Source organism: Teredinibacter haidensis (assembly GCF_014211975.1).
GTDB lineage: Bacteria > Pseudomonadota > Gammaproteobacteria > Pseudomonadales > Cellvibrionaceae > Teredinibacter > Teredinibacter haidensis.
The window spans coordinates 2,730,343-2,961,028 of sequence record NZ_CP060084.1; the positions used below are offsets into that span (position 1 = coordinate 2,730,343).

200 protein-coding genes, 2 tRNA genes, 1 other RNA gene, 1 pseudogene, 1 CRISPR repeat array and 1 riboswitch (2 of these 206 running past the window's edge) are annotated in these 230,686 nt (G+C 47.5%); of the genes and pseudogenes, 96 read left to right on the forward strand and 108 right to left on the reverse strand.

All coding sequences use genetic code 11. The features are described 5' to 3' along the window. Positions 1 to 2,231: direct repeats of the CRISPR family, unit length 29 nt; unit sequence CGGTTCATCCCCGCGGGTGCGGGGAACTC (it extends 2,312 nt beyond the left edge of the window). Positions 2,232 to 2,290: 59 nt separating this feature from the next. From cas2e to H5715_RS10805, 12 genes are all read right to left on the reverse strand, one after another. After that, the gene (gene cas2e / locus H5715_RS10750) at positions 2,291 to 2,593 is read right to left on the reverse strand and encodes a type I-E CRISPR-associated endoribonuclease Cas2e (RefSeq protein WP_075187552.1); all 303 of its coding nucleotides are present in this window, start codon (positions 2,591 to 2,593) and stop codon (positions 2,291 to 2,293) included. After that, complete coding sequence (cas1e, locus tag H5715_RS10755; RefSeq protein WP_075187553.1) at positions 2,593 to 3,507, reverse strand: type I-E CRISPR-associated endonuclease Cas1e; 915 nt, start codon at positions 3,505 to 3,507, stop codon at positions 2,593 to 2,595. Before cas1e ends, cas2e begins: the two co-directional genes overlap by 1 nt. Continuing rightward, positions 3,508 to 4,347: a KilA-N domain-containing protein gene (locus tag H5715_RS10760; RefSeq protein WP_075187554.1), complete on the reverse strand. Its 840-nt coding sequence runs from the start codon at positions 4,345 to 4,347 to the stop codon at positions 3,508 to 3,510. A gap of 19 nt (positions 4,348 to 4,366) precedes the next feature. Then, complete coding sequence (gene cas6e / locus H5715_RS10765) at positions 4,367 to 5,041, reverse strand: type I-E CRISPR-associated protein Cas6/Cse3/CasE (RefSeq protein WP_075187555.1); 675 nt, start codon at positions 5,039 to 5,041, stop codon at positions 4,367 to 4,369. Then, the gene (cas5e, locus tag H5715_RS10770) at positions 5,028 to 5,774 is read right to left on the reverse strand and encodes a type I-E CRISPR-associated protein Cas5/CasD (RefSeq protein ID WP_075187556.1); all 747 of its coding nucleotides are present in this window, start codon (positions 5,772 to 5,774) and stop codon (positions 5,028 to 5,030) included. The genes cas6e and cas5e overlap by 14 nt, the downstream gene beginning before the upstream one ends. Positions 5,775 to 5,807: 33 nt before the next feature. Next, positions 5,808 to 6,842: a type I-E CRISPR-associated protein Cas7/Cse4/CasC gene (cas7e, locus tag H5715_RS10775; protein ID WP_075187557.1), complete on the reverse strand. Its 1,035-nt coding sequence runs from the start codon at positions 6,840 to 6,842 to the stop codon at positions 5,808 to 5,810. A 36-nt stretch (positions 6,843 to 6,878) separates the two neighbouring features. Further along, entirely contained in the window at positions 6,879 to 7,442 is a 564-nt protein-coding gene (casB, locus tag H5715_RS10780; RefSeq protein ID WP_083608217.1) for a type I-E CRISPR-associated protein Cse2/CasB, read from the reverse strand. Then, positions 7,442 to 9,037 (reverse strand): type I-E CRISPR-associated protein Cse1/CasA, encoded by a 1,596-nt coding sequence (casA, locus tag H5715_RS10785; RefSeq protein WP_075187559.1) that lies wholly within the window; start codon positions 9,035 to 9,037, stop codon positions 7,442 to 7,444. Before casA ends, casB begins: the two co-directional genes overlap by 1 nt. Further along, positions 9,034 to 11,778 (reverse strand): CRISPR-associated helicase/endonuclease Cas3, encoded by a 2,745-nt coding sequence (locus tag H5715_RS10790; RefSeq protein WP_075187560.1) that lies wholly within the window; start codon positions 11,776 to 11,778, stop codon positions 9,034 to 9,036. The genes casA and H5715_RS10790 overlap by 4 nt, the downstream gene beginning before the upstream one ends. A 280-nt stretch (positions 11,779 to 12,058) precedes the next feature. Next, positions 12,059 to 13,018: a helix-turn-helix transcriptional regulator gene (locus H5715_RS10795; protein ID WP_075187561.1), complete on the reverse strand. Its 960-nt coding sequence runs from the start codon at positions 13,016 to 13,018 to the stop codon at positions 12,059 to 12,061. 201 nt (positions 13,019 to 13,219) lie between these two features. Further along, a complete protein-coding gene (locus H5715_RS10800) occupies positions 13,220 to 15,067 on the reverse strand; it encodes a hypothetical protein (protein WP_139309914.1) in 1,848 nt (615 codons plus the stop codon). A gap of 168 nt (positions 15,068 to 15,235) precedes the next feature. Then, positions 15,236 to 16,711, reverse strand: coding sequence for an AAA family ATPase (locus tag H5715_RS10805; protein WP_075187563.1), 1,476 nt, complete (start codon positions 16,709 to 16,711; stop codon positions 15,236 to 15,238). Positions 16,712 to 16,798: 87 nt separating this feature from the next. Here H5715_RS10805 and coq7 point away from each other — a divergent pair, with 87 nt between their 5' ends. Continuing rightward, entirely contained in the window at positions 16,799 to 17,449 is a 651-nt protein-coding gene (gene coq7 / locus H5715_RS10810; RefSeq protein WP_075187564.1) for a 2-polyprenyl-3-methyl-6-methoxy-1,4-benzoquinone monooxygenase, read from the forward strand. A 96-nt stretch (positions 17,450 to 17,545) separates the two neighbouring features. On the opposite strand, the gene H5715_RS10815 is transcribed toward coq7, so the two are convergent. Then, a complete protein-coding gene (locus H5715_RS10815) occupies positions 17,546 to 17,965 on the reverse strand; it encodes an OsmC family protein (protein WP_075187565.1) in 420 nt (139 codons plus the stop codon). Between the two features lie 354 nt (positions 17,966 to 18,319). On the opposite strand from H5715_RS10815, the gene crp reads away from it, so the two are divergent. Then, the gene (crp, locus tag H5715_RS10820; RefSeq protein ID WP_075187566.1) at positions 18,320 to 18,955 is read left to right on the forward strand and encodes a cAMP-activated global transcriptional regulator CRP; all 636 of its coding nucleotides are present in this window, start codon (positions 18,320 to 18,322) and stop codon (positions 18,953 to 18,955) included. Between the two features lie 87 nt (positions 18,956 to 19,042). Here crp and trpC read toward each other — a convergent pair whose 3' ends face one another. From trpC to H5715_RS10835, 3 genes are read right to left on the reverse strand one after another with little or no spacing between them, the layout of a single operon-like run. Then, entirely contained in the window at positions 19,043 to 19,840 is a 798-nt protein-coding gene (trpC, locus tag H5715_RS10825; protein ID WP_075187567.1) for an indole-3-glycerol phosphate synthase TrpC, read from the reverse strand. A gap of 12 nt (positions 19,841 to 19,852) precedes the next feature. Then, positions 19,853 to 20,884 (reverse strand): anthranilate phosphoribosyltransferase, encoded by a 1,032-nt coding sequence (trpD, locus tag H5715_RS10830; protein ID WP_075187568.1) that lies wholly within the window; start codon positions 20,882 to 20,884, stop codon positions 19,853 to 19,855. Between the two features lie 37 nt (positions 20,885 to 20,921). Next, entirely contained in the window at positions 20,922 to 21,503 is a 582-nt protein-coding gene (locus H5715_RS10835) for an aminodeoxychorismate/anthranilate synthase component II (protein ID WP_075187569.1), read from the reverse strand. 551 nt (positions 21,504 to 22,054) lie between these two features. Between H5715_RS10835 and H5715_RS10840 the strand changes: the two genes are divergently transcribed. The 3 genes from H5715_RS10840 to prsR all read left to right on the forward strand — a co-directional run bounded on the left by H5715_RS10840 (position 22,055) and on the right by prsR (position 27,888). Further along, a complete protein-coding gene (locus tag H5715_RS10840) occupies positions 22,055 to 24,322 on the forward strand; it encodes a DUF1631 domain-containing protein (protein ID WP_075187570.1) in 2,268 nt (755 codons plus the stop codon). 110 nt (positions 24,323 to 24,432) lie between these two features. After that, positions 24,433 to 26,469 (forward strand): XrtA/PEP-CTERM system histidine kinase PrsK, encoded by a 2,037-nt coding sequence (gene prsK / locus H5715_RS10845; RefSeq protein ID WP_075187571.1) that lies wholly within the window; start codon positions 24,433 to 24,435, stop codon positions 26,467 to 26,469. 63 nt (positions 26,470 to 26,532) lie between these two features. Then, positions 26,533 to 27,888 carry a PEP-CTERM-box response regulator transcription factor gene (prsR, locus tag H5715_RS10850; RefSeq protein WP_075187572.1) on the forward strand — a complete coding sequence of 452 codons (1,356 nt, stop codon included), beginning with the start codon at positions 26,533 to 26,535 and terminating at the stop codon, positions 27,886 to 27,888. A gap of 96 nt (positions 27,889 to 27,984) precedes the next feature. On the opposite strand, the gene H5715_RS10855 is transcribed toward prsR, so the two are convergent. The 3 genes from H5715_RS10855 to rpe form a co-directional block, all read right to left on the reverse strand. Next, a complete protein-coding gene (locus H5715_RS10855; protein WP_075187573.1) occupies positions 27,985 to 28,734 on the reverse strand; it encodes a CpsD/CapB family tyrosine-protein kinase in 750 nt (249 codons plus the stop codon). A gap of 102 nt (positions 28,735 to 28,836) precedes the next feature. Then, a complete protein-coding gene (gene trpE, locus H5715_RS10860; RefSeq protein WP_075187574.1) occupies positions 28,837 to 30,324 on the reverse strand; it encodes an anthranilate synthase component I in 1,488 nt (495 codons plus the stop codon). A gap of 124 nt (positions 30,325 to 30,448) precedes the next feature. Further along, positions 30,449 to 31,150 carry a ribulose-phosphate 3-epimerase gene (gene rpe / locus H5715_RS10865; RefSeq protein WP_075187575.1) on the reverse strand — a complete coding sequence of 234 codons (702 nt, stop codon included), beginning with the start codon at positions 31,148 to 31,150 and terminating at the stop codon, positions 30,449 to 30,451. Here rpe and H5715_RS10870 point away from each other — a divergent pair. Further along, positions 31,107 to 32,324 carry a DUF3530 family protein gene (locus H5715_RS10870; RefSeq protein ID WP_175574331.1) on the forward strand — a complete coding sequence of 406 codons (1,218 nt, stop codon included), beginning with the start codon at positions 31,107 to 31,109 and terminating at the stop codon, positions 32,322 to 32,324. The genes rpe and H5715_RS10870 overlap by 44 nt on opposite strands. A 50-nt stretch (positions 32,325 to 32,374) precedes the next feature. On the opposite strand, the gene murU is transcribed toward H5715_RS10870, so the two are convergent. Both murU and H5715_RS10880 read right to left on the reverse strand, forming a co-directional pair. Then, entirely contained in the window at positions 32,375 to 33,049 is a 675-nt protein-coding gene (gene murU / locus H5715_RS10875) for an N-acetylmuramate alpha-1-phosphate uridylyltransferase MurU (RefSeq protein WP_246434511.1), read from the reverse strand. Continuing rightward, the gene (locus H5715_RS10880; RefSeq protein WP_139309915.1) at positions 33,042 to 34,103 is read right to left on the reverse strand and encodes an aminoglycoside phosphotransferase family protein; all 1,062 of its coding nucleotides are present in this window, start codon (positions 34,101 to 34,103) and stop codon (positions 33,042 to 33,044) included. The genes murU and H5715_RS10880 overlap by 8 nt, the downstream gene beginning before the upstream one ends. 120 nt (positions 34,104 to 34,223) lie before the next feature. On the opposite strand from H5715_RS10880, the gene H5715_RS10885 reads away from it, so the two are divergent. Genes H5715_RS10885 through H5715_RS10915 form a run of 7 tightly spaced genes read left to right on the forward strand, consistent with a single transcriptional unit; the run spans position 34,224 to position 41,361 of the window. Beyond that, a complete protein-coding gene (locus H5715_RS10885) occupies positions 34,224 to 36,734 on the forward strand; it encodes an LPS-assembly protein LptD (protein ID WP_075187577.1) in 2,511 nt (836 codons plus the stop codon). A 6-nt stretch (positions 36,735 to 36,740) separates the two neighbouring features. Beyond that, entirely contained in the window at positions 36,741 to 38,036 is a 1,296-nt protein-coding gene (locus H5715_RS10890) for a peptidylprolyl isomerase (RefSeq protein WP_083608219.1), read from the forward strand. Between the two features lie 25 nt (positions 38,037 to 38,061). After that, positions 38,062 to 39,057, forward strand: a complete 996-nt coding sequence (gene pdxA, locus H5715_RS10895; protein WP_075187850.1) for a 4-hydroxythreonine-4-phosphate dehydrogenase PdxA — start codon at positions 38,062 to 38,064, stop codon at positions 39,055 to 39,057. Beyond that, the gene (gene rsmA / locus H5715_RS10900) at positions 39,054 to 39,851 is read left to right on the forward strand and encodes a 16S rRNA (adenine(1518)-N(6)/adenine(1519)-N(6))-dimethyltransferase RsmA (protein WP_075187578.1); all 798 of its coding nucleotides are present in this window, start codon (positions 39,054 to 39,056) and stop codon (positions 39,849 to 39,851) included. The genes pdxA and rsmA overlap by 4 nt, the downstream gene beginning before the upstream one ends. A gap of 22 nt (positions 39,852 to 39,873) precedes the next feature. Continuing rightward, positions 39,874 to 40,233, forward strand: a complete 360-nt coding sequence (apaG, locus tag H5715_RS10905) for a Co2+/Mg2+ efflux protein ApaG (protein WP_075187579.1) — start codon at positions 39,874 to 39,876, stop codon at positions 40,231 to 40,233. A gap of 22 nt (positions 40,234 to 40,255) precedes the next feature. Beyond that, positions 40,256 to 41,071 carry a symmetrical bis(5'-nucleosyl)-tetraphosphatase gene (locus H5715_RS10910; RefSeq protein ID WP_075187580.1) on the forward strand — a complete coding sequence of 272 codons (816 nt, stop codon included), beginning with the start codon at positions 40,256 to 40,258 and terminating at the stop codon, positions 41,069 to 41,071. Then, positions 41,068 to 41,361: a hypothetical protein gene (locus H5715_RS10915; RefSeq protein WP_075187581.1), complete on the forward strand. Its 294-nt coding sequence runs from the start codon at positions 41,068 to 41,070 to the stop codon at positions 41,359 to 41,361. Before H5715_RS10910 ends, H5715_RS10915 begins: the two co-directional genes overlap by 4 nt. A 141-nt stretch (positions 41,362 to 41,502) precedes the next feature. On the opposite strand, the gene galE is transcribed toward H5715_RS10915, so the two are convergent. Then, positions 41,503 to 42,522, reverse strand: coding sequence for a UDP-glucose 4-epimerase GalE (galE, locus tag H5715_RS10920; RefSeq protein ID WP_075187582.1), 1,020 nt, complete (start codon positions 42,520 to 42,522; stop codon positions 41,503 to 41,505). Between the two features lie 384 nt (positions 42,523 to 42,906). Between galE and H5715_RS10925 the strand changes: the two genes are divergently transcribed. From H5715_RS10925 to H5715_RS10935, 3 genes are read left to right on the forward strand one after another with little or no spacing between them, the layout of a single operon-like run. Next, the gene (locus tag H5715_RS10925) at positions 42,907 to 44,829 is read left to right on the forward strand and encodes a PrkA family serine protein kinase (protein WP_075187583.1); all 1,923 of its coding nucleotides are present in this window, start codon (positions 42,907 to 42,909) and stop codon (positions 44,827 to 44,829) included. A gap of 19 nt (positions 44,830 to 44,848) precedes the next feature. Next, positions 44,849 to 46,108: a YeaH/YhbH family protein gene (locus H5715_RS10930; protein ID WP_075187584.1), complete on the forward strand. Its 1,260-nt coding sequence runs from the start codon at positions 44,849 to 44,851 to the stop codon at positions 46,106 to 46,108. A 1-nt stretch (position 46,109) separates the two neighbouring features. Next, the gene (locus tag H5715_RS10935; protein WP_075187585.1) at positions 46,110 to 47,657 is read left to right on the forward strand and encodes a SpoVR family protein; all 1,548 of its coding nucleotides are present in this window, start codon (positions 46,110 to 46,112) and stop codon (positions 47,655 to 47,657) included. On the opposite strand, the gene H5715_RS10940 is transcribed toward H5715_RS10935, so the two are convergent. Then, complete coding sequence (locus H5715_RS10940; RefSeq protein ID WP_075187586.1) at positions 47,613 to 48,569, reverse strand: DMT family transporter; 957 nt, start codon at positions 48,567 to 48,569, stop codon at positions 47,613 to 47,615. The genes H5715_RS10935 and H5715_RS10940 overlap by 45 nt on opposite strands. 337 nt (positions 48,570 to 48,906) lie before the next feature. Here H5715_RS10940 and H5715_RS10945 point away from each other — a divergent pair, with 337 nt between their 5' ends. From H5715_RS10945 to H5715_RS10955, 3 genes are all read left to right on the forward strand, one after another. Then, the gene (locus tag H5715_RS10945; RefSeq protein WP_075187587.1) at positions 48,907 to 50,145 is read left to right on the forward strand and encodes a multifunctional CCA addition/repair protein; all 1,239 of its coding nucleotides are present in this window, start codon (positions 48,907 to 48,909) and stop codon (positions 50,143 to 50,145) included. Then, positions 50,142 to 50,885 (forward strand): pteridine reductase, encoded by a 744-nt coding sequence (locus H5715_RS10950; protein ID WP_075187588.1) that lies wholly within the window; start codon positions 50,142 to 50,144, stop codon positions 50,883 to 50,885. Before H5715_RS10945 ends, H5715_RS10950 begins: the two co-directional genes overlap by 4 nt. 162 nt (positions 50,886 to 51,047) lie before the next feature. Beyond that, positions 51,048 to 51,470, forward strand: coding sequence for an Hsp20/alpha crystallin family protein (locus tag H5715_RS10955; RefSeq protein ID WP_075187589.1), 423 nt, complete (start codon positions 51,048 to 51,050; stop codon positions 51,468 to 51,470). Between the two features lie 66 nt (positions 51,471 to 51,536). Here the strand turns inward: H5715_RS10955 and H5715_RS10960 are convergent, their stop codons facing one another. The 5 genes from H5715_RS10960 to H5715_RS10980 all read right to left on the reverse strand — a co-directional run bounded on the left by H5715_RS10960 (position 51,537) and on the right by H5715_RS10980 (position 55,825). Next, the gene (locus H5715_RS10960; RefSeq protein WP_075187590.1) at positions 51,537 to 52,091 is read right to left on the reverse strand and encodes a hypothetical protein; all 555 of its coding nucleotides are present in this window, start codon (positions 52,089 to 52,091) and stop codon (positions 51,537 to 51,539) included. 240 nt (positions 52,092 to 52,331) lie between these two features. After that, positions 52,332 to 52,838, reverse strand: coding sequence for a 2-amino-4-hydroxy-6-hydroxymethyldihydropteridine diphosphokinase (folK, locus tag H5715_RS10965; RefSeq protein WP_075187591.1), 507 nt, complete (start codon positions 52,836 to 52,838; stop codon positions 52,332 to 52,334). A gap of 5 nt (positions 52,839 to 52,843) precedes the next feature. Continuing rightward, on the reverse strand, positions 52,844 to 53,197 hold the full coding sequence (folB, locus tag H5715_RS10970) for a dihydroneopterin aldolase (RefSeq protein WP_075187592.1): 354 nt from the start codon (positions 53,195 to 53,197) through the stop codon (positions 52,844 to 52,846). Next, a complete protein-coding gene (tsaD, locus tag H5715_RS10975; protein WP_075187593.1) occupies positions 53,197 to 54,222 on the reverse strand; it encodes a tRNA (adenosine(37)-N6)-threonylcarbamoyltransferase complex transferase subunit TsaD in 1,026 nt (341 codons plus the stop codon). The genes folB and tsaD overlap by 1 nt, the downstream gene beginning before the upstream one ends. Before the next feature lie 19 nt (positions 54,223 to 54,241). Continuing rightward, complete coding sequence (locus tag H5715_RS10980) at positions 54,242 to 55,825, reverse strand: L-lactate permease (protein ID WP_075187594.1); 1,584 nt, start codon at positions 55,823 to 55,825, stop codon at positions 54,242 to 54,244. 182 nt (positions 55,826 to 56,007) lie between these two features. On the opposite strand from H5715_RS10980, the gene H5715_RS10985 reads away from it, so the two are divergent. The 7 genes from H5715_RS10985 to H5715_RS11015 all read left to right on the forward strand — a co-directional run bounded on the left by H5715_RS10985 (position 56,008) and on the right by H5715_RS11015 (position 62,997). Beyond that, positions 56,008 to 57,003, forward strand: coding sequence for a 2-hydroxyacid dehydrogenase (locus H5715_RS10985; RefSeq protein WP_075187595.1), 996 nt, complete (start codon positions 56,008 to 56,010; stop codon positions 57,001 to 57,003). A gap of 136 nt (positions 57,004 to 57,139) precedes the next feature. Continuing rightward, positions 57,140 to 57,355: a 30S ribosomal protein S21 gene (gene rpsU, locus H5715_RS10990; RefSeq protein ID WP_075187596.1), complete on the forward strand. Its 216-nt coding sequence runs from the start codon at positions 57,140 to 57,142 to the stop codon at positions 57,353 to 57,355. A 69-nt stretch (positions 57,356 to 57,424) separates the two neighbouring features. After that, positions 57,425 to 57,874: a GatB/YqeY domain-containing protein gene (locus H5715_RS10995; RefSeq protein ID WP_075187597.1), complete on the forward strand. Its 450-nt coding sequence runs from the start codon at positions 57,425 to 57,427 to the stop codon at positions 57,872 to 57,874. Positions 57,875 to 58,267: 393 nt separating this feature from the next. Beyond that, the gene (locus H5715_RS11000; RefSeq protein WP_075187598.1) at positions 58,268 to 59,179 is read left to right on the forward strand and encodes a phosphoribulokinase; all 912 of its coding nucleotides are present in this window, start codon (positions 58,268 to 58,270) and stop codon (positions 59,177 to 59,179) included. Continuing rightward, a complete protein-coding gene (locus tag H5715_RS11005; protein WP_075187599.1) occupies positions 59,176 to 59,985 on the forward strand; it encodes an HAD-IIB family hydrolase in 810 nt (269 codons plus the stop codon). Before H5715_RS11000 ends, H5715_RS11005 begins: the two co-directional genes overlap by 4 nt. Before the next feature lie 21 nt (positions 59,986 to 60,006). Next, complete coding sequence (locus H5715_RS11010) at positions 60,007 to 61,230, forward strand: glycosyltransferase family protein (RefSeq protein ID WP_075187600.1); 1,224 nt, start codon at positions 60,007 to 60,009, stop codon at positions 61,228 to 61,230. A 27-nt stretch (positions 61,231 to 61,257) separates the two neighbouring features. Continuing rightward, entirely contained in the window at positions 61,258 to 62,997 is a 1,740-nt protein-coding gene (locus tag H5715_RS11015; protein WP_075187601.1) for an alpha-amylase family glycosyl hydrolase, read from the forward strand. A 10-nt stretch (positions 62,998 to 63,007) separates the two neighbouring features. On the opposite strand, the gene H5715_RS11020 is transcribed toward H5715_RS11015, so the two are convergent. Beyond that, the gene (locus tag H5715_RS11020; protein ID WP_075187602.1) at positions 63,008 to 63,880 is read right to left on the reverse strand and encodes an SMP-30/gluconolactonase/LRE family protein; all 873 of its coding nucleotides are present in this window, start codon (positions 63,878 to 63,880) and stop codon (positions 63,008 to 63,010) included. A gap of 186 nt (positions 63,881 to 64,066) precedes the next feature. Between H5715_RS11020 and H5715_RS11025 the strand changes: the two genes are divergently transcribed. From H5715_RS11025 to H5715_RS11040, 4 genes are read left to right on the forward strand one after another with little or no spacing between them, the layout of a single operon-like run. Next, positions 64,067 to 64,243 carry a ribbon-helix-helix protein, CopG family gene (locus H5715_RS11025; RefSeq protein WP_139309916.1) on the forward strand — a complete coding sequence of 59 codons (177 nt, stop codon included), beginning with the start codon at positions 64,067 to 64,069 and terminating at the stop codon, positions 64,241 to 64,243. Next, positions 64,240 to 65,754: a CHAD domain-containing protein gene (locus tag H5715_RS11030; protein ID WP_075187603.1), complete on the forward strand. Its 1,515-nt coding sequence runs from the start codon at positions 64,240 to 64,242 to the stop codon at positions 65,752 to 65,754. The genes H5715_RS11025 and H5715_RS11030 overlap by 4 nt, the downstream gene beginning before the upstream one ends. Before the next feature lie 6 nt (positions 65,755 to 65,760). After that, positions 65,761 to 66,513 (forward strand): ParA family protein, encoded by a 753-nt coding sequence (locus H5715_RS11035; RefSeq protein ID WP_075187604.1) that lies wholly within the window; start codon positions 65,761 to 65,763, stop codon positions 66,511 to 66,513. Further along, complete coding sequence (locus H5715_RS11040) at positions 66,513 to 66,986, forward strand: CYTH domain-containing protein (RefSeq protein WP_075187605.1); 474 nt, start codon at positions 66,513 to 66,515, stop codon at positions 66,984 to 66,986. Before H5715_RS11035 ends, H5715_RS11040 begins: the two co-directional genes overlap by 1 nt. On the opposite strand, the gene H5715_RS11045 is transcribed toward H5715_RS11040, so the two are convergent. The 14 genes from H5715_RS11045 to H5715_RS11110 all read right to left on the reverse strand — a co-directional run bounded on the left by H5715_RS11045 (position 66,983) and on the right by H5715_RS11110 (position 83,279). Then, on the reverse strand, positions 66,983 to 67,396 hold the full coding sequence (locus H5715_RS11045; RefSeq protein WP_075187606.1) for a type IV pilin protein: 414 nt from the start codon (positions 67,394 to 67,396) through the stop codon (positions 66,983 to 66,985). The genes H5715_RS11040 and H5715_RS11045 overlap by 4 nt on opposite strands. 10 nt (positions 67,397 to 67,406) lie before the next feature. Further along, positions 67,407 to 67,712 (reverse strand): hypothetical protein, encoded by a 306-nt coding sequence (locus H5715_RS11050; protein WP_075187607.1) that lies wholly within the window; start codon positions 67,710 to 67,712, stop codon positions 67,407 to 67,409. Between the two features lie 5 nt (positions 67,713 to 67,717). Next, on the reverse strand, positions 67,718 to 71,479 hold the full coding sequence (locus H5715_RS11055; RefSeq protein WP_075187608.1) for a pilus assembly protein: 3,762 nt from the start codon (positions 71,477 to 71,479) through the stop codon (positions 67,718 to 67,720). 39 nt (positions 71,480 to 71,518) lie between these two features. Continuing rightward, complete coding sequence (locus H5715_RS11060; RefSeq protein ID WP_075187609.1) at positions 71,519 to 72,049, reverse strand: pilus assembly PilX family protein; 531 nt, start codon at positions 72,047 to 72,049, stop codon at positions 71,519 to 71,521. 5 nt (positions 72,050 to 72,054) lie between these two features. After that, positions 72,055 to 73,233: a PilW family protein gene (locus tag H5715_RS11065; RefSeq protein WP_075187610.1), complete on the reverse strand. Its 1,179-nt coding sequence runs from the start codon at positions 73,231 to 73,233 to the stop codon at positions 72,055 to 72,057. A 4-nt stretch (positions 73,234 to 73,237) separates the two neighbouring features. Continuing rightward, positions 73,238 to 73,756, reverse strand: a complete 519-nt coding sequence (pilV, locus tag H5715_RS11070) for a type IV pilus modification protein PilV (protein WP_075187611.1) — start codon at positions 73,754 to 73,756, stop codon at positions 73,238 to 73,240. After that, positions 73,747 to 74,334 carry a GspH/FimT family pseudopilin gene (locus tag H5715_RS11075; protein ID WP_075187612.1) on the reverse strand — a complete coding sequence of 196 codons (588 nt, stop codon included), beginning with the start codon at positions 74,332 to 74,334 and terminating at the stop codon, positions 73,747 to 73,749. The genes pilV and H5715_RS11075 overlap by 10 nt, the downstream gene beginning before the upstream one ends. A gap of 583 nt (positions 74,335 to 74,917) precedes the next feature. Beyond that, complete coding sequence (locus H5715_RS11080; RefSeq protein WP_075187613.1) at positions 74,918 to 75,430, reverse strand: CBS domain-containing protein; 513 nt, start codon at positions 75,428 to 75,430, stop codon at positions 74,918 to 74,920. A 51-nt stretch (positions 75,431 to 75,481) separates the two neighbouring features. After that, on the reverse strand, positions 75,482 to 75,754 hold the full coding sequence (locus H5715_RS11085; RefSeq protein ID WP_075187614.1) for a hypothetical protein: 273 nt from the start codon (positions 75,752 to 75,754) through the stop codon (positions 75,482 to 75,484). A 15-nt stretch (positions 75,755 to 75,769) separates the two neighbouring features. Beyond that, positions 75,770 to 76,567 carry a peptidylprolyl isomerase gene (locus H5715_RS11090; protein ID WP_075187615.1) on the reverse strand — a complete coding sequence of 266 codons (798 nt, stop codon included), beginning with the start codon at positions 76,565 to 76,567 and terminating at the stop codon, positions 75,770 to 75,772. Further along, positions 76,567 to 77,247 (reverse strand): respiratory nitrate reductase subunit gamma, encoded by a 681-nt coding sequence (gene narI / locus H5715_RS11095; RefSeq protein WP_075187616.1) that lies wholly within the window; start codon positions 77,245 to 77,247, stop codon positions 76,567 to 76,569. The genes H5715_RS11090 and narI overlap by 1 nt, the downstream gene beginning before the upstream one ends. Then, entirely contained in the window at positions 77,247 to 77,999 is a 753-nt protein-coding gene (gene narJ, locus H5715_RS11100; RefSeq protein ID WP_075187617.1) for a nitrate reductase molybdenum cofactor assembly chaperone, read from the reverse strand. The genes narI and narJ overlap by 1 nt, the downstream gene beginning before the upstream one ends. After that, positions 77,999 to 79,537 (reverse strand): nitrate reductase subunit beta, encoded by a 1,539-nt coding sequence (gene narH / locus H5715_RS11105; RefSeq protein ID WP_075187618.1) that lies wholly within the window; start codon positions 79,535 to 79,537, stop codon positions 77,999 to 78,001. Before narH ends, narJ begins: the two co-directional genes overlap by 1 nt. 1 nt (position 79,538) lies before the next feature. Continuing rightward, positions 79,539 to 83,279: a nitrate reductase subunit alpha gene (locus tag H5715_RS11110; protein WP_075187619.1), complete on the reverse strand. Its 3,741-nt coding sequence runs from the start codon at positions 83,277 to 83,279 to the stop codon at positions 79,539 to 79,541. Between the two features lie 232 nt (positions 83,280 to 83,511). On the opposite strand from H5715_RS11110, the gene H5715_RS11115 reads away from it, so the two are divergent. Then, a complete protein-coding gene (locus H5715_RS11115; RefSeq protein WP_083608221.1) occupies positions 83,512 to 85,359 on the forward strand; it encodes a HAMP domain-containing protein in 1,848 nt (615 codons plus the stop codon). Positions 85,360 to 85,440: 81 nt separating this feature from the next. Here H5715_RS11115 and H5715_RS11120 read toward each other — a convergent pair whose 3' ends face one another. Then, positions 85,441 to 87,792: a nitric-oxide reductase large subunit gene (locus tag H5715_RS11120; RefSeq protein WP_083608222.1), complete on the reverse strand. Its 2,352-nt coding sequence runs from the start codon at positions 87,790 to 87,792 to the stop codon at positions 85,441 to 85,443. After that, complete coding sequence (ytfE, locus tag H5715_RS11125; protein WP_185906520.1) at positions 87,785 to 88,459, reverse strand: iron-sulfur cluster repair protein YtfE; 675 nt, start codon at positions 88,457 to 88,459, stop codon at positions 87,785 to 87,787. The genes H5715_RS11120 and ytfE overlap by 8 nt, the downstream gene beginning before the upstream one ends. Before the next feature lie 154 nt (positions 88,460 to 88,613). Between ytfE and H5715_RS11130 the strand changes: the two genes are divergently transcribed. The 3 genes from H5715_RS11130 (at position 88,614) to H5715_RS11140 (ending at position 93,516) form a co-directional block, all read left to right on the forward strand. Next, positions 88,614 to 89,057, forward strand: coding sequence for an RrF2 family transcriptional regulator (locus tag H5715_RS11130; protein ID WP_075187621.1), 444 nt, complete (start codon positions 88,614 to 88,616; stop codon positions 89,055 to 89,057). A 10-nt stretch (positions 89,058 to 89,067) separates the two neighbouring features. Beyond that, complete coding sequence (locus tag H5715_RS11135; protein WP_075187622.1) at positions 89,068 to 90,282, forward strand: NnrS family protein; 1,215 nt, start codon at positions 89,068 to 89,070, stop codon at positions 90,280 to 90,282. Between the two features lie 225 nt (positions 90,283 to 90,507). After that, positions 90,508 to 93,516, forward strand: coding sequence for a methyl-accepting chemotaxis protein (locus tag H5715_RS11140; RefSeq protein ID WP_075187623.1), 3,009 nt, complete (start codon positions 90,508 to 90,510; stop codon positions 93,514 to 93,516). A gap of 116 nt (positions 93,517 to 93,632) precedes the next feature. On the opposite strand, the gene H5715_RS11145 is transcribed toward H5715_RS11140, so the two are convergent. Then, on the reverse strand, positions 93,633 to 95,306 hold the full coding sequence (locus H5715_RS11145; RefSeq protein WP_083608223.1) for an MFS transporter: 1,674 nt from the start codon (positions 95,304 to 95,306) through the stop codon (positions 93,633 to 93,635). Positions 95,307 to 95,635: 329 nt separating this feature from the next. Between H5715_RS11145 and narL the strand changes: the two genes are divergently transcribed. Further along, positions 95,636 to 96,277, forward strand: coding sequence for a two-component system response regulator NarL (gene narL, locus H5715_RS11150; RefSeq protein WP_075187624.1), 642 nt, complete (start codon positions 95,636 to 95,638; stop codon positions 96,275 to 96,277). An 8-nt stretch (positions 96,278 to 96,285) separates the two neighbouring features. Further along, positions 96,286 to 97,518, forward strand: coding sequence for a molybdopterin molybdotransferase MoeA (moeA, locus tag H5715_RS11155; protein ID WP_075187853.1), 1,233 nt, complete (start codon positions 96,286 to 96,288; stop codon positions 97,516 to 97,518). Here the strand turns inward: moeA and H5715_RS11160 are convergent. Then, complete coding sequence (locus H5715_RS11160; RefSeq protein ID WP_246434513.1) at positions 97,506 to 99,251, reverse strand: bifunctional protein-serine/threonine kinase/phosphatase; 1,746 nt, start codon at positions 99,249 to 99,251, stop codon at positions 97,506 to 97,508. The genes moeA and H5715_RS11160 overlap by 13 nt on opposite strands. Before the next feature lie 68 nt (positions 99,252 to 99,319). After that, positions 99,320 to 99,547, reverse strand: coding sequence for a hypothetical protein (locus tag H5715_RS11165; RefSeq protein ID WP_075187626.1), 228 nt, complete (start codon positions 99,545 to 99,547; stop codon positions 99,320 to 99,322). Between the two features lie 552 nt (positions 99,548 to 100,099). Between H5715_RS11165 and H5715_RS11170 the strand changes: the two genes are divergently transcribed. Next, entirely contained in the window at positions 100,100 to 101,377 is a 1,278-nt protein-coding gene (locus H5715_RS11170; protein WP_075187627.1) for an MFS transporter, read from the forward strand. 584 nt (positions 101,378 to 101,961) lie between these two features. Next, the gene (locus tag H5715_RS11175; RefSeq protein WP_075187628.1) at positions 101,962 to 103,158 is read left to right on the forward strand and encodes an alginate export family protein; all 1,197 of its coding nucleotides are present in this window, start codon (positions 101,962 to 101,964) and stop codon (positions 103,156 to 103,158) included. Positions 103,159 to 103,209: 51 nt separating this feature from the next. Here the strand turns inward: H5715_RS11175 and H5715_RS11180 are convergent, their stop codons facing one another. From H5715_RS11180 to H5715_RS11190, 3 genes are read right to left on the reverse strand one after another with little or no spacing between them, the layout of a single operon-like run. After that, positions 103,210 to 104,379 carry an ABC transporter permease gene (locus H5715_RS11180; protein WP_083608224.1) on the reverse strand — a complete coding sequence of 390 codons (1,170 nt, stop codon included), beginning with the start codon at positions 104,377 to 104,379 and terminating at the stop codon, positions 103,210 to 103,212. Further along, a complete protein-coding gene (locus H5715_RS11185; RefSeq protein ID WP_075187630.1) occupies positions 104,379 to 105,140 on the reverse strand; it encodes an ABC transporter ATP-binding protein in 762 nt (253 codons plus the stop codon). Before H5715_RS11185 ends, H5715_RS11180 begins: the two co-directional genes overlap by 1 nt. 9 nt (positions 105,141 to 105,149) lie before the next feature. Further along, positions 105,150 to 106,727, reverse strand: a complete 1,578-nt coding sequence (locus tag H5715_RS11190; protein ID WP_075187631.1) for an alpha/beta hydrolase — start codon at positions 106,725 to 106,727, stop codon at positions 105,150 to 105,152. Positions 106,728 to 106,852: 125 nt separating this feature from the next. Continuing rightward, a riboswitch (molybdenum cofactor riboswitch) is annotated at positions 106,853 to 107,021 on the forward strand. Here H5715_RS11190 and moaA point away from each other — a divergent pair. Both moaA and moaB read left to right on the forward strand, forming a co-directional pair. After that, complete coding sequence (moaA, locus tag H5715_RS11195; protein WP_075187632.1) at positions 107,012 to 107,998, forward strand: GTP 3',8-cyclase MoaA; 987 nt, start codon at positions 107,012 to 107,014, stop codon at positions 107,996 to 107,998. (Overlaps the previous riboswitch by 10 nt.) A gap of 18 nt (positions 107,999 to 108,016) precedes the next feature. Then, the gene (gene moaB / locus H5715_RS11200; protein WP_075187633.1) at positions 108,017 to 108,562 is read left to right on the forward strand and encodes a molybdenum cofactor biosynthesis protein B; all 546 of its coding nucleotides are present in this window, start codon (positions 108,017 to 108,019) and stop codon (positions 108,560 to 108,562) included. Here the strand turns inward: moaB and H5715_RS11205 are convergent. The 5 genes from H5715_RS11205 to pomA form a co-directional block, all read right to left on the reverse strand. Next, entirely contained in the window at positions 108,559 to 109,131 is a 573-nt protein-coding gene (locus tag H5715_RS11205; RefSeq protein ID WP_075187854.1) for an HNH endonuclease, read from the reverse strand. The genes moaB and H5715_RS11205 overlap by 4 nt on opposite strands. Before the next feature lie 142 nt (positions 109,132 to 109,273). Continuing rightward, on the reverse strand, positions 109,274 to 109,567 hold the full coding sequence (locus tag H5715_RS11210) for a hypothetical protein (RefSeq protein WP_139309917.1): 294 nt from the start codon (positions 109,565 to 109,567) through the stop codon (positions 109,274 to 109,276). 741 nt (positions 109,568 to 110,308) lie between these two features. Further along, the gene (locus H5715_RS11215; RefSeq protein WP_075187634.1) at positions 110,309 to 110,893 is read right to left on the reverse strand and encodes a PilZ domain-containing protein; all 585 of its coding nucleotides are present in this window, start codon (positions 110,891 to 110,893) and stop codon (positions 110,309 to 110,311) included. Beyond that, entirely contained in the window at positions 110,893 to 111,879 is a 987-nt protein-coding gene (locus H5715_RS11220) for a flagellar motor protein MotB (RefSeq protein ID WP_246434515.1), read from the reverse strand. Before H5715_RS11220 ends, H5715_RS11215 begins: the two co-directional genes overlap by 1 nt. 18 nt (positions 111,880 to 111,897) lie before the next feature. Continuing rightward, a complete protein-coding gene (gene pomA, locus H5715_RS11225; protein ID WP_075187636.1) occupies positions 111,898 to 112,659 on the reverse strand; it encodes a flagellar motor protein PomA in 762 nt (253 codons plus the stop codon). A gap of 283 nt (positions 112,660 to 112,942) precedes the next feature. Between pomA and H5715_RS11230 the strand changes: the two genes are divergently transcribed. The 7 genes from H5715_RS11230 (at position 112,943) to tatC (ending at position 116,421) form a co-directional block, all read left to right on the forward strand. Further along, the gene (locus tag H5715_RS11230) at positions 112,943 to 113,191 is read left to right on the forward strand and encodes an exodeoxyribonuclease VII small subunit (protein ID WP_075187855.1); all 249 of its coding nucleotides are present in this window, start codon (positions 112,943 to 112,945) and stop codon (positions 113,189 to 113,191) included. 2 nt (positions 113,192 to 113,193) lie between these two features. Then, positions 113,194 to 114,096, forward strand: a complete 903-nt coding sequence (locus H5715_RS11235; protein WP_246434517.1) for a polyprenyl synthetase family protein — start codon at positions 113,194 to 113,196, stop codon at positions 114,094 to 114,096. Positions 114,097 to 114,162: 66 nt separating this feature from the next. Next, a complete protein-coding gene (hisI, locus tag H5715_RS11240; RefSeq protein WP_075187637.1) occupies positions 114,163 to 114,555 on the forward strand; it encodes a phosphoribosyl-AMP cyclohydrolase in 393 nt (130 codons plus the stop codon). Continuing rightward, positions 114,552 to 114,884, forward strand: coding sequence for a phosphoribosyl-ATP diphosphatase (locus tag H5715_RS11245; protein WP_075187638.1), 333 nt, complete (start codon positions 114,552 to 114,554; stop codon positions 114,882 to 114,884). Before hisI ends, H5715_RS11245 begins: the two co-directional genes overlap by 4 nt. A 35-nt stretch (positions 114,885 to 114,919) precedes the next feature. Continuing rightward, complete coding sequence (gene tatA / locus H5715_RS11250) at positions 114,920 to 115,195, forward strand: twin-arginine translocase TatA/TatE family subunit (RefSeq protein ID WP_075187639.1); 276 nt, start codon at positions 114,920 to 114,922, stop codon at positions 115,193 to 115,195. Between the two features lie 45 nt (positions 115,196 to 115,240). Next, positions 115,241 to 115,663 carry a Sec-independent protein translocase protein TatB gene (gene tatB, locus H5715_RS11255; protein ID WP_075187640.1) on the forward strand — a complete coding sequence of 141 codons (423 nt, stop codon included), beginning with the start codon at positions 115,241 to 115,243 and terminating at the stop codon, positions 115,661 to 115,663. Then, on the forward strand, positions 115,660 to 116,421 hold the full coding sequence (gene tatC, locus H5715_RS11260) for a twin-arginine translocase subunit TatC (RefSeq protein ID WP_075187641.1): 762 nt from the start codon (positions 115,660 to 115,662) through the stop codon (positions 116,419 to 116,421). Before tatB ends, tatC begins: the two co-directional genes overlap by 4 nt. 13 nt (positions 116,422 to 116,434) lie before the next feature. Here the strand turns inward: tatC and H5715_RS11265 are convergent, their stop codons facing one another. Then, positions 116,435 to 117,022 carry a DNA-3-methyladenine glycosylase I gene (locus H5715_RS11265; RefSeq protein ID WP_075187642.1) on the reverse strand — a complete coding sequence of 196 codons (588 nt, stop codon included), beginning with the start codon at positions 117,020 to 117,022 and terminating at the stop codon, positions 116,435 to 116,437. A gap of 131 nt (positions 117,023 to 117,153) precedes the next feature. On the opposite strand from H5715_RS11265, the gene pip reads away from it, so the two are divergent. Further along, a complete protein-coding gene (pip, locus tag H5715_RS11270; RefSeq protein WP_075187643.1) occupies positions 117,154 to 118,125 on the forward strand; it encodes a prolyl aminopeptidase in 972 nt (323 codons plus the stop codon). Between the two features lie 94 nt (positions 118,126 to 118,219). On the opposite strand, the gene H5715_RS11275 is transcribed toward pip, so the two are convergent. From H5715_RS11275 to H5715_RS11290, 4 genes are read right to left on the reverse strand one after another with little or no spacing between them, the layout of a single operon-like run. After that, positions 118,220 to 119,509 carry an ATP-binding protein gene (locus H5715_RS11275; protein ID WP_075187644.1) on the reverse strand — a complete coding sequence of 430 codons (1,290 nt, stop codon included), beginning with the start codon at positions 119,507 to 119,509 and terminating at the stop codon, positions 118,220 to 118,222. A gap of 9 nt (positions 119,510 to 119,518) precedes the next feature. Continuing rightward, positions 119,519 to 120,208: a response regulator gene (locus tag H5715_RS11280; protein ID WP_075187645.1), complete on the reverse strand. Its 690-nt coding sequence runs from the start codon at positions 120,206 to 120,208 to the stop codon at positions 119,519 to 119,521. Beyond that, positions 120,208 to 120,630, reverse strand: coding sequence for a DUF3019 domain-containing protein (locus H5715_RS11285; RefSeq protein ID WP_083608225.1), 423 nt, complete (start codon positions 120,628 to 120,630; stop codon positions 120,208 to 120,210). The genes H5715_RS11280 and H5715_RS11285 overlap by 1 nt, the downstream gene beginning before the upstream one ends. 46 nt (positions 120,631 to 120,676) lie before the next feature. Further along, on the reverse strand, positions 120,677 to 121,717 hold the full coding sequence (locus H5715_RS11290; RefSeq protein WP_075187646.1) for a MipA/OmpV family protein: 1,041 nt from the start codon (positions 121,715 to 121,717) through the stop codon (positions 120,677 to 120,679). A 241-nt stretch (positions 121,718 to 121,958) separates the two neighbouring features. On the opposite strand from H5715_RS11290, the gene dtd reads away from it, so the two are divergent. From dtd to H5715_RS11310, 4 genes are all read left to right on the forward strand, one after another. Then, positions 121,959 to 122,396: a D-aminoacyl-tRNA deacylase gene (dtd, locus tag H5715_RS11295; protein ID WP_075187647.1), complete on the forward strand. Its 438-nt coding sequence runs from the start codon at positions 121,959 to 121,961 to the stop codon at positions 122,394 to 122,396. Between the two features lie 296 nt (positions 122,397 to 122,692). Then, positions 122,693 to 123,415 carry a 5-oxoprolinase subunit PxpA gene (locus H5715_RS11300; protein WP_075187648.1) on the forward strand — a complete coding sequence of 241 codons (723 nt, stop codon included), beginning with the start codon at positions 122,693 to 122,695 and terminating at the stop codon, positions 123,413 to 123,415. Beyond that, entirely contained in the window at positions 123,415 to 124,143 is a 729-nt protein-coding gene (locus H5715_RS11305; RefSeq protein ID WP_075187649.1) for a 5-oxoprolinase subunit B family protein, read from the forward strand. Before H5715_RS11300 ends, H5715_RS11305 begins: the two co-directional genes overlap by 1 nt. Further along, complete coding sequence (locus H5715_RS11310; RefSeq protein WP_075187650.1) at positions 124,133 to 125,017, forward strand: 5-oxoprolinase subunit C family protein; 885 nt, start codon at positions 124,133 to 124,135, stop codon at positions 125,015 to 125,017. Before H5715_RS11305 ends, H5715_RS11310 begins: the two co-directional genes overlap by 11 nt. Here H5715_RS11310 and H5715_RS11315 read toward each other — a convergent pair. Both H5715_RS11315 and H5715_RS11320 read right to left on the reverse strand, forming a co-directional pair. Beyond that, positions 125,014 to 127,248, reverse strand: coding sequence for a GGDEF/EAL domain-containing response regulator (locus H5715_RS11315; protein WP_075187651.1), 2,235 nt, complete (start codon positions 127,246 to 127,248; stop codon positions 125,014 to 125,016). The two genes, H5715_RS11310 and H5715_RS11315, sit on opposite strands and share 4 nt — an antisense overlap. Continuing rightward, positions 127,238 to 128,875 (reverse strand): sensor histidine kinase, encoded by a 1,638-nt coding sequence (locus H5715_RS11320; RefSeq protein ID WP_185906521.1) that lies wholly within the window; start codon positions 128,873 to 128,875, stop codon positions 127,238 to 127,240. The genes H5715_RS11315 and H5715_RS11320 overlap by 11 nt, the downstream gene beginning before the upstream one ends. 267 nt (positions 128,876 to 129,142) lie before the next feature. On the opposite strand from H5715_RS11320, the gene H5715_RS11325 reads away from it, so the two are divergent. Next, entirely contained in the window at positions 129,143 to 129,907 is a 765-nt protein-coding gene (locus H5715_RS11325) for a GDSL-type esterase/lipase family protein (RefSeq protein WP_083608226.1), read from the forward strand. A gap of 105 nt (positions 129,908 to 130,012) precedes the next feature. Then, a complete protein-coding gene (locus H5715_RS11330) occupies positions 130,013 to 131,035 on the forward strand; it encodes an SGNH/GDSL hydrolase family protein (protein WP_175574332.1) in 1,023 nt (340 codons plus the stop codon). 37 nt (positions 131,036 to 131,072) lie between these two features. Here the strand turns inward: H5715_RS11330 and H5715_RS11335 are convergent, their stop codons facing one another. After that, complete coding sequence (locus H5715_RS11335; protein WP_075187653.1) at positions 131,073 to 133,253, reverse strand: glycoside hydrolase family 3 N-terminal domain-containing protein; 2,181 nt, start codon at positions 133,251 to 133,253, stop codon at positions 131,073 to 131,075. Between the two features lie 94 nt (positions 133,254 to 133,347). Between H5715_RS11335 and H5715_RS11340 the strand changes: the two genes are divergently transcribed. From H5715_RS11340 to H5715_RS11350, 3 genes are all read left to right on the forward strand, one after another. Continuing rightward, entirely contained in the window at positions 133,348 to 133,623 is a 276-nt protein-coding gene (locus H5715_RS11340; RefSeq protein WP_246434519.1) for a glutaredoxin family protein, read from the forward strand. Positions 133,624 to 133,822: 199 nt separating this feature from the next. Continuing rightward, positions 133,823 to 134,356: a glycoside hydrolase family 108 protein gene (locus H5715_RS11345; protein ID WP_075187655.1), complete on the forward strand. Its 534-nt coding sequence runs from the start codon at positions 133,823 to 133,825 to the stop codon at positions 134,354 to 134,356. A 2-nt stretch (positions 134,357 to 134,358) separates the two neighbouring features. Then, the gene (locus H5715_RS11350; protein WP_075187656.1) at positions 134,359 to 134,862 is read left to right on the forward strand and encodes a hypothetical protein; all 504 of its coding nucleotides are present in this window, start codon (positions 134,359 to 134,361) and stop codon (positions 134,860 to 134,862) included. A gap of 80 nt (positions 134,863 to 134,942) precedes the next feature. On the opposite strand, the gene H5715_RS11355 is transcribed toward H5715_RS11350, so the two are convergent. The 17 genes from H5715_RS11355 to rlmE all read right to left on the reverse strand — a co-directional run bounded on the left by H5715_RS11355 (position 134,943) and on the right by rlmE (position 153,141). Further along, positions 134,943 to 135,863, reverse strand: a complete 921-nt coding sequence (locus H5715_RS11355; protein WP_139309918.1) for a hypothetical protein — start codon at positions 135,861 to 135,863, stop codon at positions 134,943 to 134,945. A 125-nt stretch (positions 135,864 to 135,988) separates the two neighbouring features. After that, positions 135,989 to 136,798 carry a MipA/OmpV family protein gene (locus tag H5715_RS11360; protein WP_075187658.1) on the reverse strand — a complete coding sequence of 270 codons (810 nt, stop codon included), beginning with the start codon at positions 136,796 to 136,798 and terminating at the stop codon, positions 135,989 to 135,991. 76 nt (positions 136,799 to 136,874) lie between these two features. Then, entirely contained in the window at positions 136,875 to 139,013 is a 2,139-nt protein-coding gene (pnp, locus tag H5715_RS11365) for a polyribonucleotide nucleotidyltransferase (protein WP_075187659.1), read from the reverse strand. Positions 139,014 to 139,230: 217 nt separating this feature from the next. Next, positions 139,231 to 139,500, reverse strand: coding sequence for a 30S ribosomal protein S15 (gene rpsO, locus H5715_RS11370; protein ID WP_185906522.1), 270 nt, complete (start codon positions 139,498 to 139,500; stop codon positions 139,231 to 139,233). Between the two features lie 129 nt (positions 139,501 to 139,629). Continuing rightward, positions 139,630 to 140,568, reverse strand: coding sequence for a tRNA pseudouridine(55) synthase TruB (gene truB / locus H5715_RS11375; protein ID WP_075187661.1), 939 nt, complete (start codon positions 140,566 to 140,568; stop codon positions 139,630 to 139,632). A gap of 3 nt (positions 140,569 to 140,571) precedes the next feature. Then, a complete protein-coding gene (rbfA, locus tag H5715_RS11380; RefSeq protein WP_075187662.1) occupies positions 140,572 to 140,958 on the reverse strand; it encodes a 30S ribosome-binding factor RbfA in 387 nt (128 codons plus the stop codon). A gap of 20 nt (positions 140,959 to 140,978) precedes the next feature. Further along, complete coding sequence (infB, locus tag H5715_RS11385) at positions 140,979 to 143,687, reverse strand: translation initiation factor IF-2 (protein ID WP_075187663.1); 2,709 nt, start codon at positions 143,685 to 143,687, stop codon at positions 140,979 to 140,981. A gap of 63 nt (positions 143,688 to 143,750) precedes the next feature. Continuing rightward, entirely contained in the window at positions 143,751 to 145,244 is a 1,494-nt protein-coding gene (gene nusA, locus H5715_RS11390) for a transcription termination factor NusA (RefSeq protein ID WP_075187664.1), read from the reverse strand. Positions 145,245 to 145,306: 62 nt separating this feature from the next. Continuing rightward, positions 145,307 to 145,765: a ribosome maturation factor RimP gene (gene rimP, locus H5715_RS11395; protein WP_075187665.1), complete on the reverse strand. Its 459-nt coding sequence runs from the start codon at positions 145,763 to 145,765 to the stop codon at positions 145,307 to 145,309. Positions 145,766 to 146,133: 368 nt separating this feature from the next. Beyond that, positions 146,134 to 146,210 (reverse strand) — tRNA-Met (locus H5715_RS11400). Positions 146,211 to 146,820: 610 nt separating this feature from the next. Beyond that, positions 146,821 to 146,905: transfer RNA gene (locus H5715_RS11405), tRNA-Leu, on the reverse strand. Between the two features lie 14 nt (positions 146,906 to 146,919). After that, complete coding sequence (gene secG / locus H5715_RS11410) at positions 146,920 to 147,345, reverse strand: preprotein translocase subunit SecG (RefSeq protein WP_075187666.1); 426 nt, start codon at positions 147,343 to 147,345, stop codon at positions 146,920 to 146,922. Between the two features lie 19 nt (positions 147,346 to 147,364). Beyond that, positions 147,365 to 148,105, reverse strand: a complete 741-nt coding sequence (gene tpiA / locus H5715_RS11415) for a triose-phosphate isomerase (RefSeq protein ID WP_075187667.1) — start codon at positions 148,103 to 148,105, stop codon at positions 147,365 to 147,367. Between the two features lie 130 nt (positions 148,106 to 148,235). Beyond that, complete coding sequence (glmM, locus tag H5715_RS11420) at positions 148,236 to 149,579, reverse strand: phosphoglucosamine mutase (RefSeq protein WP_075187668.1); 1,344 nt, start codon at positions 149,577 to 149,579, stop codon at positions 148,236 to 148,238. Continuing rightward, positions 149,569 to 150,441, reverse strand: a complete 873-nt coding sequence (folP, locus tag H5715_RS11425) for a dihydropteroate synthase (protein WP_075187669.1) — start codon at positions 150,439 to 150,441, stop codon at positions 149,569 to 149,571. The genes glmM and folP overlap by 11 nt, the downstream gene beginning before the upstream one ends. Before the next feature lie 63 nt (positions 150,442 to 150,504). Continuing rightward, entirely contained in the window at positions 150,505 to 152,421 is a 1,917-nt protein-coding gene (gene ftsH, locus H5715_RS11430; protein ID WP_484600445.1) for an ATP-dependent zinc metalloprotease FtsH, read from the reverse strand. A gap of 99 nt (positions 152,422 to 152,520) precedes the next feature. Then, positions 152,521 to 153,141 (reverse strand): 23S rRNA (uridine(2552)-2'-O)-methyltransferase RlmE, encoded by a 621-nt coding sequence (gene rlmE, locus H5715_RS11435; protein WP_075187671.1) that lies wholly within the window; start codon positions 153,139 to 153,141, stop codon positions 152,521 to 152,523. 160 nt (positions 153,142 to 153,301) lie between these two features. Here rlmE and H5715_RS11440 point away from each other — a divergent pair, with 160 nt between their 5' ends. The 4 genes from H5715_RS11440 to H5715_RS11455 all read left to right on the forward strand — a co-directional run bounded on the left by H5715_RS11440 (position 153,302) and on the right by H5715_RS11455 (position 156,244). Then, positions 153,302 to 153,601, forward strand: coding sequence for a YhbY family RNA-binding protein (locus H5715_RS11440; RefSeq protein ID WP_075187672.1), 300 nt, complete (start codon positions 153,302 to 153,304; stop codon positions 153,599 to 153,601). Between the two features lie 105 nt (positions 153,602 to 153,706). Next, a complete protein-coding gene (locus H5715_RS11445) occupies positions 153,707 to 155,122 on the forward strand; it encodes an ATP-binding protein (RefSeq protein ID WP_075187673.1) in 1,416 nt (471 codons plus the stop codon). Between the two features lie 4 nt (positions 155,123 to 155,126). Continuing rightward, entirely contained in the window at positions 155,127 to 155,819 is a 693-nt protein-coding gene (locus H5715_RS11450) for a response regulator (RefSeq protein ID WP_075187674.1), read from the forward strand. After that, the gene (locus H5715_RS11455; RefSeq protein ID WP_075187675.1) at positions 155,816 to 156,244 is read left to right on the forward strand and encodes a hypothetical protein; all 429 of its coding nucleotides are present in this window, start codon (positions 155,816 to 155,818) and stop codon (positions 156,242 to 156,244) included. The genes H5715_RS11450 and H5715_RS11455 overlap by 4 nt, the downstream gene beginning before the upstream one ends. Positions 156,245 to 156,594: 350 nt before the next feature. On the opposite strand, the gene greA is transcribed toward H5715_RS11455, so the two are convergent. The 9 genes from greA to grpE all read right to left on the reverse strand — a co-directional run bounded on the left by greA (position 156,595) and on the right by grpE (position 168,279). Further along, complete coding sequence (gene greA, locus H5715_RS11460) at positions 156,595 to 157,071, reverse strand: transcription elongation factor GreA (RefSeq protein ID WP_075187676.1); 477 nt, start codon at positions 157,069 to 157,071, stop codon at positions 156,595 to 156,597. A 21-nt stretch (positions 157,072 to 157,092) separates the two neighbouring features. Continuing rightward, positions 157,093 to 160,314: a carbamoyl-phosphate synthase large subunit gene (gene carB, locus H5715_RS11465; protein WP_075187677.1), complete on the reverse strand. Its 3,222-nt coding sequence runs from the start codon at positions 160,312 to 160,314 to the stop codon at positions 157,093 to 157,095. A 110-nt stretch (positions 160,315 to 160,424) separates the two neighbouring features. Continuing rightward, the gene (gene carA, locus H5715_RS11470) at positions 160,425 to 161,600 is read right to left on the reverse strand and encodes a glutamine-hydrolyzing carbamoyl-phosphate synthase small subunit (protein WP_075187860.1); all 1,176 of its coding nucleotides are present in this window, start codon (positions 161,598 to 161,600) and stop codon (positions 160,425 to 160,427) included. 397 nt (positions 161,601 to 161,997) lie between these two features. Beyond that, positions 161,998 to 162,555 carry a hypothetical protein gene (locus H5715_RS11475; RefSeq protein WP_075187678.1) on the reverse strand — a complete coding sequence of 186 codons (558 nt, stop codon included), beginning with the start codon at positions 162,553 to 162,555 and terminating at the stop codon, positions 161,998 to 162,000. 10 nt (positions 162,556 to 162,565) lie between these two features. Beyond that, positions 162,566 to 163,159, reverse strand: a complete 594-nt coding sequence (locus tag H5715_RS11480) for a hypothetical protein (protein WP_075187679.1) — start codon at positions 163,157 to 163,159, stop codon at positions 162,566 to 162,568. A gap of 239 nt (positions 163,160 to 163,398) precedes the next feature. Next, the gene (dapB, locus tag H5715_RS11485; protein ID WP_075187680.1) at positions 163,399 to 164,205 is read right to left on the reverse strand and encodes a 4-hydroxy-tetrahydrodipicolinate reductase; all 807 of its coding nucleotides are present in this window, start codon (positions 164,203 to 164,205) and stop codon (positions 163,399 to 163,401) included. 205 nt (positions 164,206 to 164,410) lie between these two features. Further along, complete coding sequence (dnaJ, locus tag H5715_RS11490; RefSeq protein WP_075187681.1) at positions 164,411 to 165,541, reverse strand: molecular chaperone DnaJ; 1,131 nt, start codon at positions 165,539 to 165,541, stop codon at positions 164,411 to 164,413. A gap of 82 nt (positions 165,542 to 165,623) precedes the next feature. Continuing rightward, entirely contained in the window at positions 165,624 to 167,546 is a 1,923-nt protein-coding gene (gene dnaK / locus H5715_RS11495) for a molecular chaperone DnaK (RefSeq protein WP_075187682.1), read from the reverse strand. Between the two features lie 145 nt (positions 167,547 to 167,691). After that, complete coding sequence (grpE, locus tag H5715_RS11500; RefSeq protein WP_075187683.1) at positions 167,692 to 168,279, reverse strand: nucleotide exchange factor GrpE; 588 nt, start codon at positions 168,277 to 168,279, stop codon at positions 167,692 to 167,694. A 179-nt stretch (positions 168,280 to 168,458) separates the two neighbouring features. Between grpE and recN the strand changes: the two genes are divergently transcribed. After that, a complete protein-coding gene (gene recN / locus H5715_RS11505; protein WP_075187861.1) occupies positions 168,459 to 170,117 on the forward strand; it encodes a DNA repair protein RecN in 1,659 nt (552 codons plus the stop codon). A gap of 175 nt (positions 170,118 to 170,292) precedes the next feature. Here recN and fur read toward each other — a convergent pair whose 3' ends face one another. After that, positions 170,293 to 170,703, reverse strand: coding sequence for a ferric iron uptake transcriptional regulator (gene fur / locus H5715_RS11510; RefSeq protein ID WP_075187684.1), 411 nt, complete (start codon positions 170,701 to 170,703; stop codon positions 170,293 to 170,295). An 80-nt stretch (positions 170,704 to 170,783) separates the two neighbouring features. On the opposite strand from fur, the gene H5715_RS11515 reads away from it, so the two are divergent. Next, positions 170,784 to 171,209, forward strand: a complete 426-nt coding sequence (locus H5715_RS11515) for an outer membrane protein assembly factor BamE (RefSeq protein WP_075187685.1) — start codon at positions 170,784 to 170,786, stop codon at positions 171,207 to 171,209. Between the two features lie 13 nt (positions 171,210 to 171,222). Here H5715_RS11515 and H5715_RS11520 read toward each other — a convergent pair whose 3' ends face one another. Genes H5715_RS11520 through H5715_RS11530 form a run of 3 tightly spaced genes read right to left on the reverse strand, consistent with a single transcriptional unit; the run spans position 171,223 to position 173,353 of the window. Further along, a complete protein-coding gene (locus tag H5715_RS11520; RefSeq protein ID WP_075187686.1) occupies positions 171,223 to 171,540 on the reverse strand; it encodes an RnfH family protein in 318 nt (105 codons plus the stop codon). A gap of 11 nt (positions 171,541 to 171,551) precedes the next feature. Continuing rightward, positions 171,552 to 171,986 carry a type II toxin-antitoxin system RatA family toxin gene (locus tag H5715_RS11525; RefSeq protein WP_075187687.1) on the reverse strand — a complete coding sequence of 145 codons (435 nt, stop codon included), beginning with the start codon at positions 171,984 to 171,986 and terminating at the stop codon, positions 171,552 to 171,554. Next, positions 171,986 to 173,353, reverse strand: coding sequence for a sodium-dependent transporter (locus tag H5715_RS11530; RefSeq protein ID WP_075187688.1), 1,368 nt, complete (start codon positions 173,351 to 173,353; stop codon positions 171,986 to 171,988). Before H5715_RS11530 ends, H5715_RS11525 begins: the two co-directional genes overlap by 1 nt. Before the next feature lie 404 nt (positions 173,354 to 173,757). On the opposite strand from H5715_RS11530, the gene smpB reads away from it, so the two are divergent. Then, a complete protein-coding gene (smpB, locus tag H5715_RS11535; RefSeq protein WP_075187689.1) occupies positions 173,758 to 174,234 on the forward strand; it encodes an SsrA-binding protein SmpB in 477 nt (158 codons plus the stop codon). Between the two features lie 5 nt (positions 174,235 to 174,239). On the opposite strand, the gene H5715_RS11540 is transcribed toward smpB, so the two are convergent. Further along, positions 174,240 to 175,811, reverse strand: coding sequence for a fused MFS/spermidine synthase (locus H5715_RS11540; protein ID WP_075187690.1), 1,572 nt, complete (start codon positions 175,809 to 175,811; stop codon positions 174,240 to 174,242). Between the two features lie 311 nt (positions 175,812 to 176,122). Between H5715_RS11540 and ssrA the strand changes: the two genes are divergently transcribed. From ssrA to H5715_RS11610, 14 genes are all read left to right on the forward strand, one after another. Further along, positions 176,123 to 176,515: a transfer-messenger RNA gene (gene ssrA, locus H5715_RS11545) on the forward strand. 240 nt (positions 176,516 to 176,755) lie between these two features. Next, on the forward strand, positions 176,756 to 177,472 hold the full coding sequence (locus tag H5715_RS11550; protein WP_425507041.1) for an integrase arm-type DNA-binding domain-containing protein: 717 nt from the start codon (positions 176,756 to 176,758) through the stop codon (positions 177,470 to 177,472). 253 nt (positions 177,473 to 177,725) lie between these two features. Beyond that, positions 177,726 to 177,797, forward strand: coding sequence for a type II toxin-antitoxin system HigB family toxin (locus H5715_RS20260; RefSeq protein ID WP_246434778.1), 72 nt, complete (start codon positions 177,726 to 177,728; stop codon positions 177,795 to 177,797). Between the two features lie 108 nt (positions 177,798 to 177,905). Further along, positions 177,906 to 178,031 (forward strand): hypothetical protein, encoded by a 126-nt coding sequence (locus H5715_RS20585; protein WP_425506994.1) that lies wholly within the window; start codon positions 177,906 to 177,908, stop codon positions 178,029 to 178,031. 496 nt (positions 178,032 to 178,527) lie between these two features. Continuing rightward, the gene (locus H5715_RS11565) at positions 178,528 to 181,860 is read left to right on the forward strand and encodes a glycosyltransferase family 2 protein (protein WP_075187692.1); all 3,333 of its coding nucleotides are present in this window, start codon (positions 178,528 to 178,530) and stop codon (positions 181,858 to 181,860) included. Positions 181,861 to 181,866: 6 nt separating this feature from the next. Next, complete coding sequence (gene ybiA / locus H5715_RS11570; RefSeq protein ID WP_075187693.1) at positions 181,867 to 182,925, forward strand: riboflavin biosynthesis intermediates N-glycosidase; 1,059 nt, start codon at positions 181,867 to 181,869, stop codon at positions 182,923 to 182,925. Beyond that, positions 182,913 to 184,346 (forward strand): asparagine synthetase B family protein, encoded by a 1,434-nt coding sequence (locus H5715_RS11575; protein WP_075187694.1) that lies wholly within the window; start codon positions 182,913 to 182,915, stop codon positions 184,344 to 184,346. Before ybiA ends, H5715_RS11575 begins: the two co-directional genes overlap by 13 nt. Beyond that, entirely contained in the window at positions 184,343 to 185,050 is a 708-nt protein-coding gene (locus tag H5715_RS11580) for an arylamine N-acetyltransferase family protein (RefSeq protein ID WP_075187695.1), read from the forward strand. Before H5715_RS11575 ends, H5715_RS11580 begins: the two co-directional genes overlap by 4 nt. Before the next feature lie 227 nt (positions 185,051 to 185,277). Continuing rightward, the gene (locus tag H5715_RS11585) at positions 185,278 to 185,613 is read left to right on the forward strand and encodes a hypothetical protein (RefSeq protein ID WP_175574334.1); all 336 of its coding nucleotides are present in this window, start codon (positions 185,278 to 185,280) and stop codon (positions 185,611 to 185,613) included. Between the two features lie 62 nt (positions 185,614 to 185,675). Next, entirely contained in the window at positions 185,676 to 186,953 is a 1,278-nt protein-coding gene (locus H5715_RS11590; RefSeq protein ID WP_075187696.1) for a TolC family protein, read from the forward strand. A gap of 71 nt (positions 186,954 to 187,024) precedes the next feature. Beyond that, entirely contained in the window at positions 187,025 to 188,005 is a 981-nt protein-coding gene (locus H5715_RS11595) for an efflux RND transporter periplasmic adaptor subunit (RefSeq protein WP_139309920.1), read from the forward strand. A gap of 11 nt (positions 188,006 to 188,016) precedes the next feature. Further along, positions 188,017 to 191,142 carry an efflux RND transporter permease subunit gene (locus tag H5715_RS11600; RefSeq protein ID WP_075187698.1) on the forward strand — a complete coding sequence of 1,042 codons (3,126 nt, stop codon included), beginning with the start codon at positions 188,017 to 188,019 and terminating at the stop codon, positions 191,140 to 191,142. 289 nt (positions 191,143 to 191,431) lie between these two features. Further along, positions 191,432 to 191,893: a hypothetical protein gene (locus H5715_RS11605; protein WP_075187699.1), complete on the forward strand. Its 462-nt coding sequence runs from the start codon at positions 191,432 to 191,434 to the stop codon at positions 191,891 to 191,893. A gap of 26 nt (positions 191,894 to 191,919) precedes the next feature. After that, on the forward strand, positions 191,920 to 192,906 hold the full coding sequence (locus tag H5715_RS11610; RefSeq protein ID WP_075187700.1) for a FlgO family outer membrane protein: 987 nt from the start codon (positions 191,920 to 191,922) through the stop codon (positions 192,904 to 192,906). A 585-nt stretch (positions 192,907 to 193,491) separates the two neighbouring features. On the opposite strand, the gene H5715_RS11615 is transcribed toward H5715_RS11610, so the two are convergent. The 6 genes from H5715_RS11615 to H5715_RS11640 form a co-directional block, all read right to left on the reverse strand. Then, on the reverse strand, positions 193,492 to 193,758 hold the full coding sequence (locus H5715_RS11615) for an imm11 family protein (RefSeq protein WP_075187702.1): 267 nt from the start codon (positions 193,756 to 193,758) through the stop codon (positions 193,492 to 193,494). Positions 193,759 to 193,783: 25 nt separating this feature from the next. After that, a complete protein-coding gene (locus H5715_RS11620; protein WP_139309921.1) occupies positions 193,784 to 193,969 on the reverse strand; it encodes a hypothetical protein in 186 nt (61 codons plus the stop codon). Positions 193,970 to 194,070: 101 nt separating this feature from the next. Continuing rightward, a complete protein-coding gene (locus H5715_RS11625) occupies positions 194,071 to 194,907 on the reverse strand; it encodes an AHH domain-containing protein (RefSeq protein WP_175574335.1) in 837 nt (278 codons plus the stop codon). Positions 194,908 to 195,043: 136 nt separating this feature from the next. Then, positions 195,044 to 195,394, reverse strand: coding sequence for a hypothetical protein (locus H5715_RS11630; protein ID WP_075187705.1), 351 nt, complete (start codon positions 195,392 to 195,394; stop codon positions 195,044 to 195,046). 9 nt (positions 195,395 to 195,403) lie between these two features. Further along, the gene (locus H5715_RS11635) at positions 195,404 to 195,586 is read right to left on the reverse strand and encodes a hypothetical protein (protein ID WP_075187706.1); all 183 of its coding nucleotides are present in this window, start codon (positions 195,584 to 195,586) and stop codon (positions 195,404 to 195,406) included. 918 nt (positions 195,587 to 196,504) lie between these two features. Continuing rightward, complete coding sequence (locus tag H5715_RS11640) at positions 196,505 to 196,729, reverse strand: transposase (RefSeq protein ID WP_075187707.1); 225 nt, start codon at positions 196,727 to 196,729, stop codon at positions 196,505 to 196,507. Positions 196,730 to 197,213: 484 nt separating this feature from the next. On the opposite strand from H5715_RS11640, the gene H5715_RS11645 reads away from it, so the two are divergent. The 5 genes and pseudogenes from H5715_RS11645 to H5715_RS11660 all read left to right on the forward strand — a co-directional run bounded on the left by H5715_RS11645 (position 197,214) and on the right by H5715_RS11660 (position 199,994). Continuing rightward, on the forward strand, positions 197,214 to 197,693 hold the full coding sequence (locus tag H5715_RS11645) for a nuclear transport factor 2 family protein (protein WP_075187708.1): 480 nt from the start codon (positions 197,214 to 197,216) through the stop codon (positions 197,691 to 197,693). Between the two features lie 181 nt (positions 197,694 to 197,874). Further along, positions 197,875 to 198,297 (forward strand): annotated as a pseudogene (locus H5715_RS20045) (nuclease-related domain-containing protein); the annotation flags it as partial. A gap of 117 nt (positions 198,298 to 198,414) precedes the next feature. Continuing rightward, complete coding sequence (locus H5715_RS20050; protein WP_281388212.1) at positions 198,415 to 198,651, forward strand: topoisomerase DNA-binding C4 zinc finger domain-containing protein; 237 nt, start codon at positions 198,415 to 198,417, stop codon at positions 198,649 to 198,651. A 345-nt stretch (positions 198,652 to 198,996) separates the two neighbouring features. Then, the gene (locus H5715_RS11655) at positions 198,997 to 199,308 is read left to right on the forward strand and encodes a lysozyme family protein (RefSeq protein ID WP_075187709.1); all 312 of its coding nucleotides are present in this window, start codon (positions 198,997 to 198,999) and stop codon (positions 199,306 to 199,308) included. Further along, positions 199,305 to 199,994 (forward strand): hypothetical protein, encoded by a 690-nt coding sequence (locus tag H5715_RS11660; protein WP_075187710.1) that lies wholly within the window; start codon positions 199,305 to 199,307, stop codon positions 199,992 to 199,994. Before H5715_RS11655 ends, H5715_RS11660 begins: the two co-directional genes overlap by 4 nt. Positions 199,995 to 200,422: 428 nt before the next feature. Here H5715_RS11660 and H5715_RS11665 read toward each other — a convergent pair whose 3' ends face one another. After that, positions 200,423 to 202,087, reverse strand: a complete 1,665-nt coding sequence (locus tag H5715_RS11665) for a putative transporter (protein WP_075187711.1) — start codon at positions 202,085 to 202,087, stop codon at positions 200,423 to 200,425. A 978-nt stretch (positions 202,088 to 203,065) separates the two neighbouring features. On the opposite strand from H5715_RS11665, the gene H5715_RS11670 reads away from it, so the two are divergent. After that, the gene (locus H5715_RS11670; protein ID WP_075187712.1) at positions 203,066 to 203,818 is read left to right on the forward strand and encodes a PEP-CTERM sorting domain-containing protein; all 753 of its coding nucleotides are present in this window, start codon (positions 203,066 to 203,068) and stop codon (positions 203,816 to 203,818) included. A gap of 113 nt (positions 203,819 to 203,931) precedes the next feature. Here the strand turns inward: H5715_RS11670 and H5715_RS11675 are convergent, their stop codons facing one another. After that, positions 203,932 to 205,002: an endonuclease/exonuclease/phosphatase family protein gene (locus tag H5715_RS11675; protein WP_075187713.1), complete on the reverse strand. Its 1,071-nt coding sequence runs from the start codon at positions 205,000 to 205,002 to the stop codon at positions 203,932 to 203,934. 524 nt (positions 205,003 to 205,526) lie between these two features. On the opposite strand from H5715_RS11675, the gene H5715_RS11680 reads away from it, so the two are divergent. After that, positions 205,527 to 206,537 (forward strand): Hpt domain-containing protein, encoded by a 1,011-nt coding sequence (locus tag H5715_RS11680; protein WP_075187715.1) that lies wholly within the window; start codon positions 205,527 to 205,529, stop codon positions 206,535 to 206,537. 614 nt (positions 206,538 to 207,151) lie between these two features. On the opposite strand, the gene H5715_RS11685 is transcribed toward H5715_RS11680, so the two are convergent. Together H5715_RS11685 and H5715_RS11690 are read right to left on the reverse strand one after the other, a co-directional pair. Beyond that, positions 207,152 to 208,060 (reverse strand): response regulator transcription factor, encoded by a 909-nt coding sequence (locus H5715_RS11685; protein WP_075187716.1) that lies wholly within the window; start codon positions 208,058 to 208,060, stop codon positions 207,152 to 207,154. A 1-nt stretch (position 208,061) separates the two neighbouring features. After that, positions 208,062 to 211,427 (reverse strand): hybrid sensor histidine kinase/response regulator, encoded by a 3,366-nt coding sequence (locus tag H5715_RS11690; RefSeq protein WP_075187862.1) that lies wholly within the window; start codon positions 211,425 to 211,427, stop codon positions 208,062 to 208,064. Between the two features lie 278 nt (positions 211,428 to 211,705). Here H5715_RS11690 and urtA point away from each other — a divergent pair, with 278 nt between their 5' ends. From urtA to H5715_RS11740, 10 genes are all read left to right on the forward strand, one after another. After that, on the forward strand, positions 211,706 to 212,989 hold the full coding sequence (gene urtA, locus H5715_RS11695) for an urea ABC transporter substrate-binding protein (protein ID WP_083608231.1): 1,284 nt from the start codon (positions 211,706 to 211,708) through the stop codon (positions 212,987 to 212,989). 177 nt (positions 212,990 to 213,166) lie between these two features. Continuing rightward, positions 213,167 to 214,090, forward strand: coding sequence for an urea ABC transporter permease subunit UrtB (urtB, locus tag H5715_RS11700; RefSeq protein WP_075187717.1), 924 nt, complete (start codon positions 213,167 to 213,169; stop codon positions 214,088 to 214,090). Positions 214,091 to 214,124: 34 nt separating this feature from the next. Further along, positions 214,125 to 215,282, forward strand: a complete 1,158-nt coding sequence (gene urtC, locus H5715_RS11705; RefSeq protein WP_075187718.1) for an urea ABC transporter permease subunit UrtC — start codon at positions 214,125 to 214,127, stop codon at positions 215,280 to 215,282. Between the two features lie 46 nt (positions 215,283 to 215,328). Next, complete coding sequence (gene urtD, locus H5715_RS11710) at positions 215,329 to 216,075, forward strand: urea ABC transporter ATP-binding protein UrtD (protein WP_075187719.1); 747 nt, start codon at positions 215,329 to 215,331, stop codon at positions 216,073 to 216,075. A 17-nt stretch (positions 216,076 to 216,092) separates the two neighbouring features. After that, entirely contained in the window at positions 216,093 to 216,782 is a 690-nt protein-coding gene (gene urtE / locus H5715_RS11715; RefSeq protein ID WP_075187720.1) for an urea ABC transporter ATP-binding subunit UrtE, read from the forward strand. Between the two features lie 345 nt (positions 216,783 to 217,127). Continuing rightward, complete coding sequence (fmdA, locus tag H5715_RS11720) at positions 217,128 to 218,360, forward strand: formamidase (RefSeq protein ID WP_075187721.1); 1,233 nt, start codon at positions 217,128 to 217,130, stop codon at positions 218,358 to 218,360. A 125-nt stretch (positions 218,361 to 218,485) separates the two neighbouring features. Continuing rightward, the gene (locus H5715_RS11725) at positions 218,486 to 218,836 is read left to right on the forward strand and encodes a zinc ribbon domain-containing protein (RefSeq protein WP_075187722.1); all 351 of its coding nucleotides are present in this window, start codon (positions 218,486 to 218,488) and stop codon (positions 218,834 to 218,836) included. A gap of 29 nt (positions 218,837 to 218,865) precedes the next feature. Further along, a complete protein-coding gene (locus tag H5715_RS11730; RefSeq protein WP_139309922.1) occupies positions 218,866 to 219,141 on the forward strand; it encodes a hypothetical protein in 276 nt (91 codons plus the stop codon). A gap of 114 nt (positions 219,142 to 219,255) precedes the next feature. Continuing rightward, complete coding sequence (locus H5715_RS11735) at positions 219,256 to 219,972, forward strand: DUF4197 domain-containing protein (RefSeq protein ID WP_075187723.1); 717 nt, start codon at positions 219,256 to 219,258, stop codon at positions 219,970 to 219,972. 1,191 nt (positions 219,973 to 221,163) lie between these two features. Beyond that, on the forward strand, positions 221,164 to 222,681 hold the full coding sequence (locus tag H5715_RS11740) for a peptidoglycan-binding domain-containing protein (RefSeq protein ID WP_083608232.1): 1,518 nt from the start codon (positions 221,164 to 221,166) through the stop codon (positions 222,679 to 222,681). Between the two features lie 99 nt (positions 222,682 to 222,780). Here the strand turns inward: H5715_RS11740 and H5715_RS11745 are convergent, their stop codons facing one another. Continuing rightward, on the reverse strand, positions 222,781 to 223,425 hold the full coding sequence (locus tag H5715_RS11745) for a S1 family peptidase (RefSeq protein ID WP_075187724.1): 645 nt from the start codon (positions 223,423 to 223,425) through the stop codon (positions 222,781 to 222,783). 1,097 nt (positions 223,426 to 224,522) lie between these two features. Here H5715_RS11745 and H5715_RS11750 point away from each other — a divergent pair. After that, positions 224,523 to 225,185: an outer membrane beta-barrel protein gene (locus tag H5715_RS11750; RefSeq protein ID WP_075187725.1), complete on the forward strand. Its 663-nt coding sequence runs from the start codon at positions 224,523 to 224,525 to the stop codon at positions 225,183 to 225,185. A gap of 1,282 nt (positions 225,186 to 226,467) precedes the next feature. On the opposite strand, the gene H5715_RS11755 is transcribed toward H5715_RS11750, so the two are convergent. Together H5715_RS11755 and H5715_RS11760 are read right to left on the reverse strand one after the other, a co-directional pair. After that, positions 226,468 to 229,593 carry an efflux RND transporter permease subunit gene (locus H5715_RS11755; protein WP_075187726.1) on the reverse strand — a complete coding sequence of 1,042 codons (3,126 nt, stop codon included), beginning with the start codon at positions 229,591 to 229,593 and terminating at the stop codon, positions 226,468 to 226,470. Positions 229,594 to 229,596: 3 nt separating this feature from the next. Next, on the reverse strand, positions 229,597 to 230,686 hold the 3' portion of the coding sequence (locus H5715_RS11760; RefSeq protein WP_075187727.1) for an efflux RND transporter periplasmic adaptor subunit. 497 nt of this gene lie beyond the right edge of the window; only the last 1,090 of its 1,587 coding nucleotides appear in the window; its start codon lies beyond the right edge, outside the window; the stop codon is at positions 229,597 to 229,599.

Consider the following 230,686-nt stretch of genomic DNA (forward strand, 5'->3'; position numbering starts at 1 on the left):
GATAGTCGGTTCATCCCCGCGGGTGCGGGGAACTCGATTCCAGGCTGCTCTGAGTTAACCTGAATCTCGGTTCATCCCCGCGGGTGCGGGGAACTCCGCATAAATAACGCGATGATAGGAAGAGGGCACGGTTCATCCCCGCGGGTGCGGGGAACTCTGAAAAACTTGGGGTTTCTGGGTTATAGGTAACGGTTCATCCCCGCGGGTGCGGGGAACTCATAAATGGCGTTGCAGGTACAGTACCGCCTAGCGGTTCATCCCCGCGGGTGCGGGGAACTCATTTTATAAAAATGATCAATGTAGTCGTCAAACGGTTCATCCCCGCGGGTGCGGGGAACTCGGCGGCATTACCTTCTGCATACTCGCCAAGCTCGGTTCATCCCCGCGGGTGCGGGGAACTCTTGTTTCTGGTGCTAGTGAAGGTGACTGCATACGGTTCATCCCCGCGGGTGCGGGGAACTCATGCTGTTGATGAAAATGGTGATGTGTGGAAGCGGTTCATCCCCGCGGGTGCGGGGAACTCTTAACCTGCGCAATTCTCGCCAGACTGTCACGCGGTTCATCCCCGCGGGTGCGGGGAACTCTTTTGCAACTTCCTCATAACCAGCAACACGCACGGTTCATCCCCGCGGGTGCGGGGAACTCACAACAGATACTCATCAGAGTAACCAGGAATTCGGTTCATCCCCGCGGGTGCGGGGAACTCGGGGGCTTTTTCATCGCAGAGCTTTTGCCATACGGTTCATCCCCGCGGGTGCGGGGAACTCAAATAAATTTGGCATGTTATTTCGTCTAGTATCGGTTCATCCCCGCGGGTGCGGGGAACTCAGTGTGTGTGAAGCTCTGCAAGCCATGCGGCTCGGTTCATCCCCGCGGGTGCGGGGAACTCGTGTAATATAATACTTGCGTTGGTGGTTGAGTCGGTTCATCCCCGCGGGTGCGGGGAACTCTGTCGGTCCACCCAGCAACATCCCCGTAGACGCGGTTCATCCCCGCGGGTGCGGGGAACTCAATGCAACACTGCACTCCGGGTTTATATGAGGCGGTTCATCCCCGCGGGTGCGGGGAACTCTGGCTCCCACTGATCACGCCTACCAGCCTCATCGGTTCATCCCCGCGGGTGCGGGGAACTCGATTTCATCAAACCTACATGACGGGAACTTCTCGGTTCATCCCCGCGGGTGCGGGGAACTCTGCGGTATGTACCACCTACCTATATTATACCCCGGTTCATCCCCGCGGGTGCGGGGAACTCTCATTTAATATGCCAACCATGGCCTCCCCCTGCGGTTCATCCCCGCGGGTGCGGGGAACTCCCACTGCCATGGCAGTGGCGTTTACATTAACGCGGTTCATCCCCGCGGGTGCGGGGAACTCATCGCTCCAGCATGATGAACGTCAATAGCCGCCGGTTCATCCCCGCGGGTGCGGGGAACTCCACAAGGGGGACGAGTGACAAAATTAGAATTGCGGTTCATCCCCGCGGGTGCGGGGAACTCCTTCTACAGCCGTTTCGTCAGAGGGTATTATACGGTTCATCCCCGCGGGTGCGGGGAACTCTGTCTCGCTAGATGATCCAGATATTGACACGACGGTTCATCCCCGCGGGTGCGGGGAACTCAACCTCCTGACCGTTTTCGTCTTTCGTTACAGCGGTTCATCCCCGCGGGTGCGGGGAACTCATTATTTTTCCTTTCTCATCACTACAGGAAAACGGTTCATCCCCGCGGGTGCGGGGAACTCATCAGTTCTCGTATTCGTGGGATGGATCGACACGGTTCATCCCCGCGGGTGCGGGGAACTCGTTACAGCAACAAGCGGCCACTTCTCTCACAGCGGTTCATCCCCGCGGGTGCGGGGAACTCCCAAGCGCTTTGCTGTCATGCATTAGCGAATACGGTTCATCCCCGCGGGTGCGGGGAACTCGAGCTATACCCTGTTTTGGCCCGGCACCCACTCGGTTCATCCCCGCGGGTGCGGGGAACTCCGTATTCGGGCAGGACGTATACGCTAAGCGAGCGGTTCATCCCCGCGGGTGCGGGGAACTCTGCTGATAGAAACCCGGTTAGGTCTCCATTTGCGGTTCATCCCCGCGGGTGCGGGGAACTCTCGTACGGTTTCAGTTGCTCCGCTCTCATGGCCGGTTCATCCCCGCGGGTGCGGGGAACTCATAGAGCAGCATCACTAATTTGGCGCCGATAACGGTTCATCCCCGCGGGTGCGGGGAACTCTCTTAGTTTACACCATTGTTTTTAAAGGTGTTTTTCTAAGCTTTTTTTCTACCAAATTGTTAAAGAGCTTTTCCGTCATCTTTAGGAAGAAACGAAACCAGCCTTATACCATCCCAATCCACTGGCTCCCGGCGATTTTCCCCCAACGTTTGAAACTCAAAACCCGATTCGGAGTTGTTTGCCCAGGCAATAACGACATTACCCTGTTCAATATCAGATTCGATGTATTCCCATATTTTTTCTCGCACACGAAGGGATAGATCGGCCATATAAACACCGGCGCGAACCTCGAGCATAAATACAGCGAGCCTTCCGCGCAGGCGGGGAGGTATAGCTTCAGTTACAACTACGGTGAACGCCATTAAGTTCTATGCCCTTCATCACCGATATTTTCTGGCACTGGAATCGCGGGGGGAACGGATTCTTCTGGAGCTTTCGGTGGCGTTATTTCACCCGCCGCCAATACCATTTCGATTGAGGGGATTAGACTTTTTAATGTTTTGTCTGCTCGAAATAATTCCCGGCATTCTCGGCGCACGACTTTGTCGGGGCTGTGCGGCTTTTTTGCGGCTATGCGAAAGGCTAATGGAACAACCGTTTCAAATTTAAATAAATCGGCAATGTCGTAAACAAAAGAAAGTGGTTTACCTGTGTGAATAAAGCCTACAGCAGGGGCATAACCAGCTGCGAGTACTGCCGCCTCGGTAATGCCGTACAAACAACTGGTAGCCGCACTTAAGCAACGGTTGGTGATATCGCCTTTTTCCCAGTCTTTTACGTCGTAGTTTCTTCCGTGCCACTCCACACCGTATTGTTTGGCGAACAACTTGTACATTTCCCTTACCCGAGCGCCTTCTATGCCGCGAAGCTGTTCTACACTTCTTCGTTGTGGTGGTTCTTCGTTGAAGCGAATCTGGTACATTTTACGAACGACTTTTAAGCGTAGGTCATCATCCAAGGCCAACTTGGCCTGGTATAGCAGTCGGTCACTTCGCGCACCGCCCGGCTGACCCGATGCATACAACCTTACTCCTGCTTCCCCCACCCACACCAATAAAGTGCCAACGGTAGACGCTAGCTTTACGGCGGCATGGGAAACTCGGGTTCCCGGCTCCAGTAAAATACAGGCTACCGATCCAACAGGGATATGAGTGCGAATTCCTGTTTTATCGATAACCACAAAAGCCCCGTCCTTTACGTCTATTTGCCCGTATTCGATAAAAATCATCGAGATTCTATTTTTTAGAGGAATAGGTTTGAGGGGGATGTATGCCATTTATAACTCACCTCCGCCCTGTTCGCGTTCTTGTGAGGTAATAAAATTGGCTGCTTTGATAAGTACCCGCATCTGCCCAATAGCAATGTTATTCAATTTCACTACCCTTTGTGCCTGGGATAAGCCTTCAGCAATGTACTGCGCGTTCATAGATTCAAGGTTAGCCAGACATACCAATTGATGCACATTGGCATGGTCACGCATATTACCGCCCAACGAAAGATTCTCTTCGCGCCACTGCTTTGCGGTAATCCCGAACAGTGCCACATTCAGCAGATCAGCTTCATTAGCATAAACAAAGCTAACCTGTTGCGAGGAAAGGGTATCAGGAATCAAATTCTCTTTTATTGCATCGGCATATATTTGATAGCTCACCTTGGCAAGATTACGACGTATATCCCAGCCCATTTGTTGGAATTCCTGTTCCTTGAGCCGTTGAAACTCCTTAATTAGGTAGAGTTTAAACTCAACCAAGATCCAACTGGCGAACTCAAAGGCAATATCCTTTTGCGCGTAGGTGCCGCCGTATCTACCGGCCTCGGACACGATGCCGATCGCACCCGTAACCGCGATCCATTGTTTTGGGGTTAGGGTAAAACTGTTGAGACAAGCCTGTTTTTTAAAGTCCTCGAATTCGAGGACTTTAAAATTGGGGTTGTTCAACTGCTCCCATATACCGAGAAACTCAATGGTATTACGGCTACTAACCCAGTTACCAATGATATGCGCAGCTCGATCACTTCTTTTATATTTAGCAATATCGGTAATGCAGATATACTCAATACCATCAACAGTATGGGTAGATATCTGCTGATCGAGCACTTCCAGTTTATTTTTCATAAGTCCTTTTACTCACTGTTTAAATGCGGCGAATTAGCATTAGGCCGCAGCCGAAAGCCTTTGCCCTTCCAAACCCAGCTGTCAACTGGCTTAAAAATTTATCTACATCAACTACTGTAAGTACACCTTGAAAATCCACGCTGGAAAAACGTATTTTTTCACCCTTTACTTTAGAGCTTTGGTGTTGGGCATAGCGTTCGATTTCCGGTAGAACATCTAGCGTAATACCCCAGCCAGATACTCGCTCATTATCTGCAATCCACCTTCTGGCGGCGTCTTCCATTACCTCCTTTATTTTCTCGGCAGATAAAATACCTTGTTGTTTCGCCTTGCGTTTCGCATGCATTAACACGTCGTGTTTTTTGCTTCTACCGGCTTCGTCTTTAATACTAATAGTGGGATTCGCGCGCAAACGAAACGCTAGTCGATCACCAGGCTCTAGAGCTGGTTGATAAATTTTGCTCTGAATATTAAACAGCGCTTCATTGTTCGTGGGTTTATTTCCGGACAACACAAAATATTCGGGTAACCCACTATGACCTATCTCTTCACGATACAAAAAACCACGCTGCATTTCCTTTGTAAATAATGTCCAAAGCAACTGATGGGATGCGTAACTTCCGTTTGCTCCAATTCGCAGCAATTCTTTTACCGACTGACTGGATTTCACCACGCAAATCTTAGACAGATACATCGCGCCCCTCCTCAATAGATAATTGGTGCATCACTCGCTGTTTAAATTGCCATCGTATTCGATTGATAGGTTCATCCCACGGCTCTGTTGTGAGAACATTCGAGTGTTCTATTTGAGACTTGTCGCCCTCCCAATAATACGTTACGCGACTATTCCCACCTAACCAAAGTGAATCCTCTTTTTGACTTCGTGTAATAGTAGGGAAATCTGTATCCAAGGCTGACTTTAAGCTATCGCATTGCACCAGTCTCGGTGCCAAAGGCAACGCGGGAGGGCAAGATTTTCGGCCCAGCGACAGAGCATAGACCGGCTCCAATAACGCACTGCGCAATTGATCTAGCGTGTACGCTGGCAAAGTCGTAGAAGCTAAAGCAATGATCCAAAGCCCATCACAACGATAGTCACGGCTCGAAAGAATTGTATTGAGCTTGTATTCGCTTAATTCGCTCTTCCGGGTTCGGTGTACAACTTTATTACTGTGTGACGGTACCTGTGTAGTGTGGTAGTCGCGCATCAATGAGCTTGGAACACACTGTTTTACCGCAACCAATACGCTATTTTGAAGGTTGGTTAATTGCTGCTCTTGATCTCGCTTAATTCCCAATGCCGCGCCTAGAATACCTAGCACTGCTGATCGGGTTGGCTGCAGACCGGTGGGGCGATCACCTCCAACTGCGGCCTGCCCCCAGCTTGCCATTGGGCCGTATAGCCGAAAGACTAAATACTCTTTCATTTTCTCCTCCTGGTTTATTGTTTTCAAAGAGGATTAAAGAGCAACAAATTCGGATAACTCGGCAAAACTACCTTTACCTGCAAGGGCATTGATAGAATACCTTTCATCGGCACAGGTACCATAGACTTGATCGAAATTTTCAACCTGTTCCTCCAACGCCTCCACGGCTGCGCCGGCCTGGTCTTCACTCTGAATTGGCTTTAAGAACGCGACAGACAGAGAACGAGGCTGCTGTGAGCCTTTTTCGACGAGCACATAATTAGCGTAAGCTCTGGATGCAAAACTGTTTTGCTTACCTTTTGGTGATACTTTCACGATAGCTTCGGTTAGTGCCTGTATTGCCCGATTCGCCAACGCTTCATTGCCATCCAAATTTTCGATAAGCTGTGTTTTATTGATACAAACATTGCTATAGAACAACGCCGCAGCAAAACCAGATTCACCGATATGGGCGGACCCCGCATCTTCTTTTCCATCGTTTAAATCGTCTACTGCTGTAAAATAATCATCTTCAACAACGACACTGTGAACGCTGATGGCATGAGCTACCTGGCATGCTGCCTCTACATTAAAGGCCGGGCTGGACGCCAACATGCGACCAAACAAGGCAATATCCACTGCCGTTTGATTTGATTTCAGCAGATCCAAATCTTCTTTTTCCGGTGCGCGACTTTCGGCTATCAAGGTGTCTACCAGCGCGAAAGCGGCCTGTTCCTCTTCGGGGCTAATATGCGCCAACTGTTCAATTTCCAGCGAATCTTTTTTGCTTTTGCCAAAAACACCAGCAATAGCGGTAGCCCATTCTTTAGCCGATTTTTCTTTCACACCAGCTTCAACGAATTTGTTATAAACCGGAAAACCGAAACGTTTTGTTCTGCTTCCAATGTGCCCGGCCATTGCTTCCTCAAATAACTCCGATACCCGCCAATTACGTTTCAAACTTTGCGAGCTAACCCGCAACCGATCGAAGCCACCCATTTTTGCAGTTTTTGGCCGCCCCAAATCATCCCGATTTAAATTAGAAGGCGCATAGGAGGTTAAAGTATGTAATTGAATAAATTGACTCATTTTTCGTATCCCTTAAAATTGGTAAAAAATTTAAATTTATTTAGCCTTCATGCTGGCTGCACGGTAATAATCCATCGCCCACTTTACTGCTATACGCTTATCGGCCTTTCGAGGTCGAAACTGGTTATACTCTTCAAACCACTGATGGATGTTTTCGGCCAGGCTCAAAACATCCAATTCACCTTTTATCTGCCGGATAATGCGGCGTATTCTCCGTAAAAAGTCTTCTGGTGTTTTAGCGTTTTGCAATTGCGAAAATCGCAGCTCGCTAACCACCGATTTATCGCCATCCCCTTTTCTTCCTGCCGCTACTGCCAGTTTGACTGAACTATTATTCTTTACATGAACAAGAGTGGCAGCAATAGTTGCCCAACTCTCTATAGATTTACTGTTCGGTTCGTTAACAATGCTTTCGTCTAAGCCCAGCCAAAGCGCACGAAAACCTTCCGTTAGCATGGCAATATCGGCGGATTCACATCGCCTTAACTGTGCCTTATGGGCGCTGGGGGCCGCCAAAATACCTTTTTCTTTAAGCTGGGTTGCCGGTAGAAACATACTTTGCCACCAGCGTAGTACAACGATTTTTGAATGGTCGTCCATCACGCAGTCTCCTCTAATCGGTCAATATTATTTTCTTTTTTAAATGCTTTTATATCCTTGCCACCGAACAACCAACCGGTTAGCTGCTGTCGTGCTTTAATGCGTTTGGTCATGGATCTTTCCGCCCCCAACTCAGATAATGCCAGTTCGTCGAATAAATCCAGAACGGTATTTCGTAAAGCCGTTAGCCAGGAAGACGCTTGCTTGGGCGCTAACGTGGGCTTGTCGTTAGGCGCGTTTTCGACAAGCTGCTGAACGGCATGAAAAAAATCTGCCTCTGTTCGCTGCCAGAAAGCCAAATCGATAAAGCTAAAATCGCCTTTGGCATCACCGGGGCGTTCAAACCAAGCCGTTTTTATCTGCGTTCGGCAGTGCCAAAGAGAATCAGTTGCTAATTTTTGCAGGCTCTTTACTTCAGCTAGCAGGGCTTCCTGTTGCTCTGGCACAAGAGAAAAAATTGGAAGCGAAACGGAATACCAACCTCGTGCCTTCATGTTATCCATATCGTAACCAAAGGCCCAAAGCCGCGGCACCTCACTTTGCTGCTGTTCCAGCAGCTCACAAACCGAGTAAAAATGACGAACAACAATAGCGCATTGCTGTCCACTGTCACTATCGGTTAACGTTAGGACATCCCATATTTTGTAGGTAATGCCGCCGGGCTGGCCTTTGATCGATAAATGTTCTTCGTCCGGTTTTTTAATGTTCCACCTGTACGGGGTTAATGGGTGCGACCAACTGCCAGAATAGTTACCGCCATAATTTTGTGCTCTGTATTCCGATACCGTTTGGTTACACGGCACCCCAGCAATTTCACAAAACCCTTCTGATTGACTATATGCCAGTCGAATTCGCCGTGGCATAGCCCAATACATGTGTAGCGGATGAACATCAGAGGCGTATATTTCTGAGCCTTTTTTATCACTGGTTTTTGTTGTGCTTAGCCAAGGAAAAACACTCGCATCTTGAAAATTTGGATCTTCATAGCGCCAAAAATCTCTGTTTACGACGTTTAACCAAATTTTTTGCCACAGACTGGAACGCTCATTCTGAGGTAAAACCAGCGTCGATAATGGCCCCCCACCTCGCAATCCTACTCTATGGCCTACACCACCTGCAGGCGCATTTATTTGCAGTGTGAACAACGCAAGCAATGCCATTTCCAACGACATGGTTTCGCCAATCCCACGCTTTACGAAATGATCTGTATTAAGTTTTATACCGTTGCCGCCAGGTGCTTCTATCAACAACCCAGATATCGAAGAGGGTTTTGAATCCTCCAGTTCATTAAAATCCTGCATAAACAGAGGCCCATCTCCCACCGCATTAAATGCGTGCGCGGCCGTATCAAACGCTTTCTGTAAGATTTCTGTTTCCGGTGGGTTTTCATAGTATTCCAGCCATTGGTACCTGTCTTTCGGTGCGAAAACGGTTTGCAGCAATCCTATGGAAAATTGGTAAGCCGCCCCGTGAAAATCTGCTCTGGGTAAGGCGAAATCGACAACGTCCTCATCAACAATTGCTGAGATAGGTAATGTTTTATGTGTGCCATCTTTTAACAAGAACGGCAGCCAGGGGTCTTGTACTAAATTCATACGTCCTCCTTTTGAAATTCACGAAATCCGGTTGTACTCTCATAAGTAAAATTTACATCGAAACCAGGCAGCCAACACTGCAAATATTTAGCTTGCTTGTTTTTATTCCTAAATCGTTCGACAGCCTGTTCAAGTTCGATTGGTATGCTCGCCAGCTTGTCGGCATATTTGTTTTTGGATAGCTTTATTTTGCTTAATGCCACACTGAGTGTTCCATCTTCAATCCATGGCACTACATCTCCCGCTTCAGTTTTCCTCAGCAGTAATATTTCTACCGTTTCAATATCACTATGGCGGGTACTGATATCCGTATTATCTTCGTACCAACCCGCCGCACTGCGATCGCAATAACCATATTGCTGCCAATCGATTAACTGGCTTTCAGCCTTGGCCGCCTTGGCCCGCTGCTCGCCAAGCATGGTATTTTCCTGGTTGAGGAGTGGTGCAGGGATTTCGTCGTAGGCGTTATCACCATATGCCGCCTCAATTAGTTGGCGGGCATTTTCCGGCATTTGTATAGCCCCAAGGCGTTTCAGCTCGCGCATCCCCAACCACAACCGTCCAGGAGAGCGGTAAACATATTGGGTATTTCTGAATTGCTTACTGAGCCAATCGGTTTGTGGGCTATCTGTCCATTCCGGAGCGTACAGTATTAATTCAGGTACAGGACGAGAGTCTTTAATCCCTAGCTTGAACCCGCCATTTTCACTCCGAGTATGGCGGTGTAAACGTCCGGCCCTTTGAATGAGATCGTCTATTGGGCAAATATCGGAAATCATTAAATCTGCATCAGCATCGAGACTTTCCTGAAAAACTTGGGTTGCAATTAGAACCTTGCCAGCTCGAACACTTGAATCACCCGTTTTTCCGAAAATGGCTAGCACCTTCTGCTCGATTGCTTTTCTGTCTGCCAATACGAAACGACTGTGGAATAGCAGGCAATCGTCCGAGTTTTCTAATGCTGTGCTAACTGCCTCAAAAGCTTCCAACGCGTCATCCACTGAGTTTCTCACCCAAACGACGCACTGCCCGGCTTGGGCTGCCTGCACAATTTCAACAATACAGCGTTCAAATGCATGGATAAACACAACAGCAACAGACCGACTGACATCATCACGACTTTCCAGCGGCTGCTCCAAAACAGTTTCTTTGGCAGTTAACGAGACCCGGGTTGCCAATGGAAAATCGAATTTCTGTAACAATTGTGGCGTTAGTCCTGCGGCCTCTTGCCAGATACGGGTCAATCGGCTTCGTTGCTTTTTCGAGAGAGTAGCGGTTAGCAGAATGGCACTGCCCCCTTGATGAAGATGCAAAGCAAGCAGACTTTCCAACAACTCGAACATGTATTCATCAGCAGCATGTACTTCATCAAAAATCAGTACTTTGTTATTTAGACCCAATAAGCGCAACGACTGATGGCGCCTGGGCAGCACTGCCAACAAAGCTTGGTCAATGGTGCCGACACCAACTGGAGCAAGCAGGGCTTTTTTTCGAGAATCGGCTAGCCATTGGTTACACTGCGCGGTAGCGGTTAAGTCGTTGGACTCGTACTCGCTGTCGGGATTTTCTGAATTCAAAACCGTTTCTTTGAACAGGTCATTCATTTCCCTGGCTCCATGTGCCAGTACAATACTCGGCGGCCGACCATCGAAAGTGAGCATTTGCCGGTAGTGTTTTGCGACCCGACTGAACATGGCATTAGATGTAGCCATAGTTGGCAGACCGAAGTAAAACCCACTGGCCGCACCGGCCTCCATAAGCCGGTGAGTAAGCGCTAGTGCCGCTTCAGTTTTTCCCGCACCGGTAATATCTTCCAAAATAAATAGCTGCTCAGAATCATCAACGTCGACGGTTTCAGCCCATTTTTGCAACGGTGTAGGCTCGAAACCGTAATGTTGCTGAATCGAGCAAAAGCGCTGTACCTGTGGAACAGCATTTAAGTCCGTTGCGTTTAACGCTTTTTTAGCCGTGCATACGGCATGCTCCCAATACTGAGCTAAAGGCGTTGGCTTTGAAACGAACTTAAAATAACTTTGGTCAGAACCCACCCAGTCGGCCACCACTGCAACACCAGCTAGTTGCCAACTAACCAACTCCAGTTTTCGCTTAAACTTCTCACACATAAATTGTTCATACGGCAAAACTGGCGAAAGCAAGGTACATATATCTTCGAAAAAAGCACTAACCGCCTCACCGTTATCCGGATCGGTAAATTGCTTAATTGACTTAGGGGATGATGAATCAATAGGCTGGCCATGATGACCCAACACGCACTCCATAAATACGGAAAAAGTGTCCGCGATACGGATCTGATCTACTCTAGGTGAACCATTAAACAGAAGCTGTTCGGCAAAACAATTTTGTTTTATTTGGTTCCAAAACAAAAGCCCCATGCGGTCGTGCCTATAATAACGCCCATCGTAATCCTTGCGGCAGCCTGGCTGTATTAACGCGTCAACGCTGTGCGAATAGAGGCTCTGAAAAGCCGATGCAAACTTCCCCAAGTCATGCAGAGCTAGACACAAAGTGAATATACCTTGTAGCTGCTTAGGATCAATTTCCAAAAATACCGAAATATCTCGATTTAAACGTGATTCAGGATCAAGAAAAAGCCACCCCACTGCTGCTACATCCAGACTATGGTATGCCAATAGGTGGTAGTCACTCCCTTCCCCACTCGGGTCGAGTTTTGCCTTTCCCCAGTATTTGTAGTAAGCCGGTAACTCTTGGTTATTATTCATCACCTTCCCCACATAGCTCTTGCTGTAATCCGAGCGCTAATACAAGCCTGTATTTTCTTCAGGAAAATCACATTGAGGCCAAAATTGTCCATATTGCTTTCCCTTCGTGTTCAACCACTTTACTTCACTGCATGTCTCGCTCATTGCCAGGCCACCCAATAGAATTCGCGGCCTGTAGGGTTTGTTCGCCGGTAAATATTCCATGGCATTAACTTTACCCTCCTCTATCACCAAAACTTACACTCCCTATCCATACAGTGTTTGTGGTGTTTTTTATGTGTTAATAAAAACGTAAAGCTGCTGCTAGTTTGTCTCTTACGCGCTTGCGCAGCGCGGTAGGTTCTAGCACTTCTACGTTGTTTCCGTAGCGCAGAATATCCATTACTAGTTCGGCGTCTTGGCTGTAGGGGAGTGTTAGCAGGTAGTTTTTGCCTTCCCATTCGCCTGTTTGCTGCGGGTGCCATTGCTGGCTGGCTATTTCGCGGGCGACTTCGGGGTAGAATCGAAGCTTGGCGGCGTATTTGGCTTTCCCTGCGAATATTCCGTAGCTGCTGGCAAAGTGTTGGCTTAGCTGTTGTTGTGGGATATTTTTGGCTTTGCCTTTACGTTTTTCGATAACCTCTATGCGGGAAATAGAGAAGGTACGCAAGCCTTGGCGAAGGTGACACCAGGCGTCTAGCTGCCAGTTTTCGCGGTAGTACACTAGGGTTTGGGGGCTGAGTGTGCGGGTGGTTTGTCGGTTTTTGTAGTCGCGGTACACCATGTGTAATTGTTTGCGATGTATTAGTGCGTCGGCCACGGTGTTAAAGATGGCTGGCTGTGTTTGCCGTTTGGCCAGCGGCAGGTATTTAATGCACTGGCCAAATTCGGCGGCGGCGATACCGCGTGCCGCCAGTAGTTTTTCGATACTTTGTTCTACCACTCCCAGCTCTTCGCTGACCAGGCCTTGGTTCATGGTGCGCAATACATTGAGCAGTGCGATAAGCGATTGCAGCTCGTCGGCGGTTAACCATAAACCGGGGAGTTCGAATTTTTCGCCTTGTTTTAGGTTGTAGTACCAACCTTTCTGTTCGCCACTGTATTCCAGTGGTGCCTGCCAGTAATCGCGCAACTGGTGAACCAAGCGCTTGGCGTTGCCCTCGGTGCATTCCAGTTTTTCAGAAATTTTTGTAATCGCGACGGGGCGTTTGTGGGATTTAAAGATACGGTGCAGTTGCTGAAAACGGTCAAACTTATCCATGTTCCCTCCCATTCCAATTTGGCTATTAGGGTACACAGTAATGCTTACACCAACCAACTCATTGGATGAATAGTGGCGCGTGTTTTTATATACATGCTCTTGCTTTTTTGGGCTTATGCGAACGATTTTTTATTCGAGCGTTAGTGTTTTTTGCGTTAGGGCGCTGCGGCCCGGCAATTAGTTGAAACGTGGATTGGGGCTTTATTGCGCATAGAGCCGGTACAGTTCGGGCCAGTTCTCGTAGAAGTTCCAGGTGATGTATCCACTGGGGTTTAGTTGGCTTCCGTGTTGGGAGGTGAAGCGCCCGTTCTGGCCGGTGTTTCCGCCGCTGTTGTTGAGAATGCAGCTTATGCCGTCTTCCCAGTTGGTGTCGGCCGGGTCTGGCCCCCAGGTTGCTTCCCCGGTATTGCTGAGCCCGTAGTATTCACAATTGCGTGAACGATAGGCGTCGCAAACACTGGGGTCTTCACGTGCATCTGGTGGGGCGCAGGGGTCGGGGGCGGTGTGCAGCCCTTGTGTAACAACTCGCTGAATAAATGAAATGCTGGCGTCTTTGTATGCTGCATATTCGTCGGTGGCTCCTGCGTTGATCATGTCTCTTACTTCTGGAAACAACAGCATAACGGCAGCGAAGGCTTGGTTGGAGCCAAAGCTGACCGTGTAGTAGGCGGTTCCGGGAGCGGGCGGCCCGTCAATATAGCGGTGGGGGTCGACTTGGCTTTTCTTGCCACTGTTTGGATTGCATGTGCCGCTCGCGCCGTCAAAACACTGCTGCTTTAGGATGTTGCCCCAATAGGCTCCAACATCGTATGTTGTGAGTAGATGGGGGTCTGCCCCATCGCCCCAGATGGGGCCGTTTATGCCGGTATTTATTTGGTTCATCTCTGGAGGCACTTGCCCACCCAGTAAGCCTACTTTTCTAATTAGCTGTGATAGGTGGCTGTACTCTTGTGCGTTGTCTTTTTTTAGCGTGGCGTACAGTGTTATGGGAATAATTTTTCCGTGAGATTGGCCCGCTCCACCGCCCCATCGCGCGACTTGTGTTTCGCCGTTGTATATTGCGTGGTAGAGGTCTTTGCCATAAACCAGTAAGGCGGCAATTAGGCCTTGATAGGCTGCATATTCTTCTGCGTTGTTAAGATCGGCAGACATTACCCAGCTCCAAGCGGTATTCAGTGATTGGGCGGTGCTGGAGCCATAGTTACCGCCATAGATGTCGGAACGCCAGGCTCGCCCGCCTTCGGAAAATATTTGGCCGTCTAAATCCAGTACGCTGAATATTTCTGTTTGTTGAGTCCAGCGTTTTCTGGCTTTTTCAATGTCGCTCGGCGCACCGGGGCCGTTGAAGTAATTGATGTGGGGAATTTCAGTTAGATCAAAATCGTCGAGGGTTAGAAGATCTTTTTCTACGGTCGATAGCGCTGGCCTTAGGGTGTTTAAGGCGGGAACGGTTGGCAGTATTGTGAGGGTAAAGATTGCGTCTAGGCATTCTCCGACAATGGCGGAGGTTCCGCAGTTTCCGTTTGTTGCTTCGTCTTTTTGTATTGCGGCAACAATGGAGGTTGCCGCAGAGCGAGCGACGGGAAGGGTTAATGTTTCTGTCGCGTTGTGGCTGCCATAATTTTTGGTATTGTCGGTTAGGCCATGACGCTGGTAGACCGGGTTTTCATCTGCACGTACTGGCCCACCCACGCTGGTTAACGTGTTAATGGTTACCGAGCTATTGCCTTCTGCTGGTACAGCAAAGTAGCTTCCATCGAGAAATTGCCCTACGCGCACATTCTCGCTAAAGCCAAAGCTCACACTTATGGTGCGGCTATTACCAACCGCTTCGAGTGTAAGGCTGTTGCTTAGGGTTGTGTCTGCCTGGACAGACGCGCTGCTGGAGCTGGAATTTGAGCTGCTGGAACTGGAATTTGAACTACTGGAGCTGGAACTTGAGCTGCTGGAGGGTTGATCTTCTGGCCCGCCCGTTGCCGGGCCGCTTCCTCCTCCGCCACACGAACACAATAGCGCCAGTAGCATTGCTAGCATTATGTTTGCTTTCATCTTAGTTCCTTTAACTCTCAAAATTATCAGTTTACCGATAAACCACTTTGGATAACGGTAAGAGAGCATAGAAACCGTATTCGCTACATTTTTTTTATTGCTGCGGTTTACCACGGCACGGCGAGTTCTGCGCTATAAGGCCAATGATGAATTGTTTGTCCGTGTGCTTTAGTTTGCCTTTACGGCTCTTTCTTTTGCCCAGGCCTGTAGTTGTTCTATTTTTTCAGCCATTACTATCGACAGGGGTTGGGTTTGTTGAATTGCGGCTTGTAATAGTTCGGGGCTTACTTGTGTTCCGCGAGCGGCAGCGCTGTAGGTGGCAGATACGACGGCTTGCTCTATTTCGGCTCCGGTAAAACCTTCGGTAAGTTGTGCCATGGCATCGAGGTTGTAGTGGGAGGGTTCTAGCTCGCGTTTGTTGAGATGTATAGTAAAAATATGGAAGCGGGTTTGGTGGTCTGGCAGGTCGATAAAAAAGATTTCATCGAAGCGTCCTTTGCGCATTAATTCCGGGGGCAGCTGGCTAATGTCGTTGCTGGTGGCCACCATGAATACGCGGCTTTTTCTTTCGGCCATCCAGGTTAGGAGTGTTCCGAGCAGGCGTTTGGGTGTGCCGTTGTCGTCGTTGCCGTCGGCCATGCCTTTTTCTATTTCATCTAACCACAGTACGCAAGGCGCCATTAAATCGGCAAGCTTTAGGGCTTCGCGTAAATTGCGTTCGGTTTCACCAATATATTTATTAAACAGTGCGGCCATGTCCAAGCGTAATAATGGCAAGCCCCACACGCCAGCAATCGCTTTAGCCGCGAGGCTTTTTCCGCCGCCTTGTACTCCAAAGAGTAGTACGCCTTTGGGTGGGTCCAGCTTTGTGTCGTCATTGGAGATCGCGTGCTGCCGGTGTTCCAACCATTTTTTTAGGTTGTGCAGGCCAGCTACGTCGCGCATATGGGCGGTGCTGTATTCAAAGTGCAGTACACCTTCCATATTCATTAGCGCAAATTTGGCTTTGGTTACTTCGGGTAAATCGGCTTCGGTTATTGCGCCGTCGTCGGCGATGGCTCCATAGGCCAACCGACGAACGTCCTGGTGGGGCAAGCCTTTTAAGTTGTTAACTAGTTTTTGCAGGGTTTGGTTGTCGGTTTTAATTTTATTTTTGTGGTTTCTCTCTGCCCAGTCTCGCGCTTGCTCTCGAATAATGGCCAGTATTTCGTCTTCACTGGGCATGGAGATGGAGACCGAGGCCCCGTGGCGGGAGAGTTCCGGCGGAAGATCTAATCGATGGCTGACCAGTACCAGCCGATGCTTAGCAACACCGTATTGGAGGGCGATGTCTTTCAGTAGGCGCACAATTTTGGGCGTATCGAGAAAGGGGTGAATATCGCATAGTACGAAGGCGCCCGGCTTGCGGTATTGCTTGATGTAGTTGAGCGCGACCTCTGGGTCGGCATATTGCTCTGGGTTCGCCAGCTCCAGGCCAAAGCCTAGCGGTGCCAGGCCTTCAGTAAAGCTCCAGCGCCATGAGGGCAGGCTGGCAGTGCGAAACAGGTCTCGCAGCAGCTCTATGGTTCTGGCTTCATCCCAGGTTTCGACAACAACTATTGCAACATTGGTATTGAGTATCAGACTCAAATCGTTATTATTCATCTTCGCCCTTTGGCTTGCGCCCTGTTTTTCGATTTATGCATTGTAGCGCTGCCGGGTTTTATTTTTCACCTACTTGCAGATTCTATTATGGCTGGCCGTTCCCTCTCTTTATTGGATTCACTTATCTGTGGTGCCGATCGCGCCCTGCGTACGCTCACGTCGGGAACACAAACGCTTACCCGGGTATCGCCCAAACCCGCCAGCGATGAATTGAGCGAGGCGCTGACCGACAGTGAACGAAAGCACGCTGCCGGGTTGATGCGCGTGAATCACGCGGGGGAGGTTTGTGCTCAGGCCTTGTATCAGGGCCAGGCGCTAACGGCAAAGCTACCGGAAGTACGCGCTGAAATGGAGCAGGCGGCAAACGAGGAGATTGACCATTTGGCGTGGTGCGAGGAGAGGATTGTCGATTTGGGCAGCCATACCAGCTTTTTTAACCCGGTTTGGTACAGCCTATCCTTTGGTATTGGTGCTACGGCGGGTTTGATTAGCGATAAGATCAGCCTGGGTTTTGTGGCTGCAACAGAGGATCAGGTGTGTAAGCATTTGGAAAAGCACCTTCAGGATCTGCCCCCTAACGACCGGGAATCCCGTGCAATTGTCGAGCAAATGCTGGTGGACGAAGCCAAGCATGCACACGCGGCGCTGGACGCTGGCGGCGTGCGTTTTCCCGGGCCAATTAAGGGCGTAATGACGCTGATATCTAAAACGATGACAGAAACGAGTTATCGCCTTTAACGCCTTGGCGACACGTTAAATACGCAAACAAATCAGTCGTGTGAATCAATAAAAAACGTTGGGAGCCTGTAGCGCCAAAAGCAAACAGGCTTTGTGTTATTGCTCTACCAGCTCGTAGCTGTGGCTAATTTCAACGCCCGCCGCTTCTAGCATTATGGAGGCAGAGCAGTATTTTTCTGCAGACAATTCTACCGCTCGCTTAACCTGGGCTTCTTTCAGAGCTGCACCTTCAACAATAAAGGTAAGGTGGATCTTTGTAAAAACCGCTGGTACGGCATCGGCGCGCTCGGCCTCCAGCTCTACTCTGCAGGCTGTGACTTTTTGCCGGGTTTTCTTCAATATACTGATTACATCGAAAGAAGCGCAGCCGCCCAAACCCATTAATAACATTTCCATTGGACGAACACCGGTATTACGCCCACCATGATCGGCAGGTCCATCCATTACAACACTGTGACCACTTCCCGATTCTGCTAAAAACTGGGCGCCATCCACCCACTTTACTTTTGCCTGCATAAATACGCTCAACTCTTGATAAAAGACACCTAAAGCACAACACAACCTAATGCGCCAATTCATTTTATATAAGGCTCAGAAGCCTAACATAAAACAAATGAATATTTGCTATTTAAAAATTCCGTGACCTAGTTGTTATTTTTATAACAGCTTACATTTTTCATGAACAATAACTGGCTCGAAATTGCGGTATCAGTCCAGTTTCTAGCGGGTATAGGTTCAGTTTCTAGCAGGTATCGGGTTATACTCGCCGCAGAAGCGCGCACTACGTATAAATATAAAAAATGAATAAGCGCGCTAAACTTGTGTGTAGTTGTCGCACATCATTGTTTCCGAAGACTCGAGGGCACGAAATTGGTTGCTGTATCACTAACACCTCACATTAATAATGTGGATGATTTTCTCGCTCACTGCCATAGACGCCGGTACCCAGCAAAAAGCACGCTTATATATGCTGGCGATAAAAGTGATTCTTTATATTACATAATCAAAGGGTCCGTTACCGTTCTTATTGAGGACGAAGAAGGCCGTGAAATGATTGTTGCCTATCTAAACGATGGCGACTTTTTCGGCGAGATGGGCTTGTTTGACGCACAAGACAATCGTAGCGCCTGGGTGAGAGCAAAAACCGAGTGTGAAATTGCAGAAATTTCCTACTCCAAATTCCAGGAAATTTCTGATGCTCACCCCGAGTTTTTGTTTGCTCTGGGCACCCAAATGGCTCGCCGCTTGCGCAACACCACGCGTAAAGTTGGGGACCTGGCATTTTTGGATGTTACCGGTCGCGTTGCCCGCACGCTGTTAGACCTGTGCAAAGAGCCCGACGCCATGACCCACCCGGATGGCATGCAGATCAAAATTACTCGACAGGAAATCGGCCGCATTGTGGGCTGCTCCCGTGAAATGGTTGGTCGCGTACTGAAAACCCTGGAAGATCAGGGCCTGGTTTCGGTTAAAGGTAAAACGATGGTGGTGTTCGGAACACGCTAGCGACAAGGCTCTTGGCCTTGTGAGCGCTTCGCTGTGTAGAACAACGGAGCGCTCGTTTCACTTCGCTGATAGTGTTATCAGCTCTTACTAAAAGAACAGCTTTCTCAGTTTTTCGCCGGGCTCTTCTGCTCGCATAAAGGATTCACCGACCAGAAACGCATTCACGCCACGCTCACGCATGACGGCGATATCGTTTGCCACTAATATCCCGCTTTCTGTTACTACGATTTTTTCACTCGGGATATCTGCCAAAAGATCAAAAGTGGTGTTCAGGCTTACGTCAAACGTATGCAGGTTGCGATTATTAATGCCGACTAGCTTGTTCGGTAACGCCAGCGCAAGCTCAAGTTCTGCCCGGTCATGCACTTCCACAAGTACGTCCAAACCCAGTTCCTGGGCTTGAGTATTCAAGTCGTGTAATTGCTGTTTTGCTAGCGCCGCCACGATCAACAGTATGCAGTCTGCCCCTATCGCACGAGCTTCTGTTACCTGATAAGGGTCGACAATGAAGTCTTTGCGAATAACGGGAAGCTCTACTGCCGCGCGCGCTTGCTTTAAGTATTCATCTGCACCCTGAAAATAATCTATGTCGGTGAGTACCGACAGGCACGCCGCGCCCCCCTGCTGGTAGCTTTGCGCGATTGCGACTGGGTCGAAATCTTCACGTATAACGCCTTTGCTGGGCGAGGCTTTTTTAATTTCGGCAATTACGGCCGGTTCGCCTGCTGCCAGTTTGCGCTCCATTGCTGCCACAAAACCGCGGGCTGCTGGCTGCGCTGCGGCTTTTTCTTCAAGCTGCTGTAGGGTGGTAGTGGTTTTACGCTCGAGAACCTCTTCGTGTTTGCGAGCAATGATCTTCTTTAAAATTGTGGGAGTTTCGGACACACGAATACCTGTCTATGCTTGCGCTTGAGTAAATTCAACGAGTTCTTTTAGCTTTTCCCCGGCGGCACCGGTCGCCAAGGCATCTTCGGCCATTGCAACGCCATCGACCAACGAGTTCGCTAGCCCGGAAACGTAAATGGCGGCTCCGGCATTTAGCGCAATAATATTGGCCGCCTTGCGGGAGTGCTCACTGGCATCACCCGAGAACGCGCCCCGGATCAAGGCCAGCGACTCTTCTGCACTGTGGACCGACAAGCCATCAAGGTTGGCCGCAGCCAGATTCAGATCTGCGGGGTTAATCATGTATTCGCTGACAACCCCCGCTTTTAGCTCGGCGACATAGCTATTTGCGGCGATCGATAACTCATCCAGACCATCTTCCGAGTGGACGATCATTACGTGCTCGCTGCCCAATCGCGCCAGCACTTCGGCCATGGGCCGACAGAGTTCGCGGCTGAAAACGCCTATAACCTGATTTTTAACACCGGCAGGGTTTGTCATTGGCCCCAACATATTGAAAATGGTGCGCATGGCCAGCTCTTTACGCGGCCCTATTGCATGCTTCATGGCCCCGTGATGGGCTGGCGCAAACATAAAACCAACGCCTACCTGCTCGATAGCGCGTGCGACCTGCTCCGGTGCGATTGCTAGGTTAACACCCGCCGCCTCCAAAACGTCTGCGCTGCCGGTTGAGCTGGAAACAGAGCGGTTACCGTGTTTGGCTACGTGGCCACCAGCGGCAGCCACCACGAACGCGGAAGCGGTTGAAACATTGAATAGATTAGCGCCATCGCCACCCGTGCCACAGGTATCGACAAGGTTTTCTGAATTGACGTCCACTTTGGTTGCCAGCTCGCGCATAACCATCGCGGCGCCAGTAATTTCATCGAGGGATTCACCTTTCATACGCAGGGCAACAAGAAAGCCACCTATTTGCGCGGGTGTTGCTTCACCGGTCATTACCTGCTTCATCACGGTCGTCATTTCATCCTGCGTCAGACTCGAGCCCGACACAACCGTAGACAGCGCTTGCTGAATATTCATGTTGCTACCTTATTGTTGTTATCGACACCCGCTATAGCTAAGGCGTATCAAGGAAATTTTGCAGCATGGAATGCCCATGCTCGCTAAGAATGGATTCTGGGTGGAATTGCACCCCTTCTACCGCCAACGTTTTGTGGCGCACCCCCATAATTTCATCAACCTGACCATCTTCTGTTTCCGTCCAGGCGGTAACCTCCAAACAATCGGGAAGTGTTGCTTGGTCAATGACCAGAGAATGGTAGCGTGTTGCCGTATAGGGATTAGGAAGGCCGGTAAACACACCTACCCCTTTATGGTGAATACTAGACAGCTTGCCATGCATAACCTCTCTGGCTCGCACGATATTGCCACCGAACGCTTGGCCAATACTCTGATGCCCCAGACAAATACCAAACAAGGGTACTTTACCTGCGAAGTGCCGAATAACCTCTACGGACACTCCGGCCTCGTTCGGGGTACACGGCCCCGGGGAGACGACAATCTTGGCGGGGTCTTTTTGGATGATTTGCTCTAGCGTCAACTCATCATTACGCACGACAACAACATCGGCTTTCAGCTCTCCCAAATACTGCACAACGTTGTACGTAAAGGAGTCATAGTTATCGATCATTAACAACATGGGAGGTCACCTAAATAAACATTCAACGCTTGTGCAGATTAAAGCGCCGCTAAGAGTCAATAATGGGAAGCCGTAAGGAGCAACATTATAGGCCCTATCAGTAAAATATGGGTAGTTGAGTGACCGCATAAAAAGGGGATACCTGATCACCCTGGGTGGACGGCGCAAAACTGTCAGGAAATTTTACACCAATAAGAAAAAGTATTAAAAATGTTGTGGCCTACAACAATATTTCATGTACTACGTAGACAGATATTTAAATCCTGTGAGGGCTAACACAATCTACGCGCCAGCGCGATCGATATTTATACAAATTACCTCGATTAAATGATGATTTACACGTACAAAAGACCACTTTTCTCATAGGCAACAGCTTCCCGGGAGATCACTGCGTGTCACCAGGATCACGTGACGTGACACGCGTCACAGTAAAAGAGCGATACACCGCAAATTTCGTTGCTGGGGTATAAAAAATGCATATAACATCTAAGCAGATTCATTTACCTCTTTTATAAAACTATAGAAAACGAAAACACAGCGAGTATTTACGAATGGCACCAAGGAAAGATCGACCGGAGCATCTAGAGCTGGTGGGCAAGAAATTTGAAGGGCCAACCCACCCGCCAAAGCTGTTGGAGCATATTCGCAATCACTCCAGCGAAAGTGTTCTGCGCCTTCTAGAGCATATGTTCTCTGCAACAGACGATCTTTTTTACGATCTTTCCAAACGCGCCACCAACAACAACGAACAAAATTTGTATTTCGAGTCAATGCGAGAAGTACGCATCAAAAAACGTGGTGTTATCGCCATGTTTGCCCAGGAGCTCCGCGACAGCTTTTCAACTCTGATAACACAAAGCCCCAGATCACCTAACCCAGCATATGAAGATGCCAGCAATCTGGCAATTGTTGAAGGTGACCAGCTGGAAACAGAGCTGGCGTTAACGAATATGTCGAGCCGCACCCGCGAAGCGTATAAACAGGAAGTTTACGAGCTCACGATTCGGTTGGATCACCTGCTGCTGCAAATACCCGTCAACGAAGACAACAACCCCATAGATCCGCAGCAAATCTCTAGTGCATTTATAAATGCCTGCGATAAGCAGCTGGAAATCAATATTAAGGCGCGGTTAATTCTGTTTAAATTATTTGAAAAGCACGTACTTAAGCAGCTCGGCCCCCTTTACGCAGACGCCAACCAAGTGCTACTTGATGCAGGTATTCTACCCAAGGTTCCCCGCCATCTTAATAAAAAGGACTCTCATGATTTCCCCCATAGGAGCGCAGAAAAAACAGAGCAAACAGACGGTGCACCCGCTCAAGAGGCGCAGTATCAGACCACGCTGAACTTCCAGCTGGATTTGAACGCGCTTGGAGCCCTGATGGCTGGCGCCAGATCGCATACCCATGTGTCCTACAACGGTGACAAAGCCGCTCGCCTTGCCGGGCCTTATACCTACTACCTGTATTCAAGCAACCCTGGGCCAATCATGGCCTCCCCGCAGCTGTCCACGCTACTGACCAAATCCCAACCTCTGGTTGATCGTCAGTTATCGTCGGTTCAGCCTCGCAATATTATCTCCAACGTGATCAACCAACTGCTAGCCAAACGCGACCCGGAAGTTCCCCAGGCACTGGAACAGCCCGATGAAGACATTATCAATCTTATTGCTATGTTTTTTGATAATGTTCTGTCTGATAACAACTTACCCATAGCGGTGCAATCACTCATCTGCCGCTTGCAAATACCCATTCTTAAAATTGCTTTAAGAGATAGAAGCTTTCTCACAAATGAAGAACATCCTGCTCGTCGCTTAATCAACGTGATTACGCGCGCAGGGTTGAGCTTTGATGAAAGCAAACCCCTGGAGCGTGACCCCCTCTATCGAAAGATTGCCGATGGCGTACAGACAATCAACCGTTCGTATAAAGCCGATGGAATGGTATTTGAAGAATTTTTGTACGAGCTTGAAAAAGAGATTGCCAAAGAGAAACGTAAATCTGAGCTGGTAGAGCGGCGTACAACAGAGGCCGAAGTTGGCAAAACTAAAATTCGTCTGGCGCGAACCACTGCTCAAACCTCTCTGTACAATAAGCTGAGAAGCGCTCAACTACCTGAAACCGTCAGTAATTTCCTAACCAACACCTGGCTGCAGGTATTGGTTATTACCTACCTGAAAAACGGTTCAGACAGTGCCGAATGGGTGGAGGCTGAAAGCCTGGTTAGCGATGTTATCTGGTTGTGCCAACCCCATTCCGATGAGCGCTCGATTGCACGTAAGAAACGCTTGCAACCGGAAGTGTTACAGCGAATTGAACACGGGATGGAGGCCGCCATTGATAACCCCGAAACGCGCGCAGCCAAAGTAACGGCCATAGAAGAAATACTGATATCGCTGGCTGAGCCCGATTCACCTCATGTTGAGTATTCAGAACTGAGCCTGGAGCAAAAGAACGCGCTTGGCAAAGGCGACTCCGAGCAGAAGCCCTGGGAAGAGATGACCGCATTGGAGCGGCAGCAATCCCGCTATGAACAACTCTCTAATCGCTACTTTCTCGAGGCCAAGGAGATACCCGATGGATCTTGGCTAGAGTATTTCGATGAAAAAGCGAATAAGAAAGTCCGCTGTAAATTAAGCAGTAAGCTGGACGCCGAAAGCTATGTTTTCGTTAATCGTTTCGGTTTCAAAGTGCTGGAAAAATCTCGCCGGCAGCTCGCCTACGATATGCAGTTCGAAAAGGCTCGCGTTCTCGATGCCCGCCCCATGTTTGAGCGACTGATGGACAAGGTTGTTTCGCATTTACAGCAGGCAGCATAGATAATGCAGCCTGCTGTAATGTCGCCCAAAAACGATACAGTATATAATTAGGTGACAAAATACGTGGTGCACATGCCCTTCTATACGCACCCTATAATAAGAGCCTAAGAATGGAATTTAGCAACGTAACGCAAACAGCTTTCGCCAGTGCAGCACTACTATTCCTCATTCTGGCGCTTACCCTAACCGCAAAACACCAACAAACTCGCCTTCACTGGTCTTTACCGGTAGCCGCATTTATCCACTTTCTATGGCTGAGTTCAATCCCGCTACTCCAGCAAATAACCACGCTTGGCTCAGAGCATATCCTCTGTATAGAAACTTTTCATTACGCCGTGTGGCTATTTGCCTTGGTAAAGAACACTGAGGCGTTCTGCTCAAGCTCGCTGCCAAAACTCTATAAATACACCGTCTACGGTGGGACCATTGCAACGCTTACCGCCGCGCTCTATATGGCCAACACGTCTCCTTCGATCGCAGCGCTTGAGAAATTTATTATTTGGCAGGGCATTATATTTTCCATCGGTGGTTTGCTGGGCGTTGAACAGTTGTATCGCAATGTTATCAATTACCGATTAGTTAAATTACTCAGTCTAAACCTCGCCATTATTTTTATTTTCGATGCTTACCTATTTTCCCAAAGCCTTGTTTTCCTGCAGCTAAATGCTGATTTATGGCAAGCGCGCGCGGCAGTGAGCATGGCAACGAGTATTTTTATGATTATCGGCGTGATGGCTCTGAATATGCCGACGATGCAATCGGCAAAAATCACGTTTTCCCGACCTGTTATTTTCTACACCACTTCGCTTACCATTGTCGGGGCCCTACTGACAGTACTGGCTGCAGGTGGTTATTACGTTGACCTGTACGGTGGAAGCTGGGGCACCGTTATCTACACCCTTCTTCTCGTATGCGGATTGTTAACCGTAGGGGCCGTTTTCTCTTCCCGCTCCGTGCGGGAAAAAATGAAGGTTTTAATCAACAAACACTTATTCAGCCATAAATATGATTACCGGGCCGAATGGTTAAAATTGATCAACCAGTTATCACAACCGACGGGGCCGGATGAGATCCATTCGCGTGCCATCACAGTCGTGGCAGATTTATTTAAAAGCAATGGCGGTGCTCTCTGGTTAAAGCGCGGGAAAGTGCTTGTGCCGGTACAGCAGGTGCACGTCGCTATGGATATATCCGATATGATCGAGCCGAATTCGAGTGAATTTTGCTCGATCCTGGCCCAGGAGTGGGTTTTTTCACCCAACTCTCCACATCCGGCATTAGCCCAGCACAATGACGCACTGCCTGAATGGGCAGACGAAATCTATGATATTTGGATGATAATGCCGCTGCTCAACGAAAGCAGCTTGGTTGGTTTTATCTGCCTCACAGCTCCACATACCAGTACAACGCTCAACTGGGAAGATCTCGACCTGGTAAAAACGGTTGGTCGGCAAATTGCCAGTTACCTGGAACGCCATGAGCAGTCGGAACTGTTGGCTGAATCTCGACAGTTTGATGCCTTTAACAAGCTTTCAGCTTACGTAATGCACGATTTAAAGAATCTAATCGCACAGCAATCGCTGGTTGTGAAAAATGCAGAAAAACACAAAGATAACCCCGCCTTTGTGGAGGATGCCATTAATACCATTAACAATTCTGTTATGCGTATGAATAACCTACTGCGTAAGCTTCAGCATAATGAGCCTGAAGATGTCACCGTACTCTCTATCAAGCATGTTTTAGTCGAATCGGTTAAACGCTGCCAAAAATCAAGTCCCGCGCCAACATTACGCTCGGTTGATCCCGAATGGAAAGTTAAAGCAGACCTGGACAGCCTGGTTATGGTTTTTACCCATATCATTCAAAACGCTCAGGATGCGACAGGCGAGGAAGGCTTTATTGATATTTCTACAGAGCTCGACGGCAATATTGCTTATGTCCATATTGAAGACAATGGCTCGGGTATGGAGCCGGAATTTATCCAGTCGCGCCTGTTCAAACCGTTTGAAACCACCAAAACGGGCAAGGGGATGGGTATAGGAATGTACCAAGCCAAGGAGTATGCTCAAAGTCTTGGCGGAAATATTGCGGTAGAAAGTTCACCCGGCGAAGGAACTACCTTTATAATCACCCTCCCCCTTCTGTAAAAAGCGCTAGACCAAGTTTCAAACAAGTGCACGGCCGATAGTTGCAACTAAAATGGATGTCGAATGAATAAACCAGAAGCAAAGCAAAAATTATTAATTATCGAGGACGACCTGGGATTGCAAAGCCAGTTGCGCTGGCATTTTGATCAATACGAAGTGATTTGTGCAGCAGATAGAAAAGATGCCATTGCGGCTGTTCGCTTACATGAACCACCGATTATTTTACAAGATCTGGGCTTACCACCCGACGACGAAGGCGTAGACGAAGGATTTCGCTGCATCCGCGAAATTTCTAACCTTTCCCCGTCTGCAAAAATTATCGTGATGACCGGTAATGCCGACTATGAAAATGCCGTACGCGCTGTTGCTATGGGTGCTTACGACTTTTATCAAAAACCGGTAAATCCAGAAACATTGGATCTGATTCTTCAGCGCGCTTACCACATCCATAATCTGGAAAAGCAAAATCGTCGGCTACAGGAATCCATGCTCGCGCCTTTAGACGGCGTTATCGCCTGCGATCCCGCCATGCTAAAAATCTGTCGCACAGTCGAAAAGCTCGCACCTTCCGATGTTACCTGCACACTCACCGGCGAAAGTGGCACAGGTAAAGAAGTACTTGCCAAAGCACTGCACAAACTCAGCCCTCGCTGTGAAAAACGCATGGTCGCTATTAACTGTGCAGCGGTACCCGAAAACCTGATGGAAAGCGAACTTTTCGGCTACGAGAAGGGTGCCTTTACAGGCGCTAACAAACGCACCATTGGCAAGGTCGAAACCGCCCACGAGGGTACGCTGTTTCTGGATGAAATTGGAGATATGCCCTTATCTCTTCAAGCCAAGTTGCTGCGCTTTTTGCAGGAGCGCGTCATTGAACGTGTTGGCGGACGCGAAGAAATTCCTGTCGATGTTCGCGTTGTATGCGCCACGAATAAAAATTTACAAAAGATGGTGGCTGAGAGTACATTTCGAGAAGATCTCTACTACCGTATTTGCGAAATGGAAATACAGATTCCACCTCTGCGAGACCGTCAGGGTGACAAACTACTTCTCGCACGCCACTTTCTCCATACTTATGTCAAACAGATGAACGCAGCCATTACCGGTTTTTCATCTGAAGCGACCGAGACCATAGAGGCCTATCAATGGCCCGGTAATATCCGAGAAATGGAGAATAGGGTAAAACGCTCCGTTGTTATGTCTGAGGAAAAACAAATTTCATCGGAAGACCTGGGCCTGGTATCTGACGAAAGCCTCAGCTTGAATTTGCGAGAGGTGCGCTACAACGCCGAACGAGCCGCGATTCTGCGAGCTTTAACCATGTCGGAACACAATATTTCCGCCACGGCCAAACTACTCGGCATTACACGCCCAACGCTCTATGACCTGATGAAGAAATATAATATCCAGGTAAACTGATCCGGCCAATAGCTCCGAACAGAGCCGCTAAACCCCAGAAATAAAAATGCCGACACAACGTCGGCATTTTTTTGTTTTCACTAGCTTAGTGCTCGGCTACAAATAGTTGAATACCAAGCCTGCCAGACGGTTTTCACCAATGGCTTCAATCGCAGCCTTCACCTGAGATTCAGTTACTTTGCCGTACGGCACAACCAGGATTACAAAATCACACAGGGCCGCCATAATACGTGCTTCGGCTGAATACTCACTAACAGAAGGTGCGTCCAGCAAAATATAGCGATCGGAATAGCGCGTCTTTAATTCTTTCAAAAACACCTGCATTCGTCGCGAAGACAAACGCTCCGTCGCGCCCTCAGTATTACCACCAACGGGAATTACCCGAACACGAGGAATGCCAGAGGCATAGACAATAGATTCGATCCCCAACGAACCGCTATCGAGGTAATCGGTTAGCCCTACTTCAGAGTCGGTAACAATCATATTGTCCATCGAAGGGTCGTAGAAATTGGCATCTACAACCAAAGAAGTACGGGTTTTATCCAGGGCAATTGCCGCCGCCAAATTCTTGGTGACGTAAGAGCAACCTCCGTCGGGTACAACGGAGGTCATCATACAAATAAAATTGTTCCCCTGAGCCTTACTGTAAACACGGGTACGTAAATCCCGGAAGACCTTCAAAAGCTGGGTATTGGCCGTTCCCTGGTACAGTATTTTGAACTGGTCCAGCTCAGTTTTACTGAAGCGATGAATCTCGGACATACTATCGATGTGGCCATCAGGTGAACTATGGGCCTCATCATTATGTCCGGCTACTCCACTGAGATTCGCTATATTCGACTCCAAAACTACCCCTCATGCTTTTATGCTTTTCCGTCGTAGACTAGCTTGCCCGCTACGGAAAACTCCGTATGCGAGCCTAATATACCCCAATCCCACGTTAAATAACTACTCCGCAGTATTTACCCAGTCTACCGCAGAAAATACTGCTCGTGCCTTGTTCATGGTTTCTTTCCATTCCAGCTCGGGAACAGAGTCAGCAACCACGCCAGCCCCGGCCTGAACATAAACTCTGCCGTTTTTGATCACCGCCGTACGAATCGCAATGGCAGTGTCCATATTACCGTGCCAGGAAAGATACCCCACCGCACCGCCGTATATGCCGCGTTTAACCGGCTCCAGTTCATCAATAATTTCCATCGCACGAATTTTAGGCGCTCCGGAAAGGGTTCCTGCCGGTAGTGCCGCGCGCAAAACATCAATCGCATCCAGTTCCGGCTTGAGCTGGCCTGTTACATTGGAGGTAATATGCATCACATGTGAAAAACGTTCGACCACCATTTTTTCGGTAAGTTTAACGCTGCCAATTTGCGCCACACGGCCCACATCGTTGCGGCCCAGGTCGATCAGCATCAGATGCTCTGCTATTTCTTTTGGATCATTCACCAGATCCTTTTCCATCGCCAGATCTTCTTCTTCGCTATAACCTCGGCGACGAGTACCAGCAATGGGGCGAACGGTCATTTCGCCATTTTCCAGCCGCGCCAGGATTTCCGGGCTGGATCCCACCACATGGTGATCGCCCAAATTCAGGAAATACATATAGGGCGATGGATTCAGACAGCGCAACGCTCGGTAGAGATTAATAGGCGGCACCTCGAACGGGTGAGACAAACGCTGAGACACCACCACCTGCATAGTATCACCCGCTAAGATGTATTCTTTAATACGATTGACATCATCAATGAAGGGTTGACGCCCATAACTGGATACAAAGTCGCCTTCGCTCTCGGTGGGGCCCTGCTTGTTCTGTGGACGGGGCATGGCTGGCAAGTTAACCAAACCTTGGCCCAACTGCCGCTCCAATGCATCCAAGCGAGCCTGAGCTTGAGCCAGCGTCCCCTCTTGCGTCGGATTAACGTGCACGATCAGGTGTAGCTTACCCTGAAGGTTATCGAATACCAGAACCTCATCGGATACCGTCAGTAAAATGTCTGGTGTTCCAATTTCATCGGTCGGCACAGAGTCGGCGAGCCGCCGTTCCACATAGCGAACGCAATCGTAGGCAAAATAACCCACTAAACCACCACTAAAATTGGGCAGGCCTTCTAGCTCAGGAACCTTGTGCCGCGCCTGATAGACTTTCACAAACTCCAGAGGATCGTCAGATTCCAGCTGCTCGATAACGCTACCGTCGCGGATAATCTGGACGGTGTTCTCCCGTGCCTCCAACCTTTCTCGTGCGGGCAGGCCGATAATGGAATAACGCCCCCACTTTTCGCCTCCCTGTACCGATTCAAACAGGTAGGAATATGGGCCATCGGCCAATTTCAGATAGCTCGAAAGCGGCGTTTCGGTATCAGCCAAAACTTCACGGGTTACCGGTATACGGTTGTAGCCTTGAGCGGCCAACTGAGAAAACTGTTCGGGCGTCATTTTCGTGTCTCTGATTGTTTTATTTACAGGGATTTATACGGTGGCGTTGAACCACCCTCGCCAGCGCTCGCAAATAAGAAATCCTGTAATGAAATGACGTTTTAACATGGGGAATTACTTTCTATTACTGTTTAACCTGGGCCAGTGTAGCACGCATAGACGCTATCACTTGCTGGTAATCATCGCTTCCAAAAATAGCCGAGCCCGCAACAAAAGTATCAGCTCCCGCTTGGGCAAGCGGCCCAATATTATCGAGATTAATACCCCCGTCCACCTCCAGCAGAGCAGATGAATTTCGCTCATCCAGAAACCCGCGCGCGGCACGAATTTTATCCAATACGTAGGGAATAAATACTTGGCCACCAAATCCCGGATTAACCGACATCAGTAACAGTAAATCCAGACGCTCCAGTACGGGTTCAATCAACTCCAGACGGGTACCGGGATTTAGTGCTAGCCCCGCTTTACACCCTTTATCATGAATTAGCTGCAGTGAGCGATCTAGGTGACGGCTGGCCTCTGGATGAAACGAGATATAAGTCGCCCCGGCATCAGCAAAGCGGGCAATTAAATCGTCCACCGGCTCGACCATCAAATGAACATCAATGGGCGCGCTAATACCGTAGTCACGCAAAGCTTTACAAATCATCGAACCAAAGGTGAGATTGGGTACGTAGTGATTATCCATTACATCGAAATGGATAATATCGGCTCCTGCAGCCAGCACCGCATCTACCTCTTCACCCAGGCGCGCAAAATCGGCTGCAAGAATGGAGGGTGCTATGCTAAATGTATTACCGTTACTCGCAACCACTGTTGCCGTCATACCGATTCCCGTTCGTATCGAGTTTAAGCAGAGTATTGTACTGAATATGAATAAAGCACTAAACCGGTTTTTTATAACACGCCATAATCACCTCTCAGTTTTCATCCTGCGCCTTATCTGTGCGCTAAACTTGCTGCTTTTTTACTCAGCCACCGGCGCACAGGAAGTACAAGAAGGCGAACAGCTTAACGATACCGAAACCAGTACTGCCACGGGATCGCCAACGCCAGTACCTCTTTCCGCCCCAGATACGGAAGCTTCTCAGCAGCAACGACTTAGAGAAGAGTTAGATTCTCAAGGCCTGGTCACACTGAATGCCAACGGGAAAGATTTTCTTGGGCTCTGGCAACCGGACACCAGTGGTGTGCCTATCGGTGCCGTTCTTATTTTTCACGCCGAGGGCGAACACGCTAACTGGCCGAATACTATTTCAGTAATACGCGAACATCTGGCTCGTTTCGGCTGGGCTACGCTATCGATATCCCTCGCCAATCCAAGCCCACAAAAGCCACCGACCCGGCCCCAAACACAGCTACCGAAACCAGAGGAGAGCTCTGAAGCACAAAAAACGGAAGGCGAAAATACTGCGCAAGCCAGTGCAACGGCTGAGGTTTCACCAATACCCGAAGCCAAGCCAGAGGGACCTAGCAAGGATATTGAACAAATTATTCAGGCTCGCGCTCAAGCCGCTATGGACTATTTAAAAAACAAGGGACAGTACAATATTGTCTTTGTTGGCTACGGCTTGGGTGCCGCCAGGGCGGCTCGTTTTTTGGACTCGATTGGCAACAGAGTTGCCACCGGCGACCTGGATAAGCAACTACGCAAAACCAAATCCAAAGCTGTTATCTCTCGGCCCGTGCGCGCACTAATTCTCGTCAACGCCCGCAATCACATCCCAAGCGGTAACGATCCTCAAGAGAAAGCATTGACAGACTGGCTCAACGACGACAGCTTGCCTATTTTGGATATCTATACGCCCTACCACTATTTGGACGCCTTTGAACCCGGTGCACGAAAGAAAGCGGCCAGAACTAAACAGCTAAGCCGTTACACTCAAGTTAAAATCGGCCTGTTAACGACAACGGACGAAGAAAAAGAAAACCTGCTGGCAAAGCGTGTAAGAGGTTTTTTGAACAAGAATGCTCGCGGTGTGCGTATTGATGGCCGCTAAGGGAAACTCTTATCAAGTCCAAATAGTTTCTGGCCTTAATCAGAGACTCCTCAGCTAAGTACTTCTCTTAATACCGCCAATCGCTCTGGTGTACCGATATCCATCCACGCCCCTCGGTAGAGTTCACCTGTTAAACGTTTTTGCGGTGCCAGCCAATGGAAGACCTCCCGCAGCGGAAATATTGGTCGACGCCGGGGGTAACTTTCAATGACTGAGGGATGAAACACGCTTAAGCCGCTAAACGTACAGCTTGTTTGATTGCTCCCTGCCTTTACCACCAAACCGTTATTCAGTCCAAAATCACCTGAACTGTTGTGAGCGGGATTGGGAATCATCACCAGATGGGCATCGCCAACATCCATTTGGGTGAGTTGCTCTAAAGGGTAGTCGCACCACACATCACTGTTCACCAATAAAAAGGGCTGATTGTCCAGAGCCGTCAAGGCGTGGTTAATCGCTCCCGCAGTCTCCAGCGGTTCTGGCTCCAACGAGTATTGAATAGCGACACCGTAGCGTTCGCCATCACCCAAAAAATCCATGATTTGCTGACCCAAGTAGGCCACATTGATAATGACCGATTCAATACCGGCGGCAATGAGTTTATCCAGCTGATGCTCGATCAGCGTTTTTTTACCGGCCTGCAATAGCGGCTTTGGCGTTGAGAGTGTCAGCGGTTGCATTCTCCGGCCTTCACCGGCCGCCAGGATCATGGCTTGCTTAATCACCTTGACTCATCCAATCCTGCTGATAAATTCGTGGCATTAATCTTTGATCAAACCAGTCGGTAAACGCCTTGAGCTGAGGATACTTGCTGGCGACGGATCGCGTGTAGTGAATCACCAAAGGTAAATCCTGCAAATAACCCGCTTTACCATCACGCAAATACAGCCGGGCAAAAATGCCCAGCACTTTGATATGCCGCTGCAGCCCCATCCAATCGAACCAACGTATAAATGTTTCGTCGTCTACAGCACTCAGAATGCCCGCGTCGACAGCCCTGGCCCGGTAGTCCTGCGCCCAGTGTTCAACCTGCTCGGCAGGCCACTGGATATAACAGTCCCGCAACAGCGATACTAGGTCGTACGTCACCGGCCCCTGTACCGCATCCTGAAAATCGATAACCCCCAGCGGAGAATGCTCGCAATAAACCAGATTGCGCGAATGAAAATCCCGGTGAACAATAACTTGTGTTTGCTCCAGCGCGCTGTCACAGAGAAGATCAAAAGTGTGTGCAAGTAACTTTTCTTCAGCCTCATCCAAACTGTGCCCGAGCAGCTTCGGCACAAACCACTCTGTAAATAGATTGAGTTCACGCAATAGCTCCTGCCGGTCGTAAGCCTTGAAGATGGTATTTTCCGGTGGGCAACGCTGCAGCCTTACCAGCACATCCAATGCTTGCTGATAATAGTTTTCAACGGTTTTGTCCGTCAGCAAATCGAGCAGTAATTGTTCGCCTAGATCTTCGACCACCATAAAACCACGCACAGGATCATAGGCGCGAATGTCTGGCGTATGAATACCCTGTAGCCTTAAGTACCCCGCTATCGCAACAAATTCTCTGTTTTTTTCCGTTTTCGGCGGCGACCACACAGCCATCAAGCCCGACTGTTCCCCCAGACGAAAGTAGTTACGAAAGCCTGCATCGCCCCCTAGAGGCTGCCAGGCTTCAACCGCTGCTTCGGATGCTGGCAATTGCTGTTTTACCCAACGGGCCAACTCATCGATAGTGTGTTGTTTTTCCTGCTGAGCTAAATCGAAGCCTGTTTCTCCGGCTACCACACGTGACTCCTATAATTAAAATTGGGCACAGTGAATGTACACTTGGCGATGAGATCAGTAGAATCTCCGCTTTGTACTATTAATGCTGTAAAGCACCCTTCATTTTTTTCGGAAATTAGTATGCCCAAGAGCTCTGCTCGCCACAAGCAACCGAAGACATCTCGGCGAACACGACTTGATAACGGCAGCCTTTTGCTGTTTTTTTCACCCTTGCTGTGCGTGCTAACCGCAAGCCCACTTGCCGACGACACCTTAACGGATAAGGAAAAGCAGCAGCGCTACGATTTCCACCCCTTCCAGACTCTCAGCCCCGAACAGCAGCAACAAATAGTGCCAGGTTGCGAAGGGCTGTATATCGACCCAATGCAGTCCATCGCGGACGCGCTCGGAGAAGAACGCAATAATCTCGACAGGTTTCCACTCGAAATAGAAGCCGATAAGACCGTCGTTCGCGAAGGGGAAACCGCTTTACTGGAAGGCAATGTGGTGCTGTCCCAAGGTGCCCGCCGCATACTTGCCGATAAAATGACATACGAAATTACGTCAGACAGAGCCAGTATGGAAGGCAATGTTGTCATTCGCCAGCAGGGAGTACTCCTCCACGGCAGTGCCGCCAAGGCCAACGGCGCCAACCACTCAGCTTCTTTTACCAATGCGGAATTTGTGCTGCACGGGCAGCACTTACGCGGTGGAGCAGACACCATCAGCCAGAGTGCAGAAAAGGTGATTGAGCTGGAAAACGGTGCATTCACCAGCTGCGAACCCGGCACCAACACCTGGGTACTGGAAGGTGAGCAGATTTCCATCGATACCCAGAACCAGCAAGGCACCGGGCGCCATATCAAACTAAGAATTCTCGATGTTCCGGTGCTTTATTTGCCCTATATTACCTTTCCTGTCGGAGGTGAGCGCAAATCAGGCCTACTGTTTCCATCAATTAGCGTTAGCGAACAGAACGGCGTTGATTTGGCCTTGCCTTACTATTTCAACCTCGCCCCCAACTATGACGCAACCGTAACACCCCGGCTTATCAGTAAGCGCGGAGCGATGCTGGAAACTGAGTTTCGCCACCTTAGCCCCTTGTTTGAGACAACCTCCGATATTGCCATTCTGGTCAATGATCAAGGCGGTAGAGATCCCGATCTGGAGGATCAGATCAATCAGGGAGTTATTAGCGAAGCCGATGCGAAACCCTACAAAGGGCAAAATCGCTGGTTGACTCATCTACAACAGTTTGGTGGTGCGAACCAGCGTTGGTTATCTGAGGTCGACTACACCCAAGTAAGCGATAACGATTACTTTCGCGATCTGGGTATTTCATCCTTTTCGGTGCAAAACACTACGCACCTAAACCAAAGCCTGATGCTGGGATACGAGCTGGAAAACTGGCAACTCAGTGCCTTGACACAGAACTACCAAATTCTTCTCTACGACGTAGATGACCCCTACCAGCGCCTACCGCAAATCAACCTCAATGGTAACTATCAGCAGGGGCCGTGGGGCACAAAGCTAACGCACGAATATACGCGTTTCGATCACGATGATGACTATTGGCGTAACGGCCAAGCCATAATTAAAGGTCAGCGCCTGACCACAGACTATCGTTTTAATCTGAGCAAACGCGCCAGCTGGGGTTTTATCAAACCTGAGCTGGGGGTTCAAAGCCTCCATTACCAGCTAGACGAAGACGCTCTTTCCAGTGGTGTTGAATCCTCACCCAGTGTCGCCACCGCCTCAGCCAGCCTTGATACAGGGCTTATTTTTGATCACGCTGGCGGCACTTTTCTGCAAACACTGGAACCGCGAATTTATTACCTTTATCGCACCTATGATGACCACGAAAATCTGTTCAACCTTACCGATGACGGCCAGGCGATCAATTTCGACACCAGCGAGCGGACATTTTCCTACTCCCAGCTCTACCGGGATTCACGCTTCAGCGGAGGCGATCGGCTGGAAGATTCTAACCGTATGACCGTTGGTGTGACCTCCAATTGGTACCACAATGACTCTGGCGAGGAATACCTGAGCGTCAGTCTGGGGCAAATTGTGTATTTTGGTGGCCAGAAGATCGCTCTTAACGAAAGTGTCGGAACCCAGGAAAAGTCAGAATTTGCCGGTGAACTGCGTTTCCGCCTCGGTCCGTGGGGGCGATTTTTTGCCAGCAGTATTTACGATGGCGAGAGCAGCCACTTTACAAGGGGCACCGCTGGCGTTCAGCTGGCAACACCCGATAGCCAATCGCTGGTAAATTTGGGCTACAGCTATATTCGCAAAGGGACTTCCGGGAGTACCGGTATCGATCAGCTCGATGTATCCTTTGTCTCACCGGTAGCAAAACAATGGGTCACGATGGCTCGCTATAACTACGATTACTCCTCCGGGCGGGAACTGGAAGCTTTCGCCGGGCTCGAATACAACGATTGCTGCTATCGTGTTCGCCTCTTGGCTCGCCGCTGGCTGGACAGTAATATAGCGGCCCTCACCGAAAGTGAAGATGCCCTCTACGATCAGGGGATATTTTTTGAATTACAACTAAAAGGGCTGGGAAGTTCCGGAGCCAAGGTAGATGCGATACTGGAAGACAGTATTTACGGCTACCGGGAACGGGAAAGACGCCTAAACCAGTAGATAATCATGCAAATAAGTAAAAAACTTTTAGCGCCCGTTTTGGGCTTGTGCTTCGCAATCACCTCCACAACGCTCAACGCCGAGCCGCAAATGCTTGATCGCATTGTCGTAATCGTGGACAAATCGGTTATCACCCAGTCTGAGCTGGATGTACGGGTGGCCGAGGTCACCGTACGCGCCCAACAGGCCTCCATGCGCCTGCCACCACGGGATGTGCTACAAAGCCAGATCTTGGATCAGCTGATATCTGAAACCCTGCAGCTTAATATGGCTGGGCGTTATGGTGTTGAAGTATCTGATGAAGATATCAATGGCGCCATCGAGAATATTAAAGCTGGTCAGGGCTTGAACGACCAGCAGCTGGCTGAAGGTCTCGCTCAGGACGGCACAACTCTTGGCGAGTTCAGAGCAAAAATTCGCCGCGATATGAAAATCAACAACGTATCCCAAGGCGTGGTACGCAACCGCATCCGTATTTCCGAGCAGGAAATCAGTAACTTCCTGAAGTCGGCTGATGCCCAGTTTTGGATCTCACCAGATTACCACCTGGGCCATATTCTGGTTTCTCTTCCTGCCGCACCGAATAAAACACAAACTCTGGCCGCCGAGGAACGCGTTGAGCGTATCTACCAACAGCTGAAAAACGGCGCAAATTTTGAGGAGATGGCTATTGCCGAATCTTCTGGTCCCTCAGCCCTTAAGGGCGGCGACCTGGGTTTCCGCAAATCCACTGATCTACCCACGCTCTTCGCAGAAATCGTTCCCAAACTGCAAGTGGGCGAAGTATCCAAACCTGCCCGCAGCCAGGCGGGATTCCATATCCTTAAACTGCACGGTAAAAAAGGCGAAACCAAACAGGTTATAGCCCAGGCCAAAGTACGCCATATTCTGGTCAAACCTTCCGCCATACTGTCCGAAGAAAAGGCACTGGAGAAAATCAACGGTCTGCGGGAGCAGATTGTAAGCGGCGAAGGGGAATTTGGGGATCTGGCCAAGGATCATTCGGAAGATATTGGCTCGAAAATGCAAGGTGGCGATATGGGTTGGACAGACCCTAAGCAGTTCGTCCCTGAATTTGCCAAGAAGGTGAAGGACGCTCAAATCGGCGAAGTGTCTGAAGCATTTCTTACCCAGTTTGGCTGGCATATTCTCGAAGTACAGGAGCGCCGCCAGGAAGATTTTACCAAAGAAGCCATCCGCATGAAGGCTCGCCAGGTACTCACCAGCCGCCGTTTCGAAGACGAAACACAGGTATGGCTACAGGAAATGCGCGACGAAGCCTTTATCGAAATTAAAATTTAAACGGACTAATTGCGTGACACAAGCACTGCGCCTAGCACTCACCCCCGGGGAACCGGCGGGCATTGGCCCCGATTTAGCCATAACCGCAGCGCAGAGCCCTCGAGAGCATCAGCTGGTAGCCATTGCCAGTCGCTCACTGCTGGAGGCCCGCGCCGAACAATTGGGGCTCTCGATCAAGCTCATCGATTTCGATCCGGCAACGGCGCCGAAAGGCACCGCTGCTGGAGAGCTGTTTCTGTTAGACACTCCCACTGAAGCCCCCGCTGTTGCCGGTAAGCTCGACCGCCGCAACGCCCAGTACGTACTCAAAACACTACAGGCGGCAACCGATGGCTGTCTTACTGGCAGCTTTGCTGGCATCATTACCGGCCCCGTACAAAAAAGCATTATCAATGATGCCGGTGTCAGTTTTTCGGGTCACACCGAATTTTTCGCTGAAAAAAGTCATACTGCCAAAGTCGTTATGATGCTGGCAACAACCGGATTAAGAGTCGCGTTAGCAACCACTCACTTACCGCTTAAAGATGTATCTGCCGCCATTAGTAAGGAGTCACTGACTGAAGTACTCCGCATTTTGCTGCACGACTTAAAAACCAAATTTGGCCTGTCTACACCGCGCATTCTGGTCTGCGGCCTCAATCCTCACGCCGGAGAAGGTGGTCATTTGGGAATGGAAGAAATTGAAGTAATCGAACCCGTACTGGCGGAGTTTCGTGCACAGGGCGCAAACTTGGTTGGACCTATGCCCGCCGACACACTGTTTAACCCCTACCATCTTGAGCAGGCCGATGCAGTGCTGGCCATGTACCATGACCAGGGCTTACCGGTGCTCAAGTATAAGGGCTTTGGCAATGCGGTAAATATCACCCTAGGCCTTCCGTTTATCCGCACCTCTGTTGATCACGGCACAGCACTGGATCTTGCAGGTACCGGCAAAGCCAACCCTGGCAGCCTGGAAGTCGCTATTAAAGAAGCTATTGCCCTAGCCAAAAATGCTAAAGCGGCGGAATCACACCAATGAGTAAACATCCCATGGACCACCGCGCCCGCAAGCGCTTCGGCCAGAATTTTTTAGTCGACGAACGCCTTATCAGCCGTATTGTGCGCAGTATTGCCCCCAGGGCAGAGGATAACCTGGTAGAGATTGGCCCTGGGAAGGGAGCCATTACCGAACTGCTGCTGGAGCATTGTGAAACGCTCAATGTTATTGAGCTCGATCGCGATTTAATTCCTCTACTGCTAGCCCAGTTCGCCAAATACCGGGATTTCAAAATCCACCAGACCGACGCGTTAAAGTTCGATTTTTCCACCCTGGCTCGCGAAGGAGCCCCACTGCGCATCGTCGGAAACCTGCCCTACAACATCTCCACCCCGTTGATCTTTCATCTGCTCAGCTACCAGAGGAAAGTAAAAGATATGCACTTTATGCTGCAAAAAGAGGTGGTAGAGCGACTGGCAGCGTCTCCCGGCGAGAAAAACTATGGGCGATTAAGCATTATGGCCCAGTACTATTGTGCGGTGGAAAACCTGTTTGAAGTACCGCCCGAATCTTTCCTGCCTGCGCCCAAGGTGGATTCCGCGATTGTGCGCTTAACACCCCACAGCGAGCCGCCCTGCCCTGTCCATCATATTGAAAAGCTGGAATTATTGGTGAGAACGGCATTTTCTCAGCGGCGCAAAACCCTACGTAATTCGCTGAAAAGTCTAGACGTCGACTTTTCAGCCGATGAATTTACTATTGACCTATCCAAGCGCGCAGAAAATCTCAGCCTGGCCGATTACACCACCCTGTGTAATCAGGTATGGCCCCTGTAAATCGCAATCCAAGAGTTCTGAAATGAAAGTCAGTGTTATCGCTCAATATCTGGATGAACAATCCCAGCCCAATGACAGTAAGTACGTATTCGCTTACACTATAAGCATTGAAAACACTGGCACCGAGGCAGCAAAACTCGTCAGCCGTTACTGGCATATCACCGATGCCCACGATCGGGTACAAGAGGTAAACGGCTTGGGTGTTATCGGTGAACAACCTCGATTACAGGCAGGAGAAACTTATACCTATACCAGCGGCGCGGTACTGGAAACCACAACCGGCACCATGCGCGGACACTATGTCATGGTGCGTGATGATGGTAGTCGCTTCGAGGCTGAAATCCCTACTTTTGCTCTGATCCCCCCTCAAGCCCTCCACTAACAAACGATAAGAAAAACAATCAATGGCGAGCTATGCAATCGGCGATATTCAGGGCTGCTTAACCCCTTTAGAGCAGCTGCTCGAAAAAATCCAATTCGATCCAAAGCACGATCAAGTTTGGTTCGCTGGCGATTTGGTCAACCGTGGTCACGACAGCCTCGGTGTACTAAGGCTGATAAAGAGCCTGGGCCGAGCCGCAATTACCGTGCTTGGCAACCACGACCTACACCTCCTGGCCGCAGATGCGGGCATCAAGAAGATCAATAAGGAGAACGAGCTTAGCCGGGTTCTTAAAGCACCCGACCGTGAAGAGCTTATGTTCTGGTTACGCCAGCAGCCCTTGTTTCACTACGATAAAAAACTGGGCTGCGCCTTGGTGCACGCAGGTGTTCCACCAATATGGAGTATTCGTGAAGCTCTGAGCTATTCAGGTGAAGTGGAAGAGGTCTTGCGGGGGAAAAAAAGCCACGCCTATCTTAAAGCCATGTACGGCGATGAACCCGATTGCTGGAGTGGAAAGCTCAAGGGCGAAGCACGCTTGAGAGTAATCACCAACTACTTCACCCGTATGCGCTTTTGCGACAAAAAAGGCCGCCTAGAGCTGAAGACCAAGTGCGGCCCCGATTCACCCCCAAAGGGCTATGCCCCATGGTACAGCCACGCATCCCACAAGTGTGGCCACAAAAAAATTCTTTTCGGCCACTGGGCGGCAATGATGGGTAAAACGGAATCGGAGAATTTTATTGGGCTGGATACCGGCTGCGCGTGGGGGGAGTACCTAACGGCTTATCGATTGGAGGATAGCGTGCGGTTTTCGATTGGGTGTGGCTGCGAATGACCACCATTCGAGCGCTCATTGCCGTTGTGCTGTTTATCGTGGGGAGCGTCTTACTATTTGTTATCGTGCAGGAGGGCTGGAATTTTAAGGTCTGCTTAGCCGCTATCACTGCATTTTTTGCCGCCTATTTCATCTGGCCAAGTAAAAGAAAGGGAGAAAGACTCGGCGATCACTTGCTTCTCGATATATTAGAACTCTTCATAGAATTTCCCATCCAGCTTCTTTCCTGGTCCCTCAGAGCCATTCGCAAGCTTTTTCGCAACGATGATGGCATCGATATAGGTTTTTAGCGGCAGCTCGCCTAGGCGAAAAAAGTGGCGAACCTTTTTATACCGCCACACGGTTTCACGAAGCTATGACCATCCCTGGTACGCTAATTCAACGGTATTGAAACAATCCATTCACCAATATACGGGTACCCAACGGCTTGGTTATGTCTCGTATCCCCGCGGGTTATTCGACTGCCAACGCCAGGCATCTTCCACCATACGCTCAATGTCAAACTCGGCTTCCCAACCCAGCTCTCCAGCCGCCAGAGCGGGGTTAGCGTAACACTCGGCGATATCGCCCGGGCGTCGCGGGAGAATTTGATAGGGCACGCCTTTACCGCTCGCCCGCTCAAATGCTTTAACGATATCCAAGACACTGTACCCTAGACCTGTGCCCAGGTTATAGGTCAGGCAGCAAGCATCGGAAGCCAATAACTTCTGCAGAGCCTTAACATGCCCCTTGGCAAGATCAACCACATGGATATAGTCACGAACACCGGTACCGTCTTTTGTCGGGTAGTCGTCACCGAACACGCCCAGTTTTTCAAGCTTACCAACGGCAACCTGAGCCACATAAGGCAACAAATTATTAGGAATGCCCTGGGGATCCTCACCGATTTTGCCACTTTCATGTGCACCGATAGGATTAAAATAGCGCAAAAGTGCAACACGCCACTCATTACCGGGCGCCTTACAAGCGTCACGTAACACCTCTTCGACCATCAATTTACTACGACCATAAGGGTTGGTCGCACTGGTTGGAAAGCTCTCAAGGATGGGAACAGACGCGGGATCCCCATACACCGTGGCAGAAGAACTGAACAACAGCGGGTTTACGCCAAATTCCTGCATTACCTCACATAGGGCAATGGTTCCCCCAACATTGTTATGGTAATACGTTAAAGGAATATCGTTGGACTCACCTACGGCTTTTAAGCCAGCAAAGTGAATAGCGGCAGTAATAGTATAGGTTTCGAAAACCTCTCGCAGAGCCGCGCGATCCGTCACATCCAGCAAATGAAAAGGCACCGTTTTACCGGTAATGTCCTCCACTCGCTTTAGAGATTCCGACTTACTGTTACAAAGGTTATCCACTACAACTATTTCAAAACCGGCATGAATTAATTCAATGCACGTATGGCTGCCGATGTAACCGGCTCCACCCGTTACTAATACTGTCATAACCAAAACCCCCAAATTTAAGAGTGCATATTATCCCATATTGTCGTTTATCTAGCGACAAATAGCCTTTATAAAAATGTCGCTTGGCTCAAAACTTGAATACAACTTTTTACAGCACAAATGTGTCAATTTTTTAAGCATTAAACCATTTTGCTGCGTTTAATATTCTAACGTCTATTATTAGTTAAGGGTTTAGGTAAATTTTTTGCGGTGATAATTACCCGCATTTTTACGCGAGAGGGAAACACACCTCCCTCTTGTTCGCTGGCGACACGATGGCTGCACACTTGGCTTCTGTCACACCAGTGAAGCGGTAATCACCACCTGCCTATTTTCCAGTATTCACTACCGGAGGATGAACTTCGGTGCTGAAGGAGACGATGCATGACGATCTTTAATCATTACCGTGAGCGGTACGAATCCACACAAGAAGAAGAGCTGTCTATTCAGGAATACTTGGGGCTCTGTAAAAAAGACGCCAGTGTATATGCCAGCGCGGCCGAAAGAATCCTTGCCGCTATTGGCGAACCGGAACTAGTCGACACCTCCAAAGACCAGCGCTTAAGCCGTATTTTTTCCAATAAAGTCATCAGCCGCTACAAAGCATTTGAAGAATTTTACGGTATGGAAGAAGCGATCACACAGATCGTCTCATTCTTCAAACATTCGGCTCAGGGCCTTGAAGAGAAAAAGCAAATTCTCTATTTGCTTGGCCCGGTGGGTGGAGGAAAGTCATCTCTGGCAGAAAAATTAAAATTCCTAATCGAAAAACGACCGATTTACTGTTTAAAAGGCTCTCCGGTTTACGAATCACCTCTCGGGCTTTTTGATCCAGATGAAGACGCCCATATACTGGAGGAAGACTACGGCATACCCCGACGATATATTAAAACGATAATGTCACCCTGGGCAGTAAAACGACTACATGAATTTGGCGGCGATATCAGCCAGTTCAAAGTGGTTAAGATCTTCCCTTCCGTGCTCGACCAGGTCGCCGTATCGAAAACGGAACCCGGCGATGAAAACAATCAAGATATCTCCTCCCTTGTAGGTAAAGTTGATATACGACAACTGGAAGATTTCCCACAAAATGACCCCGACGCCTATAGTTTCTCTGGAGGCCTTTGTCGCGCGAATCAGGGCATTATGGAATTTGTGGAAATGTTCAAAGCCCCCATTAAAGTCCTGCACCCACTGTTAACCGCAACTCAGGAAGGCAACTACAACAGCACAGAAGGCCTGGGAGCAATACCTTTCGACGGCGTGGTTCTAGCACACTCCAACGAAGCCGAATGGCAGACATTTAAAAACAATAAAAACAACGAGGCCTTTATCGACCGTGTTTATATTGTAAAAGTCCCCTACTGTTTGCGACTCTCTGAAGAGGTTCATATTTACGAAAAATTGTTACTCAACAGCTCGCTATCGTCCTCTCCCTGTGCGCCCGACACCTTAAAAATGCTCGCGCAATTTACCGTTTTATCGCGCATTAAAGACCCGGAAAACTCCAGCCTATTCTCCAAAATGCGTATTTATGATGGCCAGAATTTAAAAGACACCGACCCCAAAGCAAAATCTTTAGTGGAATATAAAGACGCCGCCGGTGTAGACGAAGGCATGAATGGCTTATCCACTCGGTTTGCCTTCAAAATATTATCCCGTGTGTTCAATTTCGACCCAACAGAAATTGCTGCCAACCCGGTCCACCTACTCTATGTTCTCGAGCAACAAATTGAGCAAGAGCAGTTTCCGGAAGAAATACACGATCGCTACGTTTCCTTTATCAAAGAATTTCTCGCACCGCGCTATATCGAATTTATCGGCAAGGAAATTCAAACCGCCTATTTGGAATCCTATGCTGAATATGGTCAAAATATTTTTGATCGCTATGTCACATACGCCGATTTTTGGATTCAGGATCAAGAGTACCGCGACCCAGAAACCGGCGAAATACTCAATCGTGGTGCATTAAACGAAGAGCTGGAAAAAATTGAGAAGCCTGCGGGTATCAGCAACCCAAAAGATTTCCGAAATGAAATTGTTAATTTCGTGTTGCGCGCACGAGCCAACAATAACGGTAAAAATCCAACCTGGAATAGCTATGAAAAACTCCGAACCGTTATCGAAAAGAAAATGTTCTCAAATACCGAGGATCTCCTCCCCGTTATTTCCTTTAACACAAAATCGTCTACAGACGACAAGAAAAAACACCAGGATTTCGTCGCACGCATGGTCGAACGAGGTTATACGGAAAAACAGGTTCGACTGCTTTCCGAGTGGTATTTACGGGTAAGAAAGTCTCAGTGAAGATATTACGGAGTCATGTGTGAGTTACATAATTGACCGACGTCTGAATTCGAAGAAAAAAAGCATGGTGAATCGCCAGCGCTTTTTACGCCGTTACCGGCAGCATATCAAAAAGGCCGTATCAGACGCTGTTGATAAGCGCTCTATTACCGATCTAGAGAGCGGCGAAAATATAAGCATTCCCAATCGAGACTTGAGTGAACCAGCATTTCAACATGGTCGCGGCGGCCGCAATACCCGGGTACTACCCGGAAATGACCAGTTTGTTTCTGGCGACCATATTCCTCGCCCAGAAGGCGGTGGTGGCACTGGCAGCGGTTCAGGGGCGAGTGACAAGGGCGAAGGAGAAGATGATTTCATCTTTCAAATCTCACAGGAAGAATTTCTGAATTTTCTGTTCGAAGACCTCGCTCTGCCCAACCTCGTAAAGCGTCAGCTCTCTGGCAACGAAGAATTTGAGTTTCGCCGAGCAGGTATTAGCAACGAGGGTTCGCCCGGGAAAATCAATATCATTCGCTCTCTGCGCTCAGCCAACTCTCGCCGCATAGCTTTGACGGCAAAAAAACGCCGAACATTACGCAAACTTGAAGCGCAAATCGAAAGCTTTAAAGACGGCGATAACGCTGAACTAAGCAAGCTGGAAGAAGAAGCCAAGATTATAAAAGAAAAAATACGCCGCATTCCCTGGCTCGACGATTTCGACCTTAAGTATAACCTGCAAGTTAAGCACCCTATTCCCACATCCAAAGCCGTAATGTTTTGCCTTATGGATGTGTCGGGCTCAATGGATCAAGCCACCAAAGACATTGCCAAACGCTTTTTCCTACTACTCTACTTATTCCTGCAGCGTAACTACGAGAAAACAGAAGTTGTATTTATTCGCCACCACACCAGCGCAAAAGAAGTGGATGAGCAGGAATTTTTCTATAGCAGAGAAACCGGTGGAACAATCGTTTCCAGTGCTTTGAAATTGATGGATGACATTCTCCAAACCCGTTACCCTACCGGAGAATGGAATATCTACGGTGCGCAAGCGAGCGATGGCGATAATTGGAATGATGACTCCACTCTTTGCTATCGCACGTTAACGGAGAAGCTGCTACCCAGGGTGCAATATTTTTCCTATATCGAAATTACAGCGCGGGATCACCAAGCCCTGTGGCACGCTTATGAGCATGTAATGTCTGACTTCCCCAGAGCCTTTGCCATGAAAAAACTGACGAATGTCACAGATATCTATCCCGTATTCCGCCAACTATTCCACAAGCAGACCACCTGATATGACCAGCAATCGTGCCGCAAAACCATTGTCGACGACTTCCGAATGGAATTTTGATTTAATTAAACAGTACGACAACGCCATTGCCGATATTGCTGAAGAATTTGGCTTAGATACCTACCCTAACCAAATTGAAATTATCAGTTCAGAACAAATGATGGATGCCTACGCCTCCGTCGGTATGCCCATTGGCTACCACCACTGGTCCTACGGCAAACAGTTTTTAGGCGTCGAACAATCCTATAAGCGTGGCCAAATGGGGCTCGCCTATGAAATCGTCATCAACTCCAACCCCTGCATCGCCTATTTGATGGAAGAAAACACCATGATGATGCAAGCATTGGTGATTGCCCATGCCTGCTATGGACACAACTCTTTTTTTAAGGGTAACTACCTTTTTCGTGCATGGACTGATGCAACTTCAATCATTGACTACCTAGTTTTCGCCCGAAACTATATTGCCAAATGCGAAGAGCGACACGGCGTTGATGCCGTTGAAGCTATTCTCGATTCATGTCACGCGATTATGAATTACGGCGTTGACCGCTATAAGCGCCCCTACCCTCTTTCCGCATTTGAAGAGAGCGAACGACAGCGAGAGCGCGAAGAATATTTACAGAAACAGGTAAACGATCTTTGGAGAACTATTCCTGCCGCAGACAAATCCAACGAAACGTTTAAAGCATCCCGATTCCCAGCAGAACCCCAGGAAAATTTGCTCTACTTCTTCGAGAAAAACTCTCCGCTACTGGAACCCTGGCAGCGAGAAGTTATCCGTATTGTACGAAAAATTGCTCAATACTTTTATCCGCAACGACAAACTCAGGTTATGAACGAAGGCTGGGCTTGTTTCTGGCACCACTTTTTATTGAATACTCTCTACGATCGTGGGCTGGTGACAGATGGATTTATGCTGGAATTTATGCAATCCCACTCCAGCGTAATTTATCAGCCCCCTTATAACAGCCCCCATTTTTCCGGAATAAACCCCTACACTCTGGGCTTTCATATGATGACAGATATTCGCCGTATCTGTGAACACCCCACCGAGGAAGATAGAAACTGGTTTCCGGATATTTCCGGAAGCGATTGGACAAAGACGCTCAACTTCGCCATGCAAAACTTTAAGGACGAGAGCTTTATTTTACAGTATTTATCACCAAAACTTATGCGTGATCTAAAACTTTTCACCATTCTGGATGACGACAGAAAAAACGATATTAATGTGGTATCCATTCATGACGACCCCGGCTACGCAAACGTACGGGAGACGCTTTCGGCCCAATATAACCTCGGGAATATAGAACCAAACATTCAAGTGTACGACGTGGATCTTCGCGGTGATCGATCACTCACACTGCATCACTATCGTTTTGATAGAAAGCCTTTGGAAGAAGGCACAGCCAGTGAAGTACTTAAGCACGTTCACCGACTGTGGGGGTTTAATGTTCACCTCTACTCAATGGCAGATGAACAGGTAAAGCAGGAGTTTCATTGTCCGGAATTACCCGTAGACCTTTCCAACGAACAGGAACAGCCTCTTCCTTAGGACTGTATAACCGGGAAGTTGAAGCCCGGCACTTCTCAGCTTTCGCCTAAGAAGCTGGAACACACCCTGATATAGTGCCAGCGAAACCAAAACCATAAGACTTCCACACAATGTGGCGACGCTTACCGTTTCCTTAGCCAAGACGGCACCAATCGATAAGGCCATTACCGGCGTTATCAAAGGAATCAGTGATACAGACACCATCGAGCAGTGACGCAATACATAGAAAAACAGTGTATGCCCAATAACCGACCCAGCAATAGAAAGATAACTTAAACCTATAAGCGATTTTGTATCGATCACCTTTGGCAGTTCGCCATCAACAAAAAACCAGGTAAAAATAAAAGCAGGAACAGAAAGTAACAGTACCCCCGTCGACTGCCGCAAGGGGTTTATACTTCCACCTACCGACTTTACCCAAACCGTACTGAAGGCAAACAACAGTGCCGAAGCAAGCATGCAGATAACACCCAGAAACCCATCACGCCCCAGACTCAACTGCTCAATATTAATAACCACCAAACCACCAAGAGCTAAACACAAAGCCAATACTCGCGCAGAGTTGAAAACATTTTCTTTTTTAATTAAAAGTGAAAACAACCCTACGGCAAAGGGATATACCCCCAAGATTACCGCCATCAGACCAGAGGATATAAATTGTGAAGACCAATAGACCAATAGCATATTGGGATATAGGCCAACCATACCCGCAAAAAACGCAACCCAATCTTCGCGACGCTGCACTAATCGAATTCTAAAAATCAACAAAAGTGCCGAACATACAATCAGTGCCACTAAACTTCGCAAACTAATAGATGCAACAAAGGTCAAGCTACTATTGCTCCATTGAATAGCCAGCGGCGTTGTAGCCCAAATACATACCAAAAAAATATAAGCAAAAATTACAGGCATAGAAAATCCCTCCCCGCCCTTGTTAATACGAGAATATTTACTCACTCCAAAACGACGAAGGCCGCAGTTTTTACGCTGCGGCCTTCGTGGAATTAGTGTTGTTTATTAACGACTTAATTATCCGGCACGCAGAAAGCAGCACGACGCAAGGCCCACACATAGTGCGCTGCGATCATTGCAAAACATTTCCCGGCCATACCGTACATAGAAATACTCATTCAAAGTTTGGATAAAATTTTATTCGGGTCTAAAAATAACATCATTATGGAAAACAAACCCGAGTTCAATTAGAGTGTGCTTTATTCCTCGACAGAGGTCAACCACGACTAAGACCAAAATGAAAATTTATTTAGTGGGCGGCGCAGTACGCGACGCCCTATTAAGCATACCCAGCCCAGATAGAGATTGGGTCGTTGTAGGAAGCACACCAGAAGAGATGGCTACTGCAGGCTATCAAGCTGTTGGTAAGGACTTTCCCGTATTCCTGCACCCGGAATCAAAAGAAGAATTCGCCTTGGCTCGCCAGGAGCGAAAATCCGGTCGAGGGTATAAAGGGTTTCAATTTTATACCGATAAATCCATTACTCTGGAAGAGGATCTTATACGCAGGGATCTTACGGTTAATGCCATGGCTATGGACGAGAATAATACTATTATCGATCCCTACGGTGGCCAGGAGGATATAAATAAACGCTTGCTTCGCCATGTCTCGCCCGCTTTCGGTGAAGACCCCGTACGCGTACTACGCGTTGCCCGCTTTGCGGCACGTTTTCATCATTTAGGCTTTCATATCGCCGGTGAAACTCAAGAATTGATGACCGAAATGGTTAACAATGGCGAGATCGATCACCTTGTCCGTGAGCGCGTGTGGAAAGAATGCGTACGCGCATTGGCAGAGCCTTCACCACCGATTTTTATTGAAGTGCTGCACGGATGTGGGGCTTTGGCGCGGCTAATGCCAGAACTGGAAAAACTTTTCGGCATTCCGCAGCCTGAAGAGCATCACCCGGAAATTGATACCGGGTTACACGCGTTGTTAAGTCTGCAACGCTGCGCGGCTCTAACACACTCTACCGAAGCTAGGTTTGCTGCACTCATCCATGACTTAGGCAAAGGTGAAACAGCCCAAAGCGAATGGCCGCGGCATATTGGCCATGAAACAAAAGGTCTACCGATGATCAATCAACTCTGTGATCGGTTGAGCGTGCCCAATCCTCACCGGGAACTCGCCCTAGCGGTGGCAGAGTTTCATACACACTGCCACCGCGCGTTTGAATTGACCGCAAAAACGCTGTTAAAAACTCTTCAGCGGCTTGACGCTTTCCGCCGACCAGAACGTTTCGCATTATTCTGCATCTGTTGCCAGGCAGATGCACAGGGCAGAACGGGGATGGAAAACACCCCCTATCCTCAGGCAGAGTATTTCAAGTCTGCGCTTCGTACGCTTCAACAGATCGACACCAAGGCTATGGCAAGACAAGGCTTAAAGGGCGCTGCCTTTGGTGAGGCTCTCCTAAAAAAACGCCAGGCCACACTGGCAGAGCACAAACGAACCTACCGGGGAGACACGCCGTGAAAAACTTAGCTCCTGTAGCATTGATTACCGGCGGGGCCCGTCGAATCGGTGCTACTGTTGTTAAACGTCTTCATCAGGAAGGTTATCGGGTTGCCATTCACTGCCATAATTCGATCGAAGCCGCAAACAAGCTGGCAGATACACTTAACGCAGAAAAAGCCGAAAGCGCCTGCGTATTACAGGCGAAACTCGGTGGACAACTAGCCGCTCAACAGCTGGCGAAGGATCTAATCAAGCGGTTTGGTCGCTGCGACTTGCTGATCAATAACGCCTCCAGTTTTTATCCGACCCCACTAGAAGGCGTTAGCGAAACCGCCTGGGATGAGTTGTTTTCAGCCAACGCTAAAGCGCCACTTTTTTTGGCTCAAGCACTAAGCGAAAAATTGAAAGTCTCAAAAGGCTGCATTATTAACATTGCCGACATTCATGCACTGCGTCCGTTAAAAAAACATACAATCTATAGTATGGCAAAAGCAGCCAACATTATGCTTACCAAATCTCTCGCCCTAGAACTGGCTCCGGATATTCGCGTGAACGGTATCGCGCCCGGCGCCATATTATGGGCGGAAACCAATAGCGGGCAGTTAACGGAAAAGCCGGACTACCTCGACACCCTCCCTCTGCGGTCTCTTGGTGGCGGGGACAGTATTGCCAGCTCGATTGTTTTTCTGGCAAAACCCGATAATTACATTACCGGCCATATATTGTGTGTAGACGGTGGAAAATCTCTACTTCAATAATTATTTTTCGATATTGCGCTATTACTTTTTCGAATATTAGGCACGATTTGTTTTTGATATAAATCAAATATTTGACCGTCTGCCAAGCGCAAACTATCCGTGCGGACGCAAGTTCGCTCTCTTGAATCCAACCGTATCTTATTGACAATAAGGAGGTGTGAGATGACGTTGGTTCCTCGCAATTCCATTTTTGATATGAGCGATTTTTTCGAGTCTCCCTGGTCTTCTTTTAGGCTAGGCGACACCGCAACGCTACAATCTCCCCGAGTTGATGTAAAAGAAAAAGGGGAAACTCTCGAAATCTCAGCCGAGCTTCCCGGCGTAAAAAAAGAAGATATTAATATCATGCTCGACAACGGAGTGCTCACCCTGGAAGCGGAGAGTAACGTTGAAAAAACTGAAGAAGAGGAAGGAAGAATAATTCGTCAAGAAAGGCGCTATGGAAAATACAGCCGTAGCTTTGACCTAGGAGAGAAACTACAGGAAAGTGACATTACCGCCAAGTTCGAGGATGGCGTTCTTACTATCCGTGCGCCCCGCGATGAGAAGCAAGTTTCACACGTAAAACGAATCGAAATTCATTAGCCGGTATTTTCGATTCAAACTGCGCGCGACCGCCCGGAGGGCAGCTTGGAAGCTGCCCCCTTTGTTTTAGGGCATGGACTTTACAAACGCATCGAATCCCTTTTGAGAAGCAATCAACCAACTAGGTCGCGCTACACCGCTACCCGTATCAGTGAGCGACTCGTGATACGCTAAAATGCTGTCCATTGCAACTTTATCCTCTTTTCGGCAATCCACCATTAGTACATGGTAGCCTTTGGCGAGCAAAGTTTTAAAACGCTGAAACTCGGCACTCCCTGTTTGAATCCCGTAAAAGCCACCTTCCCAAGCAGAAAAAATAAAAACAACAATGGAGAGAAAAACAAAGGGCAACCAACCCACTACTGTTTCGGTTCGAACAACAAACCCAACCAGCAAAACTGCAGCCGCCAGAAACACACCAATACTCGCACCGAGTAAACTAGAATGCAGAATATCCAACTTGGCAAAGGGATTCACTTCGTGGACATGCCGTTTTTCCAGCTCTGCGTCCTGCCCGCTCAGAACATGCACCTGATGAAAGGAATAGCCCGCGCTGTATAAGTCGTGTTCAGCCCTTTGTATGTCCGCCAGATCATTGCTAAGAAAATAGTAGCGCCGCATAACCACCTCCTAGGAGTAGTAAACTTCCAACTTCCCTAGATAATATTCCATTTTTCACTCTTAGACCGTAAGCCCTTTCTGGCGCGATTACCAGCAGAACTATAGACAGACATTGGATAACAAACGTGATTTTAAATAGCGGTGGGTTATTCAACAGAATATGAGCGAGGGAAAACCGGCGCGTTATTTGGGGAATACTCTCTGGAAAAACTCAGAAGCCGAAAACTTCCGACGCAATAATTACTGCGCCAGTTTTTCTTTTTCAATAAAACCAACTTGCCAAAGCTTCTGGGATTCTTGATCAAAAGCCTGCCATAGCTCGAGGTAGCGACGCTGTGTTCCCGGGCAGCGCCCCTCAGGCCTCAAATCCGAAAGAGGTAATAACACAAAAGCATTTTTTAAAATTTCATCACGAGGCAGCTGTATACCGCTATAGATTCCACACAACACATCATAAGTTAGAATATCAATATCCAACGTGCGCGAGCTAAACTTGGGAGAAGCTCTATCTCTCCCGTGAAGGCTCTCGATATGCTTTAATGTTTTAGATAGCTTACTAAGAGATGCATTGGTTTCTATCGCAACAATTAAATTGTAAAAATTGTCGCCATCGAAGCCAACGGCTTCACTTTCATACACCGGCGAAATTTCCAGAGTTCCATACTCGGCTTTTAACGCGTTCAATCCCGAACGAATATTGTGCTCGCGGTTAATATTGCTACCTAGGCTTAATAACACTTCAGTCATTGGCCTTAGCGCTCACCCCTCTCGATTCGAATACCTACACTTTCGGCACCGCGAACAGCGCCGGGCTTACTAACGCTTAAGCGCAGCCATTTCACATCAAACTCTGTCATCAGAATTTTAGCGATCTGCTCAGCCATCGTTTCCACCAGCAGAAATTCGGAGTCGCCTATAAACGCAATCAAACGCTTGGAGACTTTTTTGTAATCCAAGGCATATTGAATATCATCCGTTTCTGCTGCCCTCCGAATATCGTGCCCCATTTCTATATCGAGACTTATGGTTTGCTTAACTTCGCGCTCCCAATCGAAAATACCAATAATGGTATTAATGCGCAGATCTTTAATAAAAACGATATCCATCAAAGTGATCCCAAAGTATCCAACGGCCAACGAGGCAATACATCTACGGAAAGATTTTCCTTCTCACCCGCCAGCAAGCGCTGACAACCGGCGAAGGCAATCATAGCGCCGTTATCGGTACAGAATTCGTGACGCGCGTAGAACACACCACAGTTGATTTTCGTCAGCGCCTGCTCCAGCCTTTCGCGCAAACGATTATTGGCAGAAACACCCCCAGCAATAATCAATGTGTCCATTTCACACTCCTGCAACGCACGACGACATTTGATAACCAGGGTATCCACGACCGCCTCCTGAAACGCATGGGCAATGTCGGCGCAGGTTTGATCGTCCGGTAAACCATCATCCAGAGCGTGCTTGGTTACGGTATTGAGGGTGTACGTTTTTAATCCGCTAAAACTAAAATCTAATCCGGGACGATCCGTCATCGGGCGCGGAAATTTAAAACGCCCCGGCACACCTTTTTTTGCAAGGCGGGCAATATGAGGCCCTCCGGGATAATCGAGATCCATCATTTTGGCAGCTTTATCGAAGGCTTCACCCGCCGCATCATCGAGAGATTCGCCCAGCATGCGATAATGACCGATGCCTTTAACCTCCACCAACTGCGTATGGCCCCCACTCACCAGCAGCGCCACAAAGGGGAAAGCAGGTGGGTTATCTTCCAGTTGAGGCGCCAACAAATGACCTTCCATATGATGCACACCAATCGCCGGGACACCCCAGGCGTAGGCCAGTGAGCGTCCAACGCAACTACCGACCAGCAGTGCGCCAATTAAACCAGGGCCAGATGTGTAAGCAACAGCGTCAATAGCGCCCTTGGAATCCGTTTTTTGCAAAATATCTTCAACAAGAGGAATAAGTTTACGGATATGATCGCGGGACGCTAACTCTGGAACGACACCACCATATTCCGCGTGCAGCGCCACCTGGCTGTACAATTCGTGCCCCAACAAACTTTTTTCGCTGTCGTAAACAGCAACACCTGTTTCATCACAGGACGTTTCAATACCCAATACACGCATAATCTTTCTTTTAATTTAATTAGCCAAACAGGATAACACCCGCAACACCCACAACCAGACCATATACCAACATGGCGATTGCCGTGCGCTTGAGGATATACCCTTCTTTGTCCCCCAGCGCTAATACCGAAGCAACTGCCACAATATTATTAATGCACACCATATTCCCCATGGACCCGCCCACCGATTGCAGAGCAAGGATAGTGGTGCGATTTAGGGACAACTCCATTGCGATGGAATCCTGAATACCGGCAAAGGTCAGATTAGAGATCGTGGCCGAACCGGAAAAGAAGGATCCTAAAGCTCCGAGAAATGCGGAAAAGAACTGCCAATTGCTGCCCGTCAGGTTAGCCAGGTTGGAGCCGATAAGGGCTACCGCGGACTCTTCGCCACCCATCATCACCAAATTCACAAAAACCAGAGCACCCAGCAACGCAATAACAGGCTTGCGCATCTGGTCTACGGTTTCAGATAACACGTCTTTGACGGAGCCCTCGGTATAAAGTTTTAGCGTCAGTAATGCAATCACCCCGAACGGGATTAAAGACGGCACATATAAAAAGCTGTGACTCCAGGATTCCGCCGTATTAAAAATACCCGTCAAGCTCACGACCAGCGCAGCGCTAACCGATAAATCGCCCAAGCTCCCCAGGCTGAGAGTAAAACCAGGCTCCTTTAACAGCAACAGCGGTTTAATTCCCAGTTGTGGGACTCGCGTAACAATCAACAGCAATACCGTTCCCCAGAGCGGAAACGTCGCTTTCAGCAACTCTCTGGCGGTAACAGTTTTTACGGCTTCATCAGACTGTGATTCATGATGGGCCAAACCAATGCCCATTTTTGCCAGCACAATTGTTGCAATCAAACCAATACCACCACCGAGCAGAGAAGGAAACTCGTAGCTCATGGTGGCAATAGCAATATAAGGCGCGACACAAACCAGAACGCTTAGTAATATAAAGACAATATTTTTAGCGATATCCTTGCGCTCAACCACAAATGCCAACGCAACAATCACAATAAATGTAGCCGCAATCCCGTTCAACCAGGCAGATTTAATTCCGACCTCAGCCAGCTCCATATCGCTCAAGGTGACAGCAGACAAACCAAACCACGTCGGCGTACCCACCGCACCAAAGGAAACCGGTACACTATTAAGAATCAAACAAAAAATGGCGACGCGAACAGCTGGAAATCCAAGGCCAACCAAAACCGGTCCCGCAAGCGCGGCCGGGGTACCAAAACCACTCGCACCCTCAATCAAGAACTGGAAAGCCCACCCCACAATCATTAGTTGAGCAATGGGATTATCGGAAATACTGTTCAACCAGGTTCGTATGACCGCGAGTGCTCCCGTTGCCTCCATCGTACGAAAGAGGAATATCGCCCCGGCAATAATGAGAATCGGAGTCCAGGCCACCAGCAAACCATCAAGAATTGCCGCGTGAACCAAGTTCGGGTCCCGCTTAAATATCACCAGCATCACTACGTAAAGTGCCAGTGCAGAAAGAGGCAAAGCCCTAAAGGACGGCATGCTGTTCTTCTTGGTCATCAGGTACACAAGCAGAACGATAGGGAAATAAGCAGAAGCCAACTGAAGCATAAAAATGATAGTCTCAAGTATGTTTTAAAAGCTTAGACGGTTCAGGGTAAAACCCTGCATAGGAAAGGCGCATAGCCTAAACTATCAGTAACAAAATTTCCTCACTGATTCATTGTCTTTGCTCAACTGCTGTATACTTGCCCGCCTCGAGTTCAGTGCCAAACAATGTAAGAGACCTATTAATGAAAGTTGCCGTTTTCAGCTCCAAACCCTATGACGAGGAACACCTCCGCAAAGCCAGTGAAGATATTGGCTTGGAACTGGCCTTTTTCGAGCCCCAGCTGACCGCGCAGACCGTTGCACTTACCGCCGGCTACGATATTGTCTGCTGCTTTGTAAACGATGTTATTGATAACACCGTAGCCGCTGCACTGAAGGAAAACGGCATAAAACTGGTAGCTATGCGCTGCGCCGGTTTCAATAATGTAGATTTAGAAGCCTGTGCCCGGCACGATCTACCCGTCGCGCGCGTACCCGAATATTCTCCCAATGCCGTCGCCGAGCATGCCGCCGCGCTAATTCTGGATCTCAACCGCAATATCCACCGCGCATTCTCCCGCATCCGGGAAAACGACTACTCTCTGAGTGGCTTAATGGGCTTCGACCTGAACGGCAAAACCGTGTCTATTGTGGGCGGAGGCCGAATTGGCCAGACAATGATTCGCATTATGAAAGGCTTTGGCTGCCGCGTACTCTGCTACGACCCGATGCCTTCCGATGCACTACTGGAAACCGGCGTGGAACTGGTTCCGTTGGAGCAGGTGTGGGCAGAATCCGAAATTATATCCCTGCACTGCCCACTGCTGCGCTCTACGTACCACATTATTAACAGCAACTCCCTCAGTCAGATGAAGCGCGGCGTAATGCTGATCAACACCAGCCGCGGTGGCCTGATTGATACTCCCGCCATCATCACCGCTCTCAAGAATGGTAAAGTGGGCTACCTCGGTCTGGACGTCTATGAAGAAGAAGCAGGCCTGTTTTTCGAGGACTACTCCGACCAAGTCTTGCAAGACGACATTTTTGCCCGTCTCACCACCTTTAAAAACGTGGTGATCACTGGCCACCAGGCTTTCTTCACCCATGAAGCACTGCAAGCCATTGCAGAGGTCACACTGAACAATATTCTCCATTTTGAGAAAGGTGAATTGGATCAGATGTGCTTGGTGAAAACCTAAATTCCAACGCCTCCAAAAACCAGCCAAAACCCCTTGCAGGCACAGTGCGAAGTGTATAGAATCTCGCACCCCTAGACGTGGTACGCTTGGGCATGTGAGGGTACCAACAAAAAGTGAACACAATACAGGTAGAGATATGCCTTCAGTAAAACTGAAAGAAAACGAACCATTTGATTTTGCTCTGCGTCGCTTCAAGCGCTCTTGTGAGAAAGCCGGTGTACTCGCCGAAGTGCGTCGTCGTGAATTCTACGAGAAGCCGACTTCTGTACGTAAGCGTAAAGCTGCTGCAGCTGTTAAGCGTCACGCGAAAAAAGTTCAGCGCGAAAACCGCAAATTCCAGCGTATGTACTAGTACTGGGTCGCATTGAGCGACTCAACGCTGATTTGCTATTCAACTGGAAATATAATCGGAACTTGAACCGTGGCCAGTGAAACAAAAGCTCGAATATCGCAAGCTGTAAAAGATGCCATGCGCGCCAAGGATAAAGCACGCCTTGGCGTTCTGCGTATTCTTATGTCCGAATTCAAGCGAATCGAGGTCGATGAACGCATCGAACTTGATGACGCTCGTGTATTAGCTGTACTCGACAAGCAGGTCAAACAGCGCCGCGACTCGGTCAGCCAATACCTCGAAGCAGCTCGCCAGGAACTGGCGGATATCGAAAGTTTCGAGATCGGCGTTATACAGGAATTCCTCCCCTCCGCTCTCAGCGAAGTGGAAATAACAGATATGCTCAAAGCTGCTATTACCGAAACCGGCGCGGAATCCATGCGCGATATGGGAAAGGTAATGGCCATTGTGAAACCCAAAATGCAGGGACGTGCAGACATGGGCGACGTGAGCAAACTCGTCAAGGTATTGCTGGGTTAAGCAACCCACTGCCTGTCGTATTGCCCTCTTCTTAGAAGAAGACATATCTAGACCCCAGGCTTCCATTACTTAATCGCGCGCCAGCTCGAATGATTTTTGCCTGCCCAACAGATTTTCAGCGTCCACTCTATATACCATATACCCTGCTCAACGCTTGCACTCAGCCCGCAAAAAAGCTGCTGAACAGCTCTCTGCTAACCGAATATCGCCAGATCAGAGAAAGCACTAAGACCCCCTCCAAAATCTTCCGACCATACCCCCAATATTGGTGCGTAAATTGCTGCTACAGTTACCATGCAGGGTCTGCTTGTGGCACAGCCTGCACTAACGCACCAGAAAAGTGAATCGGTTAGAACCATTTCAGGGCAATATAAAAAATAGGGCTTCAATAGAGTGCAAACTTATATTAGCGATGCCATTGCGCAACATGGCTTACCTCATGAATTCTCCCATACCGTAAACCAATGGTATTTCCCGTTGGCACAGTATATTACCAGTAGGCAAAAACATAAGGGAGCCACCTTGGTTCTCGGCATTCAGGGCACGCAAGGTAGTGGCAAAAGCACTTTGGCTGACTTCCTACGACTTATTTTCGAACACGAACATGGTTTGGCATGTGCGGTGCTCTCTATCGATGATTTTTACCTCACACGAAACGAACGTGAAAAGCTCGCCAAAAAGGTGCACCCCTTACTAAGCACCCGTGGAGTTCCAGGTACGCACGATATAAATTTGGCGATCAAGACCATTAATACACTAAAAACATTTAAACCGGGGGCTGAACTACAACTGGTACGCTTTGATAAAGCTATAGACGATAGGGCCAAAGAGGCCGACTGGACCAAGATAAAAAGGCCTGTCGATATTATTATATTGGAGGGCTGGTGCATTGGGCTGAAAGCTCAGGATGATAGATATCTGGAAAACCCTATTAATGCACTGGAAGAGAATGAAGATACTAACGCTGTTTGGAGAAACTATGTAAACCAACAGCTTGCCAACACATACCCAACTCTTTTTAAATTACTTGATTGCCTCGCGGTACTCAAAGCCCCCTCTTTCAACTGTGTATATCAGTGGCGTTTGCTACAAGAGGAAAAGCTTAAACAGCGGTGGCGGCACCTTCCCACAGAACAGAGGGCAAACAGCCATATACTCAGCCCTGAAGAGGTCGAACGCTTTATCGCTCACTATCAACGCCTTACCGAACACGCCCTGAACACACTGCCCGATCAGGCGGACTGGACACTCCCTCTCGATAGCGACCACAATATCTGCGACTTGATTATGGGGGAGTCTCGATGAGTGATTATATTATTTCGACCGACCTCGATGGCACATTGTTAGACCATTACACCTATCAGTGGGACTCCGCTATTCCTTCCTTGGAACGACTAAAAGCTCGGGGTATTCCTGTAATCATCAATACCAGTAAAACCAGCGAAGAAGTTATCGCACTGCAAAAGGATATGGATTTAATTGCCCCGTTCATTGTCGAAAACGGCTCCGCCATATTTTTCCCGAAATCACTGTACCCGGATGCCCCCGAAACAGCACAAGATAGCGGTGACTATTGGCTGGTGACGCTGGGTCGAGAACGGCAGTCAATAGTCGAAAAACTACGCGAGCTAAGAGAAAAGTTCAGCTGGGGCTTTGAGGGCTTTGCCGATATGTCGATAGAACGCGTAATAGAGCTAACCGGTTTGAACTCTAGCAGCGCCGAGCAAGCACTGAGGCGAAAATTTTCAGAACCGCTGGTTTGGCTAGACTCCGAAAGTAACTACCAACAATTTATAATGCATGTGGAATTGCTGAACCTGCGCGTGATTAAGGGGGGCCGTTTCGTCCATATTTTGGGCAAAACAGATAAAGGTCAGGCGATCTCCTGGTGTAGTCACCATCTCCAACGAATTAATGGTGTACCTGCCAAATTAATAGCCTTGGGCGACAGCCCCAACGATATTGATATGCTCAATATCGCCGACTATGCCGTGCTTGTTAACTCACCAACACACGATTACCCAGAAACAAACACCTCCGGAAGACTTATCAAGACCAAGGGCTTTGGCCCTGTTGGATGGCACGAAGCCATCGCTCAAATTATTCAATAACGATCAACCAAGGAAAATCCAATGGCTGACTTTTATCAAAACGGCATCATCACCACACTGCACAACCTCAATCAGCGTCCACTTGAGGCCATGGAGGAAGAGCTGCGAAAATTTTCCAAAACCCGCCCGATGAGCCTAGTACTCCCCTCCTTGTTTTCCGAGCTGGAAGGAGAAGCACTTCCCAATATTGTTAACGAGTTAAGCCGCGTCGATTACCTGGATGAAATCGTTATTGGTCTTGATAAAGCCACTGAAGAGGAATACCGGCATGCACTGGAGTTTTTCAAACCGCTAAAGCAGAACTATAAAGTTCTCTGGAACGACGGCCCACGCCTGCGCGCTGTCGATAAAAAGCTGCAAGAAGAAGGACTATCACCGCTGGAAGCCGGCAAAGGACGAAACGTCTGGTTTTGCCTTGGATACGTACTCTCCGGCGGCCGTGCTGAATCCATCGCCCTTCACGATTGTGATATTGTGACCTATGACCGCAGTATGCTCGCACGGCTGATTTACCCGGTAGCGAACCCGGTATTTAACTATGAATTTTGTAAAGGCTATTATGCCCGTGTCGCCTCCGGGAAAATTCATGGGCGCGTTAGCCGTCTTCTAGTAACCCCATTAATTCGCGCACTGAAAAAAACCCTCGGCCACCACGACTATCTCGAATATATTGATTCTTTCCGCTATCCACTAGCTGGAGAGTTTTCCTTCCGTTCCGATGTAATCAGCGATATACGTATTCCCAGCGATTGGGGGCTAGAAATTGGCGTACTCTCGGAAGTACACCGAAACTTTGCCAACAACCGTTTGTGCCAGGCAGATATTGCCGATAATTACGATCACAAACATCAGGAATTGTCTGCGGAAGATGCCGCACGCGGCCTATCCAAGATGTCCATCGATATATCCAAAGCCCTGTTCCGAAAATTGGCCACGAATGGTGTAGTCTTTAACTCGGAGACGTTCCGCTCTATTAAGGCCACCTACTTTCGTATTGCGCTGGATTTTATCGAAACCTACGACAATGATGCGCGAATGAATGGCTTGAAGCTGGATATACACTCGGAAGAAAAAGCCGTAGAAATGTTCGCAAAAAATATTCTTACCGCCGGGCAGAACTTTCTTGATAATCCAATGGAAAAACCTTTTATGCCTTGCTGGAACAGGGTTATCAGTGCCATACCCAATGTACTGGGTGAACTGCAGCAGGCAGTCACGGATGATATGGCCGAATTTGGAAAGTAACACACCGTTAATAAGAGCTATTGAAGTATGAATTCATCAACACATAAAGATCTACGTTTTTTGGTGGAGTCGCACCTTGCTTTTATTTATGAGGATATCGACGTTGATTCACTGGCAACCCGACTGATGCAACTTATGGGCATTAACAATTCTTGCCTAAAGCCAGGCATTCACGAAAATTCATGGAACCAGTCCGATGTTTTGATGATCACCTACGGCGATTCAATCTATTCAGAAAACCAAGAACCACTGGAAACCCTATACACGTTTATGGGTGAACGCTTGAAGGGAGTTATTAACGGTATACATATTTTGCCGTTTTTCCCCTACAGCTCAGACGACGGTTTTTCTGTCATCGATTACACACAGGTAAACGATTCCCTTGGCGACTGGTCTTATATCGAAAAAATCGGATCTGAATATAATTTGATGTCAGACCTAGTGGTAAACCACTGCTCAAGCCGAAGCCGGTGGTTCGATAACTTCAAGCAGCGCAAAGATCCCGGTAAAGATTATTTTATCGACATCGATCCCAACACCGATTTAAGCCAAGTAGTTCGTCCGCGGACATCACCACTACTACGCGAAGTTGAAACACTGGACGGTAAGCGCAGTGTCTGGTGTACATTTAGTCACGACCAAGTAGATTTGAATTTTTCCAACCCGGAAGTACTTTGTGAGATGGTAACAATTATTAAATTGTACCTGGATCGCGGGGTGCGCACTTTCCGCTTGGACGCCGTAGCATTTTTATGGAAAGAGCTTGGAACTGCCAGTATCAACCATCCCAAAACACACGAATTTGTTCGTCTGTTTAGGACGCTTATTGAGCATCATTCGCCCGACGCCATTATTATTACCGAAACCAATATCCCCAACCACGAGAACCTTTCCTACTTCGGTAACGCTAACGAAGCCCATGCGGTTTACAATTTTTCTTTGCCTCCACTACTGATACACGCCCTTATTACAGGTGACAGTACGCATCTTAAAAAGTGGCTGATGAGTATGCCTCCTGCGCAAATGGGTACTTTTTACCTTAATTTTATTGCCTCCCACGATGGCGTCGGCTTGCGCCCGGTGGAAGGATTACTCAGCGAAACTGAGATTGATGAAATGGTTAACACCATGCAAGGGTTCGGTGCCCGCGTTTCCTGGCGAGCAACCGAGGGGGGGCGCAGTAAACCCTACGAAATCAATGTCACGCTATTTGACGCTCTAGAAGGAACAGTGAAAGGCCCCGATAAGTGGCAGGTTGAACGGTTTATATGCGCGCATGCAATTATGCTATCCCTTGAAGGGGTTCCAGCAATTTATATTCACAGCCTGCTCGCCACCAACAATTATAGTGACGGTGTAGAGCTAACAAACAGTAACCGAACGATTAATCGCTATAAATGGGCGTATGACGATATCTCACAGAAGCTGGACGATGGCTACAGTCACCACGCCAGGGTTTTTGAGCGAATGAAAAACCTGATTGCGATACGGATTAAACAACCGGCTTTCCACCCCAATGCCACGCAATTCACCCTACACCTTGGAGATCAATTATTTGGTTTCTGGCGACAGAGTCCACGGCGAGACCAAAGTATTTTCTGTATCCACAACATCACCGATAAGGAGATTTCCATTCCTCTTTCATCGATCAACTTAATTAGCCTGGATAAATGGGTAGATTTGGTCAGCGAAAAAGAATTCACTAACCTTCATGAAGACTTAGTCTTACAGCCTTATGGATTTGTATGGTTGAGTAACCGCGTATAGCAAACCAGCATTAAAGCCCGAAGCGGTGCTCAACCAAACCTGGCACATCCACCCGCACTTTAAAAATCGAACCGGAATCGGGATACTCTTCCAGCTCTTCTTTCAGTCGATTCCCAACACTGGTGATGTATAGGGTTTTCAAATCTTCATCACCAAAGGCAACCATGGTTGGGCATTTTGCTGGCACTGCAATTTCTTCAACTATTTCACCCTGCGGGTTCAGTCGCGCAATACGCCCCCCCTCATATAATGCCGTCCAGTAGTAGCCCTCTGCATCCACCGCAGCACCATCGGGGCGGCCGTTACCAAACTCAAATTGATGAAAAACACCGCCGTTGCTAATTTCACCGGAATGAACATTGTAGTCATAACGATAAATTACATGTTTGGGAGTATCAGAATGGTAAAAGGTTTTATTGTCTGGACTAAAGGCTGCACCATTAGAGGTCAACAATCCCTCCGCCAACAGCTCCACTTTTAAATCCGTGTCCAAAGACCACAGATTCGCACCGTCTCGATCTTTCGGCGGATACACGGACCCGGCAATAAAACGCCCGGCTGCATCACAACGACCATCGTTAAAACGGTTGTGCTCCAGAGTCGCTTCAGGGTCAATAATAGGCCTCAACTCCGGTGACCACCCATCCAGGAAGTGGAACCCCGAACGCATACCAACCACAAAGCCTGTATCTCCCTCACGCAAACTAAAACAACCTATTTCTTCACCGAAAGTTATATGGCTGTCTTCACCACTTTGCGGATTAAAGCGGTGAAGCTCGCAAGCGTTAATATCCACCCAATAGAGAAAATTATTACGCTCATCCCAACGTGGGCACTCACCCAAATTTGCCTTAACTTTAAGTGCGACCTCGACTTTCTTCATCACCGTTCTCTCTATTTATCCAGCTAACTATTCCACAACATTACTGCCATATGCTTTTGCAATACACACCCAGTCGCGCAGTGTAATCGTATAGCCATTTAAGTAAAAGGCCCACCATCTACCCATTGACTACCCTGGTCAACGCCACTATCATGATTTTACATATTTACGTAATGACGTCATAAAATGAGTAAAGAAACAAAACCAGGCAAGAAGAACACCTCTTTACGGCTCGATAGTAAAACACTCAAAGCTCTGAAGATCCGTGCAATAGAAGAAGATTCCAGCGTACAGGCGATTTTGGAAGAGCTAGTCAACCTCTATCTAGCAAATCAGATAAATCTAAATAGAGAGAAGGGATGACTAACCTAACTGCGGTCCACTATAAACTCGGCAGCGCAGATCAGATATCTGCACTCGAAGTCCTTTTTTCCAGCATCTACACCGCGACTTTCTTTGCCTGCGAGTCCAGAGAACTACGATTTTTGGACGATTACGATTGGCATCTATGGCACTCCGGCGCATTACTCTACAAAACCAGCGCTCATAGCTACAACCTGGCCTTACCTGATATAAGCATTGAAGAAGTTATAAAGGGAAAAGCTCCACGCTTTTACTGGGAGTTTCCTGACGGAGAAATGCAATCGGAGTTACAAAAAAACATTAAGCTGCGTGCACTCACACCTATCGCGAGTTTGAAAATTGCCGAACAACAACTGTCTCTACTGAATAGAGACCACAAAACGGTACTGCGTGCAAAGCTTACTCTGCTTTACACGCCCGATTCTGATACACCGAGCCACGGCGTCATCTCTCTACAGCCTATGCGCGGTTACGACAAGGCCTTTCAGCGTGCAAGCCTACTCCTCCAGAACGCAGAATACGCACTAACAGAAACGTCAAGCTTAATCTCACTCCTAAAAGCACAGGGAGTAAAACCCAAGCCAGTGGTCAGCGGTCAATTTGGCATTTCCCCAACAATGCCAAGTGAGCAGGCAGTACGGGAAATGAGCCACACCATGTTTACCCGCGCAAGGACACATGAACAAGGCGTGCTGGAGGATATTGATACTGAGTTTTTACACCAGTACCGCGTATCCTTGCGCAAGGCTCGCTCCCTGATAAACCTGATGAAAAAATGTTTGCCGGCAGAGTCCCACCGCTTATTAAAAACCCAGCTCGCCCAACTGGCCAGTCCCACCAATAATTTGCGAGACCTGGATGTTTTCCTGCTAAACGAAAACTATTATCGAAGTCTGCTACCAGAGAACTTTCATACGGGCCTTAATAACCTCTTTACGCATATAGCCAAAGAACGCCAGTCGGCACTTAGATCCGTTGTTCGTTTTTTTCGAACCGGGGAATATGAACGAATCTGCGCCTCAGTCCACACCGAACTCAGCTCGCAAGCCGTCGAAGAAACCCCTGCTGCAAGCCAGATGATCTTGTCTATTGCCAAAAAACGCATATTGAAAACCTATCACAAGGTGAGACTACTCGGCGGTGCAATAACAGAGTCAACACCAGACCCGGAAGTTCACCAGCTCAGAATTGAATGCAAAAAACTCCGCTACCTGATGGAATTTTTTACTGAACTCTTCCCTGTAAAAACCATCGGGAAACTCACAAAAACCCTAAAAATCTTGCAAACGATTCTCGGTGACTTTAATGATTACTCCGTCCAAAAGGCATTTTTAGCTGAGGATCTAACGCATGAAAAGAATACCGACGCTATTGCGGCTATCAACGGGTTAATAGCCGTTCTACATCAAAAGCAGTTACAGGAGCGCGCCAAGGTTTGCGCCGCGTTTGTGGAATTTAACCATAACTCTATCGCCACACAATTCGAAGAGTTATTCGCTCTAGGAGAGTAAAGATTAATGCGCGTTATATCCTGCTATAGCATGAAAGGTGGTGTCGGAAAAACGGCCACAGCGGTAAATATTGCCTATTGGGCCGCAAAATCCGGCTTAAAAACGCTACTAATCGATATGGATCCACAAGGGGCTTCTTCTTTCTATTTTCGAGTAAAGCCTACGAAGAAGAGCTGGGGTAAGCGATTTTTCGAAGCTTACAAAGCGCTTGTTCAACATATTAAAGCCAGCGATTACGAAAACCTCGATGTTATTCCTGCTCATTTAAGCTTCCGAAATTTTGATTCAACGCTGGGGAGCCTAACCAAACGTACAGATCGTTTAAGAAAAATACTGAAAGGGTTGAGCAAAGAATACAAACTAATCATTCTCGATTGTCCTCCAACCATAGGCTACCTGGCGGAATCTGTGTTTAATGCGTCAAATTTGATTTTCGTGCCGGTTATTCCCACTACCTTATCCGAACGCACCTTCGAGCAACTAAATAGTTTTTTTAAACAGAACGACTATCTACGCAAAAAGCTGGTCCCCTTTTTCTCCATGGTTCAATATCAAAAGAGCTTACATAAAAAAACCATGACAAAAATGCAAGGCGACTATAAGAACTTCCTAAGCACCCATATTCCGTTTTCAACTGATATTGAAAATATGGGTGAGCACCGATCCCCGGTGGATATTTACGCAGGCAAACGCCCTGCAAACAAAGCCTATTTTGATTTATGGAAGGAAATGATCCCCCTTATCCGGAGAGCCAAATAATGGGATTGGAAATAGAGCGAAAATTTTTAATTGAAGAGCTCCCGCTCGAAAAGCTATGCGCCGAAAAATCTCAAAACCTGATACAGGGGTATCTTTTTCTGGAAGAAAACCAAGAAATTCGGCTACGAAAAAAAGGGGAGCAGTACTTTCTTACACAAAAAACCGGTAACGGCCTTGTGCGCGAAGAAAACGAAGAAGAAATTAGTATTCAGGTATTTAGTATGCTCTGGCCATATACCGAAGGCAAACGAGTGGAGAAACAACGCTTCCATTTCGAATACATGACGCACGAGTGTGAAATTGATGTCTACAGTGGCGATTTAGCCGATCTGATGGTTATGGAGGTGGAGTTCGAGAACGAAGAAGCAGCGGCGAACTTTTCGCCCCCCCCCTTCTGTATGAGAGATATCACCAGCGATAAACGTTTTAAAAATGCCTGCCTAGCCAAGCTCGGCAAACCCGTATCACTCTAGCGCCGCCAACAATCGGATTTTGGCGAAGAAGTCTTGCTACCCAGGTTGTCAATACTCAGGGTTGTGCAATCTTTGTCTTCCGCTTGTGTTCCCTTTGCAGTAGCCGTTGCCACGAAGCAAGCAGTCGTACCACAGGCACCCTTAGCGACGGATACCACGTAATAGCCATGTTCACTATTGACTGTAACCGCAGTCGGCGAAAATGGCTTTGCGTTAGTTGAGTATTCGTTCGTTTGCGAATACAACACTTCCTGATTTTGAGCGACAACCAAAAGCGTTTCTATTCCCTCAGCGCGATTACTTCTCATAACACTGCCGCGATAGTTGGGCACCGCTATTGCGGTAATAATGCCGACAATCGCCAAGACAATAAGCAACTCAATAAGGCTAAAACCTCGATTAGTTTTCATTTTTACCTCATTAGTGGCTTAGCAAAGCTTCCGCATCTTTTTCGGAAACCATCAACTCAATGCGCTTTATCATACGTTTCCCGGTAGTTTCATGATCCAGCACATAGCGAATATTTTGCTCGGCCCGCAAATAATCAAGGCTAACAGACCGATCTTTAATCATAACTATAGCGCTACCAGTTAACCGATAGGATGCACCATCAATAACAATGGTTTCACCTTCCTGCCGAATAGCGTTAATAGTTCCAAAATATTCATTTTGAGCGAAAGCGCCCAAAGGCATTAAGCTGAAAACCAGAAGAATAAATAGCTTCATTATAATTACTCCAATTCTCGCCACGATTGACGGCCAATGTTTTTATCACCCGAGTCTTCATTTATTTCTTTTATCGCGCCAGTTGATCCACTTAGTATTTTTAACTCCGCATTTCTATACCGCAAGATACCCGGCGTTTTAATCACACCATCTGGCGATTGCAGACCCGACGTTGGCACTTTGGGAATGCCAGAAAGGGATGACCCGCTACTATCAAGGTAATCGTAATCTTTCTTAGTGAAAACTCCATCACCATCAAGGTCAAAAGGAGTTTCGTCCAAACGACTGCCATCCGCAGCATCCAGCTCCATCAACCAGCTAGTGCCTCCTGGCGTGCATGGCGCTGAGCTGGGCAAGACCGTTGGGAAAATGATACGTCCATTACGTAAAATAGCATTGGACACCTGTCTTTCACCCGCGTTATCGACAGGCGAAACATTATAATTTACAAGATCCATATACCAGCCTTCGTGACTGGCCCAATCGATAACATTATTCGTGGTTATACGCAGGTTGTAGTCAGTACCACCTAGCGTTGTTGCAAATTCGTGCTCAATCTCCTGGTTTAACAGATCACCCACGACAACAGGTAAACCACTCGCCGATGTTTCATTTCTATCCCAGATACCGTAAAAACCCTGCGTAGGTTCACCAATTGAATTGTTATCCGTCACCTCAATATATTTACCTGTACCAAAATAGACCATTTGCCCACCTTGCGTCGGGTGCAGGCCTACAGCAGGACGTGTCGTAATAGGTTGATTACTCGCAGTTTTATATAGTGGCTTTTTCGTGCTTCCGCTGCCCCAGGCAGTATCCCAATCGACGGGGTTCGTACTAGTCACATCGAATTTCCACATATTCCCATACAAATCTCCCGCATAGATAAAGTCCACAATATAATCATTATCGACATCCACCAATGCAGGAGAAGACAGACCATTAGGTATTGATCCCCCGCCAATGCCAGTATCAATTTTCCTCAAGATAGAGCCATTACTAATATCGACAATATAGAGTACTGAATTTCCAGTACTGCTCGCGTGTCCGTCCGCTACCGTATTGTTATAACCATTGCCAAATACTGCCACCCAGGTACCATCGGCCATTTTTGCTATGGAGGGCACGCTGTATGAATATCCCATATCAGCGTCATCAGTATCATCAAACTCCCAGAGGTAAATTGACGCTGCAGCCGTCTCGTTAAAACCTCCGGGATTAGTAACATCCAATGCAAACACACCCTGCCCCCCGTGCCCCATTGCCCCTGCTAAAACGGTGTGCCAGTCTCCAGAATAAAATGCATCGACTATCGTCGGCGCTGCATTTACAAAGAACCGGTGAAAATAAGCTGGATCCGCCAATTCGTGTAAATTTTCATATACAGATGAAGGGACATAGGCCAGTTTTTCCTGACCGCTGACAGCCGAAAATCCATGCAACATGCCATCGTTCGCCCCGACATAAACCATGGGCGCACGAGCCGTATAAGCGGTACGAAAACTGGAATATGTCTTAGACTCCAACGTATCGGGATAGAAATAACTTGGCTTGGAAACATACTGGGGGTCAGAATCAACAATATCACCCAGTACTGATGCACGAGGGCGAAACTGTCCAATAGAAACACCTTCGTTACTGCGATCCCCTCGCAAATAATCCACGAGCTGTTCCCCGTACACTTGGTTCGCCGTGATCTCAGCCCCATCTGTTGCGCTAAGAGGATAAGGAGCATCAACCATTAGCTGCGCTAACTGACCAGCACTAATGTCACTTGCCCCCAGAGATCTGTAATCGGCAGGAAAACGGAATTTAACGCCCTGACTACCGTTACTTGTGATAATGGTTCGCCCGGTATTGTAATCTTGTAAATCTAATAACTTGCTCGCCTGCCAGTTCGGGCTGGTCGTGTTTACAGTGTTATCAGCATTGAGCGGGTAAGAATAGAGACGGCCAGACCAATCGCCACTGTTAAACTGCGCCTGAAAAACGGCAGTACTTGATGAAATCTGCCCTGTACTGGTAGCAACCGATGCCGATGCAGCATCCCGGCTGGAAATTTCACTCAAAGCTTCCAATAAACTATTTAGCACATCATCCGGGGTTTGAGCTGCAACATACTCCCCCTTACTGTTAAAGGCCGCATGCCATAAGTCATCAATTTTCCCAACGTTATGGTACAGAGGGTCTTTACCCCAGGTATCATCGGATTTAAGCACTGGATTTGGCCAGCCATCAGACGGGGTATCGGTATCAGCTAATTCACCCTTCACGCCGAAAGCTACAGGGAAAGTCACCAGGTGCTGATACTCTTCTGGGTCCGCGATATTCGGAACCACATTGTTCGGCATCGTCGAGACTAGATCATGATCGTAATAATATTTCGCGACATCCGCGACAGTAATACTTCTGCCGTCACTATCTCTGTCTGAAATTGTAGAGGAAGGCGCCCCCCCGTTCCAATATCCGTCGGTAAACAGTACCGCAAAGTTTTGCTGGCAACTCTCGATAATAGGGTCGGTTTTACCCGACAAATTACCAGCGATATATTCACCTGCTGTCTCCAGGCCTTTCCTCAACGGCGTACCATGTGAAGGCCAATTGTAACTATACAAATCATTTAACAGCGCTTGATTATAACCACTGTACTTACTCACGCTCGCGGGTGGAACTTCGTTAAACAGAGTATAAGATTGATTAATAACGGTTTGGCCAAAGCGGAAAGATGGCGAACCACTGATAACAGCTCCCACCGCACCCTTAGCTACGAATGCGCGTCGGCGAGCATAGGAATACCAGTCGGCAATATTTTGCTGAATTTGTGCAGTCGTAAGAGCGGGGCTTATATTCGGATCTGAATCAGCACCAGAAAATGAGCCCGAATCCACAACGCTTGGAGTAAGAACTCCTGTGGTCGCATCGACGCTCCACTCAATCTCCTCCCATTCTACGCTGCTAGACTTTACCGTGTACGCGTAATAGTTGTCCCATAAATCGACCCAACCGTTGGCCCCAACCGTACGGTTGATATTGGTTCCGCGTTTAGGGTAACCATCGGCAGTATCAAAGCCGTGAGAGTCGACCCAAACATAATAGGTGAAATTCTCAAGGTTCCGGCTAGAGCTGTAACCGGATGTGGCCGGGCGCGCAACCTGGGAAGGAATGGCGACCAGAGATACGGTTTCAGCCTGTGCGGCGACAGCCGGTATCGCTGGCTGGGGATCACTGCGTGCGGCAGAAAACGTTGCGTGGGGTAACCCCGTTCCGGCCCAGGGATTATATTTTGTTCGCGGATTATAAAAGGTAACATTGAAATCCGATGACGCTCCTCTCCAGTCATGCGAGAGGACAGATGAAAAACCACAGCTTTCCATATTTTTAGCCCAAAAATAATAGCTGGTAGTGCAGTCCGAAGGGTAGGCGTTATCACCTTCATTAAACAGATAATTTAAAGACAGGTAAGTACCACCACCATATACCCGCCATAAACCATCATCGCGCACTGAAGTATGACAATCATGATTTCCAGAATCACCCGCCGCATTTTTATCGTATTGGCAGAAATGGTAATACGGTACCGTCAATATTTCCCAATCCATCGATCCTGAATCGTCGAGCTGAAAGAACACATTGGGATCCGTACTGATCCCAAGAAATAAAGGCTCATTCGCGAGATCTAGCGTTGCCGCGACTGCGGTCGTTGCACTAGACATCATAATCGCAAATAGCATACCTGATAACGCAGATATTTTTTCTTGAATTTTCATGGACAAACCACCTATTACAACAGCAACTAAATTAACGTTTTAATCATAACGTTTGACAAATGTCGAGCGTAAATGCACACGGGTATTCCCCGCTCCCCCGTGTCCCCTGGACGTAATCTGGTAGTAAAATTTACCCTGTTTAACTGGGCCATCACCCATAACAAGATTCTCACCTTTTTGCGAAAAACTGCGCTCTTCAATAATATAGCGTGGCGCGGCGTATTGAAGAGTATTGCCAGCAGCAGCTACACCATTGGCTGTCCACCAGGTTTTAGCATTCCCTTTCCACCAACCGCCTGTTCCCGGTAAACCCAGCTTCCATACTTGGTGGACGCCAGCATCTGTTGGCTCGGGATAGTCATGCAATCCGTCTAACCATTCTTCAGCCGTAACCAACCCACTTTCAGAGGCTTCGAAAGCAATATGTTTATCTCGTAAATTACCCGTCATTTTTTCTTCAACCAAGGAAACTCTAACGGCCGATACGCCAACAAGGAAAAGAACGAACATAAAAATCAACGTAACGGCAAGCGTAACGCCACGCTGAGAATATATCGAGGTAGGTCTCATTGCCTTTAAGTTCCTAAAGTTCGGTTACGTAAACTGACTGTTCTGGAAAAAACCCGGCGTAAACGCTCATCGGCTGGCGAAGGGTTTGCGCCTTGACCATCGTAGGTAACACCATTAAAAATATACGGTAATGCACCATCAGCCAAATTATCGTCGACACTCTGTAACAGCAAGCTAATGCGAACACTGACAACATTAATCCAGTCGGTAACATTGTTTGCCGTAACGTAAACATCAGCACTTTTTAAATTATCCTTATCCGTATTTTCGCCGTAGAGTATTTGCATACTCTCCACACCCTGAACAACTTCTTCCAAACTACCGATTACCGCACCGGTTGTATTGAGCTGCGCTCTAAATAACGACGGAGGGTTTAGGGCCAAGCCACCATGCTTGCTGACCACATAGGTGGTTCCTTTCAAGGCTGTAACGGACGAAAGTTGAGCGGTACTGGTGACTAATGGTTTTGCAGCATCGTTACCAGGAGAACAACTGGTACCCAACGTTAGAGTATCGTCGCCGCTGGAGGTCGAAAGATCACAGGCTTGAACAATATCGAGACTATCGCAATCGCTAAGCAGGAGAATATCGTTATCCTCAATACCACTATCAGACGCAATAGTAATAGTGTTCGGAGAACTTACAGTCAATACTTTCACGACCGCTTCCGCGTCGCTGCCACCCCAGACGCGAATAATATCGGAGTTCGGAACCACATTGAGTTTGTCCAAATTATTTCCACCACTGCTCGTCCAGTCTCCGTTGTCAGAGAGCACCAGAGCTGTCGAAGTCATTACGTTCGTAATAGTCTCTCCGTAGGCTGTGCTTGATGCTTCCCAGCCCTGTATGCCGACTTCGGGTTGAAAAGTAGAGGGGTAAGTTCCAAGTAAGGTATTGTTAATTTTCAATTCATCTTCATCGTCGATGTTCGCAATGTTCGAACTAATGCATCCGACATAATCCGACATACGCAGATCTTGTTCGATAATATCAAGCGCAACTCGACCCGATTCCTGTAACTGTGCAAAAGCGGACAGACGGCGGGAGCTTTGCAGTTGATCAAGGTAGACAACAACACTACCGGCGAGAATAATCGCGCTGATCCCCATTGAGATAAGAAGCTCTACTAGAGTGAGTCCCTGCATCGCGCCTTTTTGAAAGTTGTTTTTAGGCAATCGGCTCATATTTCTAAATCCCAAAAGAGATGCTATAGCGTTGATCCACAACACCATCCTTCGGTATCGCATCCCACCAAATTTTTATCACCAACTCAGTACCACTGCCATCGCAGGCAGGTGAAGCTTGATTATCGCCATCGTCAGGAGAGGAATCCAAACAAACCATCCCTTCCCCTGTAGGTAACATTTGCGCCAGTTCTCGTTGCCATTCGTAATTATCGTGAGCCGCCATCGCCGCAGCCGAGCAGGAAGTAGTAAGACAACTGGAAGAATAGGTGGCGGTGGGTTTGTCGTAACTCCCTCCTTTGAAGCCTTGATTATTTGCTCTAACACGGGATGCCATATCCTGCGCCATGGAGACGGCTTGAGTACGCAAATAAGCAGCGTGGCTACTATCAACACCTCTTTTCTGAACCGATGCGATTCCCAGCAAACCACCGGCCAACACAATAAAGGAGACCAGTACCTCGATCATAGAAAAGCCGTATGTTTTGGCAATTGCGACTTGCTGTATTCTATTTAGGGACATACCAAATCACTCCCGCCTTCGCCGCTGTTGTGAATACCATTGCTATCTGTATCGCGGGAACCTCTAACCAAACCGCCAATATTGACAACTAAAGACCGCGTAAAAGTCGCGTTACTAGACCGGCTACTGCAGAAAACAAATTCCGATACCGTCTTTTTAGCGCCCTTGCTATCAAAGGTTACAGTGTTGTCTAACGTGACATCCACCTTAGCCCCAAAAGCAGAAGCAACCCTTACTACTTCCTCTCCAGTATCCAAATCACCATCCTCATCAAGATCGTAAAACACCATCCAGCCCTGATTCCAAGCACCGTTATTGCAGGCCCTGGGCGTAATTGATTCATTACTAGGGCACACCGAAACAGATTCTGAACGTGTCACCGCCGCACTGCGCGCAAAACTCAGGTCCGCAGCCAAATCTACAACACTAGAGCGTATTACAGCCCTCGCCGAGGTTTCGACAAAACTGGGAACGGCTACCGTTAAGAGGATGGCTGCAATTGCAACAACCACCATTAGCTCAACAAGGGTAAAACCAACTGTAGGTTTATTTAATTCAAAAAAATCTAGTCTTTTCATTGCAACGCTCTTTAAGTAACCGCCCTGCCCAATAGAAGCAAGGTTTCGCTTTAACCATTACAACACTAGCAATGCAAAACCGATTACTCCATACAGTTACGGACAAACGGTTAGCTCGAGACTTTTTCGGTTCAGGGAAAGGAAAAAGTAAGACACGCGACACACATAAAGTGTGACAAACCAAATAAAAATATCTAATTATTAGAATGTAATGGTATTACCCGTTATATGGGCGGAGAGAGAATTGATCATAAATTTCTAAAGGATCAGACACAAAAAAATCACCTACATAAAGTGCGGATTTAAAGTGTTCTTTTTACGCTGCGCCGCCACTGAGGCTGACGTTATACCTTAAAGACATTACGCAAGGAACTCGCGGTAGCAATAATTCCGATAGGCCAAGGCTACTAATAATGGGAAACGAAGATACCCTTTGAAGGCAAAGCCACCACACCCAGCGTCACAAGGTATTTTAATAAGCAATCCGCTGAAGACGCCTATTCTCAGAGACATATACGTGTGCAACCACACACTTGATAGCACATAGATCGCCACCTGGAAAACCCTAAATACGTAGCAGAAACTACTCCAACAGTCGCTGAAGAATATCGCGCGCAGTGACAACGCCTACCAACTTGCCGTTTTCTGTGACAAACAAACGGTGAATATCACGTTTAGCCAGAGCAGTGCAGACTTCCGCTAAAGGAGTCACGATATCCAGCGCAACCACCTCCGGTGTCATAATAGAATGTACGGTACAGTTTTCGCTAGCACGTTCCTGCATATGCCGCATGTCATCTTCCGATAATTCACCACCGTAAGGACCGCAGTAAAACTGCGTCAATTTCTGCACTTCCTTTTCATCCAAAGTCCGACTGCCAAAACGTACAACATCGGTTTGGGTTACAACACCCACCAGCTCGTCATCAGCAGCAATAACCGGTGCTCCGCCAATACCGTGCTTGATAAAGAAAGTCGCCAGTCTTTTTACGGACCAACCTTCATAAACCGTCTGTAGTTGACGAGACATCAAATCCGACAGCGACAACTCATTTATAACCTCAAGCAATTGAGGCTTTATTATGTTTGATCCCATAACTGATCTCCAGACTAACTGTGGGTTTAGCGGTCAATTGCATCAGAGTATTTATTCTGACTCTACAAGATTATTTATCTGCAGTACTTTATATATTTTTCGGCTTGTTTTACCTAATTTATGGATATCCCCAAGATTTGGAACATCTCCGTCGGAAAGTTGATTTTGCCAATTTTCCACTTCGCTTTCCAGATAGCCCAGTAATTTCTTAGGGCACCCCACACAGACACTCTGACAAACACTTGCCTCTTGCGACCCCAGGGGAAATGCCTGTCGAATATGCTCTAACACCAACTTCATAGCTTCCGGTGTGCGCGGTTTCATCAATCACTCTGTCAGTTAGTGAACAAACTGCCGATCGGTCTTAAATTCAAAACCTTCAATGTTCGCAGCGGTAATTAAAGTTTCAATATACTGCGCTAGCGCCTTATTGTGTACCCTATTATTTAAGTAAGCCTTTATTTTTACAGCCACATGTTCGTACGACAACTGCCGCGCTTCTTCTCGCCTATGAATATACACAACATGTACGCCGTAACGACTTTCTATCGGTGACTCAACCAATCCAGCACGGCAGTTAAACAACTGTCGCTCAAACTCTGGAACAGTTTGTCCGCTGCTAATCTGCCCCAACTGTCCCCCTAGCTCCGCTGACGGGCAGCGAGAATGTTCCTTGGCAAGCGCAGCAAACAAAGCAGGATCAACCTTTAACTTCGCAATAATAGCCTTTGCCGTTTCATTGGCCTGTGATCGCTCCAATGCATCGTCCGCTGGACAGGCTAGAAGAATATGCTTTACTTCCAGCAAAGGTGAAGAGTTAAATTTTTTGCGGTTTTGGTCGTAATAGTTTCGACAATCTTCCTCACTTGCCTGCGGGTAGTCGACTTCCTGCTCAATAAGCTGATCAACAAAATGTTCCTGTGGATCGGTTTGCAAACCCAGAGCCCTTGCACGCTGACGAAAGAGTTCGGCAATAATCAACGATTCAATGGCTAACACGCTGGCTTGATCCTGAGTCTCTGCCGGGTGATACTGAATTTCCCGGTAAACATCCTCTTCGGAGATAACGGTGTTATTGACTTTATAAGTAGCGTGATTGGCTGAGATTCTGCCTGAATCAACATTGTTCACTTGCATTATCGTGCCCTCACAATCTGGTAGCTACGACTCACATACTTCACCGGCACACTCCAAATATGCACCAGTCGCGAGAAAGGAAACACCAGAAATAAGCTCATACCTAGAAATACATGCAACTTGTAAATGATATGCACTTGCGCGATATAGCTCGCGGCTAGCGAACCGTTGAGCGTGACAATATTTTGCGTCCAGCTCATTAGCTTTAGCATTTCCTCACCATCCATATGGCCTGCAGAAACAAAAATCGACGTTAAGCCCAGCAGCAACTGTGCATAGAGCATGAGCAAAATCACAATATCCATTTTTGCAGTGGTTGCGCGAATACGTTCGTTGGTGAAACGACGTATAAGTAAAATGGTCATGCCGTAAAGACAAACAACACCAAACACTCCGCCCATGCCCATGGCGACCTTTTGTTTAAACGGTGCCGATACACCGAGCGTATGCCAAACCTCGTGCGGCGTTAATAATCCAACAAAGTGGCCACCGAGAATTGCGATAACACCAACATGAAACGGAAGAATGCCACGGCGAAGCCACTTCTTTTCAAGCAACTGGCTGGAGCTGGATTTCCAGGTATAGGGCTCGCGGTCATAACGTATGAGCGAGCCCACCAGAAAAACAGTGAACGCAATATAGGGATAAATACCGAATAGTAAGTGGTTGATATCATTCATCACGAATTCCCCTCACGAAAAGTAGATTGGGTGGTGGCCGTTTGGGTCTGATCAAAATCGACCCAGTGAACGGGTGCTTCCAAGTCTGCCATTTGGGAGTCACTGGGCTTTCTACTGGCAGACGAGCAATTCTCTTGCATGGATTCCGCACCAAAAGTAACTTCCTCTTCCTGCCATTCTTTATCCAACGCCTCCTTGGTATCGTCACGAATTTCAGCATCAATGGCTTCACGCACCTTGCTCAGATTAAGGTCGCTCGCGGCAACTTCCAGCAAGGCTTCAAACAATACACTGTAGGAACTTCCGCGTTTTTCCAGCCTCGCTTGCAGCAGTGCAAGGATATGCTCCACTTCCTGCAACCAACTTTTCGCATTGGTTTCACCCTGGGTAGAAATAAACTCCAGGAACAGCGGAATGTAATCGGGCAATTCATGCTTTGCAATTTCCAGTCCGGCCTGTTTGTACTGGTTTAACAAATCCACCATGGCCTGGCCACGATCACGGCTTTCGCCGTGAACATGCTCGAACAACCACAGTCCGAGCGAGCGTCCGCGCTCAAACAAGCCGTCGTATTCGGATTGCCAGTCGAGCAAATTGCGATCCACCTGATGTGAGATAAATGCTTGCACTTTTTCTTTTGTATCCGTATTAAGCGGCGAGTCAGAGACAATTCCGCCCATCTCCTGGTGGCATTCACATAAAGATTCATCGGGATAATCCAACAGGCGTGAGATAACCAATAAAACATCCATTAGTCATCTCCCTTGGATACGGCAATGATATTGCGATTGGTTTGTTTTTTCCCGCCGAATATATTCACAGCGTTGTCACCATCTCCGCAACCGTTGCCAAAACTAAAGCCACAACTGCTTTTCATACTGTAGGCGTCCTCAGCGTAGGCTTTGTGACTAGCTGGAATCACAAAGCGATCTTCATAATTGGCGATAGCCATATAACGGTACATTTCTTCCACCTGCTCCGCCGTAATGCCCGCCTGTTGTAATACGGCTAAGTCTTCTTCTCCATCGACTTGTTGCGAGCGTTTATAAGCGCGCATGGCAAGCATGCGTTCGAGCGCACTAAGTACTGGCGCTTCATCACCTGCCGTTAGCAGGTTGGCAAGATAGCGAATAGGAATACGCAACGATTTTAAATCTGGAATAACGCCATTGCTACCAAGCTTCCCAGACTCAACCGCGTTTTGTATCGGTGATAGTGGTGGGATATACCACACCATTGGCAGCGTACGATATTCCGGGTGTAACGGCAGCGCCACTTTCCAGTCCATCGCCATTTTATAGACCGGTGACTGTTGTGCCGCTTCTAACCAAGCTTCTGGAATGCCCTCTTTGCGGGCCGCTTCCTGCACAGCAGGATCACTGGGATCCAGAAATAAATCCAACTGCGATTGATAAAGATCTTTATCCGACTCCGCACTGGCTGCGGCCTCAATTTTGTCCGCGTCGTACAGCAAGACGCCTAAATAACGAATGCGCCCCACACAGGTTTCCGAACATACCGTAGGTTGACCTGCCTCAATTCTCGGGTAGCAAAAAATACATTTTTCCGATTTTCCCGTATTCCAGTTGTAGTAAATCTTTTTATACGGGCAACCAGAAACACACATGCGCCAACCGCGACATTTATCCTGATCAATAAGTACAATGCCATCTTCTTCACGTTTGTAGATAGCACCACTGGGACAACTGGCAACACAGGCAGGATTCAAACAATGCTCGCACAAGCGAGGCAAGTACATCATGAATGTTTTTTCGAATTCACCATAAATTTCTTTTTGCGCAACTTCGTTAAAACAGATATCGGCTTTACGCTTTTCAAACTCGGTGCCGAGAATCTCTTCCCAGTTTGGTCCCCAGTTGATTTTTTCCATACGCTTGCCACTTATCAGTGAGCGCGGACGCGCCACTGGCTGGTGTTTACTGTCTGGCGCGTTATGCAAATGTTCGTAGTCGAAATCGAACGGCTCGTAGTAGTCATCAATTTCTGGCAGATCAGGATTGGAAAAAATATTCGCCAGAATACGTAACTTACCACCCTGCTTAGGCTCCAGCTTACCGTTTTTTTTTCGTACCCAACCGCCGTTCCATTTTTCCTGATTTTCCCACTCTTTGGGAAAGCCAATACCGGGTTTTGTTTCCACGTTGTTAAACCAGGCGTACTCCATTCCATCACGACTGGTCCATACGTTTTTACACGTGATAGAACAGGTATGACAACCAATGCATTTATCCAAGTTTAGAACCATGCCGATTTGTGCACGTACTTTCATGTTATTGCTCCTCCGGTGCAGACTCTTCGTCGAGCCAATCGACCTTGTCCATTTTTCGGACAATTACGAATTCATCGCGATTACAACCCACGGTGCCGTAATAGTTAAAACCGTAGGCCTGTTGTGCGTAGCCGCCAATCATATGTGTTGGCTTCATCACTGCACGGGTAACGGAATTGTGAATTCCACCTCGGGTTTTGGTGGTTTCTGCACCCGGCGTATTAACGATACGTTCCTGCGCGTGATACATCATGCTCATACCTTCAGGCACACGCTGTGAAACAACCGCCCGTGCAGCAATAGCGCCGTTAACATTGAACACCTCGATCCAATCGTTATCTTCAATGCTGCCTTTTTTAGCATCGACCTCGCTCAACCATACAATAGGGCCCCCGCGTGATAGCGTAAGCATTAGCAAGTTGTCGGAATAGGTCGAATGAATACCCCACTTCTGGTGTGGTGTAATCCAGTTAAGTACCAGCTCTTCATTTCCGTTGGGTTTTTTACCCAGTAGTGGTTGCACGGTTTTCATATTCACCGGCGGTTTGTACAAACACTGGGTTTCACCAAAGTCGCGCATCCATTCGTGATCCTGATAAAACTGCTGGCGCCCGGTTACAGTACGCCAGGGAATACACTCGTGAACGTTGGTATAACCTGCGTTATAGCTGACATGTTCATCTTCCAAACCAGACCAAGTAGGCGAACTGATAATTTTTCGCGGTTGCGCAACAATATCGTGGAAGCGTATTTTTTCGTCTTCTTTCGGCTTGGCAAGGTGCGTGTGGTCCCGGCCAGTGGCTTTGGATAGGGCTTCCCAGGCTTTTACCGCCACTTGGCCATTTGTTTCCGGTGCCAAGCTTAAAATCACTTCCGCCGCATCAATCGCTGTTTCGATTTTGGGCCGTCCCTTGTGTGCACCCTCTTCTGTGTGAACACGATTGAGCCTACCGAGAAACGCCACTTCATCTTCAGTATTCCAATTAATGCCTTTTCCGCCGTTGCCCAGCTTTTCCAACAACGGGCCAAGCGAGGTAAAGCGCTTGTAGGTATTGGGGAAATCACGCTCGACCACAACCATATTCGGTGCAGTTTTTCCTGGAATTAATTCACACTCACCCTTCCACCAAGCCTTCACGCCATTGGGCTGCGCCAGTTCGGCTGGAGTATCGTGCTGTAGCGGTACGGTCACCAGATCATTTTCTACGCCCAGATGACCGTTACTTAATTCGGAGAATTTCTTTGCAATACCCTTAAAAATGTCCCAATCGGATCTAGATTCCCAAACCGGATCAACCGCTTTGCTTAACGGGTGAATAAACGGGTGCATATCCGAGGTATTCATATCGTCTTTTTCATACCAGGTGGCGGTAGGCAGTACGATATCCGAATACAGACAGGTGGTGGACATGCGGAAGTCCAGCGTTACCAGAAGATCCACTTTTCCTTCCGGTGCTTCATCGTTCCAAATAACATCTTCTGGTTTTTTATCGCCGCTCTCCCCCAAGTCCTTACCCATTAAACCGTGCTTGGTGCCCAGTAAATGACGTAACATATACTCGTGGCCCTTACCGGAGGAACCCAATAAGTTGGAACGCCAGATAAACATATTGCGCGGATAGTTCTGTGGGTTATCCGGGTCTTCACAGGCGAACTTAAGATCGCCGTCCTTTAGCAACTGAAGCGCGTAGTCTTTTGGGTCCAGGTTCATTTCTGCCGCTTTCTTACATAACGTCAGCGGGTTCATTCCCAACTGCGGTGCAGACGGCAACCACCCCATTCGTTCAGCACGGGTGTTGTAATCAATAATAGAACCAGTCCACTTACTCTTGTCGGCCAACGGTGAAATCACTTCGTTCATTTCCAGTTTTTCGTAACGCCACTGGTCGGAGTGATTGTAGAAAAAGGAGGTGCCGTTCATCTGGCGCGGTGGGCGCTGCCAGTCCAACCCAAAGGCCAACGGCAACCAGCCGCACTGGGGGCGCAGTTTTTCCTGCCCAACATAGTGCGCCCAGCCACCGCCACTCTGACCAATACAGCCACACATCATTAAAAGGTTAATAACGCCACGGTAATTCATATCCATGTTGTACCAGTGATTCATGGCAGCGCCGATAATAATCATCGAACGGCCATTCGTCTTGTTGGCGTTATCGGCAAACTCGTGCGCGATGCGAATAATTTGCTCGCGTGGCACTCCAGTAATTTTTTCTTGCCAGGCCGGCGTGTAAGGTGCGTCGTCGTCAAAGGTCTTGGCGGTATTTGAGCAATCAAGACCATTATCCACACCGTAGTTTGCCAGGGTTAAATCGTAAACTGTGGCCACCAGCGCTTCGCTGCCGTCGGCCAGTTTTACTTTCTTTACCGGTACTTTCCGTAGCTGTATATCGCTGTGGTCGGTTTTGTCGAAGTAATTAAATTCATGTTCCTGCCCACCGAAATAGGGGAAGGCCACTTCAGCAACCTCGTCTGCGCTCTCTTTAAGGGATGTCTGCAAATCCAGCTCGGCCCCGGAAACGCCATCTCTTTGCTCGATATTCCACTTGCCACTTTCACCCCAGCGATAGCCGATGGCGCCGGTCGGCGATACCAGGGTACCGTCCCGGTTAAGCGCAATGGTTTTCCACTCGGGATTGTTGTCCTGCCCGAGGTTGTTTTTCAGGTCGCTGGCCCGTAGGAAGGGCCCCTGCTGAAGGCCCTGTTCAGATGGCAGCAGCTTTACCAAATAGGGGAAATCAGTTTTGGTTTGTACGTACTCTTTGAAATAGGCGCTGGGCTTTTCAACGTGAAATTCTTTCAATACCACATGCCCCATGGCCATAGCGACAGCGGCATCAGTCCCCTGCTTTGCGGCGACCCATTCATCGGTGAGCTTGGCCACTTCGGAATAGTCCGGCGTTACCGAGACCGTTTTAGTTCCCTTGTAGCGCACTTCCGTAAAAAAGTGGGCATCGGGCGTGCGCGTTTGCGGCACATTGGAACCCCAGGCAATGATGTAACCCGAGTTGTACCAGTCGGCGGACTCCGGCACATCGGTTTGCTCACCCCAGACTTGTGGTGATGCGGGGGGAAGATCGCAGTACCAATCGTAAAAGCTGAGGCAATTGCCACCAATCAGCGACAGGTAGCGAGAACCCGCTGCGTAGCTGACCATACTCATAGCGGGAATGGGAGAAAAACCAGTGATACGATCGGGACCGTAGTTTTTTGCGGTGTGTACGTTTGAGGCAGCAATAATTTCATTGACTTCGTCCCAATTGGAACGCACCAGCCCACCCAGGCCACGTTTACTTTTATAGCTTTTTGCCTTTTCGGGATCAGACACAATCGAGTCCCAAGCGTCGACAGGATCACTGTGGATCAATCTTGCTTCACGCCACAGCTGCAATAAATGCTTACGGATTTTCGGGTATTTCAGACGATTGGCACTGTAAACATACCAACTGAAACTCGCGCCACGAGGACACCCACGCGGCTCGTGATTAGGCAAGTCTGGCCGAGTACGCGGATAATCGGTTTGCTGGGTCTCCCAGGTAATCAAGCCATCTTTGACGTACACCTTCCAACTGCAGGACCCCGTGCAGTTGACGCCGTGCGTGGAACGAACAACCTTGTCGTGCTGCCAACGTTTGCGATACCCGTCTTCCCATCCTCGATCTTCATTGGTTGTGACGCCGTGCCCATTGGCAAAGCTCGACTTTTTTACATTAAAAAATCTTAGCTTGTCTAAAAAGTGGCTCATGTTTGTGCTCCTCGACAACGCTTTATTGGATGGGCCATAACTGACCGCTTATATGGAGATAACGCCACTATAGGAATAGGAGGGTTATAACAATTGATCTAGATCAAGAGCGTTTTCCGGCTAACTCTTCGTTTGCGAGGGGCTACCCACAAAGGGGTAGGCGGGTATAAGTCACAATTGTGATGGCATACAATAAAGGTCGTTATCGACACATAAATTTTCGGAGACGCTATTGTCCGAGCGAAAAAAGCAACATTTCATTAACTCGGTGATGAGCTACATCACCTTGTCTCTGGCAACCATTATTGGCATCACCTTGATCAGTATTTTTATTTCATTTTGGGTGACTGAACTGGCGGATAAAGATGCTCAGGCGATAAACCTGTCAGGCTCCATGCGTATGCAGACCTACTATATCGGACTGGTATTGGAGCGGGAGAATGTCGAAGCAGCGCAACAAGCAATCGAAAAGCTCCAGAATACCTGGAACAGCCCCCTTTTTGCACAGCAGCACGCGCTGCTGCAGGAACCAAAACAGCAACACAATTTATTAACACGCCATTTTGGTATTGCCTATACAAACTGGCTCCATCACACAAAGCCCATCCTGATGGCAATGGCCAAAGGTCAGCATAAAAGAAGTGAAATTGAGTTCCTCCTGGAAAATCAGGTACTGCTTACCGATGCCCTGGTGACACAATTTCAAAATGATGCCGAGCGAAAGATCGTTAACCTGCGGACCTTCCAACTACTGGTATTACTGATTACTGTATCGGTTGGAAGTTTGGTTTTCTATCTGTTAAAAAACCGTATCGAACGCCCCTTATCTCAATTAACCGAAACGGCCGAAAAAATTGGTGCCGGTGATTTCAGTCAGCGCGTCGATGTTGGCGGAACCGATGAACTTACATTGCTAGCGAATACCTTTAATCGGATGAGCGAATCTATCGCCAACTCCTACAGCAAACTGGAAGAGCGTGTTGATGAACGAACACGCGCATTAAAACAACATAATATTGTGCTCGATTTTCTCTTTCAAACGGCACGAAATATTTTGGAATCTCCAAACGGACAATTTGATTTTCAAACCACCGTAGAAAACTTGTCTAAAGTATTGGGCGACCATAAACTGGAATTGTGCTTATTTACCGAGCGGGGAGAAAAACCCTATCTGCAATTAGTTTCCCATAATAAAGCTTTTGCCCATTGCGAACAGACCAATTGCTCGGAATGCCGCAACCAGGACAGCTCAATGCAAGCGCTGCTTCTTTCACGGAAAACGGGCTTCCCTATTACCATCGGCGAGCGCCATTTCGGCATTATTGATTTGCAGCTCAATAACGAGCAGGAACTACCCGAATGGCAGCATGCACTGGTACAGTCAGTGGCCAACCAGTTTGCGATTGCCCTGTCGATGAGTGAACAAAAGGATAAAGAAAACCGTTTTGTGATGCTTAGCGAGCGTACTGTTATTGCTCGGGAACTTCACGACTCCCTGGCACAGGCGCTCTCGTACCTGCAGATTCAGGTTACCCGCCTGCAAAAATCACACGACAAACAAAAATATGAATTGCAGCAACCCATTATTGACGAACTACGTGAAGGCCTGTCTTCCGCCTATAGACAATTGCGCGAATTACTCACAACATTCAGATTAAAAATGGACGAAGGCGGTTTACAAGCTGCTCTTGAAAATACCGTAGCACAATTGCGCGAACGCAGTAATATCAGTATTCAGCTCGACTATAAACTTAAAAACGTTCCCCTGGCAGCCAGCGAAGAAATTCACCTGCTGCAAATTGTACGTGAAGCCGGCCAAAATGCGATTCACCATTCAAAAGGTCGTAATGTACTGATCGAACTCATTCAAACCTCGGACAATAAAGTACAGTTGGCGGTTGAAGATGACGGTATTGGCATTCCACAAACACCGGAAAAATTTAATCATTACGGGCTCGCGATTATGAACGAACGCAGTCGCAATCTGGGCGGCGCTATCGAAGTCCAGCCTCGCAGTGGCGGAGGTACCCGAATCAGTTTCACCTTCATGCCCAGTATTACGCGGCAGCCTATCGCCTGAAGCGCTTTAAAATCAGCTATCACCCTATCTTGCAAATTTGAGCTGGTGGCGGGGCTTGACCACCAGCTAGGCTTAATCGGTTTACGACTTATCCGAGCAAGAACCGCAGCAATAATCGGCTCCATGCACAAGGTCTGATGTCGTTTCACCTGCGTACTCTGGAAAACCGGGCTCAGATTCATTAACCGTCGGCTTTCCTGCGTCGATACAAAGTAAACCTTTGACAACTTGCCAGCTAACCGCAACAGCTCCAACGATAAACACAACATCGCCAATCGTTCTTACCCAGCGCAATGTCTGCAACAAGCTGCCCTGCATAAAGCTTTCACTGCGTGCGTACCAAAGACCTTCGGATGCACTGGCAACAAACTGGATAATGCCAACGGGCAACAAGCTGGTAAACAACATAAGTACCAAGCCGATATTCAACCACCAGAACGCCGTCTTCATCAGCTTTTCATCGAACACCATCGTTGGCCGAATATAACGCAACACCAACAAGCTAAAACCCAAAGCCAGAAAGCCATACACACCAAACAGGGCGGCATGCGCGTGAGTGGCGGTGGTATTAAGGCCCTGTACATAGTAGAGAGCAATGGGTGGGTTGATGGAAAAACCCAACACGCCCGCACCTAGCATATTCCAGAAAGAGACAGCGACAAAAAATAGCAGCGGCCACTTTATTCTCTCCATCCACGCCGCTCGTCGCTGTAAACGGTAGTGCTCCCAGGCTTCGCGCCCCAGGACAATTAGTGGTACCACTTCGAGCGCACTAAACGTTGCTCCAACCGCCATTACTGGGGTGGTCGTACCGGAAAAATAGAGGTGGTGAAACGTACCCGGCACACCGCCGAGCAGGAACAGAGACGCAGAGCCCAATGCAGCAACCGTTGCCATGCGCTTGGAGACCAGACCCATACTACAAAAGATAAAAGCCAGGGCCGCCGTAGCAAAAACCTCAAAGAAGCCTTCAACCCATAAGTGCACAATCCACCAACGCCAGTATTCCATTACCGAGATATGCGTGCGTTCACCATAGAAAAACCCCGCGCCATAAAACAAACCTATCGCCGCAACAGAAGCCGTTAATAGCATTAATAAGTGTTTATCACCTGGCTGTCGCAGGGCCGGCACAATGGCGCGTAACATAAGCACCAACCACAGCACAATGCCCGTAAACTTGCCAATTTGCCAGAGCCTCCCCAAATCGACATATTCGTAGCCTTGATGCCCCAGCCAAAAGCTCCACTGGGGAGGCATTATCTGCGCGATAGCAAGGAAATTGCCGATAAACGAACCCGCTACCACTGCCACTAGTGCCCAGAACAAAATATCCACACCGAGTTTCTGATATTTAGGATCTTTTCCTCCGTTAATAATCGGCCCTAAAAACAAACCTGCCGCCAAAAATCCGGTTGCTATCCAAAAGAGTGCTGCCTGTATATGCCAAGTTCTGACCAGGCTATAGGGAAACCACTGCGACGTTTCGATGCCGTAAAAACTCTGCCCTTCAACGGTATAGTGTGCGGTAAACCCACCCAAAAATACTTGGAAGGTGAACAGGGCTACCACGAGAAAAAGATATTTACCCAGCGCTTTTTGCGAAGGTGTTAACTGAATTAGGGTAAGCGGGTCCTGCGGCGGAGCCTTGGGCTCCGCCTCGTTTCCACTCATAAACGACCAAACCCAAACCAATCCGCCAATACCCGCTATCAGCAAAACCACACTGACAATGGACCACACAATATTCTCCGCCGTGGGAACATTGCCAATCAAAGGTTCATGGGGCCAGTTGTTGGTATAAGTTGCACCCTCGGCCTGACGTTCCGTTGCCGCGGCCCAGGCCGTCCAGAAAAAAAACTCAGTTAAGCTCTGCCGACGATCCAAGCTTGGCAGCGTTAACTCCTTCATCGCATAGCTATTACGCGTTTGTTGTAGCTCTGGTGCATCACCAAACAGGCGAACATAATATTCAGCCGTCTTTTGCATTGCCGCCACCCTGCGCGCGCCTAAAACCAGAACGTCCTCCGCCGCACTGTAGGTGTTAACGCGATAGGCCTTTTTCAGCTGAAAGTGCAATGCATTGTGCTGCTCGTCATTAAGGTCACGCCACGGGGTTTGATAGTGCTCTTCCGCCGCCAACTCCAACCAGGCAATTAGCTCCCGATGTAGCCAGTCTGCGGTCCAATCGGGAGCCTGGTAAGCACCGTGCCCCCATATGGAACCCAACTGCATTCCCCCCACAGACTGCCAGGCAGTTTGACCATCCAAAATACTGTCGCGGGTCATCAGTAGGCGACCATCTTCGGCCTTTACCAGAGCAGGCAACGGCGGCGCCTTGCGGTAGACCTCGGTACCAAAATAGCCAAGTAGACCAAAGGTAATGGCTAGAACAGCGATAAGTGTCCACCAGAGTTTGTAGTATTTAACCATGATTAATGCTCTCCAACTGGCGGGTAAACAACACGTTGTTTTCCAGCGCTATATGGTTTTCCAAATCGCTCACGAGTGTACGAAGCCCCAGATAGAGTGCCCGCCAGGAATTGCACGCACCTTCAGGATAAACAAAGTTGCTGGTCGAATTTTTTAGCCAAGCAATGGTTTGCTGGTGATCGTCATGCTCTTTCAGCATCACAGAGATAGGACCGGCCGCACTTCGCCTCAGACCTCTGTTCAGCATGGGAAACAATATGTTCTCCTCTTTGCTCATATGCTGTTCAAGCTCAAGCTTCATCTGCGCCAAGCAAAGGGCTAGACCTTTGGGGCACTCAATATGGTCGAGGTGCACACCTTCCACCCGCTCTGCCAAACGAATCAATTCCGGGAGCTGTTCCCGGTGAACCTGGTGATAACGCTGCAAAATATGCGCAATAAGCGCCTGATCACTGGCCTCGCTCCAATCCGCCTCCGGCTGTTGCCGAGCTTGTAGTTGTTCGAGTTCAAGCAGAATCTCGCTCCCGTCTATACCGGCTCGGGCAATGGCTTCGGCCAGCGTGTGGCTGCCGCCACAACAAAAACTCAGCCGGTACTGATGGAAAACCGCTGTTGCGCCAGGCATATCCTGAACCAAACGATCAATGGGTATTTCAAGCAGTTGCATAAACGTCTCCTATAGTCGTCGCCAACCCAAAAAGATGCATTTATTTTGCATCTTATGTTTTGAGGGGAGTTTACCTGCCTCCCTTAAAGATGTAAAATACTTGCATCTTTAAGGGAGGCAGTACTTCCTCGCTCATACAACAATTGGAATTTGCATGCACATCACCCGATACACCGACTATTCCTTGCGCGTCCTGATCTACCTGGGCGTCAATCAGGACGGCCTGTGCAGGATCAGTGATATCGCCGAAAGTTATCGGATATCGAAAAATCATCTAATGAAAATTGTGCAGGAGCTTAATATTCGCGGCTATGTGTTAGCCGTGCGCGGGAAGAACGGCGGCCTTAAATTAAATGCCGCGCCCGAAACCATCAACATTGGCAAGCTCATTAGAGAACTGGAAGGCGACAGTAAGATGATCGAATGCTTTGGCGACAATAACCAGTGTGTTATCACCCCTAGCTGCCAGCTAAAACACATTTTCCACGAGGCGCTGGAAAGCTTTTTTTCCACCCTAGAGCAATACACCCTCAACGACCTGATCGGCAAGGGCAAGAAAAATCAACTGGCCGAACTGCTAGCAATCAATATTGCATAAAGAGACCCCGATGAATTCAACCTTATTCGAAAAAAAACCAGATCAAGCGCCGAAGAGCGAGCTTGGCTGGGCGCCGTTCAGACTGGCCTTTCGCCCGTTTTTTCTATTTGGTTCGCTATTTAGCTGTATCAGTCTATTGGCCTGGAACGGCTTACTGAATGGACAGTTGGTACTAGAGGTTTACGGCAACCCGCTGTGGTGGCACACGCATGAAATGCTATTCGGCTTTGTAGCCGCTATTGTTGCCGGCTTTTTACTTACTGCCGTACAAACGTGGACGCAGCTGCCCAGCGTTAAAGGCATTCAGCTGATGGGTCTTTTCCTGCTGTGGCTCAGCGCACGCGTTTTGATGTGGATTCCCAACAGCGTTTCACCCTGGGTAATTCTAATACTGGATCTGCTCTTTCTGCCCATGACAGCATTTATCATGGCAAGACTGGTCCTGCGCGCCAAACTCTGGCGCAACCTAATGTTTGTCCCCCTGCTACTTGCGATGACGCTCGCCAATGGCTGTATGCACTACGCGGTTCTCACCCAGCAGCCCGGCTGGGACACGCAAGCCGCAGAAGCTATGGTTATATTGGTAACTCTGCTTATGTGTATTCTGGGTGGGCGCGTATTTCCAATGTTCACCGCGAACGGTACACAAACCGGACGCGTGCAAGCTCTAGGCTGGCTCGAAAAAACTTCCGTTGCCAGTCTTCTGGCCGTCTTTATCACACAGGTATTGGTACCCGATGCCCCCGCTTGGCTCACGGCATCACTCTTGTTTGCATCCGCCGCTCTGCAGGCATTGCGAGCCTTTCGCTGGCGAATATGGGTAACCTTTGGCACGCCGCTAGTGTGGCCGCTGCACATTAGCTATTGGTGTATTCCGTTGGGGCTGGCGCTGCTCGGTTGGTCTGAAATCGGCCAGGGGGTAACTCGCTCCCAGGCTATACACAGCCTCACCGTTGGAGCAATGGGCATTATGATATTGGCCATGATTTCACGCGTATCCCTGGGCCATACTGGCAGAGTAATTCAGGTGGGTAAAATCATGAGTACGGCTTTTATTTTTCTGGTGCTCGCCTTTCTTGTACGCGTATTTGGCAGTTACTTTTACGCCAATTACCTGCACCTGCTAACCTTTTCCACACTGCTTTGGACTGCCGGTTACAGCGGCTTCGTTATTGCCAATTTTCCGGTATTAACACAGCCCAGAATTGACGGTAAACCCGGCTGAGCAAAGCCCGTCACCATCGAAAAAGGCGAGGCATTCCGGCTGTACTCCTGGCGCTGCGAGCCGCGCCGGGGATCGCGCAACCAAAAGCTATCCAGAAACGTTGATTTCCCGGCCCTCCGCTACCCATAGCGTTTATAGCTTTTTTATGGATGGCGCCCTTCCCCTATATCAATCCTCAGCTAGTCTTAGGAGACAAATACAGGTCGAACCTGGAGATTCTCTATCATGCTGCGAAATCGTATTCACTCGCTATTAAACGTGTTACCTATCGAAAAGAAAATTCGGCTGATTTTTATACCACCGATCGTGATACTCGGCATCGCTGTACTTCTGGTACTGATATCCAACATACAACACATTAGAACAGCCAACAGTATTAATAACACCGTTGACCTCGGCTTGCTATTGGATAGTGTCGCCCACAACTTTGCCGTTGAACGCGGCCTTACTGCTGGGTATCTGGGAAGCAAGAATACAGAGGTTCGCCAACAGCTGGAAGTCCAGCGTAAAAAAGCAAGCGAAGCCCAAGCGGACTTTTACACCTATTACGACAGCGGTATCAGCCACCTGCCAGAAAATGTACAGGTCTCGCTCTCCGCCCTGAAAAAGCAACTCGCGACGATCGAAAAACTGCGCAGCGATGTGGACAATTTTTACCCCGAAGCCAAACCTTTTCGGGTGTACTCTACACTTAATAAAACCGCTCTTGATACGCTATCCCTCTTGGCAACCACTATATCGGATGCCAGAGTACTGCTTCAACTAAACATCCTTACAGATCTGTTATGGATGAAAGAAAGAGCGGGCCAGGAGCGTGGCGCACTCAACGGTATATTCGCCAGTGGAAAGTATACAACCCTGAAGATTCGCGATGTTGGAATCTATATTGCCGACCAGCAAGTACGTTATGAAGCGGTTGCCCGCACTACTGCCAAAAAAGATTTCGCCGATCTCGATAGCTCTCTCGATACAGACAACACCGCACAGATAATAAAACTGCGCCAAACATTTTTTAGTGCTGCGGAAGCCAACAGTCCGCTTAACGTCGACCCCGGAAACTGGTTTGAGCTAACCACTAATCGTATAAAAACCATAAAACAATTTTCCAATAGGACAGCAGACACAATATCCTCAAGCGCATCCAATCTATTGCTGAAAGCGTGGCTAATTTTTATTGCAACGCTACTGCTCGCACTAGTGGGTGGCATAGCCTTAATGCACTTTAGCAATACTGTCACATCGCAACTTACCGGCAATATTGGCAAACTGATTGAAAAGCTTAATCAGGTTCGCGACAACAAGGATTTTTCGCTACGGGTCAATGTCAACAGTCAAGATGAAATTGGTGAAGCCGCCAAGGCCTTTAATATGCTTATGGATCAACTACAACAGGCCATTGCCGGTGTAACCGCAGTAATGTCAGAAGTGGCATCAGGCAATTTTTCTGCACGTATCGAGCAGCACTTTGAAGGAGAACTCAATACGCTAAAATCTGGCGTTAACCACTCTGCAGAAAAAGTGGACCTCACCATGCAAGCCCTGGCAAAAGTAATGGAAGCCCTGGAAGCCGGTGACTTTTCTGCGCGCATGTCATCCGATGTTGAAGGCGAATTCCGACACAAAGTTGATAACGCCATGCGCGCGACCGACAATGCCCTTCAGTCCGTTGCCGATATAATGGCGGCAATGAGTAAAGGCGATTTTTCACAACGTATCGAGATTGAACTAAATGGATCGCTCGCGCTACTAAAACAAAGCGTGAACTCCTCTGTCAATAATATTGGCCTAGCGCTGGACGACATTTCCAGAGCCGTTGTTGCTCAGAAAGACGGCCGCTTCGACTGGCAAATAAAAGGTGAACACAGCGGCGACTTACAGGTTCTAAAAGACACCATCAACGATTCCATGAGTAGCATTGACAAGGCGCTTCAAGAAATAGGCGGCGTTTTTAGTCGTTTCCGTAACGGCGATTTCAGCCATCGAATACAAATACCCATGGCTGGCGACTTGAATACCATGAAAGAGAATATTAACGCCTCCCTCAGCGAACTCGACAACGCAATATCAGAAATAGTATCCGTCGCTAGGGCGCAGCAAAAAGGTCTTTTGGATCAGAACATTCGAGGTAATTACCGTGGTCAAATTGAAACACTGAAAAATTCTCTCAACCAAAGTGGTGACTCTCTTAACACTGTCATTCACGATATCTCTTCGGTTATGAACAGTCTAAAAGAAGGCGATTTCAGTAAGCGTATAGAGACGCCTATGGCAGGCAGCTTTGAGACCTTAAAAATCGCCATTAATGAATCACTGGAATCACTACAAAATGCCGTAAACGACATTACCGGTATTGCGCGGGCGCAAAAGGACGGCGAACTGTGTGAACGAATGGCGAACAACCATAGAGGCGAATTGTATAGAATCAGCAATGCTGTAAACGAATCGATGAATAACCTCACCAAGATTATTTCAGATGTGAAGCTATCCGCGGCCAGCACAATGGACATGACTCAGGAGCAATCACTAGCCTCCTCAGAAATGTCTCGTCGTACAGAAGGGCAGGCAGCCGCGCTGGAAGAAATTGCTTCAACAATGGAAGAGATCAGCTCTGCGGTAAAAAGCACGGAGGGTGACTGTGGAAGTATGTCAGACAAAATATTCGACATTAAAGAAGTGACCATTGGAGCCCAACAGAATGTGGATAAAACGGTCGAGACAATGAATGAAATGTTGTCGTCTAGCCAGAGAATTGCACAGATTACCAGCTTGATCGACGAAATCGCATTTCAAACTAATTTACTTGCTCTCAATGCCGCCGTCGAAGCCGCACGCGCAGGGGAACAGGGGCGAGGGTTCGCTGTAGTGGCGAGTGAAGTTAGAAATTTAGCCCAGCGTTCGGCTGATGCAGCAAAAGAAATTAAATCTCTTATATCTGAAAATCTCACCAAGGTTGATGATAGTTTTGAATGCAGTAAACGTTCATCATCCGACCTCAAAATCATCAGCGAAAAAGTCTTAGAATCCCATAAATTGATGGAGAACATCAGTATTGCCACAGAAGAACAAGCGCGCGGAATCAATGAAATCAATTCTGCTATTTCATCTCTAGACGGAATGACACAGGCAAACGCCGCGATGGTTGAGCAAACCACCGCTGCAGCCAAGAGCGTTGAGGATCAAGCGAGGAATGTCAGCCAACTGCTTGGGTTTTTTAAATTGGCCGATCACTCATAACATTGTTTAAACGCAGCGCGATAACAAACTAACACAACATAGAGTTTGTTCCCGTGTAAGAGAGCCCGCTTACGCGGGCCAGAGAGGATCAACAATACGTGTCGAGAGCCTTTTGATCATGGATTGTAAAACTCACCATCTTTACGCAGGTAGAACCACCAATTCACGAACACGCACACCGCATAGAAGGCGGCAAATCCAAACAGCGCAACTTCTGGTGTTGTGGCTTTAATTTGTTCTCCCAGGACTTTAGGAATGTAGAAAGCACCGTAGGCCGCAACAGCGGAAGTCCAACCAAGTACTGGGCCCGCCTGCTCTTTCGGAAAGACCATTGCGATGGTTCGGAACGTGGAACCATTGCCGATACCGGTTGCGGCAAATAGAAGTAAGAAAAGTATAAAGAAAGGCATAAAGAATTCTTCGGGTGTAGCCGAACCATAAGCGGCTTTCATGGAGTATGCGACCCCGATAGAGCAAGCCACCATCAAGACAGAACACACCTGCGTTACTAAAGCACCACCGACCTTGTCCGCGACCCATCCACCTAACGGACGAATAAGTGCACCAATAAAAGGACCCATCCAGGCATACATTAGAGCGCTGGGTCCATTTACATTGACGGTATCGTGCGTCATCACACCATCAACCAGTAAATGCTGATACCCAAAAATAACTTTAATGGAAAGAGGGAATGACGCCGCGAAGCCAATAAACGAACCAAAGGTCATTGTGTAGATTACACTCATTACCCAGGTATGCTTGTTGTTAAATATTTGATACTGGCGACTAAGCGTACTTTTTATTTGGCCGGGAATTTGTTTGAGAAAAAAAACTGTAGAGGCTATAACCAGCACCAGCACAATTTCCTTAGGCACACCAAAACCAGAACCGTTGGCCGACTCGGGCAGCATTAACCACAAGCCGAATGCCGCCGTAATAAAGCCCACCAACAACATGCCGCTAATTAAACCAAAACCGAGTATAGGATTGGGGATGTCGGGTGAGACATCACTGGAACGAAGGTTATTCATTCCAAACCAGCCTAGAATGGCCAGAGGCACGAGAAAAATCAACCACACAAAACCGGCATTTTGAATCCAAGTTTCCGATCCCGCTGGGATTTTTCCAATCAGCGTACCAGAGGTATTTTGTAACTCCATTGAACCCCCTCCCAGTGCGCCGAACAGGCCGAAAGTCATCACTAGCGGAACGAGGATCTGCATGCTCGTCACACCGAAGTTACCTAAACCTGCATTTAAGCCAAGGGCTAAGCCCTGTTGCTTTTTCGGAAAGAAGAAACTGATATTGGACATGGATGAGGCGAAGTTACCGCCACCAAAACCTGAAAGCAACGCCAAAACCTGGAACACCCACAACGGCGTATTTTGATCGCGCAGGGCCAAACCAGCACCTAGAGCCGGTATCATCAACAGCGCGGTTGTAAAAAAAATCGTATTGCGGCCACCCGTTAGTCTAATAAAGAAACTGCTGGGGATACGTAACGTTGCGCCGGTTAAACCGGCAATAGCCATTAACGTAAATAGTTCGGATTTTGCGAAGGGGAAGCCTAGGTTAAGCATTTGTACTGTAATAATTCCCCAGTACAGCCACACGGCAAATCCACACAGTAGGCTTGGGATTGAAATCCATAAATTGCGCATCGCGACTTTTTTTCCCGTCGACGCCCAAAATTCGGGATTTTCTGGATCCCACTCATAAATATCAGCGCCACTTTTTTTCAGCTCTTCCGCGGTCGAACCGGCAGCACCTTCGTTTGTATTTTCAACCATATTGTATCTCCCATACCGAATAGCAGCGGCAATAACAAATTGACTATCGCACTATGAAAAAAATTGCTGGAGCAAACAACCATCGCTATGGGGTAGAAATAATTTTAAAAAATCAAAAAGTACTACCTACAAAGAGATAGTCGATGCCGAAAACACTGAGTCTACTCACCAGAACATAAGCTGAAAGTAGGTATTTTCCGTAAAACCGAGGTAAAAACACCGACATTGATGAATGACCTAAATCAAATTCCCGGTGGGGCACAGCGCCAAACTTCGTTATACTTGCCCCTATTCTGTTTCTCGGCTCTTCCTATAATAAAGGTGCTTCTATGCCCCACTCTGCTGCCACCGTTCTACTCGTCGACGATCACCCCCTGCTGAGAAAAGGGTTAATTCAGCTAATTGAATTTGAAGATGATCTGGTCGTTATCGGCGAAGCCAGCAATGGAAAAGACGCCATTGATATTGCAGTAGAAAAGGAACCTGATTTAATTGTACTGGACCTAAATATGCAGGGCATGGACGGCCTGGAAACTCTGCGAGCGCTCCGTGAAGCGGAAGTTAGCTCGCGTATTATTATGCTGACCGTGTCCGACAACGACGAAGATGTTGTCAGCGCCATTACCCATGGCGCCGATGGCTACCTGCTAAAAGATATGGACCCCGAGCAAATTCTGGCAAACCTCAAAGAAGCCGCACTGGGCAAAATGGTCATTAGCCAGAAACTAACCCATATTCTTGCCGGTGCTATCCGTGGCGAGGGCAGTGACCGCCCGAACCTGCTGGCCAAACTTACCAGCCGCGAACACGAAATTTTAAAGTACATTGCCAAAGGCCTAAGCAATAAACTTATCGCCCGTGAATTGGATATTTCCGATGGCACGGTTAAAGTTCACGTTAAACACATCCTAAAAAAATTGAATTTGCGCTCGCGCGTTGAAGCGGCAGTTTGGATGGTTAACCACAAATGAGAAATGCTATGAGTTGCTGTGATGTACCGGGACTGTTACCGCTAGTACAGGCTTTGGAAATGCTAAAACAGTCTTCGGTTTGTCAATTAAAAACTGAAACCCTTGCGCTTACCAATGCCCTCGACTGCATACTGGCCGACAATATTGTGTCTCCTCACCACATTCCCAACTATAACAATTCTGCCATGGACGGTTACGCCTGCCATTACGAAAGCTGGGATAGCAGCCGACCATTAAAACAGGTTGGCCGAGCCCTTGCCGGCGCAGCCTACGAGGGTGAAATTAATCCGGGTGAATGCATCCGTATTATGACCGGTGCGAAAGTTCCCGATAGCTGTAACTGCGTTATTATGCAGGAAAACACCCACGTTGATGGCGATAATATTACGGTTACACAGTCTGTACATTCTGGCGATAATATTCGTCTAGCCGGGAATGATGTTAAAAAAGATAGCCTCATCATTTCCGCAGGTAAATGCCTGGGCCCAATTGACATCGGCATGCTGGCAACGTTGGGGTTCGCCAGTGTTGAGGTTTACCGAAAACTTCGCGTCGCTATATTTTCCACTGGAGATGAAATTACACCCCTGGGTGAGCCTTTAAAAGAGGGCTTTGTATACGACAGTAACCGCTATCTTATAAACGCTGCGCTTCAACGACTAAAAGTTGATATTATCGATTATGGTGTGCTACCCGATGACCCGGAGGTTATTGAGCGCACTTTTATTGATGCCGCCAATAGCTGTGATGCCATTATTTCTACCGGTGGTGTTTCCGTAGGCGAGGCCGATTTCACCCGCGATATTCTGCTCAAACTAGGGGAAATCACTTTTTACAAACTGGCTATGAAGCCGGGCAAACCTTTTGCTTTTGGCTCCATTAATAATGCTTGCTTCTTTGGGTTGCCTGGCAACCCTGTATCGGCTGCCGTCACTTTTCATCAGCTGGCGTTACCGGCGCTGCGAGCGATGGCGGGCGAACAGATATGTACGCAGCAAGAGCTAATAATAAAAACCGATAGTCGCCTGAAGAAAAGGCCTGGACGGGTTGATTTTCAGCGCGGGCTCCTGTGCACAAATGACACGGGAGAAATACAAGTAACCACAGCAGGCACACAGAGTTCGGGAGCGCTATCCTCTATGCTGGAGGCAGACTGCTACATTAAGCTCGAACCAGAGCGCGGAAACGTTGAAGCTGGTGAAACCGTGACGGTTATCCCCTTTGATCGTTATTTTGCCTGACTGAATAAATACATAAACAGCAATAGGGTAAAAAACCAGAAGCCAGACAGCAGCTTCCAAAACATCAGGCTGCTGGCCTGCTTTTCTTCTACAGGGTCGGGCTTTAAAAATTCTGGATTTGGCTGTGTTAGATCTTTCATCAACGCACCGATATGGCTGTAGCGATTTTCCAAAGAGAAATCCACACCTTTTTTTAACGCACCGTCAAACCACAGAGGAATAACCGGGTTAAATCGGGCTGCATCCCGGTAGCGCAAACGATCATAATCAAACGCCGTGCGGCACTCCTCCACTTCGTGCCCGTAGGGTAAGTGCCCAGTAAAAATCTCATAAACAACCGTCGCCAGTGCGTAGACATCCCCTTTTATGCCCGGATTTTTCCCCATTAAATATAGCGGGTCGGAATAACTCGCTGTACCGAGTGCACCCAGGTGTTCCAGTGGTCGTTGCAGCTCTGCCAAACCAGCCACATACACCGAACCAAAATCAACAATTATGGCTCTTTCATCTTCGGTGATTAAGACATTGGCCGGACGTAAATCTTGGTGAATAGCTTCGTTACTGTGAAAGGCATGCAAACCCGCCGCAATTTGTTTAACGATAGCAATGGCATGCTTGGGACTGGGAGGTTGATGCTCTTCTATCCATTTATTCAGGCCACGCCCTTCCACATACTCCATTAAATAGTAGAGGCAACTTTTGACTCGGCTGGGTTTGACAACCTTGACTACGTTCTCGTTATCTATACGGCTGCCGATCCACTCCTCCTGAATAAAACGATCAATATAACTGATATCGCCCTCGTAATTACGCGATGGCGTTTTCATCGCATAGACAGCACCACTTTGCTCATCCTCTACTAGGTACAACTGACTGCGCACAGAGGCGAAAAGTGTTTTCTTCACTTCAAATCCATCGATTTTCATACCCACCGACAGCTCTGGAGGAAACGGCAGGCGCGTCAGTTTTACGCTATAGTCATCCAAACTTTCTTCCGGCAAGTTTTCGATTTTGGCAACCACCGCACTAATATTATCGTCACTATTATGCTCGTAGGCTGCATCTACAAGTTTTTGGCTCAATTCCTCTGCGGAGCCTTCAGATGATAAAATTTCTGTGATTTTTTCTATACTTAGAAAATCGTGAACACCATCACTGGTCAGTAAAAGGCGGTCACCGTCTTGCACTGGTTGTCGACCATAATCAATATTTAATCGGCTATCCATCCCCACCGCTCGAGCCAGAATTGCACGGTTGCGCTCGATAAATACCGTATGATCTTTAGTCAGTTGATTCAGCGCCCACCCACCTTCCTCATCTTTGTAGAGGTGGTAAATACGACTGTCACCAACATGGGAGAAGTGAGCGGTACGGCTCTTAACAATAATCGAACTGAAGGTAGTGAGATAGCCCTTGCCTTCAGTAACAAACTCGTGGCTTTTTCGGTAAAGCTTAAGGTTGAGTGTTGTGAGTATTTTTTCGCCCGCATGGCCTACAGACCAGGTTTCAGGCGTTTTGTAATAGTCTTCAATAAAGCATGCGACAGCCGTTTGGCTCGCTTCACGTCCGGCTTCCGCCGAGGAAACACCATCGGCAACGACAAGCGCAACCCCCTTATTTTGCAATAGAAACTCATCGTCAGGTAACCGTAACCCGGCGCAGTCTTCATTAATGGGTTTACGGCCTGCAATCGAACACCAAGCCGCATCCACAGTGAGTAGTGAAGAAGTCACACGATTATCCAACATCTATCATTTGTACCGTACCATCAGGCATGACCGCTGAAATCGGCCCTCGGGGCTCATCCAGCATCATGGCAATAGAGAAAACCACCAGAGCTGAGGCTGCCAATCACATTAAAGAAGGTACTGTAATCGACAAAGCTTAAACCCGTAAGGTAGATTGCTGCGCCAACATTGCCGTAAGCTTCAGTTATACCGGCAATCTGGCCCGTCATTCTACGCTTGATTAGCAGCACAATGGCAAATACCGCACCGTCCCCCGCCAGCACAGAGAAAGAGCGGTTCATGGTTGCGATAACGACCAAAGCGATCCACTAGGTGGGGGTAATCTAGCTCAGCGCAAAATGTCCGGCAGCCAGACCAGCGATTAAAACAATTAGCGCTTTAACTCCTAGGCTGGTCATATGGAAGGCTTTTCACATAGCCCCGTACCGGGGCATGATTAAATCAAACGACAAATGCTAAGAAAACGCAAAGCAAGTAATATGCTAATTTTTGGATTGCTGACGCTCAGCGAGTTACTTTTGCTTTCAGCCTGCAGAAACCTTCTACAAACACGAAATAATTGGCGGCAGTTTGGCTTCCACGCCAGGAGCTCGATTTGACCTGAATCAACAGCAATTCACACAAAAAAGCGTGTTTGTAATTCTGCTCTCACCTTCTACTCCCTTTAGGCAAGGATAAAAACACTTAAAAGCTTTGCCGCTAAGAGCAGGCTACCCATAAAGAGGTATGCCGATACACCCTCTTTTTTTCACACCAACTTCTATGGGGCATAATACTTAACAGACATGGTTCATTTGTTACATTGCTCAAGGCAAACAGGACACCCAAAAAACATGCAAAACACCGTAATATTTCAAGGCGCAAACCGCGCTTTAACAATGGCGACTATCGCATTTGGAGCTAATTTCTCAGTATGGGTGCTATATGCTGTTTTGGCTCTGGAGCTCCAGCACACCCTCACGCTATCGGCACTGGACCTCGGTTTATTGTTTGCCTCCCCAATGCTAACTGGTGCTGTTTTACGTATTCCGGCGGGTATCCTCGCCGACCGCTATAACCCTAAATACCTGTACACCCTACAAATGCTCGCAGTGGTTCCCTCGCTGCTAATTCTGCCGCATTTGGAGACTTTGACAGGCTATATGGTACTCGGCTTGTGGATTGGTATTAGTGGTACGTCCTTTACTTTCGGCATCAGTTACGTGACCGACTGGTTTGAGCGCCATAAGCAAGGCACTGCGATGGGAATATTTGGTGTAGGTAATGCCGGCGCTGCAATAACCCTGGCAGCGGCGCCCTATATTGTTGAGCGTATGGGTTGGGTAAATATCGGCCCCCTTTACGCAGCCGGATTACTTATTACCGCTCTGTTGTTCTTTTGGCTGGCACCCAGCCGTCCCCGCCAATCAGAGCACGTCAGTTACAACAACGACCAGATGCCCCTGCGAAAAATACTCGGTACCCTCCAGATTTGGCGCTTCAGCCTCTATTACTACTTTGTCTTCGGAAGCTTTCTCGCGCTTATTCTCTGGCTGCCTCAGTACTACACGAACGCTTATGGCCTTACCGCCAAGCAAGCAATGGCCTTTACACTATTTTTTGCCGCCACGTCCAGTATGGTTCGCGCCCTCGGAGGTTGGTTTGCAGACCGATACGGCGGCCGATCAGTTAACTGGACAGTGTTCTGGGTTTGCCTGGTATGCCTGTTCTTCCTCAGCTACCCCCCCACCAGCATGACCATTCACGGTGTTCACAACGATGTACTAATCAATATAGAAATTAACGTGTGGGTTTTCAGCGCGCTTATTTTTGTTATTGGCATTGCCCAAGGATTTGGTCGCGCCAGCGTCTACAAAATCATTAACGATTATTACCCCCAACAAATGGGAGCAGTAGGTGGATTTGTCGCAGCAATAGGTGCACTTGGGGGCAGTACACTTCCAATAGCTTTCGGCCTGGTGGTAGACGGTGTTGGTATTTACAGCGCCTGCTTCATGCTGCTGTACGGCGTATTAGCGGTATGCATGATTGCCATGTTCTTTGCTCAAAAAACAGACCGTTTTAAACGGCGTCTTCATTTAGCGAAAACTCACAACTTTTTAAACGATTGAGCGTACTAAGCCCTTCGCGCGCGGCCCTCTTAATGATCGCACATGGGGTTTAAGCACATATATGGTGCTATAGATTAATGCTCAACGGCAAGGTCACGCACCAGGATCTAATCTTTGCGCCCCAATACGAATCACGTGCCAGCTTTTAAATATGAGGGGAACAGCTTTACATCAATAGTAGAAATCGTATTCCATCGCTCAGGGAAAACTCTCTTTACACAAACGCCCCCAACCTAAAATATTTCAAAAAACAAATAAGCTATTGATTAAAAAGGATTTTTTAGCTACCCCTCTCGGTCAAAAACACACAACATCTAAAACGTAGTAGAGAAAAAACCCAAAATAAAAACAACTCACTAATTCTATTTAGTTCAAAACAGGTACGCATTATGCACTACAGAAAAGTGCTTATAGTGAGCAAACATAAATACGCGCTTGTAGAATCCGCGTGCGACGCCCGCACTAAAATCAGTCACCTATTTTGAGTTCTGATTTTATCGAGCGTCTTTTGGGGAAAGCTCAATCAAACACAACGTACCGTTATTGTATTAATCAATACCTTGGCCAAATTTGAGGAACCGTGAATGAAAACATCTCTAAAACTTTTCGCAACTACTGCAATTGCCTCAGCTTTTGCAACTCCCGCAATTGCTAGCGAATCCGCTTTAGATACACTTATCAGCGAAAGTAAAACTAACGTAAACTTTCGTTATCGTTACGAAGGTGTCAGTCAAGACGGCATTGACGAAGATGCCGTGGCAAACACTCTACGCTCTCGCCTGACATTTACCTCTGGCACGGTAAATAATATTTCATTCAAACTTGAAATGGATGATTCGCGCCCTATCTCTTCCGCAGATTACAACAGTGCTGTCAACGGAAACACTGAGTATCCTGTCGTTGCCGACCCAAAGGGCACCGATCTAAACCAAGCCTATGTACAGTATAAGAAAGACAGCTTCGCTGCCATAGCTGGTCGGCAGCGTATTTTACTGGACGATCAACGCTTTGTCGGTGGTGTAGGCTGGCGACAAAACGAACAAACTTACGATGGTCTCAGCTTCAAATATTCCAGCGACGCTTTTACCGGGAGCTACAGCTACGTAAATAATGTAAATCGTATTTTCGGACCAAATGGATCAAGTGCTCAAGCTGCAGACTGGCGCGGCGATGTGCATCTCGTAAACGGTACTTATAGTATCAACAAAGAACACAAGTTAACGGGTTTCATCTATTCAATGGACTTTGATAACGCAGCCAGCGCATCTAACGACACCTTCGGTGTACGCTATGTTGGAAATTTCGGTATCACAAAATTAACAGCCAGTTATGCCTCGCAATCTGAGGCCGGTGACAACCCAGCATCTTATACCGCAGATTATTTTCTAGCCGATGCTGCCGTAAAATTATCGAAACTTTCCTTAAATGCCGGTTATGAAGTTCTGGGAAGCGATGAGGGCAATAAAGGTTTTATTACACCGCTGGCAACATTGCACAAATGGCAAGGTTGGTCCGATAAATTCCTCGGCACACCGGCTTCGGGCATCAAAGATATCTACGCAGGCGTCAGCGGTAAGGCCGGCCCCGTAAAGTTAAGCCTGACCTACCACGATTTCACATCTGATTACGGAAGCATTGATTTAGGCAGTGAAATTGACGCAGTCGCAGTCTACCCCATCAATAAGAATGTTAAAACTGTGCTGAAGTACGCCAACTACAGTGCCGACAGCCACGCAACCGATACATCCAAAGTATGGTTTATGGTACAGCTCTCGCTTTAAGGTTCCTCAGGAATTGGGTCCCTGAAGTGGGGCCCTATTTATTCAATATCATCAGGTCGACAATATTCTTTCCTGCCTATACAACCAAATCGCCAACAGCAACAAAAGAACAGAAAAACTCAAGGTCCCCCCCACAGAAGCTACAACGTGTTCGGGCAACAGGGTTTCGTTCTTAACAGTTTTGTCAATCAGGGTGTACTGGCTGTAAAACGGTATCAGCATGGTCGAAAAGCTGTTTTTAATGTCCATAAACTGCCCTATCAACATAGGCACCATCGGAATAAGGTAAAGCAGACTGATATAGGTTTGCGCTTCCTTCGCACTCTTGGTGTAAGCCGCGGTTGCCGTTAGTAAGCTGGTAATTAAAAAACTGCAGGGAATCGCCAGTAGAAACGCGGAGGCCAGTGCTGAGGCATCGACATTTAAAAACATCGACAACTCATCAAAAGGCAGAAACTGGAACAGTATATAGAGACTAATAGAGGACAATAATCCTGATAAAAATACGAAGCTAAAAATTGCTGCGTATTTCCCCATTACAATCGTTCTTCGGCTAATAGGCAAGGCCAGCAAAGGTTCCAGAGAGTTGCGTTCCCGCTCCCCTGCCGTAATATCCACAGCAAGGTAAAACCCTCCGGTCATCATCGTAAACACAATAATAAAATACATAAAAAATCCGAAGATCATACCACTCAGTCCTTCGCTGGAAAGATCCTCTTCCACAATTTGTATCACTTGCGTTAATTGATGGTCGACACCTCGCGCACGCAAACGCCAGTAGTTGAGCTGGCCACTATAAGCGTGAATCACCTGCTTCAGGTGTCGGCCAGCTTTCTCAGATTTTTTGTTGGAATGGTTAAGGTAAAGATAAAGGGGGCCAGGCAAACCTTCGCGCATTTTCTCACCGTACAACGGCGTTACTTCTAACACCGCATCGAGCTCGCCTTCACGAATTTTATGCCGGTAATCTTCCGGTGCGGCTTGCGCGACCAAGTTGTGCTTTTTTAAATACTCAATTAAGTTCGGCGCGTACTCGCTACCCGCCACGTAAACGGTTGTATCTGCGTCGTAGTCAATAAAACCGGTTTTCGCTCCCAGCAACATCGGCCCGACAATCATCAAGGGCATAATAATGGGCCCGTAAACAATGGCAAAGAAAAACGCTCGCTTGTCACGGAGATTATCTTTTATTTCTTTTAGAGCAACAATTAACCACTGCATCAAAATTCTTCCTCCAGCTGCTCGCCAATCGCCACCACAAATGCATCTTCCAAATCATTCTGACCGGTCCGCTCGCGAATACCCGTGAGGCTATCGGACATTGCGACAACCCCGTCAGAAATAATTGCAATCTGATCACAGAGCGCAGCAACTTCCTGCATAATATGGCTGGAAAAAATAATACAATGTCCTTCGTCCCGCAAACGCCGAATAATTCTCCTCAAACTTCGTGTGGCCATAACATCTAGGCCATTTGTGGGTTCATCCAACATTAAGGTTTTCGGTTGGTGAACAAGCGCTCTGGCCAGCCCCACCTTGGTTCTTTGCCCCTGGGAAAAACCATCCGCTCTGCGATCAGCAAAATCCTGCATATCCAGCAGTTCAATTAATTCATTAATTCGTGTACGGGATTCCATTTTCCCCAGCCCGGTAATATCCGCATAGTATTGAATATTTTCTCTACCAGAAAGGCGCGGGTAAATGCCCGAATTGTGAGGAAGAAAACCGATATTTCCCCTAACACTCTCCGCCTGCAGTGCAATATCGCAACCATCGATAATCGCTGAACCACCGTCCGCTTTGATAAGCGTGGCAAGTATACGCAAGGTTGTAGACTTGCCTGCGCCGTTCGGACCAAGCAGGCCGGTAATACGGCCATTTTCGGCCTTAAAGCTGACATCGGAAACCGCTTGAATCCATTCAGCCTTACGCCCGGAACCTTTTTTCCTGAAGGCTTTGCGCAGGTTGTGGGCTTCTATCATTTCATTTTCCTATGGCGAAGGGCCGTTGAAGTCGATAAAGAAAGGCGTGGGGGTATATCGCTTAACACATTCGGCATTGAGCTCCTTAACGGAAGCCTTATCGACAAATTTCGCCATCAACGTGGGAATACAACCTTTCGACGCAAGCCCGTGCCCCAAGCCCTGCGCCACGATATGCAGACTGTTAGATAAATGTTCTGAGGCTAGGTCTGCGAATGCTGGAGGTGTGATGGGATCGGCCGAGCCCGACAATAGCAGTACAGGTTTTTCCGATTTAACCGGCTTTTTGAATTCTTCATCCACGGGCCCAGAAGGCCAGGTTTTACACAATTCATAAAACAGCTCTACCTCCCCATCACCGATGTAGGTGGCCGCAATCTGCTCCCTGTCGATATCTTCCTCGCGCAGGTAGGGTTGATCTTCGGAACAAATCACAGAGCTGTGCATCCCCAAGCTAATCATCGAACCCATTTGCTGGGTAAACAGTTGGGCATTTCGAGCCAAAGGAATAAAATTATTGTTCGCATAGGCTTCACGCAAAATCAGCGGCACCAGAGCAACCGAATCTTGAGAGTAAAGAGAGAAACGAATAAACGCGATAAGATGCCCATGGGTCAATTGAAAGCTTTCACGTTCACCAGTACTAATGCTGTCCAGTGTAATATCTTTAGGCTTGCCTTTTAGTTGCTCCAACAATTTATCGACGCCTTCCCTTAGGCCTGGAAAATGTTGCTTACACTCATCCGCGTGCTCACACCGCTCAGTCATCTGCCGCAAAGCGCGCTCGCTTTCCAAAACAATATTGGGCCCTAGAGACAGCTGCGGGTGAACCACTGCATCGAGAATAACCGTGCGCAGGGATTGCTCATGACGCCGCAAATAATGTTGAGCAACACGGGAACCATAGGACGCACCATAAATATTCCATTGTTCCAGCCCCAATGCTTGCCTGATATTTTCATAATCCCGAACGGCAACACTGGTTGTGTATTGGGAAGGATCGGCCGCGAGCTGCTCCAGACACTCTCGGTAAAACGGCACTAGTGTTTCTGTCACATCGCCGTCTGAACCCATCGCCCACGCCTGTTCAGGCATATTTGGGCAATTCAAACGATGGGATTTGCCTGTTCCACGCTGGTCAATAATATAGATATCTCTCTGCTGCAGAATTTTGTCGAAACCCTGTCCCTGGAACAGGTAGGATTCGCTAGCTGCAGCCCCTGGCCCTCCGGCAATGGGTACAAAGGCATCGACATGGGCCTTCTTGCCCGTCGCTTTTATGCGCGCAACAAACAGTTTTATGTGGCGCCCCTGCGGGTCACTGTAATTTTCGGGTACCTGTAACGAACCGCACTCTACATTTCGATACGTCGCCTGCAGCGGGTGAGAAACTCGACATTCGGTGAACGTGATTTCCCCTACTTGAGAACTCACATTGGGATGGGTGTAGACAATGTGCTCAAACACGGGCCAGTTCGGCTTGTCATTGTCAACTGTCTTTTCCAGGCTAATAGTATGGGCTTTTACAGAAACCAGTAGGGAAAGAATAGCGACAAAATGCGATAAATAGCAGTAATCCCGTGCCATACAACCTCAGTAAATGTATCCATATTTAGCCGGTGAGTATAAAGGCCCCCCTACCCAGCGTCCACAGCACAGGTATATCTACCCCTATTGGTGTATTGGCAAAAAGTTGCTTTCAGCGCACAATAGCACCTACTTATAGCCGAAGCTTCCCACTCTAAACCAACGGTATGGCAAGGTTGAGAAGCCGCAATACTCCAGCTCGGTACTACACAGTACCTCAGTGGATGTATAGCCGGGTTGCAGAAGAAATTGTGCAGCCTCCCGAAATTTGGAAAGGCACTCTTATGACCCAATACCACCAATTAACTGACAGCTACCAGCGTCAGTTTACTTACCTACGCTTATCCGTTACGGATCAGTGTAACTTTCGTTGCAACTACTGTTTGCCCGATGGCTACTGTTCGGACACAGCTGAGCCTTACCTACAATTAGATGAAATTCAAAAAATTGTAGGAGCCTTTGCTATTAACGGTACAAAAAAAATTCGTATCACCGGCGGTGAGCCAACCCTACGTAAAGATATTGCAGAGATTATTCACCTCTGTAAATCGACACCCGGCATTGACACCGTCGCGCTCACCTCCAACGGCTATAAAATTACTCAGTTACTACCGCGGTTAGTTGAAGCCGGATTGGATCAGTTAAATTTAAGTGCCGATAGCCTGCAAGCGGAAAACTTTCATTTAATAACCGGCCACAATAAATTACAGGAAGTTTTAAACGGTATAGAACAGGCTGTAGCGCTAGGAATTAAGAAAGTCAAACTCAACGCGGTTCTTATGCGCGAGTTTAACCACCATGAGTTGCAATCGTTTATTGCCTATGTTCGTGAGCGTCCGATCTCTTTGCGGTTTATCGAATTAATGGAGACGGGCGACAACAAAGATTTCTTCCAACAGCAGCATTTTAGTGGTGCGGAAATTCAACAACACCTTGAAACAAATGGCTGGCTGCAAGTCTTGCGGGAACCGCATGCGGGCCCAGCAGTAGAATATACTCACCCCGACTATTCCGGTAATATCGGCTTGATCATGCCCTATAGCAAGCATTTCTGTGCGAGCTGTAATCGCTTAAGAATATCGTCTCACGGTAATATGCACCTGTGCTTATTCGCTGAAGAACACCACAAGTTGCGGCCGTATTTACAATCGGAAAGCAGCGACCAACTTGCAGCTCGCCTTCGCGATCTATTGACGGTAAAGAAAGAAAGTCATGACCTTCACCAAGGCAACAGCGGCTCGACCCGTCACCTGGCAATGCTGGGCGGTTAATCAATTAAGGTTTGAATTATGGGAAAACTTGTTACTCAACATCTGATACCACTGAACATTGCCGTATTGACAGTATCCGATACCCGCAATGAGGATACCGACACCTCAGGCCAAAGCCTTATCAACGCACTGACTGATTTCGGCCACACGCTTTGTGACAAAAAAATTGTGGTCGATGATATTTATAAAATACGCGCTGCGGCATCAGCCTGGATTGCAGATGAAGATACACATGTAATCCTTATTACCGGCGGTACCGGCTTTACCTCTCGCGACAGCACGCCAGAGGCGATTACACCTCTGCTGGATAAAACGGTAGAGGGCTTTGGTGAGTTATTCCGCCAGATATCACTGGAGCAAATCGGCACATCGACAATTCAATCCCGCGCCTTAGCGGGATTGGCAAATGGTACCGTTATTTTCTGCGTACCCGGCAGTACCAATGCCTGTAAAACAGCCTGGAATGAGATTATCTGCAAACAGCTGGATAGCCGTCAGGGCCCTTGTAATTTTGTTCCTCAGCTAAAAGGGATAGACATTAGCACCTGCACCACTCGCGGCTAAGCACAACACGTCAACTGGGGGCTATAACGGTAAAATTGTGGGCGTAGATACTCCATCTGATCGCCACGAATACGTTCCGTATTGATCAGCGCTAAATATTCAGAGGGGTTGGGCCGGTAAGGTAACGCCAATAATTCCATACTAATTTCAGAAAGTAGCGAGCCCCCTTTGCGCTGATTGCAGCGCTTACAGGAGGCGACAACATTCTCCCACTTATCCTTGCCTCCACGACTGGTCGGATGAACATGGTCTCGCGACAAATAAGAGAACTCAAAATACGAACCACAGTACAGGCACTGATAATTATCACGGGAAAAAAGTGCGCTATTTGATAGTGGGGGATTGCGCCGGAGAGGCGCCATGCGGCTACCCTCACAGGCAATAATCGCAGGCAACGGAATAACGGTTTGCCTTCCGGTCATTCGGGAATAGCCTCCTCGGGCTTTTTTTACCACCCCCCCCAAAGTCCAACCAATTATTCCGCGAGCATACAGACAGGCCGTTTCCTTCCAACTTAACCACTCGATGGGTTGGCCCGCCATATTTAATCGCAGTATTTTCGCTTCCATAATATTATCCAGTGATTTACAAAAATCACAGCTCAGCCATCTAAGCATAGACCAACGATAGAACCACATCGTCGATTTTAAGGAGCATAAAATCGTTAACAGGAAAATAATCGGCCGGTTAATACGTAGCCCAACTAACGCTTTAGCACCACTTTCGGTTGTAGCGAATAACACTCGGCTCGGCTCGGCCACCATAACGAAAAAACCCGCCGAGCAGCGCTGGGCGGGGGTTTTGAATTGGAGCATCATAGGCGTTGCGAAGGTAACTAAACCGTTGACTCTCCCACCTCGGTGAAGAGTAGTCGCTGGGGTAGCTCGATAGCGCCGAACCATTACGGACACCTGCCACTCGTCTGCTTAAGTACTTGAAGATAACTCTCCTCGTTCCGACCACACCGGAATCAGTACAGTGTAAACCCTTGTCAATATTGGCCATTCACTCTCTCCGGATATTACTCCATCCTAAAGAGGTGTCAAGTCGCAGAAACGCGACCCTCTTTGCATTTTTACACTCTTGGCTTGAACATACTTTGTGACAACTAAGAGACTATGTTTTAAATATTTCGTTGCCATCAAGCTGCTCTTATAGAACATTTGAATTTTACATTTCTGTAGTTACAGAAACGAGTATGGCCACTAGAGCAAGCTTCAATTAAAGCCTGTAATACAACAGCGCCCTAAAGCCAAGCAGCATTATCGTAGCTCCACACTAATGTAAAAATAGATAGCCAAGGAGATGAGCTTTCACTAAGTTTTCTTCTCTGATGATATGCACCGCAAGCACGGTCACGTGCTTTAACCACAATATAACAACATCGGCTAACAAGAATATCTATTATTAGAAATGGCAAATATAAAAGAAGTGTTTACGAGTAGGGGATGGAAACAAAATGGGATCTATAACGTAAAACGCCGCGACCTTTACGGTCGCGGCGAACTCACAGGATTTTACCCTGATTCCTTTAAGGTACTATGTGGCATCGCTCCAAGCTGTTCCCTGCCGCAGATCCATCTGCTGCGTCCTTGACAGCGTGCATTCTAAGGAATTTACCAATAAAAAACAGAGGCACATGTCGCTTTTTCTTGTGAGATATCTCCCACAAAAATAAAAACCGGGGCGAACCAACGCTCACGACCGCACTGTCTGCAGCGCTGAAGCTAGGTACAGCACCGAATATTAGTATACGACGTCACGTAAATTTTTTAACTGCGAGCCCTGCGTCCGCACAATGTGTTGTATTAGCGCTTCCTGATCCTTCTTGCTCATGCCAAAGAAGTCCAATCGCCAGTAATAGCTCTCACCATCACCATTGGGCGAACAACCAACAACCCTTCCGTTAGTCTCTATGCGTAAATTGCCCGGCGACAAAGTTATATGCATCCTCAGGCTCGAGCCTTCCTCTATTTCTTCATTGTTGACAAAGCCTATCCCACACGCTGAGATATTAGCTTCTTTCACCTTGTGGGCAATACGAGAAATGGTGTGGCTATCCATTAATAGATGGTTGACGATTCGTTCAAGCTTTTGATTGAACAGGCCTATAAGCTCTGCAACTTTTGGATTCTCGTCTTCAACCTCCGATAACAGCAGCTCTATTGTTGCATCCTGCTCTTCAGTTACGTCCAGAAGGCTTGCCATGCGCCCGCCCTCGTCGGACGCGTCTTCCTCCTGCAGAGGATCGTGGTGAGAGTGTTGCAACACCTCGTAACCAATACCCACAGTTTCATCAATACGAAAATATCGCCGCCGCTCATCGTGCATTAGAAAATCTCTTCAGGTTCCAGATCGAACAAATATTCCGGAGCAATATCCAGCTCTCGCAGTATATCGGCCCCCTCTTTATCATCTTTCAAAAGCTTCAAGTCTTCTTCTTCCAGCTCGTTTTCCAGCCCCTGTTTTACTAGAATTTCTACCCGTCGATTGCGAGCACGGTTTTCGGCTGAATCGTTAGGGGCAAGAGGAACCGTATCGGCAAAGCCCGATATTTCAAAACGTCTTTCCGCTACATCTCCACCCACCATAAGTTCATGGGCGACAGAAACAGCGCGCGAAGATGATAACTCCCAGTTAGAGCGAAAGCGACTCGTGCGAATGGGTACATCGTCGGTGTGCCCCTGGACTTCGATCTTGCCTTTTTTAAGCGCAAGTACTGCACGCACCTCCCGCATAACGTCCCTGTAGGATGGAGCCATATCAGCGGAGCCTGAAATGAAAGACCCCTTTTCTCGAATACGAATAATGATAAGTCGCCCACGGGTTTCAATCTCTACCTGCCCGGCAGCTATCTGTTCGTGCAGCGCTCCCGCCAACTCGTAAGCATCCTCTTCTGTTTGTTTTAGCAACTCTTCAAGCTGCTGCTTAACCCGCAGCTTTACTCCGGCATCATAGCCCTCATCCCCCTGTTCGATATCGAACTCCTCCACACAGTACTGCTCCATCGACATTTCAGTAATGTCCTGTGTCTTCTGCCAGATCTCATTGATGGGCGTCGGCTCTGGGCGACCGGGGCTAAACTCCTGGGCAATAATGCTGGTCCCCTTAGGGATATCCGTGACGCTCAGCTTGTTTTGCACGCCGAAAGCCTGAGCCATAGAGCCAGCCAAGCGTTTGAACTTCATTGCATCCATTTCAGAAAACGACAATAGCAGTACGAAGAAGCACATTAGCAACGACATTAAGTCAGCGAAAGTAGCAATCCAGGGCGGTAGCCCCGGTTTACATTTGCAGTCGTCCTCTTCATCGCTCATGATTCAATCACCGGAATTTTACTCTGCGCCTTCAACAACACGTTTTCCCTCGGGTAAATAGTTACGCAGCATCGAGTCGATTACTCTCGGGTTTTGCCCACCCTGAATAGCCAGCAACGCATCGATAACGAGGCTTTTGATCATCGCCTCCTCTCCAGCACGCAGTTTTAATTTATCCGAAATAGGACCACACATAGCGTTGGCTATCACCGCGCCATAAAGCGTCGTTAGCAGAGCCACAGCCATAGCCGGGCCAATTGACTTGGGGTCATCCATATTCGCCAACATGGCAACCAAACCGATGAGGGTACCAATCATCCCCATCGCAGGTGCCATTTCGGCCATGGCAGCAAAAATGGAGGAACCAATTTCATGGCGTTCGGCAGCTTTATTTTTATCAATGGATAGCAGCGTTTTTACTACGTCGGGATCATGACCATCCACGAGTAACTGAATACCCCGCTGGAGAAAATCACTGCTCACTTCTTTACCCTCCAACGAGAGCAGGCCTCCCTTTCTGGCCTCGTCCGCCAACGACACAATTTCATCAATCAATTCGTTCGGGTCGGGTAGCTTGGTCGAAAAGCTTTTTCCCGCGACACCTACTGCCCCCAGAAACTGCCCAAGCCCGTATTTCGCCATAACTGCGAAAACTGTCCCCCCCACCACGATGACCAGCGATGGACCATTGACAAACATACCCAGCTCGCCACTCATCAACATGGAAACCACAATCAGTGCCAGTGCACCAACGAGCCCCACTATCGTTGCTAAATCCACAGAGTTATCCTCTCAAGGTTATAACTAGGCACTTTATGGTCCTGCAGGCCAATCAGGTGCTTATTACTTACTTCTAGTCTAGACACAATTCGCCTAAGGAGTAGGGTTATTATCCATACTTTGTTATGAATGACCCTGCTCTTTTGTCCCATCCCAAAAGATAGTTATCGGCCTCTAACCCGATTGTTTTAATCGTACGAAACACATCAGTTGAGCATTGACCCCCCTAGCTTGCTCAGGTATGTTTGCGCCAAACACCGCAGGCTCCAGAGGCACAATTAACGTGGCGACGAAAAAAACACCGAATTTTGAGAAATCTTTAGAGGATCTAGAAACCCTAGTATCGAAGCTAGAAAGCGGCGATCTGTCACTGGAAGACTCCCTAAAAACCTTTGAGCAGGGTATTAAGCTAACCCGTAACTGCCAAACCGCGTTGCAGGAAGCAGAGCAGAAAGTAGCGATACTGTTGCAGCAGGATAACGGCGAGCACAGCAGCGAACCTTTCGAGCTGGAAAGCAAGGCCGCAGAATAGGCATGGCGGACCTACAAGCATTTATGGCGCAGCAACAGTCGCGCACATCGAAACGATTACTCGATAGTCTTTCTGGTGAGTTTATATCCCCCAATGCCACTGAAGCCGATAACCAGCTTCTAGATGCCATGCGCTACAGCCTGCTTAATGGAGGCAAGCGCATTCGCCCAGTACTAGTTACCGCCGCCGCCCACGCCCTAGCAGAACCAAACGCCGCCACCGACACCTACGCAGCAGCCATAGAATGCATTCACGCCTACAGCCTGATCCACGACGACCTTCCAGCGATGGACAACGACAAGCTGCGCAGAGGCAAACCCACCTGCCATATTGCCTTCGGTGAAGCGACGGCAATCTTGGCGGGCGATGCGCTTCAGTGCCACGCGTTCGAACTGATTACCAGTAACAATGATATCGGTTCAGCGCAGGCCATAGCGGCACTTAAAGTACTTGCCGAGGCCTCCGGTGCAAAGGGAATGGTACTGGGCCAAGCCATTGATCTGGCCTCGGTTGAAAAAGCTCTTGCCCTACAACAACTACAGCTCATGCACCACCACAAAACCGGTGCTTTGATCGAAGCGTCCGTGGTGCTGGGTGGCATTTCCGTCAATGCCAGCGATGAACAACTACGAAAGCTAAAAGTCTACGCCAAAGCCATAGGCCTGGCTTTTCAGGTTAAGGACGATATTCTGGATGTAACCGCCGATACCGCCACTCTGGGCAAGCAACAGGGCGCCGACGCGGAACGCAACAAACCCACCTATGTTTCTTTATTGGGGCTTGAAGGTGCGATAGAAAAGGCTCAAGCTCTGCGGAATGAAGCATTGGAGGCTCTCAGCCCCTTCAACCAGGGCGCCCGTTATTTACGGCAATTGGCGCACTATATTGTTGACCGGGATCACTAGCTGATACGCCGCGACTCAACCCTCGCCCTAAACCCGGTATGCTTACCCTTTTTTAAAGAGCCCCCCATGACAGACAGCCAAGCATTTCTCGATGACATCACCTGGACAACAGAGGGGCTGGTACCGGCCATTGCGCAGGATGCCGCTACGGGAGAAATATTGATGATGGCCTGGATGAACCGAGAAGCCCTGGCGCTTACCGCAGAAAATGGCGTTGCCGTATACTGGTCGCGCTCGCGAAAAAAATTATGGCGCAAAGGTGAAAGTTCTGGCCATACGCAAAAGGTAAAAGAAGTTAAACTCGACTGTGACGCAGATGTTATTATTCTTGTCATCGAGCAACTGGGCGGTATCGCCTGCCATACGGGCCGACGTTCGTGTTTTTACCGAACACTAAAAGATGGTCAGTGGCAAGAAAACTCCGCTGTTATTAAAGACCCTAAAGAGATTTATTCATGAGCGACGTATTAGCTGCACTCGACAATGTACTGGCGGAGCGGAAAGCACAAGCCAACCCAGAAGCGTCCTATGTCGCTCAACTACACTACAAAGGGCTGAATAAAATTCTGGAAAAGGTCGGAGAGGAATGTACAGAAACCCTGATCGCCGCAAAAGATGTTGCCACCGATGGCACAACCGATAAACTGGTTTACGAAACTGCCGATTTATGGTTTCACTCCATGGTTATGCTCTCTCACCTCGGTGTCGGCTCATCCGATGTACTTAAAGAACTGGCCCGTCGTTTCGATCTCTCCGGGCTAGAAGAAAAAGCCAGCAGAGCTGGTTAACCCATTCATTAAACGATAAACACAGGTAACCTGTTATGGGCTTAGGTGGCATTAGCATTTGGCAACTTCTGATTGTTCTTGTAATTGTACTTTTACTGTTTGGCACCAAGCGGCTGCGCGGTCTTGGTGGCGACTTGGGTGGCGCTATCAAAGGCTTTAAAAAGGCCGTCAGCGACGACGACAAACAGGATGCGGATGCGGATGCGGATGCGGATGCGGATGCGAAAAAAGTAGAAACGAACGATTCCACTGTCAACGAAACCAAAACCAGAGAAAAACCCGAGAAAACTGAGAAGACCGAGAGCAAATAGAGTAGCGGCTTGTCAAAACGAGCCTAATGCACAGAGTTAATAGATATGTTCGATATGGGTTTTCTGGAAATCATGGTGATCGTCGTTATTGGGCTGGTGGTAATAGGCCCGGAGCGCCTGCCCGGTGCCATAAAAACTTGTGCCATCTGGATAAGTGTCGTACGCCGCAATATTACCGCTGCCCGCACAGAATTTGAAAAGCAGATTGGGGCCGATGATATTCGCCGCGAAATTCATAACGAGCAGGTATTGTCCTCGTTGCGAGCGGCCAAGGCAAAAAAAGACGAGCTGCAACAACAAATCCTTGGCGACCAACAAGCTCAGTCACCAGCAACAGGGGACGCTGGCGCTACCGTAGAGCATTCTGAAGGCGAAACCGCACCAACAACGGGGGAAGCTGGCGCAATGGCAGAGAGCTCCCAAGACGACACCGAACCAAGAGCGGATAAAAAAACCTCGAATATATGAGTTTATCAAAAGAAGAAACACTTCAAGAGCAACCGATGGTGCAGCATTTAATCGAGCTGCGCTCCCGTCTGATACGTTGCTTCCTGGCCATATTTATTGTGTTTCTGGCGCTGTTCAGCTTTGCCAATAATATTTATGAGTTTGTCGCCCAACCGCTACAAGAGCTACTGCCGGAAAATAGCCATATGATTGCCACAGAAGTGGCATCACCCTTTTTAACCCCATTTAAACTTACCCTTTTCGCCGCATTTTTCATCAGTATTCCGTTTGTTTTTTATCAGATTTGGGCATTTATAGCCCCCGCACTCTATAAAAACGAAAGGAAGTTGGCGCTACCACTACTTACCTCCAGCATTATACTTTTTTATGCGGGAATGGCGTTCGCCTACTATGTCGTTTTTCCACTCGTATTCGGTTTCTTTACTGTTATCGGCCCAGAAAGCGTTGCCGTAATGACGGATATCAGCAAATATCAGGCCTTTGTAATAAAACTGTTTTTCGCTTTTGGCGCTGCATTTGAAATTCCCGTCGCCACGATATTACTGATAACATCAGGGATACTGTCCCCCGCTCAGCTCGCTAACAAACGCCCCTATGTTGTTGTCGGCTGTTTCGTTATTGGCATGTTACTAACCCCTCCCGATATTATTTCCCAGGCACTGCTAGCCTTCCCCATGTGGTGCCTTTTTGAACTCGGCATTTTCTTTGGGCGCTTCTTTACACCCGAAAAAAACACTGATTCATCAGCCGAATCCTAGCTTGCGTCGTCAGTCACTTACATTTAGCCAGCTTCGCGCATTTTTTGTGGCAGTGGCAGTCAACCATGTGGTCATTTACCATTCCTACGGCCTGCATAAACGCATACACAATCGTCGGCCCGACAAAATTAAACCCTGCTTTTTTTAACGCCTTACTCATCTGTTCTGCGGCAAGAGTTGTCGTAGGAATCTCCGCCATGGACAGCCACTGATTATTCAGGGGCTGTCCGTCGACAAATTGCCAAAGAAATTCAGAAAAGCTCTGTTCACCTTGCATAAGTTTTAGATAGGCCCGTGCATTTTGGCGAGCGCTGTTAATCTTTAAGCGGTTACGAACAATTCCGGGATCCAGCCGTAACCGTTCAAGCTTTTTATCGGTATAACGCGCCATTTTTTCGGGGTCAAATTGGTCGAATGCCCGGCGATACCCCTCCCGTTTACGCAGTATTGTAATCCATGACAATCCCGCTTGGGCGCCATCCAATATCAGCTTTTCAAACAGCTCACGACTATCTCGAATGGGGACGCCCCACTCATTGTCATGATAATCTACATACAGGGGGTCATCCCCACACCAACCACAACGCTTTACTTGCACCACTGTGACTCACCTCGTTTATTTCCTACGGATTGCGCATACAAAATCGCACGAACGGACTAGAATGAAAAGGAGCCTGCAAAAGATGGAACATGCTGGCTAGTCATTTAAGGATAAAAACAACAGGGGCCGTTATGCAAATTCTGTTTCCGGAAATAAAACCTTACGCTCGCCACAACTTGGCTGTGGATGATACTCACACTCTCTACCTTGAAGAGTGCGGCTCGCGTGATGGAATTCCGGTTCTCTTTGTGCACGGTGGCCCCGGCGCTGGCTGCAGCACCCAGGATCGGCGATTTTTCGACCCAGAAAGATACCGCATTATCCTCTTCGATCAACGTGGTGCCGGACGCTCTCAGCCTCACGCAGAGCTGGAAAATAATACCACTCAGCATTTAGTGTCGGATATAGAAGCTATTCGCGAATATCTCAATATTGACCAATGGGTGCTTTTTGGTGGATCCTGGGGCTCAACTCTTAGCTTACTCTATGCTCAATCCTACCCCGAGAAAGTTCTGGGCTTGGTACTGAGGGGGGTTTTCTTATGTCGAGAAAAAGACCTCACCTGGTTTTACCAACAGGGCGCGGATCGAATTTTCCCCGATTACTGGAAAGACTTCGTCCACCCCATCCCTGAAGCTGAACGCGGCAATATGATCGAAGCTTTCTACAGAAAGCTGACCGCCAGCAATGAAATTGCCAAAATGGCAGCAGCCAAAGCCTGGTCTATCTGGGAGGGCCGGTGCGCAACATTGCGACCAAACCCCGAAGTGGTAAACAGTTTTGCCGACCCGCACCTCGCCTTGTCATTGGCGAGAATTGAGGCTCATTACTTTATTCATCAGGCCTTTATTCAGCCCAACCAGATTCTCGAAAATATGGCCCGCCTGGAAAAAATCCCCGGTATCATTATTCATGGCCGCTACGATATGGTATGCCCGCTGGACAATGCTGTGGAAGTGCACCGATTATGGGAAGAAGCCGAACTTCATATTATTCGCGATGCGGGCCACTCGTCGCGAGAACCCAGTATTGTCGATGCCCTGGTAAAAGCCACCAACGATATGTCTCTGCGACTTTCGGGAGATGGGGATCACACATCTTAACGGACTAGCAGCTTTACTGAAAATATAAGCCGGGCGGGGCCATCAATCCATTTTAACGCCGCATTGACAACGCAGATAGCTTTTCAACAACCTGCTAGGGCAACTTATAGGGTTGCGGCCAACGCAGCTCAAAACGCGCACCGCCCCACTTCGACTCGGATACTTTGGCGCTGCCGTTATGCCACTCCATAATACGACTGACAATAGAGAGGCCCAACCCAAAGCCACTTTTGTCAAAATTAGTATTCATTCGTAAACGTACAAACGAATTGAAGATGCGCAAACGATCTTCTTCCGGCACGCCAGGGCCGTCATCATCAACAAAAACAATATAGTCTTTTTCGTCTGCATCTAGCGTAATGCGAATTTTTGAATGGGTGTAGCGCTGCGCATTAGAAACAATATTGTGTAGCGCCCTCTCCATTAAATACCATTCGCAGAAGACCTCCTGCTCACCCATTTTATTTCGCATTTCATGTTTAATGGCTGCCGCTTGACGACCGCAACTTTTCACAACATCACGAACGAGCGCACCGTAATCGCCAGGCTGTAGATTTAATTTGGTCACCCCTTGCTCGAAGCCAGCATAGGTAAGCAGCCCATTAATCAAGCCCTCCATTTCACCTACATCTTCGCGAATGCTTGCCAACTTTCTCCCCTGCACAACACGATCCTCAATATCGGCAGCCATTTCTATCGCAAATTTCATTCGCGCCAAAGGGGTACGTAGCTCGTGGGAAACCGCATAAGTCATTTCTTTATGCGTACCAATGAGTTCTCGTATACGCTCTGCCATTCGGTTGAATGACTGGGCAAGCTCATAAACTGTTGAGTGGGCGCCAATATTTACCTGAGATGGTACGCCGTCTTTACCCAAGCGCTGAGTTTGCCTTTGCAACAAACGCAAATCTTTGGATAGCGGCCAAACCCAGAAGAAAATAACTAACGCAATGGACAGATAAAAAATAACCAGGAGCAACAAATAGAAAAAGTCTCCTCTACCGCTATTGATTTCCTGGCGAATACTCACAATTTGATCACTGGCGCGCAGTCGTTTGTAGCTTACTAAAGTTGTTTCACTTTCACTTAGGGTAACAATATCCCCCAAAAGGATCTGCTGCCCCAAACCAGAACCGGCAAATTCATCGGTACGAAAAAGCTCGAATTTGAGTTCCGCCGTGTCGGCAAATATTTTTACCCGCTCCTGGTATTTCTCCTGTGGAACAGATTCAAGCTCACTTTCCAGCAACCGGAAGAGACCGCCTACATAGCTATTAACTTCCGGTTCTGAGTGGTAGGCCTGCCATAACTTATCAACGCCCCAACCAATACCAACAATGGAAAATACAATTAAAAAATACAGTGAGGCGAATGCACGATTCATAAAAAGGGGTTACCAGGCATCTGCGACAAAAAGATAACCTCTTCCCCAAACAGTTTTTAACCGTGAAGGATCATCAGAGCTATCACCCAATTTTTTTCGTAATTGCGAAACTCGCACATCAATGGTTCTATCCATACCATCATAGGGACGGCCATAAATAATATTAAACAGGTATTCCCGGCTCAGTACTTTTCCCGGCTGTTTCGCAAAAGTTAGCAACATATCAAATTCATGACTAGATAGGGCCACGATATCCCCACCGAGCTTGACCTCTCTGGAGGCCACAAAAATACCTAAAGCACCGAAGTGTATTTCCGCTTGTTCCTTTTCTTCTGGCTGCTGATAGCGACGTAACAGCGCACGAATACGCGCCAATAATACGCGTGGTTCTGCAGGCTTTATCACATAATCATCCGCGCCGTATTCCAAACCTGCCACCTGATCGGCATCGGAGTCTCGAGCCGTTAACATTAAAATAGGGCCATCGTAGCGCGGACGAATTTCTTTACAAATGGTTAAACCATCCTTCCCCGGAAGCATTACATCCAGAATAACAATATCCGGAGTTAAAGATTGCACCGCCCTCGGTACGGTGTGCCCAACCTCTTCAATAACGACCTGGAAACCATGACCTTCCAAATAGTCTTTTACAAGCTCTGCTAACCGCTTGTCGTCTTCAGCCAGTAATACCAAACTCATCAGAAAAAACTCCAGGGGTTTCGACGACCACGCCGATATTTTTTCTTATCGCGCATGACTTTGAATTCCGTTCTCGCTATTACGATTAGCTCATCTTCTGAGTCTCGCAGCTCAAACGCAATCGATTCATTGACAGAAATAGGTAAATCGACCTCACCAGTATTTACGTCCTGCCAACACTTAAGAATAAATCCATCTGCCGCTCGGTAAAGGCACAATGAGCGCTGTTGATCTGTCTTCCAGGTAATCTGTACAAACTCTTCGCACCGTTCCACCTGTTCATTCAACACACAGATTCTGGGCATGACGGAAAGCTCGGCAGAAATATTCGCCTCTTGAGAAAATGCGCTAACAGCCATGCACGACAAACAACTCAAAAACAATAACGGTAATACGGCCATTGCTTTTGTCCATTGTCCCATTGCCCCCCCATTAAACACCAGGCAACGATATTGGCTAATAACGAGGTTAAAAATGATAGACCGCTCCGAAATAAAGGGTTAAGACCGTATCTTCGTCTAGCAGAGGGCTGCGCTTAATTCCGGAAGCCAACCAGCGTTGATGGACGGTGGCCTGCCAGGACCAGTTTCCCGACATCCGCCGCCGCCAATCCAAGCGAATAAATGGAGAGATACCCGAGGAAGTCTTGTACGCCAAAATGGGGTCATCCACTTCCCCTTCTTCAATACCGTAGTAGTACTGCAGCAACTCCTGACTCTGCCAGGAAAAACCAGCGGCAAGCTCAAGACTCGCCTTAGCGATACGTGTTGATCTTGCAATAGCGGCCCTAACTTCCTGGCCATCGTGGACAGAGGAGACATCCTGGAGTAATTGTACACTGGCATCCCAGTGCGCGTTGTAGAAGGCATACTCAAACCCGGCTAAACCGGCTGTATCACGACTGTGCAGCAGGTCGATATCTGGGGGTTCGCGCCATTCCGGCGCTTTGGGGTTTATAGAAGGCGAGGCTACCGTGGGCTCAGGTTCGGGAGTTGGCACCTCATCTAGGATGAAATCCTCTCCATCTAACTGATATTCATCAGCTTTAAACGTGTCATTGGTAGACCCCAATATCGGGCCAGAGTCCAAAACCAACTCACCTAAATTGCGGCTCTTAAAGTAGATTTGATCAAAACCAATGGTTACGACGGCATTAACTTGATGCTCGCCCGAATTAAAAAAGGTATAACCAGCCGAATAGCCGTCAATAAAAAACCGATCACCGTAATAACGAACAGAAGGGAGTATAAAAAGAGGTAAATCATCGCCATCGATCAAAGGATTACTGCGCAGTCCAGCTCCCAACGCAATACTAAACTCCCACTCACCAACGGCGACGCAATCGGAACCGTCCTTTTCACAGCTATCACTCTCTGCCTGTACCATTGGAGCGGCAACAAGCCCACCCGCAATGATGGCTGTACGCATTACCGTGGCAATCGAACATTTAGCACGGGTTATCCAGCACAATTTTTCCACGGCAATAGCGCGTTTCCAATATAAATCCATAGGGCTTTCCAAATGCACAGTCAAACTATCTTGCTCTATTCACTTACCCGTAAAAACAAGGTCTCACAGATAAAAACATCGGCCATTATAGGTTTGATTATGCGCCAAGATTGCAATGAATTGTAACTCAAGCTGAGTAGAACACCTACTCTACAAGGAATCGCTCAGATCTCACTTTAACACGGTAGATGCTAAAATTTGGTATTCTGCACGTCAACAAAAAAGACAGATTCTAACCACAATGAAACTTCTAATTCAAAGAGTCAGCCACGCGTCCGTCGAGGTAAAAAGTGAAACACTGGGTACAATCGGCCAAGGCATATTGGCTTTTGTCGGTATCGAAAAGCACGACACCCCAGAGCTGCTGTTTAAAATGGCCAACCGGCTGTTAGCCTACCGTGTATTTCCCGATGCGGAAGGCAAAATGAACCTCAGCCTAAAGGAGACTTACGGTGAGCTATTGGTTATCTCCCAGTTCACCCTGGCTGCCGATACCCGTAAAGGTCTAAGGCCCAGTTTTTCGAGTGCTGCGGTACCCGAACAGGCACAAGCCCTTTTCGACCAGTTTGTGAATTATTTAAAAAAGGTCCACCCAATCGTAGAAACCGGCCAATTCGCAGCGGATATGAAAGTCACTCTACTTAACGACGGGCCAGTTACCTTTTTACTTGAAATGTAAATCGGCTGCGCCATCTGCTAGACTCCGAGAACCACATTAAACTGAGAAAATAGCGAGAGAAAGCACGCAGAAAATCAAAATAAATGGATTCGCTATCTGCAATCTTTTTGATGTTTGGTTTAGCACTGCGTGCAACTATATATTTAAAACAAATTATTCATGGGGGCAGATAAGCCTGCACCGTTACCCCTACCTGGCTTCTACGGTTTTCGCTACCGAGTAATGCGCATAAGAATCGCTTTATTTGATCGTTAAGAGCCGGAGATTCAATTTTTTAAGTGTATGAGTGGCTTACTATGAAACTTAATTGCGATCTCGGAGAAGGGCTGGACCAAGTCGACGCGCTGATAATGCCGCATATTCATATGGCCAATATCGCCTGTGGAGGCCATGCAGGAGATGAACTCTCGATGAAGCGTTGCATTTCTCTGGCTCTGAATTACGGAGTTAGCATCGGCGCGCATCCAGGCTACGAAGACAGAGCCAATATGGGGCGGAAATCCATCGCCCAAAGTAAAGGGGCGCTGCAACAAAGCTTTCTGAAACAGGTCGATCAACTTCAGGAGATCTGTATTGAGTTGGGCACCACCATTCGCCACATCAAACCTCACGGCGCGCTCTACAACGATATGATGCGAGACCCGGACATTATGCATACCATCGTAGAAAGCTGTGCAGAGCATTACCCTACCCTGCCACTGGTTATTCAAGCTACACTGCTCAACGACAATAACACGGAAATTGCACAACAATATTCTCACTATCTTATGTACGAGGGCTTTGCCGACCGGCGCTATACCTTTGAGGGCTATCTCGTATCGCGCACACACCCAAATGCACTTCTAGAAACCACAGAGGCCATTATTGAACAGGCCGAGAATCTCAGCCACAAAGGCGGTGTTTATGCCGAAAACGGCGAGTGGCTTCCCCTGAGTATCGATACACTCTGTGTACACAGTGATACTCCTAGAGCTGTGGACGCCCTATTAGCCATCAGCCAACGCTTTTACCAAAGCTAATGTCGCAGCCGTTTCCCCATATTGAAAGGCTAAACGAAAATAGCCTTATTATTTATTTCGCCCTCACTCCCGGCAACGCGATCACCCGCCAGATACGCTTTTATTGGCAAAGCATTGAGAAAAACCTGGGTCACCTGCTGAGCAATAGCGTACCAGCCAATACCAGCCTACTATTGGAGTTTGATGATACACAAACTGATTTTCGATCAGTTCGCGTGCAGGTTGAGCGTCTGCTGCAGTTACCTTTCCAACAGAATGCCGTCGATGAAAAACTGTATACGAACCACCACATAATACCGGTTCTCTATCACCAGGATGTTGCTCCTGACCTGGAATCCGTGGCTCAACTTCACGGTATAACCATTAATGAACTGGTGAAGTTTCATTGCAACAGAAGCTACACCGTATTTTCTGTGGGTTTTGTTCCCGGCTTCGCTTATATGGGCGACGTAGCGTCTCAAATTGCCACCCCCAGACAAACAAGCCCTCGCACAGAAGTCGCCGGTGGCAGTGTGGGCATTGCCGAACAGCAAACCGGGATTTATCCACGCTCTTCACCGGGAGGCTGGAATATTATTGGCCGCACCCCCATCACCGTTCTACAGCCGTTGAATAACAGCAACGCCGAACCCGAATCGTCATGCCTTTTTAAAACCGGCGATCAGGTTTCTTTTACCTCCATCGATAAAACAGAATTCAACCGCTTAAGCACAGCCAATGACCAATAACACTGAGCAAAAAGCCCTCGCCACCTTGAATAAAACCGGATCTCTCTGCTTACTGGTCGATCGAGGGCGACGTCGTTGCCAGCATTTTGGCTTATGCAGTGGCGGTGCCGTCGATGCCTACGCTTGGCATTGGGCCAATAAACTTATCGACAATAACCCCAACTCGGCAACACTGGAAATCACCCTCGGACCATGTGACATTACCTTTAGCCATGCTACGCGCATAGCCCTCTGTGGGGCAGAGGCAAACGCCACGCTATCGGGTCGCGCTCTACCGCCCTGGAGCAGTACACGAGTCGCTGCAGGGGATAAGCTTAGTGTTAAACAGGCAAAAAGCGGATTGCGAGCGTATCTCGCCATCGAGGGAGGCTTTACCAATAGCGGGCTTTTTGGCAGTTGTGAACCATTAAAGGAAAACGGGCAACCGCGCTCTCTGCTGGCCGGGGACCAATTCGAGTACCCAATACACACCCGACAAAAACAGCTTAATCGCAGCGCCCATTGGCAGGCAATTCCAAGCTACACCGAAGAACTAATTCTTCATCTACACCCCTGTTACCAATTCGAGTTCTTTAGTGAAACCAGTATAGATAACCTCTTAAACAACTTATTTAGCATCGGCGCTAACAGTAACCGCATGGGCTACAGGCTAGAGGGTAAGCCTACGGTATGGGACAAACAGGGTATTATGTCGGAGGGCATTGCTTTTGGCAGTGTGCAGATTCCGCCGGATGGCCAGCCCATTGTATTGCTGAATGACAGGCAAACCATTGGAGGCTACCCCAAAATTGGTTGCGTCCATGCCGCAGATTGCTACTCCTTGGCCCAGCGAAGGCCTGGCCAGAAAGTGCGCTTTCAGATTAAACCAATTTAGTGCTCACGCTCCTTAAGCCATAGGTGTAACTTATCGGCGGACATCGGTCGGGCAAAATAGAAGCCCTGTACCTCATCGCATTCAAGTGATTTTAAGAAATCCACCTGTTCTTTGGTTTCGGCACCTTCGGCAATCACTTTCTTATTGAGCTTGCGCCCCAAATGAACAATCAACTCAACAATATCGCGACTGTGCTGATCTTCAAACGCCTGTACAAACGACTGATCTATTTTCAGCCGATCAATCGGAATTTTCTGCAGCTGGCTGAGCGAAGAAAAACCCGTCCCAAAATCGTCAAGCGACAACTGGAAACCCAGAGTCTTTATTTCATTGAGCATTTTGTTGTTGTAGCAGGCATCATCCATAGCAATAGACTCAGTGACTTCGAGATCCACCATTTCGGGCTTTACTTCGGTTTCCGCCAGCACACGCTTTAACGTTTGAATCATTGCAGGATGCTGTAATTGAGCAACGGATAAATTCACGCTCATATGAATATCATGCCAGCCATGATGATCCAGTACATGCAATTCCATCAGCGCTGTACGTAAAATCCACTCCCCCAAACGCACAATCAACCCGGACTGTTCCGCAAGAGGAATAAAGTGTCCTGGAGGCACAAACTCACCACCTTCCACTGGCCACCGCAACAGCGCTTCAACACCTAATACTCGCTCAGTTTTCAAGCACAGTTTCGGCTGATAATGGAGAATCAGACGTTCCATATCAAACGCTGTACGTAAATTTTTCAGTAGCTCCAAGCGATCTTTTGCCTGCTCGACCATAACGCTGTCGAAGCGACACATATCCCCCCGATTGCGGGTTTTCGCTTGCTTTAATACGATACTCGCATCTTTAACCGCTTCAGAAGCACCACCATCAACCTTTTCCAGTGGCACCATACCGGCAGTAACAGAAATCATCTGTTCTTCACCGGAAATATCAAACGGCGTGGAAAAGGGCTCCAAAATATTGTCAGCTTTTAAGTACGTATCCTTTGCAAATACAGCAAATGTATCTCCCGCTATACGCGCCACAACACAAGGCTCCGGGAAATATTTCCGCATGCGCTTGGCCACCGCCTGCAACAATCTGTCGCCGTATTTCTGCCCCAGGGACGCATTGATTTCAGCAAAATTATCAATATCGGCAATTGCCAACAGATAGCCGGAGGGGGATTGGCTTTCAAGCGTCTGTTCAATACTTTTTATGAGAGCATTACGGTTGGGCAGACCAACCAATTCATCGATATAGGCAGAGTCACTCAACTGCTCCAGCAAGGTTAAGTTGTCTGCACAAATGGAAATATTGGTACAGAACAGCTCGAGAAGACTTTGATCAATTTCGTCTAGCTGCGTCGCACTAGAGACATAACAGCTCATATCCCCCCGGGCATTGCTGCCCAGATAAAGCGCCAAGCCATATTGATCATACACATTTGAACGCGTATCCAAACTGGATTCCAATAGAGTCCTGGCATGCACCTCTTCCAGATCGGCCAGTGGACGATCGATAAGATTGCAATATTGCCCTGCTGCCGCAATAATTTCCGGCTGACCCTCTCGTCGCTTATCGTTGCGACGAACACAAATCAAACCTTCGGGAGGAACACTCAGCAAACCCGACAAATGAATGATCACGCCTTGGGCAAACGCATGTAAACCGTTTTTGTTGAGCAGATCCGCACTGGATCGCACGATCATATCCAGCCCTTTTTTTCCGGCTTCGATCATACGGATCTGTTTGTAGGAACGAACTGCCGTTGTCAGGGCTGCATAGAGTTTGCTCTGCGTGAGTTCGGATTTTAATTTGTAATCGTTAATATCGTAATCACGGATAACTTCAATTTCAGGAGCTTGGTTGGGTTGACCAGTTCTTAATATAATCCGTGAATCCGTTACGTTAAGCTCCTCACGAATCACCGCGACAAGGTCGAGACCAGCGTTAGGCGTTTCCATCACTACATCCAACATGATGACGGCAATATCCTTGTACTTTTTCAGGATTTCGATTGTCTCTCTGGCCGATTTGGCATGTAGAAATTCAATTTTCCGCCCCAGAATACGAGTATTCCGCAATGCAAACGTCGTCGCCGTATGCACGTCCTGCTCGTCATCTGTAATCAGAATTCGCCATACGCTGGATTTTACTTTTGGAGCTTCCGATTCGCTGCTGGGCTTATCGTCCAAAAATTCCATCATTTCACTGCTATTATCATTATCATTCGCCATGAACGGCTTCACCTTGTTCAAGTTCATATGTGCCAACTCTGCTTACAGGTGCATCTAGGGGAATAGCTATAGTAAAACACGTTCCCTTGTCGAGTTTCGATTCAACTTCGATCGCCCCCCCCAAAACACCCGTAACAATATTGTGCACGATGTGCATTCCCAATCCATTGCCACCTTCCCCCAGTTTAGTTGTGAAGAAGGGGTCAAAAATTTTCTTTAAATTTTCTTCTCGAATACCGTGGCCATCGTCCTGAATAACCATGCAAACGCCCTCTTGTCCTGCAACAGTAGTCAATTCACACGTAATATCAATCGTACCGTGATCGCAGCCGCTAAAAGCATGGATCAGTGCATTGTTCATCAAATTGGTGATTACCTGGCCCAGGGGGCCCGGGTAGCTATCCATCATCACATCGCCGGAAACCTTGATATTAATCTTGTAGGGTGTGTGCTTGAATAGCGGCGACATGGTCATCTTAGTTTCTGCCAGCACTTCAGCCAGCTTAAACTGCCGCTGCTGGGCGCTGGTTCGATCCACCGCAACTTGCTTAAAACCACTGACCAGTTCCGAGGCACGCTCCAGACTTGCCACCACCAAGTGAGATCCTTCCTGCATGTCAGCGAGGTAATTCTCCAAGTCTGACCGCGTGATCCCCTCTTTAAACTGCCGCTGAATGTGGCGGGTCGCATCAAAGAGGGAAGACGCAACCGTTAAGCCGTTACCCAACGGCGTGTTCAACTCATGTGCAACACCGGCCACGAGCGCTCCCAACGCCGCAAGTTTTTCAGATTGAACCAGATTCCCTTGGGCCTGCTGTAGCTTGTCCAGCGTGCCCTTCAATTCTTTATTAAGGTCAACCAACTCTGTCGTCCGCTCTTTAACGCGATCTTCCAGCGTGGTGAAGGACTGCTCGAGAGAACCCCTCATTATTTCAAGCTGACCAGAGAGTCGACCGAACTCATCCTTATTCATGGTGGGGATGGCGGTTTTCAAATCCCCTCCGGCAATGCCTACCGCAGCCCGCGCCAATAAAACCAGAGGCCTAACCACACGTAAACGCAGAAAGTAACTCAAGACTCCCAGTGAGAAAATCAGCTGAAAAATGATGATTGTAAACAATAGTTGGGAATCGGCTGCCGCCCGCTGACGAGCGGCTTTCAAACTGTAAGCTAAGCTCACCGATCCGAGCTTCTCACCTTCAAAGGTAATTTCACGCACGATGGACAAGCTCTCATCAGCGAGAATAGGCTCCTCGTTTTCGTACTTCAGAAAAGTTTCGTCATCAATACCCTGAACAATAATGCGCAGTACCGAAGGATCAATTCTCACCGTATCCAGCAGTGGCTCACCAAGAGATGGAGCCACATTCCACAAGGGCATCGTCATACCGGCCTGGAGCAGATCAGCATAGTTGCCTGCCGCTGCACGGCTCTCATGTTCGATGGTTCGCTCATAGTTTTCGTAAATCAGAAAACCGCCCGTGATAACGGCAGGAGCCGCAATGGAGAGAAAAACCACCACAATGAGAAAGGTCTGTAAACTTGCTCGCCCACCACGAGAGTAATTAGCTGCCGACTTAGACTCGTTATTATCGGTAGATTGCTCAGCTAATACATCGCTACCCATAGTTTTCTCTCATAAGTACTGCAAGCCAAATCGTTGATTGAGGTAGTATTACAGCCAATAGGCTACGCAAATATTTTTAACTATAGTTCATCTAATACAGACAGAAATAAGCAAGTTAACGGCAACCCTCAAAGCATATAACTACTTATTCGGAATACGAATATAAAATCCCAGTATTTTACTTAATATTGATATAAGTTATCATTCGCTTCGTCACTTTTGACGTAGTGTTCCACCAATTCTACTGACGATGAAGAGGCTAACCTAATGCGCTACACACAATTATCACTTTTGTCCCGATTTTTTGTTATCGGCCTGTTCTGGGGAGTAACGAGCTGTGCATCCGTTGAAAATCAAAAGGCCGTCAATACCGCCATTGAAGCCGCCCCTCGGTCAACAGAATTTGAGTGGATGTCCCTGGAAACATGGCACGCAAAGCATCAATCAAATCTGGAGCGAGCCAAAACCAATAACGTCGATCTGCTATTCCTTGGAGACTCCATTACCGAGGGCTGGTTCTGGGGTGATAATAAAAAAATATTTGACAAAACCTTCGGAAATTACCGCACTGCGAACTTTGGCATTGGCGGTGATCAAACCCAGCACTTGCTCTGGCGTTTACAGCATGGAGAGAGCGGTAATCTGAACCCCAAGCTGGTGGTAATGATGATTGGCGTTAACAATTTTGGGCACAGTCAACACAGCGCTGAACAGGTCGCCGAAGGTGTAACGGCTGTTGTGAGCCAAGTAAAAAAATCGTTTGGCAACAGTAAAATTCTACTGATGGGCGTCTATCCTTTTGACGAAAAAGCCACCAGCGAAAACCGTGTTGTGGTTGCCAGAACCAACCAGCTACTAGCTGACCTTAACGACGATCAAACCGTGTTTTACTACGATTTCGGCAAGTTGTTTCTTGATGATCGAGGTAATATTCCTCAAACTATCATGAATGATTTCCTTCACCCCAGCCATCAGGGCTACCAGCGACTATCTGAAAGACTGGGTCCGGTCGTTCAACAATTCATGCAATAAGGAATCATGAGCCTTTTTTTACATAACCGGCCATTAAATATATTAATGCTTTTGTTAAGCCTGTGCGTAGGCTTAACAAGTTGTATACATTCAGAAAAACACGCTATGCCTACCGATTTAACGCCTCCAACCGATGCCAATATTCAGCAACTCGGCCGCATGCAGATAGATAAGTACGGCAGTGCTACATTCGGCTACCCCGGTACCGGTTTTCGCTTTCGTACCACCAGTACGGAAGTCAGTGCCACACTGAAAAGTACCGGTGAAGAAAGCTATATGGCCGTGCGTGTAGACGGTGGCCAGCCGGCTAGAATCAAACTCCCCACCGATAAACAGGAAATAACGATTTTTTCTCAGGAGAGCTCTCAACCACGAGAAATAGAGTTTATCTACCATTCGGAAACCTGGCAGGGGATCGTAAGTCTTTACGGTTTTCGGCTGGCAGACGGGAGGCTCTTAACCGCCGCCGCCCGCCCGGAAAAACGTCTCTTGGTCGTTGGCGATTCCGTTACCTGCGGCGCAGGTGCAAACAGGGATGGTAATGAGGACTGCGGCATGAACAACCGCTGGTGGAACGCCCACAAATCCTACGGCTGGCTTACTGGCGAAGCACTGGACGCACAGGTTCAACTGGTATGTTACGGCGGCCGCGGCTTGATACGTAGCTGGAATGGCGCCAGAGATGAACTGAATGCACCGGATTATTACCAACTCACTATCGCCGAAAACAACGCCGAAAAATGGCAGCAATCACGCTTTCCCGCCGATCTCATTGTCGTTTCCTTGGGGACCAATGATTTCAGCCTGGGCATTGGCGCGTTGCCAACGGAAGAAGAGTTTGCTCCAGCCTATGTAAGCTTCGTACAAACCCTTCTGCAAGATCACCCCAAAGCAGATATCATTCTCACCGATGGCGCCATCGTCAACGATAACGATCCCGAGCGCCCCCAACGAACCGTTTTGCGCAGCTACTTGCAACAAACGAGAAAGCTTGTGGACAGTGAACGCGTGCATGTGTTTAATGCCAGTCACTTTCCCGGTGACAGTTGTGACGCTCACCCCACGGGGCCACAGCATAAAATGATGAGTGAAGAGCTGGTTGCGTTTATTAGGCGGGAATTAAACTGATAATTCGATTTCTCCACCCTTCGAGCCTGCCAACAGCTCAGACACTTTTAATGCTTATACGCTGCAAATCTTCATCCTTGCTACTTTTACCGACCATTAATTCAATTTCACCGAAGTAAACCTGTTTATCCAACGGTTTATCCCAGATTAGAAAATCACTTTGGTTTAAAGTGAATTCAACGTGTTCCGCCCCACCGATGGCAATCGTTACACGCCTGAATTTGATCAAACGTTTTACTGGCGTCGTAACGCCGGGGATACATAAACGACAGTAGAGCTGAACGATTTCAACCGCTGCCCAGTCGCTGCTATTTTTTAAACCAATGGACACAACTACAGGCTGCCCCGGCGCCAAGATATCGCTGTCTACTGCCACTTCGGAATACTGTACCTGACCGTAGCTAATGCCTTCACCAAAGGCCAGTAGAGGCGTCTCGGGCATATCGATATAGCTGGGAGAACCATCGAAATGGGGCGATATGGGCGCATGCCAGCCAGGGGCTTGATTATAATAAACTGGCAACTGACCCACATGGCGAGGAAAACTAATCGGCAAACGACCGCAGGGATTGATCTCGCCAAATAAGCACTGTTTTATAGCCTCGCCACCTTTTGCGCCGGGATTAAAAGCAATTAATACCGCAGCGGAGTTCTCCATTACATCATTAATGCAATGGGGCTTACTCATAACTAAAATACTGATAACAGGCGTTCCCGTTTTCTGTAAATGTTCAAAAACGGCGCTTTGATTCCCGGGCAATTCCAAATCGGCCCGATCATGGAATTCACCATTCTGCTTTAAAGCATCACCCGCGCAAAACAAAACGACATCAGCTTCGCTCGCTGCTTCTGTCAGCGCCTCGGATGGATCTCTTTCGCAATAGGGTCCACATTCCTCAACTCCCAAGTAGGACAGTTGAATGCCCTCCTGCTCACAGTAAGACGCCAGTGCCGCCTTAAGCGTTACGGTATCTGCTCGGTGGGTTTCCTTATCCGTATAGGCTGCCATGCCAGGAATGAAGGACCAGTCGCCGAGCTGATTGAGCACATTGTCTGCATTATCACCGGCCAGCAAGATTTTTTTCAGTTTCTCCGTCAACGGCAAGGCGCCATTATTCTTCACCAACGTCAGCGATTGCTGTGACGCACCTAAAGCCTTGTCCCAACGTCGGGTATCAGCCAGCAAAGCGCGCCGGTCTGGCGCCGATAATTCTTCGAACAAGCCCAACTCAAATTTCAGGGTGAGTATCCGGCGCACACTCTGGTCAATACGCTCTTCGCTAACGCGCCCCTCCTGTACCAGGGCCAGCGCACACTCAAAAAACTCCGGTGTCGACATAAAAACATCATTGCTGGCTTCCAGACACAGCGCCACGGCTTCTTTGATATCGGTTGCTGCCCGCTGGAGGGTAACCATCTGCCCGCAGTTATTCCAGTCGGTAACGACTACGCCTTGGTATTGCCATTCATCCCGCAAGATCGTATTCATCAACCAGGTGTTGGCTGAACAGGGAATACCATTGAGCGCCTGGTAACCCGCCATAAAGGTTTTACAGCCACTTTTTGCCACGCGCTCGAAAGGCGGCAGAAAAACATTGCGCATCTGACGCTCGGAGATATGAGCGTCGGAGGAATCGCGGCCACCACTGGTCTCACCGTAAGCCGCATAATGTTTTGCACAGGCAGCCAGTGGGTACTCAGCCGTTTGGTAGCCATGAACCAGCGCGTCAGCTAATTCGGCAATTAGCAATGGATCCTCACCAAAGGTTTCGCTAGTGCGCCCCCAGCGCGGATCACGGCCAATACAGAGCACAGGTGAAAAGGTCCAGTGCAAATGACTGGCTCGGGCCTCGTTCGCAGTTATACGCCCCATTTCGGTTAACAAGCCTGTATTCCAGGTACAGGCCATTGCAAGCTGCACGGGGAAAACCGTTGTCTCATCCTCCAGGCAGTGACCGTGAATGGCGTCGATACCAAAAATCAGGGGAATCTTCAACCGCGAACGCTGTGCGTTAATCCGCTGCAAACGAGTAACATCCTCACCAACGGCATGCAGAAAGGAACCCAGATGGTAGCGCTCAATAAAGCTCTCATGCTCCTCTTCCAGAGCCGCTAATTGCATCATTTGCCCCAATTTTTCCTCAAGGGTCATCAGGGATAGCAGGTCGGCAACGCGATCCTCAGTTGGCAATGAGGCTTCTAAGTATCGATTATTCATAGATATTCATTATTGAAGTATTAGTCAGCAGAGAGTTTAACGGATTTATAACTGGCTATATAATCCTTTGAATGCCATATGATTGGAGATGTATATGACAAACCCCAACAGTTTTACCCTCGACAATGTAACCCTCTACCATCGACCTTCGTGCGGTTATTGTATGCGCGTACACTTGGCGCTAAAGACAATGAAGATCAATATTGCCAACGCTAACGTATCCCGCGATGACCACGCCCGAAAAGAGCTGTCTCAGAAGGGCGGCAAATCACAAGTACCCGCGCTGCGCATCACTCACAGTAACGGTAAAGAGGAGTGGATGTACGAATCGCTCGACATTATCGATTACCTGCAAAAGCAAGCCGGTTAAAAAATACCGCTCGCCAAATAAAACCAGATAAGGACACTCGCTCCTTATCGCGACCTATCCTATCTTCCACAATATTCACGGTATTGTCATATTGGCGCCCGACACTGTGGCGCTGACGACTTATTGTTTGCTAAGTTTCACTGAAGACCTCCAGCAGCAACGGATTAACTCAAAACTATTCATAAAAAAGGAGTTCCCGATGGCAAATTTTGATCAGGCATTCAAAATAACCATGAAAGCAGAAGGGGGATATATTAACGACCCAGACGACCCAGGAGGTGAAACCTATAAAGGTATTGCCCGCAGCCGAAACCCCAAATGGCCGGGTTGGATTAATATCGACCTACTCAAGAATAAAAATAACTTCCCAAAAAATCTCGATAGCGACGCAGACCTCGAGGAAAAAGTTAAGGCACTTTACGAAGCCAATTACTGGGACAAGGTGCAGGGAGATCATATTGGCGATCAGGATATTGCTGAATCTATCTTCGACTTCGCTGTAAATGCCGGCCCTCGGACCAGCGCCAAACTTGCCCAGATGTCCATTCAAACCACCCCAGACGGGGTCATTGGGCCCAAAACATTGGCGGCGATAAATGCAGACGATAAGCGCGCATTTTTAGCCACTTTTGCCTTAGCGAAAATTAGCCGTTATGTGAATATTTGCGAAAACCGAAAAACCAGTCGCAAATATTTCTATGGCTGGGTTAGACGCACACTGGAGGGAATGTAACCATGGCAAACTTTTTTACCACACTATTTAGCGCCGGAGCCAGCAATCTGGTTGATGCGGTTGGCGAAGCCATCGATAAAACCATTACGTCCGATGAAGAACGCAAAGAACTGGAAAACGAGCTGGCCAAAGCCTCGATGCACTACGACTTGGAAACCTCTAAACTGGGGCTTGAAGAAAGGAAAGCAGAACTGGTAGATACTGCCAGCGCACGTGAAAACCAAAGTCGAATACAGGAAAGCGTAAACGCCAGCTGGCTATCAAAAAACATTCACCCAATACTCGCCCTTGGCATTATTGGTTTAACTTTTTTTATGTACTTCTGGATTATTTATCGTGGCTGGGGGGCAATAGAAGGCACCGGCATGAAAGAAATTATTATCTATATTCTAGGCGCGTTAACGACGGTTTCGACTCAGGTTGCCGCCTTCTTCTTCGGTTCAAGCCAGGGCAGTAAAGACAAGCAAAAAGCGCTCTCAGACATTGCCAACCGCCTCCCCCGATAACGATTAAGGGCTCGCAAAGAAAAGGGAACAGTATTAAAATCATACTGCTCCCTTTATCAGCTTATTCACTGTAGACCATATTAAAAGGTGTTTTCAGGATCGAAAGGATCGAAAAGGTAGTGTTCATACTCAACGGAAAGATCTTTCAATGTCGGATTAGATAATTTAAAAATCCTTCGAGCGGGCAAATTGGCAAACTGTATGCTCTCTTTATAATGCTCCCGCCATAACGACAGTAAAGAGCCATCGTTATAGGCTATTTTTAAGCCCTTTTCAAAACGTTCAACAGCTAAAGTGTTTTTTTCGTTCGTAAAGAAAAAGCGCGGCAACGGGTAGTGAATTGCCATCGTTTTATCGTAAGCAAAGTTCTCTGTGTTTTTATTTGTATTCCACTCGTCCAGAAACTCATTTACGCCACGGCAAAATAAATCCAAACGGCCAATAGCCGTCATACGAAATAAGCTTTCGTAGAGCGCAACTTGTACCACATCAAAATTTTGACTACGCAAAACGTCAACATCGGCCCACCCTATACCAACACCGAAGCTCATTTCTTTTAAATCTGCGATTGATCTAATCTTTGCAACACGCTGAAGATTGGACTTTGCAGTAAAGCAAACCCTGTAACCCACAATCCCCAGGTCGACAGGAAAAGGAACATAACTGAGCCCGTAACCTTCATTCGCATAGCTCAACTTAATCATAAAATTCGGCAGCGTATTGCGCTGAGCCAGTAAGATGGCCCGCGAGAAATTCATCGCGGGGCTTGCAACCAGAGCATAAGGCCCGAATTCCGATTGGGTTTTTTCCAACGCCAAGTTTAAAAGCGCTGTGTCATAATCATACCGGGAATCAGCTACACTCTCCGAACTACGGTAGGTATAGATAGTAACTGCAGTCTTATCGCCCAAAGCAGGCACAGAGAGCGTGAAAGAGAATAACACACCGAAAAGTAAGGCAGTGTATCGAACTAGGCAGCTCTTAAGGTAATACCTAAACACGATGAGAGTCTCCCGGGCTTTGCTATACGATAAACAGAAGCATAGAAAGCATTTAGTGAATATAGCCAATAAAAAATTCGACATAAGACGGCAAAAAAGCTGATCAACCTTATCCATTCCACCAACTATTGTGTATCACTATTCCAGAAAAACCAGCCCACCGCAAAGGCTGTCGAAAAATAGTGGTTAGTCTCCACTAACGGGCTATCCTCAAATACGGCGCCCTCCATATAGTCGTAGCGAAGATTCCAGCCGTACCACATGTGCCCAGAACGTTTTTTCAAACTGAACTTAACGTAACTACCGCTAAACCCCGACTCGGCTTCGTAAGCAGGCCTATCATCAACAGCATATTGGGGAGCCACGCGATAGTAGTAATCGTGATAGTGATCAGAAGCCCATAAAAAACCCAAATCCACCTTGCCATTCCACCCCTGCCAGAGATCCGCTTTACGGTAGGTAAATTTTGGATTGGCGTTGTAGCCAATTTGTTTCATTTTCATGCCAGTAATATCAACGACAAATACCGAGCGTACGGGTAAGCGTAGTGCCCAACCTTCATCAAAATTACGGCCGGTTACATTAATATTTAACGACGGGCCAAACTCCACTGCTGTATCCAGCGGTGGCATTCCCTGCCGCCTCGGATTGTCTTCGCTGCCACCATTTAATGCAGCCTCAGCACTTATATTCAATTCCCAGTTCTCACCGTGAAAAAACCGCCCGCGAATCCCATCTTTATCGGCTTGAATACGTTCGCCACGATAAACAAGAATGGGGAAAGGCAACGCCTGAGTCTGGGTTTCGGTAGTTCCTCTATAGTCGTTGAGATGCTGCACGGCAAAACCTACCCCCAGTTCGGCCTTGGGCTGCCTTTCTGCCAGCACTTTTGAGGAGAAAAACACAAGCAACAAGGTAAACAACAAACGATTCACAACACTCTAATCCATTTTAAATTTGCAGAAAAAAGCCCGCAAAAGCGGGCCCTTAATTTATCGCGTAACGTTCGCCTTATTCGGCGTCGTTTGATTCGCCATCAACACCGTCTGATGCGTCCGCTTGAGGCTTAGGCAGCAGCTCTTTGATGGACAGCTTAATACGACCGCGCTGGTCAATGTCCATACATTTCACATCGACGTCCTGCCCCTCACTCAAGTAGTCAGTCACATTCTGCACTCGTTCATGGGCGATTTGAGAAATGTGCACCAAACCATCTTTACCGGGTAGGAAGTTAACGAACGCACCAAAGTCTACAATGCGTACTACCTTACCTTGGTAGGTCGCACCAATTTCAGCTTCTGCGGTAATTTCCTCAATACGAGCAATCGCACCGCTGAGGCTGTCGCCGTCGTCACCATAGATTTTAACGGTGCCATCATCGTTAATGTCGATGGTTGCGCCCGTTTCTTCCGTGATAGAACGAATGGTTGCACCGCCCTTGCCGATAATATCGCGGATTTTATCTGAATCAACCTTCATAGTGTGGAACTGAGGTGCGTTTTCAGACAGCTTAGCGCGAGGCGAAGCAATGACGGCATTCATTTCGCTGAGTATATGTAGACGAGCCTGCAGTGCCTGCTCCAGAGCAGTCTCCATAATCTCTTCGGTGATACCTTCGATTTTGATATCCATCTGCAAAGCAGTTACACCGTCAGCAGTACCGGCAACTTTAAAGTCCATATCACCCAAATGATCTTCATCACCGAGGATATCGGTAAGCACGCCATAACCGTTCTCTTCCTTCACCAACCCCATAGCGATACCGGCGACAGGCGATTTCAGAGGAACGCCCGCATCCATCAACGCTAGGCTAGAACCACAGACGGAAGCCATGGAGCTGGAACCATTGGATTCAGTAATTTCACTAACAACACGTATGGTGTAGGGGAATTCATCAGCGTTTGGCAACATGGCGGCAACACCGCGACGCGCCAAACGACCGTGACCAATTTCACGACGACCGGTGCCACCCATACGACCACACTCACCCACAGAGTAGGGAGGAAAGTTGTAGTGAAGCATAAAGCTATCTTTACGCTCCCCTTCCAGCGCATCAATTATTTGCGCATCGCGGGCAGAGCCCAGAGTAGCGACAACCAGAGCCTGGGTCTCACCACGGGTAAACAGCGCAGAACCGTGAACCTTAGGCAGTACGCCCACCTCTACCTGCAATGGACGTACCGTTTTACTGTCACGACCATCAATACGAGGCTCACCAGCAACAACACGGCTGCGAACAATTTGCTTTTCTATCTTGCCGAACAACTTCTTAACATCGTCAGCATCAACACCACTTTCTTCGCTAACCAGCTCTGCAACTGCTTGAGTACGCAACTCAGACAAACGGTCATATCGCTTTTTCTTGTCAGTAATACGGTAGGCAACGCCGATAGATTCTTCAAAATCGCGGCTGATAGCGGCTTTCAATTCTTCGTTTTCTGCCGGGGCTGTCCATTCCCAGCGCTCTTTGCCCGCGTCCCGAACCAGTTCACCAACAGCCTGAACAACAGATTGCATCTCCTGGTGAGCGTAGAGTACGGCACCCAGCATAATATCTTCTGGCAGTTCATTTGCCTCGGACTCAACCATCAACACCGCATCTTTGGTGCCGGCTACAACCATGTCAAGCTCTGACTCTTTCAGCGCAGAATAGGTTGGATTGAGAATGTAACCGTCGGTCTGGCTATAGCCAACACGAGCCGCACCAATGGGGCCGTTAAACGGAATACCGGAAATCGCCAGCGCTGCAGACGTACCGATCAACGCTGCGATATCAGGATCAACATTCTTTTCGGCAGAAACAACCGTACACACAACCTGAACTTCATTCAGGTAACCATTGGGAAACAGTGGCCGAATAGGGCGGTCGATCAGGCGGGAAGTAAGCGTTTCTTTTTCAGAAGGACGTGCTTCGCGTCGGAAGAAGCCACCAGGGATCTTACCTGCGGCATAGGTTTTTTCTTGATAGTGTACCGACAGAGGGAAAAAGTCCTGACCAGCTTTGGCTTCTTTCGAGCCAACAACTGTACAGAGTACACTGGTTTCACCCATGCTAACCAGCACTGCGCCAGTTGCCTGACGAGCAACTCGGCCCGTTTCCAGAGTGACGGTATCGTTACCATATTGGAATTTTTTAATTACCGGATTCATTTCTTATCCTTTGTGTTTTAAGCGCCCCATTGCGCTTTTCTTTTCATTTATCTTCATATTCGAAAACCGCCTAGTGGCAGTTTCAGGTTCACCCATTCCCGATTACAACCCTAAAGAAAAGACCATCGAAAACAGAGAAATTAATTATAGAGGAGAGCGAATAGGAGAGTCTGGAGAGAAAAATAAAAGTGCCCGCACAAGGCGGGCACTTTTTTGCTTAGCGGCGCAGACCCAGTTTTTGGATCAGAGCTGCATAACGATTAACATTCTTCCCTTTCAGGTAGTCCAGCAGTTTACGACGCTGGTTTACCATACGGATCAATCCGCGACGAGAGTGGTGATCCTGCTTGTGGCCAGCAAAGTGACCCTGCAGCTTATTAATGTTAGCGGTAAGCAGTGCAACCTGAACTTCTGGAGAACCGGTATCGGTCTCAGAGGTTTGATGTTCTTTAACGATTGCGTCTTTTTCTTGTGCACTCAGTGCCATGGTTCTTTCCTCTATACAGATGAATATGCAATAACAACTCAGCTAATACACATAAGCTGCTCTTATCCGGCCTGCCCGTGCATATCTACAGGTAGGTCAGTTTGCACTCGAGAGTGCAAGTCTTTTGGCCTATTGGACAACTAAACGGCTTGGAGCCACCCGACCATCGTCAGTAATTTCACCAACGCCTAAAAATTCGCCAGTATGCTGGAAGACGCGCACTTTATCACCTTCGTCTCCCAACTGGTAGACCTGATTATTGATTACCGGGTTACCCCGGGTGAAATAAAAACTGCTGTGTTCGTCCAACGTCAATTCCGGCATTTCAGCTACTGGCGCATCGGTTGGCAGCAAATAGTGATCCAGCACTTCGGCTCTATCTTCACCCCGTTCCGCCTCCAGCGTATCCAGGCTTATAACCTGCTCTTCGCGGAACGGCCCAGCCTGTATACGACGCAGCTTCGCTACGTGCGCACCAACCCCCAGGTCACGACCGAGATCTTCGGCCAGACTGCGAATATAAGTACCTTTACTGCACTCCACACGCACATCAGCTTCAGCAAACTCACCCGAACGGAAATCCAGTAATTCAAAACTATAAATGGTTAATGAACGCGCCTCACGCTCGACCTCGATACCTTGTCTCGCCAGCTCGTACAGGGGACGGCCATCACGCTTCAAGGCAGAATACATGGGTGGTACCTGCTCGATATTCCCGCGATACCGTTCAATAGCCTTTTCTACAGCCTTGGCTGTGAGCTTACTGGCATCGCATTGTTCGATAACTTCGCCATCGGCATCGGCAGTGTCCGTTTGCAGGCCAAAGCGAAAGGTACTGAGGTAGCCCTTATCGGAGTCCAACAAATATTGAGAAAATTTAGTCGCTTCGCCAAAACACAAGGGAAGAACGCCAGTCGCTAAAGGGTCGAGAGCACCTGTATGACCGGCTTTATTGGCAAAAAACAGGCGTTTAGCCCGCTGAACGACATCATTAGAGGTAACACCGGCGGGCTTATCAACAACCAGCACCCCACTTAAGGGGCGACCAAACTTTCGTCTGCGGCCCAAAACCTAATCCTCGTCATCGGCATGATGGGATTTATCTTCAGCAACCGCTCGATCGATAAGGCTCGAAATCTTCTGGCCGCGCACGGCGGTCGCATCGTAGTAGAACTGAATTTTTGGCGTGCTACGCAAAGTAAGATCTTTGGAAACCAGGTTGCGTAGGTAACCGGACGCTTTATTCAGGATAGCCACCGAAGCTTCTGCTTCGGCATCAGTCTCCGCACCAACAACCGTGACATACACCTTGGCATTGGCAAGATCGCGGTTAACTGTAACCGAGTTAATATTAACCATACCCAGCCGCGGATCCCCGACTTCGGTACGGATATAGTTGGCCAGGCTACGCTGTAACGCATCGGCCACACGATCAGAACGATTAAACTCTCTAGGCATCTATTTTTATGCGGCAGCTCTTAGAGCTCCCGCGCTACCTCTTTCACATCGAAGACTTCGATTTGGTCGCCAATCTTAACGTCGTAGTTTTTCACGCCGATACCGCATTCCATACCGTTGCGAACTTCGTTAACGTCATCTTTGAAACGGCGCAGGGATTCCAGCTCACCTTCATAGATCACGACGTTTTCACGCAGCACTCGAATAGGCTTATTGCGGTGTACTGTACCTTCAACCACCATACATCCGGCCACTTGACCAAACTTCGGCGAACTGAACACATCACGCACATCCGCGATACCAATAATTTCTTCAACTCGCTCGGGATCGAGCATGCCAGACAGTGCCGATTTCACTTCATCTATCAGCTGATAGATGATGCTGTAATATCGAATTTCCGCTGACTCTGCTTCGGCCAGTTTTCGAGCAGATGTGTCTGCACGAACATTGAAGCCGACAATGATTGCACCAGAGGTCAGCGCGAGGTTAACGTCGTTTTCGGTGATACCACCAACACCGCCACCGATCAACATAACCTGCACTTCTTCGTTACCCATATCCAGCAGTGCTGCCTGAATCGCTTCCAATGACCCACGAACATCGGTTTTCAAAACAACCGGCAAAACTTTCTTTTCATCGGCACCCATGCCAGCGAACATATTTTCCAGTTTTGCGGCCTGTTGACGCTGAAGCTTTTCACTACGTTCTTTCTCGGAGCGGAACTCAGCCACCTCGCGAGCTTTACGCTCGTTGGTAACCACCACGAACTCATCACCGGCTTCCGGCGGTGAGTCCAAACCCAATAACTCTACGGGTGTTGATGGACCTGCGCTTCTGACAGACTTGCCAAACTCGTTGGTCATAGCGCGTACGCGACCAAAACTCTGACCCGCCAGCAAAATATCTCCACCGGTTAGCTCACCACCCTGAACCAGTACTGTGGCGACAACACCACGGCCTTTGTCCATACGGGATTCAATTACCACACCGCGGGCAGGAACATCGACGGGAGCTTTCAGCTCCAACAATTCTGCCTGTAGAGCAACCGCTTCCAATAGCTCTTCAATACCTTCTCCGGTATGGGCAGAAACAGGAATAAACTGAGTATCGCCGCCCCAGTCCTCGGGGATGACGTCTTTCGCAGACAGCTCATTTTTAACACGATCCGGGTCGGCCCCTTCTTTATCCATTTTATTGATCGCAACAACCAGCGGTACCCCAGCAGCGCGAGCGTGCTGCACGGCTTCTTCGGTTTGCGGCATTACACCGTCGTCTGCAGCAACGACCAAAATCACAACGTCTGTACATTGAGCACCGCGAGCGCGCATAGCAGTAAAGGCAGCGTGCCCAGGGGTATCGAGAAACGCCAACTCTCCGTGGCTGGTTTTCACACGATAGGCTCCGATATGCTGGGTAATACCACCCGCCTCTCCAGAGGCTACCTTGGCTTCACGTATATAATCCAACAAAGAGGTTTTACCGTGGTCGACATGCCCCATAACAGTAACGACGGGTGCACGATCAACCATGGTCGCGCCGTCGAAGTCTACGACTTGCTCACGTAGTTTTTCTTCCACTTCATCACCACTGACCAGTACAGGGGTATGGCCCAACTCTTCAACAATAACCTGAGCGGTTTCCTGATCGAGAGCCTGATTAATAGTGGCCATAGTACCCATCTTCATCAGCTGCTTGATCACTTCGCCTGCCTTAACGTTCATACGCTGAGCAAGATCGGATACAGTAATTTCTTCGGGAATTTCCACGTCGTAGGTAATCTTTCCGGTTGGTTTTTTGAAACCATGGCGGTTCTTAACCTTGATAACGGGACGCGGGCGTCTCGAGGTGCCAAGTTTTTTCGACTTCGGAGTAGTATGAATAACCTCTTCAATCTCCGACTTATCTTCCACGTAATCGAGCGCAGAAGCGGCTTTTTTGGGTGCAGCCACTTTTTTAACCGCTTTCCCGGCTTTTTTGTTGTGCTTAGCTTTTGAGTCTTCGTTGAACTCTTCTTCTGGCTTCGCTTTAACTTTCTTAGGATGGTGCTTATGGCGATCTGCATCACTAGCAGGCGCATCATCGGCGGGCTTCGCATTAGCTTTCCCGGCTGATTCCTGTTCCGCTTTACGCTTAGCTTCCGCCAATTTTTTCGCTTCAGCAGCATCCTCCTCTGCCTTGCGTCGGGCTTGAGCCGCGCGCTGTCGCAGGATTTCCGCATCATCAACAAATGACGGCCTAGACGCTTCCACCTCAGGCTCTTCCACTAACGACTCCGCAACCGGGGCAGCCTCTTCCTCAACCACTTCAGGCTCAACAACTTCTGTCGGTTCAGACTCAATAGCTTCCACTGTCTCCGCAACCGGGATATCTACCACCTGAACATCTTCTACAGGAGCATCCACAACGGCAGAATCTTCAGTCTCTTCAGCAGCCTCACGCTTAACGTAAGTGCGCTTTTTTCGTACTTCCACATTTACGGTTTTTCGAGAGCTACCTGAACCTGTCTTTAAGGTTGTCGTAGTTTTTCTCTTTAAGGTGATTTTCTTTGGTGCAGCCGCAGATTCACCATGGCTGGACTTTAGGAAAGCCAGCAACGTTTGCTTCTCTTCGTCGGACACCATATCGTCTGAGTTTTGGTGTATTAACCCGGCCTGTTTCATCTGGGTTAGTATGCGATCGACAGAAGCCCCTACAGACTTGGCGAGTTCACTTACAGTTACTTCAGCCATAGATTTGTCTCAGTTCCCGTTTAAATTCGTTCAATAATCTCGATAATATTCTTGCCTAGACACTTAGGAGTTGTCTTCAGCAAACCAGGGTTCACGCGCTTTCATAATCAACGCCCCTGCACGCTCTTCATTCATTCCAGCAATTTCCATCATTTCGTCAACCGACTGTTCGGCAAGATCTTCCATTGTAACAACGCCTCTAGCGGCCAGCGTATTCGCCAGCACGTCGTCCATACCTTCCATTGCCAGTAAATCTTCCGCAGGCTCCTGACCAACGGTCTGCTCTTCCGTCGCCAGCGCCTGAGTGAGTAGCGCGTCTTTCGCTCGACTGCGAAGCTCATTGGCTACATCTTCATCGAAACCTTCTATCGCCAGAAATTCCTCCAGGGGAACATAGGCAACTTCTTCCAGCGTAGTGAAACCTTCTTCCACCAGCACATCGGCAACATCTTCATCAACATCCAGAGCTTGCATAAAGACGTCTTTGGAGCTACCCGCTTCCTTCTGCTGCTTTTCGTTCCACTGATCAATGCTCATCACATTGATATCCCAGCCGGAAAGCTCTGAGGCCAAGCGCACATTCTGACCGCCGCGGCCAATGGCCTGAGCCAGATTATCTTCACTCACGGCTAGATCCATTGAATTGGCTTCTTCATCCACAACGATGGATTCAATTTCAGCTGGTGCCATAGCATTAATAACAAACTGTGCCGGGTTATCGTCCCAAAGCACAATATCAATGCGCTCATTGCCCAGTTCGTTCGATACCGCCTGTACACGGGAGCCACGCATACCTACACAAGCACCAACGGGATCGATACGACCGTCATTGGTAGAAACGGCAATTTTTGCACGGGACCCAGGGTCACGAGCAGCTGCTTTTAGGGAAATAACTTCTTCAGCAATTTCTGGTACTTCAATTTTAAACAGTTCTACCAACATTGCCGAGCAAGCACGACTGAGATATAACTGCGGGCCTCTCACCTCAGAACGAACATCGACCAAGAGCGCACGAACACGATCATTCATACGAAAAACTTCGCGACCAATTAGCTCTTCACGCGGTAACAAGCCTTCTGCGTTGTTACCAAGATCAACAATAATATTATCGCGAGTGACTTTTTTGACAGAACCGGAAATCAGCTCGCCGACGCGATCTCGGTACTGGTCCACAATCTGAGCGCGCTCGGCTTCACGTACTTTCTGCACGATAACCTGTTTGGCGGTTTGCGCAGCGATACGCCCAAACCCAACGTTTTCAACCACTTCCGCAAATACATCTCCTGCGACAAGGCTCTCGTCTTTTTCGTGAGCCTCCTCCAGAGTAAACTGTGTGCCCAGCTCAGCCAAGGTCTCGTCATCGACCACCAGCCAACGACGTACGGTTTCGTAATCACCGGTTTTACGGTCGATGGTTACCTGGATATCGGAGTCCTCGTCGTAACGTTTTTTCGTGGCTGTCGCCAAGGCCAATTCAATAGCCTGAAAAATTACGTCCTGTTCAACACCTTTCTCGTTGGAAACTGCGTCTGCGACCAACAAAATTTCTTTTTTCATCGAGCTGCCTCTGAATCCTTAAAATTCGGAAAACCACCTAAATTACAAATAATTCAATCGTATTAATAGCGAGGCACTACGCTCGCTTTATCAATTAACTCGTAGGGAAGCAAATACTCTTCTGCATCGACCTCAAGCACGATCTCATCATTTTCTATACCTTTAAGCAGGCCAGTAAATTTTTTTCTGCCATCGAAACCCGTACGCAGTCGAACCGCTACGGTCTCACCGATATAGCCGCCGAATTGTTCCAATTTAAATAGCGGACGATCCATCCCTGGAGAAGAGACTTCTAATGTATATTCGCCGGTAATTGGGTCTTCGACATCCATAACACTGCTGATCTGGCGACTTACTCGCTCACAATCGTCTATCAACGCACCGCCTGGCACCTTGTCGATATAGACGCGCAACATAGACTTTCTGCCCTGGGCGAAATATTCCAGCCCCCACAGCTCACACCCCAGCGATTCAACCACTGGGCCAATTAATACTTCCAGTTGCGTTTGTTTTCCAGCCAAGTATTAAAACTCTCTACCATTTGATTATTACAAGCATTCCGACGAACCGGAACACAAACAAAAAATGGGCGCTAAGCCCATATCTACGACAACCTGCGTGAAGCCAACACGCCGATCATATTTTAGCCTATCCAGAAGAGAGTACCAACAAGGAACCAGGCAGCTAACTCCAGATACGAAAAAACCCCTTAAAGGGGCCTCTCGAATGCAGATTTCTATCTGCCCGCTCAAGCTCATAATACTCAAACGTTAAATTAGTAGCGAAGCCAAACGTGAAAATCAAGAACCTTCAACTGCTTGCTACTGACAAAATGTAAAGAGAAACCCCAAAATTGGGTATTAACTTACTACATATCGCCCTTAATAATTGGTAGCGGGGGCTGGATTTGAACCAACGACCTTCGGGTTATGAGCCCGACGAGCTACCAGGCTGCTCCACCCCGCACCAGTCACTTCCTCTGCTAACGAAAAGGCTTCGCAGCAGCAGAGGAGGCGCATTATAGGGGGCGACATATGGTGCGTCAAGAAGAAAAACCACCTTTAATTCAACACTTACAAAACACGCTGAAATAATAATCAACATCTTTGATTACAAAAAAAACCACAATTAATATCGCGGCTTTATGGCGGCGGTTTTAAACTGATACATATACACCCGCAAGCCTAAGTTCAGTCACCAGGGCACTAGCAACACTTTAGCTGTACGCGGAAAACTCCAATCAAACTCGACGCGTAGCAAGTGACTCAGTGAGCTACAGCGTTACCAAGCCAGCTCACTAACCTTCCCGCCAAACCCCATTATTCGCCAACCAGAAGACCCCACTCACACTGACGCCATCAGCCTACATCCACACGCCCGTCGCGTGCGATTTACAACGACCAACCCCCAAGACCATGTGTAGCCCCCGCCCTACCAATCAGAACAAGCACAGCCCCCGTACTGTACGACCTAAAACAAACAAGGCAGGCAATACATCCCGAACTAGGCGGAAAAAAACAATATATTTGAAAACAGAAATAAAAAAGGCCCTCCAATATGGAGAGCCTTCTATAGATGGTGCCCAAGGCCGGACTTGAACCGGCACGGCTTACGCCACTACCCCCTCAAGATAGCGTGTCTACCAATTCCACCACTTGGGCAATTTTTTACGAGCTTACTCGACCGGTACTTTAGGTACGTCGACTTCGGCAGCAGAATCCTCTACTGCACCCTCAAGATCAACAACATCTGCCGCTGCATTTTCAACAACCGCTTCGGCAGCGTCAAGAGTTGGAACATCGCCCTCTTCCACCGGCGGTACTTCCATTTGCTCCAGCTCAGGCAGTGCAAACTCATCATCGACAGAGGTTTTTTGCTTAGCGATTACCGCCAGTGAGAAGCTGGTGATAAAGAAAACCGTCGCAAAAATCGCAGTCATCCGAGAAAAGAAGTTACCGGAGCCCACAGAGCCGAAAAGGGTCTGCGATGCGCCAGCACCGAATGATGCGCCCATTTCTGCCCCTTTACCCTGCTGAAGCAAGATCAAGCCAATAATGGCCAAAGCAGTTAACAGGTGAACCAGAAGTATGATGTTTTCCATTATTTAGTCTCTAGTTTTATTACTCTGCTGCACGACAAATGGCAACAAAGTCTTCAGCGTTCAGTGCGGCACCGCCCACTAATGCGCCGTCGATATCTTTCTTTGCAAAGAGTCCCTCTGCAGAGTCTGGTTTAACACTACCACCGTACAGAATGCGCATTGAGTCACCCTCTGGACCTAACACCTCGCGAATATATGAGTGAACGTCCTGAGCCATTTCAGGCGTTGCTGTTTTACCTGTGCCGATCGCCCATACGGGTTCGTAGGCGATAATACCTTTAGCAACACCAGGAAGACCACAATGATCAACGACGGCCAGCAACTGCTTACCAATAACATCAAAGGTCTTGTCATCTTCACGCTCTTCCAAGGTTTCACCTACGCACAACACAGGAATCAAACCGTGATCCAAAGCCACCTGGAATTTTTCAGCGACCAACTGTGAGCTTTCTCCGTGGTACTCGCGGCGCTCGGAGTGACCGACTAAAACATAACGACAACCGGAGTCCACCAACATTTCACCGGAGATTTCGCCGGTATAGGCACCGTTACCATTTTTACTCAAATCTTGAGCGCCCAAACCAATATTGGAGTTTTCCAACTGAGCAGCAGCGGCCGCCAAGTAAGGGTACGGGGGGCAAACTGCAACCTCGGCCTGGTGAACACCAGTCCAGGCATCAACCAAACCAGCCAGCAATTTCTGGTTAGCGGTGGTGTTGCCATTCATTTTCCAGTTACCAATAACTATCTGTCGACGCATAAGCCTTTACCTTTTTCCGATTTCTAAAGAAGATTTCTGAATCTGGCGCGGGCTTCTTAAGCCCCCCGGGTAAAACGGGCGCAAATAGTAGCGGAGAATGCCGCCAGTTACAACGCAAGAATCAAGATTTTTAAGATACTGCTTTACCAACTATTTCAGCCAACTCGTGAGCCAGCTCGGACACCAGGCTATGCTGTTGCCCTTCGACCATTACACGAATAACCGGCTCTGTACCCGAGGCACGCAACAACACTCGACCATTGCCCTCCATACGCTTTTCAGCATCAGCAATAGCCGACTGCACAGCACCATCATTATCGAGATCAATTCGATGCTTCACCGGCACATTCACCATAACCTGCGGCATCTTTTGCATGCGCTGCTTCAATTCGTACAAGCTTTGCTGCTCAGCCATTAACGCTTTTAAGACCTGCAACGCCGAAATAATGCCATCACCAGTCGTGGTTACATCGGCGCACACAATATGGCCGGAAGATTCGCCACCGAGAATCCAGCCGTTCCTATTCATAGCTTCGATAACATAGCGGTCACCCACTTTCGCTCGCTCGAACGGAATACCAAGGCTTTCCAGACCCTTTTCAAAGCCAAAATTACTCATTAACGTTCCGACTACACCACTGCAACCTTCGCCTCGCTGCTTGCGATAGGCGGCAATAATATAAAGCAGCTGATCGCCATCAATAATTTCGCCGCGATCATCCACAAACATCACACGATCACCATCGCCATCGAAAGCAATACCCAAATCTGCGTGAGATTCCAGTACCTGCTTCTGCAGCTGGTTCATTTTGGTAGAACCGCACTTAAGGTTGATATTCAAACCATCGGGTTCGTTACAGATAGGGACAACACTGGCTCCCAATTCTGACAACACCGCCGGTGCAATATCGTAGGTAGCGCCATTAGCGCAATCAACCACAATTGTTAACCCCGCCAGGCTAAAGCCCCACGGCAGTGTCCCTTTACAAAACTCAATATAACGCCCCTCTGCATCGGGAACCCTGCGCGCTTTACCCAGCTTAACCGCTGTCGTCATGGGCTTATCGATTTGAGCCTCAATGGCTAATTCAACCTCATCGGCAAGCTTAACGCCCTGCGTATTAAACAGCTTGATGCCGTTGTCACCATAGGCGTTATGGGATGCGCTAATCACAATGCCAGCGCTGGCCTGAAAGGTTCGCGTTAAATAAGCGATAGCCGGTGTCGGCATTGGGCCCAACAGGCCCACGTCAACACCTGCGGCAATCAAGCCAGCCTCAAGAGCTGATTCAAACATATAACCGGAGATACGCGTGTCTTTACCGATCAACACGGTTCCATTGCCCGTGCGGTTCGTCTGCTCGGCCAACACTTTACCAACGGCCCAACCCAACTGAAGAAAAAACTGGGGAGTGATAACACCCTCGCCAACTTTTCCTCGAATACCATCCGTCCCAAAATATTTACGCGCCATGAATGTGATCCCCATATCTCACTGCATTTAGAATTCTTATTACGTCTGCCGTTTCAACAACATCGTGCACCCGGAGGATATTCGCGCCATTCTGCACTGCAATGAAAGCCAATGCCAAACTGCCGGCCAGGCGCTGTTCGGGCTCACGATTAAGCAATCGCCCAATCATCGATTTACGCGATACTCCCACCAATAACGGGAAGCCCCGATCGGATAAGCGATATAGATCACGCAGTAGAGCAAGGTTATGCTCATCGGTTTTCCCAAAACCGAAACCTGGATCCAATAGCAGTTGCGGGGGCCCCACCCCCAAGCGCCTCGCGGCGCCCTGTACGGTTTCTACCCGCTGCCGCAAATATCCGTCAACCTCGCTTACCACATCACGGTAGGCCGGATTTTCCTGCATTGTTTTCGGGTTGCCTAGCATGTGCATCAAACAAACCGGCAATTGTGTCGCTATTGCCGCATCTAGCGCTCCATCGCGCTCGAGGGAGCGCACGTCATTGATCAACCCGGCCCCCAGGCTTGCAGCTTCCATCATTACTTTTGCAGTAGACGTATCCACCGACAGCACAACGTCCAGACGCTCTGCCAAGGCTTCAACCACAGGTAAAACCCTATCACACTCTTCCTGCTCACCAATGGCCGCGGCACCTGGACGGGTCGACTCACCACCAATATCAATGAACGCAGCACCTGCAGAGTGCATCTCCTCAGCGGCTCGAATCGCTTTTTCAAGCACAAGGGAAGACGCACCGTACAGCCTACCACCATCGTAAAAAGAATCGGGAGTAACGTTGAGAACCCCCATGACCTGAGGTGTGCTTAAGTCAACGGAGCGAGAACCGCAGTGCAGAATCATTCGGAAAGTATCGTGTTTATATGTGGGATAATGGCCCACTAAATATGTGGGCCATTATGTAAATTAGTGCTGGTTAGCAGGACCGCCAACCGGGGAGTCATCGGCACTCTTCTTTTCTTCTTCGCCACCCAAACCAGAGCTGCCACCACTGACATCGTGGTCGTGCCAATCACGCGGTGGGCGAACTTTACGGCGAGCCATCAGATCATCAACCTGATCAGAATCGATAGTCTCATACTCCATCAGCGCATCTTTCATAGCCTGTAGAATATCTTTGTTTTCACTCAGGACTTTTGTCGCTCGCGTATAACAAATATCGATAATGCTGCGAACCTCTTCATCAATCACTTTCGATGTGGCGCCGGAATACTGCGGTGTGCCTGTACCGGGGTAAGCCCCCTCGTCGTCACCGTAGTGCAGTGGCCCCAGCTTTTCGGATAACCCCCACTTCGTCACCATATTGCGAGCCAAATCGGTAGCTCGCTCAATATCGTTAGACGCGCCAGTCGTTACACCATCAAAACCCAGAGTCATCTCCTCAGCAATACGCCCACCAAATAGAGAGCATAACTGCGATTCAATCGCGCGCTTGCTAAGGCTATGCTTATCCTCTTCCGGCAGGAATTGGGTTACACCCAGGGCCCGGCCGCGGGGAATAATGCTCACTTTATGAACCGGATCGTGCTCAGGCACCAGCCGGCCGACAATGGCATGACCAGCTTCGTGAAAGGCGGTATTCTCTTTTTCTTTCTCGCTCATCACCATGGACTTGCGCTCGGCCCCCATTAAAATTTTATCGCGGGCCTTTTCAAACTCTTCCATACTCACTACACGCTTGTTGGCGCGGGCAGCAAAAAGCGCCGCTTCGTTCACCAGGTTTGCCAAATCCGCTCCGGAGAAACCAGGCGTACCGCGGGCAATAATCGAAGCTTTCATCTGATCATCCATCGGCACTTTGCGCATATGGACTTTCAATATTTGCTCGCGACCGCGAATATCCGGCAGACCTACAAATACCTGACGGTCAAATCGGCCCGGACGCAGTAAGGCACGATCGAGAACATCAGGGCGGTTGGTTGCCGCAATAACAATCACACCCTCATTACCTTCAAAGCCATCCATTTCGACCAGCAACTGATTCAGAGTTTGCTCGCGCTCGTCGTGACCGCCACCATGACCTCCTCCACAATGACGGCCGACAGCATCAATTTCGTCAATAAAGATAATACAAGGCGCCTGTTTCTTGGCCTGATCAAACATATCACGCACACGGGAAGCACCCACACCCACAAACATTTCCACGAAATCAGAACCGGAGATCGAAAAGAACGGAACCTTGGCTTCGCCAGCAATCGCTTTTGCCAGCAGAGTCTTACCTGTACCAGGAGGTCCCGCCATCAGAACACCGCGGGGGATACGGCCACCCAGACGCTGAAAACGGGATGGATCTTTCAGAAATTCAACCAGTTCCTGCACATCCTCTTTGGCTTCATCGACACCAGCCACATCGGCAAAAGTAGTTTTAACCTGGTCTTCGCCCAACAAGCGCGCTTTGCTTTTTGCAAAACTCATTGGCCCACCGCGACCGCCGGAGCCACCCTGCATCTGGCGCATAAAGAAAACAAACACAGCTATAAACAGCAAAATGGGGAAGCTAGCTACCAATAGCTGTTCCCACAGACTGGGTTTCTCTGGCAGCACACCCTTCACCTGCACCCGGTGATCCAGCAGTGTGTCCATAAGCTTAAGATCGAGCACTTCTGGCATTACGACCATAAACTGAGTGTTATCCAGCCGCAGCCCCCTAATCCGCTGATCGCCGATGGTGACCTCTCGCACGCGTTCATCCTGAACTTCAAGCATAAATTCCGAATAGGTCATCTCGTCTTGAGGCGCTGCTTCGTTAAAATTTTGGAAAACAGTGAAAAGTACGGCAGCAATTACCAGCCACAGTACGAGATTTTTAGCCATGTCATTCAAGGCTGCTTCTCCTGGTTATTCTACTTTTATCTAAAACAGACAAAAGTTTTGAAATTCATAAGTTTGAGCACAATAACTCGCAGTATAGACTGCAAATCCTTAGCCCTTATAGCCTTTCGCCACTACATACACTTCCCGTGAACGCGGGCGAGAAGCTCCGGGTTTGCGGGTAACCACCTTTTGAAACTTGCTTCGACAGTTTTGAAAAAACTCCACAAAACCCTCCCCCTGAAATACTTTGCTGACGAAACTGCCGCCGGGACGAAGTACTTCGAAGGACATTTCCAAAGCAAGCTCCACTAGATACATGGATTTAGGCAAGTCAACCGCATCGATACCACTCATGTTGGGGGCCATATCGGAAATTACAAGATCTGCCTTAGCCCCTCCCATCGCATCCAACAATTGATTAAGCACATTCTCCTCAGTAAAGTCTCCCTCAATAAAGGTAACCCCGGCTATAGAGTCCATAGGTAAAATATCAGAAGCCAAAACTGACCCCTTATCGCCCACTCCTTGCACAGCAACCTGAGACCAACCACCGGGCGCTGCGCCCAAGTCAACCACCGTCATTCCCGGTCTTATTAGTTTGTCTCTCTCATTCAATTCTATCAACTTATAGCTGGCACGCGAACGGTAGCCATCCTTCTGGGAGGCTTTGACATACTGGTCGCTAAAATGTTCTGTTAGCCAGCGCTGGCTACTTTTGGATCTCGACATTACGAACTCTGGGTATAGGTGGACCGGGCATTCTAAAAGTTTAGGCTGTTTTAGTCGATAAAATGCCCCTAATTTACTGAATTTCTTCGATGCCATCGAGAAACCCCTTAAAATTCTTGTACAATAGCGCCCCAATTGACACCCTGTAGCGAGCTAGATTATGACCCTCTCCAATGACAAAATTAAACAATACCGCACCGTTGGCCACGGGTTGAACCCCGTAGTGACCGTCGCAGGAAAGGGCCTTACGGAAGGTGTTCTAGCGGAACTAGATCGTGCGCTGGAGGATCACGAGCTGATCAAGATAAAAGTTGCCGTGACCGACAGAGTTCTCCGCAAAGCCGTCATTGAAGAACTGTGCGCCAGCAGCAAGGCCGCCCTTATCCAGGAAATCGGCAAGGTCGCACTTATCTTTCGAGAAGCCCAAAAACCCGATCCACGTAAATCCAACATTCGCTAAACGATGACGTCAGCATCAGCAAACGTGCAAAAACCATGGAAGCTGATACTCCCTACTTGTTCTCGTTAGTCCGCTTGGCAATACTCCCCTAGCAGGCGGACTTTCATGATCAAAAGCATAAAATTCAAACTCTGGCTAACCTTCCTAGCAACCCTGTTGCTCAGCACCACAGCCATGCTGCTCTTTACACACGCCAGTGTTAAACAGGGCTTTCTTGATTATGTTACCCAGCAGGCCATTGATCGCCTTCAGTTTTTGGAAAGTGCAATCACCGAAATTTACGCCAGCGAACACTCTCTAGAACCTCTGAAAAATGACAAACGTCTCTGGCGTCGGTTACGCTACCAAACCTTTCGCGAGTTTATCGAACAGCAACAACGCGAGGCAGAGAGCAACAAACAGCCCCCTCTGCACCCCAGCGTAAAAGCCCATGAACGCGCGTTTATCGACCAACTGATTCTCACCGACACCGAAAAAGCACTAGTTGTCGGCAATCAGTTTGCACAGGCAGAGTATTCCTGGCGAGCACTCTATTTTGAAGGAGCTCTAATCGGCTATATTGGCTATATAAAGCCAAAAGACTTTGTACGCTCGGTAGACAGGCTGTTTATCAGCCAGCAACTTAAGGCCTTCGCGCTATTGAGTATCGCCATTTTCGCAGGCTCTTTTATTATTGCGCTTTTTGTTTCCCGTTGGTTAATTCAGCCGCTAAGCGATCTATCGCTGGGGGCGAGAAAAATTATAGGCGGCGACTACAGCGTTCGCCTCGAACGCAGCAATAGTGACGAACTCGGTCAGCTGTGCCAAAACTTTAATGAACTTGCACGCACGCTCAGTGCAAACGAAGGTGCGCGCAAACAGTGGGTGGCTGACATTTCCCACGAAATGCGTACCCCTATCTCCGTCATTCAAGCCCAGATCGAAGCGATGGAAGATGGTATTCGCCCCACGACAGCAGAAAATTTAAACTTGCTCAAAAATAAAATCGAGTCGCTCAACCACCTTATCAATGATCTGTATGAGCTTTCACTCTCCGACCTAGGAGCAATGAGTTATCGCAAGAAGACAATTTCCGCATCGGCCCTTATCGCCGAGATTGGGGCCCATTACGAACAAAAGTTGGAAAATAAGAACCTGCGGCTCAGGGTGGAAAATTCACTTAGCGATAAGACCCGAATTTTTGGGGATAGAAAACGTCTGCAACAATTATTCGATAATTTACTGGAAAACAGCCAGCGCTATACCGATGCTCCCGGCCATATCGCAATCCGGGCAAAAAGAGAGCACTCAAATATTGTAATCTCTATAGAAGACAGCGCTCCATCGGTGGACGATGGGGAGCTGGAGAAAATTTTTGACCGGCTCTATCGCGTGGACAAATCGCGAAATCGCGCACTCGGGGGAGCAGGGCTGGGCCTCAGCATTTGCAGAAATATCGCAGAAGCCCACAACGGCACCATCGAGGCACAAAAATCAGACTTAGGCGGACTAAAGATTAATCTGGTATTTCCGGTACATTAAAGCTATGAACGAAAAATCATTACATATCCTCATCGTTGAAGACGAGCAAGACCTAGCCACGCTAATGGAAGACTACTTGTTGGCAGCCGGGTTTAGCTGCAGCAAAATCCACAATGGCCTAGAGGTAGAAAGCGGGGTCGAAAAACATCAACCCGACCTAATACTTCTCGACCTCATGCTTCCAGGAAAAGATGGCCTGGATATTTGCCAAGCCCTGCGCAGCAATAATCAACCACAAATACCGATCATTATGGTAACAGCCCGCGTGGAAGAAATTGATCGACTTATAGGTTTGGAGCTGGGTGCCGACGACTATATCTGTAAGCCGTTCAGCCCCAGAGAAGTCGTCGCACGTGTAAAAGCCGTGCTGAGACGGTCACAGCAACCACTGGAAGCAGCACAAACGGGGGTTGAATTGCACGAAGATAGTCAGCAGGTTACCATTCAAGGTAGGTCCACCGAACTGACCACCATAGAGTTCAGCCTGTTCAAGCTACTCTACAATGAGCCCGGTAAAATTTTTTCGAGACAGTTTATTATGGACAATATCTACAGTGACTACCGTATAGTCAGCGACCGCACCGTAGACAGCCATGTAAAAAAATTGCGGAAAAAATTGCATGAGCTCACGACCAACCAGGATATTATTCACTCTGTTTACGGGGCTGGGTATAAATACGAGCTAACACCACGATGATACGTTTTACCTTAATCATTACAGCCTGTTTATTAATTTGTGGCTGCAGCAGTACCAAAATCCCAAAAAAACTGGATGCAGAATTTAAAACCCGCATTACATCCAGCGGACTTAAGCACTTTCAGATGCAACTCGTGCCCCTGCAGCCTGAAGAGCCTCCGAGCCCACCGATCATGAGAAAGCAAAACCCTTCGATTGAGGGAAACCCACGAGCATCAAGACCAGACAGCGCAGCAAAGAAAAACGAACAGATACTGCTGGCCCAAGCAGAAGTACAGATAAGTAATAGCGGATTTTGCCGTGAAGGGTTCTGGTTGCTGGATAAAAACCTCTACAGTAGAAACCCTTTTATTCGGGGCGAGTGCAATGACACGGCAAGCTCCACAGACAGACAGCAATTTCCCGACACACTGTTCAAATGGTAGCTCGCTCATCAACGGGGTAACAGTTTTTCACATTTCTACCATATTCATTGCTAAATTCAACTGCATACTATTCAGCAAGTATCCTGCTAACACCTCGGGATACGACGGAAATGTGCAATATTGAATCTTAGCAGGCCATTGCGCCTGCTTTTTTTATGTACAGGAAGTACAATATACCGCGAAGAGAGCAGCAATGTACGGGTAAGTACGCACCCCCCTAGGACAGTCTCACCGTATCCTATCAATAGATAACTGCACTCGACGGGATAGGTATTCAGTACATCGTTATTACCCATACTAGGCATAAAAAAGGCGAGCTAAAAGCTCGCCTTTTTCCTAAGAACATTCGATCAAATATGCTTCACTGAATCAATTTCGTATTCAACTTCACCGCCGGGTGCGCGCACAACAGCAACGTCACCTACCTCCTTGCCAACCAGCGCGCGCGCAATAGGCGAAGTGACAGAAATTTTATTGATTTTAATGCTAGCCTCGTCTTCGCCGACGATTTTATAAGTGAGTTCTTCATCCGTATCCATATGAATTAATTTCACTGTAGTACCAAACAACACTTTGCCCGTTTCGGGAATCGCATGAATATCGATTACCTGCGAGCGGGATAATTTGGCTTCGATATCCTGAATACGGCCTTCGCAAAAGCCTTGCTGCTCACGCGCCGCGTGATACTCGGCATTTTCTTTTAAATCGCCATGCTCGCGCGCCTCAGCAATAGCGGCGGTAATACGTGGTCGATCCACTTTTTTTAATTGTTCAAGCTCAGTGCGAAGCGCCTTTTCGCCCTCAACTGTCATTGGATATTTTTGCATACTTTTCGTTTACCTTAATTTCTAAACACTGATTCGCTTGTGCAAATCCTGCAGTCGACGAACATCCTGCTGCTTACCGAAACGCATAGCCATACAAATGGCATTAGCTGCTGCAAGAGTGGTGGTGTAATACACATGGTTATTTTCTGCGCTACGACGGATAGATGCTGAATCTTTAATAGCTTTCTTACCTTCCGTTGTATTAACAATTAAATGAATATCACGGTTTTTGATCATGTCCACAATATGTGGGCGACCTTCATTTACCTTGTTGACCGTTTGAACGTTCAAGCCAGCCTGCTTAAGCGCTTTGGCTGTACCTTGTGTCGCAACCAAATCAAACCCCATATCGGCCAGCTCTTTCGCCACAACGATTGCGCCTTCTTTATCGAAATCACGCACGCTGATAAAGGCTTTCCCGCTAGACGGAATGGCTGAGCCACTGCCGAGCTGCGCTTTTGCAAAGGCTTCGGCAAAAGTATCACCAACGCCCATCACCTCACCCGTCGATTTCATTTCCGGACCAAGAATCGGATCCACAGCTGGGAACTTATTGAACGGGAATACCGCTTCTTTGACACTATAGTAATCGGGAATAATTTCTTTGGTAAAACCCTGCTCTGCCAGCGACTTACCGATCTGACATAAAGCTGCCACTTTGGCCAGTGAAGTACCTATGCATTTGGACACAAATGGCACGGTACGCGAGCCGCGAGGGTTAACTTCGATAACGTATATTTTACCATCCTGATAGGCCAACTGAGCGTTCATCAGGCCAATTACGCCCAGCTCCCTCGCCATTTTGCGAACCTGCTCGCGCATCTCGTCCTGAACATCGTCAGGCAGGGAGTAAGGTGGCAACGAACACGCCGAGTCACCGGAGTGGACACCACACTGCTCAATATGTTGCATGATGGCGCCAATCACGACTGTTTCACCATCGGACACCGCATCAATATCCACTTCAATTGCATTGTTAAGGAAATGATCCAGCAATACCGGCGCATCGTTGGAGGCCTGTACGGCCTCTTTCATATAAGTACTGAGTTCGTTTTTGGTGTACACGATTTCCATTGCCCGCCCACCCAATACATAGGATGGCCGAACCACCAGTGGGTAACCGACAGAACCCGCAACCGCCAAGGCTTCTTCGGTGGATCGCGCGATGGCATTATCGGGTTGTAACAAGCCTAAACGCTGGATCATTTGCTGGAAGCGCTCACGGTCTTCCGCGCGATCAATCGCTTCTGGACTGGTACCAATAATAGGGACACCTTCTGCAGCCAGATCATTGGCTATCTTCAGTGGAGTTTGCCCCCCGAACTGAACAATCACACCTTTTGGCTTTTCTTTGTGTACAATTTCCAGTACATCTTCCAGCGTTACCGGCTCGAAATAAAGTCGATCTGAGGTGTCATAATCGGTGGAAACAGTTTCCGGGTTACAGTTGACCATAATGGTCTCATAACCATCATCACGCGCTGCAAGCGCAGCATGCACACAACAGTAATCAAATTCAATGCCCTGACCAATACGATTCGGGCCACCACCTAAAACGATGATTTTTTCACGGTTAGATGGTTCTGCCTCACACTCTTCTTCGTAGGTGGAGTACATATAAGCTGTCGAGGTAGAAAACTCGGCTGCACAGGTATCAACGCGCTTGTAAGACGGGTGTATGCCGAGCTTATGGCGGTGATCCCTCACGGTCTTTTCGGATACCGCTAATAGCGCGCCCAGACGATTATCAGAGAACCCCTTGCGTTTCAATGCAAACATGGTGGCGGCATCAATTTCCGAGAGAGGCTTTGAAGCCAGTGCCAATTCAGTATCAATAATATCTTTGATCTGCGCCAGGAACCAACGGTCGATTTTCGACTGTTCGAACACCTCATCAATGCTCATACCGGCACGGAAGGCGTCGCCCACAAACCAGATACGCTCGGCACCTGGTGTAGCGAGATCCCGGCGAATGGAAGCAACAGCATCATCCGCAGAAAGATCCACCTTGGCCTCGAAACCAGCAGAACCAACTTCCAAACCACGCAGGGCTTTCTGAACAGATTCCTGGAAGGTGCGGCCAATCGCCATCACTTCACCCACTGATTTCATTTGGGTGGTCAGGCGCGCATCAGCATCGCCGAATTTCTCGAAAGTAAAACGTGGAATTTTTGTCACCACGTAGTCGATAGAGGGCTCAAACGAGGCCGGTGTTGCGCCACCGGTAATGTCATTTTGCAACTCATCCAGGGTGTAACCCACTGCGAGCTTGGCAGCCACTTTGGCAATAGGAAAACCCGTTGCTTTGGAAGCCAACGCCGACGAGCGGGAGACACGGGGATTCATCTCAATCACCACCAATCTGCCATCGTCCGGGTTCACAGCAAACTGTACATTCGAACCACCAGTTTCAACACCGATTTCACGCAACACCGCAATAGAAGCATTGCGCATTATCTGGTATTCCTTATCGGTGAGCGTTTGCGCAGGAGCAACGGTGATAGAGTCACCAGTATGCACACCCATAGGGTCAAAGTTTTCGATAGAGCAGATAATGATGCAGTTATCGTTCTTATCGCGAACCACCTCCATCTCGTACTCTTTCCAACCGAGCAGGGATTCATCGATTAACAATTCGTTGGTTGGCGACAGATCTAAACCACGGGTACAGATTTCTTCAAACTCTTCCCAGTTGTAAGCAATACCCCCTCCGGAGCCACCCATCGTAAAGGAGGGACGAATAATAACCGGGAAGCCGAATTCTTTCGGCACTTCGTTGGCTTCTTTGATCGTGTGAACGATTTTGGCTCGCGCACATTCCAGGCCAATTTTTTTCATCGCCTTATCGAAGCGATCACGATCTTCCGCTTTATCAATGGCATCCTGCTTTGCGCCGATCAGCTCAACACCGTATTGATCCAGCACGCCGTGCGCGTGTAACTCTAACGCACAGTTCAGTGCCGTCTGCCCGCCCATAGTGGGCAGCACAGCATCCGGACGCTCTTTTTCGATAATTTTGGCAACGGTTTCCCAGGTGATGGGCTCGATATACGTGGCATCGGCCATGGATGGATCGGTCATAATCGTGGCCGGATTAGAATTCACCAGAATAACCCGGTACCCCTCTTCTCGCAGGGCTTTACAGGCCTGGGCTCCAGAGTAGTCGAACTCACAGGCCTGGCCAATCACAATGGGGCCGGCACCAATAATCAGGATGCTTTGTATATCTGTACGTTTTGGCATTGGGTTTACGTTACCTGGCTAAATGACTATATCTTGCTACTTTATTCCCGCGCAGACGAGAATCTATATCTGACAGAACTGTTTCCCGCTTACGCGGGATTAACGGCACGCTAGGCTCGCGATGCTTCCATCAGCTCAATAAAATGGTCGAACAATTCCGCAGCATCATGTGGGCCCGGGCTCGCTTCCGGGTGCCCCTGAAAACTGAATGCGGGCTTATCCGTACGATGAATACCCTGCAGGGAACCATCAAACAGCGATTTATGAGTTGCCTCCAGGCACCCCGGTAACGATGACTCATCCGCCGCAAAACCGTGGTTTTGGCTGGTAATCATCACCTGGCCTGTTTTCAGGTCTTGCACCGGATGGTTACCACCGTGATGGCCGAACTTCATTTTTACCGTTTTCGCGCCACTAGCCAGCGCCAGCAATTGGTGGCCAAGACAGATACCGAACAGCGGCATATTTTTATCGAGCAGAGTCTTAATGGCTTCGATAGCATAATCGCAAGGCTCGGGATCACCGGGGCCATTCGACAAAAAGACGCCGTCCGGGTTCATCGCCAGAACAACGTCTGCAGGAGTTTGCGCCGGGACCACCGTTAACTCACAGCCACGATCAACCAGCATGCGCAGAATATTACGTTTGGCTCCGAAATCATAAGCGACAACCTTGAAGCGCTTACCCTCAGGCAAAGCCGAAAAACCTTCACCCAACGCCCAACTCCCAGCCTCCCAACTGACGGTTTCCTTAGTAGTTACCTCTTTCGCGAGATCCATCCCCTGCAAGCCGGCAAAAGTTTTTGCCGCATTCAGTGCCGTCTCTTCATTAATGTCGCCGGCCATAACGCAGCCATTTTGGGCGCCCTTATCACGTAGAATACGGGTCAATCGGCGAGTATCAATATTGGCAATACCGACAATATTTTTACTTTTCAAGTATTCGTCTAGCGGTTGCTCGTTGCGGAAATTACTGGAGAGAAGAGGTAAATCGCGAATGACGAGGCCTGCGGCCCAAATATCGCCACACTCCTCATCTTCGCTGTTGGTGCCGGTATTACCAATATGGGGATAAGTAAGGGTTACAATCTGGCGCGCATAGGATGGGTCAGTCAATATTTCCTGATACCCGGTGATCGCCGTGTTAAAAACCACTTCACCCACCGACTGCCCTTCGGCACCAATGGAAACACCGGTAAACACACTGCCATCCTCCAGCACCAATATTGCTGGCCGGCGGCCAGTGCCAATCAGCTGTTCCAAGTCCTGAGTTTCTGTCGCTTGCACCGGTGCCAAATGAGTGTCCTCCACAATATATGTCGCTGGGAAAAGGCCGCACGAAAGAGCGCATTCAAGCTATGGCCTGACTACGGTTGCCCAGGCTACCAGCCTAAAAGATAGCAGAAAGTTTCGAGCGGCTTGTGCAAAAAAGCGAGGTTGAGGCGCTAAATGTCCAACCTCGCTTTTTCTATATTCTAGAACCTGACTTGTACGATCTACTCGGCCAAATCGGGCCAGGCGGCATGCGCCTGATCTGAGGGCGGATTCTACTGCAAGAGGGGCATAGCTGTCCACGGGAAGTCGGCGAATACAACTGACATATGTGATTCAAAGCAGCGGAAAAATAGAAAACAATACCGAATAGGCCTGGGCAGATCGCGGACATACCCAGGCACGCAAGGCGCTACTTGACGGCAGCTAAGAACTCTTCGTCAGACAAAAGCTCAACCACCAGCTTTTGGACAGCCGTCGGATAGTTGTTAACAGCATTGGGAATAGCAACGGCACCCACAAATGACGAAGGCCACTCATGATGGACTGACTTAACACCACTGTACACTTCTTCACCATCTCTCTTCACGACAAACTTTGCCGATAGATCCGCTTTACCGATAGAGAAACCGGCTGCATTCAAATCATTTTGCTGCAACTCACCAGAGATAACCACGCTGGAGGACGCATCAAACAAACCCGCGTGACTCAACTGCTCCTTTAAGGCATTTTCAAGATAATCCGAATAAGAGCCATTGAAAGGCGAATTCATACTAGACCCACGAATGCTAATCTTATCCACTTTCTTGCTCGCGCTGGTGATATCACCAACCGCCATCACTTTAGTTTCAGCATCTTTTAAATCATTAACAACCGCAAAATCGGGCTGGTACTGAACGGCGTTCATTGTACAACCTGTTGCCATGAACAAGGTAAAAGCTACCAGTAATATCGTAGTTAAACGAGTCATTGTTATCCCCTTATTTTAGCTCTTCAGCTTCATCAATTTCTTTTAGCATTAGCTTGAAGGCTTCTTCTGAAGCACGTCTTGCGGAAAGAGAAAAATCGGCGGTAAACTCTGAAAACTCAGCATGCCCCTTGGCCTGAACACTTTTACTCCAAACGGTTTCACCTGCTGGGTTCAGAGCAGTACACGTTAGATTCATACTAAAATCGGTGGGAGGCCAAGTAAACGCACTACTGGAAGAAGAGTCGGTCACAAGCTCGGGAACAAAGATCAAGCTAATACCTTTTTCTGAAATAAAGTCTTTATTGTCCAATGAATCTACGGCATAAACCCGCGAAAACACCTTCATTAATATAGTGTTAAGCGCGCCCTCTGTATCGGCGTATGGCTTATAGGTAACTTTATCGCCTCCACCACCTGGAGTTGTCACCAACTTTTGCTTATCTTCACTGGATATGTAGTACCCCACATTTTTATCGCTCACTGAACTCACCTCTAGCCCTTTGAGGGAGAGTGAATCAGGAGTAACCTGTATATTGTGAGCGCAGCCCACCCCAAAAATTAGGCTTGCAATTACACCGATTATTTTTATTTTTTCTATTATCATTATTATTAATCCCCTTAAAAAAATATTACTGGACATGGATAAAGCCCTCTGAATACTACTGATATTGGCGCAAAACACAACCCTCAAAACCCCGGGTGTCCCGATGCAGCATTAACACTCTACCTAAAAGCAAAGACACACCGTAAACGCTAACCCTCCAAATTTTCTGCAAAAAAAATGGTAATCACCCAATCGCGATTACCATTTTTTCAAGCCTTATTTCGGGAAAATAAACGAAACTACTTCAAACCTAGCACATCCTGCATATCGTAACGCCCGGCATTCTGGCCGGTAAGCCAAACAGCGGCTCTTGCCGCACCCCGAGCGAAGGACATACGGCTGGAGGCTTTGTGCGTAATTTCCACCCGCTCACCATCGGCCATAAACGAAACCGTGTGGTCTCCCACCACGTCACCACCGCGAACAGTCGCAAAACCAATGGTATCCCTCTCGCGAGCACCGGTTTGACCTTCCCTGCCGTAAACCGCGACTTTTGATAAATCGCGACCAAGCGCATCGGCCACAACCTCACCCATACTCAATGCAGTGCCCGAGGGGGCATCGACCTTGTGACGGTGATGCGCTTCGTAGATCTCAATATCCACATCGTCACCCAGTACCCGCGCGGCCATATCCAAAAGTTTGAAGCACAAGTTAACGCCAGTGCTGAAGTTCGATGCCATACAAATACTAATATTGGATACAGCGGAATCGAAAGCTGCTTTCTGCTCTGGCGAAAAACCCGTTGTACCCACTACCATCGCCTTGCCCGCAGCACCACATACTTGTGCATTATTCACAGTAGACATAGGCACAGTAAAATCTATAAGCACATCGAACTGATCGACGACCTGCTTAATATCACCAACAACAGTTACCCCAATTTTACCAATACCAGCCAACTCACCAGCATCAGAACCAATAAGAGAACTATCTGGCCGCTCAATAGCCACCGCCAACTCAGCCCCATCTGCAGCTGAAACAGCTTCGATCAGTATTTTACCCATGCGCCCACCGGCACCATTGACAGCAATTTTTATCGGCATAATGTGGTCTTCTTTTCTGAATATAAACTAAAGCGTTATTGTAATGCTTCGCAAGGAAAAAAGGGGGGATTGGGGCGGGCGCTCTACGCCCGGTTTGAGCGTTTCAGTTCCGGGAAAATAACTCAGTTTTTCAGTAAAACCAAGCCACTCCAGAATCTAGAGGGCCGCCTAGCGGCCTCACCCGGAAGCCAAAGGCTTCCGATCACTACATCTTCATGTCACCAAAGAAACTCTTCATACCATCAAACCAGGTATGCTGTTTCGGTGAATGCTTTTTTCCGTGAAACGATTCTTTCAACTCCTGCAACAATTCTTTTTGACGGCTGGTCATATTGACCGGCGTTTCCAGAATTACTCTGCAAAGTAAATCGCCAGCTGAACCACCTCGAACCGGCGTAACACCCTTACCTCTCAATCGGAAAAGCTTGCCTGTTTGTGTTTCGGCTGGCACTTTGAGCTTTACACGGCCATCGAGGGTAGGCACCTCAATCTCACCACCGAGACAAGCATCAAAAATACTGATGGGCACTTCGCTGTAGAGATTTTTCCCATCTCGCTGGAAAAACTCGTGATCTTTAACCGATACCTGTACGTACAAATCGCCCGAAGGCCCGCCATCGGCACCCGCCTCGCCTTCACCGCCCAAGCGGATACGATCGCCAGTATCGACACCGGGAGGAACTTTTACCGACAGAGTTTTGGTTTCCTCTACACGACCACGACCATGACAGCTGGTGCAGGGGTCAGAGATGGACTGGCCTTTACCACGACAAGTTGGGCAGGTCTGCTGAACAGAGAAAAAACCCTGCTGCATACGCACCTGTCCGTGTCCGCCACAGGTATTACAGGTTGTTGGGCTGGAACCCGGCTTACAACCGTTACCGCTACAAATTTTGCAGCTAACCAATGTAGGGACTTTGATTTTTACGGTAGTGCCACGAACCGCATCTTCCAAGGATAGATCGAGGGTGTAACGCAAATCTGCGCCACGGGAAGGGCCGCCACGACCGCCGCGACCGCCCGCTCCACCAAAAATATCACCAAAAACATCACCAAAAATATCGGAGAAATTACCATGTCCCTCACCACCGCCACCCATACCGGACTGACCATCAACACCGGCGTGACCAAACTGGTCATAGGCTGAACGCTTTTGCGCATCGGAAAGTACTTCGTAAGCTTCGGAAGCCTCTTTAAACATTTCCTCTGAGTCTTTATCACCCTCATTGCGGTCTGGGTGGTGCTTCATAGCCACCTTACGGTATGCTTTTTTTAGCTCCTGCGGCGTAACGTCTTTCGAGACACCCAGAACCTCATAGTAATCGCGCTTGGACATAATTAATTTCAGTTTCTTTAAACACAACAAGCGCGGGCTGAAAACCCGCGCTTCATGAAAGAGTTTGCAGAAGGACTACAACTTACTTGTTGTCGTCTTTCACTTCCTCAAACTCGGCATCAACAACACCTTCTTCTGCGGGTTGCTCCTGGCTGGCATCAGCACCCTCAGGGCCGGCCTGAGCGGCTTGCTCGGCATAAAGCTTTTGAGCGAGAGAGCCAGAAGCGTCAGTCAGTTTCTTCGTAGCCGCCTCCATAGCTTCTTTATCTTCACCTTTAGCGGCTTCCTCCGCATCAGTGATGGCAGCTTCAATGGCCGATTTTTCATCAGACGTCGCCTTATCGCCCGCTTCTTCAAGCGTCTTCTTAGTGGCATGGATCAGTCCCTCCAAAGTATTGCGAGCACTTACCAGCTCCTCAAACTTACGGTCTGCCTCTGCATTGGCTTCGGCATCCAGTACCATTTTTTCGATTTCTTCATCGTTCAAACCAGAAGACGCTTTAATGATAATGGATTGCTCTTTACCGGTTGCCTTATCTTTTGCCGACACATTCAGAATACCGTTGGCATCAATATCAAAGGTCACTTCGATTTGAGGCACGCCACGCGGTGCTGGAGGAATATCAGCCAGATCGAACCGACCCAGAGATTTATTCTGTGCAGCCTGCTTGCGCTCACCCTGTACCACATGAATAGTTACAGCCGTTTGACTGTCGTCAGCCGTTGAGAACACCTGAGACTTTTTGGTTGGGATTGTTGTGTTTTTCTCAATCAAACCAGTAGCCACACCACCCATGGTTTCAATCCCCAGGGTTAAGGGTGTTACATCCAGCAGCAATACGTCTTTAACGTCACCGGAAAGAACTGCAGCCTGAATAGCCGCCCCCATAGCCACAGCTTCGTCCGGGTTCACATCTTTGCGCGGCTCTTTACCGAAGAACTCTGTAACTTTCTGCTGCACCATAGGCATGCGAGTTTGGCCGCCCACCAGAATAACGTCATCAATTTCGCTTACCGACAAATCGGCATCTTTAATAGCCATTTTTACCGGCTCTAACGAACGAAGAACCAGCTCTTCAACCAGTGATTCCAGCTTAGCGCGAGACAACTTAACAACTAGGTGCTTAGGTCCCGTGGAATCAGCCGTAATATAGGGCAGATTGACTTCAGTCTGCTGACTGGAAGACAGCTCGATCTTGGCTTTTTCAGCAGCTTCTTTCAAACGTTGAAGCGCAAGAGGATCGCTGTGCAGATCAATACCATTAATAGATTTAAACTCAGAGGCCAAATACTCGATCAAGCGCAAATCGAAATCTTCGCCACCGAGGAAAGTGTCACCGTTGGTAGACAATACTTCGAACTGATGCTCGCCATCGACATCGGCAATTTCAATAACAGAGATATCGAAAGTACCACCACCCAAGTCGTACACCGCAATGGTGCGATCGCCCTTGGCTTTGTCCATACCGTACGCCAGCGCCGCGGCTGTTGGCTCGTTGATGATACGCTTTACTTCCAAACCAGCAATTCTACCAGCGTCTTTGGTCGCCTGACGCTGAGAATCGTTAAAGTACGCTGGAACCGTAATAACCGCCTCCGTCACAGCTTCGCCAAGATAATCCTCAGCGGTTTTCTTCATTTTCTTCAGTACTTCAGCAGAGATCTGGGGCGGAGCTTTCTTTTCGCCCTTCACTTCTACCCAGGCATCGCCATTATCGGCAGCCACAATGGTGTATGGCACCATTTTGATATCTTTTTGAACCACATCGTCCTTAAATTTACGGCCGATCAAACGCTTAACCGCAAACAGGGTGTTCTGTGGGTTCGTTACCGCCTGACGCTTTGCGCTCTGGCCAACCAGAACTTCTTTGTCGTCGGTGAATGCAACAATAGAAGGCGTTGTACGATCACCTTCAGAGTTTTCAATAACTCGGGCTTTACCACCTTCCAATACTGATACACAGGAATTGGTTGTGCCCAGGTCAATACCAATAATTTTGCCCATTGATTATCTCCAGTCTTAAATGCTTGCAGATCGGCTTGGCCCATCCACGAAATTTTATGCTTGGCTGGCCAAATACCAGCAACCTGCTTGAGTTTCAATATTGGTTCTATCCACCGTTATTCAAGTGACAGAGCCTGATTAATTTTTACTCGGCCTTAGATACCACGACCATTGCAGGGCGAACAAGGCGCCCATTAAGGGTGTAACCCACCTGATAGACATTGATTACCGTGTTCGGCTCCACATCCGGCTGAGGAACCGCCGTCATAGCCTGATGCAACTCGGGATTGAAGGGTTCGCCCTCAGGGTTCACCTGCTCTACCTTGTGACGCTGCAATGCATCCGTCAGGCTTTTTAGTGTCAATTCAACACCTTCCGTTACAGACGCCAACTCAGCGCCTTCGGCTACCGAAGCTTCGACCGCCCTCATCAGATTATCGGCTACCGGCAGCATATCGCTAACGAACTTTTCCAGGCCAAACTTGTGAGCTTTTTCAACATCTAGCTCGGCGCGGCGACGCACGTTCTGCAACTCTGCGGCTACGCGCAAAGCCTGTTCTTTAGCCTCGGTTAACTCGGCTTGAAGCTGCTCCAGCTGTGATGCCGAATCGTCAAAACCCTCCTCGGTAGAGGTCTCGTCAGCAGACTCTTCCACCTTCTCAGGTTCCTGATTAAGCTGCTCTTCAGTCAAATTTTCTTTAGGGTCGTTTTGCGGTTGATCTGAATTACTCACGCATATCTCCAACTCATGTGTTTTTTCAGTGAGCAATATGGGGACAGCACGCTCACATTCAAGGCCATTTTTTGGCATGGATTACACAGATCAAAAACTGGTGGCAAAGCCAGCACTTGTACTGTATAAATAACCACCATAAAGCACTGTATAAAAACACACCCAAAAAGGAGCGAGCCGTGCTAACCCATCTGCATATCACCGATTTCACGCTGGTAGATCAATTGGATTTGGAGCTAGACAAAGGCCTCACCACCATTACCGGCGAAACCGGTGCGGGCAAATCCATTATGCTTGATGCTCTTGGTTTGGCTATGGGCGACAGAACCGACGCGGACAAGATCCGGCCCGGCTGTAAAAAGGCCGATATTCACGCCAGCTTCGATATCTCAGCCCTCGACTATGCACAAAAGTGGCTGGCAGAGCACGAGCTGGCCGATGGCGACGACTGTATTCTGCGCCGGGTAATAACGGCAGAAGGCCGCTCCCGCGCATTTATTAACGGCCAAACCGTTACCCTTAATCAACTGCGCTCCCTTGGGGAAATGCTGATCAACATACACAGCCAGCACGAGCACCAATCGCTACTCGACAGCAAGACCCATCAGCGATTGCTCGACGCCTTTGGCGGTTTACGACCACTCGCTAAGCAAGTAAAAGATACCTACCGGAACTGGCACGCGGCCAACAGCCAGCTAGAAGGCATCAAAAACCAAAACGAAGACCTTAACGCTCGCTTTCAGCTCTTGCATTACCAGGTGGAAGAGCTCGATCAGCTCTCCCTAGAGCCCGGGGAGCTAGAACAGCTGGAGCGGGAACAGCGAAGACTGGCCAACGCCGAAACCATTAATGGCAACTGCAGCCATGTGCTCAGTCTCTGCTCCGACGATGAAGGCCTGCAGGACAGACTCAATCATGGCTTACAGTTATTGGTAGCGCTGCAGGAAAAACCCGAAGCACTACAGGAAGCCGAAGGCTTGCTGCACAACGCGCTTATTCATATACAAGAGGCACAGTCGGAGCTGGATCGCTACCTCAACAGCCAGGAACAGGACGAATCCCGCCTGACCGAGGTAGAGCAGCGCCTGAGTACCATCTACGAAATCGCCCGCAAACATCGCATTGCGCCAGATAAATTGGCGCAGCTTCACCAGAACCTATCGGCGGAACTGGGCAAATTGCAAAGTGGCGATGACCAAGTCGGAGAACTGGAACAACAACTACAGGAAACCCTGAAAATCTACCAGCAGCTTTCTGCTGAACTATCACAGCAGCGCCAGTTTGCCAGCGCTCGCCTGACCAAGGCCGTAAACGACAGGCTGGCACAGCTGGCCATGAACAATGCAAAACTGAGCATTGCCTTGCACACCAACGATACGCCCACATCCTCCGGCAACGAATCTGCAGAATTACTGATAAGCACCAACCCCGGTCAAGCAGCAAAACCCCTCGTCAAAATTGCCTCTGGAGGCGAACTTTCACGGGTGAGCTTGGCTATCCAAGTCGTCACAGCACAAACGTCCACCACCCCCACACTGGTTTTCGACGAAGTGGATGTCGGCATTGGAGGCACCACCGGGGATGAAGTGGGCAAACTATTGCGAGAGCTAGGCAGCAACGCCCAGGTACTCTGTGTGACCCATTTAGCTCAGGTGGCCAGCAAGGGACGCCAGCACCTGCTGGTAAGTAAAGCAAGTAACCCTAAGACAGGAACCCTTTCTTCAGTTAAATCCTTAACGAAGCAGGAAAAAGTGGCTGAAATTGCGCGAATGATGGGAGGAGATATAGATTCAAAACGATCACTCGCCCATGCGAAGGAAATGTTAAGTACCGCCTGAGGCGCTGAACAGCGCCACTAAGCGAGAACTTAAGGAGCCTACGAAGAGCCTTCGGGGTACAGCTGCCGGAGCTTTGCCTTTCAGGCAATAGCCCCCCCCTGAACCCATCAAGCGTGGGGCGCTCCTGAAAGCAGCAAAGCAAGTGCTACACCCATAAAGCTCTTAGCTGCATCGCTCAACTATTGAGGGGTTTAACATATAAAACCAAACTATGACCGGTTATCTCATAACCGTGGTCTTCTGCTATCTCCCGCTGCAGCTGCTCGATCTTATCATTATGAAACTCCACAACCTTGCCAGTCTCAGTACACACCATATGATCGTGGTGATCACCGCGATCCAACTCAAAGACTGAATGACCGCCATCAAAATTGTGGCGCTCAACCAAGCCGGCACTCTCAAACTGGGTCAAAACCCGGTAAACCGTAGCCAAACCAACATCTTCACCTGCATCTAGTAGCAGCTTATAGACGTCTTCTGCGCTAAGATGACGTTCTGCGGAATTTTCTAGGATTTGAAGAATCTTAACTCTCGGCAGTGTGACCTTTAGGCCTGCTTTGCGCAATTCTTGGTTTTCTACTGCCATTTAGATGCTCCTATGGACTTCTCATGTGATAAACAGATCGGGTATTATCCCCGGCCAATTGATTTTCGGAAACCCCTGGCATGCAATTTGTTTTAAAAACGGCATTATTAATTATAACAATCATAGTAGCCACCAGCTGCTCTCGCCTCCAATTCCCTTGGGTCTATCGCATATACATTCAACAAGGCAATTTTGTTGAGAAGGATATGACAGAACAACTCGAAGTCGGCATGACTCCCGAACAGGTTCGCTACGTTATGGGCAGCCCCCTGGTCGCCGACACCTTCCACCCAGACCGCTGGGATTATTATTTTGCTCTCAAGCGCGGCGAAAAACAGCTACAAGAATACCACCTCAGCATATTCTTTGAAGACGGCAAGCTCGCCCGCTGGGAAGGTGACATCGACAAAGAGTCCAGCAGCAAGGTCGACCCCGACCAAGAAGGCACTAACGACAAACCCAAAGAGGGCGCCCCAGTCCCGGTTGAAGTCACTCCAGCCACATAGCGCTACGCGATAATCAGCTAGTTTTAGCCTTTTCTGCCCGCTTGCGCCGAACCTCTTTCGGATCGGCAATCAGCGGGCGATATATTTCTACCCTGTCCCCCGCCAGCAACACATGCTCTTTAGCGGGCTTTAAGCCTTTGGTACCCAAGGCCTGACCGAAAATCCCCATCTTGGCGTTTTCAATATCCAGCTCAGGGAAAAACTTCGCAATGCCCGACTTTTCAACAGCGAGCATAGCCGTGGTTCCGGGCTCCACCAACAAGGCGATTATTTTTTGCTTATGGGGCAGAGCGTAGGCCACTTCGACTTGAATCGGTTCAATATCACTCATCGTGGGATACCTCAGGAATATAGCTGCTTAGCGCGGTTACACAAGGTTGAAACCTGTTCAGATGCCACATGCTCAAACAGCTTGCCTGCGGCGAGGGCGACGAGTCTATTGGAAAACTCGAACTCAATCCAGAAACTTACCTTACAAGCGTTCTCAGCCAGGGGCTGAAACACCCACTCCCCCTCCAACGATTTGAAAGGGCCTTCCACCAAGCGAAGGTGCATGAACTCCGGGCGCCTAAACGTATTATGAGTAACGAAAGATTGCCGAATGCCCGCCTTTTCGAGGTGCAAACGCGCCTCTAGCCAATCGGCTTCTCGCGCAAGTAACTCGGCCCCCACGCAACCAGGCATATACTGCGGGTAAGACTCGAAGTCATTCACCAAATCGAACATCTGCTCTGCACTAAAGGCAACCAGTGCTGAACGCTCTATACGCTTTGCCATTAACCTTTAAACTTATCAGCAAGGCTGAAAATCATCACCAGCGCCACCAGCGCAGGCGATATATAACGCACTACAAATAGCCAAATTTCAAACAGTGGGTGCCCTTCGGCGTCCATCTCCGAGGCAACAATCGCTCGTCGCATCAACCAACCCACAAATAGGGCTATAAACAAACCACCAAGGGGCAACATAATCTGGGAAGTGAGAAAATCCAGCGATTCAAATACATAGATGCCCGAAGCGGGTTTGTCTTCGAGCCAGTTGTTCGACCAGATACAACCCAAACCACCCAACCAGGCTACCAACGTCAGCGCTATTGTTGCCGTTACACGGTTAAATCTTTTGGTTTCCGACAACCAGGCGACGCCGGGTTCGATCAACGAAACAGCTGAACTCCACGCCGCGACAGCAACCAACACAAAAAACAGGGTTCCAAAAATTTGTCCCCCGGCCATATTCCCAAAAGCCACCGGCAAGCTAACAAACATCAACCCCGGCCCCGCACTGGGCTCGATCCCCGGAGAGGCAAACACAATGGGGAAAATCGCTAAACCCGCCACCAGGGCAACAACCGTATCCAGCACACCAACGGTAACAATGGTTCGCCCCACGTTGGCGTGGTCCGGCATATAGGCTCCATAAGCCATAATGGAACCCATGCCCAGACTCAAGGTGAAGAAAGCGTGGCCCAGAGCAACTAGAACACCATCCCACGACAGCTTGCCGAACTTAAAATCGAACAGAAAACGGAACGCTGAAGCAAAATCGCCGTTGGTAAACCCGTAAACGAGTAATATGGCGAGTACAACAAAAAGGAATGGCATCAGAACGCGAGCAACCATCCCCAGGCCCTTGGTCACTCCAGCGGCAACCACCGCCAGCGTCATCACCGAGAACAGGCTATGCCAAAGTGTTAACCGCCCTGTATCCTGTAAAAGACCACCAAACAGGCTTCCCGCTTCATCGCCACTAATTCCGGAAAAACCGCCGCCAGCAGAGGCTACGACATAATTCAACGCCCAACCGGCAACCACACTATAGAACGCCATAATCATCAAACCGGCAACAACACCCATCCAGCCAATACCCGTCCATCCACCGTGTAATCCGGCCTCGCTCGTTACATAACGCATGGAATTGATCGGGCTCATACGGCCACGGCGACCAATCAACACTTCCGCCATCATGATTGGAATACCAACCACAGCAATACACAGCAAATACACCAACACAAATGCACCACCGCCGTTTTCGCCCGCTATATAGGGAAATTTCCATATATTGCCCAAGCCAACGGCCGACCCAGTTGCCGCCAGAATAAAGGTCCAGCGGTTGGCCCACACGCCGTGCATTTTTCGTTGATCCATTCCACCCCCCAGAAGCGTAATGATTAAAAAGCAGATAAATGCGCGATTGTAGCGGTAAATAGCCGCAAACTTAAGGCCATCTGAACAGGTTCAGCACCATCACCTCATAATAAACGGCCACCTTTTAAAAAAAGGCCGTCATTCCAACGACGAAATGACGGCCTTTGCTGTGCTTCGTTGCACACTACCAAGCACACTATGGCCGACCCACAATTTACTAGAACGGCAAATTTACAGTCGCACAGACATAGCCTAGCATCGGAAACAGGGCATATATCATCGAAGCCGATATCAGCAGAAATTAGCATCCCCCTATGCGCCCCTAGCCAGAGCCCCCTGTCTGCAGAGAATTATCCCTGGATTTAGCTGGCCCCAATCCGAGTCTCCCCCTATAATCCGCCCCTATGGCCAAGAAGAAAAAAACCAGTAGTAACACCATCGCGCAAAACCGTAGGGCACGGCACGATTACTTTATCGAAGACCGCTTAGAGGCTGGAATAGCACTCGCGGGCTGGGAAGTTAAGGCGCTTCGCGCCGGGCACGGTCAACTGACCGAAAGTTACGTCATCTTCCACAGAGGCGAAGCCTGGCTCCATGGCGCGCAAATCCAGCCACTACCGCAAGCATCGACACATTTCGTTACCGAGCCAATCCGGCCGCGCAAACTGCTTATGCACCGCAAGGAATTAAGCAAGTTACACGAAGCTACAACGCAAAAAGGTCACACCATCGTAGCTATGGCCATGTACTGGAAGCGGCACCTCGTTAAATGCGAAATAGCCGTGGCCAAAGGCAAGCAACAGCACGACAAACGACAAACCGAAAAAGAGCGCGATTGGAACAAACAAAAACAGCGGATAATGCAAAATAAGGCAGACTAGGCCGCTTAACGAAACAAAATCGACTCACCAACCCGTGCCACCAGCACATCGCGATAATGCTCAGCTTTCGCCATTTGCAGGTACTCTAGCGGGTTGTAATCATCCGTAATCAACTCACCACCCTCGGCATTAATGTGAAATTCCCGAGGAGCCAACCAATGGGCAACGTTCTCTGCCGCAGGGTGCTCGCTTAATAGCACCGGCGCATCAGACACCATAAAAATAAAATCATTAAACGGCTCTTCCGGCATAGCCACATAGGTTTTGCGATAGGCAAAATTCTGGTCCAACGTCAGCGCAATAGACTTCACCGGCTTCAATTTTTCCGCCTCGGTAAAACCAACAAAATTTACCGCCAAAATGCCGCCGGGCTTTAGCTTGGTCTTTAACTCCCCAATCATTTCCTGGCTAAGCAGATGGAAGGGCTCGGCACCGCCGGTGAAACAATCGTGAACAATCAGATCGTACTGCTCATCCAACTGCTTAATCCGGTATCGCGCATCCCCCACCAACACCTTTCCCGTTGGTTGGAAATCAAAAAACTCCCGCGCAGCATGAGCGACCGCCGGATCAATCTCAATCGCATCCGTTTGCACACCATAACGCTGAAAATCACCAACCAAATGCCCTGCACCCAAGCCAACCAACAAGGCTTTTTTAGCCCCCGGTTTAAACCAGGGAAGCAAACGCACAACCGCCTGATAAGCCAACAAACCACGGCCACTCCGATTATCTTCGGCACCAATCGTAGAGGCATCAGACATTAGCCAGCGAATATTTTTTTTCGGCTGATCCACCACCCTCACCCAACCATAATGAGTTTCCTGCTCGAATAGAACCTCGTAACCCTGCATCGCACCACCGCGCGCTCCATTCTGAAGCTGCCAAACCGCACTACCACCAACAAACACAACAACCGCCAACGTGGCGACGGAAAAACGACGGTGGATATTTGTATAAATCGCCAAACCAAATGCCAGGCACGCCAGCAACAAGCTCAGCACCAGCAAAATCGCATGCGTACCGAACAAAGGCAACAAAAAGAAGCCCAGCAACAGCGTTCCAAACACACTGCCAACAGTGCTAATAGCGTAGACACTACCCGACGTTGAACCCACATCCTCCACCTGCTGCGTTGCCATTTGAATCACAAAGGGGCCAGCCATACCCAGAAAAACCAAGCACGGCGTAAATAAAATAAACGCACTGGACAACGCACCGAAACGCAACCCGAGCGGATTACAAAATATCTGCACCGCTTCACTCACCAGCGGGATAAGGCTAATCGTAACCGCCGCAAAAAAAACCGCGTGCGGCAAACGGAATATCGTTTTCCTATCCGCAAGCACTCCGCCAAAATAATAACCGACGGCAAGCGCCAAAAGAGAAACGGACAACAAAGAAGACCACACGATTAAACTTACACCGTAATAAGGACCAATAATACGAGTCCCTAATAGCTCAACCATCATAACCGCCGCCCCCGTAATGGAGACAGTTCCGTAAAAAACGCACTTATCAAAAAAACTTAACCGCCTGACGCGGCGAGGCAACTTCCTATCTGGTCGATTATTCATAACGATTTGCTTCTGAGAAAAGAAAGACAATTTGCACAAGTGAGCTTTTGATAAAGCGGGAGCGAAAGACTTGCACGAGTTATTATTGTTGGTTTACTACTCGCCAGCAGTAGAACACGGAAATGAAAGTCGCGTGACACAAGGTTCATAATGGCCGCAATAGCCAGAAGTTATCGGTTTCGAGTGCCACCCCGCTCAATCAAGCGACAAGGCACAACACCAAAGCCCCCACAAACACCCCGTCATCCCCTAGGAGCTAAGCTACATTTGCGATATACTGCGCTGCTGGCCAGTGAAAGTTGGTCGATTTCGGGGGCGATTAGGATTCGACGCCGGTATCAAAGCCCAAGGTGCATGTCGTGATGGTAGCCAATCACGTTAATCCAAAGCTGCAAACTAATCAGTTGCCAATGATGACAACTACGGTGCCCAACTAGCTGCGTAAGTAGCCTGTGAAGCACCATCTAGTGGTTCGCCGCTAGCGGTCTTTAGTAAGGTGCCAGTACCGCGCAAAAGACTGTCATATAGAACTGGATAGCTGTGACATTTAGATCGTGATGCCATTGCGAAACCTAAAGCGAACTCGCTCACCACGTCCTGCCCGCCGGGCTGTGAATGGGCTAAATTAATTGACGGAAACTAAACATGTAGAGCCGAGGATGGCGAACTGACGGACGGGGGTTCAAATCCCCCCGCCTCCACCAAACTAGGGTTTTAGCAAACCCAAAGAAGACCGAAAAAGCCTGTAATTCCAACGAGTTACGGGATTTTTTGTGCCTATAAGGTTTTAGAAGTCACCAAAACATCCTACTTTTTTAGCGGTACGCTTAGTAGTACCATGGTAGTACAGCTATAAACGGTACTACTAAAATGGCGAGAACAACCAAGCCCCTAACCAACACAGAAGTTAAGCAAGCCAAAGCCAAAGAAAAGGTTTATACGCTATCAGATGGCGGCGGCTTAGAGTTAAGCCCAATGGCTCGAAGCTATGGTTGTTCGATTACTACCGGCCATTCACTAAAAAGCGTACCAGCCTAAGCTTTGGCAGCTACCCTGAAATTTCCATTGCGGAAGCTCGCGGTAAACGACAAGCCGCGCGCGAACTACTAGCTAAAGATACCGACCCCAAAGAACACCGCGACGAACAAACCCTGATTAACGAAACATCTCACAGCAATACCCTGCAGCACGTGGCTAGCCAGTGGCTCGAAGTAAAGAAATCCAAAGTATCCGCGAACCATGCTTTAGATACATGGCGCTCCCTCGAAGGTCATATATTTCCCGACCTCGGCAAACTTCCAATTCATAAGATTACAGCCGTAAAGGCAATTAAACCCATTGCCGCTAAAGGCCATTTAGAAACGGTGAAACGCCTCTGCCAACGGCTAAATGAAATCATGGTGCATGCGGTTAACACCCCACCAATACAAAGCTTTTGGACTTGCACAGTCGGGGTTACCGCCATGGATGGCCCGAAGCACCGATTAGCCCTCAGGACTTGCGAGAAAATAGGGGTATTTATCGCGCCTGCACCTAATCTGTCCACCCAGCTTTATGAAAACAGCCCCCTTCGAACCTCGGCAACCGCTCCCTGCATTCCACCACCGCCTAAATCCCATGCAGTCACGGAAGCCCCTATTAACTGCCACGGGGGATTGTAGAGCTCTCTTTGCACCATCAGTGATTGATCTCATTTCATTTCGATTCTCCGGTATATTTTAGTTGATCAAGTCCCATAACGGGACTAGCATTGATCTCGTGAGAATAATCGCCTTATCAACACCGAAAGTGTTTTCGGAAAACAACCCCGAATACCTGGATGTAAAAGAGCCGACACTCGCTTGACGCCGTCATGTATTCCATGTTTATTGGGGCTCACCCGCCGATGTTAAGCAGGACTTCAATAACGCCAGTATCCTTAAAGATAATCGAGTAGTTTTCAATACCGCTGGGAATAAGTATCGACTTGTAGCCTTGATCAATTAAACCTACGGAATTGTATACGCCCGTTTTATCGGCACCCATGCTCAGCATAACAAGATTGATGCACAAACTATTTAATTGCCCCCTATTGTAGAAGCAGTAGGAACGACTATGGACATCAAACCGATTAAAACTGATGCCGACTACCTAGCCGCATTGACAGAAGTTGAAAGCCTAATGACGGCCTCACCGGAACCGCCAGAAGGTGAAAAGCTGGACTTAATGGTCAGCCCATGAAGGGAAGTATTTACCAATGGGACTGCCAGACCCTGTTGAGGCAATCAAATTCGAAATGAAACGCAAAGACTTAATAGTAAAAGATTCGGAACCGATGATCGGTAGGAGTAACTGCGTTTATGAAATTTTGAATCACAAACGTTCACTAACCTTTAAGATGATCTGGAAGCTGCATGAAGGTTTGGGTATTCCAGCAGAATCTTTGATCAAACCAGCGCAAGTCCGTACATGATCGCCAAGCTGTTGGAGATATACCTCCAACCTCTCTTACGTTGATGAGAAACTAGCTGAACTCGGACAAGAAAAAAGTGCCTAGTAGAGCTGCACTAGCTAGCATAAGCAGCAAAACTCAATATCAAATTGAACTATCAACTCCACCGGTTTGACTTGCGATAGAAAGAAAAGGCTTATAAAGTAAGCCATATACGTTTTTAAGCATTTGGACATATCTGATTGAAGTGTTTCTTCTAATTATTCAAAGAAATTGGTTTACAGCTTGAGCTCCCCAGATGTAGCAGTTATTATTGCGACCAAAAACAGACCTGGCCTACTAAAACAACGAGCCCTAAAATCAGTTTCTAATCAGTCCAGATTACCGAATCACCTTATTGTAGTAGATGACTCTCCAAAGCATGTGCAACGAGAAAATAGACTAACCCTCGAATCCCTTCCACCAACTGCCTTTCAAGTACATTATTTAATAAATCAGCGAACGCCTGGTGCCAGCGGCGCCTGGAATACGGCAATAGACCACCTTTTCTCACTGCAAATAAAATGCTTTGATTCGCTTTTTATAGCGTTCCTGGATGATGACGATGAATGGCACCCCAGCTACTTAGAAGAGTGCCTAGCGGTATCAACCACCAACCATTCCAATATAGTAGCAACAGGGTTCTATCGATTCGAAAGCGATGTTCGAGCGCCTATCGAGTGCTTACCCCCGAAGTCACTTAATGAAGACCTATTCTTGCGCGGAAACCCGGGTATTCAAAGCTCTAACTTATTCTTATCAATGGCTACCATGCTGATGGCAGGTGGTTTCGATGAGAGACTTCAAAGTTGCACTGATCGTGATTTGTGCATACGCCTCTGTGAATCAGGCAGTATTCGTTACTGCAGCATTAATAAACCGTTGCTAAACCACTATGCAGATAACGAGCGCCAACGACTCAGCAAACCAAATTCACCAGCAAAAAAAAATGGTTTGGCCGTATTTTGGCAGAAATACAATGCGCGGATGAATGATGCACAGCGTGAGGCCTTCCTTGAACGTGCGCAACGCCTGTTTAACTGGCAACCAAAGGCACCGACCCAATCCGCATCAAAGCAAACAGATCTAATCGCACTAATCCTAGGTATTGAACTTGCTAGCATCTCTATGAATGAGGTTAGTAAGGCCATTGAAAATATTCACCATGCAGGCAAACAACAGCTTGTCGCCTTTAATCTCGTATTGACTGCAAACCAGAGCGTGGATTTGCACGAGCTTAGTATATTTCTTAATTTCTTAAGCCAATTAGGAATTAACTATTACAACCTTTGTGACAGACAAGTATACATCAAAACGGCTACGGTACATGTAGCCAATAAAAATATTGGCTACAGTGCTTGGATAATAAATAACTGGCAAATAAAAGACATCTCATCACGTACGAACCAAAATGACGTTTTAGAAATACTGATGGAATTGGGTGCTCGCCAATTGCGCGACACCAACCTTAATCCTCAGCTCTTCAAGCTGAAACCAGCTCTCTGTCAAGCAATACAAAAATGCCGTATCGACGCTGCACATGCACGCATCAAAAAACTTCTCAATGTTGGCAGTCTACAACTTCTTGGCATCGGCTCAGAAGCCGTAGTAATGGCCGATCAAGAGCGCGTTTTTAAATGCATCGACTACTGGAAAACCCGTACACCAGTTGAGCAGATCAAGTTTTTACAACACTACAGCACGCAATGGCATGGGCTACCGGGCTTATATGTCTTAGACGTTATCCCCGACGGCAACACCCTCGTGTTAACTTATGCTTATGAGGCTAGCACTCCATACCAAGGTGGTAACCGCGAGCAAGTGATTAACTTACTGCATAGTTGTAGCAAGTCGGGAATTGTGTGCAATGACATTCACCCAAAAAACCTGATTAACACTCAAAACGAAGTAAAACTGATTGACTATGGCTCGGATATTCGGCCATGGAATGAATTGGGTTTTGAACACATGGCGCGGCGCGCGTATTTAACTATTCACCATGCCGATCATCCGCGACTCAAGGACTTAATGCATCAATCGCTTAGCACTATTGACCTACCGGAGATGAAAGGCTACTCAGTATTTCGCCATCTATTAGTCGGCATTGACTGCAATCTAAAACAGGTGCAACAAGCCAGACTACCACTAGAAAGACCTTCAGAATTATCAACGAAGTTTGAACTAATTGTCGGAGTGATTACTGCTGATGCCTACAAGCTATTACCATTACTCAATAGCATTGCCGACCTTGCACAATGTCGTTTTTTATCCAGGGTAAGTACCATCGTACTCTGCAACGGTTGCTCGGCCAGTACTATCCATGCAGTGAATGCGCAGAGCAAGCGAGCATTGGGAATAGTGCAAATCATTAGTGAAGCAGAACAAATCTTAGATGCTGAAAGCGGTGTTTTTGGCCCCGACTTAGTAAGCCGCCCCCACGGCCAAGTGGGCATCGCACAAGCTAGAAGCATGCTACAAAAATACGTTGGCTTAGCATGCCTGGCAAGCTCAAATAGTATTGCTTGGATTCTCGATGATGATATGCGCTTAGATGCTCGAGCCAAACAGTACCTCCCATGGTTGCCAAGCTTTAAACAAAAAGGTGTTGATGTGTTGATTGGGCAATACGAAAACTCCTCGCCCAACCCTCCGCTAAATGGCCTACGCGGTCAACTATTAGACCTTTTACATAACTTACGCTGGCTAGATAACCTACCAAGTAATATCGCACTGCCGGACCGCAGCAAAGAAAACAAAGCGCTTCGAGACAAATACCCCGATTATTACTACGACTTATCACGCAAGCATACCGCACATATCGAAGCACCATTTTGGCTTATACCCGCGTACCAAGGCGAAACCGTCGCGGAAGCCCGCGCCCGCTTGTTTGCTTATGCTCCGTTACTGGTCACCGGGTACCCACTGACCCGCAGTATCATCCCAACATGCCCAGCAGAACCACTGGCGGCAGCGGAAGATACCGTAAACCGTGGCGGTAACACCCTTGTACTGAATCCCATTGCGCTAACACATACACCCAATCTAATTCCAAAAATAGCTGGGCGAGAAATACGCCGATCAGACATGGTCTGGGCAATTATAAACAAACATCATCATGGATTGAGCATTAAAAGTGCGCCGTTCCCTGTACAGCACATAGGCAGCACACAACGCGAGAAAACGCTGGATCTAAGTAAGGTGCAGGATGAACTCATGGGCTCGGCACTGTACGCCGGACTCCAAAAATTTTTACATTCTAAACCAGATCACAGCCTAGAATTTACCCCATCTGAAATAACCGACGTTTGGCAGGCAACCAAAGCCTCACGTAACAGTCGCTTGGTTCGATTACAATATAGCGTCTACAGAATTAAAGGTCTAACACAAGCATTAGCTAATTATCCTGAGCTGACCGAGCTAAGTTCATACCTGACCCGATCTTTCACTTCAGCCACGATAACCCAGCTAGAAGCAAAGGTTAAAAAAATGAACGAGCACCATGTAAGCGAATTCCTTTCTCAAATCGTGCAGCAGAGCAACCGCTTTGCCTTTGCACGCAAAAAAATTGGAAACAACTGAATAAAAATGCCATTTCAAAACTACTGTGAACTACCAACGCCACACGGCACATTTAGAATGTACGACGCCAGTAACGAATTACTACGAGTGGTAACGTTTGGCGACATTAATAAGCTAGGTAGTAAGCCGATACTCCGCCTGCACTCATCGTGCTTGGCCTCCGAAGTATTTGACGCGCAAGACTGTGACTGCGCAGACCAATTGCGCGAGTCAATGAAAGTCATTGCACACGAAGGTGGCGGCATTATATTTCACCTGCATCAAGAAGGCCGAGGGCAAGGCTTGTCGAACAAGATTCAAGCAATCTTTAAAATGCAAACCGAAGCACTGGATACCGCCGAATCATTTCAAGCAATGGGCTTAGAGCAGGACATTCGTGATTACACTCCAGCTATCGAAGTATTAAAGAAAATGACGATAAAGGAAGTACGCTTGATCTCAAATAATCCGCGTAAACGGTGCGCCTTGGAGCTAGCAGGTATTAAGGTAGAAGTTGTTAATACGCACCCGAAAGTACGACCCGAAAATGCGAAATATTTGCAAAGCAAGAATGACAAACTAGGCCACTGCGTGCCTCTCGGTTACGCGACAGGCAGCACTAAAGTAATCCACTTTTATCATTCCGACCAAACGTGGGGAGAGTTCTCAAACTTTTCACCCCATGCAGTATATCTAAATGGCAAAATATGGACCACGGCCGAACACTTCTACCAAGCGCAAAAATTTAACGATCTAGCCCTACAAGAGCAGGTTCGCTGTGCGGCGAGCCCAATACTAGCCAAGCAAAGCGCCAAGCGGCTTGAAGAACAACACTGCGAGCTCAACTGGCGAAACATAAAAGATGACGTAATGTGGCAAGCAATTACAGCGAAATTTACCCAGCACCCTGAGCTCAAAGCCTTATTATTATCCACCCAACAATGTCACATTGCCGAACATACCCCCAACGACAACTACTGGGGGGACGCAGAAAACGGTACAGGTTTAAACCGTCTCGGCGAACTACTAATGCAACTACGCACGGAGCTTCGAACCAACCAAGAAAAAGAATCATGTGTGGAATAGCAGTACTCTACGGTGCAACTGCAGAGAAAATTTTACCATCCACCTTAGCTCGACTATCCCATCGTGGACCAGACGACCAGCATTGTTGGATAAGTGGTCAATTGGCTATTGGTTTCGCACGCCTAGCAATTAACGATGAAAGCATATCCGGCCGCCAGCCATATCAATTAGGCGATGTCGTTGGAGTGATCAATGGCGAAGTTTATAATGCAGATGCCTTAGCACAAAAATACTGTTTAGTGCCAAAGAATAAGTGTGATACCCACATCGTTGTACCCTTATTTGCAAAAGTGGGCGAGCAAGTACTTTCTGAACTAGATGGTTTCTATTCAGGCGTGCTTTACCTACAGAGTAGCAATAGGCTATATCTGCTGCGTGATCACATGGGGAAAAAGCCACTGTTTTTTGGCCAAGGCGATGGTAACTTATTCGTGGTAAGCGAACTAAAAGCAATTCAAAGCATCGAATGGTTTAAGCAAGTGCCGCTTGGCATTAGCCAGATAGATTTAACTTCGGGTAAGCTAACTCAAATTTCAAAACGCTTTCCACGCGCCACCACACCCAGCTTGACTGAAGCGATGAAACAAGCCGTTATTAAACGTTTACCAAAACAGCAGTTTGGTATCTTTCTTAGCGGCGGCTTAGATAGCTCTATAATTGCGGCACTAGCGAACCAACATCGCCGAGACATCACCTATTTCGCACTTGGCAACGCAGATAGTTCTGATATTGCTAAGGTTAACACGATTGTAAAGCACCTGGAGTTAACCAATGTTCACTACATCCCACTGCCAAAAGAAAAAAAACTCCCCGAGCTGATTGGCAAAGTAGTCTTCGCTACTGAAAGTTACAATCCATCGATAATTAGCAACGGGCTTGCAACCTATTTACTAGCCAAGAAAGCACACCAGCAAGGCCTAAAGGTAGTACTGACAGGTGACGGTGCGGATGAGCTTTTTGCAGGCTATCACGAAAATCTCACCAAGCAAGAGTGGCAGTTAATTCGCACTAAACTAATAAGCGATATGTGCTTTACCGAGCTTCGCCGCCTAGATAAGTGCTGCATGGCTCACAGCATTGAAGCTCGCTGCCCTTTCTTAGACCGAGCGGTAAAGCAAATTTCTGACAACCTAGAACACCATCATTTTTATCAATACGGCCAAAACAAAGTGGCTCTAAGAGAGGCGTTTGGTCACCTATTGCCCGCCGAAATCGCTTTCCGTAAAAAGACGTCTTTTGATGTCGGCAGTGGCATTCGTAAAATGATAGTGAACCACCTAACGCGAAGCGGAAATTCAGAATTATCCGAGCTTAAGAAAATTTGGCAAAAAATGTTTTCTAATCATGCGAATAATCCCTATTTTTTTAGCTACCCAACCTTTGATACAGCCATTGCTAAACGTGGAGAAACCCACAGATGACGGTACAACTTGCCCAACAAATACTACTCAAAAAATTTAGGCAAGAGCCATTTCATAATCTCTATTTACTCAACAATCTACAGCCCACCATAACCGCATACGGTGGTACCTGCTCAGATAAAACGCTGAGTTACCTAACAACAGCAAAAGCAGCGGGCCTAGATGCACACCTGCATTCCGCCCGCATTGGTGGACGAAACATCCACCGTTTGATCCGGCTTGAGATAGATAACCATCGCTACTTTGCTGATATTGGCAATGGCTGGCCATCGATTTATCTATATTCCACCACAGGCCGCACGGAATATGAGTGCTACGGTATGCGTTTTAGGAGTGAGATACTAAATGGCGTAATCAAAATTTATCATCGCAAGTGTGGCGTAGAAAAACTGCAAATGGAAATCGACATTGCAGAAAAATCAGAAAACGATATACGTCAAGCCATTGCCATGCGATTTTTCAACAATATTACCTACCCATTTAGCAACCAGCTACGCTTCTCAATGGTTGTTGGAGAAAGCTTCCTGTTTATTCGTAATACCCAACTAGAGATATACAGAGACAATGGTATGGAAGTAATTCCTAACATTAGCAGGGAAAGCCTATCCACGGTTGTAGCCGAATATTTTGGCTATGATTTGGATCCGATAATGACCAGAGTTTGCAATTCAACAACCCAAAAACAAATATCGCCCCAAAACTAGTGTTGGGCCATCGAAAATCAGATGCCAAAGAGCGCGTGACTATTCACTGGCCATGCTTCAGCACAATCAATGGGGTTCAAATCCCCCCCCTGAAACACATCACAACCTATAAGCTGAGCGTGCAGCACTGGGTGGAATTTCTGCATCAATACTTGAACTAATTTGCGTCCTCTGTAGACTAATATGAACTACTTGCTACAAACGAAATGGCCTTTTAATTGTTCGACGTGTGTCTAAGACTGGTACTGCTCGCCCTGATACCGCTGCAATTAATTGCAGCGGTCGCTGACCCACATCAATTTCACCAACCCAGTAACCAGCACGAAATAATTGCTGAGCATGTACATGACCAATCCTCGGCTGAAGCCAAGGGTGCAGCCGAACAACAAGGTGATACTCTCGATTGCCACCACTGTTGCCACTGCCACAGTATGGCCAGCACAGTATTACCGGTGTCGTTTTGCCATATTTCGCCCACGAATAACCAATCGGTAACGTTCACCCAAAGGGATGAATACTCATCCCAAGCTCCTCCGTCTCTTTACCGCCCTCCAATTGTTTAGTCCTCGCCTTTAGAAATAGTCGAATTATTTCGGCATATCGATTCATTTAGCAGGACTCAAATATGTTTTTCAACCAACACTCGGGCTCACGCCTGCGTTTATACGCAGGCGTAGGGCTAATTTTATTCTCTGTCGTATCGACGAAGGCATTTGCCCAAAATAGCGATCAATCGTTATCTCTTCAGCAAGCCATTACGAAGACCTTGGCACGAAACCCACAACTTCATCAATTCAATATTAAAAAGGAGGGTTTGCTAGGTCGCCGAAAGCTCAGCGAGCTAAGACCAGCCTTAAATGTCGGCCTCGAGGTTGACAATTTTGGCGGTAGCGGCAATTTGGCAGGCACTCAATCTGCAGAAACAACACTTGCTTTGTCTTCCGTCATCGAATTCGGGGGGAAGCGTCTTGCTCGAGTATCAGTCACAGACGCACAAATTCAAGCGTTCAACGATCATCGTCAAGCCTTTACGTTGGATGTTTTGGGTGAGCTCACAAGCTGCTTTATACGGGCACTTGAGGTTCAAGCGTTATCAGCGCTTGCCAAAGATACACGTGATCTGGCGCAAAATACCCTAGCGATCGTTAAAAACCGATCTAAGCAAGGCGCCGCGCCAGAGGCTGAAGTCAAGCGAGCGAAATCAGCTTTCTCTCAGGCGCAGCTTCAGGTAAATGCGCTGGAGCAACAATACCAACGATTACGGATCAAGATCGCCGCCTATTGGGGAGAGACTTCGCCCAACTGGACCACACTAAATGGAAAGATCGATGCCTTTGGACAGTCATCAGATTTTGCCACGCTCTATGATCGAGCCCAAAAATCACCGGCAATAAACCAACTTGCCAGTAAAGCACGCTTGAAGAAGGCCGAGGTCTCGCTCGCGAGAACACAATCCATATCGAATCTCAGCTGGCAGCTCGGCGTACGTCGATTTGAAGATAGCGGTGACACCGCATTCACGGCGGGTGTATCGATCCCGCTATCTACTGGCAAACGTAGCAGAGGCGCACTGAAATCCGCCTTGGCCGCTGAAAGTGAGGTGGTGTACGAGCGTCAAACAGCTCTCCTAAAACTGCATGTATTGTTGTTTGAAGCCTATTCTCAGCGGCAACAGCATATCGCGGCAGTAAAGGTATTTCGCACGACTATTCTACCGGATTTAAATGCCGTCTTAGCCTCAACGCAGCGCGCCTATGAAACAGGGCGTTACAGCTATCAAGACTGGATAGCTGCACAAAAAGAGTTGCTCGATGCGAAACGATCATTCATTGAGAATGCGGCGGCAGCATCGATCAATCAGGCAATTATCGAACAGTTAATTGCCGAGCCACTCCATTCCTAAGCACGCATAACTCAATAAGCCAATTTTTATTTCAGTGTTGATAGAAAACGCTGAAAAGACAGGATTAAATAGTGAAAAAATCATTAATTGTATTTTGTATTGTTTTTTATTCAAGCCTCACCGTTACAGTTCAAAGCAGTGATTCACAGGACCACAAACTCGTTGAAGATCATGCCCACCAAAAGGGGCTTGACCGCGTAGAAAACTCAAATCATGAGGATGGAGATGAGCGCAGACATAGTGAAGAAGGCGCTACTGAAATTGATGACGCCATGGCCCTCCAAGTGGGAATTGAGGTAGCGCAAACAGGCCCGCAAACGCTCCACCAAACATTCACAAGTTATGGGCGGTTAGCGACCGCACCAGAGCACACCAGCCACGTTCGTGCGCGGTTTCCTGGTGTTGTCCGGTCAGTGGCCGTCAATATGGGTGATCAAGTGAGTACGGGTGACCTTCTTGCCATTATTGAATCCAATGAAAGCTTAAAGCGCTACGAAGTTCGCGCACCGATCAGCGGCACAATTATTCAGCGCCATGCTAACGCAGGAGAAATGACACAAGCACAAGTATTGTTTTCGATTTCAAGCTTTGAATCGTTATGGGTTGAATTGCGCATCTTCCCGATACAACAGCAATCGCTCAACATTGGACAGCCCGTTCATATTACGGCGGGAGAGAAGCATTTTGATACGCACATTTCCCATTTACTGCCCTCCGAAGATACTTCGCCTTACCTTATCGCCCGCGCCAAAATCAGTAACAAGGAAAATAATTGGTTTCCGGGCCTTATGGTTGAAGGGAAAATCGTCATAAGCGAATTCGAAACATCGATTGCTGTAAAAAAATCGGCTCTACAAACCATGGGCGGCCGCACCGGCATATTTGTCAAAGAGCATGACGACTATCGATTTACTGCACTTGTTCTTGGGCAAAGCGATGATAACTTCTCAGAAGTGCTTTCGGGTGTTCAAGCAAACACAGAGTATGTGACGAAAAATAGCTATCTCATAAAAGCAGATATCGAAAAATCAGAAGCTGAACACGAACACTAAGGGGGGGTGAAATGATTGATTCAATTTTACGCCTTGCCATTGAGCGGCGTTTATTATTCTTGTGCAGTATTTTTTTAATCGTGGGTATTGGTATCTGGAGTTACCAAAAATTGCCTATTGACGCCGTACCCGATATTACCAACGTTCAGGTGCAAATTAATACGGCGGCTCCAGGTTATTCGCCGCTGGAGACAGAGCAGCGCATTACCTATCCAGTAGAGACAGCATTGGCGGGATTACCCAATCTGGCCTATACCCGATCCGTATCTCGTTATGGTCTTTCGCAAGTAACGGTTGTCTTCGATGAAGGATCCGACATCTACTTCGCGCGAAACTTAATTAACACAAAACTAGGCGCAATTAAAAGTGGTCTACCGCCAGGTATGGAGCCAGAGATGGGTCCTATCTCTACAGGGCTGGGTGAAATATTTATGTACACCGTACAGGCTCAGCCTGGAGCGGTGCAAAGCAATGGTCAGCACTACGACGCCACGGCCTTACGTGAAATTCAAGACTGGATTATCAAGCCCCAATTGGCACAAGTAAAAGGGGTTGTGGAAGTCAACAGTATTGGCGGCTACAACAAGCAATACCACATTACCCCAGACATTCAAAAGCTCTTACATTTTGACGTGGGGATGGCAGATATCGTCCGAGCATTGGAAGCCAATAATAACAATCGTGGCGCCGGTTATATCGAACGCAACGGTCAGCAGTTGTTGGTGCGCTCCCCCGGCCAGCTGGCAACGATAGAAGAGATCGCCAATGTGATTGTAGCGGAAAACAATACGATACCCGTTAAAATTGCAGATGTTGCGAGCATCGGCATAGGCAAAGAATTGCGCTCAGGCGCAGCAACGCAAGACGGCGTCGAGACCGTGCTCGGAACTGCCATGATGTTGATCGGCGAGAACTCCCGAACGGTTGCACGCGATGTGGCGCAGCGCCTTGAGGTAATTCAGAGCTCTCTGCCGGAAGGCGTCATTGCGATGCCTGTATATGATCGTACTGCGTTAGTCGACAAGGCCATTGCCACGGTAAGCAAGAACCTCTTGGAAGGTGCATTACTCGTAGTGGTTGTGTTGTTTTTATTGCTAGGTAATCTCCGTGCTGCGTTGATTACCGCAGCCGTGATTCCACTGACCATGCTGATGACGATTACAGGCATGGTCAAAACCGGTGTGTCGGCTAATTTGATGAGCTTGGGGGCTTTAGATTTTGGATTGATCGTCGACGGTGCGGTAATTATCGTCGACAACGCCATTCGTCGCTTATCTCACGCACAGCATGAGGGACAATTGGACTTACGCGAGCGCTTAAATGTCGTTTACGAATCCACCTCCGAAGTAATTCGTCCCAGCCTCTTCGGCGTTGCAATTATTACCGTCGTGTATATTCCCATTTTTTTACTCACCGGCGTTGAAGGAAAAATGTTCCATCCTATGGCTGCCACAGTTGTAATGGCGTTAATCTCAGCCATGGTGTTGTCATTAACCGTGGTGCCTGCCGCTGTAGCTGTATTTTTAAAAGGAAAAATCAGCGCAAAAGAAGGAGTGGTGATTCGCGGAGCCAAGTCAGCGTACGAACCCATGTTGTTGCTCGCATTAAAATTTCGTTGGGTCGTCGTGGCCAGTGCGAGTGCTCTTGTAGCGTTTTCGCTTTGGCTGGCGACAACTTTGGGTTCCGAATTTGTACCGCAACTCAACGAAGGCGATATTGCGCTGCACGCTATGCGAATTCCTGGAACCGGATTAGAGCAGGCCGTGGAAATGCAGGAATTGTTAGAGCTGCGTATCAAAACCTTTCCTCAAGTCGATAAAGTGTTCGCTCGCATCGGTACCGCAGAAGTGGCTACTGACCCTATGCCACCCAACGTCGCAGATAATTTCGTAATTTTAAAGCCGCGTGCGCTGTGGCCAGATCCCTCACTGACCAAGCAAGAGTTGGTTGAACAAATGGCAAAATCACTCGAAGAATTACCTGGTAACAATTACGAATTCACCCAACCCATTCAAATGCGATTCAATGAACTAATCTCTGGAGTTCGCGCTGATTTGGGTATCAAGGTGTTCGGCGATGATTTGGACCAACTGATCCTAACGGCCAACGATATTTTAAAAACCCTCAACAATATCGACGGTGCTGCCGATGCTCGAGTAGAGCAAGTCACCGGGCTGCCCACCTTGTCGATCATCCCCAAGCGCACGGCCCTGGGTCGTTATGGCCTTAATGTATCTGAGTTACAAAATTGGGTGGCTACGGCGATTGCTGGCGAGAGTGCGGGAATATTGTATGAAGGTGACCGACGTTTTCAGCTGGTAGTTCGCCTACCGGAAACAGAGCGGCGTGACATCGAACGTTTAGCATTTTTACCAGTACCACTGCCCAACGGTGACTATGTTCCTCTATCAGAAATTGCTACTTTGGATCTTTCTCCTGCCCCGGCACAAATTAGTCGTGAAAACGGTAAACGCCGTATTGTTGTTACCGCCAACGTACGCGGTCGAGACCTCGGTGGGTTTGTAGAAGATGTTAAAAAACAAATAGCTGTACAAATAGATATTCCTGCCGGCTATTGGCTTGATTATGGCGGTACCTTTGAGCAACTGGAATCCGCGAGCAAACGATTGTCATTAGTCGTACCGTTAACCTTACTGCTCATAATTGGTTTGTTAGTTATGGCTTTTGGCTCCCTAAAAGATGCGTTGATTACCTTCAGTGGTGTGCCGTTGGCTCTAACAGGCGGTGTTTTAGCATTGGCTTTACGCGACATGCCCATGTCCATTTCAGCGGGCATTGGTTTTATCGCCTTATCGGGCGTTGCAGTTTTAAACGGCTTAGTCATGTTAGCGTTTATTCGCGACCTATGGCATGAAAAAGGCGATTTAATACTAGCAGTTACTGAAGGAGCCCTGGTCCGCTTGCGACCGGTACTTATGACCGCACTAGTAGCCAGCCTTGGTTTTATGCCAATGGCTTTAAACACGGGAACTGGCGCAGAAGTTCAACGTCCGTTGGCTACCGTTGTTATTGGAGGGATTATTTCTTCTACCTTGTTAACGTTACTCGTGCTACCAGTCCTTTACCATTGGTTTCATAAAAACGATCAAGGTAAAGTTTCGAACGCGAATCGCTAACGGACATAAGTAGAAAGGCGCGGCAACAATCCAAGGCTGCGCCTTGATGAATCCCACGAATATAAAAGAGAGGAAAATTAATGGCTCTGCCCCCATTAGATCTAAACAATATAGCAAGGGGATTTCCACCAACTTGGCGTGTAATTACTTATTTAGCCTAGATGTACTGCCCCAATGGCACCCATTTATCTTTTCCACTAAAGATGGTTGATCGTGATGACGAAATACGGATAGACTCTATTTTGTGCAACATTTCGCTGTGTAATACAGGGATAAGAGGGAACTTCGAGTGAGTGAGCACCTACCAATCTGGAAGCGCCCGGCTGTTCTCGCAATCATTGGAATTGTGTTGGCATTCCCACCCAGTTTAGTGGCTTTGGTTCAACTCTTCTCTTCTTCAGGTGACCAATCAGCAATAGAAACACAAAACCCACGCGTCACACCCACAGAAAATTTTAATTCGCCCTCTCCCACAACCCCAATAAAAACCAACCTTACTCTGAACACAGGGAAAAGCGTACGAGATGAAATCGCACTAACATATTTCAGTGCAGAATTCCAAGAGCTGCAGGGAAAACAATTCGCCAAGCTAGTGGCTGCCCCAGATGGACGCCAAGCCGTGCACAAACCGATATTCAACGCTGGTCAAAGCCTGGTGTTTGATGGCGCTAAAGGAAAATTTAAAGCCACAGTCCTAACGTTGGATTTTCAGCAGCAGCGGCTGGAAATAAAAGTAACGGAAGTGAACTAAACCACACAAACAGCAGGGATAAAATAATGATAAAGCAAAAACTTATAGGACTATGCCACTGCTTATTCGCTGGAATCTTACTTTTAACGCTCAGCCAAGCGAATGCCGCTGGCAACCTCGATGAGGGCGTAAAAGATCTGGCGAAACAGATTTCAGTCAACATGAAAGGCAACAATAAACGCAAGATTGCCGTTATTGAATTCAGCAACCTTAATGACGAAGTATCCGCGTTCGGGCAATTTCTAGCCGAAGAATTAATTACGCAGCTATACATGCTGAAAACAGATCAGTTTGAAGTGGTCGAGCGCCGCCAACTGCTGAAAGTATTAAATGAGCAAGGCCTAGGCACATCTGGTTTGCTCGACGCCGACGCCATGAGCCAAGTCGGAAAGATTCTGGGGGTCGATGCGATCGTTACGGGGTCTGTTACTAATCTGGGGAATACAGTAAAAGTGAATGCGCGAATGATCTCCGTAACAACGGCAAAAATATTCGCTGTTGCGGCCACCAACATCCCCAAAGTCGGTACCGTTTCCCAGCTGATGGATAAAAAAGCGAAAAAAGTAAAATCTGCGAGCTCTGGTAGCGTAATAAAAGCAACATCTGAAAACGCCGAAAAACCGAAGCATGGCATTATGAGTATATCGACCAATATACTAACCCTGAGCCTAGACTCATGCGAAAAAAATGGGACTTCCGTCGTATGTACCGTGTATGCACGCAACGATGATGAAAATAATGATCTAGATATCTATGTTTACGCAAAAAGTGGCGGCACTAACGCCCGAATTTTAGATAACTACGGGAGAGAAACCCTCGCAAACAACGTCTCCATTGGCGGTAAAAGCAGTGGAAGATACTTTATACATACCTTTGTTGCCGGTGTCTCAACACCAATCGTCTACACATTTAACAGTGTCGCCTCGGATGCATCGAGTATATCTCTGTTTGATATGCACTTTAACGCAAACAACAAAGCCTTTAACGGCAAGCTGCGCAAAATTCATCTCTAGTCGCCTAGCTATAGCCTCCGAGTCAAGCCACAAGAACAGTGGCTTATAGCTTCCATCAATGGCCTGCCCTGTCATTCCCGCAGCATGCCATACGGAAGCACTGCTCGCTAACCTCGCGCGGCCCCCTCTGCAACAATCTCAAAACCTAAATTGCGTTACACCTCGTTTATACATTTTCCCTTGCGCTCGATCTGTAGCCTGCCCGCGCCAACAATAATCAAATAGCAGCGGGAAGAAAATTGATAAGTTCAGCTCAGCCAAAGCGCTCGCCTGAATTAGCCTGCTTATTAGCGTTTTAACCGTTTTGGGCTGCAGCTCCTACGGTAGCGGAGAAGTTATCGTAACGGGTATACTCTCCCGCCTCACCACAGTATTTGATGTTGAAAAGGTCTATCGAAAAACTGACAGGGATAAATTAAATTCCGCCATTAAAGACATTACTATCCACTTGAAATCTCGTGGAGAAAGCACAGGAACTTCCAGAAGGTGCATCCAAAAAACCATTGCCTATAACATTCAAAAAGGTGTCGTAAAACAAGGCGGCTGTGACACACGTATTTAAGCGTATTCACTCGGATGAACAAACTACATATTATTATATTTATCTAGCCCTTCTATATACTCTTTCAACTCCTGTGATACCACGATGGAAGACATTTCCCGATAAGGTCGAAACAGATGATGACCTGCCGCTTTACTTTCGTTTATCACAATATCGTCAAACAATAAGGCCACTTCCGGAGGGGAGTTTTCATTCAGATTAGACGCCTGCATATCAAAAACGTCTAACAAACCGATAATGTTACACAGCTTGTAATTCGTCCATACCTTGCCCGACGTTCCATCGATCAAGTGACATCCATAGGCATCGATATTGTCAATACCAAAATTGAAAAATCAGCAACAATTCATCACTAATTAAAAGCGGCGATTCAAACAATTCTGGCATCACATCTTCTGGGTACCGCAAGTCAACCAGAATAGGCTCTTCCACTTGCTCGGTACGCAATTTCGCACCGTCAATAAAATCCCCCCAAGAAAGACCATTATTCTGCTTTCTCATTGAGGCGTCACATAGTTGATATGTGGCCACCTGGTCTTTCCATCAAAAAAAAAGTGTGTCATCATTTCTCAAAATAATAGCCATCAAATAAACTATTTTTGTTATTCTGCGGGATGTTCATTCCGCATGCGATTTACCGTCTTTGGGTCGTTAGCTAAGAACTTCTTGTACTCTGTACACCACGAAGAAGTAACGATATCCTTTTCCCATTTTTTAACATCACTAGTTAAGTGCCTTAACAACCAGCGTGATATCGCATTCAAGCGAGCATTTAAATGATAAACCGGCGCGCTAGGGCTTTCCCCTTCACCGCAAAAGGGGCATCCATCTTTCATTTTCCCCATCAGCTTATCTAAGTCATCTAATACTTTTTTAACAGTTGTCGAATAAGGCTTTCTATGCGAATCATGAAACTGTCTTCCGCTGTCATACATAGCTAAAAATGCGTAAGATTTTTTGAATTCCTCATCCATACCACCCCAACCTTTAACTGCATAATTACTGACGAGCCATGCTCCATTGTTTGCACTATTCACGTTATAGCCAATATTGTCTTTGTCATCTCCATCATCGACAGGGCCTAATTTTTTGTTTTCATAAAGTATACTGGCCCCCAAACTATCGTTACCCGGTATTAAATGGTGAGCGCCGTACAGTACCGGAATGGTACCGGCCTCAAACACTTCTTTATGCCAGGTTCTAGCCTCGGCACGCGCAAAAGACATGGTGTCGAAGGGCGCCTTCTCACCCTTTTCAACGGGTTTGTTCACATCCAACTCTTCAGCCCGAGGCTTTGTTTTCTTTGATTCGTCAGGGGTAATTGGCCGAGTATATGTGGTGAATCCAGATAAGTTTTTCGCAAGTGTCCCTGAATGATTATCGGAACTGTTGCCCGCTGACGCAGCTTCGTCGTAATCGGCAGCCAGAAAGTTTTTCATATAGACGGATTCCTCCGTCTTACAAAACGGGCAATCATCGTCAGTGTGTGGCGCGGCCAAAGCCACTTTAACCATTTATCCAAGTTCCATAGAATCTCTCTTAATCGAACGACAATACAAAAAAACTGACGCTAAATCAGCTCTTCTGTATCTTATCATTGACAACATAAACAGCGGCAGGGCATCTCGAATCTGACGAGCAGTACAGTAATGTGTTGCCGACACTTCGACCTGCAATTAAACCTAATGCCAGGGGGCCATATGCCGCACCGATATCGCCAAAAAAATCTGCCGGATGTTCGTAGCTTAGATCACTATCTAATGCACCATGATTGCGAGTACAGGCAACGCCATATTCTTTTGCCCAAAACTTTCCGCCATTCATACTAGAATAGATAGTGCTAATCGGCAAACCCGGACTATGCAGAATAGCTTGCTTAAAAGCCGCATCCAAGCCATCTCCCCGGTACACTTGATCGGTGTACATGCTTCCGGGCTATTCCCCGAAACCAGGCGCATATAATTTTAACCCTTCGTTAACACCACATTCCGCTTCGAATTTTTCATTGACCAATAAAACAAAGGCGGACGCTTCACCTGGTGCATAAGCGTCCGAAACATAGGCAGAACTGATACGTCTATCTCTGTCAAAGCTAGCGATATTCTGAAGTGCAAACATACTCGTATCCACGCCTCCAACTATGGAAAAAGGAGCGCCTGTTGACTCAAAATAACGGCACGCCACTTCCAAAGCATGAAGACATCCAGCTCGTCCAGTCGCGAAAATCCGACTATTGCCAATATCCAATGGCGCATCACTTTAGGTTTTTATGTGATGGATTATATTCTGAAAATTCTCAGATTTAACTTCGGGCAAGGACTCGGGGCAAGCCATAAATAGGGGAAAAAGCTTATCTTGCGAATAATGTTGCAGGCATTGAATTAGGGAAACATGCGCTAATTGAATCATTCGCCTGTATCGCTCAGACAAGTTGGGAAGCGCTTAAATATCGCTATTCAAGGGCGGTAACGATCCCTCTGGGACCCATGCGGCGTTCATAGGATTTAATTTTTATTAATGTATATGGTTTCGCAGTAGGCGTTAACCCCACAATTGACAGCAGCCACATTCATTTCTGTGTCTCCACCTACGGCAGAGATCATTCCCGAAGAAATCATACGAGCTTTGTGCACGCTATTCATTACACCGAAAGATCCTATATATTGTTGATGCAATTTATTTTTTGTTTGCTAGTTCAACGAGAGTCAAATCTAGTGAAAAGTAATCAATATTCCCGGTTTTAACGGGATCTTTGTATCAGGACGCACCTGCAAGCCCCCTGGCGCCGTGGTGCATGAATTTTAACAAACTTAACATCGAAATATTAATCATCTATCACAAAGCTGCATAAAATGGGTGTGATCACCTACAGATTAGTCTTCATCCAACGCTTCAATAAGCTCTCTTCCAAAAAAGCATAGAGCCGCTCCTACCGACAAAGCTACAATTAGTTTAATAGCCGCGCAGAATACGAAGTCACTAAAAAAAGCCCTTTAGGTGGTTTCTAATTTCTAGATCAAGCAAAGGCGAGCCCCACTACACCAAAAAAGTGATTGCCATTATGAAATCACTATTGTTTGTCATCTTTTTTGGGCTTAGCGCGTGCTCCGCGATAAAGCAAAGTGCGCAATCCAGTGCTATCCCCGTTTCACCAATGTCGAGACTGCCGCATGCTTCAGCATAGCTATAGTCATGTTCAAGCATTAGGTCGGCAGCCTCAGCTTTAAATTCTGGAGTAAAAGTTCTGTGTTTTTTGGTCATTTGACACCTCTGTTACGGTGGCAATTTTACCACCTAAATTGGTCTCCGGGTTTATTAGACCACTACATCAACACTCCAAGACCCTCGCCTTCCGCCCAGAACGAGAAACAGGATCTACTCCGCTTAATCCAACCAGCTTTACAAACCCGGGCTGCGCTTCCCAGGGCATTGGCTGTCATATTGCGAATGGGCCTGCTATGCAGCCGGGTACGAATAGGTGAGCGAAGAGCCAACTCAATTGCCACGGGTGTGCCATCACCCTGTTTGGATGGGTCAGAAGCCTGTTCGACAGACCAGGGGCTGTGTTACTCGCTTATGGTAGCGGGTTGTATTATCGTCAATGGGCTTGCGCCTGTCGCTGGGAGTAAATGCTTTTAACCTGGTCGGCGATTTGGCCCGATACCGGAATTGATTCGATGCCGGGCTCCGGCAACTTATTCGGGGCAGTGCCCATCAACACAGAATATTGACGAAAGGAGGAGCAATGAAGCAGCTATTGAGAGGGCTCGTGACCACCATCGGTATCGCGCTTTTGTGCAGTTGTGTTGTAGTGATGGGACCGGAGAAGATCAACGACCACGTGCTTAACCACGAAAACGAAAATCATATCGACGACCAAAAGGGCATTACCGAGGCTGTTCTGAATTATGTTGAAGGGTGGTATTCCAGCGATGCAGGGCGGATGGAAAGCGCTTTATCGATGCATCTTGCCAAACGCAGAATTACGCCCGACGAACAACTTATAAGTGTGTCGAAAGAATGGATGGTAAAAGAGACGGGCGATGGGAGAGGTCGAATTCCACATCCCGACCGGGGGCGTAAAGAAATTACGATTCTCGCGCAAACAGACACCATTGCCAGTGTGGTGCTACTCTCTGATGAATTTGTGGACTACCTTCATCTTGTCAAAGCCGGAGGTTCCTGGAAAATTGCCAATGCACTGTGGGATTACCCTTCAAAATAACAACATTCTCTAACTGGGGCGTGGGGCTATAGGTGCGGCTGATTATGGCTTGCGCCAGACGGCGCTTCGCATATCGGCCCTACCACGCTACAGGTCACTTGATAAACACCCGAGTCCAATTTTGTGCCTGGCGATATCCTCTAAACACTAACGGGGAATAGCCCGCAGCGAAACTCAATCTATGAACTACAGCCCTATCATCAATACAGCCCTAAGCGCCTTATGGTGGCGAATACCCGCCGCCGTTATAATCGGCATTATCAAATCGCCCTGGTTCAAACGCCTGTTAGGTGAGGCACCTGTCAAGCTCACCGCACAGCTTAGGCTGCCGGCTGACACGTATAGCCCGATTCACAATGTGACCTTGCCCACCGCAGACGGCACCACACAGATCGACCATATTTTCGTCTCTCGCTTTGGTATTGTTGTGGTTGAAACAAAAAACATGAAGGGTTGGATATTCGGTGGCGAAAGGCAGGCGTAGTGGAGGCAGAAAATATTCAAGAAGTCTTTTAAATTTCAAAACCCGCTGAGACAAAACTTTAAATATGTAAAGGCACTTGAAGCAGCACTGGATGTTCCAGAGGGCACGATACATTCGGTGGTGGTATTTACTGGCGATAGCACCTTTAAAAGTTCGATACCCGCAAACGTGACCGGTATCGGCGGCTACATTAGCCACATAAAATCCTTTCAAGAGCCGGCATTGTCGGAAGAATACATGTCTGCCGCTGTCACCAGGATTCAGTCCGGTCGCCTTAAGCCTTCACTAAAAACCAAACGCCAACATCTTCAAAATTTAAAAATCCGTTCCGGTACCACGGCAGCAAGAACGTGCCCAAAATGTGGACGCGGTATGATTTTACGTACGAGCAAACGCGGTTCAAATATTGGCAAACAGTTTTGGGGATGTACGGCGTTTCCCAAATGCCGGGCGATACAAAGCATCACCGAATAAATTTATTTTCTCAGGTTTGCTGGCTCGCTTGCCAATCCTAGCCATATACATTCCACTTATGGGAACGCCAATATTGCATTAGCTATACGCATAGTACACCGACCATTTGGGCATAAAAAAAGCCTTTAAACCCAATCCAAGGCGGAATAACATCCTACTCCACAATTTCGCCGCTTTTCTCCACGCGGAGCTGATTACGACGATGTTCCCTCTAGTTTATTAGGCACAATGCATGTGTTAAAGTGAATAAAAGCACGGCAAGCACACTACCAAAAGCAATAATATTAATTCGAGATAGATCACTATCAACGTCGTGCATATAAAAATAACAAATAGGAGCCGCCAATGCCCGACAACATCGATTATAAATTCCTTAACGATCCAGAAGGTGGAGGCAAAAGGAAAGCGTATATCCCGGCGGCTAACGTAAGAAAAAAAAACACTGTAACCATTACAACCCCAGCAGAGCCACAAACGGTAGCCGCTTCTGTTTCTTTCCCGTATGACGTTAATCTCGATGGTGCCACACAAAAATTATGGAAGGTGGTATCGGAACCAGATTGGAAACAAGTACTTAAAGTACTCAATACCTTTGGAGATTCTTACCCTATAAGCCGGGTAAAAAAGGCTGGCCTGCTGGAGAACATTGGAAAATGAAAGCACAGATTATTCTAGCTAGTGCACTGTTAAACCTATTCAACACCGGCTGCACTACCACGAACACAAACCAGGAAGCGTCGATCATTCTCAATAGCACCAAGCAAGCCTGCGCAGCACCTGAAGCTACCTTTACAAAAATACGAAACCCCATTTTATTTACGTCTGGCGAACAGGCAAACACCTGTTTAAGCTACTTCGATCTGAAGCAAAGCAGCGAAATAGACGAAGATGTTAATAACATGATAGCGGCACAGGATTATGTTATTTGCGACACCGTAAAGGCCGTTCAACACGCAAGTAAAAACCGTTTTGAATCCAGCGGTATAAATACCGCCGGTGCACATATGGCCGAACGCATTGTGCTGGATAGTTTTCCCTCCTCACTCTTCCAAAGAACCGACGCAGACCACAAAACCGAAAAGCAAATATTTGGTTCGAACCTGAATATTGGACGCTATTCGGTAGTGGCCGACACACCTGAGTGGCACTACGGACTTCAACTTCATGCCGTTCTCGACATAAATGGCGACGGGTTGGAAGACTGGATTATATGGCTAACCGATAGAGCCAAAAACGGAGACTACTCTGTGGTAGCCGGTTTCTATGTTATTTCTGTTGCGAACAAAGGGCCGTTAAAAATGATGCCACTACGAAAGCTATCCGCTCTTCTGGCCGTAAACTAACGCTCAGCTACTCGCCCTCGGCACACCCCGCTAGGGGGCGATATCCCTAGAACCCCTAGCAGAAGCGGAGCCAAAGCTGGCGATTGAACCGCCTAATCCGCTTTCTGCCGAGGTGGTATTCGCCCTTGGCGTTTTTAATCATCACGGCTTTGACGATATATTGCTACGGCTAGATTGGAAAATAACCGCAACCTTCGGCAAAGGCTTCGACCGGTTTACAACCAGTAAAACACCTCCCCTGCAGTGAACCACCATTCTCTCGCGCACAACCACGCTACCTATTCATGGCACTAGCGCTAAGGCAGGCGTTCCTACCAACGGGTCGATAACGGTGGAGTATATAAACCGAGCACAAAACGAGATCAATCGAAAAAAGGTGGGAAAAGAGAGCCCCCGCCCGCCGGGGCGGAAGCTCGCGAGATGGGAGGTTACACGGCGACCCAAAGTAGAACCGCAATTAGCTGAGGGGATAAAATTCTTAGGCACATTACCAACGGGTAAACTGTCGCATACGCCAGAGCCGAGGCGCCGCTGGTAGAATGAATGGCGTTAGCAAACGCAAGCGCTGGGGGATCCGTCATGGACCCAGCCATAAGGCCGCAAATAGTCAGGTAGTTCACCTTCATAAACCAGCGCGCGATCAGGCCAATGACAAGCAGCGGTAAAAGCGTTATTACCGCCCCGTAAGCCATCCAACTGAGCCCATCTCCCTTTACCAGAGTCTCGACGAAGTGCGCACCGGAGTTAACGCCCACCACCGCCAGAAATAACACGATGCCAATTTCGCGTAAAGCAAGGTTAGCACTCGGCGGCATAAACCAATAAACACGACCGATACTACCTATTCTCGCCAGAATAATAGCAACAATAAGCGGCCCACCAGCCAGGCCCAATTTCAACGGCGCAGGAAGGCCTGAAATGTGAATTGGAATCGAACCTAGCACTACGCCCAAGCCGATGCCGACAAAGATGGGCAGCATCTGTACGTGATCCAGCTTGCTAAATACATTCCCGAATAGCTTGCTGACTTTTTCTATATCGGTGGCATCACCAACAATATTGAGAATATCCCCAAATTGCAGAACCGAGTCTTTGTTGGCTACCAGCTCCACGCCCGCACGGTTTTGCCGTGAGATAACGACATTGTACTTATGCTTGAAATCCAGCTCAGATAACTTCTTACCCAACAATTCCTCATTGGTTACGACAACACGATCGCTGCGAAAACCCGTACCCTTTGTCGTTAGCGTATCAGACACTTCTTTGCCAATAATGGTAACTGCCTTACTTAGCTCAGCTTTATTTGGCGCAACGATGCGGATGATATCCCCTTCGTTAAGGATAGTGTCTAACATGGGAACACGTAACTCCCCCCCTGACTTTAGACGTGAACAGACGATGTCCTCGCCGATGAGATCAATCAGCTCGGAAAGAGGGAAGCCGGTGAGATTCTTGTTTTCGATAAGTACATTAGCATAAACAATTGTAGATTTGCGTCCACTGCTGGCGCGGTCAAATTGCTCACATTCATCATCAACATTAATTCGAAACAGAATGCGCACAATCCACATGCTGAGCAGAATGCCCAGAATACCGAAGGGATATGCCATAGCATAGCCCAACCCCAGTGTAGACGTCGCCCCTGCCCCCATACCCAGTTCGGAGAGAATCTGCTGGCCCGCCGCCAACGAAGGTGTATTAGTGACGGCGCCAGAGTAAATGCCCAAAAATACGTTTAGGGGGAGATCGAAAAGAAAATGTATAGCGACCGCACATAACCCCCCAAGGATAACAATGCCTGCTGCCAGGGCATTCAGGCGCAACCCGCTACTTTTCAGTGAAGCAAAGAAACCAGGGCCTACCTGAATTCCAATGGTATAAACAAAGAGGATAAGGCCAAACTCTTTAATAAAATGAAGTGCATGATTTTCCAAATGCCAGTCATATTGAGCAATAAAATGCCCAACGAATAAACCTCCGAATAAAACCCCACCTATTCCCAGGCCTACTCCCTTAATTTTAAAACTACCTAACCACAAGCCAATAATGGCTACTACAGATAAAACCAGTATTGATAAAGCGATTTCGCTCATTGAATGAAACCCCAAAGTTACGAATGAAAGCAACGCGCGCAGGCATCGCCATTTTTGGTAATTTCATTATATAGCAATATTTGTCAGACCTGTTGATGTGTAGTAAGAAGCGACAAATGACATTTGCCCCGGTATTAGAAGCATGGAGAAGCAAAATATAAGCATGGGATCGAGCGGTTCCCACATACTACGGAAGCTGGACGGATAGCAAAAAAGCAACGGTTCCTAGCCGATACCACCAGAGAGCTGTAGCTAGCCACATATCCCTTCCCTTATTACAGCTGCTAAAAACGCGAGTACAGTGCGCAGCCATTGGCTGCCCACACTCGGAACACACTAATAAAAAAATTTATCGATAACTTACCCGCCCTCGTCAACCCTAACCCATCCGCAAGAAAGGCACTTAAGCACAGCCTTCGGCAAAGGCTTCGACCGGATTATAGCCAGGAAAACATCTCCAGCAGCCTCGCACTACTATGTCGCGCTCTTAACAACAACGCCATCCTCTGAGACAACTATGCCACCTATGCGCGCACCAACCTTAATATACTGCATCCAGCCAACGGCTAGTTATCGTTAAAAAAAAACCGTAATCAATTATGAATAGTCATAGCCTTGTCACGAACATGAGAGTTGATTTCGATATTCCACATTAATTTTTTATTTCTACGAAACTTTTTATTTAAAAAAAAATACATTCCCACACATACTCAAGGGATTAAAGTGCGTCGAATAAATTTACTACGATGTGATTTTTTAAAACAAAATATAAAAAAATATGTAATTAATCTAATTAAATTAGCGGCGTAGATCGTATGGCTCGAGATTTGCTTTTCTTTTTCCCTGCCAATTAATCTGTGTAGAACACACAAACTATGCGAATTGGCGCGACAGCGAAGCGTGTTTAAATCTGCTGTAAAAATACTTAGGTAGGAATGTAAGTGAATACGTATCTTTAAACAATTCAGGAGCTTTAAAATGAAGCAACAATTAATTTGTTCGGTAGTATTGGTATTACTCGCAGCGGCTAACCCTGCTAACGCGCTGTATATTGGTGCGAGTGATGGGAGCCTCTACGAGCTGGATGTATCAACTAATTCGAAAACACTTATCGGCAACACCGGCACCATGCTGGATATCGCGTTAAACCCTATCACCAATACCCTTTATGGTGTTCGTAGTGACAGCCTGTATATGATCGACACTGCAACAGCCAGCACAACACTCGTGGGCGGGTCGCTAAGTATGAACGGCCTTACATTTGATAGTGCCGGAACCCTCTACGGTAGTGGCGGCTCGAACCTTTATACAATTGATATCACCACTGGCAGTTCCAGTCTGGTGGGGTTCACCGGTTTTACCTCATCCGGTGATATCGCTTTTGACGATGCGGGCAACCTTTTTCTCTCTGCCACCGGCGGTTCAGGCAGCGATCAACTGGTATCTCTAGACGCGGGTACCGGTGCGGGAACGGCTTTGGGTAGCTTTGGTTTTTCTGCGGTATACGGTTTAAACTTTTCAGATTCAACTCTGTACGGGTTCACTCTCGCAGGTCAAACGCTATCTATAGACACTTCAAGCGGTGCAGCTACCTATTTAGCGTCGAACGGAATCGGCGCTTTCGGCGCTGATGGTGCAGGTGGTGTTGTTGATGTACCAGAACCCGCCAGCATTGCGATGCTTGGACTCGGCCTTGTGGCCTTAGGATTTTCGCGTCGCAGAAAGAACTAGTTAAATTTAGTTTCCATACGTTAATTCAATTGAAAGCCCGGGATCGTATTCCGGGCTTTTTTTGACCTCCGCGTATAGTGTCCACGCCCACGTTGAACAGAATGCTTTCATCTCTAATTGGTTTTTAGCTCAACCCAAATAGGACGGTGATCAGAAATATAGTGCCTTAGATAGGCGTTAAACGCTTTCACGGTTTTTGCATGCGTTCTTGTTTCTGCCAACCGATCCCAATTGTTACGAAAAATAGCCGCATCAAAATCAAATACTCCATAGTTCTCAATACGGTTTTTTAACGCAGTTGGCGCAAAGGCTATTTGATCATAGGTTTTATCGTTCCCCAGGTTTGATCCTCCAATACGGGAAAGGCTCTCGGTTCGCGCTACGCCGGTCTTGTCGTAAAGATCAACCGATGTCCAGGAAAATTCCTCGAGCGCTTTTATTGTTGCTTCGTTGAACTCCATATTTGGCACATTCATATCGCCAAGCAATATGATGTCTTTGTCCCATGCATTTCCGCCTGCACTTCTATCTTTGGCCCATTTTGCTAAGGCATAGATCTCTAAAACACGCCGGGCATATTTACGGCGATCGTCCTCTTTACTAGAATGCTGAAATTTACCGAAATATAAATGTACATTGGCAAGTACAAAATCGATCTTTCCGCTGGAAAAACTGCCAATAAACGGGTTGCGATCAAAGGGTGTATATTTCATCTTACTAAACGTTTGAGTTTTGTTTTGGCGGCGTTCACGATAATGGACTGTTACATTTCTACTGGGAAATTCTCGAGGACGAAGCGCGACTTCCCCAAAAAGCTTGCCGGGGGAAACCTTTTCGGTGTTAAACACATAAGCTAGACGCTCATCATTCCCAGCCGTATCGGACATAACAAAGTCGAACTTATCGCCCATGATATCGACGATCTTCATAAATTGCCGATAATCATCATTTACTTCTTGAACGGCGATAAGATCAAAACGTTTGAGGATATGAGCAATTATTTTTCGCGCACCATTAGTGCGGTTTTGCACACCCAAATTGGCAATATTCCAACTACCCAGCAACAGACGGTTGCGTTTTGACACTGGAACGTTGCGTTTTTCAAAATGAGCATTAAGTGCAGTAATCTCTGTCGAGCTGCGAATTCGTAAAGGGCGGCTTGGTTCTGCAAAAGGTATGGCCAAAGTGACTTCCTCTCATATTTTTATAATTGATCGAGCTATTATTCCAGACTCCTAGCGTACCATTTGCGGCCGCCAATCAATAGAAGCATATCTAACCAACGCGATGGAAAGCAAGGTCTACACAACGCCAAAACCCCGAAAGCACTCAATCTCGGTTGTAACTTATCAACTTAACTTATGGCAGGAGCCCCTAATTACGGGCAGGCATATTCTGCGTGAACAAAAAAATCTCATTCGCAAGGCGCAATTCGTCGTTAAAGGCCATCCATACCCCCTAAAGAATTTATTCATAACGGACCTGCCCTTGCTAGCCCTAACCAAGCAGCCTGTAATAGCCAGGTAAAAATAATTCTCTAGAGGCTTCTCGGTATTCAAAAGGTAAATTGTGTCACTTGTGAAGTTTGACGCCAGTCCCAGTTTCTGACCTTAATTTCAAAAAGGTTATGAGAAACGTGACCCGGTCACTTCTAGAAACCAATTTTCATCTATGATTGGCCAATTGTTCGGCGGTTTAGTCTTAAAGTATGAAAGTTGATCCAATTACCCTAAAAATGCTTCTGCAAAGCATGCACCACGGCACGGGGGAGATGCATGCTTTATTACGTGAACCCTTAGAAAAACAAACACTGCTGACCATGGCTCGAATTGCCCATAAGCTGAAAGGAGAGGCGGCAGTAGTTGGATTTAAAAAACTAAGCAACGCTATATCTCGCCTAGAAGATTCAATTGAACATTGCCAAGTTGAAACAAAATCTGGGCCAAACAAAACAGTCCTTATTCATCAACAATTGAAAAAACTATTTTACATTTATCAACAGATCGTTAAAAGTTCCCAATCACAAAGCGGTGCTCAGCAGCGCAAGACTTTAAAAGGCTCAAAGCAAACAAAAAAAACCGGAATTTCAGCGGCATTGAAAATACTTGCGCAAAACGTAAGCCGCAGCTGCGGAAAGCTTGTTACGCTCGACCTTGACCAATTCGATATTGCGAGGGTTCCTTCATCCTTACAAATGAAAATTCAAGATATTGTGATCCAGCTCATCCGCAATGCCATTACCCACGGCATTGAATCGCCACAGGCGCGCAGAACCAATAGGAAGAACCCCACAGGATCTGTAAAGGTTATTGTTAAATGTATTCACAATAAATTGGTGGTTGCCGTTCAAGATGACGGCGTCGGCATTGATCTTGAAGTTATTAGAAAGCGGCTGATTAACAAATATAATTTTCGAGTAGAAAAAACCGCGAAGCTTACCCCGAAGGCCTTGCTGGCATCACTATTTCTACCGGGGTTTTCAACCCTAACGAAAAAACAGGTTCACGCCGGGCGAGGCGTTGGGCTAGATCTAGTCAACACGCATGTCAATTCAATGGGAGGAAAAATAAATATTGACTACAGGAAAAACAAAGCAACCAAATTCACTATTCATATACCATTAGTTGTTTCTGTCAAAAAATTCGTAGTTCCTCTTCGAAACGCAAAAAACAAAATCGACCATAGTAAAATACCAACAGTTTATGCAAAGATTGGCTAAATTTTTTGCTGCACCTAGTCAGCACAGGTATGTTAACTCCCTCCTACATCGCCTTGAACAAGCAATTAAAATCAGGCTCTTAACACACACTGCAAATCAGTAACGCAACTATCGCCGACTTAATGGTAACATTGGCGAGCGAGACTAAGAGGCAGTAGATCGGCATATGTGAGTTTATGAACCACCAACAGAAACCCATTTCTCCTCTATAGGCTAGAAAGTGTTAAAATTTCTGATAATCAATTGAATTTCGGCGACTCAGAACGCAAGAAAAGTTAGACCGAAAAGTCCCTAGTTACCCCGCCAGAACTCTTTAAAGTCGATCTCTTCACTCATAGGTAGCTCTTTTATTACCTCCGAGCACTGCCCTGAGGACCTGCAAGTATTCAATTACAAGCAACCAGTACCGATTAATTTAAGCCCACACTTCCCCTAGCGGCTTACTGAAAAACGTAAGCGCCGCCAGAAGCGCAAGATAAATATGGGTGAGAAAGTGAATTTTTGTTCACTTTTTTAGCCCCGCTGGCAACCCAGATAAAGTTTCAACGGGCTACAGCGCTATAGTAAAGAGCAACAAATATCGACGACGGAGCGTGAATATTTCTATATACACTTTAGTAATGTCGCTTCTTTTGTAATGCGTCAATAGCCAGGCTTGCAGCGGAAGTTCTATTATCAACATTAAGTTTCTTAAATATTTGCTCAAGATGTTTATTAACCGTGCGCGGGCTCATTTCTAATATTTGGGCAATCTCTCTATTTGTTTTCCCCTTAGCTATCCAGACTAAAACTTCCGATTCGCGCTGGGTAACCGGAAATGTATCTTTCAATATATTTATAGGGTTAACTTTTTCTTCATCAATTAGCCGCAAAAGTATTTCATTTGTATTGGGGTTCCCCATATACACAACACTTAAGGTAAGCGTTGAGGTTTTCAATTCAAGTTTATTTCCTTCAACGGGCGAGCGAGACAACCATGATTTAATTTGAGAGGTAATAGTTATTTGCTTACTCGATTTTTCACTATTTGCCCGCTCAATAGTTTGCATAACGAATGATGTAGCCCATTGAACTGCGCCGGTTTCATCAACTGTAAATACATTCTGCCCAGCACTATCCAGGGCCTTTTCTGCATGTCGAGTTAATCTAGAGTTGGTTAAGTGCGTTTTCATCCTAGCGATAAGTTCGATCGGGTTTATCGGCTTTGTTAAATAATCTACGCCGCCGGCATTAAACCCCTTCAATATACTGTCGGTATCGGTGAGCCCGGTCATAAATATGATGGGTACAGAATGTAATTCAGAGTTCCGTTTTAATGCCATACACGTTTCAAAACCATCCATAACTGGCATTATTGCATCGAGCAGAATAATGTCAGGAACCATCTTTGAGCATATTGATAAGGCCTGCTTGCCATCTAGGGCGACCAACGTTGTCATACCTGCCGACTCTAGAGATTCGTTCAACATCCCAAGTGTTTCTGGTGAATCGTCGACAATCAGGATAAGTTCACCTGTAATCACTTTAAATTACCTTCGCTAATTTAATTACACTATCTAAGTTAACTTCATGAATATGCTGCTTTAGTTTAAGAACAAACATTTTATCCACGTCATCATTACTTTCCAGTTCATTTGAAATTTTCTTCAATTGTGTAAGATGACCGATTTCAGCGTACTCAATTATCGTCTGCAATATTTTACTGCTTGGATAGTTCTTGATCTCTGACACAATGAATTTTTTTTCCGAACTTATATTTTTCTGGGGGTTAAATTCCCATGACATACCCAATGAAGACCCGATTTTTTCGAGCAGAACTTCCAACTTAATGGGCTTATTCATAAAGTTTTCTATTTTAAGACCTCCTTCAATATTGGCTCCTTGGTTTGCGTTGGCTGAAATCATAATTATGGGTTTGCTAACGCCCCTCGCATTTAGTTTCTGCACCAATTCATTACCATCTATCCCTGGCATTATCTGATCAATAAGAAATAGATCTGGAGTACAACTGCTTAAAAACTCTAGGCACGATTCACCATTGTAAGCTTCAAAAACAATAAACCCCAAAGGCGTCAATAGATCACTTATTAAGCTGCGATGAGAAGCTTCGTCATCGACAATAATGACAGATTTCCGGGGGCCCTTATAACCGTAGATTTTGTTTGCTCTTGCCGCATCAACTTTAGGTTGCTCTACATGCGCGAGCATTAGCGAAAGCGTAAAGGTTGTTCCACCCCCAGGATTTTTCGTTACTTCAATATCGCCGCCCATTATGTCGGCAAGTATTTTTGTTATAGACAACCCCAATCCCGTACCAACAACATTTGGCATGCCTGGTCTTCTCACGCGTTCAAATGGACGAAATATTCTGTCAACTTCATCCTCTGGAACCCCGATTCCGGTGTCACAAATAGTGAATTTCGCGACCTGATTTTTATAGCGAAGGGAAATGGAAATATCACCTTCATCAGTAAACTTTATGGCGTTTGACAGTAAATTTATAAGGATCTGCCTAAGGCGCTTTTCGTCGCCCTGTACATATTGTGGTATATTGGTTAAACACTCGTAAGAAAAGTTTAACCCCTTGGCTTCAGCTTGAAGCCGAAACATATAGACTATTTGCTCTATAAATTTTTCCAAATAAATATGATCTCTATTGATTACGATACGTCCAGCTTCGATAGTTGAAATGTCTAATAGACCCTCAATAATATCCGCCAAATGCTCGCTACTACGACGGATAACAGATAATTGCTTTCGATATTTTGGCAAAATATCTTCATTAACCTCCAATAACTGAGCATACCCAAGCACAGAATTAAGCGGTGTACGTAACTCATGACTAATGCCGGTCAAATATCGACTTTTAGCATTATTCGCCGCTTCTGCAACTTCTTTAGCCTTTTGTAAAGCTTCATCAGTTTTGCCATGCGCATGAATTTCCTGCTGGAGCCTTTTCGTTTGGCGTTGAGATTCCTCTTGCGCTACGATACGACTTTCATGAGATAGTACAAATAACCAAGAAATCACACCACCAACTAACAAAAGAATGAAAAACACTTCCCATAGAGTTTGAGCGAGCAGCATTGTAGCGTCGGTATTTTGTAGCGATATTGTTGTATAAATCATCGCGAGGAAGCCGCCAGTAACACCCGCAATAATGCTCAATAGAAAAATGAAATGAATAAATCGAATATTTAGCACATTTTCTAAAACGCCAGGGAGATTTTTAACTCCCCATAGTTGAATTCTTTCACCTATTCGTGGGGTGTTTTTGCATGAATCTAAACAGCGTGCATCGAGGGAACAACATAGGGAGCAAATAGGTCCGTCATATGCCGGACAGATGGCTATATCTTCTTTCTCGTAGTGATTCTCACAAATACAACACTTTCTTACTCCCGTAATAGAAATAATATTATCGGGCTCTCTCGCTATGTAATAGCGACTTTTTGTGGCCAGAGCGATTATAGGCGCAAAAACTAGTGGGCAAGCGATAGTGATGAAATGCGCTAGAGCTTGGGGATATTCACCAAGCAAACCAAGATATGATATAACACCTATTATTGAAGATAGGATCATTGACCCTACTCCTACAGGATTTATGTCGTAAAGAAAGGCACGCTTAAATTCAATGTGAGCGGGACTAAGTCCCAATGGCTTATTAAGCACTAAATCTGCCACTATACTCCCGACCCAAGCAACGGCAATAATAGCGTAGATACTCAATATATTTTCAAAAGCTCGATAGACACCGAGCTCCATAAGCACCAGGGCGATCGATACATTAAAAACCAACCAAACCACTCGGCCAGGATGACTATGCGTTAAGCGCGAGAAAAAATTGGACCAAGCAATAGACCCAGCATAGGCATTGGTAACATTAATTTTGAGCTGAGAGATGATGACAAAAATTGCGGCGACTAAAATGCTAATGTTTGGGTTACTAAACACATATGAAAAAGCGACTTGATACATATGCGCAGGGTCTGAAGCATCAGCTGATCCCGTACCGTGCTTAATAGCCAAGAAAGCTAAAAATGAACCAGCTAATATCTTAATCATACCAATGATGATCCAACCAGGGCCAGCCGCAATCATAGATAGCCACCACCCCATACGATTATCGCGTTTCTTTTCTGGTAGAAACCTCAAAAAATCTACCTGCTCACCAATTTGAGCAACTAAAGAAAACATCACCGAAGCCGCTGCTCCAAATAGAAGAACGCTGGGACCGGTTGTTGTTTGAAGCGCACCGGTATATTCGCTCCATTCCGCCAGAGATACACTTTCGTGGCTCAAAATAAAGACAAAGGGAATAAGTTGCAACACGATCCAAAGAGGCTGTGTCCAAAACTGGAAGCGGCTAATGAAGGTAATACCAAAAAAAGCCAAAGGAATAACCACCAGCGAACTGATGATATAGCCAATAAACAATGGAATATCGACTAATAATTCTAGTGCTTTCGCCATAATTGCCGCTTCGAGGGCAAAAAATATAAATGTGAAGGAGGCATAAATAAGCGATGTTAAGGTCGAACCAATATAACCAAACCCAGCTCCTCGGGTGAGCAGGTCAATATCTACCCCATATTTTGCGGCGTAATAACATATAGGCAAGCCCGTTAAAAAAATAAGTAACCCAACAACCAACGTGGCTAGCAATGTGTTATCGAACCCATAGCTCAAAGTTACCGCACCGCCGATAGCCTCTAGAGCTAAGAATGAAATTGCCCCTAACGCCGTATTGGCGACACGAATAAACGACCAACGCCGAGAACCTTTGGCTGTAAACCTTAGCGCATAGTCCTCTAGAGTTTGGTTGTTGACCCACTGATTGTAGCTACGTCGTACTCTCGAAATTTGCTGCTTAGCATTTAAACTATCCATTTCGCATTGATACATCTCATGAATTGCCAGTATTAATTGATGAGTGACGTCACGCCCTCCCTTACGAATTCATCACTCATCAAGACCGTTAACCTACTGCAAGAAACGATCCTATGTTGATTTACACGATAACACACAAGATTGAATAGTTATCACATACCAATAGCTCAATACATACGTTATTTAACATAGGGGCGTGAGTTGATTGTCGAATATGGAATATGAGGGCAGAAGAAGAAAATAGCCTTGCACCTTTTCAATCATAGCGAGGAATTACAATGTTCATTAAAACTGCCTTAAACCATCGACAGGTTAAATCCCGGTTGATCAATGCATCGAGCATCCGTCCCTATAAATCTGCGTTTGGGAAAACCATTAGATTGTCTTCGTTATTGATCGCTGCCGCTTGCCTGTTACCCAATACCGTTATTGCGGCAAAAGATCTAGCCGTAACGGAAGATACAGTTACGGTAGGTATCCTACATTCACTTACCGGAACAATGGCTATCAGTGAGACAGGAGCTCAAGAAGCAGAAAAACTCGCGATCAAGCAAATTAATGATATGGGGGGAATATTAGGCCGACAAATTAAAATCATTCAGGAAGATGGCGCAAGCGACTGGCCAACATTTGCAGAAAAATCAAGAAAGCTTTTAGTGAAAGATAAGGTGGCTGCAGTGTTTGGATGCTGGACCTCCGCTTCCAGGAAAGCGGCGCTGCCTGTTTTTGAAAAAGAAAATGGACTTCTTTATTACCCAACATTTTATGAAGGGCTAGAACAATCCAAAAATGTTATCTATACCGGGCAAGAAGCAACACAACAAATTCTTGATGGTTTAAATTGGGTCGCAAAAGAGAAAAAAGCTAAAACCTATTACCTTATAGGCTCCGATTATATTTGGCCGAGAACTTCGATGAAAATTGCCCGCAAACATATTGAAAATGTTTTGGGGGGAAAGGTAGTCGGTGAAGAATATAAACCACTAGGTAACACTCAATTCGGTTCTGTAATTAACAAAATTAGATTGAAAAAACCAGATGTTATATACGCAGCCGTTGTCGGTGGTAGCAACGTAGCCTGGTTTAAACAGTTAAAAGCGGCCGGCATTACATCTAAAAAACAAACACTACTTACCATATCAGTAACGGAAGATGAAGTTTTAGGTATAGGCGGCGAAAATCTTGAAGGGTTTTACTCCATCATGAAGTACTTTCAAAGCCAGGATAACGCCAACAATAAGGCATTTGTAGCCGAATTCAAAAAAATGTGGGGAGATGACAGCGTAATTGGTGATGTAACGCAAGCTGCCTACCTTGGCCCGTGGTTATGGAAAGCTGCGGTAGAAAATGCAGGGACCTTCGATATAGATAAAGTCGTTGAGGCATCAGAAAAAGGTGACATCGAGCTGACTAACGCGCCAGAAGGCTACGTGAAGTTGCACAAAAACCATCACTTATGGAGCGTCGCTCGCGTAGGCCAATGGAATAAAGATGGCCAAGCCACAGTAGTTTATGAATCCAAACTGTTAGAACCAGATCCATTTCCAGCTGGCTATCAGTAATCCGATCTATGTATGAAACAGGGATGTTCATACACGACGCGTTTTGGATAATTAGTATTTAAGGAAAGTTATAACTTAACAAACACACTGAATAGTTTTATCACTAATTGGAACAGGGTTTTGGCAAAAGGAATTTATCGTTTTTTTAAAGATCAACGTATTTAATGAGGCAATTACATGGGCGAATATACGTATAGCGAGCTTGGATCTATATTAGCCATGCAAGGTTTTGCAGGTTTTAGCCTGTTCAGTGTTTTGCTGTTGATGGCATTAGGCTTGGCCATTATTTTTGGCCAAATGGGCGTTATTAATATGGCCCACGGTGAATTTATGGCTGTAGGTGCTTATGCAACTTACTTCATGTCGACATTTACCGAAACTTACTTACCCAATTTAGTTCCCTACTATTTCGTTCTCGCCATTATTGTTTCATTTTTTGTGGCGGGCGCTCTGGGGTATTTATCTGAATTTGTCCTAATACGACACCTATATAAAAGACCGTTAGATACTCTGTTAGCCACCTGGGGGTTAAGCCTAATTATGCAGCAAGGCTTTAGGTCATTGTTTGGTGCGCGTGAAGTGAGCCCAACATTGCCAGATTGGTTACTCGGTTCCTATCAGCCAATTGAATCTATCGATATACCGCTTAATGGGATATTCGTCCTCGCATTAACCTTTGTGGTCACGCTGGGAGTCTATTATCTAATGTTTAAATCTCGTTGGGGCTTGCGCGTACGAGCGACTACCCAAAACCGGGTAATGAGCGGTGCAGTCGGAATTAATACGAGCAAAGTTGATCGCTACACATTTGCACTAGGATGTGGCATAGCGGGCATTGCTGGTGCAGCGTTTACTACAATTGCCTCTACTGGTCCGACTACAGGGTCGCTCTATATTGTAGATACATTCATGGTTGTTGTATTTGGTGGTGCTGCCAGCCTATTCGGCACAATAGCTTCGGCCTTCACTATTGCACAGGCTCAGTCAATTCTTGAGTTTTTCATTAGCGGGTCAATGGCAAAAGTTTACACATTACTTGCTCTGGTCTTGATCTTGATGTTCAAACCGGAAGGGCTATTTGCCAGCAAAGTACGTCGCTAGAACGAAAGACCGAATATACAGCACGGAGTACATTATGCGTTTTCTATACAAAAATCTAATGGGCGGAAAAAACGGGTTCGCGGGATTTGTTATTCTCGCAATTCTCATTCTTTTTATCTTTCCAACGTTTCTTGATCTTTTCCGGTTAAACCTCGTCGGAAAATATCTTACCTACGCTTTTGCTGCGGTAAGCCTCGTATTACTTTGGGGATACGGCGGTATTCTTAGCTTGGGACAAGGAATCTTCTTTGGGCTGGGCGGTTATGGAATGGCCATGTTTCTGAAACTGGAAGCCTCTTCTCCGGAAAATACGGCCATTCAGTCCACACCAGGAATTCCAGATTTTATGGACTGGAACCAATTAACCGAATTACCCTGGTTTTGGGAACCCTTTACCAGCTTACCTTTTACTATATTAGCGATACTGGTTATCCCGGCTCTATTTGCTTACATAATTGGCTCTGCAATGTTCAAACGCCGTGTTGGTGGGGTTTACTTTGCCATCATCACGCAGGTCATTGCCGTGATATTAACGGTGTTGATTGTAGGACAACAAGGTTTGACCGGTGGCATCAACGGTATTACCGATCTCCGCACCTTGAATGGCTGGGATATTACATCCGACGCGGCCAAATACGTTTTCTACTATCTTAACTGCGGACTGCTACTAGCCGTCATTATTTTAGGCAGATTCATTTTAACCAGTAAATTCGGCCGACTTTTACTGGCAATCAAAGATAAGGAAGATAGAGTACGATTTTCAGGATATGACGTTTCCACTTTCAAAATATTTATTTTCTGTATTGCTGCACTTATTTCGGCCATTGGTGGCGCAATGTTTACGCTACAAGTGGGGTTTATGTCCCCGTCATTTGTTGGCATTGTCCCCTCGATCGAAATGGTAATTTTTGCAGCCGTAGGTGGGCGTATGTCTTTAATCGGCGCTGTTTATGGAACACTTCTAATAAATTTTGGAAAAACCATTTTCTCTGAATCGTTTCCAGAGCTTTGGTTATTCTTAATGGGAGGACTATTTATTGGCGTCGTTATGTTTTTCCCCGACGGATTGGCTGGTATATGGGAGAAATATGGGCACCATGTAACGGATAAATTGAAATTTTGTATACGCTATTTAAAGCCATTTACAAACGTTTCAAAACGCCTTTGGGCTAATGCTGAACAAACTGACTAATTACGAATAGACTCAATCTATCCAATCCAAGATTGTTGGAGCATACATGACCACAAATACTGATTTCACATTAGCAATCGAAAATTTAACGGTTTCTTTTGATGGGTTTAAAGCTGTAGACGATTTGAACTTGTATATTAGCGCCAATGAACTGCACGTCGTTATTGGCCCTAATGGTGCTGGTAAAACTACAGTATTAGATCTCATTTGCGGGAAAACGAAATCCACCACTGGCAGTATCAAGTTTCTAAACAAAGAACTTACTCAGTTGTCTGAGCATGAAATTGTACGCTCAGGTGTCGGCAGAAAATTTCAAACACCGTCTATATATGAAAACTTAACAGTACTAGAAAACCTTGAAGTCTCATACCCGTATGGAAGAGGAGTGTTTGGCTCCTTAACGTTTAAACGAACACCAAAAGTATTGGAGAAGATACACCAAATCGCTGATGAGATCATGTTACGTGATTCCCTAAATGTCGAGTCAGCTCTGCTCAGTCATGGCCAAAAACAGTGGCTAGAAATCGGAATGTTACTTATTCAAGAACCTCAACTCCTTATGCTGGATGAGCCGGTTGCGGGCATGAGTGTAAAAGAAAGGGAACAGACGGCGGATCTACTCAATAAAATTAGCAAAGGTCGATCTGTTTTAGTGATTGAACACGATATGGAGTTTGTTGAACGTATCGCTGATAAAGTCACCGTATTACATCAAGGTAAAATACTTGCTGAAGGCAAGATGAATAATATTCAAAATGACCCGAAAGTCATTGAAGTGTATTTAGGCCATTAATATTATCAGGTAATCTTATGCTAAATGTAGCCGATTTAAATGTATGCTATGGACAGAGTGAAGTTATTCATGACTTAAACTTTACCGTACCAAAAAATGAAACCCTAGCGATAATGGGGCGGAATGGCATGGGTAAAACAACGCTATTCAAATCATTGATTGGTATACTACCCTTATCAAACGGACATATTACTATCGATGGTATCGATGTATCAAAAAGTGTAAGTTATCAGCGTGTTGAAAATGGAATTGCCTATGTCCCTCAAGGCAGAATGATTTTCCCTTCGCTCACTGTGCAAGAAAATATCGAAACAGGAATGGAGGTTTCGAGACTCAAAAAAATACCTGACGAAATTTACGCGCTCTTTCCTGTCTTACGAGATATGCGACATCGAAAAGGCGGCAACCTATCTGGCGGCCAGCAACAACAGTTAGCCATTGCTAGAGCCCTAGTAACGAACCCAAAGGTTTTGCTATTAGATGAACCTACAGAAGGCATTCAACCTTCAATTATTAAAGACATAGCCAACGTATTAAACGAAATAAAAAAAATTCGCGACATTACCATTATTGTGTCAGAGCAGGTATTAAGCTTTACAATGGCAGTCGCCGATCGAATTATCGTGATAGACAAGGGGCGTTTCATCCACGAGGACATGAGAGAAAACGTCGACACCAATAAAATTAAGCAGTATTTGTCCGTATAGACTACCACTCAAATATTGGAGCTCATCCAGGCTGTAATATTTGGGTTTTCGGTTTCTCCCCAAACAAATTCTAATCTATATTTCCCACTTAGAACTCTATCCAAAATCTCTGGCGATTGTTAGATAGTTTTTTTAATGCGAGAAAATTTATACTCATAAAAAACTCTTCTCTATTTGTATATGCGTTAAATGACGTAGTTTCCTGGGGAGTTTATCGAATACTCAATTGCACTTTATCAACCGATAATATCCATACAGATTAACGTTTTTAGGCTCACAAGATACTTAATTCAATCTATATCGATGCACAACCGCATTTTGAAATTGACTCTGGGAGTAATAACTATGACAGAAACTATCATCAAAGTAGATCTAAAAGAATCACCTTATACGAATGAAAAAATCCATAATCGTTGGCACCCAGACATTCCAATGGCTGCTAGGGTTAAACCTGGCGATGATTTTAAAATCGAATGCTATGATTGGACCGGTGGACAAATAGAAAACAACGACGATGCAGCAGACGTACGTGACGTAGATTTGAGTCAGGTACATTTTTTGTCGGGCCCTGTCGGGGTTGAAGGCGCTGAGCCAGGCGATTTGTTAGTCGTCGACATTTTGGATATTGGCACCTTTGAAGAAAGTCAATGGGGGTTTAATGGCTTTTTCTCTAAGAAAAATGGAGGCGGATTTTTAACAGAGCATTTTCCAGAGGCCCAAAAATCTATTTGGGATTTCAACGGTATGTTCACTAAATCCAGGCATATTCCCGGCGTGGAATTCGCGGGACTCATACACCCTGGTTTAATTGGTTGTTTACCATCCAAAGAAATGCTTGCCGAATGGAACACAAGAGAGAAAGCGCTTTATGACACCGAACCCAATCGAGTACCAGAGCTGGCGACCTTACCCTATGCTGACACAGCCCATTTAGGCACTCTCACAGGCGAAGAGAAAGCAGCAGCAGCAGCAGAAGCTGCGCGAACTGTTCCACCGCGCGAGCACGGTGGAAACTGCGATATTAAAGATTTGTCACGCGGATCTAAAGTTTATTTCCCGGTATATGTTGACGGCGCGGGTTTATCCGTTGGCGACCTTCACTTTAGCCAAGGTGACGGTGAAATTACATTTTGTGGTGCGATAGAAATGGCGGGATGGATTCATCTTCGTGTGAATCTTATCAAGGGCGGCATGGAAAAATATGGCATTAAAAATCCAGTTTTTAAACCCAGCCCTATTGCACCTAAATACGATGATTATTTAATTTTTGAGGGCATTTCAGTAGATGAGGGAGGTAAGCAACATTACCTAGATGTGCATATTGCTTACAGACAGGCTTGTTTAAACGCCATTGAATATCTCACTAAATTCGGCTACACCAAAGCACAAGCTTATGCCATATTGGGCACCGCGCCAGTACAAGGGCATATTAGTGGTGTGGTAGATATTCCAAATGCCTGCGCCACTCTATGGTTGCCAACCGATATATTTGAAAAGGATATTCAGCCCAATGCAGACGGCCCCACTGTTTTTTATGACGGCTCGACTGACGTACCACTTGCGCCAGATTTAGAGTAAAGATTCGGAAGTTGATTAATTAATTTTATATGTCGCTCAATGCCTGTGCTGTCTTACGTTCTATGACGCTGATAGCACAGGCGTAACAAGCTGTTTATAAATGACACGAACCCTAGGAGAGCAATATGCCCGTTTATGATTACAAATGCCAACAACACGGTGTATTCTGCGAACTTGCAAAATTGGAAGATTCATCAAAACCGAATATTTGTCCACAATGTAAAGAGCTCGCTCCTCGCATCATCATGGTCTCGCCAGAAATACTGGACATGGCGCCGTCAAAACGTCATGCGCATGAAACGAATGAGAAGGCCCAGCACGAACCTGCTTATTCAACAAAAGAACGACGCGAGAATGACGAACAGCATTCTAATGGTTGTGGTTGTGATAAAAAATCAAAAAAATCGAAGCTATTCTATACTGCAGCAGGCGAAAAAATGTTTCCGTCAATGCGGCCCTGGATGATTAGCCATTAAAAAATGAATTTAAATGGTTGGCTAGCTACTTGTCAATCAAGCATAGACGGCAGTTTACCGCCTATCGCCGAAAGGAGTCCAAAGCCTGTCGTATGCGTGAGACTGGCGAATACGACAGGGCAGCGCTGCACGCCCACAAGGGGCACCCACATCAGTTAGCCCGCAACACATCCGGTATAGCGCGACCAAACACGGTACTGCGTATTTCGTCGGACTCATCCCCGCCCGGACAGCCCCGCTACACACGATTCGCCCCTCTATCAGTGCCTTCGTTGGATGTAGCGGCATTAAAGCTAACCGGATAGTCAGTATTAGCATTAAGAAGGGGCTTCTGGTGCCAAAAATATGAAGGCTAGCTATCTCCTCTCCGTGCTCCGCATAAAACCCTGTATCATCCCCCCAAACTTTTTGGAGCTAAAATGATGAATAGAAAATTACTGTCTCTGGTGTTGCTAGCTACCCTGAGTACCGGCTGTGAACACCTACCGCAAATAATCGAAACCGGTGCCGCTATCTCTCAGTCTGCGGGCGTGAACCCCACGCAGCTCAGTGATGGAATTAAGCAGGCTCTCGAGCTGAGTACGGGTCGCGCCAGTGATTTACTGTCACAGAGTGGCGGTTATAGCGACAGCTCGGAGTTTCATATTGGGCTGCCGCCCTCGGTGCAATCTGTCACCAATACGATGAAAAAATATGGGTTAGCCAAGCAAGTGGACCAAGCGGAGTCTTTGATGAACCGGGGTGCAGAATTGGCCGCTGGCGAAGCTAAGGCGGTATTTATTGATGCCGTTAAGCAGATGAGTGTCGACGACGCCATGGGCATCATTCGCGGTGGCGACACGGCAGCGACTGATTATTTTCGTGCTCAAACCCAAGGCCAGTTATTAGAACGCTACCGCCCTATTATGCAGGGTCAACTGCAGAAGCTGGGTTTCTACGAGCAATATCAGAGTTTGTTGAGCGGGTATAAGCTGTTGCCGATGGCCAACAAGCCTAATCTCGACCTGGAAGAGTACGCGATCAATCAGGGCGTAACGGCCTTATTCACTCAAATAGCACGGGAAGAACAGAAAATTCGCGCGAACCCGGTAGAACAGGGTACGGCGTTGATATCTGCGGTGTTTGGAGAAAAATAAATAACAAATATCCCACGACAGTATCACAAATAAGTCGATGTTTAATTGAAACGATAGCATTACTAATACGTGCAATTTAATCGAAACATTAACGAGCAACCAAGTTAATGTGTATGACGGTTCTAATTACAGAGATTAAGCAACAATTACGACGTGCAATCATTACCAGAACAAAGGTCCGCTTCTAGTTATTGAGAAACGTAGCTCAGAACCCAGCTATTATTGCTAGCTGGGTTCTGAAAAAAACTGACAACAACCGTAGCCCCTTTTGCTTTAAAAGACGCCTTTTATAATCATTTCGCTGTGTACCCTAAAACGGGCACGAGAAGCCTGAGCCTAACGTTTCGACCGCAGGTAAAACTATCCTCATCTGAGAAATTCCCACGCTGTAGCCGCTATCTAATTGGAACTGTATTCTGGTATGCGCGTTGTAGTTCACAAAAACTGTTGTAGTCATCTACCACAATCTGCCATCTTCGATAGTGGCGCCCCTTGAGCAACACAGCCGACCATCGGACTAAATAATTTTATATTTCCGAAGAGCCCTAAAGGTGGATCCGTTAGCATAGCGGGCACACGGCCGATACTGGCGAAAAATCATTGTCACGAGCGGGTCGCGATAGAAAGTATTTGTTGTAATAGACCACACAATATCTGGCGACATATTCCCTTTATTCTTAAAAATAACTTATGTCTACATCGGAATAGTGGTGGACAAATAATCTAAACAGTTTAACCAAAAGAATAAATTTCTAGCGAGGGCATTTCTTCGTTATAGGTCTATCCTAAGACGGCGAATGGGCGCACAAGCGTAACTGACACCTAACTCCCCAAGAGAATTTAGATGCTATAGAAATTAATTACGCCATTTTTTTAAATGTGGTGTGGATGCGTATGGAAATTTGTGGGCACTGGTCTAAGCTTTGTGCTTACATTTTACTCTTGTGCAATATAATAATTTATTTGGCTTTTATAATTTTTGGTTATTGGCCTATTTTCAGCATTCATCGTTACACCGAGACGACTTTGCCCCATATGTAACCCAAATTTCAATTGCTCAACAAGGAGTAGCATGTGAAATCCGGCTCGTTTTCGTCACGAATAATGTCATTATTTTAGTTTTATCTCTTACCCAATATTTTTATTTTCTCTCTCTGATTAAATTTATTTAAAGCCTACAAGGAGGTCATTATGACTAGGTTATTTACACTTACGCTGATCGCACTGGCAGCAAGCTTGTCTAGCTGTGCAAGCAACGACAAATCCACCGCAAGCGCAACACACACGGGGAATCGCACAGTCGATTCAAACGAAGCACAAGTAGTACTCCAATCGGAACAGGATTTACAGTCGACCTATGAGAACAGCGCTCAGCCTGCTCAAGCACTGGAAGGCAATTCGATGCTACCACCTAATGCGAAGCCGGGAGAGTGTTACGCGAGAGTTTGGGTCGAGCCGACGTATTCAACACACACCAAGAAAATTGTTACACGAGAAAAATCGGAGAAATTTGAGGTAATTCCAGCACGGTATGAATGGGTCGAGGAGCCTGTTTTGGTTCAGCAGGCATCTACAAAACTTGTTGAAATTCCCGCTAGTTATGATTCTGTAAGCGAAAAGATTCAGATTTCCGACCATCAACGTACATGGATGAGCAAGCTCTCTAATGGCAAGCCCGTGAGTGAAGAATTATTACGCTCGGCGCAAGCATCAGGAGTGAATATCGAGTCCGCTGAGCCCGGCGTGTGTTATCACGAACATGTAACACCTGCAGAGATGAAAGCAGTATCCAAGCGCGTCGAAATAGAGCCTGCCAGCTTCCGTATTGAAACGGCTTCAGCTGAGTATCAATGGGTTGAAAAGCAACGTTTGATCAAAGAAGCTTCGACGCAAATTGCCGAAATTCCAGCGCGTTATGAAACATTCTCTGAGCAGGTGGTTGACCGCCCTGCACATACCTCATGGAAGAAAGGCGCAGGCCCTGTCCAACGCATGAACGACGCAACTGGCGAAATTATGTGTTTGGTTGAAGTTCCAGCGACATACAAAACCATTAGCAGTAAGCGTGTTATTTCGCCAGCTCGGATAGAGACAAAAGTGATACCCGCTGAATATGAGACCGTCAAAGTTAAGGAGCTTGTGATACCCGCTTCGGAGAATAAGATCGAGATTCCTGCTAAGTATGAAACCATTACTTACCATGAAAGTGCCGGAGGGCCGCAATTCCACTGGCATGAAATTCATGATATGAGCATGACCAAGGCGAGCAGAACGGGTAACCAGATTTGTCTCACTGAAAAACCTGCGCAATTTAAAACGGTTCAGAGGAGGGTTCTTTTGACTCCTGCAAGCACTCAAACCGTCGAGATACCCGCAGTTTACGAGACCAAGAAGGTGAACAAGCTTATTAGTGAAGCGCATGAAATGAAGGATGTTATTCCGGCAACTTACGAAACAGTAGAATATCGAAAACTTGAAGATGAAGGAAAAATGGAATGGCGCTCAATCCTTTGTGATACTAACGCGACCCCAGTTCTAGTCACCAATTTGCAGCGAACTTTAAACGAAAAAGGCTTTAATGCTGGCGCGGTAGACGGTGTAATCGGACGCGACACTATCAAGGCCATTAATGCCTATCAGGCAGAGAATGATTTACCACAGGATCGATATATCAATATGGAAACGATTAGGCATCTCAATTTACTGTAGTTTTCTCCGCACCCGCGCTTGAAAAAACGTAATCATAGGCCCGCCTCTAACGAGAAGGGCCTTTTCTTATCCATTATTTAACAAATTGAATGGGGTGCGTCAGGGGTAGGTGCTGGCAAGACGATTAGTGTTTTCCCAAATAAACTCTTCAATAATGTTAGCTGGCACGGACGTGGAGTCGCCAATGTTGACGTAGTCACCGCCATCAATACGCGCAACGAATCCGTGAACAACACCTGCAAGTGAATATTGCCCTCGGTCACAAGCTAATAAACCGCCGCCGGAAGTACCGTGATTAACATGGCTCGTTGTATACAGCCTACCGTTCATTTTTTCTTTGTATAAACCTAGCGATAGCTTTTGAGAGGAAGCTAAAGGGTAGCCAAGCACCCAGACCATCTCATCTGCCTGTAAAGCGTTGCGCTTGAGTTGAACAGGTTTAAGGTGTTTTGTATCGACGGATAATAGTGCCAAATCATTATTTTTGTCGATGGAGAGAATACTTGCAGCTCTGTCCTCACCATCAATATGAACGTAGACACTTTCATCCTTATCGATTGTATGTGCGACAGTTATGACCATGTTGTCGCCAATAACAACACCGCTACCGAATCCATAGTCACCGGATCGGATCTGGACAACGGCTTGCTTGATCACGTCACCAGGCTGAGAACAGGTTACTTGGGTGCCAGCTGTCGTACAACCCAGCACAAACACACACAATAGCATTACAATAATTCGCATATAAGTAGCACCTAAGTATTACCCAGTTTGGCTCGATTATAAGCATAGAGAATTATTTGTCACCCGAAAAAACACGCTTATTCAAAAATGGTTTTTCAGCGGCAAGAACCCCTCAAAAAGCGTTAGATGCATTTAGGGGAAGTAATTTGGAAGATTAGGGCAAGCGAGTTAATACATCGACAGCTGTAAGGTTGTATTGATCCTAACCGCATAAAGCCACTATCAGGCTCTGAGGCTGTCGCACGGAGTTGCGCGCAAACCAGAAACTACAGTATGGTAAACGTTAAAGACAAGATTACATTTTACAATCTAGAATTAACCAAGATGGATTAAGTACTGCTGATATTGGCGCGTAATTAAACGTTTGAGCACTAGTGATCGTTTTCCGGTATCCACTCCACACAGCGTTGATTATACTAACAACCTTGTTTATGATCGTGACCGTCACTCGGCCGACGTTGTGGAACTGAGTCAAATCGACCCTCTCAGCGGAGACAAGGTTGTATTTGTTGCATAGAACTGCTCGGCACACTATTTAGTATCTTTCCTGTCGCGCGATTAATAAAATATTTTATTCAAATCTCCCGAAAAAGGGACAGTTCACTTTCTCAACCCGGCTACTGCTTTTTCCAAAAAGGTTGGGTAGGTTTATTTAATCTAAACGAATAGAGAGAGCGGCGTGCATACCTCACCCATATTTATCTGTGGGCGTACACCTCTAGTGAGGTTAGTTGGAATATAGTTCGCGCATACCTCGTTAACCACGAACTAATGTAAAGTTCAAAACAGCCAAAAAAATATTGCCTTGCGCATCTCGTAAGGTTTCCGCTCTCCCTTTTAATACTATTTTTTCATGTGAGGTTCTTTAAGTAAATCAAAAAAACCACACAAGATTCAATTTTTACTCTTGCCCGGAAAACTAACGTATTATACTCCGCTCTGTTTTACTCAAAAAAATAAATCAAGTGCTTAGATCATACAACAACGTAATATTTTAATATCGAATACTGAGATGCGTCTTGTGCATTTCATCTCACCTGACCATATCGTTGTTCTGTGGTTTGGTGCATCAATGAGAACAGCAAAATGGAGTTTCTATGAATAAAGTATTATTTTTTCTTTGCCTATCGATTGTATCAAAAACAGCTTTTGCTGAAGGGAAATGGTCTGCGGAGTTCCTATTGGGAAATGGTTCTTTTGACCTATCATCTGGAATTTCCGGAACTTTCGACGACGAAATATTTTCAGAAAAGATCGAAGTTCCAAACATTGACAATACCGCAATATATGGCCTTAGAGGAACTTACACATTCAATAGCTATATAGGCATTGAATTTGGCTACCGTGATTTTGGAGAATCGGAGTCTGAATATATTGACGACTTTGACGATACGATAAACGACAAAATCAAAACTGACGCAATACTTTTTGGTGTGAAAGGCGCTTACCCAATATCATCAGATTTTTCGGTCAATGGGCGGATCGGACTGGCAAACTGGGGGATAGACAGTAAATCAACAGACTCGTCTACTCCCGGCGAAACGTATAGAAGCAACGAGGACGGGCAAGACATATACTATGCAGTAGGCGGAGAATACAGCTTTAACGAGAAAATGTATGTGGGGCTAGAGTACGCGATTTACCCACTAGAGTGGACGAATTCAGAGAAGGGCGAGCTAGAAAACATCCAATATGAATACACAATAAAGCAAAAGCTCGAAATCCAAACGGTTTCTTTATCAATAGGAATAAAGTTCTAAACGGTATAAGCTTTACGTAAGCTGGAGAAGCATCGCCGGATGCTTTTCCAGCTGATAAAAGCCGACATATGATTGGTTTAAACGTTAGTCGGCGGTGACTGGCTTACTATCCCCCCCCATAAAACCTCGCAGCATCTATTCTACAATTTCGATCTTTGAAAATCGTCACTGCAAAACGACGTATTATCGAGCCTACCCACATCGCACTATTTTACCGCCGCCAAGCCCATGGAGGTGGCGATAGCCACCTCCAAAACAGTAACGCTATCACATATTAGCTGGTAACGTGTCATTGGCTTGTATCCACGGGCTGCCGCATTATTGTCAAATATTGTGTGTTTCGATCATATACCTCGAAATACTATCTGTGAACTCGTACACAACAATCCAGAAAAAAACGCTTTACCGAAAACAAGAGTTTCCCATCCAATAAATCGGTTCTTGGCGAGATAAAAGGAAACCTTGAAGTCCAAATATATTTGGACTTCATCAGCGCTACCTACGTCGAGAGTTCAACTAAAACTCAATAAAGCCGTATTTGTGCAACGCATTATGATGCGGCCAGATATATTTATGGGGAAGCTCGTACGATATAATGTCTCGATGCACCATTTTCCTCGGTATAGCGCGACGTGAAGCCCCACGACCAAACCACAGCTATGCAGTTTTCTGTCGTATTTTTTGCCACCGACAAACTGACACCGACGTTTAACTGTATTCGCTTTCCCGACAGAAGCGCTACGATTGTTTTACTTGAAACACCCAAGCTTTTTAAGTTGTTTTAAACGCTGTGCCGGCTGAAACCTACACTTAGCTTTCCTTCCGGAAACAGAGAATAGGTCTCCATCGACTAACTCGCTATCTTACGTAAACAGGCGATAACACTTAATACCATAGAAAAACCGCCGCTACGATAAAAAACCAAGCGGAACGACGGAGGGGGCGTAGGAAACCTCTGAAAAACTGTTGCTATAACACATTACAAGCACAATGAAAGCAACAATCGTCGCCAGCAGTTTAAACTTCATTGCGGGCCGATAATTCTTGACTAACCCTCTAGAAAATGGAGTTCCATTGAATGTACCCGATTATTGCCCATTATTATGCAACGCAAGCTTCCGACTGCTAGGAATATAAGCAAAGATGGACAATATATATTTTGCCTAAAGGTACATGCTCTTTAGTGACCAACTCCAAACTTCCCCCCCTCTGAAATCAAGAGTGTAAGCTGTGCGCCCTACCCTCTCTATTCCATTCTCACTGCGCTCTGTTAAGGTTCGTGCTACACACTTTTAATTGCCCTCGATTTCCAGAGATAATAGATTGAAGGCAAGACTAACAGTGATAGAAATAGCGCGCTTACCATTCCTCCTACCATAGGCGCGGCCAGCCTTTGCATAACCTCCGATCCGGTTCCGCCACCATACATAATGGGAAGTAGCCCGACGATGGTTGCACTCGTCGTCATTAAGACGGGCCTTACTCTTAGTGCTGCGCCATTAATGACTGCCTGCTGTATATCTCTTTCTGTTAACTCTTTAGACGCGCTGCGATTATTTTCCAGCAACTGTCGAAAAGACTGATTAAGATAGACCAGCATAATTACGCCTATCTCGACCGCGACACCTGCTAATGCGATAAAGCCGACACCGACTGCGATAGAAAAATTAAACCCTTGCCAGTACATTAACCAGATACTGCCTATCAGTGCCAACGGTAATGTTCCCATCAGGATGGCCACTTCGATAAAACTTCTGAAGTTCATATACAGCAGGAGGGCAATGATCGCCAGGGTGAGAGGAATAACATAATTGAGTTTGGCTTTTGCTCGCTGCATATATTCGTACTGCCCAGACCAACCGATAGAATACCCCGCCGGAAGTTTTATCTGTTCGGATACCACTTTCTGCGCATTTTCGACGTAAGAACCAATATCAATACCGTCTATATCGACAAAGGTCCAGCCGTTAATTCGCGCGTTTTCGCTTTTGATGCCCGGAGGGCCATCTTCAATTTTCACTTCAGCCACATCGGCTAATGCAATGCGCTCTCCACGGGCCGTCACGATAGGCAAAAGGGCGAGCTGCTCTGGCGAATCCCTATACGATTGCGGGTAACGAATATTGACAGGATAGCGCTCCAACCCCTCCACAGTATGTGTTATGTTCATACCGCCAATTGCCGAAGCAATAACCTGTTGCACATCGGAAATGTTCAGGCCGAAGCGTGCAGCTTTTGCCCTGTCGATATCCACATTCAAATAGCGACCACCCGCTACACGTTCGGAGTAGACAGACGCAGTACCTTCTACTTTTTCTAAAATATTTTCCAGCTGCTTACCTATTTCCTGAATAACCGCTAAATCCGGGCCCGCGACTTTAATGCCTACGGGCGTTTTAATTCCCGTGGCCAACATATCGGTTCGTGTTTTAATCGGCATAACCCAGGCGTTTGTGACCCCGGGCAGCTTAACCAGTGCGTCAAATTCTTTTTTAAGGCTCTCGGTAGTAAGGCCGTCCCGCCATTCTGTTCGCGGTTTTAATTGGATAAAGGTTTCGATCATTGTCAGCGGCGCAGGGTCAGTTGCCGTATCCGCCCTACCAATTTTCCCAAAAACGGTTTCAACCTCAGGTACAGTCGCGATTAGCTTGTCTGTTTGCTGTAAAAGCTCTCGCGCCTTACCGATGGAAATACCTGGATAGGTGGTAGGCATATACATTAAATCACCTTCATCCAAGGGTGGAATAAATTCGCTGCCTATTTTCCCTAGTGGAATAGCAATAGTAGACAATAAAATCAGTGCTATCAGCAATATTGTTTTGGGGTAATCGAGGGCCTTTTTAAGGCATGGCATATACCCCGATATAAGTAGCCGGTTGATGGGATTTTTATTTTCAGGTAGCACTCGCCCTCGAATAAAGTAGCCCATCAAAACTGGCACAAGCGTAATAGCCAGTGCCGCCGATGCCGCCATAGCATAGGTTTTGGTATAGGCCAGCGGGCTGAACATCCGCCCTTCCTGTGCCTCGAGTGTAAATACCGGAACAAAACTGACGGTGATAATTAGCAAACTAAAAAATAGTGCTGGCCCAATTTCGGAAGCGGATTCAGCCACAACGCGCCAGCGATTTTCCTTGGTGAGCGGCGTCTGCTCCATATGCTTATGCATATTTTCAATCATCACAATCGCGCCATCAATCATGGCGCCAATCGCAATCGCAATCCCACCAAGGGACATAATATTGGCATTAATCCCCTGTGCATGCATGATGATAAACGCGGTAAGTATGCCCATAGGCAAACTGATAATGGCTACCAGTGACGAGCGCACATGAAACAAAAAAACCATACATACCAGTGCAACCACTACGAATTCTTCTAGCAATTTTCGCCATAGGTTGTCTACTGCGCGTTCAATTAAACCAGACCGATCATAGACGGTTACGATCTCTACTCCGTCCGGCAAACCTTTTTTTAATTCTTCCAGTTTAGTTTTAACGGCATCAATCGTTGTTTGTGCGTTTTCGCCAAAGCGCATTACCACCACGCCTCCGACGGTTTCACCTTCACCATTTAGATCGGCAATACCTCGACGCATTTGAGGGCCTAAACCAATATCGGCTACATCTTTTAACAAAAGCGGCGTACCGTTTTCGTTTACACCAAGAGGGATATTAGCCAAATCTTCGGTACTTTTTAGGTAGCCCGTCGCGCGCACCATGTACTCAGCTTCCGCCATTTCCACAACAGAGGCACCGACCTCTTGGTTTGCGCGTTTGATCGCCAACTGAATATGCGAAAGGGGGATATTAAAAGCGCGCAGTTTCTCTGGGTTCACCGTAACTTGATATTGTTTCACCATACCGCCAACAGCGGCAACTTCAGATACACCTGGCACGGTCTGTAATTCGTATTTTAGAAACCAATCCTGCAAGCTTCGCAACTGGCTGATATCATTTTTCCCCGTTTTATCGATCAAGGAATAGATGTATACCCAGCCCACACCCGTTGCGTCGGGCCCCAGCTGCGGCTTGGCCGCGTCGGGCAAAGACGGTGCGACCTGACTCAGGTACTCCAAAACACGGCTTCTGGCCCAATATAGATCGGTATCATCATCGAAGATGACGTATACATAAGAGTCGCCAAAAAAAGAATAGCCCCTTACCGTAACGGCTCCCGGGACAGATAACATAGCGGTAGTTAAAGGGTAGGTGACTTGGTCTTGGACAACTTGTGGTGCCTGCCCGGGGTAGGACGTTTTAATAATCACCTGCACGTCGGACAAATCAGGAATGGCATCCACAGGCGTATTTTTCAACGAAAACAAACCGAAGCCTGCAATAGCAAAAGCTGCAAGCAATACAAAAAAACGATTGCCGACCGACCACCGAATAATAGATTCGATCATGGTTTACTCCTCCCCCTGGTGCGAACCGTGGTTGGAGTGATCCATTTGAGAATGGTCCATCTCTGCATGATTCATCTCTTTTTGATCCCTTCGCGCATGATCAAGCTCACCTTCAGCGACGCCTTGGCTCAAAATATGAACACCAGAAATTTCATAACTTCCGTTATCCAATTTACTAATTTCCATATGCAGGGTCGTTCCCGACGTCAGCGTTTCAAACTCAACGTTTGAATTCACTGAAAAATTCATTGTCATGGAAGGCCAATCCCAGTCGGCTATTTCCTCGTGACTTGCTGTCACCATACGGTTGTCGACCATAACGCTTTTGATTTCACCCTCGACCCACACCGAAGCGGGCTGATCGTCTGCGTGATGCATTCGTTTGAAATCAGAATTTTTGCTCGATTCAGAATCAAGCAGGAATTGCGCAGAAGTTACCACTTTCTCTCCCTCCTTCAGCCCGTCAATTATTTCTGCAACAGTTTGATCCGAGCGCCCGACCTTAACGGCTACCGATTTAAAGCTACCGTCCCCCAGCGCAAGAACCACCCGATCCTGACTCCCTGTTCGAATCAAAGCTTCACGCGGAATAACAAGTAGCTGCTCTTCGCTATTGGTGTGCACGGAAATTTGCGCAAACATATTGGGTTTGAGTTCACGCTGAGTATTTTCGAAGCTTAAACGAATGCGTACTGTGCGTGTTTTACTGTCCAGTGTTGGGTAAATATATTCCACTTTCCCATTCCAAGCCCTACCAGGCAGGTAATCCAATGTCATCGTAACGGGATCGCTCACCTTTACCAGTGATGCCTGACGTTCAAATATCTCAGCCTCGATCCAAACCTTATCAAGCGCGCCAATACTGAACATCGTGGTTCCCGGCTGAACAAAAAATCCTTCGCGAATATTCAGATTATCAACCACGCCACTTTGCGGTGCGTAGAAATCTATCGTCTGCTGTATCTTGAGCGTACGTTTTAATTCCTGAACAAATTTTCCAGATATTTGAAGGGCCTTTAGTCGATTTTCCGACGCTTGAATTAAGCGAGAGTTTTTACGGTTTACCGCAAGAACCAACTCTTCTTGCGCGTTA

Excerpts from the sequence above, each read along its gene's own strand:
- H5715_RS20585 (WP_425506994.1), top strand. The coding sequence starts at position 177,906 with ATGGACATCAAACCGATTAAAACTGATGCCGACTACCTAGCCGCATTG.
- folP (WP_075187669.1), bottom strand. The coding sequence starts at position 150,441 with ATGATTCTGCACTGCGGTTCTCGCTCCGTTGACTTAAGCACACCTCAG.
- H5715_RS11665 (WP_075187711.1), bottom strand. The coding sequence starts at position 202,087 with ATGAGCGAAATCGCTTTATCAATACTGGTTTTATCTGTAGTAGCCATT.
- H5715_RS11540 (WP_075187690.1), bottom strand. The coding sequence starts at position 175,811 with ATGAATAATCGACCAGATAGGAAGTTGCCTCGCCGCGTCAGGCGGTTA.
- H5715_RS10800 (WP_139309914.1), bottom strand. The coding sequence starts at position 15,067 with ATGAAAGCAAACATAATGCTAGCAATGCTACTGGCGCTATTGTGTTCG.
- H5715_RS11075 (WP_075187612.1), bottom strand. The coding sequence starts at position 74,334 with ATGAAAAGACTAGATTTTTTTGAATTAAATAAACCTACAGTTGGTTTT.
- H5715_RS11480 (WP_075187679.1), bottom strand. The coding sequence starts at position 163,159 with ATGATAATAGAAAAAATAAAAATAATCGGTGTAATTGCAAGCCTAATT.
- H5715_RS10940 (WP_075187586.1), bottom strand. The coding sequence starts at position 48,569 with ATGCCTGTAATTTTTGCTTATATTTTTTTGGTATGTATTTGGGCTACA.
- H5715_RS11190 (WP_075187631.1), bottom strand. The coding sequence starts at position 106,727 with ATGGCACGGGATTACTGCTATTTATCGCATTTTGTCGCTATTCTTTCC.
- H5715_RS11040 (WP_075187605.1), top strand. The coding sequence starts at position 66,513 with ATGGGATTGGAAATAGAGCGAAAATTTTTAATTGAAGAGCTCCCGCTC.
- pilV (WP_075187611.1), bottom strand. The coding sequence starts at position 73,756 with ATGTCCCTAAATAGAATACAGCAAGTCGCAATTGCCAAAACATACGGC.
- H5715_RS11735 (WP_075187723.1), top strand. The coding sequence starts at position 219,256 with ATGATGAATAGAAAATTACTGTCTCTGGTGTTGCTAGCTACCCTGAGT.
- H5715_RS10805 (WP_075187563.1), bottom strand. The coding sequence starts at position 16,711 with ATGAATAATAACGATTTGAGTCTGATACTCAATACCAATGTTGCAATA.
- cas1e (WP_075187553.1), bottom strand. The coding sequence starts at position 3,507 with ATGGCATACATCCCCCTCAAACCTATTCCTCTAAAAAATAGAATCTCG.
- H5715_RS11280 (WP_075187645.1), bottom strand. The coding sequence starts at position 120,208 with ATGAGTTTGGTATTACTGGCTGAAGACGACAAGCGGTTAGCAGAGCTT.
- rsmA (WP_075187578.1), top strand. The coding sequence starts at position 39,054 with ATGAGTAAACATCCCATGGACCACCGCGCCCGCAAGCGCTTCGGCCAG.
- H5715_RS10795 (WP_075187561.1), bottom strand. The coding sequence starts at position 13,018 with ATGGATAAGTTTGACCGTTTTCAGCAACTGCACCGTATCTTTAAATCC.
- H5715_RS10980 (WP_075187594.1), bottom strand. The coding sequence starts at position 55,825 with ATGCTTCAGTTGGCTTCTGCTTATTTCCCTATCGTTCTGCTTGTGTAC.
- urtA (WP_083608231.1), top strand. The coding sequence starts at position 211,706 with ATGTTCATTAAAACTGCCTTAAACCATCGACAGGTTAAATCCCGGTTG.
- H5715_RS11670 (WP_075187712.1), top strand. The coding sequence starts at position 203,066 with ATGAAGCAACAATTAATTTGTTCGGTAGTATTGGTATTACTCGCAGCG.
- H5715_RS11030 (WP_075187603.1), top strand. The coding sequence starts at position 64,240 with ATGACTAACCTAACTGCGGTCCACTATAAACTCGGCAGCGCAGATCAG.
- coq7 (WP_075187564.1), top strand. The coding sequence starts at position 16,799 with ATGGCTGGCCGTTCCCTCTCTTTATTGGATTCACTTATCTGTGGTGCC.
- H5715_RS11625 (WP_175574335.1), bottom strand. The coding sequence starts at position 194,907 with ATGAAAAACTTTCTGGCTGCCGATTACGACGAAGCTGCGTCAGCGGGC.
- H5715_RS11725 (WP_075187722.1), top strand. The coding sequence starts at position 218,486 with ATGCCCGTTTATGATTACAAATGCCAACAACACGGTGTATTCTGCGAA.
- H5715_RS11515 (WP_075187685.1), top strand. The coding sequence starts at position 170,784 with ATGCAATTTGTTTTAAAAACGGCATTATTAATTATAACAATCATAGTA.
- glmM (WP_075187668.1), bottom strand. The coding sequence starts at position 149,579 with ATGGCGCGTAAATATTTTGGGACGGATGGTATTCGAGGAAAAGTTGGC.
- greA (WP_075187676.1), bottom strand. The coding sequence starts at position 157,071 with ATGCAAAAATATCCAATGACAGTTGAGGGCGAAAAGGCGCTTCGCACT.
- H5715_RS11050 (WP_075187607.1), bottom strand. The coding sequence starts at position 67,712 with ATGAAGCTATTTATTCTTCTGGTTTTCAGCTTAATGCCTTTGGGCGCT.
- H5715_RS11010 (WP_075187600.1), top strand. The coding sequence starts at position 60,007 with ATGGCTGACTTTTATCAAAACGGCATCATCACCACACTGCACAACCTC.
- folB (WP_075187592.1), bottom strand. The coding sequence starts at position 53,197 with ATGGATATCGTTTTTATTAAAGATCTGCGCATTAATACCATTATTGGT.
- H5715_RS10910 (WP_075187580.1), top strand. The coding sequence starts at position 40,256 with ATGGCGAGCTATGCAATCGGCGATATTCAGGGCTGCTTAACCCCTTTA.
- H5715_RS11575 (WP_075187694.1), top strand. The coding sequence starts at position 182,913 with ATGTGTGGAATAGCAGTACTCTACGGTGCAACTGCAGAGAAAATTTTA.
- moeA (WP_075187853.1), top strand. The coding sequence starts at position 96,286 with ATGAGTTGCTGTGATGTACCGGGACTGTTACCGCTAGTACAGGCTTTG.
- hisI (WP_075187637.1), top strand. The coding sequence starts at position 114,163 with ATGACAGACAGCCAAGCATTTCTCGATGACATCACCTGGACAACAGAG.
- H5715_RS11335 (WP_075187653.1), bottom strand. The coding sequence starts at position 133,253 with ATGAATAATCGATACTTAGAAGCCTCATTGCCAACTGAGGATCGCGTT.
- H5715_RS11185 (WP_075187630.1), bottom strand. The coding sequence starts at position 105,140 with ATGATAGAAGCCCACAACCTGCGCAAAGCCTTCAGGAAAAAAGGTTCC.
- H5715_RS11085 (WP_075187614.1), bottom strand. The coding sequence starts at position 75,754 with ATGAAACCGCGCACACCGGAAGCTATGAAGTTGGTGTTAGAGCATATT.
- H5715_RS11590 (WP_075187696.1), top strand. The coding sequence starts at position 185,676 with ATGTTTTTCAACCAACACTCGGGCTCACGCCTGCGTTTATACGCAGGC.
- H5715_RS11640 (WP_075187707.1), bottom strand. The coding sequence starts at position 196,729 with ATGACCAAAAAACACAGAACTTTTACTCCAGAATTTAAAGCTGAGGCT.
- dapB (WP_075187680.1), bottom strand. The coding sequence starts at position 164,205 with ATGCCGATAAAAATTGCTGTCAATGGTGCCGGTGGGCGCATGGGTAAA.
- pip (WP_075187643.1), top strand. The coding sequence starts at position 117,154 with ATGCAAATTCTGTTTCCGGAAATAAAACCTTACGCTCGCCACAACTTG.
- carB (WP_075187677.1), bottom strand. The coding sequence starts at position 160,314 with ATGCCAAAACGTACAGATATACAAAGCATCCTGATTATTGGTGCCGGC.
- tatC (WP_075187641.1), top strand. The coding sequence starts at position 115,660 with ATGAGTTTATCAAAAGAAGAAACACTTCAAGAGCAACCGATGGTGCAG.
- H5715_RS11235 (WP_246434517.1), top strand. The coding sequence starts at position 113,194 with ATGGCGGACCTACAAGCATTTATGGCGCAGCAACAGTCGCGCACATCG.
- infB (WP_075187663.1), bottom strand. The coding sequence starts at position 143,687 with ATGGCTGAAGTAACTGTAAGTGAACTCGCCAAGTCTGTAGGGGCTTCT.
- H5715_RS11610 (WP_075187700.1), top strand. The coding sequence starts at position 191,920 with ATGATAAAGCAAAAACTTATAGGACTATGCCACTGCTTATTCGCTGGA.
- H5715_RS11140 (WP_075187623.1), top strand. The coding sequence starts at position 90,508 with ATGCTGCGAAATCGTATTCACTCGCTATTAAACGTGTTACCTATCGAA.
- H5715_RS11135 (WP_075187622.1), top strand. The coding sequence starts at position 89,068 with ATGAATTCAACCTTATTCGAAAAAAAACCAGATCAAGCGCCGAAGAGC.
- H5715_RS11025 (WP_139309916.1), top strand. The coding sequence starts at position 64,067 with ATGAGTAAAGAAACAAAACCAGGCAAGAAGAACACCTCTTTACGGCTC.
- H5715_RS10890 (WP_083608219.1), top strand. The coding sequence starts at position 36,741 with ATGCAAATAAGTAAAAAACTTTTAGCGCCCGTTTTGGGCTTGTGCTTC.
- trpD (WP_075187568.1), bottom strand. The coding sequence starts at position 20,884 with ATGAATATTCAGCAAGCGCTGTCTACGGTTGTGTCGGGCTCGAGTCTG.
- H5715_RS10840 (WP_075187570.1), top strand. The coding sequence starts at position 22,055 with ATGGCACCAAGGAAAGATCGACCGGAGCATCTAGAGCTGGTGGGCAAG.
- H5715_RS11055 (WP_075187608.1), bottom strand. The coding sequence starts at position 71,479 with ATGAAAATTCAAGAAAAAATATCTGCGTTATCAGGTATGCTATTTGCG.
- H5715_RS11065 (WP_075187610.1), bottom strand. The coding sequence starts at position 73,233 with ATGAGCCGATTGCCTAAAAACAACTTTCAAAAAGGCGCGATGCAGGGA.
- H5715_RS11245 (WP_075187638.1), top strand. The coding sequence starts at position 114,552 with ATGAGCGACGTATTAGCTGCACTCGACAATGTACTGGCGGAGCGGAAA.
- H5715_RS11750 (WP_075187725.1), top strand. The coding sequence starts at position 224,523 with ATGAATAAAGTATTATTTTTTCTTTGCCTATCGATTGTATCAAAAACA.
- H5715_RS11340 (WP_246434519.1), top strand. The coding sequence starts at position 133,348 with ATGACAAACCCCAACAGTTTTACCCTCGACAATGTAACCCTCTACCAT.
- H5715_RS11170 (WP_075187627.1), top strand. The coding sequence starts at position 100,100 with ATGCAAAACACCGTAATATTTCAAGGCGCAAACCGCGCTTTAACAATG.
- H5715_RS11210 (WP_139309917.1), bottom strand. The coding sequence starts at position 109,567 with ATGGCCAATATTGACAAGGGTTTACACTGTACTGATTCCGGTGTGGTC.
- H5715_RS10835 (WP_075187569.1), bottom strand. The coding sequence starts at position 21,503 with ATGTTGTTAATGATCGATAACTATGACTCCTTTACGTACAACGTTGTG.
- smpB (WP_075187689.1), top strand. The coding sequence starts at position 173,758 with ATGGCCAAGAAGAAAAAAACCAGTAGTAACACCATCGCGCAAAACCGT.
- H5715_RS10790 (WP_075187560.1), bottom strand. The coding sequence starts at position 11,778 with ATGAATAATAACCAAGAGTTACCGGCTTACTACAAATACTGGGGAAAG.
- trpE (WP_075187574.1), bottom strand. The coding sequence starts at position 30,324 with ATGACGCCCGAACAGTTTTCTCAGTTGGCCGCTCAAGGCTACAACCGT.
- H5715_RS11165 (WP_075187626.1), bottom strand. The coding sequence starts at position 99,547 with ATGAACCGCTCTTTCTCTGTGCTGGCGGGGGACGGTGCGGTATTTGCC.
- dnaK (WP_075187682.1), bottom strand. The coding sequence starts at position 167,546 with ATGGGCAAAATTATTGGTATTGACCTGGGCACAACCAATTCCTGTGTA.
- H5715_RS11330 (WP_175574332.1), top strand. The coding sequence starts at position 130,013 with ATGCCTACCGATTTAACGCCTCCAACCGATGCCAATATTCAGCAACTC.
- H5715_RS11005 (WP_075187599.1), top strand. The coding sequence starts at position 59,176 with ATGAGTGATTATATTATTTCGACCGACCTCGATGGCACATTGTTAGAC.
- H5715_RS11645 (WP_075187708.1), top strand. The coding sequence starts at position 197,214 with ATGAAGCAGCTATTGAGAGGGCTCGTGACCACCATCGGTATCGCGCTT.
- casB (WP_083608217.1), bottom strand. The coding sequence starts at position 7,442 with ATGGACGACCATTCAAAAATCGTTGTACTACGCTGGTGGCAAAGTATG.
- H5715_RS11350 (WP_075187656.1), top strand. The coding sequence starts at position 134,359 with ATGGCAAACTTTTTTACCACACTATTTAGCGCCGGAGCCAGCAATCTG.
- H5715_RS11520 (WP_075187686.1), bottom strand. The coding sequence starts at position 171,540 with ATGAGTGATATTGAACCGATTCAAGTCGAAGTGGCCTACGCTCTGCCC.
- H5715_RS11220 (WP_246434515.1), bottom strand. The coding sequence starts at position 111,879 with ATGAGCGATGAAGAGGACGACTGCAAATGTAAACCGGGGCTACCGCCC.
- H5715_RS11475 (WP_075187678.1), bottom strand. The coding sequence starts at position 162,555 with ATGACTCGTTTAACTACGATATTACTGGTAGCTTTTACCTTGTTCATG.
- H5715_RS11045 (WP_075187606.1), bottom strand. The coding sequence starts at position 67,396 with ATGAAAACTAATCGAGGTTTTAGCCTTATTGAGTTGCTTATTGTCTTG.
- prsK (WP_075187571.1), top strand. The coding sequence starts at position 24,433 with ATGGAATTTAGCAACGTAACGCAAACAGCTTTCGCCAGTGCAGCACTA.
- H5715_RS10960 (WP_075187590.1), bottom strand. The coding sequence starts at position 52,091 with ATGCGGCGCTACTATTTTCTTAGCAATGATCTGGCGGACATACAAAGG.
- pnp (WP_075187659.1), bottom strand. The coding sequence starts at position 139,013 with ATGAATCCGGTAATTAAAAAATTCCAATATGGTAACGATACCGTCACT.
- rpsU (WP_075187596.1), top strand. The coding sequence starts at position 57,140 with ATGCCTTCAGTAAAACTGAAAGAAAACGAACCATTTGATTTTGCTCTG.
- H5715_RS11300 (WP_075187648.1), top strand. The coding sequence starts at position 122,693 with ATGAAACTTAATTGCGATCTCGGAGAAGGGCTGGACCAAGTCGACGCG.
- galE (WP_075187582.1), bottom strand. The coding sequence starts at position 42,522 with ATGACAGTATTAGTAACGGGTGGAGCCGGTTACATCGGCAGCCATACG.
- H5715_RS11215 (WP_075187634.1), bottom strand. The coding sequence starts at position 110,893 with ATGCACGATGAGCGGCGGCGATATTTTCGTATTGATGAAACTGTGGGT.
- H5715_RS11275 (WP_075187644.1), bottom strand. The coding sequence starts at position 119,509 with ATGAATCGTGCATTCGCCTCACTGTATTTTTTAATTGTATTTTCCATT.
- H5715_RS11690 (WP_075187862.1), bottom strand. The coding sequence starts at position 211,427 with ATGGATAGTTTAAATGCTAAGCAGCAAATTTCGAGAGTACGACGTAGC.
- folK (WP_075187591.1), bottom strand. The coding sequence starts at position 52,838 with ATGACTGAAGTGTTATTAAGCCTAGGTAGCAATATTAACCGCGAGCAC.
- nusA (WP_075187664.1), bottom strand. The coding sequence starts at position 145,244 with ATGAAAAAAGAAATTTTGTTGGTCGCAGACGCAGTTTCCAACGAGAAA.
- moaA (WP_075187632.1), top strand. The coding sequence starts at position 107,012 with ATGACCCAATACCACCAATTAACTGACAGCTACCAGCGTCAGTTTACT.
- H5715_RS10815 (WP_075187565.1), bottom strand. The coding sequence starts at position 17,965 with ATGCAGGCAAAAGTAAAGTGGGTGGATGGCGCCCAGTTTTTAGCAGAA.
- narJ (WP_075187617.1), bottom strand. The coding sequence starts at position 77,999 with ATGGATGTTTTATTGGTTATCTCACGCCTGTTGGATTATCCCGATGAA.
- H5715_RS11310 (WP_075187650.1), top strand. The coding sequence starts at position 124,133 with ATGACCAATAACACTGAGCAAAAAGCCCTCGCCACCTTGAATAAAACC.
- H5715_RS20050 (WP_281388212.1), top strand. The coding sequence starts at position 198,415 with ATGTCTGCCGCTGTCACCAGGATTCAGTCCGGTCGCCTTAAGCCTTCA.
- H5715_RS10985 (WP_075187595.1), top strand. The coding sequence starts at position 56,008 with ATGAAAGTTGCCGTTTTCAGCTCCAAACCCTATGACGAGGAACACCTC.
- narL (WP_075187624.1), top strand. The coding sequence starts at position 95,636 with ATGCCCCACTCTGCTGCCACCGTTCTACTCGTCGACGATCACCCCCTG.
- cas7e (WP_075187557.1), bottom strand. The coding sequence starts at position 6,842 with ATGAGTCAATTTATTCAATTACATACTTTAACCTCCTATGCGCCTTCT.
- H5715_RS10760 (WP_075187554.1), bottom strand. The coding sequence starts at position 4,347 with ATGAAAAATAAACTGGAAGTGCTCGATCAGCAGATATCTACCCATACT.
- fur (WP_075187684.1), bottom strand. The coding sequence starts at position 170,703 with ATGGCAGTAGAAAACCAAGAATTGCGCAAAGCAGGCCTAAAGGTCACA.
- cas2e (WP_075187552.1), bottom strand. The coding sequence starts at position 2,593 with ATGGCGTTCACCGTAGTTGTAACTGAAGCTATACCTCCCCGCCTGCGC.
- moaB (WP_075187633.1), top strand. The coding sequence starts at position 108,017 with ATGGGAAAACTTGTTACTCAACATCTGATACCACTGAACATTGCCGTA.
- rlmE (WP_075187671.1), bottom strand. The coding sequence starts at position 153,141 with ATGTCGAGATCCAAAAGTAGCCAGCGCTGGCTAACAGAACATTTTAGC.
- urtC (WP_075187718.1), top strand. The coding sequence starts at position 214,125 with ATGCGTTTTCTATACAAAAATCTAATGGGCGGAAAAAACGGGTTCGCG.
- tatA (WP_075187639.1), top strand. The coding sequence starts at position 114,920 with ATGGGCTTAGGTGGCATTAGCATTTGGCAACTTCTGATTGTTCTTGTA.
- ytfE (WP_185906520.1), bottom strand. The coding sequence starts at position 88,459 with ATGCAACTGCTTGAAATACCCATTGATCGTTTGGTTCAGGATATGCCT.
- prsR (WP_075187572.1), top strand. The coding sequence starts at position 26,533 with ATGAATAAACCAGAAGCAAAGCAAAAATTATTAATTATCGAGGACGAC.
- H5715_RS11445 (WP_075187673.1), top strand. The coding sequence starts at position 153,707 with ATGATCAAAAGCATAAAATTCAAACTCTGGCTAACCTTCCTAGCAACC.
- H5715_RS11600 (WP_075187698.1), top strand. The coding sequence starts at position 188,017 with ATGATTGATTCAATTTTACGCCTTGCCATTGAGCGGCGTTTATTATTC.
- H5715_RS11580 (WP_075187695.1), top strand. The coding sequence starts at position 184,343 with ATGACGGTACAACTTGCCCAACAAATACTACTCAAAAAATTTAGGCAA.
- H5715_RS11740 (WP_083608232.1), top strand. The coding sequence starts at position 221,164 with ATGACTAGGTTATTTACACTTACGCTGATCGCACTGGCAGCAAGCTTG.
- H5715_RS11175 (WP_075187628.1), top strand. The coding sequence starts at position 101,962 with ATGAAAACATCTCTAAAACTTTTCGCAACTACTGCAATTGCCTCAGCT.
- secG (WP_075187666.1), bottom strand. The coding sequence starts at position 147,345 with ATGGAAAACATCATACTTCTGGTTCACCTGTTAACTGCTTTGGCCATT.
- tsaD (WP_075187593.1), bottom strand. The coding sequence starts at position 54,222 with ATGCGTGTATTGGGTATTGAAACGTCCTGTGATGAAACAGGTGTTGCT.
- rbfA (WP_075187662.1), bottom strand. The coding sequence starts at position 140,958 with ATGCCTAGAGAGTTTAATCGTTCTGATCGTGTGGCCGATGCGTTACAG.
- cas5e (WP_075187556.1), bottom strand. The coding sequence starts at position 5,774 with ATGAAAGAGTATTTAGTCTTTCGGCTATACGGCCCAATGGCAAGCTGG.
- ybiA (WP_075187693.1), top strand. The coding sequence starts at position 181,867 with ATGCCATTTCAAAACTACTGTGAACTACCAACGCCACACGGCACATTT.
- urtD (WP_075187719.1), top strand. The coding sequence starts at position 215,329 with ATGACCACAAATACTGATTTCACATTAGCAATCGAAAATTTAACGGTT.
- H5715_RS11630 (WP_075187705.1), bottom strand. The coding sequence starts at position 195,394 with ATGTACACCGATCAAGTGTACCGGGGAGATGGCTTGGATGCGGCTTTT.
- H5715_RS11180 (WP_083608224.1), bottom strand. The coding sequence starts at position 104,379 with ATGCAGTGGTTAATTGTTGCTCTAAAAGAAATAAAAGATAATCTCCGT.
- H5715_RS11015 (WP_075187601.1), top strand. The coding sequence starts at position 61,258 with ATGAATTCATCAACACATAAAGATCTACGTTTTTTGGTGGAGTCGCAC.
- H5715_RS11755 (WP_075187726.1), bottom strand. The coding sequence starts at position 229,593 with ATGATCGAATCTATTATTCGGTGGTCGGTCGGCAATCGTTTTTTTGTA.
- urtB (WP_075187717.1), top strand. The coding sequence starts at position 213,167 with ATGGGCGAATATACGTATAGCGAGCTTGGATCTATATTAGCCATGCAA.
- H5715_RS11285 (WP_083608225.1), bottom strand. The coding sequence starts at position 120,630 with ATGGGACAATGGACAAAAGCAATGGCCGTATTACCGTTATTGTTTTTG.
- H5715_RS11090 (WP_075187615.1), bottom strand. The coding sequence starts at position 76,567 with ATGCAAGTGAACAATGTTGATTCAGGCAGAATCTCAGCCAATCACGCT.
- H5715_RS11315 (WP_075187651.1), bottom strand. The coding sequence starts at position 127,248 with ATGGCGAATGATAATGATAATAGCAGTGAAATGATGGAATTTTTGGAC.
- H5715_RS11080 (WP_075187613.1), bottom strand. The coding sequence starts at position 75,430 with ATGGGATCAAACATAATAAAGCCTCAATTGCTTGAGGTTATAAATGAG.
- H5715_RS11345 (WP_075187655.1), top strand. The coding sequence starts at position 133,823 with ATGGCAAATTTTGATCAGGCATTCAAAATAACCATGAAAGCAGAAGGG.
- tpiA (WP_075187667.1), bottom strand. The coding sequence starts at position 148,105 with ATGCGTCGACAGATAGTTATTGGTAACTGGAAAATGAATGGCAACACC.
- H5715_RS11620 (WP_139309921.1), bottom strand. The coding sequence starts at position 193,969 with ATGAGAAAGCAGAATAATGGTCTTTCTTGGGGGGATTTTATTGACGGT.
- H5715_RS11635 (WP_075187706.1), bottom strand. The coding sequence starts at position 195,586 with ATGTTTGCACTTCAGAATATCGCTAGCTTTGACAGAGATAGACGTATC.
- H5715_RS11290 (WP_075187646.1), bottom strand. The coding sequence starts at position 121,717 with ATGGATTTATATTGGAAACGCGCTATTGCCGTGGAAAAATTGTGCTGG.
- H5715_RS10925 (WP_075187583.1), top strand. The coding sequence starts at position 42,907 with ATGACGATCTTTAATCATTACCGTGAGCGGTACGAATCCACACAAGAA.
- H5715_RS11745 (WP_075187724.1), bottom strand. The coding sequence starts at position 223,425 with ATGCGAATTATTGTAATGCTATTGTGTGTGTTTGTGCTGGGTTGTACG.
- H5715_RS11060 (WP_075187609.1), bottom strand. The coding sequence starts at position 72,049 with ATGAGACCTACCTCGATATATTCTCAGCGTGGCGTTACGCTTGCCGTT.
- H5715_RS11680 (WP_075187715.1), top strand. The coding sequence starts at position 205,527 with ATGAAAGTTGATCCAATTACCCTAAAAATGCTTCTGCAAAGCATGCAC.
- H5715_RS11305 (WP_075187649.1), top strand. The coding sequence starts at position 123,415 with ATGTCGCAGCCGTTTCCCCATATTGAAAGGCTAAACGAAAATAGCCTT.
- H5715_RS11320 (WP_185906521.1), bottom strand. The coding sequence starts at position 128,875 with ATGGGTAGCGATGTATTAGCTGAGCAATCTACCGATAATAACGAGTCT.
- H5715_RS11655 (WP_075187709.1), top strand. The coding sequence starts at position 198,997 with ATGCCCGACAACATCGATTATAAATTCCTTAACGATCCAGAAGGTGGA.
- dtd (WP_075187647.1), top strand. The coding sequence starts at position 121,959 with ATGAAACTTCTAATTCAAAGAGTCAGCCACGCGTCCGTCGAGGTAAAA.
- H5715_RS11110 (WP_075187619.1), bottom strand. The coding sequence starts at position 83,279 with ATGAGCCACTTTTTAGACAAGCTAAGATTTTTTAATGTAAAAAAGTCG.
- H5715_RS11455 (WP_075187675.1), top strand. The coding sequence starts at position 155,816 with ATGATACGTTTTACCTTAATCATTACAGCCTGTTTATTAATTTGTGGC.
- H5715_RS10945 (WP_075187587.1), top strand. The coding sequence starts at position 48,907 with ATGAAAATTTATTTAGTGGGCGGCGCAGTACGCGACGCCCTATTAAGC.
- narH (WP_075187618.1), bottom strand. The coding sequence starts at position 79,537 with ATGAAAGTACGTGCACAAATCGGCATGGTTCTAAACTTGGATAAATGC.
- H5715_RS11450 (WP_075187674.1), top strand. The coding sequence starts at position 155,127 with ATGAACGAAAAATCATTACATATCCTCATCGTTGAAGACGAGCAAGAC.
- H5715_RS11205 (WP_075187854.1), bottom strand. The coding sequence starts at position 109,131 with ATGGAAGCGAAAATACTGCGATTAAATATGGCGGGCCAACCCATCGAG.
- H5715_RS11020 (WP_075187602.1), bottom strand. The coding sequence starts at position 63,880 with ATGAAGAAAGTCGAGGTCGCACTTAAAGTTAAGGCAAATTTGGGTGAG.
- fmdA (WP_075187721.1), top strand. The coding sequence starts at position 217,128 with ATGACAGAAACTATCATCAAAGTAGATCTAAAAGAATCACCTTATACG.
- rpsO (WP_185906522.1), bottom strand. The coding sequence starts at position 139,500 with ATGGCACTGAGTGCACAAGAAAAAGACGCAATCGTTAAAGAACATCAA.
- H5715_RS11130 (WP_075187621.1), top strand. The coding sequence starts at position 88,614 with ATGCACATCACCCGATACACCGACTATTCCTTGCGCGTCCTGATCTAC.
- urtE (WP_075187720.1), top strand. The coding sequence starts at position 216,093 with ATGCTAAATGTAGCCGATTTAAATGTATGCTATGGACAGAGTGAAGTT.
- narI (WP_075187616.1), bottom strand. The coding sequence starts at position 77,247 with ATGAATGATATCAACCACTTACTATTCGGTATTTATCCCTATATTGCG.
- H5715_RS11145 (WP_083608223.1), bottom strand. The coding sequence starts at position 95,306 with ATGGTTGAAAATACAAACGAAGGTGCTGCCGGTTCGACCGCGGAAGAG.
- H5715_RS11120 (WP_083608222.1), bottom strand. The coding sequence starts at position 87,792 with ATGGTTAAATACTACAAACTCTGGTGGACACTTATCGCTGTTCTAGCC.
- cas6e (WP_075187555.1), bottom strand. The coding sequence starts at position 5,041 with ATGTATCTGTCTAAGATTTGCGTGGTGAAATCCAGTCAGTCGGTAAAA.
- casA (WP_075187559.1), bottom strand. The coding sequence starts at position 9,037 with ATGAATTTAGTACAAGACCCCTGGCTGCCGTTCTTGTTAAAAGATGGC.
- apaG (WP_075187579.1), top strand. The coding sequence starts at position 39,874 with ATGAAAGTCAGTGTTATCGCTCAATATCTGGATGAACAATCCCAGCCC.
- H5715_RS10870 (WP_175574331.1), top strand. The coding sequence starts at position 31,107 with ATGCTAAATGTATTACCGTTACTCGCAACCACTGTTGCCGTCATACCG.
- H5715_RS10915 (WP_075187581.1), top strand. The coding sequence starts at position 41,068 with ATGACCACCATTCGAGCGCTCATTGCCGTTGTGCTGTTTATCGTGGGG.
- tatB (WP_075187640.1), top strand. The coding sequence starts at position 115,241 with ATGTTCGATATGGGTTTTCTGGAAATCATGGTGATCGTCGTTATTGGG.
- H5715_RS10955 (WP_075187589.1), top strand. The coding sequence starts at position 51,048 with ATGACGTTGGTTCCTCGCAATTCCATTTTTGATATGAGCGATTTTTTC.
- rpe (WP_075187575.1), bottom strand. The coding sequence starts at position 31,150 with ATGACGGCAACAGTGGTTGCGAGTAACGGTAATACATTTAGCATAGCA.
- H5715_RS11660 (WP_075187710.1), top strand. The coding sequence starts at position 199,305 with ATGAAAGCACAGATTATTCTAGCTAGTGCACTGTTAAACCTATTCAAC.
- H5715_RS10935 (WP_075187585.1), top strand. The coding sequence starts at position 46,110 with ATGACCAGCAATCGTGCCGCAAAACCATTGTCGACGACTTCCGAATGG.
- H5715_RS11530 (WP_075187688.1), bottom strand. The coding sequence starts at position 173,353 with ATGGATCAACGAAAAATGCACGGCGTGTGGGCCAACCGCTGGACCTTT.
- H5715_RS11035 (WP_075187604.1), top strand. The coding sequence starts at position 65,761 with ATGCGCGTTATATCCTGCTATAGCATGAAAGGTGGTGTCGGAAAAACG.
- H5715_RS11440 (WP_075187672.1), top strand. The coding sequence starts at position 153,302 with ATGACCCTCTCCAATGACAAAATTAAACAATACCGCACCGTTGGCCAC.
- H5715_RS11325 (WP_083608226.1), top strand. The coding sequence starts at position 129,143 with ATGCGCTACACACAATTATCACTTTTGTCCCGATTTTTTGTTATCGGC.
- dnaJ (WP_075187681.1), bottom strand. The coding sequence starts at position 165,541 with ATGTCCAAGCGCGATTACTATGAGGTTCTGGGTGTCTCGAAAGACGTT.
- H5715_RS10885 (WP_075187577.1), top strand. The coding sequence starts at position 34,224 with ATGCCCAAGAGCTCTGCTCGCCACAAGCAACCGAAGACATCTCGGCGA.
- H5715_RS11525 (WP_075187687.1), bottom strand. The coding sequence starts at position 171,986 with ATGGCAAAGCGTATAGAGCGTTCAGCACTGGTTGCCTTTAGTGCAGAG.